The organism is Brevibacterium sanguinis (assembly GCF_003315415.1).
In the GTDB taxonomy this organism is placed as follows: domain Bacteria; phylum Actinomycetota; class Actinomycetes; order Actinomycetales; family Brevibacteriaceae; genus Brevibacterium; species Brevibacterium celere_A.
In genome coordinates, this window is the sequence record NZ_QNSB01000001.1 from 56147 (window position 1) to 286832 (window position 230686).

The following is a 230686-nucleotide window of genomic DNA, read 5'->3' on the forward strand; positions in this document are numbered from 1 at the left end:
GCGAGGCCGCCGAACTCGCCGCGGACGAAGTGCTCGGCGTCGGCGCGGCTCCATCCCTGGGCCTCGAGCCAGTCCGCGATCCCCGTGAGGAACGCGAAGTGGGCCGACATCGTCGCGGTCGCCGCGGACAGGGTGCTGAACTGCGCTTCGTCGGCGGCGACGACGGTTCCGCCGAGCGAGTCGAAGATCTCCTCGGTGGCGGGGTGGGCCGGGAAGACCGCGGTGACGCCTCGGCGCTCCCGGACCGCCGGCAGCGGGATGACCCGCACGAGCGTGGGATCGTGGGGCAGGAGCGGGGTCAGCGCCTCGGTCGAGACACCCGCCACGGCGCTGACGACCGTGCGGTCGCCGGGGATGTCGAGGTCGGCCAGGACGGATCCGACCTGCCCGGGGAGCACGGAGAGGACGATCATCTCACTGCTCTCGACGACCTCCTGATTGCTCGCGCACACCTCGACGCGATCATGCGCCTCGGCGAGGCGGGCCGCTCGTTCGGCAGTGCGCGGGGAGAGGAAGAACCTGGGATGGTCGGGCCGGGCGCAGAGCCCGTCGACGCATGCCGAGGCGATCTCGCCGACTCCGATGATTCCGATGCTGCTCGTCATGGAACGCATTCTGCCAGACGGGACGAGCGGACGGTCCGAGCCGAACCCACGATGGGATCCGGTTCGAGCCGTCCGCTCGGGCTGATCGACGCCGAGGCCGGAGAACTTCCTCCCCTCTGCCTCGGTGTCCGCTCAGGACGTGGGAGGGATCAGAACGAGGGGAGGACCGATCCGTCGGACCACTTCTCCTCGATGAACTGCTTCACCTCGGGGGTGTGGAGGAGTTCGTCGAGCTTCTTGATGTTCTCGTCGTCCTTGTTCTCCGTGCGGGAGGCGAGGAAGTTGCCGTACGGGTTGTCCTCCGCCGACTCGATGAGGATGCCGTCCTTGGCCGGGCTGAGTCCGGCCTCGAGGGCGTTGTTGCCGTTGATGACCGAGGCGTCGACGTCCTCGAGGGTCCGGGCCAGCTGAGCGGCGTCGGCTTCGATGAACTCGAGCTTCTTCGGGTTGTCCTTGACGTCGGAGAGCTTCGCGCTGACGGCGTCGACACCTTCGGCCAGGGTGATGAGCTCGGCCTCTTCGAGCATCTTCAGCGCCCGGCCCTGGTTGGCGGGGTCGTTGTTGATGCCGATCTTCGCGCCCTCGGGCAGTTCGCCCACGTCCTTGACGGTGTTCGAGAACAGCGCGAAGGGCTCGAGGTTGATCGGGGCGAACGCGGTGATCTCGTACCCCTGGCCCTCGACCTCGGAGTCGAGGTAGGGCTTGTGCTGGAAGTAGTTGGCGTCGATGTCGCCGTCGACGAGGGCCTTGTTGGGCAGGGTGTAGTCCGTGTACTCGACGACCTCGATGTCGAGGCCCGCCTCGGCGGCGAGGTTCTCGTCGACGAAGCGGAGGATGTCGCCCTGGGGGACGGGAGTGGCGCCGACCTTGAGCGTGACGACGTCGCCGTCCTTCTGGCCGACTTCGCCGCTGCCGCCGCCCATGAGGCCGCAGCCCGAAAGCAGCAGCGCCGTGGCGGCGGTCAATGCGATGAGCTTGGTTTTCATGTTTCTCCTTGAGCTGTGTCTCTTGGGTCAGTGGAAGCTGATGGTCGAATCGCCGGAGCCGGGCTCAGCGATGGTCGACGAGGCGGGCGAGCCGGTCGCCGAGGAACTGGATGAGGGCGACGATGACGACGAGGACGATGATGCACGCGATCATCGTGTCCGACTGGTAGCGCTGATAGCCGTAGGAGATCGCCAGCGCGCCCAGACCGCCTCCGCCGACGGCACCGGCCATGGCCGTGTAGGACACCAGGGTCACCGAGGTGACGGTCGCGGCACCGATGAGACCGGGCAGCGCCTCGGGGACGTAGACCTGGCGGATGACCTGGCCGTTCGAGGCCCCCATCATCAGGGCGGCCTCGACCTTGCCCTCCGAGACCTCGCGCAGGGAGTTCTCGACGAGACGCGCATAGAAGGGAATCGCCCCGACCGTCAGAGACACGACGGTCGCCTGCCAGCCCAGCGCGGTGCCGACCATGAACCGGGCGAACGGGATGAGGGCGATGATGAGGATGATGAACGGGATCGAGCGCGTGATGTCGACGATGAGCGAGAGCACGCGGTAGACGACCGGGTTGGACTTGAGCCCGCCCTTCGAACTCGTGAACAGCCAGATCCCCAGCGGCAGGCCGAGCAGGATGGCGAGTCCCGTCGACCACGCGGTCATCAGCAGCGTGTCGATGGTGGCGGGCAGCATCTCCTGCGTGATCGCCGGGTTGTCGAACCACATCGGATCATTCACTTGAGAGCCACCTCCGCATAGATGCCGTCTGCTTCCAGGGCAGTGATGAGTTCCTCCGACTTCTCGGCGCTGGGCACGGTGAAGCGGATCCGCCCGATCTGGCGGCCTTCGATGGTCTCCACGGCACCGGCGAGGATCGAATCGGCGCTCACGCCCACGGACGCGGCGCTGTCGAGCACCCGCGGCAAGTCGGACCCGGCCAGCGAGACCTCGACGATGACGGTGTCGCCCTCGTCGAGACCGACCGGGGGAAGGGGAACGAGGTCCTTGGCCAGGGAGGATCCCGGCTCGGAGATCACCTCGGCGAGCTTCCCGGTCTTCGCGACCCGCCCGCCGGCGAGCAGGGTGACCGAGTCGCAGATCTCCCGGACCACGGCCATCTCGTGGGTGATGATGAGGACGGTGATGCCGAGGCGATCGCGCAGCGAGCGGATGAGACCGAGGATCTGATCCGTGGTCACCGCGTCGAGCGCCGAGGTGGGCTCGTCGCAGAGCAGCACCTTGGGTTCGGCGGCGAGTGCGCGGGCGATGCCGACGCGCTGCCGCTGTCCGCCCGAGAGCTGGGAGGGGTAGTTGTCGACACGGTCGCCGAGGCCGACGAACTCGAGGAGCTCACGGGCCTTGGTCCGGCGCTCGGCCTTGGAGACCCCGGCGATCTGCAGGGGGTGGGCGACATTGTCGAGCGCCGTGCGCGAATCGAGCAGATTCACGTGCTGGAAGACCATGCCGATGCTGCGCCGGGCCTGCCGCATCTGAGCGCCGGCGCGGTCGGAGAGGTCGACGCCGTCGATGGCGACCGTTCCGGAGGTCGGCTGGTCGAGGCCGGTGAGACAGCGGATGAGGGTGGACTTGCCCGCGCCGGAGCGGCCGACGATGCCGTGGATCTCTCCGGAGGGCACCGACAGGTCGATCTCCTCCAGGGCAACGGTGTCTCCGAACACCTTTCTCAAGCCGCGCAGTTCGATCACAGGCGTCTCCTCGGTGGTTTCTGGGGGTTCATGCGCGGGCCGCTTCGATTCGCATCCGGGCCGGCGGGCGCACGAGTCAACGGTTCAGCATGACAAAGCCACCGGGATCCGCCGGTCGCCGATGACACACAATGACACAAAACCCGTGAAAAGTGACCAAGCCCTCACGCCGGATCCGGCGGGTCATCTCCCGTTGCCCACCGGTTCAGTTTCCCGACACGACGGGCCCCTAGGTTCCCCACGTGGGGCAACCGCACGTGACCAGCGCGGATGCCGAACCAACAGCAGAGAACCGAGAGGACGACGGTGACGAACGACAGCAGCCACAACGACGGCGACCGGACGACGGGACCGGCGCCATGGAACCGGCGCGGAGTGCTCCAGGCGGCGGGTGCCTCGGCGCTCGGAGCAGGACTGGCGACGCTCGGCGGTGGATCCGCCTTCGCCGCGGGCGGGAACCGAGGCAGGGGCAAAGGCAGCGGCGAAGACGGAGTGATCCGGCGCGCGCTGAAGTTCCCCGCGGACGGGCGCCTGCGCATCGTCCAGTTCAACGACACCCAGGACTCCCACCGCACCGACACCCGCACGACCGAACTGCAGAACGCCGTCCTCGACGAGGTCGAGCCGCACTTCGTCGTCATCAACGGCGACGTCATCGACGGAGGGCCCACGACTGTCGAGCAGATGAAGCAGGCGATCAACAATGTCGTCCTGCCCATGGAGGAGCGGACGATCCCCTGGGCCCTGACCTTCGGCAACCACGACGAGGACAGCACCGGGAAGACCGGCTTCGACGAGGCCGACATGATCGCCTTCATCTCCCAGTACAAGCACAACCTCAACACCCTTGGCGCCAAGGTGACCGGCTCCTCCAATCAGGTGCTGACCGTGAGCGCCTCGAGCGGGAAGTCCGACGCCTTCGCGATCTGGCTGCTCGACTCCGGGCGCTACGCTCCCGAGCAGATCGCCGGTCAGGAAATCAAGGGCTACCCGCACTGGGACTGGCTGCGCTTCGATCAGGTCGAGTGGTACGCCCGGACCTCCCGCGAGCTCGAGAAGCGGCGCGGCTCCCTCGTTCCGGGCCTCGTCTTCCAGCACATCGCCCTGCACGAGCACCGAGCGATGTGGTTCGACAGCATCGACTCCCGCACCGACGCCGACCACCGGCGCGGCACGGACAAGCACTCGATCGTCGGCGAACGCAACGAGGACGAGTGCCCGGGACCCTTCAACTCCGGCATGTTCACCGCGATGCTCCACCGCGGTGACATCCGGGGCCTCTTCGTCGGCCATGACCACATCAACAGCTACACCGGCAACTACTTCGGCATCGAGCTCGGGTACTCACCGGGCACGGGCTTCGCCCCGTACGGGCTGCCGGGAGCCGACAAGCACCGGCTGCGCGGAGCACGGGTGTTCACCGTCGACGAAGGCGCGGGCACGTTCACCTCGGAGCTGAGGCTCGCCCGCGACTACGGCATCGACATGGATCCCGCCGCGAAGCCCGGTGAGCCCGCGCAGTTCCCCGACTACGTCAAGTAGGGCAGCGCCTGAACTGTTCACCCCCTCGCCGAGGTGGCGGCCGGTTCGCGGCCGCCACCTCGGAGGGATGCCTGGCTCGGGCGAGTGCGCCGGCTCACCTCGGAGAGGCGATGGCCGGGCGGCTCGGCCGGCCCACCTCGGCGGGCACGGGTGAAGGAATCGTGAACTCTGAACGAAGGACAGCGGGCGCGCGGACGCCGTTCGCGCGGACGTAACCCTGTCGTCACTTCCCGCCCGTAAGCCTGGTGAGTGCACAGTTTCCGGATGCGCGGATGCGCCGCCCCGATCGATGACAGAGGTAGACGTGATGCTTGAGACCGCGGCCAGGATCGCTGCTATTGTTCCCTGCCACAATGAGGAGATCACTGTGGGCAAGGTGGTGGCTGATCTCAAGGCGGCGGTGCCGGGGATGACGGTGTATGTGTATGACAACTGCTCGAGCGACCGGACCGCCGAGCGGGCTGCCCAGGCGGGGGCGGTCGTGCGTCGGGAGGACACCCCGGGCAAGGGCAATGTCGTGCGGCGGGCGTTCGCGGACATCGATGCTGATGTCTATGTGATGGTCGATGGGGATGACACGTATGAGGCGGCACACCTGCCCCAGATGATCGCGACGTTGGTGGCGGGTCCGTATGACCATGTTCTGGGGGTGCGGCAGGATACTGCGGAGACGTCGTCGTATCGGCCTGGTCATGAGTTGGGGAATCGGATGTTCAACCGGTTGACGGGGTGGTTGTTCGGGTCTGAGGTTTCGGACATGTTGTCGGGGTTTCGGGTGTTCTCGCGGCGGTTCGTGAAGTCGTTTCCGGCGATCAGTCGGAGGTTCGAGATCGAGACCGAGTTGACGGTGCATATGATGGCGTTGCGTCTGCCGACGGCTGAGGTGCCGGTGGGGTTTCGGGATCGTCCTGTGGGGAGTGAGTCGAAGTTGTCGACGTTTCGGGATGGGTTTCGGATTCTTGGTCTGATCACGGCGTTGGTGCGGCATGAGCGTCCGCGGTTGTTCTATGGGGTGTGGACGGCGGTTCTTGCCGTGTTGTCGTTGGTGTTGGGGTTGCCGGTGGTGTGGGAGTTTTGGCAGACGGGGTTGGTGCCGCGGTTCCCGACGGCGATTCTTGCTGCGGCTCTGATGGGGTTGGCGTTTGTGTTGGGGAGTGTGGGGTTGACGTTGGATGGTTTGCGTCGGGCGAGGCGGGAGACGTCGCGGTTGTGCTACCTGGGACTGCCGGCCGTCAACGCCGACACCGAGGTCGAGCTCCGCGCGGCAGAGTCCCGCATCGACGCTGGCTCCGAGCTGCAGGCGGCAGAGCCCCGCATCGCCTCGTGAGGGAACCGTCCTCCGGAATCCCTGACGAGGCCACTCCCTCGGTCGGAGATCCCGGCGAGACAGGACGTCCGCGCAGTCGACAGGTTGCCGCACTGCGCTCGTTCCTCGCCTCGTCCCTGCTCTGGGATGGGACGCTAGGCGTCCTCTGCCTGCTCTGGGCCCTCGCCGTCGTCCGGCTCTTCGCTCCCGGACGCGCCAACGTCGACATCGCCAACCAGTACCAGCAGGCCACCGGGCAGATCCCCTTCTCCGACTGGCACCCGCCGATCATGGCCGTGGTGTGGCGATCGCTCATGGACCTCACCGGCGCCCAGGCCAGCCTGCTCGTCCTGCAGGTGGCCCTCCTGGCGGCAGCGTGCTGGATCCTCTGCATCCTCGTCCACCGCCGGAGCGGATCGCGACCCCTGTCCCTCCTCGGTCCCGCGGTGCTGCTCACCCCGTGGGTCGTCTCGCAGACGACGACGCTGTGGAAGGACACCCAGATGGCCGCGGCCCTCGCCCTCGGGGTGCTGCTGTTCATCGTCGTGAGGTTCGTCCCGAAGACCTGGGCGCTCGTCCTTCCCGCGTTCCTTCTGCTCGTCTACGCCCTCGGCCTGCGGAAGAACGCCCTCTTCGCGCTCGTCCCCATCGCCGTCTACATCGCCTGGGTGGTGGTGCGGCAATGGAGTCAGCGGCGCCGCCGTCGTCAGGGTGCCGAGAGTCCGGGCGGACCGACCCGTCCCCGAGGCGAATCCCCGCTCGAGCCGGCTGCGTCCGCACCGCGACGCTCGTCCGTCTCCCTCCTCACTCGCCGAGGTTGGGCGACGGCGGGCGTGTCCATGCTGGTCCTCGTCCTCCTCGGCGGGGGCCTCAAAGCGACCGACGCACTCATCTCCGCCCGCACGGACGTGGCGCAGACGGGCCAGATCTCCCAGATCTTCCTCGACGACGTCATGTTCTCCGTGCCCGAGGACGAGCTCATGGCCACGGACGCGCCGGCCGCACTCAAGGCCCACATCAACTCCGCTCGCGATGAGTGCCTGGCGATGGGCGAGATCTGGGACGCCTACTGGAACTGCTACGGCAGGGGAGAGACCGGTGAGCCCTTCACCCCGATCGCCCACCAGGACGCGCTCAAGGACCTGTGGCTGAGCGAGGTCATCACCCACCCCGTGCGCTACATCGGCTACCGGGCTGCCGTGTTCTCCCACTACTTCTTCACCACCGACCTCGTGTACTGGCCGGCCGACTGGCATGGGGAGGCCGGGAAGGCCGGGATCGCGCAGGGGAGCCAGAAGGCCGACCACATCGTCCGGCCCTACGTCGAGGACTTCGCGCTCGGCACCTTCCCCATGCTCTTCACCCCCTGGTTCTGGGCGCTGCTCGCCGGCGGCCTCCTCGTCGCCGTCTGCCGCGCCCACCGGCGCGACGTGCGCGCCTGGCGGGTGCGCGGCGGGACCACGGACGGCCGCGCGGGGAGGTTCCGGCCCGAGATCTCGATGCTGGCCGCCTCGGCGCTGGTCTACATCCTCGGGTACTTCCCGATCGCACCGGCCAACCACTTCCGATACACGTTCTGGCCGGCGCTGGCCGTGACGATCGCCCTCGTCCTCTGGTCTGCCGCCCGGTCGCGAGCCGCCGGCGCGACGAGGGTCGGCGGCTCACCGGGCGGACTGTCGGGCGGCGCGCGCCCCGGCATTCAGGGTCCGCGGAACCACGCGGACTAGACTCGGTGATCGTCATGAATGAATCTCTTGCGGAGCGGGTCCGGCGCATCGCGGTGGAGGCTGTCAAGTTCCTCACTGTCGGTGGTTTCGGGTATGTCGTCGATGTCGGTCTGTCGAATGTCCTCGCCTATGGTCTGGGTCCGGTGCCGGCTCTGCTCGAGGGGTCTCCGATCAAGGCGAAGATCGTCTCGACGATCGTGGCGATGGTCGTGGTGTGGCTGGGCAACAGGCTGTGGACGTATGGGGATCGGACCACGCAGTCGAATCTGCGGGGGATCGTGCTGTTCGTGGTGGTGAATCTGGCCGGGATGGTGATCTCGGTGCTGCCGTTGGGTGTGACGTGGTATCTGCTGGGGTGGCAGGATCAGCTCAGTTACAACATCTCGACGAATGTGGTGGGTATCGGGTTGGCGATGCTGTTCCGGTTCTATGCGTATCGGACGTGGGTGTTCAGGGAGGCGGTGCCTGCTGCCGAGGTGGTGGTGGCGATGGATGAGCCGGTGGTGGGGTCGGAGTCCCAGCCACGCGACTGACCGGACTCAGCCGACGGGGCGGCGGCAAATCGCGTGACGATCGTTCGGTTTCAGACGGGGAAAACCGCACGAAGTCGACACAAAGTTGGTGCAGGACTGACCGGACTCAGCCGACGGGGCGGCGGCCGTAGCGGATCGTGCGGTAGGACCTGACGACGACGTCGGGGGCCAGCGTGCGGAGCTCGGCCCGTGCGAGCATCCTCTTCTGCTGCCACAGTGCACGGCGCATGTCCGGAAGCTGCCGCTCACGCGCCCGCAGCGCCAGCAGGCCGAGGCGTCGCCGCAGCCCCGTGTTCTCCGGATGGAAGTAGTTGGCCGCCAGCCAGTCCTCGGCGGGGAACGGGATGCGCCCGGCCGCCACATCGGCCAGCGTCGCCGTGGCCCCGGAGTCGGCGAACACCTCGTTGAGCAGGTCCTCGGTGAAGCCGAAGTCGGAGAGGAACGCCGTCGGCAGTCCGCGGTCGATCGCCTCGAGCGCCGCCGTCGAGGAGACCGTGACGAGTGCCGCATCCTCGGTGAGGAAATCGCTCATCGGCCCGTATCCGAGCTCCAGCCGATCCGCCCCGGGCACCCGTTCCCGCCTGAGCCGATCGAGGATCTCGTGATAGGGATGCTGCTCGTGGTGGGTCTCCTGCTCCCCGGGACGTGAGCGGACCTTGACGATCGCCCGTGACTGGGGATGCGCCTCGGCGAAACGCGCCAGCGCGCGGACGATCGCGATGCGATCGGAGAGCTCGACGGGGACCTTCGCCTGAGTGGCGAAGACGAGCCGACCGGGGACTGCCGACGAGGAGTCAGCCGGCGCGAAGTCTACCGTCGCGGAGCCGATGGGCCGGGGGATGCCCTCCGAGCGGAGCATCGGCAGGCGACCGAGGAGCACCTCGGTGGGGACTCGGACCTTGGCGCTGATCCGCTCGTACTCGCTGACCTCGAAGTGCGAATGGGCGATGAAGGCGTCGCCGAGGCGGCGGTAGCGCATCCCCTTCGACCTGGCCGGCAGTCCGACTCCGGGCAGTCCCGAGACCAGGGCCGGGCGGGGCGAGATCCCGTGGGCGCTCGCGAAGATCTGGGCGACGACGGGGCCGGTGGCGGCGGCGAGCACGACGTCGGCGCGGTGGGCGGCGATGGTGGCGGCCACCTCGGCGCGGGAGATCACCGGGATGCGCCGACCCTGCCACGCGGTGCCGGCCACGGCATGGGCGATCTGCTCGGGCGTCGGCAGGATCGGGTTGTCGACGAGGCAGACCTGGGCGTCGACGCCGGGCAGTCCGTCGAGCAGCGCGCACGCCCACTTGAGGTACGACTCGCTGTCGGAGATCGAGACGATCCGGATCGTCGTCTGGTGCTCAGCTTCTGACATGGGCCTTCAGGGTCTGGGAATTGAGAGACGTACGCAGACTATCCGGTGCCGAACCGGTCCACCATTCGGCGGGGATCTCGGTGACGTCGATCGTCACGTCGGGGTTGAGCACGGTGAGCGAGACGACCGCGGTGCTCGGAAGGCTGCGGATCGTCGAATTCGCGGGGAGGTTGACCAGGCGCAGCTCGATGGGCAGGCCGACGTGCTTGATCCTCACCCGCGGGTCGCGGCCGAGGTCGGCGAGGAACTCCTCCGATTCCCGCCGATGCGGGTAGTAGGTGATCGGGCCGTCGGCGATGATCCCGTCGAGCCAGGACCGGTAGGCGGCGGTCGAGATGAGGCCGTCGGCGGCCAGCGCCGAGCCGATGACCGGGTTGTCGCGCGGGTGGCTGCCCCCGGTGGGCAGGGTCTGGAGGAATTCGAACCGGTGCCGGGTGATGCGGCCGCCGGCCGCCGTGAACTGCTCGTCGAGACTCTCGGGCACCGGAAGAGCCGTGTGCCAGCGCAGCCGTCCCGCAGCGGCGAGGCCGCGCAGCCGGTCGGCGACATAGGCCGCCATCACGGTGCGCGAGGGCTTGAGGGTCTGGCGCGGGCGGATGAGCGGGCGCCGGCCGGAGGAGAGGATCTCGATCGTCGAGTACGTGGCGAGGCCGTCGTCGAGGATGACGACCTCGGGCAGCCGCCGTTCGAGGTACGCCAGGGACAGCGCCTTGTGCACCTGCCCCGAACAGGCGTCGCCGAGGCAGATGCGGTCGGGGGTGCGCGTGCGCAGCACTCCCGGCTTCGCTCCCTCGCGTTCGAGGCGCACGGACCCCGGCAGCCAGGACTCGTCGAACGCGTCGAGGAACGAGGTCATCCCCTTGGCGTTCCCGCGGGCCCGGATGAGGAGTTCGCCGGAGGCTTCCGGGTCCCCGGACGTCGTATGGGCCTCGAGGGCGGAGAGGAACTGGAGCGGGGATTCGACGAAGGCGATGGTGAGCGGCGGGTTCGCCGGCATCGGGTGTGCGGAGATCATGTCATCCTCGCAGTCGTTGGAACAGGCGCCGCTGCTGGCGGGTCGCCGCGTTGAAGGCCAGCGCGCCCGTGCGCCGGACCAGGCGCTTGGGCGCGATCCGGTTCGTCTGACCGCCCGGCAGGGCCAGGGCGGTGAGCCGGCGTCGCTTGAAGTACCGGCGGAAGCGGTGCGCGTCTGCGGGTGCGGACGGCCCGAAGACGTGGGCGAGGAACGCCTCGGCGCGAGCGCGCAGGTCGCGGGAGAACTCGGGGGCCATGCAGTAGCTGACGGCGTTGACGAGGTCCTGCAGGCGGTCCCGGTCGACAGCGACGGCGCCGGTCCGGCCGGGCGCGGCACCGGGGGCACCGGCGCTGCCCTGGCCGGGAGCAGTGCCGGGGCCGCTGTCGCCACCGTCGCCGGGCGCGGTGCCGTCGCACACCTCGGCGATGATCGTCAGGGGGACGCGGTTGCTGTTCTGATAAGGGGCGATCCGCTCGAGGAGCAGATCGCTGCCCACTGCCAGGGCCGGGGTCCCGAAGACCGCGCGCGCCGTCGCCAGCGCCGTGGAGAACCCGCCGAGGACGAGGCTCGGGTCCAGTCGCTCGACGACCACTTCGGCGAGGACCGGGAGATCGAGGACCCGCAGGTCGATGCCGCGGGACCGCGCCTCGGCGACCAGGGGCGCCAGCCGGGCCGGGGGAGCGGCGGGATGCGGTTTGAACACGACCGTCCGCAGTCCGCGCCGGTCGGCCTCGCGGATCATCGAGACGTGGAGGTCGGTCTCCTCGTCCTCGGTGAGCAGTCCCAGGGCCGCGAGGTACTGACCGACCGCGAAGGCCCAGGGCTCGTCGCCCAGGGCGGCGCCGAGGGCGGCGTCGAGCTCGCCTGCCGTGGTCTCGGCGAGTTCGCCGACGACGGTCCTGAACGCCTCGAGGCTCATGGGCCGGCCGACGATGCCGAACTCCGCGAGCAGCCGCGGTTCGAGCCCGGCGATGAGAGGCAGGTAGTGCAGGGTCGACATCCGCTGCCCGTTGGTCAGAGGAATCCGGTTCCGGGTCGGCCCATAGGTCATCAGCCCGTCCGAGTGGACACGGATGGCGGCGCGGGAGAACACCCGGCCGAGGGCAATGGCCGGGTTGACCTGCGGGGATTCGAGGACGAGCTCGATGTCCTCGGCACCGAGGTCCCAGACCCGGCGCAGGTGCGCCTCGACCATCGGCAGGTCACCGGGTGAGGGCTTCCACGAGCTGGGATGGGCCGGAGCCAGCGTCTCGTTGAGGTCGATGACGCGGTCGAAGCGGGTGATCAGCGATGCGGCGCCCGGGGATGCGAGGAGGCCCGGGGCGAGTTCGAGGACCGAGGCGTTGTTGCTCACGAGGAGGATGCGTTCGCGGGAGCCGTGCTCCTCGGCGGCATCCGACCTTGAGCCGCCCGGCGTCTCGGGACGCACCCCGCCGGTGCCCAGGAGCGCGGGCGCCGCGGTGTCGTCGAACTCCCCGGAGTCGAGGCCCGCGACGAGGCAGACGAGTTCGAAGAACGTCGAGACCAGGAAGATCTGCTTCACTTCACCATCTCCAGAATGAAGGCGCGGGAATCGCCGAGGTAGCTGCTGACATTGAGCTGTCTGCTCGGCTTCTGATGGGCGAACTCCTCCCGGAGCAGGTCCCGCGGGATTTGCGCCGAGACCGCCGCGGCCCCGCGGCGCAGCTGCATGCGCAGGGAGACCGGCGATGCGGAGAAGCGGGTGATCTGGTGGTCGAGGATCGCCAGCCAGTTGCGGATCGCCTTCGGCCAGTACTCCTCGGCGTGCGCGTCGCGGCCGATGAGGTCGAAGATCTGCCCGAACGCGCGGATGAAGTCGAGCTGGCGCTCGTCGAGAATCTGCGTGAGCGAGTTCGCCAGCCCCCGCCGGTAGAGGATGCCGGGGGCGTCGACGACGGCGAACGACTCGGCCCGCAGGTGCAGCCGCCAGATCCACGACCGGTCCTCGGCGGTCATGAAGTTCTCGGGGAAGGTGAGGATCCCGCGCTCGAGCAGCCGCCGATGGAAGATCCCCGCCCATGCGTACGGGTAGTCGACCATCGTCGAATCGTGGACCGGGGTGATGCCCACTCGCGGGTCGAGGGCGACGCCGCGCACCGACATCGGCGCGAGCTTCCGCACCCGCTTCGTGCCCTGCACCGTCGTGTGGTCGCAGCGGATGAAGTCGACGCCGAGGCGGTGCATCTCCTCGAGCATCACCGGCAGGTGGCCCGGGGCCAGCCAGTCGTCACCGTCGAGGAAGACGATGTGCTCGCCCTCGGCGGCGCCGAGGCCCTGGTTGCGGGCGTTGGCAAGGCCCGAGGCCTCGGGATTGGTGAGCACGTCGAACCGGGGGAACTCGGAGGCGAAGGTCTCGAGCACCGCGGGGGTGTCGTCGCTCGAGCCGTCGTCGATGAAGATGAGCTGGGTGTGGTCCCAGATCGGCCCCTGGGCGAGCAGCGAACGGAACATCGTGCTCAGATAGGGGGCGCCGTCCTTGGCGGGGATGATGATGCTCAGGTCGGTTGTCGTCACGGGTTCCTTCGGCGCCGGGGGTCACGGATGCCGACCCGCAGGTCACGGCCCGGCACTCGCTCGATGCTAGAAGGCACGGACGAACTCTCGGTGGCGCCGAGGTGGACGGCAGGATAACCGTGGGTGTGGAAGGATGACGGCGGGGCGCAGAGGGGTGGACGCGGCTCGGATCGAGAGCCGACGGAAGAACTCGGCGGAGCGCAGTCGGAAGCGGAGATGAATGACCACTGCCCTGCCACCTCGGCGAGGTGACAGGGCCGTGGACGATCTCAGTTTGGGGACCGGGTGCGGGGGAGAGCCGTGGACGCGTTCAGGCCGGCGCTGGGCTCAGGCTTGAGCGGGCCTCAGACGGTGACCTTGCGCAGCGAGTCGATCTTCGACTCCTCGCCGGGCATGATGCGCTTGGTGCCGTCGCCGCGGGCGACCTCGAGCACGCGCACGCCCTTGACGAGCGAGGTGAACTCGCGCGGCTCCATCGACGCCGACTGGTCCGAGCCCCACATCGAGGAGTCGAGGGTGATGTGGCGTTCGATCGTCGCCGCCCCCAGGGCGGCCGCGGCGAAGGAGATCTCGAGGCCGAGCTCGTGGCCCGAGTAGCCGACGGGGACCCCGTAGCGCTCACGCATGGCGGGGATGGCGGCGAGGTTGACCTCCTCCGGCGGCAGCGGGTAGGTCGAGGTGGCGTGCATGAGGACGAGCTTGTCGCGGTCGAAGACCTCGACCGCGGCGTCCAGGGTCGCCCAGTCGGCCATGCCCGAGGAGCACAGGACCGGCTTGCCGGTGGCGGCGATGGCCCGCAGCAGCTCGAAGTCGGTCAGCGAGGCCGAGGCGACCTTGTAGGTCAGCGCGTCGAACTCCGTCTCGAGGAACTCGACGGAGTCGACGTCCCACGGGGAGGCGAACCACTGGAGGCCGAGCTCGTTCGCGTAGCGGTCGATCTCCGCGTACTCCTCGCGGCCGAACTCGACGCGGTGCTTGTAGTCGAGGTAGGTCATCTCGCCCCACGGGGTGGAGCGCATCTTCGACTTCTGGTGCTCGGGGACGGCGACGTCGGGGTTGCGCTTCTGGAACTTCACGGCCTGGGCTCCGGCCGCGGCTGCGACGTCCATGAGCTGCTTGGCGATCTCCACGTCACCGTTGTGATTGATGCCGATCTCGCCGATCATGTACACGGGCCGGCCGTCGCCGATGAGGTGATCTCCGATGGCCACGGGAGCGAGCTGATCAGTCATGGAACCTGCTTTCGATTGATGGTGCGTTCGGTGGTGCTGGGGCGGATGGCGCTGGGACGGTGGGCGGGTGCCGCAGACGGTCAGGACCGTGCGTGCAGCAGGGCCGGTTGGCGGTGGATCGTGGACGGGTCGGCTCCCTGCGATTCGGCCGGCGCCTCTCGACCGCCGACCGGCTGTGCAGCGGGCACGGGGACCGGGGAATCGGCGGCCGCCTCCTGACTGACGGGCTCGTGGACCTCCGCGCGGAGCGGGATGAGGTCGCAGACCTCCCGGACCGCGCCGCGCCCGCCTGATCGGTCGAGGACCACTCGGGCCGCGGCCCGCACCTTGGGGTGGGCGTCCGCGACGGCGATCGGCCAACCGACGACGTCGAAGGCCTCGAGGTCGTTGATGTCGTTGCCGACGTAGGCGACGCGTGCAGGGTCGAGGCCGTTGCCCTCGATCCAGGCGCGCAGCACCCGAGCCTTATCGTCCACGCCCTGGGTGACGTCGACGTGAAGTTTCTCCGCCCTGCGGGTGACGACTGGATTGCGTTCCTTCGACAGGATCATCACGGGCACCCCGGCGCGGACGAGACGGGAGACTCCCATGCCGTCGCCGCGGTGGACGCGGACCTGCTCGTTGCCGTCCTCGTCGACATACGCGCCGTCGTCGGTGTGGACGCCGTCGAAGTCGGTGACGAGGGCGTCGACGTCGATGATCTCCGCCGTCTCCTGCGTCGAGGCGAGCGCCCGGACCAGGGTGAGGTCCGACATGTCGTCGATCTCGCGGGCGTGCTCGGCCGGGACCTCCTCGATGGCGATGCGCCCGAAGAACCGGTGCCCGTGCTCGAGGAGGCCGTCGGTGCGCATGACGTAGAAGGCGCCGGTCTCGTTGAAGTGCTTCGCCCGGTCCTGCCGCCGCGGCCGGAAGCTCGCCTCGTGGCCGACGGCGACGGCGTGACCGTCATCGTCGAGGCGCCACAGGAAGGAGTGGTCCTCGACCGCCGAGAACACGACATCGGCCCCGCCCGAGGCGACCCTGCGCACGGCGCTGTCGATCGAGGCGGAGTCGATGAAGGGGGAAGTGCACTGGAGGAACACGGTCGTGTCGAACCATTCGTCGAGCCCGCCCAGGGTGTGGATGAGCGCGGACTCGCTCGTCGCCGAGTCCCCGGCGAGGTCGGCGGGACGGTGGGACACCTCGGCGCCGGCACGCACCGCCTCGGCGGCGATGTCCGGGTGGTCGGTGGACACGATCACCCGGTCGATGCTCGGGGTCGCCCGGGCGGCGTGGACGGCACGGGCGAGGAGGGAGACCCCGGCGACCTTCTGCAGGTTCTTCAGCGGGATCCCCTTGGATCCGCCGCGGGCGGGGATGATCGCGACGGTGCGGTGGACGGGAGTCGTTGTCGAGTCATGTTTCACAGTGATTCGACGCTAACGACGCTCGGTGGCCGGACGGTGAACTCCCGTCGACGCCGAGGCGAGGGCTTGGTGGCCGGACGGTGCCGGCGGCGGCGCTCGCCCGGTGGTGCCGCGACAGCGCTCGCCCCGCGGTGCCGGTGCTCAGCTCATCTCAGCGCCAGGTGACGTTCCACATGCGCATGTTCCAGGCCTCGAAGGGGATGACCTCGCCGGTGTAGACGGGCCAGAAGAACGCGAACGCCATGATCGCGGCGGCGAGGACGGCGCCGACGCCGAGGCGGCGCAGGAGCAGCGGGCTCGGCACCCGACGACCCCGCGGGAGTCCGGCAGGGGCACGACCCCACAGCAGCGCCAGGCAGTAGGTGAGCGCGAGGACGACGAAGGGCACCATGACGATCGTGTAGAAGGTGAAGATCGTGCGGTCCTGGTAGGCGAACCACGGCAGCCAGGTCGCGGCGAGCCCGGCGAGGATGACCCCGCCGCGGACATCGCGGCGCAGGATCCAGGCCGCGAGCACGACGAGGATCGCGACCGGGGCCAGACCCCAGATGACCGGGTTGCCCACCGAGGTGATCGCCGAGGAGCACTTGAGCGCCTCACAGCCGAGGTCGCCCTGACTCAGCGACTCGTAGTAGAAGGAGGTCGGCCGCCATTGGACGATCCAGCCCCAGGGGTTCGACATGTAGGGGTGCTCGGAATCGAGGTCGACGTGGAAGGAGTAGGCGGTGTAGTGGTAGTGGGCCAGGCCCGGCAGCCAGTCGAGCCAGGACGGCAGGGCCTGCCACCAGCCGGGGTTCTCGGCCGCCCACTGCCGGTCCCATGCGCCCTCGGAGCGGATCCACCCCGTCCATGTGGCGATGTAGGTGAGAACCGCGACGGGCACGAGCCTGAGGAACGACGGCACGCTGTCCCTGATGAGCGCGCCCAGCCAGGGATGGGCGACGCCGGCGCGGTGACGCGAGTGCACGTCCCAGGTGACGACGAGGATCCCGAACGCGGCGAGCGCGTAGAGGCCCGACCACTTGACGCCCATGGCCAGGCCCAGGCTGATGCCGGCGGCGATGAGCCACCAGCGCACGCCGAGGCGGGGACCGAAGTCGAGCGCGTCCCGGCTTCGTCTGCGGTCTACGGCGGTCGCCTCGGGGGTGGCGTTCGCCTCGGCGGTGGCGGGGTGTCGGTCGGGATCGTCGACCGGGTCCTGCAGGGACGACGTCCAGGCGCCCAACCGCTTCGTCACCTGCTCGCGGTCGAGGACGATGAAGGCGAACGCGAGGAGGACGAAGGCCATGAGGACGATGTCGAGCAGGCTCGTGCGGGAGTGGACGAAGTGCTCCCCGTCGATCGCGAGGAGACCGGCGGCGACGGTGGCGAAGAACGCGGAACGGAAGAGCTTCCAGGCGATGAGCCCGATGAGGAAGATCGTGGCCGTTCCGAGAATGGCCACGGAGAAGCGCCAGCCGAACGAATCGTCGGCGCCGAAGAGGTGGATGCCCGCGCCGATGACCCATTTGCCCAGCGGCGGATGGACGACGTACTCGGGGGTGGACTCGATGACGCCGGGGTCCCCGGCGTTGAAGGAGTCGTCGGCGTCCTCCGGCCAGGACCGCTCGTAGCCGTAGGCGAAGACGGAGTAGCCGTCCTTGACGTAATAGGTCTCGTCGAAGATGAGACGGTGCGGGAAGTCGAGACGGAACAGCCGCAGAGCGCCCCCGAGCACGGTGATGAGGATCAGGGCCGGCCACATCCAGACCGGAGCCCGAGTCGCCCACATGCCGACGGTGAAGAGCTCGCGGCGAACGGCGGCGGCATCCGAGCGGATCGCCTCGCGCCGCCGCGCCCGCTGCTCCTTGGCGATGCGTCCGCTCGCCGAGGTGGGGGAGTGTGCGGGAGCGGTCGCCGTCGGGGCCTCGCGGGCGGTCGACGACGGCGCGGAGGAGGAGACGGTGGCCGCGGGGACGGTCGCCGGGGGCGTCCTGCCGTCCGGTGCGCCGGGCGGCGCCGAGTCCGCGCCGCCGTCGGGGCCGGGGGACCGCCTCGGCGGGTGGGGATCCTGGAGCTCACTCATCACGGACAAGTGTAGGGCGCGGGGCGGGCATCGCCCTTGATACAGGATTGCAACACGTTCGCCTTGGGGTGAGCCCGCCGAATCTGTACCGTGGTACCTGAACCCGAGGAGAGCGGCAATGAGCAGTCAGAACAACTGGAACAACCCCGACATGTACTACCAGCAGCAGCGCCCGCAGTCCGGACCCGCCTACGGCTCCGGGTACGGATCGAACGGCAGCGCCGCGCCCGTGAGCTACAACTCGGGCGGCAGCGCCGCATACGGGTACGGGCCGGGCTACGGGGGTTCGGCCGCGGGCTACCCGGTGCTTCCGCCGAACAACACCTTGGCGATCATCGGCATGGTGGCGTCGATCTTCGGAGTCGTGTCGTCCTTCTTCATCGCGGGCGTTGCCGGCATCGTCATGGGCCACATCGCCCTCAAGCAGATCCGGGAGCGCGGCGAACGCGGCGAGGGGATGGCGAAGGCCGCCCTCTGGGTCGGCTACATCGGCACCGCGCTGTGGGTCCTGTTCTGGGTCGTCTACGTGCTCTTCTTCGTCATCATCCTCGGCGGTGCGTTCTTCGCCGCCGGCGTCTCCTGAGGATGGCCCCGGCACTCAGCCCCTGCGATCGTCTGCCGCGCCGATGACCGACCACGAACCGGAAGCCGCCACGGACACGTTCGCCGAGGCGGGGGACCCGAGCGTCGGCCGCCTCATCCTCGTCGGCACCCCGATCGGCAACCTCGGCGATGCCTCGCTGCGGATGCAGCAGGCGATCGCCAGCGCCGACGTCATCGCCGCCGAGGACACCCGCCGGTTCCTCTCGCTCGCGCAGCGCCTCGAGCTCGAGCACACGAACCGGGTGATCAGCGTCTTCGACCACAACGAGCAGAGCCGGGCGCCCGAGCTCGTCGAGCACGTCCGTGCGGGCAGGACCGTCGTCCTGCTCAGCGACGCCGGGATGCCCGCGGTCTCCGACCCGGGCTACCGGGTGGTCCGGGCCTGCGCCGAGGCGGACCTGCCGATCACTGCCACACCCGGCCCCTCGGCGGTGCTCATGGCACTGGCGGTCTCGGGCCTGCCGAGCGATCGGTTCAGCTTCGAAGGGTTCCTGCCTCGGAAGTCCGGGGCGCGCCGCAGCCTCCTTGACGAGCTGCGGACCGAGAAGAGGACCATGGTGTTCTTCGAGAGTCCCCATCGGATCGCCGACACGATGGCCGACCTCCTCTCCGTCATCGGGCCCGAGCGTCCGATGAGCATCAGCCGCGAGCTGACCAAGACCTACGAGGAGACCCTGCGGGGAACCGTCGGATCCCTGCAGGAGCGGGCCGCGGAAGGGCTGCGCGGGGAGCTCACCCTCGTGCTCGCCGGAGCGAGCGCCGTCGAGACGAGCCCGGAGGACCACCTCGCCGAGATGGCGGCCCTCGTCGATGCCGGAATGCGGGCGAAGGAGGCCGCCGGCCAGGTGGCGAAGAGCCACGGGCTGTCCAAGCGCGACGTCTACGAGGCCTGGCTGCACCAGGAGTGAGGCCCGGGTTGTGCATGACTCGGGCGCATTCTCGACTCCGAGCATGTGACCGACTCGGGTTCGCCCGGCTGTGGACGTCCAAGCACGGTTCACTCCGAGCAGCACGGTTGAGAACGCGAGCCGTCCAGAGCGAACCGTGCCGCAACCGTACCGACTGGGGCCAGGAGCGTGCCGCTGTACTCCGACTTGTGCTCGGGACGCCGTGATCGGCTCTCGTCACTCGGGCTCGAACCGCTTGTGGAGGCGATCGGCCCATCCACACCTCGTCGGAACGGACTGTGATCGCGAGGGTTCGATCGGGAACAGTGATCGCATGAGCGAAGAGATTCTGCGCAGGTACAACGTGGTCTCGTACGGCGACCTGAGGTCCGAGGGACTCTCGACGGCCGAGATATCGAGAGCGAAGCGCTGCTGTCTGATGAACGTTTGTCGAGGGATCTACTCCATCGTCGCCGAGTGTCCTCTGCCCCGGCACTCGCGGATCCGCAGGCTCGTCGACGATCACGAGTGGGTGGAGTACGTCGGCAGCACCTCGGCAGAAGAGCGACTGCGCGACCCCAGATTCCAGCAGCACCTGGCCCGGTTGGCTGTCATCCACTATCCGCGTTACCGGAGCGGAGATGTCGCCTTCGGGGTCTCGGCGGCGCTGCTCAGCGAACTTCCGCTGTTCGACGCAGAGCTCAGGCGGATCACCGTCGCGCATCCGCGTGCCAGTACGATGACGAGCGAAGTGCGACGGCTGCGGCGGGTGACACCGGACGAGGATCAGACCGTGATCCACGGCGTGAGGACTGCGGGACCGGTCCGCGCCGGTCTCGAGCTCATCTCCTGGCAGGGTCCTCCCGCTGGGCTTGCCGCGTTGGATCTCGCGCTGAGGATGGCCGTCATCGCCACAACGGGCGACACGCGCCTCGGTTCCTCGAACCCGCGCCGGATGCTCACGATCGGGCGTGAGATCGTCGGCAGCGAATTCGTGCCGGCGGCACTGCGGTTGAAGCGCGGCAGGCAGATGGCGCTGCGGATCCTCGACATGGTGTCTCCGCTCTCGGAGAGCTATGCCGAAAGCCGCTGCTCCTTCAATCTCCACCAGTCGGGGCTCCATGACTTCGTCCAGCAGTGGAACGTCGTCCACGACGGTGCCCTGCTCACGCGGCTCGACTTCCTGCACCGGGAGACCATGACCGCCTTGGCAGTCGACGGGGTGGGGAAGTATGCCGACGCCGGCCCGAATCGGATGAAGAGGGAGAGCTATCAGCACAACACCCTGCTGAGCATGGGGTTCAGAGTCGTTCACTTTACCTTCCCCGAGGTGATGAACCGCAAGGCATTCGAACTGAAGCTCTTCGAGCAGGTGCCGGAGCTCCTGGCCTTCAGGCGGGCCCCGTTGCTGAAGTGATCGAGTGAATGGCACTGTCTGCTCTGGAAAGCACTGGTTGCGCCCAGTGCTTTCCAGAGCAGACAGTGCCAATGGTGAAAGCAACCCGTGGTGCTGAGCGTAGACGGTGCCCTTCAGAGCAAGCAGTACCGACACCGCGACCCGCGACCCGCGGCCCGCAACCGCGACCCGCTCCCACCTCGCGGCGCAACTCCCGGCCCGCTCTCCAACCCGTGGCCCGCTCCCCATTCCCGCCCCAGGACGCCCCCACGGAGTCCGACCCGCTGCCCGGGGCTGGGAGTGTGACATCCGCCCGCACCACCGTGGACCGGGCGGATCGCCGCGGGCGGCGTCCCTTAGACTGTGTGGCCTATGGGTTACTACTTGACGACAGCCATCGCCTACCCCAATGGGGCCATCCACATCGGGCACGCCTACGAGTACATCGCGGCCGACACGCTCGCCCGCTTCAAGCGGCTCGACAACCACGATGTGTTCTTCTGCACCGGCACCGACGAGCACGGGCTGAAGATGCTCCAGGCGGCGAACAAGCTGGGCATCAGCGCCAAGCAGCTGGCCGACGACAACTCGGAGAACTTCCGGCAGACCCAGCTGGCCCTCGGTTCGACGTTCGACCGGTTCATCCGCACGACCGATCCCGACCACTACGCGGCCTGTCAGGCCGTGTGGCGGCGGCTCGTCGACGCCGGCGACATCTACCTCGACTCCTACTCCGGCTGGTACTCGGTCCGTGACGAGGCCTTCTACACCGAGGACGAGACCGAGGTCGTCGACGGCGTCCGCCTGTCGAAAGAGACCCGCACTGAGGTCACCTGGACCGAGGAGGAGTCCTACTTCTTCCGCCTCTCGAAGTACCAGGACCGGCTGCTCGAGCTGTACGAGACCCACCCCGAGTTCCTCGGCCCGGACTCCCGGCGCAACGAGATCGCCTCCTTCGTCGCCTCCGGGCTCAAGGACCTCTCGGTCTCCCGCACCACCTTCGACTGGGGTGTGCCCGTGCCCGGCGACGAGAAGCACGTCATGTACGTGTGGATCGACGCCCTGACCAACTACATCACCGCCGTCGGCTACCCCGACGACGAGGAGCGCTTCAACAAGTGGTGGCCCGCCGACGTCCACATCATCGGCAAGGACATCACCCGCTTCCACGCCGTCTACTGGCCTGCCTTCCTCATGAGCGCCGGGATCGAGCTGCCGAAGCGCGTCCACGCCCACGGGTTCCTCTTCAACGCCGGCGAGAAGATGTCGAAATCGGTGGGCAACGTCGTCGATCCCATCGACCTCGTCGAGGCGTTCGGCCTCGACACCCTGCGGTTCTTCCTCTTCCGCGAGTTCTCCTACGGCCAGGACGGGTCGTACACGAAGGACTCGATCATCACCCGCAAGAACGCGGACCTCGCCAACGAGTACGGCAACCTCGCGCAGCGCTCGCTGTCGATGATCGCGAAGAACTGCGACGCCCAGGTGCCGCAGCCCGGGGAGCTCACCGACGCCGACGAAACGCTGCTGGGCCAGGCCCGCGCGGCCCTGGATGCCGCCCGCCGCCACATCGACACCCAGAGCCTCCACCTCTACGTCGAGGCCTGCTGGAAGGTGCTGTCCGAGGCCAACCGCTACTTCTCCGCGCAGGAGCCGTGGCAGCTGAAGAAGACCGATCCCGAGCGCATGGCCACCGTGCTGTGGGTGACGATCGAGGTCGTGCGCATCATCTCCATCCTCATCCAGCCCGTCATGCCCGGATCCGCCGGGAAGATCCTCGACCTCCTCGGCGTCGACGCCGGCGCTGCCGAGGCCGGCGCGAAGGTGCTCGCCACCGCGATCGACAACGGCTCCGGCGCCGAGGCGATGGCCTCGGTGGGTGCCGGGGCGGCCGTCGGCGTGGCCGCCGGTGCCGGGGTCGCGGCAGCGGGGATCGCCGCAGCGGCCGCCCGGACCGCGGAGGCCGGCGTCACCGCCGCCGAGGTGGACCCGCGGTCCTTCGCCGCCATCGACTATCCGCTGGTGCCGGGCACGCCCCTGCCCAAGCCCGAACCCGTGTTCCCCAAATTCGTGGAGGAATGATGGCCTCTCGCGCCGCCGGGACCTACCCTCCGGTGCCGGTCCCGCTTGCCCACCCGGGAGTCGACACCCACACCCACCTCGACATCTGCACCGGTGCCCGCCTGCCCCTGGGGCAGGGCGAACCGGAACCGCAGCTGGCTCCGGACGAGGACGAGGAGTTCCCCGAACTCGACTTCTTCTTCGACACCGCCGAGGCGGCCGGGGTGCGCCGGATCGTCCAGATCGGTTGCGATCTCGCCGCCGCACGCTGGACGGCGCAGCTCGTCGCCGACGAGTACGCCGGCACCGGCGGTTCGGCCCCGCGCTCGTGGATGCTCGGCGGCGCCGCCCTCCACCCGAACGAAGCCCCCCGGTTGGCCGAGCGCGGCCGACTCGACGACGCGCTCACCGAGATCGAGTCGCTCGTGACCTCACACAAGAGGATGCGCGTCGTCGGCGAGACCGGGCTCGACTACTTCCGGACGGGCGAGGAGGGAATCGCCGAGCAGCAGCGCTCCTTCCGCGCCCACGTCGAGATCGCCAAGCGGACCGGCCGGGCCCTGCAGATCCACGATCGCGAGGCCCACGCCGACGTCCTGCGGATCCTCCGCGAGGAGGGCGCGCCCGAGGTGACGATCTTCCACTGCTTCTCCGGCGACGAGGCGATGGCCCGCGAATGCGCCGAGCACGGGTACTACATGTCGTTCGCCGGCAACATCACGTTCAAGAACGCCGACGAGCTGCGCCGGGCCGCCGCGAGCGTGCCCCTGGAGCTGCTGCTCACCGAGACCGACGCGCCCTTCCTCACCCCGCACCCGCACCGCGGCAAGCCCGGCGGACCGTACCTCGCCGCGGTCACCGCGCGGAAGCTCGCCGAGGTGCGCGGACTCCACGAGGAGGAGCTCTGTGCCGCCGTGTGGGAGAACGCGACGAGAGCCCTGGGCTCCTGGGACTGAACGCCTCCGGACGCACGGGAGCTCCGGGCCGACACGTCCGCGCCAGTCGCACTCGCCGTGATCTCCGTCCCATCGTCGTCCCATCCGCAACCGAAACGTGACGATGAACCATGACCGGAACGCCGGTGACCTGGAGGGACCCGCCGTCGTGCAGGGAACGTTCAGGGTTACCGGAAGCCGCCTCGGCGTTACGTTTCTGTGATGTTTTGCAGTGCTTGTAACGAATCGGTTACAGTGGATGAGTCGATGAACTCTGCCCCAGGGATACTTCTGTGATTGATCTGCTCAAGAACCGCAAAGCCCAGATCGTTGCCCAGGCGATCGTGATCACCGGACTCGTCGGTGGCACTGGTGCTGTCGTCTCGATGAACAAGCCCGTGACCCTCGAGGTCAACGGCCAGGCCGAGGAGGTCCGAACCTTCGGCGGCACCGTCGGCGACATCCTCGACAGCCGCGACATCAAGGTCGATGAGAAGGACGAGGTCAAGCCCGGACTCGGTGAGAAGATCGACCGGGACATGACGATCACCGTCAACACCGCCAAGCAGGTCGCGCTCGAGGTCGATGGCAAGAAGTCCGAGGAGTGGACGACCGCGAACACCGTCGGCCAGGCGCTGGCCGACCTCGGCGTCGACGCCAAGGACGCTCAGCTCAACGCCGAGGCGGACACGAAGCTCAAGGAGACCGGCAACGACATCGATGTCACGACCGCCAAGGATCTCACCGTCCTCGCCGACGGCAAGGACCACTCGGTGACCGCTCCCGTCGACACCGCCGAAGAGGCCCTCAACGAGGCCGGCGTCAAGCTCGACAAGGACGATTTCCTCTCCGTGCCGCTCACCGCAGCTCCTGCCGACGGCCAGGTTCTCACCGTCAACCGGGTGGAGAACGAGGTCGTCAAGGAGAAGGAGACGATCAAGGCCAAGGTCGAGAAGAAGAAGTCCGACTCCCTGCCCAAGGGCGAGACCAAGGTCGAGAAGAAGGGCAAGGACGGTCAGAAGGAGATCGAGTACTCGGTCAAGACCGTCAACGGGGAAGAGGTCAAGAAGGAGAAGAAGAGCGAGAAGGTCCTCGCCGAGGCGGAGACCAAGGTCATCGTCGAAGGCACCAAGGAAGAGGCCCCCTCGACCGGTGGTTCCGGCGGCGACTCCGGTGACTCCGGCTCCGGTGGAGACTCCGGCTCGAGCGGTGGCGGCGGTGACATGAGCACCTCCGAGATCAAGGCGATGCTCGGCGGACCCGGCTCCAAGTGGTACTCGATCGCCAAGTGCGAATCGAACTTCAACCCCAAGGCCGTCAACCCGAACGGCCACTACGGACTGTTCCAGTTCAAGATGGCCACCTGGCAGTCGATGGGCGGATCGGGCAACCCGGCCGACGCCAGCCCGCAGGAGCAGTTCGACCGCGCCAAGAAGCTGCAGCGCGAGGCCGGCTGGAGCCAGTGGGCCTGCGCCTGAGCGATCGCCCGAGCGCGCTGCGGCACGCCTGAGCCGAATTCGAAGGGCCCCGGAGAGATCCGGGGCCCTTCGTCGTGCCCGCCTCTTGGCACTCAAGTTGACCGAGTGCTAATTGCGTCCTAAAGTCGAGTTAGCACTGGCGCTCCCAGAGTGCCAGTTTCACTGGACGGTCGATCCGCTCGGCACCCGCGACGACGAGAGGGTCATGGCAGCCGCCGCCGTCTGATCTGTGTCAAGAAGAACCCAGCGAAGGGAGAGGGCCCGATATGTCGGTCTCCATCAAGCCACTCGAAGATCGGATCGTTATCCGTCAGGTCGAAGCAGAACAGACCACTGCCAGCGGTCTGGTCATCCCCGACACCGCCAAGGAGAAGCCTCAGGAAGGCGAAGTCGTCGCAGTCGGCCCCGGCCGCGTGTCCGACAGCGGCAACCGCGTTCCGGTCGACGTCAACGTCGGCGACCGGGTCATCTACTCGAAGTACGGTGGCACCGAGGTCAAGCACGGCGGCGAGGAGTACCTCGTGCTCTCGGCTCGTGACGTGCTCGCCGTCATCGGCTGAATCCTTCCGAATCACTTCACTACTACGGAGGACGAATGCCTAAGACTCTGGAATTCAACGACGAGGCCCGCCGTTCACTCGAACGCGGAGTCAACGTGCTCGCCGACACCGTCAAGGTGACGCTGGGACCTCGCGGACGCAATGTCGTGCTCGACAAGAAGTGGGGAGCCCCCACGATCACCAACGATGGCGTGACCATCGCTCGTGAGATCGAGATCGACGACCCCTACGAGAACCTCGGCGCACAGCTCGCCAAGGAAGTTGCCACTAAGACCAACGACATCGCCGGTGACGGAACCACCACCGCGACCGTCCTGGCCCAGGCCTTCGTCCACGAAGGAATGCGCAACGTCGCGGCCGGCGCCGCTCCCGGTGCCCTCAAGCGCGGCATCGAGACCGCCGTCGAGGCCGTCTCCGACCAGCTCGGCACCATCGCCCGCGATGTCGCCGACTCCTCGGAGATCGCCCACGTCGCGGGCCTGTCCGCCCAGTCAGAAGAGATCGGCGCCCTCATCGCCGATGCCTTCGACAAGGTGGGCAAGGATGGTGTCATCACCATCGACGAATCCCAGGCTGCCAATGTCGAACTCGAGATCACCGAGGGCATGCAGTTCGACAAGGGATACCTCTCCCCGCACTTCGTCACCGATGCGGAACGCCAGGAGGCAGTGCTCTCCGACGCGCTCATCCTCATCAACCAGGGCAAGATCTCCAACATCCAGGAGCTCCTGCCCGTGCTGGAGAAGGTGCAGCAGGCCGGCAAGCCGCTGTTCATCGTCGCCGAGGACATCGAGGGTGAAGCCCTGTCGACCCTCGTCGTCAACAAGCTGCGCGGCATCCTCAACGTCGCCGCCGTCAAGGCCCCCGGCTTCGGTGACCGCCGCAAGGCGATCCTCGAGGACCTCGCGGTCCTCACCGGCGGTCAGGTCGTCACGGCCGACATGGGCATGAAGCTCGACCAGGTCACCCTGGAGGAGCTCGGCAACGCCCGGACCATCACCGTCACCAAGGACAACACGACCATCGTCGACGGTGCCGGATCCGATGACGCCGTCGCCGGTCGCGTCGCCCAGATCCGCTCGGAGATCGAGAACACCGACTCCGACTGGGACCGTGAGAAGCTGCAGGAGCGCCTGGCCAAGCTGGCCGGCGGTGTCGCAGTCATCAAGGTCGGCGCCGCCACCGAGGTGGAGCTCAAGGAGCGCAAGCACCGCGTCGAAGACGCCGTGTCGGCGACCCGCGCGGCCATCGAGGAGGGCATCGTCGCCGGTGGCGGATCTGCTCTGATCCACGCCGCCAAGGTGCTCGAGGGCAATGACCTCGGGCTGACCGGCGATGCGGCCACCGGTGCCGACATCGTCCGCCGCGGCGTCGTCCAGCCGTTGCGCTGGATCGCCGAGAACGCGGGCCAGGACGGCTACGTCGTCGTCTCGAAGGTCGAGGAGCTCGAATCGGGGCAGGGCTACAATGCCGCGACCGACTCCTACGGCGACCTCATCGGGGCGGGCATCATCGACCCCGTCAAGGTCACCCGCTCGGCACTGCGCAACGCCGCTTCGATCGCCGCCCTGGTTCTCACCACCGAGACCCTGGTCGTCGAGAAGAAGGAAGAGGAAGAGGACTGATCCCGGTCTGACTCCTCGTCAGCTGACACCGTGTGGCCCGGAACATCACGTTCCGGGCCACACGTGCGTTCGGGGGGCGGTGCTCGGGTTTTCCCGAGTGCCGTTTCAGGGTTACCGCACAGTCGACGAGTCGAGTGCTCACTAACGTGGACACCGTTGACAATCCCTCGAGACCAAGGTGATCCAGCAGTGACCCAGCCCCACCCCGCATCCCCGACGACCTGTACCGCTCCTCCCATCGCACGCATCCGCGATGTGACGAAGACCTATGCGACCGCGCACATGTCGGTGACGGCCCTGCAGGGGGTGAACCTCGACATCGCTCCTGCCCGGATGACCGCGATCATGGGACCCTCCGGCTCGGGCAAGTCGACGCTCATGCACATCATGGCCGGTCTCGACACCCCCACCTCGGGCCGAGTGCACATCGGCGACCGGGAGATCTCGGCGCTGGACGACGACGAGCTGACGAAGCTGCGCAGGCGGACGATCGGATTCGTGTTCCAGGCCTTCAACCTCATCCCCACCCTCACCGTCATCGACAACATCCTGCTGCCCTTCGAGCTCGACGACCGGAAGCCGACGGCCGAGGAACGCGAATGGGTCGACCACCTCATCGATCGGCTCGGAATCGGGCACCGGCGCGACCACCGGCCGAACGAGATCTCCGGCGGCCAGCAGCAGCGTGTGGCCATCGCCCGTGCTCTGGCGACCCGGCCCGACATCCTCTTCGCCGATGAGCCGACGGGCAACCTCGACTCCCGCTCCGGGCGGGAGGTCATGCGCGTCATGTCCGAGGCCGTGCGGGACCTGGGGCAGAGCATCGTGCTGGTCACCCATGACCCGCTCGTCGCCTCCCACGCCCAGCGCGTCGTGTTCCTCGCCGACGGCCGGCCCGTCACGGAGCTGACCGGCACCATCCGCGCCGAGGCGATCGCCCGGACGATGCTCGACCTCGAGTCCGGTGCGGCCCTCGACTCCGACGCCTCCGCCTCGGCGGCGCAGGGGGAGGCGCGATGAATCCGCTCCGCGAGATCCGGGCGAACCCCCGGCAGTTCGCCCCCAGCGTCCTCGTCGTCTTCATCGCCGCGCTGTTCGGGACCGCGATCATGCAGGGCATCGGGATCCTCGGCGCCCTGATGCGCTCCGCCGAGGTGGTGTCCGCCTCCGACACCGCGACCGTGATGATCACGATCGTCGGCATGACGTTCTTCCTCATCGCCCTGTTCGTCTCCGGCATCGTCATCGCCAACACCTTCAGCATCATCATCGCCGGTCGCAGTCGGCAGCTGGCCCTGCTGCGGCTCATCGGCGCCTCGACGAGGAGGCTGCGTCGCGCCGCCGGTCTGGAGGGGCTCATCGTCTCCGTCCCCGCCACCGCGGCCGCGGTGGCCGTGTCGACGGGCCTGGCCCTGGTCACGCTCGCCCTCCTCGGCGACGCGGTGACCGTCGACCCGGGGCTCGGCGGCATCGAGATGTTCGTGCCCGCCGTCACCACCATCGCCGTGACCTGGTACGCGGCCTTCCTCGGCGCCAAGCGGATCTCCGGGATCTCCCCGATCGAGGCGACCTCGCAGTCCGTCGAGCAGCGCACCGACGACGTGCGGTCCTCGAAACGCTCGCTCGGCATCGCCCTGGTGCTGCTCGCCCTCGGCCTCATCATGCTCGCCGGCGGCGCGTACCTCGGCTTCGCGCTGTCGAACCCGGCCGGGCTCCTCATCGCCACCCCGGGAGGCGCCTGTTCATTCCTCGGGCTCATCGTCGGCAGCGCCTGGTTCCTCCCGCCGCTGCAGAGCCGTGCGGGCAGGCTGATGGGTCGCAGCGCCTCGGCGCGGCTGGCGGCGAAGAACATCGACCGGCACCCGATCCGCAGCTCCCGCACGGTCATCGGCCTCATCATCGGCATCACCCTTGTGACGATGTTCGCCACCGCGATGACGACCTTCCGGGACCAGATGGTGATCTACGCACAGAGCCTGGGCGAGGAGGGGATGGAGATCGTCGAGGACGCGCTGCTGCAGGTCATCGACCGCACGATGCTCTTCTTCCTCGGCATGGTGGCCTTCTCCGTGGTCATCGCCGTCATCGGCGTGGTCAACGCCCTGGCCCTGTCCGTCCGGCAGCGGACCAGGGAGATCGGCCTCCTCATGGCGCTTGGGCAGAGCCCGGCCAGGGTGCGGACGATGGTACTCGGCGAAGGCCTCCAGCTGACCGTCGTCGCGTGCCTGGTCGCGGTTCCGCTCGGTGTCCTCTACGGCTGGATCGGGGCGCTCGCCGTGATCTCCCCGCTGACGGGATTCTTCGCCCCGTCCCTGCCGTGGTGGGTGCTGGTCGTCGTGGTCCCCGGCTCGCTGCTCGCGGTGGCTCTGGCCGGCCGGGTCCCGGCGAGGGCCGCGACCTCGATCAATCCGGTCGAGGCGCTCGAAGCGGTATGAGTGGGCCCGGGGAGACCCGCCACCTGCTCTCCGTCCTGCTCGTGTGACACACGAGCAGTGGAGCATCCGTCGCGGCGATCCGGCATCGAGGGCAGGGATATCATGGGGCAATGCCGCGCAGCCCGCTTCCGCCCCGTGAGGGGATTTCCGCGACTGCGCTCCGGGCCCCGGGCGGGAAGGCGACGAGCGCGAAGGCGCACCTGCCGGTGCCCGAGACGATCGGGCAGTGGCTGCACGACGAGTTCCCCACCGCCACCGAGGCGCAGCGCCGCGGACTGCTCAGCACAGGGCAGATGTGCGATGAGTTGGGGGAGCCGGTCGCCTGGGACGATCCCGTCAGCCCGGGAGGCTTCTACTTCTTCCACCGACCGGTGCCCGCCGAGGAGCGCATCCCCTTCGACCCGGTCATCGTGTTCGAGGATGAGGACCTGCTCGTCGTCGACAAACCGCATTTCCTCGCGAGCACCCCGAATGGCCGGTTCGTCCGCGAATGCGTCGTCACCCGGCTGCGCGTCGACCTCGGCCTGCCCGACCTCGTCGCCATCCACCGCCTCGACCGGATCACGGCGGGACTGCTCATCCTGTCCAAGAGGGTGGAGACCCGCGGCACCTACCAGAGGCTGTTCCAGGACCGGCTCGTCACGAAGACCTACCGGGCGCTCGCGCCGCTGCCGCCGGCCGGCCTCGAGTTCCCTCGCGAGGTACGGTCCAGGCTGGTCAAACCACGCGGCGGCAGGCAGGTCCTCGAGGTCGAGGGCGAACCGAACGCGGTCAGTCGCATCCGGTTCCTCGGACCCGTCGACCCGCCCTCGCCGAGGCGCGCGGTGGGGGAGTACGAGCTCGAGCCCGTGACGGGACGAACGCATCAGCTGCGCGTGCACATGGCGTCCCTGGGCCTGCCCATCCTCGGCGACCCTGTCTATCCCGTCGATCTGTGCCCGGACCCCTACGACTTCAGCTCCCCGCTGCAGCTGCTCGCCTCGACGATCGACTTCACCGATCCAGTGACCGGAGAGCCGCGCCGGTTCGAGACCACGCTGCGCCTGGGGTGATTCACTCCCCGGAGTCGTCGCGTCTCTGTCGGCGGAGGCGGTCCCATTCGGCCACGTGCTCGCCGATGATCCGCTCGTAGCCGGTGCCCGTGGGCCGGTAGAGCTTCTCGCGCTCGATGCCCTCGGGGAAGTAGTCCGCACCGGAGAATCCGCCCGGGGAGTCCGGATCGTATTCGTAGTCCCTGCCGTAGCCGAGATCCTTCATCAGCTTCGTCGGGGCGTTGAGGATGTGCTCCGGGGGCATGAGCGAACCCGTGCGCTTCGCCAGCTTCCGCGCGGCGCCGAATCCGCGGTAGACGGCGATCGACTTCGGCGCCGTCGCCAGGTACACGACCGCTTGGGCGATCGCGAGCTCGCCCTCCGGGGAGCCGAGGCGCTCATAGACGTCCCAGGCCGCGATCGCCTGGTGCACGGCCTGGGGGTCGGCGATCGCGATGTCCTCGTTCGCGAACCTCACCAGACGGCGTGCGATATAGAGCGGGTCCTCGCCGCCGTCGAGCATCCGGGCCAGCCAGTAGAGCGCGGCATCGGGGTCAGAGCCGCGCATCGACTTGTGGAGCGCGGAGATGAGGTTGTAGTGGCCCTCCTGCGACTTGTCGTAGACCGGGGCCCGCTGCTGGACCAGCCGCACCAGCCCGGTGACATCGAGCGTCGTGTCGACGGTCTGAAGCTGTTCGACGAGGTTGAGCAGGTAGCGTCCGTCCCCGTCGGCCATCGCGATGAGCGCCTGCCGGGCGTCGTCGGTCAGCGGCAGCGCAGTGCCCGTGACCTCCTCGGCGCGGTCGATGAGGACGAGAAGCTCGGAGTCGTCGAGGCGTCTGAGGACGAAGACCTGACAGCGCGACAGCAGCGCCGCATTGAGTTCGAAGCTGGGATTCTCCGTGGTCGCGCCGACGAGCACGATCGTGCCGTCCTCGACATAGGGGAGGAACGAATCCTGCTGGGCACGGTTGAACCGGTGGATCTCGTCGACGAACAGCAGTGTTCCCTGTCCGATCTCACGGCGCCTGCCGGCGGCCTGGAAGACCTTGCGCAGCTCGGCGACGCCCGAGAACGTCGCCGAGAGCGGCTCGAACACCAGGCCCGTGGCCTCGGCGAGCAGGCGCGCGATCGTCGTCTTCCCGCAGCCGGGAGGACCCCACAGGACCATCGAGACCAGCCGGTGCTCGGCGACCATCCTCCCGATCGGGGCCTCCGCGCCGAGGAGGTGGTCCTGGCCGACCACCTCGGCGAGGTTCTGCGGGCGCAGCCGGTCGGCCAGCGGGCGTCCCGTCCCGTCGGGTTCGAACAGGGACGGTGCATCCTCACTCATCGCCTCGACTCCCTCCGTCTCGCGTCCCGGAGCTCCAGTCTTCAAGGGTCGGAACGCAGGCGCAAGGGGGCGGTTCTCGGGCGAGCCAGGGTGGTGCCGTGGTCCGTGGCTGCGCATGGACCACGGAACTCCCACCCGAAGGCGGTAGCCTAGGGACATGCCAGATTCTGTCCACGGATGCACCTCGGAGGCGATCGTCAGCCGTGTGCGGACCCGGATCACGACCGGCGAGTACCCGGCCGGCAGTCCGATCCGCGACGGCGCGCTGGCCAAGGAGTTCAACGTCTCCCGCAACACCGCCCGCGAATCACTGAGCCTGCTGCGCCACGCCGGTCTGCTCGTCCAGGAGCCCAACCGCGGGTTCTTCGTGCGCACCTTCGGGATCGAGGAGCTCAAGGACCTCTACCGCGCCCGCCGCGTGTTCGAGATCCGCGCGGTGCAGGAGTCCCAGGACGCCACCGCCGAGGCGCTCGCCCGGGTCGAGGCCTCCGTCGTCCGCGCCGAGACCGCTCCCGCCGACGAGGGCTGGGCCGATGCGGTCGAGCATTCGATGTCCTTCCACCGGGCAATCGTCGGACTGCTCGGCAGCCCCCTGCTCGACGAGTTCTACCTCAACCTCCTCGCCCGGCTGTCGACGACGTTCTCCCGATCGGCCGAGCCGGGCAAGTACCACTCGCACTGGGCGAACCCGCACCGGGACATCCTCGACAGGATCACGTCGGGGGACCGGCACGGCGCCGAGGGACTGCTGCGCATCCACCTCGACGACTCCGAGGCCTCGACCCTCGACCTCGCCCGCTCGGTGGGCGAGGGATACTGAGCCGCACCACCACCTCGGCGAGGCCTGGCGGTGACTACGTCTGCCTGTCGGCAGACTCACAATGCGCGGTGCTTGAATCTGTGGCTCGGGCATGTATGCGTTCGATAGCATTGACCCACCGAACTCACCGCGTCGAAAGGCACCACTCATGGGGATCCCGGAGCAGGAAAATCAGGCCGCACACGATCCGTTCTCCCTCACGGGACTCACCTACGACGATGTCCTCCTCCTGCCCGGTGACACCGACGTCATCCCCTCGGAAGCCTCGACGACCACCCGACTGACCAAGGAGATCGAGCTCAACATCCCGCTCGTCTCCGCAGCGATGGACACCGTGACCGAATCGCGGATGGCGATCGCGATCGCCCGCATCGGCGGGCTCGGGATCATCCACCGCAACCTGTCGAAGGAAGACCAGGCCGATCAGGTCGACTACGTCAAGCGCTCCGAATCGGGGATGATCAACGACCCGCTGACGATCACGCCGGACAAGACGCTCGAAGAGCTCGACGAGATCTGCGGCCGCTACCGGATCTCCGGTCTGCCCGTCGTCGACGAGAACAACGTCCTCGTCGGCATCGTGACCAACCGCGATCTGCGCTTCGTCACCCTCGGCGACTACCCGCACCGCACCGTGGGCGAGACGATGACCCCGATGCCGCTGGTCACCGCACCGGTCGGCGTCTCTCCCGACCGGGCGTTCGAGCTGCTGGCCAGGCACAAGGTCGAGAAGCTGCCGCTCGTCGACGAGAACAACGTCATCAAGGGCCTCATCACCGTCAAGGACTTCGTCAAGACCGAGGAGTACCCGCTGGCGACGAAGGACGACGAAGGCCGCCTGCGCGTGGGCGCGGCCGTCGGCTTCTACGGCGACGCCTATGAGCGGGCGGGGCTGCTGGCCGAGGCGGGTGTCGACGTCCTCGTCGTCGACACCGCCAATGGGCACGCGCGCGGCGTCACCGACACCATCCGCAGGCTCAAGTCCGATCCCGCCTTCGACGCCGTCCAGATCATCGGCGGCAACGTCGCGACCCGTGAGGGCGCCCAGGCGCTCATCGACGCCGGCGTCGACGCGGTCAAGGTGGGCGTGGGCCCGGGCTCGATCTGCACCACTCGCGTCGTCGCCGGAGTCGGGGTGCCCCAGGTGACCGCCATCCACCTCGCCGCGCAGGCCGCCCGACCGGCCGGTGTGCCGGTCATCGGCGACGGCGGGCTCCAGTACTCGGGAGACATCGCCAAGGCGATGGTCGCCGGCGCCGACACCGTCATGCTCGGATCCCTGCTCGCCGGCTGCAGCGAGTCGCCCGGCGATCTCATCTTCGTCAACGGCAAGCAGTACAAGGCCTACCGCGGCATGGGATCGCTGGGCGCCATGGCTCCCCGCAAGGGCATCTCGTACTCGAAGGACCGCTACTTCCAGGCCGACATCGCCACCGACACCGATCTCATCCCGGAGGGCATCGAGGGCCGCGTCGCCTACCGGGGCCACCTCAAGCACGTCGCCCATCAGCTCACGGGCGGACTGCGTCAGTCGATGTTCTACGTCGGAGCGCGGACGATCGACGAACTCAAGGCCAAGGGAAGGTTCGTCCGTCTGACGACCGCGGGACTCAAGGAGAGCCATCCGCACGACATCCAGATGACCGTCGAGGCACCGAACTACACGAGCCGGTAGGGGACGCGGACGGGTGCGTCTATCCGTCGGAATCGCCGCATGAGCAGGGGCCCGGTGCACGGTGTGCACCGGGCCCCGAACTGTCCGGGCTCCGTCCGATGTGAGCCAGAACACACTTTCGGAGGTATTTTCTTAGGGTAGGTTGTCCTAATGCAGGCTTACCTAAGTTCGAGGTCGCTGCTCTCAGCGCAGAGTGGCGGCCGGGAACGAAACCCCTGGGAGGACGACCGCATGACAGCCACCCCTCGACCATCCGCAGCCGACGACAGCGGCACCGCCGACCCGACCGGCGGATCCGTGCGCATCCGCGACGCCCGCACCGAGGACGGCATCCGCATCCGCGACCTCGGTGACAGGACCGACCACATCCACGACCTCGTCGGAATCGGCATCGGCCCGTTCGGCCTGGGCCTGGCCGCTCTCGCCGACCCCCTGCCCGACGTCGACGCCGTGTTCCTCGACCGCCGGCCGGAGTTCCGCTGGCACCCGGGGATGATGATCGAGGGATCGACGGTGCAGGTTCCCTTCCTCGCCGACCTCGTGACCATGGCCGATCCCACCTCGAAGCTGTCCTTCCTCCAGTTCCTCAAGGAGAAGGGCCGACTCTACCCGTTCTACATCAGGGAGTCGTTCTACCCGCTCCGGGCCGAGTACGACGAGTACTGCCGCTGGGTCGCGTCCCAGCTGTCGACGCTGCGGTGGAACCGTGAGGTCACCTCGGTGACCCGGCGCGGCTCGGTCTTCACGGTCGTCGCCGAGGTGCGCGATGATTCCGGGCGCCGCCTCGGCGAGGAGGTCCACCACGCCCGCCACGTCGTCCTCGGTGTCGGCACCGCCCCCGTCGTCCCGGAGGCGCTCCAGGGACTGGAGACGGCGGACGCGGGACCGGTCATCCACACCGCCGACTACCTCGCCCATCGGAGCGAGCTGCTCGACAGCGGGTCGGTGACGATCGTCGGCAGCGGCCAGTCGGCGGCCGAGATCTACCTCGACCTCATCGAGGAGGCCGTCGATCGCGGCGTGACGGTCGACTGGGTGACGCGCTCTCCCCGGTTCTTCCCGATGGAGTACACGAAGCTCACCCTCGAGATGACCTCTCCGGAGTACACCGACCATTTCCGCGCGCTGCCCGATGAACTCCGCGATGCCGTCGGCCGTGAGCAGCGGAACCTCTACAAGGGCATCAGCGCCGAACTCATCGACGACATCCACGACACGCTGTACCGGCTCAGCCGCGGCGGGCGGGAGCTGCCGACGAGCCTTCTCACCGACGCGGAGCTCCGCACCGCAGCCCACGACAGCGGGGAGTACGTCCTCCGGTTCCGCAACCAGCTCCTCGGGCGCACCTTCGACCTGCGGACCCGCTCGGTGGTCGCCGCCACCGGGTACCGGTCCCAGGTCCCGGAGTTCCTCGGTCCCCTCGGCGCCGAGGTGCGCACGGACAGGCACGGACGACTCGACGTCAGCCGTGAGTACACCATCAACGACGCCGGAGACCTCCACGTCCTCAACGGCGAAGAGCACACGCACGGGGTCACCGCGCCCGACCTGGGGTTCGGCCCATGGCGGGCCTCCGTCGTACTGGCCGCGGTGACCGGCCGCGAACCCTACCCGATCGAGCGCCGGATCGCCTTCCAGACCTTCGGCGTACCGCCGGCCGGGGGCTCGGAGGACGCGACAATCGCCGACGAACTGACGACCAGGGAAAGGACCCCCGCATGAGCCAGACCATCGACACCGACGCACCGCGGCCCGGCACACTGAGCGGCATCGACGCACTGTCGGCCGAGGTCCGCATCGCACCGCTCGATCCCGCCCGGGACGCCGAGCTGATCCACTCGTGGCTCAAGGACGAACGCTCCCGCTACTGGCAGATGATGGAGCTCAGCGGCGCCGAGGTGCGCGACTACCTCGACGGCATCCGCCGCTCGCCCGACGACAACGGATGGGTCGGCACGGTGAACGGCGAGAGGTGCTTCTACGTCGAGACCTACGCGCCGTCGACGCTCATCCCCGCCGGAATCATCGACGATCGGCCCGGAGACATCGGGATGCACCTCCTCGTCGCCCCGCCTCGGGGAGAGCGGCTGCGCGGACTCACGGACAGGATCATGGCCGAGGTCATCGACTTCTGCCTCCGCCCGCACCGGCGAGGCGGTCGCGGGGCCACCCGGGTGATCGTCGAACCCGACGTCCGGAACACGGCGATCCTCGCGAAGAACGCGGCCGCCGGGTTCCGCACCGTGCGGGAGGCCGGCATCCTCCAGGACGGAGTGCCCAAGCAGGCGCTGGTGAGCGTGTGCACGCGGGAGGACTTCGACTCCAGCGCCCTGGCCCCGCTGGTGGCCGGCCGCGGGGAAGGAGCCGAATCCGTGCACTCCCACCTCAGCGCCGACACCTTCGCCGTCGTCCAGCGCCATCTGGTGACCAAGGCACTCTCCGAGTTCAGCCATGAGAGGCTCATCCGTCCGCGCAGGCTCGAGGCGCAGCACCCGGGCGAGGCCGATGATCCGGAGGCCGGGACGCCTGAGGCCGGGATGCCGGAGGAGCACGTTCCGGCCGGGACCTACGTGCTCCGGATCCCCGACTCCGGCGTCCGCTACGTCTTCCGCGCGACAGTGCTGCCGCTCGAGCACTGGGTCATCGACGAGTCGAGCGTCCGCCGCTTCCGTGACGGAAGCGCACGTTCCGGCGCAGGCGACGACACCGACCACGAGCTGCCCCTCGACGCTCAGGAACTCATCCTCGAACTCCGGGCCGACCTCGGTCTGCCCGACGAACTGCTCTCCACCTACCTGGAGGAGCTCGCCTCGACGATGGCCGGCGCCGCCTTCAAGCTCCATGAAGCGGGGACCGGGCGGCGACCGACGTCGACCGAGCTCCTCGCCGCGGACTTCCAGAGAACCGAGGCGACGATGACCGAGGGACACCCCGGATTCGTGGCCAACAACGGCCGGATCGGATTCGGCCTCTCCGACTACCGGACCTGGGCCCCGGAGGCCGGCCGGCGCAACCGTCTCGAATGGATCGCCGCTGGCCGGGAGCACACGCACCTCTCCCTGGGCGCGGGCCTCGACGAGACGGAACACCTCGAGCGCGCACTGAGCGCGGCGGAGCGCGAGCTGTTCGAGTCGCGGATCCGGGCCGCCGGGCGCAACCCCGACGACTTCCATCTCCTGCCGATCCACCCCTGGCAGGCCGACCACCGCCTGGCGATCACCTTCGTCGCCGACATCGCCCGCGGAGACCTGCTCCCGCTGGGCCCCGGGCTCGACGACCACCAGGCCCAGCAGTCCCTGCGAACCTTCTTCAACCACTCGCGCACCGGAGCCCCGTACGTCAAGGTGGCGCTCGCCGTGCAGAACATGGGCTTCCTCCGCGGCCTCTCCCCGGAGTACATGCGCGCGACCCCGGCGATCAACGACTGGGTGGCGGGACTCGTGGGATCGGATCCGGCATTCGCCGCCGCCGGCTTCCGGCTCCTGCGCGAGCACTCCGCGATCGGCTACACCGGCGACGTCTACCATCGCACGCCGACCTCGAACCCGCACCGGAAGATGATCGCGGCCCTGTGGCGGGAGAACCCGCTGCCGATGATCGGGAGGAACCAGCGGCTCATCACCATGGCGGCGCTGCTCCACCGCGACCACCGCGGAGTGTCGTACACGAGCGAGCTCATCCGCGCCTCCGCGCGGGCACCGCACGACTGGGTGCGCGACTACCTGCGGGCCTACCTCCACCCCCTCGTCCACGGGCTGCTCGCCCACGACCTCGTCTTCATGCCGCACGGGGAGAATCTCATCCTCGTGCTCGAGGAGCACTCCGTGACCGGAGCCTTCATGAAGGACATCGGCGAGGAGGTGGCGGTGCTCGGGCCCCGCAAACTGCCCGCCGAGGTCGAGCGGATCCGCTCCCTCGTCTCGGGAGAGGAGAAGGCCCTGTCCGTCTTCACCGACATGTTCGACGGAGTGCTCCGGCACCTGGCTGGAATCCTCGACGGCGACGGGGTGATGGCGGCGCGGACATTCTGGCGACTGGTGGCCGAGATCCTCGACGAGTACGAGTCCGCGCACCCGGAGTCCGCCCGCGGCCTGGCCGGGGACGTCGACCTGCGCGCCGAGACGTTCGCCCACTCCTGCCTCAACCGGCTGCAGCTGCGCAACACCCTCGAGATGGTCGACATCTCCAACCAGGCCGAGTCGCTGCTCTACGCCGGGCAGATGGCCAATCCGGTGGCCCGCTGACCCGAGCCGGGGCCGCGGCCGCGACTCGCCGCGGCCGCGGCGATCCTGATACAGTCGTGACCTATGACATGGGGTGCCATGAACACACGTGCAGGCTGAGAAGACACCCATCGAACCTGATCTGGGCAACACTAGCGAAGGGATCGTCATGGTCGACATCGACCTGAACTCTGCGCACCGACAGCTGGGTGCGACCAATCCGCTCATCCAATGCATCACGAACACCGTGGTGCAGCAGTTCAGCGCCAACGTGCTCCTCGCCGTCGGCGCCTCCCCGGCGATGCTCGACCACGAGGCCGACGCCGCGCAGTTCACGCAGATCGCGTCCGGGCTGCTCGTCAACTTCGGCACCGCCACGAGCCATCAGTTCCTCGCCGCGGACTCCGCCATCGACGCCGCGACGACGCACGAGAAGCCGTGGGTCCTCGACCCCGTGAGCATCGGCGCCGCCGACTACCGGACGACGAGGATCCGGCGCGCCGCGGCCGCCGGCCCGACCGCGATCCGCGGCAACGCCTCGGAGATCGCAGCGCTCGCCGGATTCGGGCTCGGCGGTCGCGGAGTCGACTCGACCGACGACGTCGACGCGGTCCTCCCCGCCGCCGCTGAGCTGGCGCGGGAGACCGGAGCCGTCGTCGCGGTCTCGGGACCGGTCGATGCGATCGTCGCCCACATCGACGGCGTCGACCACGTCGCGCATGTCCACGGCGGCCATGCCCTCATGCCACTCGTCATCGGCACCGGCTGCTCCCTCGGCGCGGTGACGGCCGCGTACCTCGCCGCCGCGACCGACACGACCGTGGCCGAGGCCGCGACCTCCTCCGACGCCCGCGCGGCCGAGGGGACGAGCACCTCGGCGACACTGACCGCGGTCATCGCCGCCCACGCCCACTTCGCCGCCGCCGGAGCCTCGGCCGGCGAGCACGCCACGGGACCGGGCAGCTACGCGGTCGCGTTCCTCGACGCCCTGCACGCGCTGAGCGCCGAGGAGCTCGCCCGGGTCCGCGTCGAGGTCGACGCGCTCGAGAGCGTCGCGTCATGACGGTGGCCGACGAGAGACCGGCGAACCGGATCCCGGCTCCCGGTGCGCGCTTCGCGGGGATCGACACCCGCCTCTACCTCGTCACCGACTCCGGCCAGTGCCGCGACGCCGGCCGCACCGTCGCCGCCACGGTCGAGGCCGCGGTGGCCGGGGGAGTCGGCATCGTCCAGGTGCGCGACAAGGACATCGACGACTCGGACTTCCTCGCCCTGACCCGGGAGGTCGTCACCGCGGTCGATCGTGCGGTGGCCGGCACCGGCCGACAGGTCCCCGTCGTCCTCAACGATCGCGTGGCCGTCGCCCGGACGCTGCTCGGCGAGGGCATCCCCGTCCACATCCACGTCGGCCAGTCCGACACCCCCGTCGAGGAGGTCCGGTCCCTCGTCGGTCCGGAACCGCTCCTCGGCCTCTCGGCCGCGACCGCCGCGGAGTTCGCCGCCGCCCGGACCGCGGGCGTCGTCGACCTCGTCGGCATCGGTCCCGTCTACGACACGACGACGAAGGCCGACGCCCCCGGCGGGATCGGGCCCGAGCGCCTCGGCGAACTCACCGCGGAGGCGGGTCTGCCCGCCGTCGCGATCGGCGGGATCACCGCCGCCAACGCCGCCTCGCTGCGGGATCGGGGGCTGATCGGGATCTGCGTCGTCTCCGCGATCTGCCGCGCCGCGGATCCCGCGGCGGCCGCGGCCGCCCTGCTCGACGCCTTCGACGGTCCGGTCGCACCCGACGGCAGGGTCGCACCCGACGGCAGGGTCGCACCCGGCGGTCCGGTCGCCCCGGCGGGTGAGCAGTGAGCACCCGGCCGCCGATCGCGCTGTCCATCGCCGGCACCGACCCCAGTGGGGGAGCCGGGATCCATGCGGACCTCAAGACCTTCACCGCCCGCGGAGTGCTCGGGACGACCGCCATCACCGCGCTCGTCGCCCAGAACACCCACGGGGTCTCCCGCGTCCACCCGATCGACGTCGACTTCGTGTCCGACCAGCTCGACAGCGTGCTCGGTGACATGCCCGTCGACGCGACGAAGTCGGGGATGCTCGGCACGCGCGCGCTCGTCGACCTCGTCGTCGCCCGGGCCGCCGAGTCCGACCTCGGCTTCTACACCGTCGACCCGGTGATGGTCGCGACCTCGGGGCACCGTCTGCTCGAGGTCGATGCCGTCGACGCCGTGCGGACCCGGCTGCTGCCGGTCGCCGACCTCATCACCCCCAACCTCCCCGAGGCCGCGCTTCTCCTCGGCGACGACATGCCCGAGGCCCGGACCCGGGACGAGATGCTCGACCAGGCGCGGCGGCTGCTCGACCGTGGGACGGGAGCCGTTCTGCTCAAGGGCGGCCACGGCTCCGACGACGAGGTGACCGACATCCTCGTCACCGCGGACGCCGTCACCGAGTTCGTCCACCCGCGGATCGCGACCCCCAACACCCACGGGACCGGGTGCACCCTGTCCGCCGCGATCACCGCCGAGGTGGCTCACCGGAAGCACATGGGCGGACTCGCCGAGGTGGACGGGGAGGTCCTCGCCGCCGCCGTGGACGCCGCCCTCGGCTACCTCGGCAGGGCGCTGCGGTCCGCGGCCGAGTGGCAGGTCAGCCTCGACCCCGCCGGCGCCCACGGCCCGGTCGACCATCAGGTCGACATCGTCCGTCACTGACCGCTCCAGTTCCTCACCGTTTCGCCCTGCGCGTCGATGCGTCTCCCGGCGCATCGGCCGACAACCCCCAAGGAGGGAATCCCCATGACCACGAATTTCGCCGCAGGACCTGCCACCGCCGATCTGTGGGACGAGGTCCGTCCGATCATCGACCGCATCGAGGCCCTGCCGTTCCTCGGCCAGCTGGCCGACGGCAGCCTCGACCCCGTCGCCTTCACGAACTACATCACCCAGGACAGCATCTACCTCACCGGATACGCCAAGGCGATGTCGTTCCTCGCCGCCCGCGCCGACGATCGCAGCCAGTCCCGGTTCTGGGCGAGCTCGGCGGCGGAGGCGATCACCGTCGAAGAGGTCATGCATGAGGAGCTGCTCGCCGACTCCCGACTGGCCACGGCGCGTCAGACCCTCCTCGGCGACGCGGTCGAGGCCGTGCCCTCACCGACGACCCTGGGCTACGTCTCGTTCCTCGTCGCCACCGCCGCCGCCCGGTCGTACGGGGAAGGGGTGGCCGGAGTGCTGCCCTGCTTCTGGGTGTACGCCCACATGGGCAAGGTGCTCATCGAGCGGGCCGGACACATGAGTGAGGACCATCCCTACCGGGCATGGGTGCAGACCTACGATTCCCCGGAGTTCGACGAATCGACCCGGCAGGCCGTGCGGGTCCTCGAACAGGAGCTCCAGAGCGCGCCCGCCGAACAGGCGGCGGCGATGCGCGCGGCCTTCGAACAGGCGTGCGTCTACGAGCTGCACTTCTGGGCCTCGGCCCATGCCCTGCAGGACTGGGACCACGCGGTCTTCGCCCCCGCGGTCACGGCCTGACGGACGGCCCGGTCACGGCCCGACGGACGGCCCGGTCACGGCCTGACGGACGGCCCGGGTCGGGGTGGGGCTGCGGCGCCTCATGTCCGGCGGCGCGGATCGAGACTGCGGAAGAGCACCCAGATCGCCGCGACGGTGATGGCGAGGAACCCGAGGGTCGGCAGCAGCACCAGGGCGTCGGAACCCGTTCGGGCGACATCCAGCGAGATGAGGAGGATCGTCGTGAAGAGCAGGGCCATGGCCCCGCCCGTGGTCCGGAGGAAGACCATGACTCGATCGATGAGGTAGTCACGCTCGCCGTGCTCGACCCAGTACTCCTTGTTCGGGACGTTGAGCAGGGTGAGAGGGATCCGGGCCCAGATCGCGCGGATCGACAGCACGATCGGAAGACCGACGCCGAGGGGGACGAGCCAGGCGAGAGTCTCCGCCTTCGATGACCACTCGTCTGCCCGGCCCGCTCCGTCGAAGTGGCTGGGCACCTCGTCGGGGGCGACGGCGGCGAACCAGAGCGCGGTGCCGATGAAGACGACGGTGGCCACGCCGACGAAGAGCCGGGCGAGGAGGTCGCCTCGAGAGAAGGGTCCGGTGGGCCGGCTGCGGCGGGGAGACACGCCCACACCCTAGCGACGACACCGGTTCACGGCAACTGTCGTCGTCCTCGGGCCGGCTCGGGCCGGTCCTGGACCTCCGCGGGCGCAGGGCACGACCGGGTCGGGAGCACAGGAGGCACGGGATCGGGCTGGGAGCACAGGGGCGCGCTCCCACGCTCCTCAGGCGGGGTTCCGGTCCGGGGGCTCATCGATGACGTTCGTCAGTGGGCCGATCGCTCCCAGCGCGTGCCAGCCTCGGCGCAGCGTCGTCCACGCGATGACGTGGTCGACCTCCATGAGCGGGACGCGGTCGTAGCGGGGACAGGCGAAGCGGCCGATGACGAACACGATCGACGTGAAGAACCCGCAGATGATGAGAAGTACGAGCAGATCCATGACATCCCCCTCACACCCGACCGAATGTGTGCATCCATCATCTCTCCGAAACGCGGAGAAAGATAGACACCTCCGTCCTGAGGATCACCTGAGAGGACGCCCGTCCCACCCGGCCCCGGGTCACACCGCGGAGGGCTGATCCTCCAGCCGTTCGTCGGCGAGCGGCGGCACCACCATCACCGGGCCCTCGGCATGGTGGAGCAGGTCTCTCGACGTCGACCCGAGCAGGACGCTCTTGATCGCACCACGGCCCCGCGACCCGACCACCGTGAGCTGAGCGGTGCGCGTGGCCTCCCGCAGGATCGCCACCGGATCGCCGACCTTGACCGAGCCGTCCACGTTCAGCGTGCGGAAGTGCCCCTCGATCCACGCGATCTCAGCGCCCAGGGATCTCTCGAGCTCGCCTCGGCGCCGGTCGGTGAGGTCCTTGTAGTCGACGACGAGCTCGGGGTACCACACGAGCGGATCGTCGAGCGGCGGCAGCGCCATGAGGAGGTGGAGCGAGGTCTCGGCCTCGACCGCGGCGAGCGCCGCCTGGAGGACCGCGGTCCGCGCCTGCGGCGATCCGTCGATGCCGGCGACGACGGGAGCCTGCGAGTGCGGCAGGGCGAAGGACTTCCCCGCGACGCCCGCGGAGCCGGCCTGCGCGTCCGCGGATTCCGCCTGGGCGTCGCTGCGATTCGCCGCCTGCTCGTCGGTGCCGTCGGGTGAGGCGTCGAGGACGATCGTCGGGCACTTGGCATGCGCCGGCAACGCCGAGGCGACGGATCCGAGGACGCGACCGAGGAACCCGCCACGACCGCGTGCGCCGACCACGGCCAGCTGCGCGTGCTCGCTGAGGCCGACGAGGGCACCGACCGAATCGCCTTCGGCGAGGCGGTAGTCGACCTCGCCGGGATAGCCCTCGAGGAGCCGGCGCGCATGGTCGAGGACGATCACGGCCTCCTTCCGGCGCGCCTCGTCCTCGGGTTCGTGGGGCAGGGCGGCCAGGGTCGTGTAGATCATCACCGGCACCTTGTAGGCGGTGGCGACGGTCAGCCGGATGCCGCGGCGCAGCGCGAGGCCCGCCGCGTACTCGAGCGCGCGTCCGGCGTTGTCCGAGCCGTCGTAGCCGACGAGCACTCCGGCCTCGCGGCGATTGGCGTGGAAGGGAACGGTCTCGATCGTGGACGGGGATTCGTGGCTCATGACTGCCCTCTTCCAGGGGGCTGAGATGACATCCGACGAGGGTGGAGCCCCCTGCGGAGAATGCCATCCTCGTCACTGTCGATTCTAGGCGACACAGCGGCATCCGCGGCAGGGGCGAGTGTGAGCATTCCCTGGCCGGCCGGGTTCACGCGTAGGCGAGGGCGAGGCGCTTCGCGGCCTCGCTGACGGCGGCCGCGGCCGCGCGTCCCATCTCGGTCGTCATGGTCGCGGGAAAGGTGAAGCGCACACTCGTCCTCGCCGTCTCGGCGTCGATCCCGAGGGCGGTGAGCACATGCGAGGGCTCGTCGGCACCCGCCGCGCAGGCCGATCCGCTCGAGGCGGTGACGCCCAGCCGTTCGAGCTCGAGGAGCATCGCCTCCCCGCTGGTGCGGCGGAAGCAGAACGAGGCATGGTTCGGTGTGCGCGAGACCGCGCTGCCGGTGAGGACGGCGCCGTCGACCTCGGCGAGGACCTCGGCGATGAAGCGATCCCGAATGAGCGCTACCCGGGCGGCGGCCTCCTCCCGCTGCGCCTCGGCGAGGTCGAGCGCGGTCGCGAACGCCACGGCCAGAGCCACGTTCTCCGTGCCCGAGCGGCGTCCTCCTTCCTGACCGCCGCCGTGGATGAGGGGTTCGAGCGGGATCCGGGCGCGGATCGCCGCCACCCCGATTCCCTTCGGCGCGCCCACCTTGTGCCCGGCGAGGCTGAGCGCATCGGCTCCGAGGCCCGACAGCGGCAGCCAGCCGGCGGCCTGCACGGCATCGGTGTGGAACAGGGCGCCGGCCCCGTGCGCGACCTCGGCGAGGGCGGCGACGTCGGTGACCGTCCCGATCTCGTTGTTCGCATACCCCAGGCTGACGACGGCGGTGTCGTCGCGCAGGGCCCGGTCCAGGGCCGCCGGCGTCACGGTGCCATCGGCTCCGACGGCGACCTCGGTGACGTCGAAACCGTGCCGGCGCCGCAGGAAGTCCGCCGAGGCGAGCACCGCCTCATGGTCGAGGGGCGAGGTGACGAGGTGCCGCCGTGCCCGGCCCCTGCCGGCTCTCGGGTCCTCATCCCCGGCACCTAGTGCCATGCCGATGAGTCCGAGGTTGTTCGCCTCGGTGCCGCCGCTGGTGAAGACGATGTCGGTGCTGCGCATGCCGAGCACCCGGGCGACTCGCCGCCGCGCCTCGAGCAGCGCCTCCGCCGACGCCCTGCCCATCTCGTGATGGCTCGAAGGGTTGCCGAAGCTGCCGGTGAGGTACGGCCAGGCGGCTTCGAGGGCTTCGCGCCTGACGGGCGCTGCCGCGGCGGTGTCGAGGTAGAGAGGGGTGAGCGATGGGGTGACGCCGCTGTGGGCGGGGGAGTCGGGCGCCACGTCAGTTCGCCTCCAGGTCGAGGTCGAGCCCGAGGTCGATGGCCCGGACGCTGTGGGTCAGCGCGCCCGAGGAGATGACGTCGACTCCGGTGGCGGCGATCTCGCCCACCGTCTCGAGGGTGACGTTGCCGCTGGCCTCGACGACGGCGCGGCCGGCGATGAGCTCGACCCCGGCACGGAGGTCGTCGAGGCTGAAGTTGTCGAGCATGATGATGTCGGGCCCGCCGTCGAGCACCGCCGCGATCTGCGCGAGGCGGTCGACCTCGACCTCGATCATCGTCGTGTGGCCGACGACCGCCCTGGCCTCGCGGAGGGCGGCGGAGACGTCGGCGCGGCTTCCGGCCAGGACGGCGAGGTGATTGTCCTTGACCATGATCGCGTCGGAGAGGCCGAACCGGTGGTTGTGCCCGCCGCCGCAGCGCACGGCGTGCTTCTCGAAGGCGCGCAGGCCGGGGGTGGTCTTGCGGGTGTCGGCGATGCGGACCGGATCCTCTGCCGGGCGGGAGGCGTTGGCCGCGGAGACGAAGGCGCGGGTGAGCGTGGCGATCCCGCTCATCCGCTGGCAGAAGTTGAGGGCGATCCGCTCGGCCCGGAGCACCGCCCGCGCCGGGCCCGTCACGACGGCGAGCCGGTCGCCGGAGGCGAAGGAGTCGGCGTCGGCGGCGAGGACCTCGACGTCGATGGCGGGGTCGGTGAGGGTGAAGGCGCGCGCGAAGACCTCGATCCCGGCGAGCACTCCCTCCTCGCGGGCGCCGAGCACCGCCCGAGCGCTCGCCTCGGCGGGGATGACGGTTTCGCCCGTGAGGTCGCCCCATGGTGCGTCCTCGTCGAGGGCGAGGCGCAGGGTCCTCTCGATCACAGCGGGCGTCAGCATGGGAGGACCTCCGGAAGAGCGGGAGCGGGCAGGGGACGGTCGACGCGGACATGCGCTCCGCGGCTCTCCTCCCGGGCCAGGGCATGGGCGGCGACCGTGCGGGCGAGGAGCGCGAGATTCGCCGTCTCGATCGCCGAGGCGAGGTCGGTGGGGTCCTCGGGAGCCGGAACCGCGGCCGCCGCGGAGGCGGCAGGGTTCGCGGCGGGGCTCGTCGGAACCGCGCCCGCGCCGAGGCGGTCGAGCACCGTGCGCAGCCCGTGCTCATCGCGTTCGACACCGAGGTGGGCCCACGCGAGGGCTTGGATCTGCTCGCGGGACCAGGTGCCGGGCCGCCCGGTGGAAGGGACCGGCAGCACCGAGGTGGGCGCCGGGCCGCCGGAGGGACCGACAGCACAAGGTCCGTCCGTCGAGACCGCGGTCGCGTCGGGACCGGGCCATGCGTGGTCTCCGGCGAGGTCGGCGCGGATCGCGGCGGCCGTCCGGACACCGAACACGGCGCCCTCGACCAGCGAGTTCGACGCGAGCCGGTTCGCGCCGTGCACCCTCGTGCACGCGACCTCACCGACGGCATAGAGGCTCTCGATGCTGGTCCGTCCCTCGAGATCGGTCGCGACCCCGCCCATGAGGTAGTGCGCGGCCGGAGTGACCGGGACGAGGTCCCGGGCGGGATCGAGGCCGTGCTCGGCGAGACCGGCGGCGATGGTCGGGAAGCGCGCGGTCACCTCGGGCACCGCGCGGGCGTCGAGGAAGCAGGGGGCACCTCCCTGTCGGGCCATGGCGCGGTGGATCGCGAGCGCCACGACGTCCCGGGGAGCGAGCTCTCCGCGGGGGTCGAGGCGCGGCATGAACCGGGTGCCCCGGGCATCGCGGAGGACGGCCCCGGCCCCGCGCACCGCCTCCGAGACGAGGAATCCGGTGCCCGCGAGCGCGGTGGGATGGAACTGGCAGAACTCGAGGTCGCGCACCGCGGCACCGGCGCGGATCGCCGCGGCGAGGCCGTCGCCCGTGGCCCCGGGCGGATTCGTCGTGTGGGCATAGAGGCGCCCCGCCCCGCCGGTGGCGAGGACGACGGCGTCGGCGCTCAGGGTCTCGACCGCCCCGGCGCCGAGCAGGGTGACCCCGCGTCCGGGGAGCACGTCGACGAGCATCGAGTGCTCGCGCAGGACCACGGTGCCCGCGACCGCCTCGGCGCGCAGGGCCAGGGTCAGTGCGTCGATGATCGCCCGCCCCGTCGCATCGCCCCCGGAGTGGTAGATGCGCGGCACCGAGTGCGCGCCCTCGAGGCCGCGCGCCCAGTCGCGCCAGACCTCGCCGGGGCGGACGCCTCCCGCACCCGGTCGCGCGGGTGCCCGGTCGAAGCGGACGCCGGCGGCGGCGAGGTCGAGGATCCGCGGGGGACCCTCGGAGCACAGGGCGCGCACCGCGGCCTCGTCGCAGAGCCCGGAACCGGCGGCCAGCGTGTCGGCGACGTGCGAGTCGACGCTGTCGTCGGGGAAGAGGGCTCCGGCGATCCCGCCCTGGGCCAGGGCAGTGGTCGATGCGCCGAGGCGGCCCTTCGTCACCAGCGTGACGTCGTGGTGGCCGACGAGGCGCAGGGCGGTCGTGAGTCCGGCGATCCCGGAGCCGAGGATGACGACGTGTGCCATGCCGGCTCAGACCCGCGGCTTCGCGGCGAGCATCCGCTCGAGGGAGAGACGGGCCGGCTCGGCCACCTCGGCGTCGACCGCGATCCGGTTGACCACGGTGCCCTCGAGCAGGGATTCGAGGACCCAGGCGAGGTAGCCGGGATGGATCAGGTACATCGTCGAGCACGGGCACACGACGGGGTCGAGGCAGAAGACCGTGTGCCGCGGGTGCTCGGCGGCGAGTCGCTGGACGAGGTTGATCTCGGTGCCGATCGCGAAGACGGTCGGCTCGGCCGCCTCGGCGATGGCCTTCGTGATGTACGCCGTCGATCCGGACTCGTCGGCGGCGGCCACGGTCTCCTGCGGGCATTCGGGGTGGACGATGACGCGCACACCCGGGTGTGCGCTGCGGGCCTTCTCGATCTGGGCGGGGGTGAAGCGCTTGTGGACCGAGCAGAAGCCCTGCCACAGGATGACCTTGGAGTCGCGCAGCGTCTGCTCGTCGTTGTTGCCCAGGGGCCTGGCGGGATTCCACAGCGGCATCGCGTCGAGCCCGATGCCCATGCGCAGGGCGGTGTTGCGTCCGAGGTGCTGGTCGGGGAAGAACAGCACCCGCTGACCCCGTTCGAACGCCCATTCGAGGACCACCTCGGCGTTCGAGGAGGTGCACACGATGCCCCCGTTGCGCCCGCAGAAGCCCTTGATCGCCGCCGAGGAGTTCATGTAGGTGACCGGGACGACGGGCACCCTGCCCGCGGCGTCGGGCTCGGTGCCGAGGATCTCGGTCAGCTGCTCCCAGCAGTCCTCGACCTGGTCGATGTCGGCCATGTCGGCCATCGAGCAGCCGGCGGCGAGGTTGGGCAGGATGACGGCCTGGTCGGGTGACGAGAGGAGGTCGGCGGTCTCGGCCATGAAGTGGACGCCGCAGAAGACGATCGCCTCGGCCTCCGGATGGTTCTGCGCGGCCCGGGCGAGCATGAACGAGTCGCCGATGTAGTCGGCGTGCTCGACGACCTCGACGCGCTGGTAGTGGTGGCCGAGGACGACGACCCGCTCGCCGAGCTCGGCCTTGGCGCGGACGATCCGCTCGCGCAGCTCCGCCGCCGAGGCGTCCCGGTACTCACGGGGGATCTCGCCCTGGCGCGGGGCCGACAGCGGGATCGGATCGGCGGTCGAGGCTCCGGGGCCGTACCCTGGAGTCGTGTCGATGACCCACGGTTCCTCGGTGAGGTCGGCGGAGCACATCGACCCCGACGCCCGACCGGTGGAGATGTCCTTGAGGGTGAGCTCGAGCGAAGCGGCGGGGGTCATCATCGTCCTCGGGGTCGGGGGTGGGAGTCTCGGCGACTATTAACGCAGATCTGAGCTTAATCGGGTGATGGCGAGGAGCGCAAACGCGGTCTCGCGAGATCGAGGTCATTCCGGTCGGCGGAATCGCCGTCACGACGGACCGGAATAACCTCGATCGGCGGGGGTGAGGGGCTTGTGGGGTCATGTCTTAGGGTGGTGTCGGCGGGGCGAGAGACGCCGACGCCGGAGACGAGGACACCCCCATGACTGCAGTTGATTCCCACGGAGCCGAGGAGCCGGCACCCTACGGCCGGCCGACCGAGACGGCGCCCCCGCCTCGGCGCCGGATCCGCACCCGCGACCTCATCCGGGCCAAGGCCGAGGGCAGGCGGTGGGCGATGCTCACGAGCTACGACCAGTGCACCGCCGCGATCTTCGAGGACTCCGGGGTCGAGGCGCTGCTCGTCGGGGACTCGGCGGCGAACAACGTCTACGGCCATGAGACGACGCTGCCGGTCACGGTCGACGAGCTCATCCCGCTCGCCCGGGCCGTCTCCCGCGCGACGCAGCGGGCGCTCGTCGTCGCCGACCTGCCCTTCGGCAGCTATGAGATCTCCGATGAGCAGGCGGTCGCGACCGCGGTGCGGTTCATGAAGGAGGCGGAGGTCCACGCGATCAAGCTCGAGGGCGGGCAGCGGGCCGCCTCCCGGATCGCCGCGATCACCGCCGCCGGGATCCCGGTCATGGCGCACATCGGCTTCACCCCGCAGGCCGAGCACAGCCTCGGCGGCTACCGCGTGCAGGGGCGCGGGGACGCGGCCGAGGCGCTGCTCGCCGACGCCCGGGCCGTCGCCGAGGCGGGGGCGTTCTCCGTGGTCATGGAGATGGTGCCCGCCGACCTCGCGGCGCAGGTGACCGCCGAGCTCGCGATCCCGACGGTCGGCATCGGCGCGGGCGTCGGATGCGATGCCCAGGTGCTCGTGTGGCAGGACATGGCGGGGCTGCGCCCGGGGACGGCGCCGCGCTTCGTCAAGCGCTACGCCGATCTCCACTCGGTGCTCACCGCAGCCGTGAGCGAATACGTCGCCGAGGTGCGGAGCGGAGCCTTCCCCGAGCCCGAGCGGAGCTTCTGATGGAGGTCGGAGGCATCGAGGCGCTGCGGGCGTGGCGGGCGGCGCAGACGGGAACGGTCGCCCTCGTGCCGACGATGGGCGCTCTCCACTCCGGACACCAGGCGCTCATGGCCCGGGCCCGCGAGTCCGCGGACGCGGTCGTGACGAGCATCTTCGTCAACCCCCTGCAGTTCGGCGCGGACGAGGACTTCGTCCGCTACCCCCGCCCCTTCGACGCCGACCTCGCCACGTGCGATCAGGCCGGCGTCGATTTCGTCTTCGCCCCGGCGCTGGGCGAGATGTACCCCTCGGCCCCGGAGGTGCGGGTCTCGGCCGGGCGGATGGGCGAGGTCTTCGAAGGAGCCTCGCGGCCCGGCCACTTCGACGGAGTGCTCACGGTCGTCGCCAAGCTGTTCGCCCTCACCGCACCGCACCGCGCCGTCTTCGGGCTCAAGGACATCCAGCAGTTCTTCCTCGTCAAGAGGATGATCGCCGACCTCAACCTCGCCGTCGAGCTCATCGGCCTGCCCGTCGTCCGGGATGCCGACGGCCTGGCGATGTCGAGCCGCAACGAGTACCTCGACGCCGCGGACCGGCGGGTGGCCCTCGCGATTCCCCGGGCCCTGCGGGCCGCGGCCGACGCCGCTGGGGAGGGCCGTCGGCCCGAGGCGATCGAGGCCGGGACCGCTGCTCCCCGGGCCGTCGAGGCGGCCGCCCGCGCGGTGCTCGAGGAGGCGGAGTCGGCCGGCGGCCTCGAGCTCGACTACCTCGCCCTCGTCGTCGCCGAGACCTTCCGCCCCTGCCCGCCGGACTTCAGTGGTTCGGCGCTGCTGCTCGTCTCCGCGACCGTCTCAGGGACACGGCTCATCGACAACTGCGCCCTCGAGCTGGGCCTCAGGGGGTGAGCCGTCAGGAGCCGAGCAGTCAGAGGGGCAGCGCGGCGACGGCGATGCCCATGCCGATGAGGACCACCGCGGAGACGGCCTCGATGACGAAGTCCGTGCTGCGCCGCTGCAGGGCCGCCGCCGCGTAACCGGCGACCAGGGCGAGGACCAGCTGATAGGCGAGCAGCAGGCCGACGACGACGGCGATGAGCACGGCGTAGTCGGGGCCGGTCGGGGAGGCGGGGACGAGGGTCGGCATGACGGCGAGGAAGAACAGGCCCGCCTTGGGGTTGCTCAGGGAGGAAATGAGGCCGCGCCGATACGAGATGAGCGACCGCAGGTGACCCCACGACGATCCCGACTGTCCCGTGTCCGGGCCAGACGCGCCGCCTGCGCCCGCGGCGGATTCCGCGGCGGTCGCGATGAGGTCGTCGCTCGCCTCGGCGATCGCGCTCACGGGTCCCAGCGGCGGGCGCGACCGCAGCTCGGCGCGGATGCGCAGGGCCTGCCGGGCGGCGAGGAACCCGAGGAGGCACAGATAGAGTCCGCCGACGAGCTTGAGGACGAGCAGGGCGGAGGGGTAGGCCCTGAGCAGGGCGGAGACGCCGGTGAGGGCGGCGATCATCCAGACGGTCATCCCCGTGGCCGAACCGAGCGAGTAGATGAGGCCGGCCTTGCGGCGCAGGGCGGAGAGCCGGACCGTGAGGATCGTCTCGGGGCCGGGGGTCACGGCCAGGACGGTCGCGGCACCGGCGATCGCGGCGAGTTCGGGTCCGGTCATGCTGCTCCTTCGGGTGGTCTGCGCGGGCGAGTGCTTCGATTCTCCGCCATCGCGGGCGCGGACGATGCATCGGGAATATCAATCATTTCCCAACGATCATCAGGCCACGCCTGATGATCGGCTAGGCTGGCCGCATGTGGGACCTCAATCGACTGCGCATCTGGCGGGCCGTCGTCGCCACCGGCTCGGTCGCGGCCGCGGCGAGGAGCCTCAACTACACCTCCGCGACCGTCAGTCAGCACATCACCACGCTGCAGCGGTCCGTCGGCGCCCCGCTCTACCGCAGGTCGGGACGCGGGATCGAGATCACCGACCTCGGCAGGCGCCTCGCCGAGGAGTCCGCCGACGTCTTCACCGGGCTCGCCCGCCTCGACTCCCTCGTCGAGAGCCACCGCTGGGTGAATCGGCCGCGCATGCGAATCGCCGCCTTCACCTCATTCAACGCCCGACTGCTGCCCGACATCATCGAACCCGTGGTCGGGGCCCATCCCGATCTGCGCTTCGACATCCAGCTCAACGAGCCCGCGAAGGTCCGCCGCAGCCACTGCACGATCGAGATCCGCAACGAGGTCCCGCAGCAGGGGGAGACCCGACTGCCGGGAATGACGCGCACCGTGCTCTTCGATGACGACTACCGGGTCGTCGTCGCCGACACCCATGAGTTCGCCGGCCTCGGCTCGGTCCCGTTCAAGGACCTCGCCGACGAGCGCTGGGTCGACTACGACCTGTGGGCGGGGCCGACGAGCACGGTCGTCGACCTCGCCTGCGCCGCCGCCGGATTCCAGCCCCGGACCTTCGCCGCCTCGGAGGACGAGTTCGCGGCCCTCGCGCTCGTCGCCTCGGACCTCGCGATCACCGTGCTGCCCCGCCTGTCCACGGTCCGGCTGCCGCACGGCCTCGTCGCCGTCGACCTCGTCGACCCGGTGCCCCTGCGTCGGGTCGTCATGCACGTGCGCGACCGGGAGGCCCACCTGCCGCACGTGCGTGCCTTCGTCACCGCCGCCGAGGCGGTCGTCGCCGAGTACCTCGCCCGCTGACCGCCGCGGGCGCGGGGGAGACGGGATGTTCCTCATAGTGGGCTGGGATTCCTGTGTCGGCGCCGTGGGATAGCCTGTACGGGTGAGTTCTGAAATCGAAATCGGCAAAGGCAAGCGCGGGCGCCGGGGGTACTCCCTCGACGACATCGCCATCATCCCCGCCCGGCGCACGAGGGACCCCGAGGACGTGTCCCTGAGCTGGCAGATCGACGCCTATCACTTCGACCTTCCGTTCATCGGCGCCCCCATGGACTCGGCGATGTCGCCTGAGACCGTCATCGCCCTCGGTCGCCACGGCGGGCTCGGGGTGCTCGACCTCGAAGGACTCTGGACCCGCTACGAGGACCCCACCCCGCTGCTCGCCGAGATCGCCCAGCTCCCCGCCGAGATGACGACGGCCAGGATGCAGGAGCTCTACTCCGCCCCGATCCGCGCCGAGCTCATCACCGCCCGACTCGCCCAGATCCGTGAGGCCGGAGTCACCGTCGCCGGTGCCCTGACCCCGCAGCGGACCCAGCAGTTCTCCAAGACGGTGATCGACGCGGGAGTCGACATCTTCGTCATCCGCGGCACCACCGTCTCGGCCGAGCACGTGTCCTCCCAGGCCGAGCCGCTCAACCTCAAGCAGTTCATCTACGAGCTCGACGTCCCCGTCATCGTCGGCGGCGCCGCGACGTACACCGCCGCCCTGCACCTCATGCGCACCGGCGCCGCGGGCGTCCTCGTCGGCTTCGGCGGGGGAGCGGCCGCGACCACGCGCCGGACCCTGGGCATCCACGCGCCGATGGCCACCGCCATCGCCGACGTCCACGCCGCCCGCCGCGACTACATGGACGAATCCGGCGGCCGCTACGTCCACGTCATCGCCGACGGCGGTCTCGGCAAGAGCGGCGACATCGTCAAGGCCTTCGGCGTCGGCGCCGACGCCGTCATGCTGGGCACCGCGCTCGCCCGGGCGACCGAGGCCCCGGGCCGGGGGATGCACTGGGGCGCCGAGGCGCACCACCCGGAGCTGCCGCGCGGGCACCGCGTGGAGCTCGGGACCGTCGGCAGCCTCGAGCAGGTCCTGTTCGGGCCCGGCCGCACCGCGATCGGCGAGCTCAACCTCGCCGGAGCCCTGCGCCGGGCGCTGGCGACCACCGGCTACCTCGACCTCAAGGAGTTCCAGCGCGTCGACATCACGGTCTCGCCCTACCAGCCGGGGTCGGGGGTCTAGTCTGTTCCGCTTGGCGCTGACCCCCAGATGGCTGGGGTCCCTGCTGCTCGTGCTCGTGCTCGTCACGTGCTTCGTCGGGCTGTCGGCCTGGCAGGTCGACCGAGCCCAGCACAAGAACGACGTCACCGACGCCCAGAACGTCGAGGAGCTCAAGCCCTTCAACGACGTCATGGCCGCCCAGGTGCCGATGCCCGGCATCCTCGCCGACCAGCGGGTGTCCCTGACCGGGCACTGGCTGCCCGACGCCCAGGTCGTCGTCCCGGGCCGGGTCCTCGACGGGGCGGACGGATACTGGGTCGTGACGATGTTCGCCCCCGACGGCGCCCGCCTCGGCGAGGAGGCGACCCTCGATCCCGAGGGGAAGACGATCGCGATCCCGGTGCTGCGCGGCTTCACCACCGACGAGGCCACGGCCAGTCGGTCCCGGGCCGAGTCCGGACCGGTGGAGATGATCGCCCGCATCGGACCGGTCGAGGGCCCGATGCCCACGGCCGACCTGCCCGACGGTCAGGTCCACACCGTGTCGACCTCGCAGCTGATCAACCTGTTCCCGGACGTGCTCACCTACTCCGGCTTCCTCATCCCCGAATCGGCGACCGGGCCGGCGGCGTCCGTGGGCACCGGCGGACTCACCGCCGTGCCTCCGACGACCACCCGTGACGAGGGCGGATTCGACCTGCAGTCGGCCGTCTACGCGGCCGAGTGGCTGATCTTCGCCGGGATGGCCCTGTACATGTGGTGGCAGCTGCTGCGCGACGACTTCCTGCGCCGCCGCCTCGAGGGCACGGACGGTGGTTCCCAGCATTCTGGGAACCAGGCCGAGTACGTTGTCGTCAAGGCCGCAGGCGAGTCCGCGATCGACCCCGAGGTGATGGCTGGACTGACCGGACTGCCCGCCCACCGGCACGGCGCCAAGCGCCGACGCGCAGCCGGACCCACCGACGACAGACCGACCGAAGGAAACTGAGCGTGAGCCACGAACCCGAGTCCTTGGATTCCCGCCCCGAGTTCGACGAGGACGCCGTGTGGAGCGTCAAGCGCTTCACCTCGGCGCGCAATGCCGAGAAGTTCTACCGGGTGATGGCCATCATCACCGGTGTGATGCTTCTCATCCTCACCGTCGAGATGATCTACAAGTACCTCATCGCCGCCGACCCTTCCACCGCTCTCATGTTCGGGGAGTTCAACCTGGCCGCCGCGATCGCGATCTGCCACGGCTGGTGCTACGTCGTCTACCTCATCGGCTGCTTCTGGCTCAATCAGCAGATGCGCTGGTCACTGGGCCGCTACATCGTGCTGGCGCTGGCCGGCGTGGTCCCGGTGATGTCCTTCATCCTCGAACGGCGGATCACCCGGCAGGTCGAGGCCGAGCTCGAAGCCGCCGTCGTCGTCGCCCCGAAGACGAACTGAGGGCCCCGGCGGGCGTCGTGCCCGGTGACGGGAGCGCGCCGCGACGGTGATTAGAATTGGGGCATGACGCAAACCCAGAGCACACAGGTCCCTCCTGTCCTCGTGGTCGATTTCGGTGCGCAGTACGCACAGCTCATCGCCAGGCGGATCCGCGAGGCCGGACTGTATTCCGAGATCATCGCCCATGACGCCCCGGCGTCCGAGTTCGCCGCCAGGAAGCCGGTCGCGATCGTGCTCTCCGGCGGGCCCTCGAGCGTCAACGACGAAGGCGCCCCGAGCTTCGACGAGAAGGTCTTCGACCTCGGCGTCCCGACGATGGGCATCTGCTACGGGTTCCAGCTCATGGCGACCAGCCTCGGCGGCCGCGTCGCCCGCACCGACAAGCGCGAGTACGGATCGACCCAGGTCGCGGTGAGCAGCGCCGGCTCCCTGCTCGACGGCACCCCCGACGGCTACAAGGTGTGGATGTCCCATGGGGACTCCGTCACCGAGGCGCCGGCCGACTTCGAGGTCCTCGCCTCGACCCCTGACACCCCGGTCGCCGCCTTCGAGTGCCCCGCCCGCGGACTCGCCGGCGTCCAGTGGCACCCCGAGGTCCTCCACTCGGAGAACGGGCAGAGGATCCTCGAGAACTTCCTCTACAAGGTCGCCGGCCTCGAGGCCGACTGGACCAACGAATCCGTCATCGACGAGCAGGTCGAGCTCATCCGCTCGCGCGTCGGCGACAAGAAGGTCATCTGCGCCCTGTCGGGCGGAGTCGACTCCTCGGTCGCCGCAGCCCTCGTCCACAAGGCGATCGGCGACCAGCTCACCTGCGTGTTCGTCGACCACGGTCTCCTGCGTCAGGGAGAGCGCGAACAGGTCGAGAACGACTACGTCGACTCCATCGGCGTGCGTCTGGTGACGATCGACGCCCGCGAGCGCTTCCTGTCCGAGCTCGCCGGGGTCACCGACCCCGAGACCAAGCGCAAGATCATCGGCCGCGAGTTCATCCGCACCTTCGAGACCGCTGCGGCCGATCTCGTGCTCGAGGCCAAGGACGAGGGCGAGGAGATCGGCTTCCTCGTCCAGGGCACCCTCTACCCCGACGTCGTCGAATCCGGCGGGGGCTCGGGGACCGCGAACATCAAGAGCCACCACAACGTCGGCGGACTGCCCGACGATCTCACGTTCGAGCTCATCGAACCGCTGCGCGCCCTGTTCAAGGACGAGGTCCGGGCCATCGGCCGGGAGCTCGGAGTCCCCGAGGCCATCGTCTCCCGGCAGCCGTTCCCCGGGCCGGGACTGGGCATCCGCATCATCGGCGAGGTCACCGAGGAGCGACTCGACGTCCTCCGCCGTGCCGACGCCATCGCCCGCGAGGAGCTGACGAGGGCGGGCCTCGACGGAGAGATCTGGCAGTGCCCGGTCGTCCTCCTGGCCGACGTCCGCTCCGTGGGCGTCCAGGGAGACGGCCGCACCTACGGTCACCCCGTCGTGCTCCGTCCCGTCTCCAGCGAGGACGCGATGACGGCCGACTGGACCCGGGTCCCGTACGACACGCTCGCCGTGATCTCCAATCGGATCACGAACGAGGTCGACGAGATCAACCGCGTGGTCCTCGACGTCACCTCGAAGCCGCCGGGCACCATCGAATGGGAGTGAGCCGAACCGGGTTCCCGGGACCCGGTTCACGCTCCTGAACACTGTTCAGTTATGGTGGGTGGTGCCCGTCAAGGGCACCGCCGACCATTGGAGAACCCATGACCCCCTTGCAACCTGACACCGCCGCCCCGGTTCCCCCTGCCGCGCCCGGGGGACGCCTCCGCACCGGCAGGACGAGCCGGGCCGGGGACATCTCGCTCATCGCCGTCTTCGCCGCCCTGCTCGCGGCCCTGGCGATCATGCCGCCGATCCCGATCGGGCCCGCAGGTGTGCCGATCACCCTGCAGACCTTCGCGGTCGCTCTCTGCGGCCTCGTCCTCGGACCCTGGCGCGGAGCCGCGGCCGTGCTGCTCTACGTCGTGCTCGGCCTCCTCGGCCTGCCGATCCTCACCGGTCTCACCGGCGGGATCGGGGTGCTCGCCGGGCCGAGCGCCGGCTACCTCCTCTCGTTCACCCTCTACGCGCTGGCGGCAGGGTTCGTCGCCCGCTGGGCCCTGCGCCGACTGCGCGGCGCCCGCCTGGCCGTCGCGCTGTTCGTCGGAGCGCTCGGCTCGAGCCTCCTCATCAACCACCCCCTGGGGATCCTCGGCATGTCGATCAACGCCGACCTGCCCCTGGGCGTCGCCGCCCTCGCCGACCTCGCTTACTGGCCCGGGGACATCATCAAGACCGTCCTCGCCGTGTCCGTCGCCCTGATCATCCACCGCGCCTTCCCCGAGATCCTCCGCCGCCGCGGAGCCCAGGCGCCGGGAGCCTCCGCGCCGGGTGCCCCCACGTCCGGCGCGGCGACCGCCTCCGGGACCGGCGGCACCCGCCGGTGAGACGGTTCGGCCGCCGGCGCGCACGGGCCCGGACGACGGCGTCGCCCGCCTCCGACGCTGTCATGCCGTCAGCCTCGGCGGGGCCCTCCTCGCAGACCGCCTCGGCGGGAACGGACACCTCCGGTGCGCGTGAGATCCGGTTCTCGGGCGTTGGGGTCGGCGTGCTCGACGACACCCCCGCAGGCGACGTGTGGAGGGACATCCTCAGTGACGTCGATGTCACGCTGCGGGAGGAGAGGGTCGCGTTCATCGGCGCCAACGGCTCGGGGAAGTCGACGCTCCTCCAGCTCCTCAACGGGCTCGTCACCGCGACCACGGGGCGTGTCCTCGTCGACGGCATCGACCCGGTGACCTCGCCCGCCGCGGTGCGCTCCCGAGTGGGATTCGTGTTCACCGACCCCGCCGCCCAGCTCGTCATGCCGACGCCGCTCGAGGACATCGAACTGTCCCTGCGCAAGCGCGTGCCCAAGCCCGAGCGGCGGGAGGCGGCGCTGGCGGTGCTCGACGAGTTCGGGATCGCCGACCTCGCCGAGCGCAGCGTCTACGAGCTCTCGGGCGGGCAGCGGCAGCTCGTGGCCCTGGCCGCGGTGCTCGCGGTCGATCCGCAGATCCTCGTGCTCGATGAGCCGACGACCCTCCTCGACCTGCGCAACCGCGAGAGGCTGCGCACCCTCCTCGGTGAGATCGTCGCCCGTCGCGGCGTGCGCGTGATCCTCTCCACCCACGACCTCGAGTTCGCCGAACTGGCCGAGCGGGTCCTCGTCGTCGACGACGGACGGATCGTCCACGACTCGGCACCGGCAGAGGCCGTCGCGGCCTACCGGGCGCTCATCATGAGCGGGTCCCCGTGAGCGCAGGCATCCGGCCCAGGCTCCAGCTGTTCGGGAGGGTCGCCCGGGAATCCGGGTGGCTGCACCGCGTCCCGGCGGGGTGGAAGCTCGCGGTCATCGCGCTCATCGGGATCGTCGCCCTCGTCCTCCGCGACGCCGCGATCAACTGGACGCTGGCCGGAGTGCTCGTGGCCATCGGGCTGACCGCCCGACTGCGCCTGCGTCACTTCGTCCTCACCTGGGCCTATGCGGGTGTCCTCGTCGCCGTCCTCATGGTCGTGCAGCTGCTCATCGGCACCCCGGCGGCCGGGATGAGGATCGCCGGCACGGTCTTCGCGTGCGTCCAGGCCGCCCTGCTGCTCACCCTGACGACGACGGTCGCCCAGCTGCTCGACGCCTTCAGAGTGATCGTCTCGCCGCTGCGCTTCCTCGGGGCGAACCCGGAGACGATCGCCCTGACGGCAAGCCTCATGGTCCGCGCGATCTCCCACCTGTCCGGCCTGCTGGGCGAGGGTGATCGCGCCGCCCGGGCCCGGGGACTGGAGACGAGCATCAGGGCCCGGGTCGTCCCGGCGATCCTCCGCTCGGTCAAGTACGCGCAGGACACGGGGCGGGCGCTCGACGCCCGAGGCATCGTCGACTGACATCGCGTCGACTCATGGGAGCGTCGACTGACATCGCGTGGACACATGGGAGCATCGACGACCTGCGGTCCCACCCCACGTCGAGGGCCCCTCGTCATGCGGCCCTGTTGCATCTCGCACGCCCCGATTCGTCGCGCGGCTACATTGCGGTGAGCCCGTCATTGCCCCCCCACTTCGTCACGATTGACCCTCTGCGGTGAACCCCGCCGTTGCCCCACTTCGCGGGTGGAGGGCCCGCCGTTGCCCCACTTCGTCCCGCCAGCCCCACTTCGTCGCGAACGCCCCACTGCGGTGTGCCCGCCGCTGCCCCACTTCGCCACGCAAGCCCCCACTTCACGGGTGGAGGATCCGCCGTTGCCCCACTTCGTCGCGTTTGCCCCACTCCTGACCGGCGCATCCGTGACGAACTGGGGCAGTGGCGGGCCGGCCCCCGGCGGGGGAGTGGCGGGCCGGCACGCTGCCGGCTCCCGGCCGGCACGTTGCACGGCCTCCGGCACCCGGCCGGCACGTTGCACGGCCTCCGGCGTCCGCGTCGCCTCAGTGCGGGGCGAGACGGCGGGCGATGCCGCGGCCGAGGACCTGCGGCGCGGGATTCTCGATCGCCCGCGCGTAGTGTCCGACGAGCTGGGAGCACACGCTCTTCCAGCTCCGGCCCAGCACCTGCTCCCGCCCCGCCCGACCGAACGCGCGCCGCTTCGCCTCGTCGCCGAGGAGGTCGACGACGTGCCGGCGCATCGCCGGCAGGTCCTTCGGGGCGTAGAGCCACCCGGTGCGGGAGGAGTCGACGAGGTCGAGGGGGCCGCCCCGGGCCGGAGCGATGACCGGGACCTCGGAGGCCATCGCCTCCTGGATGGTCTGGCAGAAGGTCTCGAGCTCGCCGGGGGCGACCATGACGTCGAAGCTCGCCACCGCCTGGGCCAGCGCGTCACCGCCGAGGAACCCGGTGAACCGCGCTGTCGGCAGAGCCCGTTCGAGCCGCGAGCGCCACGGCCCGTCCCCGACGATGACGAGGCGGGCATCGGGGATGTCGGCGAGGACGGCGAGGTCCTCGACCTGCTTCTCCGCTGCCAGGCGTCCGACGAAGCCGATGATCCTCTCGGCACCCTGGACCGCGGACGCCCGCCAGGTCTCCGAGCGGTGCTCGGGGCCGAAGCGGGTGGAGTCGACTCCGCGCGCCCACAGGTCCACCTCGGCGATGCCGAGATCCCGCAGCTGACGCACGGTGTACGTCGACGGCGCCAGTGTCAGGGACGCGTGCTGGTGGATGTTGCGCACATGCGTCCACAGCATCGCCTCGATCCCGTGCATCCCGTAGCGGGAGGCGTAGGCGGGGACCTCGGTCTGGTAGATCGCGACACTGGGCAGTCCGAGGCTCTGCGCCGCGAGGACCCCTCGCCAGCCGAGCACGAACGGACTCGCCAGGTGGACGACGTCGGGGGAGAAGGCCTCGAGGAGCCGCCGCACCCGGCTGACTCCGCCCGGAGCGACGCGGATGCGCCGGTATTTCGGCAGCGCGATCGACGGGACCCGGACGATGCGGGCGCCGGCGACCTCCTTCGGACCGTCACGGCGGGTGCCGGGAGCGATGACGAGGACCTCGTCGCCCCGATCGCGCAGGTGGTCGAGGACTCGCAGCAGTGAGTGGGTGACCCCGTTCATGTTGGGGAGGAATGACTCGGCAATGATCGCGACTCTCACCCTCCCAGTGGACGATGACCGGGTGAAGAGCGGGCAACGCCGAGGCGACGCCTCCTCGACGGTCGGCCGAAATCCGCGGTCGGACCGTCCGGAGGGTGACCGAGGCATGACGCTCCGGTAACCTTTTCCCGGGCCGGATGAACTCTGAGTAGACTTGAGGGTCGGGACCGGCCCGAGTCGGACGGTGGGGATCGACCCGACCACGGCGGCCCGGAGAGGATGAGAGCGGATGATCTGGATCATCACTGCCTGCGCGCTGGGCCTCCTCATCGTCGTCGCCCTCGTGATGACGATCGTGCGATTCAACCAGCTGTCGATGGCCCGGTCACTGTGCGACGAGGCCAAGCGCCAGCTCGTCGTCGAGCTGCGGGCCCGCCACGCGCTCGTGCCGGCGTTCATCGGCACCCTCCAGCAGATCACCGCTGCCGACCTCAGCCAGGTCGAACTCGCGCTCGCCTCGGCCGAACGCGCTCCGTTCGGAACCCGGGGTGCCGCGGCCGAGGCCGCCCTGACCAGGGCGATCGACGAGGCGGCCCTGGCTCCCGGAGCGCACGGGTCCCGCGACTCCTCGTCCGGATCCACCGCGAGGGCCGCGGAGGAGTCGGTGACCGTGCGCGACGGCATGCGCGAGGAGCTCGAGGTCACCGTGCAGCTGCTCCACGGCCAGCTCGAGGTCCTCGCCGAGCGCATCGCCGCCGGCGCCCGGTTCTACACCACGAACGTCGACCGCTACCACCGGCAGCGCTCGCGGTTCCTCTCGCGGATCTTCCACTCGACGTTCCGGCCGCGCGAGACCTTCGTCGTCAACGGGAGGGGCTGAGAGTGCCGCGCTTCCGCATCGACCTCGGCTACCAGGGCACGCATTTCCACGGCTGGGCGAAGCAGCCGGGGCTGCGCACCGTCCAGGGGACCCTCGAGGACGGCCTGGCCCGGATCACCGGCGAGGAGGTGCGCACCGTCGTCGCCGGTCGCACGGACGCCGGCGTCCATGCCCGCCGCCAGGTCGTCCACATCGACCTCTCCGAGTCGGCGATCGAGAAGCTCGTCGCCCGGTCGCGTCGCTCGAGCGAGACCGCGCTGCTCAGCCGCCTCCGCGGAGTGCTGACGATCGGTGACAACCACGATCTCGTCATCCACTCCGTCGCCGAGGCGCCCGACGACTTCGACGCCCGGTTCTCCGCCCTCTGGCGCTCCTACCGGTACCGGCTGGCCGACCACCGTTCGTTCATCGACCCGCTGCTCACCGCGGTGACGCCGCGGCACAAGGGGGAGCTCGACGCCGAGGCGATGGCCGAGGCCGCGAGCGAGGCGCAGGGCCTCCACGACTTCCTTCCCTTCTGCAAACCGCGGGAGGGCGCGACGACGATCCGGACGCTGCACGAGTTCACCGTCGCGCGCGACCGGGACGCGGTGATCACGCTCGATCTGCGCGCCGACGCGTTCTGCCATCACATGGTCCGCGCCCTCGTCGGCGGGCTCATCAGGGTGGGCTCGGGGGCATGGCCGGTGACCCGGCCCGCGGAGCTCCTCGCCGAGGCGGAGGCCGGGGCAGGTGCACAGGTGCCGATGGCCGTCTCGCCCCCGCAGGGGCTCGTGCTCCTCGAGATCGGGTATCCCGCGCCCGAGTTCTACGCCGCGCGGGCCGTGCAGACGATGGCCCGGCGCGACCAGGAGTGAGACCGAGCGTCGCATTCGGTCATCTTGAGAGAATCCCCCTTTCCAGTTGTGTGGATCCTGTGTACATTCACGGGGAGGCCACTTGACGTTCGCCTCGGCAGGGGACCCTGGTCAGGGCCGACCGATCCCGGGCCGCGGCACAGCGCGCTCCACGACCGAGCGGCCTCGGCCGAGCTCGTTCGCCCGGCTCGGTGCGAAGGGCCTGTCAACGACGCGCCCTGCCATCGACGAACCGCTGAAGGACGTGACTGCATGTCGAGACTTGCGACCAGAGCGCTGGCCACCGGCGCCGTGGTGACGATGCTGACGCTGCCGGGACTCGCTCCCGCCCAGGCCGCGCCGCTCGGCGCGGCACCGGGCGAGTCCGCGACGACCGAGGCGCCCGCCGACCGGCAGGCGCCCGCCGACACCCCTGCTCTCGCCGAGCCGGGCACCCGCGTGCAGCTGCTGGGCCTCACCGATTTCCACGGACGGATCGTCGAGGCCGGGACCCAGGTCGCCTCGGTGGTCGAGGAGCAGCGGGCCGACTTCCTCGCCGAGGAGGGGGCAGCGGGCACCGCCCTGCTCTCGACCGGCGACAACATCGGGGCCTCGACCTACGTCTCCTCCTCACAGCAGGACACCCCGACACTCGACGTGCTCAACGCGCTGGGTCTGCAGGCCTCCGCGGTGGGCAACCACGAGTTCGACCGGGGCCTCGACGACCTCACCGGCCGGGTCCAGGCGCACGCGGACTTCGACCACCTCGGCGCGAACGTCTACGAGAAGGGCACCGAGGACGTCGTCGACGGGCTCGACGACTACACCGTCGTCGACGTCGGCGGGGTCGACGTCGCCGTCATCGGCGTCGTCACCAAGGACACGTCATCGCTGGTCTCACCGGCGGGCATCGCCGACATCGAGTTCGGCGACCCCACGGACGCCGTCAACCGGGTGGCCGCGGAGATCGAATCCCTGCCCGCCGACGAGCGGCCGGACATGACGGTCGTCGAGGCCCACCTCGGCGCCTCCTCGACGGACAGCCTCGAGGCCGCCCTGGCCTCGAACCGCGAGTTCAATCGGCTGGTCACCGAGGCCGACCCCTCGATCGACGTCCTCTTCACGGGACACACCCACCTGCCGTACGCGTTCGAGGCACCGGTGCCGGGAGACCCGAGCCGCACCCGCCCGGTGCTCGAGGCCGGCAGCTACGGATCCGTCGTCGGCCGGGTCGAGCTCGTCGCCGAGGCGGACGGGACGTGGACGGCCGAGAGCAGCGAGCTCCTGAGCACGAAGGACAAGTCGTACGAGTCGCCCGTCGTCGCGGAGGTCGCGCGGATCGTCGCCGCCGCCGATGAGCTGGCCAAGGTGCCGGGCTCCGTGGTCGCCGGCACGATCACCGAGGACATCACGCGGGCCTGGGTCCGCGACGAGAACGGCGACCCCGTGCTCGAGGACGGCCGGCCCCTCGACGACCGCGGGGCCGAGAGCACCCTGGGCAACCTCGTCGCCGATGCGCTCAGAGCCGGTGTCGAGGACTCCCAGCTCGAACCCGCGGACTTCGGCATCACGAACCCCGGCGGGCTGCGCACCGACCTGCTGTGCGAGGACATCTACAACGATGAGAGGGAATGCGAGGTCACGGCCGCCGAGCTCAGCGAAGTCCTCCCCTTCGCCAACGACCACGGTGTCGTGACGATGAAGGGCGCCGATGTCATCGGGCTGTTCGAGGAGCAGTGGCAGCCGGCCGGCGCCTCCCGGCCGTTCCTCCACCTCGGCGTGTCGAAGGAACTCGACGTCGTCGTCGATTCCACCGCGCCGGCCGGCCGGCGGGTGAGGTCCGTGCAGGTCAACGGTGAGGAGATCGACCCCGAGCAGGACTACCGGGTCGCGACGCTGAGCTTCCTCGCCGGCGGCGGTGACAACTTCTCCTCCTTCGCCGAGGGCGAGTTCGAGCTCTCGGGGCTCACCGACTTCGAGACCTGGGTCGACCACTTCAACGACTCGAGCCCGGTCGCGCCCGACACCAGTGAACGCCAGGCCGACCTCGCCCACGACGTCATCGCCACCGGCGCCCTGACGGCCGAGCTCGAAGCTCCCTCGGGCGGGATCGCGCCCGGTTCCAGCGCGGACTTCCTGCTGCGCACCGACGCCGAGGCGGAGGTCCCCGGACCCGTGGACGTGACGGTCGACCTGCCCGCCGGCTACTCCGGCCCGCAGACTCTCACCCTCGACTCGATCCCCGCCGGCGGCAGCACGCACGCGGTGCGGGTGACCGCGCCCGCGGGGGCCTCCGGCGAGGCGACGGTGTCGGTGAGCCTGCGGGCCGGGGACGGTCGGTGGTGGGACGACAACCCGCTGCCGATCGCCCATGAGTTCACCGCGACCGCCTCGGTCGTCGGCGCCGGGTCGGACGATGCCGGCGGCGGTTCCGATGGCGGAGACGCGGGTGCCGACGGCGGTGGTGTCGACGAGGGCGGTGCCGATGGCGGGACGGACAACGACGACAGCGCGGCGGGCGGATCGGCGGACGCCGTGGCGGTCGCGGATGGCGCGGATTCCCGGGCAGCGGACGACGGTGTCCGGGGCGACGACCTGCCCCGGACTGGCGTCGAGATGATGAGCACGGTGGCCGCGGCCCTGGCGCTCATCGTCGCCGGCAGTGCGGCGATCGGCATGGCCCGGCGCCGGAGAAGCGCCTACGTCTGAGTCGGCTCGTCCGTCCCGGTGAGGGGTGTGGTCCCACCGTCGGATGCGCCTTCCCGGGCGGGGGCCGGCCCCTCGGGCCGGACGGAAGCGCCCCCACCGCCGGATGCGCCCTCCCCGCGGGCGAGGGCACTGGTGCCGAACGCCTCGAGGTGGACGATGACCGGAACGAGGAACAGGATCCCGACGGCGGGGACGACGATTCCCGAGTCGTTGATGATCGTGCCCACGGCCAGGAGGATCGCCAGGCTGATCATCGCCGCACGCAGCAGCGGGATCCTGTCGTAGGTGTCGCGCAGCCCGGTGAGCGAGAACCTCTGCGGCATCAGGGCCAGCCAGAACACGCCGATGATGATGAGCGGCAGGATCACGGTCATCCACGACTGGGTGAGGATGTCGATGTTCATCCCGATCTTGCGGGCGAGCACCGCGAGCGCCTCGCCCCCGAGCACGGAGTCGAAGAACCGGCCGAAGTGGGTGCGCTGGTTCGCGGGCCGCAGCCAGTCGAGGACGAGCACGATGAGCATGGCGATCCCGGCGATGCCGACGGTGAGCACGAGGCGCTTGAGCGAGAACCGGATGCCCGCGGCGGCGAGGACCAGGTAGGCGACGCCGACGATGAGCGTGGGCACGGAGCCGAACTTCGTGCCCAGGCCGGGGGCGGCGAGCAGCGCGCACGACGCGAGGACGGGGAGGGCGACGATGAGGACCCGCCACAGCGGGCGCGTCGTCAGCGAGGCGAACCCGGCGACGCTGAGCAGCAGCGCGCAGCAGTAGAGCGCGAGCGCCGAGTTCCCGATCCCGTAGAACCGTGAGGCGATGAGCAGCGGCTCGCCGAGCAGCGTCGACATCTGCAGCTGGGAACCGGTGACGACGTCGTAGGCGAGGACCGCCACCGTGGCCACGGACACGAACAGCACGGGACCCAGGCGCAGTCGTCGCCACGGTCCCACGAGGGCGAGCACGCCGAGGATCAGCGACCAGCCGCACAGGGCGCCGAGCATCGCGATGTCCGGATTCGTCGCCCTCTCCCACGGCACCGTGTTGACGAGGTACGTCGAGACGGGCAGCGCCGCGAAGACGATCCCCAGCCGCAGCGCCCACGAGGTGACGAGGTCGGGGTTTCTCCTGCGCAGCAGCCAGCCCAGACCGAGCAGCCCGACCATGAGGGAGGCGACGACGGGGAAGAACCACGTCGAGATCTCCTGCTGCGTCTTCACCGCCACCTGACGGTCGAGGACCGCCTGATAGCGCGACTCCCACGAGCCCGGGGACGAACCCACGGTCATCGGCGCCCCGGCGACGTTGCCCATCGCCTCCCCGCCGCTGTGCGCGACGAGGGTGGGGGCCAGGTCGGGGACCTGCACGAGTCCGGGCTGCCGGGTCGAGCTCGAGGTGAGCAGGCCGGGGGACTGCCCGGGCGCGGCCATCATCGTCGCCTGCATCGATGAGCCGTCGGTGGTCGCGCCATCGGCGATCGACGCGAAGACGATCCGCGTCGACCCTCCCTCGGCGCTGGGGTCGCCGGGGCGCTCGAGCCACCCGGTGCTCGTGAGGATGTCGCCCACGCGCTCATCGAGGTTCCGCAGCGAGTAGCCGTCGGCCGCGGTGTTGCCGAGGTCGACGAGGGTCAGCGCCCCCGATGCGGAGGACTCGGCGACCCGCTGTCCGAGGTCGTCGCCGATCGGCGCCCAGGCCCCGGTCAGCCTGCCCTCCGGGTCGGCGGCCCCGATCGCGGCGCCGGGCCCGAAGGCGCGAACGGTCGGAACCGCCTCGGCGAGGGCGCCGAGGGTGGCGTCGTAGTTGTCACCGCTGGCCACCTGCCGGTAGACGTCCCAGTCGGCGACCCAGCCGTCGAGCGGGGGCAGCGGCTCCCGGCACTGCGGCCGCTGCTCGTCGGCGGCCCGGCGGCCGGAGCCGAGCGCGAGCCACCCGTCGACCGGACAGCTCGTCGCGCGCACGCTGCGCGGGGTCATGGTGCCGATCGAGGAGATCTGCATGAGCGACCACAGGTTCGGCGTCGTCCGCGGGTCGAGGTCCTCGAACGTGAACCCGGAGACCCCGATGACGATCGGCGCTCCTGTCTCCGCGGCGCTCCCGGAGGACTCCTCCGCCGAGGTGGGGGCCGGGGAGCCATCCGCCGAGGAAGGGGACTGGGCGAAGGCGGCGGGGGGCAGTCCGAGGACGATGAGGGCGGCGACGACGAGCCCGATGAGGCCGCGGACGGTCGCGGGTCCCCTCCGTCCGGTGCTCCGGTTCTTGGCCGGCCGGATCATGGACTGACCGCCGTGGCCCCCGGACCGGCATGGTCGGCACCTCGCCCGGTCGTCGCATCGTCCGGGGCGCGCCGCCCCGCGCCCAGGCCCTCGGCGCTCAGCGCCAGCAGGAAGGGCAGGAGGACCATCGCACCCGTCGACGGGACGGCGATGCCGGAGTCGGTGAGGACGAGGCCGACGGCCAGCCCGGTGACGGCGGCGAGGAAGCCGAAGTGCACGTCCTCGTCCTCGAACACCTCCGGCAGCCGTCCGCGCCACGTCCCGGTGAACCGGACGAGGGAAGGGAAGCGCTGGACGCGCGGGAAGTGGAGCAGGTACCTGAGGAAGAAGAGGATCGCGACGACGGCCAGGGGAGTGACGATCGCCAGGGCCGGATTGATCTGGATGATGTGGAGATTGGCGGCGAGCTTCCTCCCGATCACCCGCAGCGCCTCACCGCTGACGAGCTGGTCGAAGAACGCCCCGAAGTGGGAGCGGGAGCCCGGCGGGCGCAGCCAGTCGAGGAACGCGATCCCGAGCAGCACCGCGAGTGAGGCGAGCCCGATGAGTGCGAGGCGCAGCAGGGAGAGCCGGATGCGGGCGACGAGGGCGAGGAGGACGAGGAGTCCGGCCAGGGTCGCGATCGTCCCCCCGAACTTCGCGCCCCAGGAGGGATTGCCCGAGACGAACACGGCGGCGGCGCCGGCGACGACGGGCACGGTGATGGCCAGTCGGGCATGGCCGCCCGCGCGCAGTCGTGAGATCGCCAGTCCGAGGAACACGAACAGGCTGACGATGAGCACCGCGGCGCCCTGATTGCCGAGACCGTAGAACCGGCCGCCGACGATCGGGTTGTAGCCCAGCAGCGAGTTCCCCTGCAGTCGTGAACCCGTGACGAGGTCGACGGCGATGACGAGCACGCTGGTCAGCGCGAGCGCGGCCACCCGCCCGCGCCACGTCCGTCCCCACGGCGGCAGGAGGCTGGCGCCGAGCATGAGCGCGCTGCCGACGGCCACGGAGATGCCCAGTCCCAGCTGGGGCAGGTCGAACCGGGCCCACGGGAACAGTCCGGCGAGGAATGCCCCCATCGGCACGCTCGCGGCGACCAGCGACATCCAGGCGAGGAGCACGTGGACCCGGGCCCCGCCTCGGCGGGTGACGACCGCCGCGGTGAGCAGCACCCCGCAGAGGACGAACAGGCAGTAGAACATGACGTCGAGGAGGAGGGAGAAGGTCGACAGGCTCTGGTGGATGGTCGCGGCCTTGCGCGCGTCGGTGACGAGGTCGGCGAGGCGGTCGGCGGGGTCCGCGTCCGAGGCCGTGACGTCGAAGCTGATCCCGCTGGGGGAGGGGACGTCCATGAGGTTGAGGATCCCCGGCGCCAGGTCGGTCAGCTGCAGGAGCGCGGGGGTGCGGGTCGTCGTCGAGGTCACGGTGCCCGGTTCGATCCCGGGCCCGGACATGACGAACCCGCGCAGCCGGGGCACCGCCGAGCTGTCGCCGAGCCCGGCGACGACGATCGTCGGCTCGGCGCCTCCGCCGGACTGCGCCGAGGCGCTGCGGAGGTCGTCGAGGTGCTCCCCGAGCAGTCGGTCCGCGGCGGCGACCCTCACGCTGCGGTCGAAGTCGACGGGCACCGTGTAGGAGGTGTCGGGCAGCGGATCGGTCAGCCAGGTGTGGGAGCCGACCGAGCCGAGGTCGACGATGCCGAGCCGGCAGTCGCTGCCGGCGGCGTCGGTCGTCAGGTCGCGCACGACGCCCTCGGCGTCGGCGACCGCGTAGGCGGCGCCGGGGCCCTCGGCGGCGACGCACGCCTCGAGGCCCGGCGGCGGCGGCGCCTCCCCGACCGCGCGGGCGAGCATCCCGTAGTCGACGGCATAGCCGGAGCCGGCATTCGGAGCGGTGACGGACCCGAAGTCCTCCAGGGTCGCCTCGGCGCCGGTGAGAGCTTCGTCACCCGGGTCGATGAACGGCGGGCAGCTGGCCGGGGTCTCGGCGTCGCTCGGGCCTCCCGCGGTCGCCCGCGCGCCCGACCCCAGGGACAGCCACGCCGAGGCGGGGCAGGTGTTGGGTCCGATGGTGCGGACGTTGAGGTTGGCCGCGGCTCCGTCGGCGACGAGCGAGTAGAGGTGCGGAGTCAGCTCCGGGTCGATGTCCTCCATGGTCAGGCCGGGTATCCCGAAGACGACGACCTTGCCGGGGGCGGCGGCGGGTTCGGGTTCGGCGTCCGCGGCGGCCGGGGCCGACCACGGGGCCGGGGCGCCGAGCGTCATCGCGACCAGTCCGAGAAGCAGTCCCAGCACCAGGATTCTGCGTGCGGGAAGGCGGGGGTCTCGGCTGGATGTCTGCGGCACACGTCCATAGTATCGGGAGTGGAATCCGCCCGTTCTGGCACCGCGCTGGGCGTTTGCTCCGGGGCTCGGGCAGCGTGTATATTTGATTGTCGTTGTGTGTGTTCGTCATGCTCCCTTGCATAGCCTCATGCGTTGCAGGCCCGTAGGTGAGGGGATCACGTGGACGAACGTACTCGATTCAAGACAATCAGTGTCTCGGCTCATCAGACTCACGACCGGATGAGCCCGGCGGCGCTGCACCATGAGATACGAAAAGAAGGCTACTTTTGCGTACGTACACACCCAAGCCCGGCGATGTCCAGCGCCAGTGGCACGTCATCGACGCCACTGATGTCGTGCTCGGTCGCCTCGCCGCCCAGGTCGCACGCCTGCTGCGCGGCAAGCACAAGGTGACTTTTGCACCCCACGTCGATTCCGGCGATTTCGTCATCATCATCAACGCCGACAAGGTCGCGTTGACCGGAGCGAAGCTCGAACAGAAGCGCGCCTACCACCACTCGGGCTACCCGGGTGGTCTGAAGAGCGTCAACTACGCCGAGCTGCTCGCCACGAACCCCGAGCGCGCAGTCGAGAAGGCTGTCGCCGGTATGGTCCCGAAGACTCGTCTCGGACGTGCCCAGATGCGGAAGCTCAAGGTGTACACGGGTGCCGAGCACCCGCACTCCGCCCAGAATCCGCAGCCGTACGAACTCAGCCAGGTAGCGCAGTAAGCGCGCTCAGGCTCTAGACCTACCGAGGAGAACCGTGGCTGAAACCGCCAACGCGCCAGAAGTCGAAGAACTGACCGAATACACCTCCGAGACCCCCGCATCCGCAGGACTGGGCGACCAGACCGCCGGCGGACGCGGACAGTCCCTGACCGCCCCCGGCAACGGAGTCGGCCGTCGCAAGCAGGCCATCGCTCGCGTGCGCCTCATCCCGGGCTCGGGTGAGTGGACCATCAACGGACGCACTCTCGAGGAGTACTTCCCGAACAAGCTCCACCAGCAGCTCGTCAACGAGCCGTTCCGCCTGCTCGACCTCGAAGGACGTTTCGACGTCGTCGTGCGCATCTCGGGTGGCGGGCCGTCCGGACAGGCCGGTGCCGTGCGTCTGGGCATCGCCCGTTCGCTCAACCAGATCGACGCCGAGTCGAACCGTCCCGAGCTGAAGAAGGCCGGATTCCTGCGTCGCGACGCCCGCGTCAAGGAACGCAAGAAGGCCGGTCTCAAGAAGGCCCGCAAGGCGCCTCAGTTCTCGAAGCGCTGATTCACGCTGCTTCGGCTGCGCATGGTCTGCAACGAGAAGCGCAGTCGGGCGGCAGTTCCGGCATGACGAACACGACAATGCGGCCCCGAACCGGATTCGGGGCCGCATTCGTGCATTCACGCTCCGCACCGCCTCGGCGAGGGAATGCACTAGGATCAACGCATTGATTGCGGAAAGGACTCATCCATGACACGGCTCTTCGGCACCGATGGGGTGCGAGGTCTCGCCAACCGCGACATCACCGCGAAACTGGCGCTCCAGCTCTCGGTCGCCGCCACCAGAATCCTGTCCCGGCAGTGGACCGGGGACAAGCGACCGTTCGCCGTCGTCGGCCGCGACACCCGCGTGTCGGGCGAGTTCCTGTCCGCCGCGATCAGTGCGGGAATCGCCTCGGCGGGAGTCGACGTCCTCGACGCGGGCATGCTGCCCACGCCCGGCGTCGCCCGCGTCGTCAAGGACACGGGGGCGGCCTTCGGCGTCGTCATCTCCGCCTCGCACAACCCGATGCCCGACAACGGCATCAAGTTCTTCGCCGCCGGCGGCACGAAGCTCGACGACGCGGTCGAGGACGAGATCCTCGAGATCCTCGACGCGGACTGGGACCGGCCCACCGGTGCGGACGTCGGCAGCATCTCCCGCTATCCGGCCGCCGCCGACGAGTACACCGAGCATCTGGTCCGGTCGATCGCCGGGGAGCCGCGCCGGCCCCTGTCCGGGCTCAAGGTCGTCGTCGACTGCGCCCACGGCGCGGCCTCCGTCGTCGGTCCCGCCGCCCTCCGGCAGGCCGGTGCCGAGGTCATCGTCACCGCCGCCGAGCCCAACGGCCTCAACATCAACGACGGCGTGGGCTCGACCCACCTCGAACCGCTCCAGCGTCTCGTCGTCGAGACCCAGTCGGACCTCGGCGTGGCCTTCGACGGCGATGCCGACCGCTGCCTGGCCGTCGACGCGCTCGGACGCGTGGTCAACGGCGACCAGCTCATGGGGATCCTCGCGATCGGGCTCAAGGAGCTCGGCGAGCTGAAGAACGACACCCTGGTCACGACGGTGATGTCGAACCTCGGTCTCAAGCTCGCGATGGACAAGTACTCGATCCGCACCGTGCAGACCGCCGTCGGCGACCGGTACGTGCTCGAGGGGATGCTCGCCGGCGGCTTCGTCCTCGGCGGAGAGCAGTCCGGGCACGTGCTCATGCTCGATCACGGAACCACCGGCGACGGCGTCCAGACCGCCCTGCACCTGATGAAGCGGATGGCGGACTCGAAGCGGACGCTCGCCGACCTCGCCGCGGAGATCCCGCAGCTGCCGCAGGCGCTCGTCAACGTCTCCGGCGTCGACAAGCACCGGGTCGACCATCCCACCGTCGCCGCCGAGGTCGACGCGGTCGAGACCGAGCTCGCCGGCACCGGGCGCGTCCTCCTGCGCGCCTCGGGCACCGAACCGCTCATCCGCGTCATGGTCGAGGCGGAGACGGAGGACGCCGCCCAGGCGCAGGCGGCTCGCCTGGCCCGGACGGTCAAGACCCACCTCGCCCTGTAGAGAGCCTCCCTCAGAGGGCGAGCTTCTTGCGCACCCCGGCCGAGAACAGGTCGACGGCGATGATGAGCACGAGCACGATGAGGATGTGCGTGAGCATCGCGTCGAACTGGAACGACTTGATCGACTGGTTGATGAGCAGGCCGATCCCGCCGGCGCCGACGAGGCCGAGGACCAGGGACGAGCGCACGTTGACGTCGAAGCGGTAGAGGAGCAGACCGAAGAGCTGGGGGATGACCTGCGGGAAGGTCGCGTTCGCGACGATCTGCGTGCGGTTCGCCCCGGCGGTCCGCAGCGCCTCCGAGGGGCCCGGGTCGATCTCCTCGATCGCCTCGGACCACAGCTTGGCCATGACGCCGGTGTTGTGGACGATGAGCGCGAGGACGCCCGGGAAGGGGCCGAGGCCCACCGCGGTGACGAAGATCAGCGCGAACACGATGTCCGGGACCGCGCGGAGGAACGACAGGATCGCCCGCGAGACCTGGTAGACGACCGGGTGCGGCGTCGTCGTCCGGGAGGCGAGGACCGCGAGGATCGCCGAGGTGGGGATCGACAGGGTGGTCCCGAGCAGTCCGATCCACAGGGTGATCCCGGTCGCCTGGAGGCCGGGCAGCAGCGTCTCGGACCAGCTGAGGTCCGGCGGGAAGGCCTCGGACAGGAAGTTCATCATCCCCTCGCGGCCCTCGGCGAGGGTGACGAGGGAGAACTCCGTCTCCCGGATCGCCACGACGTGGAGGAGGACGATGACGACGACGGCCGTGCCCAGCTGCCAGCCGCCGAAGCGGCGGGTCGGGGGATCGAGGCGGGGGCGGCCGCTGTCGCTGGTGCGCATGCCGGACGTCGAGGGCTCTGCTGTCGTGCTCATCGGGCGTCCTCCGCATACAGTCGGCTGATCTGGTCCATCGAGATGTCGACGGTCGGGGAGTCGAGGACGATGCGTCCCGACTGGAGACCGATGACGTGGTCGGAGAACTCGCGTGCGAGGTCGGGCTGGTGGAGCACGGCGGCCACAGCCAGTCCCTCGTCGTGGGCGAGGCTGCGCAGCAGCTCCATCACCGAGCGCGCCGCCTGTGGGTCGAGCGCGGCGACGGGTTCGTCGGCGAGCAGCACCTTGGCGCCCTGGCACAGCGCCCTGGCCACGGCGACCCGCTGCTGCTGTCCGCCCGACAGTGTTCCGGCCCTCTGCGCGGCCCGGTCGGCCAGCCCGACGCGGTCGAGTGCCTCCATCGCCTGCCGGCGGATCGCCGCGGGGTAGAACCAGGGGTGGATCGAGCTCGCCAGGCTCATCCTCGCCAGAGCCCCGGTGCAGACGTTGTCGAGCACCGTGCGCCGGCCGACGAGGTGGATCTTCTGGAACACCATCGCCGGACCAGCGGCACCCTCGGCGAACTCGATCGTTCCCCGCTGGTGCCCGGCGAGGTTCGCCACGGCCCGCAGGGTCGTCGACTTGCCGGAGCCGTTGGCGCCGAGGAAGGCGAGCAGCTGACCGGACCGGGCGGTGAAGCTCACGTCCTCGAGCACGGTGCGCTCACCGTAGGCCACGGCCAGCCCGCTGACCGTGAGCAGGGCCGGGCCCGCCTCGGCGGGAGCGGAGGAACCGGGAGCGGAGGGTCGGGGACCGGAGGATCCGAGGGAGGTGGTGGAGCGGGACGCCGCATGGGCGGCGATGGTCGCGGTCGTCGACATCAGACGTCCTCCTCGGTGAGATTCATGGTCGTGGCCAGGTCGAACATCGGCTGGTAGTCGTCCTTGGTGACCTCGACCAGGGGTCCGGGAGGAGTGACGTCGAGGAACGCCGCGACCTTCTCGATGTCCTGCGTCGGCAGGTTGAGCAGGGCCTCCTTGACGGCCTTCTTGAACTCGGGATCGGCGTCCTCGGCGACGGTGATGGGGTCGTTGGGGATCGGCTCGGAGGTCCAGATCTGGCGGAACTGCTCGGGATCGAACGTGCCCTCGGCCTCGGCGGTGCCCTGGGTCTGCGAGTTGATCTGGGCGGCGTCGACGCTGCCGTTGGTCAGCGCGAGCAGGGCCTCGGGGTGCCCGCCGGCGTAGTTGAGGTTGAGGTCGTCCTCGGCGATGCCCGCCTCGGCGAGCGCCGATCTCGGCAGAACATCGCCCGAGGTGGAGCCGACGCTGCCGAGCGCGAGGTCCTTGCCGCGCAGATCCTCGAGCGTTTGGATGGGCGAGTCCTTGGCGACCCAGATGCCGCCGGTGTAGGAGCTCAGCGCACCATCGGCGGTGCCGAAGGACACGAGGGGCTCGGCTCCCGCGCGCTCGGAGGCGAAGACGTAGCCCAGCGGCCCGAACTGCCCGAGGTCGAGCTTGCCGTTCTGCATCGCGAGCACCTCGGCCGAGTAGTCCTCGAGGACCTGGACCTTGACGGGGCAGTCGAGGGACTTCGACAGGGACTCGGCGACGACCTGGTAGGCCGGCTCGAGCTTCTTCGGGTCCTCGAAGGGTTCGATGCCGAAGTTGATCTCCCCGTCGGGGCAGGTCGGCGAGGCGTTGGCGGCCTCGGTCGAGCAGCCGCTGAGGACGAGGGGGGCGGCAACGGCGGCCGCGGCGAGAGCGGAGAGGGTCAGACGTGAGCGTTTCATGGTGATCCTTTGCGGAGGCGTTCGGTGGGGCGGATGCGGGACGGCTGTGGTGCGGGAGGGCGGCTGCCGGCCGCGGGTGCGCGATGGCGAATCCGCGGCTCGTGCGGCGCCGGGTTCTCATGCGGCGGCGTGGGTCTTCGGGCGGAGGGCGGTCAGGGTGCGTTCGGCGAGGCCGAACGCCACGGTCATCCCGATGCCCGTGGCGACGGTGGCGACGGTGGTGCGCTCGTCGATCGTCTCGACGATGAGCGGACGCGCCGAGGAGGAGGCGTAGACTCCCTGCCACCTCTGCCGGATCTCGAAGTCCCCAGGCCCCGAGAGGCCCAGCACGCTCGCCGCCTCGGTGAGCAGGGACCGGCTCGTCTCCTCGGAGAGGAAGGGGCCGACCGTTGCCGCGTAGTCGTGGGAGTCGCCGAGGATGATCGAACCGTCGGGACGGGGGCCGAACATGACGTTGGCCCCGATCTCGAGCAGCTCGGGGCTCTCCGCGGCGATCGACTCGCGCAGGGCGCGGGCGGCGGGCATCGTGGAGAACGCGTCGTAGCGCAGCAGCGAGGTGCGCGAGAGCATCGCGGCCGGGGTCCGGATGTGCTCCGGGGTCGTGGCCAGCGCCATCGACAGGGCGCACTCGGTCATCTCCGCCTCCGCCGCGAGGTCGGGGAAGAGCCCGGGCAGCCCGTGCCCGGTGCAGATGACGACGTGGTCGGCGGTGAAGGTCCCCGCCGTTGACTCGACGCGGCCCTCGGCGACGGAGAGGACCCTGACGCCCGTGCGCAGCTCGGCCTGCGGATCGGCGGCCACGTGCTCGGCGAGCAGGGGAGCGGCGGTACGGGGATCGACGCGGAGGTCGCGGGTGAGGAAGGCGCCCCCGATCGCGTCGCCGAGGCGGGTGCGGCTGCCGGCGGTGATCCGCTCGGCCAGCGCGGTGGAGTCGAGGAGGACGATGTCGCCCGGCTCCTTGGTCTCCCGCGCCTGCTCGAGGACGGCCATCTGCTCGTGAGAGGAGGCGATGACGTAGGCGCCGGAGCCGGCGGCCCAGAAGCCGGCCTCGGAGGAGGCCGCGAGCCAGTGCTCCCGGCCGGCGTCGGCGAGTTCGGCGAACTCACCGATCTGCCCGGTGATGCAGCAGTGGCCGAAGTTGCGGATCGAGGCACCCGAAGGGGTGGCGTCGGCGTCGAGGATGCGCACGCTCAGTCCCCGGCGCAGCGCCGCCCGGGCATGGGCGAGGCCGATGATGCCGGAGCCGACGACGAGGATGTCTGTGTGGTTCATGGTTCGACCATGCAGTGCCGGGAGCCGGTGGAACAAGCCGAGAGGGCACATGTATATATATGTTGTCCGTTCGTTCATCTTCGTGGCTCGGACGCTGGATTCTGTTCATTCTCTGTTCAGTTCCTCGTCCCTGACCGGGCACTTCCGGTGGTCTACGATCGAACATGTGATGACAAGTTCCCCCCATCCGGCAGACAGGCCGCGCGCCCTCCACGAGAAGATCGGGGAGGCGCTGCGGGCGCGGATCGCCGACGGCAGCCTGGCGATCGGTGCGCCCGTGCCGAGCGAATCCGAGCTGTGCCGCGAGTTCTCCGTCTCCCGCGGTCCTGTGCGCCAGGCGCTCTCGGCTCTGCGCGCCGAGGGCATCATCGCCGGAGGGCGGGGCGCCGTCGCCCGGGTGGTCGGCTCCGTGCCGACGCAGTCGCTGACGAGCTTCCTCTCGTTCACCGAGTGGGCCAACTCGACGGGACGCCGCCCGGGCCAGCGGACCGTCGAGGTGGCGAAGCGGGTCGCCGGGGATGAGGCGGCGGCCCTGCTCCACCTCGAACCGGGAGAGCCGGTCGTCGATCTGCTGCGGCTGCGGCTGCTCGACGAGGAGCCGGCGATGATCGAGCGGACGAGCTTCGCCTACGACATTGGCCGGCACCTGTTCGACTTCGACACCGACGCGGGATCGATCTTCGCCCACCTCAGCGCGTGCGGGATCGACCTCGTCGCCGCTCGGCACACGTTCGACGCGGTTCCCGCCGACGACGTCGACGCCGAGCTCCTCGGAGTCGGAGTCGGCACGCCGCTGCTGCGCGAGCGGAGGCTGACCTCGACCTCGGCGGGACGTCCCGTCGAGTACTCCGACGACCGCTACCTGCCGGGGAAGGTGACGTTCACGGTCAACAACACTGTCGCGGCACCGAACTCCGTCATCCGACTCATCCCCGAGACCTGAATCCAGCGGTCCCGGCCCCACCCCGGACCTGACCTGACACCGGACCTCAACCGGCGCTTCCGCGCGCCCACCGACCCCAAGGAGAGACATGACCAGCATCGCACTCGCCGCCTTCGACATGGCGGGCACCACCCTCGACGAGCACGGCGACGTCTACCGCGCGCTGCAGCGCAGCGTCGAATCGACCGGCACCGCGGTGTCGGCCGAGGACCTGCAAACCTGGATGGGCGCGGACAAGGTCGAGGCCATCCGCAACCTGCTGCGCCTCGGCGGCCATGCCGGCGACGAGGCGACGGTCTCCGAATGCTTCGACCTGTTCCGCCGGCTCCTGCGCGACTTCTACGCCGCCAACCCGCCGACCCCTCTGCCCGGGGTCGAGGAGGCGCTGCGCGCGCTCCGTGCCTCCGGCGTCAGGGTGGCGCTGACGACCGGCTTCTCCACCGATGTCGCAGGTCTCCTGCTCGACGGCCTCGGCTGGTCGACCGGTGAGGGCGGGAACCTCGACGCCGTCGTGTGCTCGGACGAGGTCGCGGCGGGCCGGCCCTACCCCTACATGATCCACCGGGCGATGGAGCGGACGGGAGTCCAGGACGTTCGGTCGGTGCTCGTGGCCGGTGACACGATAGTCGACGTCGAGGCCGGCGTGGCCTCCGGCGCGGGCATCGTCCTCGGGGTCCACACCGGCAAGCTCGGTCCCGAGGACTTCGCGCGGACCGCAGCGACGGCCTCCCTGCCGTCCGTTGCCGAGGTGCCCGCCCACCTCGGTCTCGATGCGGAGGTCGCCGTCGCCCGCTGAACCGGGGGGCCGACGAAGATCATCCTTCCGGGGGATGACGCGGCCCGGACCCGCTCCCTAGAGTTTCAGGGGTGTCAGTCCGTCGAGCCGAAAGTGAGATGCATGGAGAAACTCAGCTGATCGCAGTGCTACCCTCAATCACCACTGATCCCCACAGAGGCCGGTCCCCATCCGGCCACCAGCGGGCAATCCCAGCTCCCGACGTCCCCATGGGAGGGCCCGCCGCCGCGCACCCGACCGAGCGGGATCCCCACCCAGGGCCGCGCCCGAGGCCTCCCCGGCCTCGCGCCCATCGCCGTCAGTCGGCGGCGAACTGGGTGGCGTAGAGCTCGGCATACCGGCCTCCCAGGGCCAGCAGCTGCGCATGTGTGCCGGACTCCACGATCCGACCGGCCTCGACCACGAGAATCGTGTCGGCCTGCCGGATGGTGGAGAGCCGGTGCGCGATGACCAGAGCCGTGCGCCCCGTCATCGCCTGCGTGAGAGCCCGCTGCACTGCCGCCTCGTTCGTCGAGTCCAACGCCGAGGTCGCCTCGTCGAGGACGACGATCTCCGGGGCGGCGAGCAGCATCCGCGCGATCGTCAGCCGCTGCCGCTCCCCGCCCGAGAGCCGGTAGCCGCGCTCGCCGATGACCGTGTCGAGGCCGTCGGGCAGCGCCGCGATGACATCGTGGAGCTGAGCGCGGTCGATGGCCTGCCACAGCTCCTCATCCGAGGCGCCGGGCTTCGCGAGCGCGAGATTCGACCGGATCGACTCGTGGAACACATGCCCGTCCTGGGTGACGACGCCGACGGCCCGACGCAGATCCGAGAAGGACAGGTCCCGGACGTCAACGCCCCCGATCGTCACCGACCCCTCGGTGACGTCGTAGAGCCGGGGCAGCAGGGAGGCGATCGTCGACTTGCCCGCGCCGGAGGACCCGACCATGGCCACCGTGTGACCGGCCGGGATCGTGAAGTCGAGCGAGTGGAGGACCTCCTCGCCGCCACGGGCGTCGAGGACCGCGACGTCCTCGAGGCTGGCGAGGCTGACCTTGTCCGCACTGGGGTAGGCGAAGCTGACACCCGTGAACCTCACGTCCAGCCCTCCTCGGGGCAGGGGCTTGGGCGCGGCCGGCTCGGTGATGAGCGGTTCGACGTCGAGGACCTCGAAGACCCTCTGGAAGCTGACGACAGCGCTCATGATGTCGAGGCGGGCGTTGGCGAGCATCGTCAGCGGGGTGTAGAGGCGGGTGAGCAGCAGGGCCAGGGTCACGACCTGACCGGCGTTGAGGTGGCCGAGCACCGCCTGCGCTCCGCCGATCCCGTAGACCAGGGCCAGCGCCAGCGCCGAGACCAGGGTGAGCGAGGAGACGAACGTCGACTGGAGCATCGCGACCTTGACGCCGACGTCGCGGACCTGACCGGCGCGCCTGCCGAACTCCTCGGTCTCCGCCCGCGGGTCGCCGAAGAGCTTGATGAGGGTCGCCCCGCCGGAGGAGAAGCGCTCCGTCATCTGCGTCGACATGTCGGCATTGTGCTCGGCGGCCTGGAACTGCAGGGACGCGAGCTTGCCGCTGAGCAGCCGGGTGGGGATGATGAACAGCGGCAGGAGCAGGATCGACAACGCCGTGACCTGCCAGGAGATCGACACCATGACGCCGACGGTGAGCGCCAGGGAGACGACGTTCGACACGATGCCCGAGAGGGTGTTCGAGAACGCCCGCTGCGCGCCGATGACATCGGAGTTGAGGCGGGAGACCAGGGCACCCGTGCGGGTGCGGTTGAAGAACGCGATGGGCATCGTCTGCACGTGCTCGTAGACGGCGGTGCGCAGATCGAAGATGAGGCCCTCGCCGATCCGCGACGACATGTACCTGTTGGCGATGGTGATCGCCGCGTCCGCGATCGCGAGCAGGCCGATCGCCACCGCGAGGGTGACGACGGTGCCGAGCGGCCCGCCGCCGGTGATCGCATTGACGACGTCACCGGCGAGAACGGGGTTGAGGACCCCGGTGATCGCCGAGGCGACCGACAGGGTGAGGAAGACCGCGATCCGCTTCTTGTGGCGCTTCGCGTACTGGAGGATGCGCCGGTAGGTGCCCGGCTGGATCTCCGTCTGCGGGGTCTTGCGGTTCGACACGGCGGTGCGCATCATCGAATGCGCGGACTGCATGGTCACATCGGCCTCTTTTCCTCAGGTCATCACCACCAACCCGCGCATGAGGCGATCTATTTCCGAATCAGCTCTCGGCGTACCCGGCCTGCGCTCCCGCCCGCTGGAGGAGGGCCTCAGAGCTTGCGCAGCTGGACCTTGCGGATCGTGTGGTCGGCCGACTTGTGGAGGACGAGATCGGCGCGTCCGCGACTGGGCAGCACGTTCTCCCGGAGGTTGGGGAAGTTGATCGAGTCCCAGATCTCCGAGGACAGGGTCACCGCCTCCTCGTCGCTGAGCTTCGAGTACCGGTGGAAGTAGGAGTCGGGGTCCTGGAACGCGCCGTGCTTGAGGGCGAGGAAGCGGGTGATGTACCACTGCCGGATGTCCCGGGACCGGGCGTCGACGTAGACGGAGAAGTCGAAGTAGTCGCTGATCGCCAGGCCCACCGTCCCGTCGCTGCGGGGTCTGGCGGGCTGGAGGACGTTGAGGCCCTCGACGATGAGCACATCGGGGGAGCGCACGACCACCTCGGCGCCGGGGACGATGTCATACGTGTGATGCGAGTACACCGGGGCGCGGACCTCCTCCGACCCCGACTTCACGGCCGAGATGAACTGGAGCAGGCGCCGCCGGTCGTACGATTCGGGGAATCCCTTGCGGCCGGTCAGTCCGCGGCGCTCGAGCTCGGCGTTGGGGTAGAGGAAGCCGTCGGTGGTGATGAGCTCGACGCGGGGAGTGTCGGGCCAGCGGGCCATGAGCTCGCGGAGCACACGCGCCGTCGTCGACTTGCCCACCGCGACGGAGCCGGCGACGCCGATGACGAAGGGCGTGCGGGTGGCGTTCTGCGGTTCGAGTCCGGCCTCGTGGAGTGGGGAGAAGAACTCGCGGGCCAGCTCATGCTTGCTCTGCCGGGCCGAGACGTAGAGGTTGAGCAGGCGGGAGAGCGGGAGGTAGACCTGTGCCACCTCGTCGAGGTCGATCCGGTCGCCGAGGCCCCGGAGGCGTTCGATGTCGCGCTGCTTCAGCGGCAGGGGAGTGGACTGGGCCAGGGTGCCCCAGACCTCGCGGTCGAACTCCCAGAACGGGGAGGTCGGCTGGTCGTCGGTGCGGCGTCGGGGGCTGAGTCCGGCGAGGCGACGGGCACGGTCGAGGTGCGGATCGACTGATGGCATGGGCCAATTGTGTCATGCGTCATGCGCGGGCCGACCGCGACCTGTCGCGCCGCCTGGTGCCCTGCGTCACGTCCGGTGTCACCTGGGATGGCGCTGAGCGCGGCGCTTGACTTGATTGCATAGAATTCCAGGCATGTGTGGAATCGTAGGTTATGTATCCAGGACCGCCGTCGACGGCGCAGACCATACGGCGCTCGATGTCGTGCTCGGCGGCCTCAAGAGGCTCGAATACCGCGGATACGATTCCGCCGGCGTCGCCCTCGTCTCACCCGAGGGTGAGCTCCTGTCGGCGAAGAAGGCGGGCAAGCTCTCCGCCCTGCTCGATGAACTCGACGCCGCGCCCCTGCCGGCCGCGCAGGTCGGCATCGGCCACACCCGCTGGGCGACCCACGGCGGACCGACCGACGTCAACGCCCACCCGCACCTGGCCGACGGCGGGAAGCTCGCCCTCATCCACAACGGGATCATCGAGAACTTCGCCCAGCTCAAGGCCGATCTCGTCGCCGAGGGCGTCGAGTTCGCCTCCCAGACCGACACCGAGGTCGCCGCCGCCCAGCTCGGCAAGAACTACCGGGCCACGGGCGACCTCAGCGAGGCGATGCGGATCACCGCGACCGAACTCGAAGGCGCCTTCACCCTGCTCGCCGTCCACGCCGACGTCCCCGACACCGTCGTCGCCGCCCGCCGCAACTCGCCGCTGGTCATCGGCCTCGGCGAGGGGGAGAACTTCCTCGGCTCCGACGTCGCCGCCTTCATCGACTACACGCGCAGCGCGGTCGAGATCGGCCAGGACGAGGTCGTCACCATCACCCCCGAGACCGTCGCCATCACCGACACCGAGGGCAACCCTGTCGAGGGCGTCCGCTTCGACGTCGACTGGGACACCGCCGCCGCCGAGAAGGGCGGGTTCTCCTCGTTCATGGACAAGGAGATCCACGACCAGCCGCAGGCCGTCGCCGACACCCTGCTCGGACGCCTCGACACCGAGGGCCGGCTGACGCTCGACGAGATGCACATCGACGAGACGGTGCTCAAGACCGTCGACAAGATCGTCGTCATCGCCTGCGGCACCGCCGCCTACGCCGGGCAGGTCGCGAAGTACGCGATCGAGCACTGGTGCCGCATCCCCGTCGAGGTCGAGCTCGCGCACGAGTTCCGCTACCGCGATCCGGTCGTCAACGAGAAGACCCTCGTCGTGGCCGTCTCCCAGTCCGGAGAGACGATGGACACGATCATGGCCGTGCGCCACGCCCGCCAGCAGGGCGCGAAGGTCATCGCCATCTGCAACACCTTCGGCTCGACCATCCCGCGCGAATCCGACGCCGCGCTCTACACCCACGCGGGACCCGAGATCGCGGTCGCCTCGACGAAGGCGTTCCTGTCCCAGGTCGTCGCCTGCTACCTGCTCGGCCTCTACCTCGCCCAGCTGCGGGGCAACAAGTTCCGCGACGAGATCGGCGTCATCCTCTCCGAGCTGCAGGCGATCCCGGAGAAGATCCAGGCCGTCCTCGACGTCGGCAAGGAGCAGGTCCTCGAGCTGGCCCGTCGCAACCAGGACGTCGAGTCGGTCCTGTTCCTCGGCCGCCACGTCGGCTATCCCGTGGCGATGGAGGGCGCGCTCAAGCTCAAGGAGCTCGCCTACATCCACGCCGAGGGCTTCGCCGCCGGTGAGCTCAAGCACGGTCCCATCGCGCTCATCGACGACGGTCAACTCGTCATCATCGTCGTCCCCAGCCGCCGCGGCCGCGACTCGCTCCACGCCAAGGTGATCTCCAACATCCAGGAGGTCCGGGCCCGCGGAGCCAACACCGTCGTCATCGCCGAGGAGGGCGACGAGGCCGTGCGCGACTTCGCCTCCGAGGTCATCTACGTCCCCGAGACGACGACCCTGCTCGCGCCCCTGCTCACCACGGTCCCGCTCCAGATCTTCGCGATGGAGCTGGCGACGGCGAAGGGACTCGACGTCGATCAGCCCCGCAACCTCGCCAAGTCCGTGACGGTCGAGTAGGACGGTCGAGCAGGACGATCGGACACGGGGACTCAGGGCCGGGTGCACTCGCACCCGGCCGGGCAGCGACGGGAGTGAGGGAAGAGCCATGGCGATCCTGGGAATCGGCACGGACATCGCCGACGTGCCGCGCTTCGCCGAGCACATCGAGCGCGTGCCCGAGCTCCTCGACCGCCTGCTCACCCCGGCCGAGCAGCTCAAGCGCAACGGCAAGCGCCGGACGGACGCCTCCCTGGCGGCGCGGTTCTCCGCCAAGGAGGCCCTGAAGAAGGCGATCGGCTTCCCCGGGTGGCTGCCCTGGCAGTCCGCCGAGGTGGTGCCCGCGAGGTCCGGGGCGCCGAGCTTCCGCCTGTCCGGGCTCGTGCTCGAGCACTTCCGGGCCATCGGCGGGGAGCGCCTCCACCTCTCGATCACCCACGACGCGCATCTCACGATGACATTCGTCATCGCCGAGGGCAGCGGAGAATCGCTGAGCCCCGGCGTCGAGTGGGACTGACGCCGGTCACCGCGACACGCACCCCCACCTCGGCGGGGGACGGGGAATAGACTCGCGGTATGAGTCTGTCGTCCGATCCCTCCGCCCCGCAGCCCACCGCCGCCGATCCCGGCGCTCCCGGTCCCTCCGGCTCCCGGCCCATGACGGCCCGGCTGCCGACGGTCGAGGACGCCGCGGAGATCGCTCCCGGCATCATCGACCTCCGCCGGTCCCTCCACGCCGCCGCCGAGGTCGGCCTCCACCTGCCGCGCACCCAGGAGCTCGTGTGCGAGGCGCTCGCCGGGCTCGACCTCGAGATCATCCGCGGCCGCGACCTGTCCTCGGTCGTCGCGGTCCTGCGCGGGGGCCGCCGGCGCCCCGACGCCACCGGTGAGGTGCCGGCCGTGCTGCTGCGCGGCGACATGGACGCCCTGCCCGTCAACGAGGCGACCGGCTTCGAGTTCGCCTCCACCTCGGGGCGGATGCACGCCTGCGGGCACGATCTCCACACCGCCGGCCTCGTCGGCGCCGTCGAGCTGCTCCACCGCGTCCGCGACAGCCTGCCCGGTGACGTCGTGTTCATGTTCCAGCCCGGCGAGGAGGGCTTCAACGGCGCCGGAGTGATGATCGACGAAGGGGTCCTCGACGCCTCTGGCTCCCGGGTGCGCGCGGCCTACGGCATCCACGTCTCCGCCGACCAGGACCTCGGCGTGGCGTACTGCCGCCCCGGCCCCTACATGGCGGCGTTCTCGAGGATGCGGATCATGGTCCGCGGCAAGGGCGGGCACGCCTCCCGGCCGCACACGGGTCTCGACCCGATCCAGGTCGGCGCGATGCTCGTCGGACAGCTCCAGGAGTTCGTCACCCGCCGCTTCGACATCTTCGACCCGCTCGTCATCACCGTCGGTCAGTTCAACGGCGGCACCGCCGCCAACGTCATCCCCGACCACGCCGAGCTCGTCGTGAGCATCCGCACCTTCTCCGACGAGGTGACCGACCGCGCCGAGGCGGAGCTGCCGAAGCTCGTCTCGGACCTCGTCTCCGCCCACGGACTCGAGGCAGGCATCGAGTACGAACGGGTGCTGCCGCCGACGATCAACGACGACGACCATGCCGAGTTCTTCCTCTCGACCTTCGCCGACCTCTTCGGTCCCGACCGAGCGGTCGTCAGGGACAACCCGATCCCGGGTTCGGAGGACTTCTCCCGAGTGCTCGCGGCCGTGCCGGGTGCCTACGGGCACATCGGTGCGGCGATGCCCGACCTGCCGGTCGCGGACCGTGAGTCCAACCACTCGCCCCGGGCCCGGCACAGCGATGCCGCGCTCGCGGACCAGGCACTGTTCCTCGCGCACCTGGCCGGACGCCGCCTCGCCCGGCTCGCCGAGGAGGGCTGCGGGGACGCGAGGCCCGTCGACCCGCTGCTGCGCCGGGAGCGCTGACCGACACGACCGACGACGGAAGGAGCAGTCGATGAGCGAACGGGCCTATCCCGGTGAGGTGATCCGCGCGGCCGAGGTCCCCCTCCTCGGCGCGGGCGCACCGCTGATGGAGCGCGCGGCCACCGCACTCGCCCTGTACTCCGCCGCCGCCCTCCGCGCGCGCGGCCGGGCGGCGCGGGACCGGCGGGTGGCGGGGTCGCGGGTCTGCGTGCTCGCAGGACCGGGCAACAACGCCGGGGACGCCCTCTTCGCCGCCGCGTCGCTGGCCCGGGGCGGGGCGCAGGTGAGCATCGTCCTCCTCTTCGACCGCACCCACGACGAGGGGCTGCGGGCCGCCCGCCGGGCCGGCGCCCGCGCCATCGACCTCGCCGCAGTCCCCGCCGCGGATGCCCTCGAGACGCTTCGCCGCGCCGATCTCGTCCTCGACGGGATCCTCGGCACCGGCGGCAGGCGCGGGCTGCCCGCCCACATCACCGGCCTCATCCGCGACTGGCGCCGAGGCGGGCCGACGCCGGGCACCGTCATCGCCGTCGACGTTCCCTCCGACCTCGACCCCGCGGATCCGGAGACCGCCGGCGAGCGGATCCACGCCGACCACACCGTCACCTTCGGCGGGCTCAAGGCCGAGCTCATCGACCCGCGCGTGCGCCGGTTCACCGGCCGTGTCCACGTCGTCGACATCGGCCTCGACCTCGACGCCGCCCGGGCCGCCGCCGAGGTGATGGTCGGGCCCGATCTCGCCGCCGACTTTCCGCGTCCTCGCGCGGACGATCACAAGTACTCGCGCGGGGTGCTCGGCGTCGTCGCCGGATCGGCGACCTATCCGGGTGCCGGGGTGCTCACGACCACCTCGGCGGTGGGATCCGGCATCGGGATGGTCCGGTACCTCGGAGCCGCGAGCGTCGCCGACCGGGTCCTCACCCACCACCCCGAGGTGGTCACCGCCGAGGGTGCGGTCGACGCCCTCGTCATGGGATCGGGGGACCCCGAGGACGAGTTCGTCGCCCCCGCGCTCGAGGCGATCGCCGACACGGACGTCCCCCTCGTCCTCGACGCCGGCTCGCTGGCCCTGGTCGGCGACGACGCCGCGGCGCTGACCGGACGGCCCGTCGTCCTCACCCCGCACGCCGGCGAGCTGGCGCGGCTGCTCAGCCGCCTCCTCGGCGAGGACGTCTCCGCCTCCCGGATCACCGCGGATCCGCTGGGCTGGGCCCGGCGGGCGGCGAGCAGGACGGGTCACATCGTGCTGCTCAAGGGCGGGAGCACCGTCATCGCCTGTCCCGACGGGTACGCCGTGCTGCCGGAGTCCGGCCCTCCCAGCCTGGCGACGGCCGGGTCGGGGGACGTCCTCTCCGGGATCATCGGGTCACTCCTCGCCGGGGCCCATGCGCGGGCGACGCGACGCGGCGCGGAGCCGGGGGAGTCCCTCGACGACCGCACGATCGCACGCACTCTCGGCCTCGCCGTCCTCGTCCACAACGCCGCCGGTTCGCGCTGCGTCAACGCCGGGCAGCTGGCGACGGCGGTCGGCGACGTCGTCGAGGGGCTGCTCCACCCGGACCCGAGCGCCTCGGACTCGCCGAGGTGACCTCCGAGCTCGGAACCGACGACTCCCGGCGCCGGGCGTCGAGGCCCGGACGGTACTCTTGTCCAGTGACCAGAATCGAGAGCTCCGGGTCCCTGGTGCGGGCCGAGATCGACGAGGCGGCCCTGCGCGCCAACGCCGAGACCCTCGCTGGTCGGCTCTCCCCGGCCCGGCTCAAGTGCATCGTCAAGGCCAACGCCTACGGACACGGGATCGACATCGTCGCCGGCAGCCTCTTCGCCGCAGGCTGGCGGGAGTTCGGGGTCGCCACGATCCCCGAGGCACTCGCCCTGCGGGAGATCCTCGGCGAGTCCGCCGTCATCTCCGCCTGGCTCCACGGCCCCGAGACCGACTTCGCCCCCGCCGTCGGCGCCGGCATCGAGATCGGCGTCTCGACGCTGGCGTGCCTCGACTCCGTCCGGGACGCGGCCCGCCGGGCAGGGCGCGGCGCCCGCGTCCACCTCAAGGTCGACAGCGGCCTGGGCCGCAACGGCTTCAGCCCCGCGGACTTCGACGACGCCCTGCACCGGCTCGAGGAGATCGCCGCAGGACCGGTGCCCGGCGCTTCCGGCGCGCCCGGGGCCTCCTCGCCCACCGGCATCGAGATCGTCGGGATCATGAGCCACTTCGCCGTCGCCGACGAACCCGAGCGCGCGGAGACCGCCGAGCAGGTCGCGGTCTTCGACTCCGCCCGCCGCCGGCTGCGCGCCGTCCTCACCGCGGCCTCCGGACGCCTCGGCGACCCCGACCGGCTCGACATCCACATCGCCAACTCCCCGGCCGCGCTCACCCTCGACCCCCTGCCCGGAACATCGGCACGCGTGGGCCTCGCCCTCTACGGGCTCTCACCGCTGGAGGGCCGGACCCCGGCCGACCTGGGACTGCGCCCGGTCATGCGGCTCGTCTCCGAGGTCGTCAACCTCAAGCACGTGCCCGCCGGCCACGGGGCCTCCTACGGGCTGACCTATACGACCGAGCATGACACCCGGTTCGCGCTCGTGCCCGGCGGCTACGGGGACGGGATCCCGCGCGCGGCGTCGAACCGCGCCGAGGTGGCCATCCGCGGCCGCCGCTACCCCGTCGTCGGACGGATCGCGATGGACCAGATGGTCATCGACGTCGGCGAGGGAGCCGTCGACCTCGGCGACGAGGTCGTCATCCTCGGTCCCGGCGGACCCAGCGCCGATGAGTGGGCAACCTGGTCGGATACCATCAACTACGAGATCGTCACGCGGATCAGCGCCCGCGTCGACCGGACGCCGCTGCCACCAGGGACACGATGAAAGCACTGTTGAGATCATTGGCCCAGATGAGGGCCTTCGCCGAGGCGCTCGCCGGGCATCTGGCCCCGGGTGACCTCCTCATCCTCTCGGGGAACCTCGGGGCGGGGAAGACGACGTTCACCCAGGCCCTGGGCTCCCACCTCGGCGTGCAGGGCCGCATCACCTCGCCGACCTTCATCATCGCCCGTGAGCACCCCTCGGCCGGTGCCGGACCGACGCTCGTCCACGTCGACGCCTATCGCCTGTCCGACGCCGCCGAGCTCGAGGACCTCGACCTCGACTCCGAGCTCGCCGAGTCGATCACCGTCGTCGAATGGGGCGCGGGCCTCGCCGAGACCCTGAGCACCGACTACCTGAGCATCGCGATCTCCCGCACCGGGGAACCGACTGCCGAGTCCGACGCGGACGAACCGGGCACGGGCGAACCAGGCGCGGGCGAACCCGCCGACTGGGACGAATCCGACGACGACGCGGACGAACCCGCCGACGAGGCGCGCCTCGTCGAGCTCACCGCGCACGGTGAGACATGGACCGACCGGCTGCCCCGTGTCATCGGCTCGATCCGGGCCGCGGGGCTCGACTGCGAAGAGGACAGCGCATGATCATTCTCGGCATCGACACCTCCCAGTCCGCCTCGGTCGCCCTCGTCGACACCTCCACGGCCACCGTCCTCGCCGCCGAGCAGGCCGACGACCCGCGTCGTCACGTCGAGTTCATCGGCCCGGCGCTCGCGCGGGTCCTGGCGCACCCGGCCTCCCCGGACCGCGTCGTCGTCGGCATCGGACCCGGCCCGTTCACGGGACTGCGCGTCGGGATCGCCGCGGGGATCGCGGTCGGTGCGGCACGCGGGATCCCCGTGCACGGGATGCTCTCCCATGCGGCGCTGGCCGAGGAGCTCAACGCTCTCGGCCCGGTGACCGGCCCGGTGCTCGTCGCCGGAGACGCCCGCCGCCGGGAGGTCTACCTCAGCGTCTACGGTCCACCGCCCGAGCCGGTGGCGAACGGCGGTGCCGGCCTTCTCGCCGGGCCCTTCGTCGCCGCGCCCGTCGACGTCGCCGAGGTGCTCGCGGCGGCGGGGTTCCCCGGCGACTCCGCCGCCGCGCGGATCGGACGGGGGTTCGCGCTCTACGCCGACGTCCTCGGCGCACCTCAACCGCACGATCTCCTCGATCCGAAGGCCGAGCACCTCGTCATGGCCGCCGCCCGTGAGCTCGCCGCCGGTCGCGAGCTGCCCGAGCCCGTGCCCGAGTATCTGCGCGAGCCCGACGCGAAGGCCGCACCGGTCCGCGAGAGCACGCTGAGATGACTCCGCTCCTCCGGCCGCTGCGGTGGTGGGAGCTCGACGTCGTCGCGGCCGCCGACGCCCGGATCTTCGGCGCGACGGCGTGGACACTCGGCTACTACTGGGCGGTCATGGCGCAGCCGGGTACCGAGATGATCGTCGCCGAGCTCGACGCCGCGGCGGGGGAGCTGAGCGCGGAGTCCCTGGCGGGCTGGATCGTCATGTCGAGCGCCGGCCAGGAGGCCGACGTGATGACGATCGCGACAACCGAGCGCGCCCGCGGGCAGGGAGTGGGGCGGGCCGTCCTCACCGCGGGACTCGACTGGGCGCGGTCCCGCGGCGCGCGGACCGTCCACCTCGAGGTCGACAGCTCCAACCCCGCGGCCATCGGCCTCTACGAATCCTTCGGGTTCACCGAATGGGGACGGCGCCCCGACTACTATCCCGGCAGCGATGCGCTCCTCATGCGGCTGACGACGACGGAGTGAGGTCGGCGATCTCGCTGAGCACCTCACCGTTGAGCTCGAACGCCACGAGCGCCTCGGCGATGACGGCCTCCTCGTCGCCGCCGGTCCCGGCCAGGGCGTCGAGTCTCCTCCGGTAGGCGTCCTTGAAGGGCTTCGTCTTCCCGATCTCCGCGAAGTCCCACATCGTCAGCGCCTCGGCCTCGATCCCGTAGTGCCTGGCCATGAGCGCGCCGATGGCCAGGCCGCCCGACAGGTCACCGAGGTACCGCGTGTAGTGATGGGCGAGGAGCGCCTCGGGGGAGCGCAGCCCGCGCAGCCGCTCCGCATACCGGCCGGTCGCCTCGACGACGGGTGGGTCGGGGTCGTCGAGGCCCGCCCGGAGACGGTCGAGGTCGTGGACGATCCGGGCGTGACGGTCGAGCCGATCGTCGGCGAAGGGGGCGAAGACTGGATGCGCGCCGAACTCCGCGGCCCTCCGCTCGAGCTCGGCGTAGATGACCTCGTACTGGGTGAGCAGGAGGGCGTAGGCGCGGGCATCGAGCCGGCCGTCCATGAGATCGACGACGAAGCCGCGGTTCTCCACATCGGAGTGGATCGTGGCCGTCGCCTCGCGCAGACGCGCGGAGAAGTCGCTCGGCATGCTGCCTCCTTGCTCGCGGGCCTCCAGCTTAGAGTCCCGGCCGAGGCGGGGCAACGCGCGGGCCCATGACCCGCCGGGGTCGGGGGCGCTAGGCTTGGGGGCATGACACGAGTGCAATTGGCTGACACGAGACTCATGGTCCATCCCCTCCAGCTGGGAGGCAATCCCTTCGGCTGGGGTGCGGACAAGGAGCAGAGTTTCGCCGTCCTCGATGCCTACGCCGAGGCCGGGGGAAACTTCATCGATACCGCTGACGTCTACTCGGTCTGGGTTCCCGGCAACTCCGGCGGGGAGTCCGAAACGATCATCGGCGAGTGGATGAAAGCGCGCGGCAACCGCGACGACATGGTCATCGCCACGAAGGTCGGAATGCACCCGAAGCACGCGGGACTCGACCCCGCCAACATCCGCGAGTGCATCGACGCCTCCCTGCGTCGCCTCGGCACCGATCACATCGACCTCTACTACGCCCACATCGACGACGAGGAGGTCGACCAGCTCGCCGTGGCCGAGACCTTCGACGCGCTCGTGCGCTCCGGCAAGGTCCGCTACCTCGGGGCCTCGAACTTCGGCCTCGAGCGGCTGCGCTCGGCCCTGAAGATCTGCGAGAAGTACTCCTTGGCCTGCTACCGCGTGGTCCAGGACGAGTACAATCTCGTCTCCCGCAGCGCCGTCGACAGGCAGAAGCAGACGTTCCTGCGTGCCGAGGGCATCGCCGAACTCCCGTTCCACTCCCTGGCCTCGGGGTTCCTCACCGGCAAGCACACCGGCGGAGACGCCGCCGACAGCGTGCGCGGGGACCGGGTGGCCGACCTGCTGGAGAACCAGGACGCACTCGGCGCCCTCGAGGTCCTCCACGACGTCGCCTCCGCCCACGGCGCCTCGATGACCGCCACGGCCATCGCCTGGCAGCTCAGCCACGACTTCATCCCCGCGACGATCGCCTCGGCGCGGGTGCCCGAGCAGCTCACCGAACTGCTCGCGGGAACGGAGCTCGTCCTCACCGAGGCGGAGATCAGCGCGCTCGAGGACTGCTGGGCCGAGGCATGATCCACCCGCGACTGGTCAGCTGGGAGAACGGCACCGATCTCGTCATCGAGTTGCGCCTGCCCGCGACTCCCGCGACGGCCTGGGCCGCGCTCGTCGACGGATCGGCCGCGGGAGCGTGGTTCGCCCCGTTCCGCGTCGAGGACGACGGCGCCGTGTCCCCGGACCCGATCGCCGCCGCGGAGGCCCCGGAGGACGGCGCCGCCGAGGAGGCGCCGATCGCCACGGTCGTCTTCGACCTCGGCGAGACCGAACTCGAGGGCGAGATCCTCAGCTGCGAGCCCGAGGAGCACGTGCTCGTCGAACTCGACGACTTCGGGGTGCTCGGTCTGCGGCTCATCGGCCTCGAGACCGCCGAGGAGGCGGGAGCCGCCCCGGGCACGGGGGCCGAACCCGCGGGCACCGTGCTCGTGTTCACGCAGACGGCCGCCGACGTGGAGTCCGCCCGCCGGTTCGCCGCCGACCACGGGCCGATGTGGGACACGCACCTGCGCCTGTTCGCCCACACCCTGGGCGCCGAGTTCGCCGCGACGGACGAGGCGACCCTGACCGCGCGGTACTCCGCGCTCGAGGTCGACGAGGAGGCGCGATGAGCGAACCGCTGGTCCTCGGCATCGAATCCTCGTGCGACGAGACCGGGGTCGGCATCGTCCGCGGCCGCACCCTGCTGACGAACACCGTCTCCTCGTCGATGGACGACCACGTCCGCTTCGGCGGGGTCGTCCCCGAGGTCGCCTCCCGCGCCCACGTGCAGGCGATCGGCCCCGCGATCGACTCCGCCTGCCGCGAGGCCGGCATCCGCCTGTCCGAGCTCGATGCCGTCGCCGTCACCGCCGGGCCCGGGCTCAGCGGTGCCCTCATGGTCGGGGTCGGGGCGGCGAAGGGCCTGGCCGCGGCCCTCGACCTCCCCCTCTACGGGGTCAACCACCTCGCCGCCCATGTCGCCGTCGACCTCGTCGCCGAGGACGTCGACGGTCTGCGCACGCCGACCATCGCCCTGCTCGTCTCGGGCGGGCACACGGAGATCCTGCGCATCGGCGACATCGTCGACGACATCGAACTCCTCGGGGCGACGATCGACGACGCGGCGGGGGAGGCGTTCGACAAGACCGCCCGGCTGCTCGGACTCGACTACCCGGGCGGGCCCAACATCTCGAAGGCCGCCCTCGGGCTCCTCGACGGCTCCGGCGTTCCCGGCGATCGCACCGCGGTGCGGTTCCCGCGCGGGCTCGCCCGCAAGTCCGACCTCAGGGACCCCGAGCGCCGCTACAGCTTCTCCTTCTCCGGCCTCAAGACCGCCGCCCTGCGCGAGGTGACGAGGGCCGAGGTCACCGGGGCGGACCTGCGGGTGGCCGACATCGCCGCCGGATTCGAGGACGCCGTGGTCGATGTGCTCGTGACGAAGACGCTGCTCGCCGCCGCGGACACGGGAATCGACCACGTCGTCCTCGGCGGTGGGGTCGCCGCGAACTCCCACCTGCGCCAGGTCCTCGGTGAGCGCTGCGCCGAGGCAGGGATGACCCTGCGCGTGCCTCCGCTGCGGCTGTGCACCGACAACGGGGCGATGGTCGCGGCTCTCGGCGCCGAGCTCGTGGGCCGGGGGGTCGGTCCGAGTGACCTCGGGTTCGCCGCCGTCTCGTCCCTCGATGTCGATCATGTCCTCGTCTGAAGGAAGCCATGTCCACTCCTGAGAGCGAACGACCCCCGGAGCGGGAACTACGCTCCGGCGACGGCTGGGTGACCACCGGCGACGGTCGCAGGTTCTGGGGCCTCGAGGGAGCGGCGGGCCTCATGCTCCTCGACCCGCGGCGCGGAGTGCTCCTCCAGCACCGCGCCCTGTGGTCGGCCCAGGGCGGGACCTGGGGCTTTCCGGGCGGGGCCCGCGACATCGGCGAGGACGCGATCTCCGCGGCCCTGCGCGAATCCCACGAGGAGGCCGGGGTGCCCGAGGCCGCCTCGGACATCGAGATCCTCGCCACCCACGTCCTCGACCTCGAGGTCTGGAGCTACACGACGGTCATCGCGAGGACCCGGCGCCCCGTCGAGGCGAAGGTCAACGACCCCGAGAGCCTCGAGGTGAGGTGGGTGCCGATCGACGAACTCGACGACTACCCGCTGCACCCCGGGGTCGCCTCGGCGCTTCCCGAGCTCCTGGCGCTCCTCAACGACCACTCGTAGCCGGGCTCACGCCGGGTCGGGGCATGACCGGAGGACCCGCGGGCGGAATCAGGCCGTGTCGGGTGCGGGCGGAATCAGGCCCGATCCGCGGGGACCGCGCAGGGCTTCGACGACCTCAGGTCTCCGATGAGGGAGCGGGTCACCTCGGTGAGCGAGCCCGTGGTCCTGAACACCTCGCGCTGTCGCTGGTAGGACACGCCGCGCTCGATGAGGGCGGTGATCGACCGCAGCTCCGGCAGGCAGCCGAGACGCTCGGCGGTGGGGCCGAGGCGCTCGATCTCGTCGGCGAGGCATTCGGTGACGAGGCGCTCATCGGCCGCGGCGTTCTCGATGATGATCGCCTCCATCCCGTACCGGGCGGCGCGCCACTTGTTCTCGGCGTGGAACCAGTCGGGCATCGTCGGCAGGGTCTCTCCCGCGTCGAGGCGGGCGGAGAAGTCGTCGACGAGGCACTGGATGAGCGCGGTGAGCGCGGAGATCTCCTCGAGGGTGGGCACCCCGTCGCAGACCCGGACCTCGACCGTGCCCCAGTGCGGGGAGGGGCGGATGTCCCAGCGGATCTCGTTGATGTGGTCGATGATCCCGGTCTTGAGCATGTCCTCGACGTAGCTCTCGTAGTCGGCCCACGTCTCGAACTGGAACGGCAGCCCGGCGGTGGGCAGCTGCTGGAACATCATCGCGCGGTTCGAGGCATAGCCGGTGTCCGTGCCGCCCCAGAACGGCGACGAGGCGCTCAGCGCCTGGAGGTGGGGGACATAGGCGAGGAGCGCGTTGAGGATCGGCAGCACCTTGTCGCGGGAGTCGATGCCGACATGGACGTGCACGCCGTAGATGAGCATGTTCCGCCCCCACCACTGGGTGCGGTCGACGAGCTCGAGATAGCGGTCCTTCGGCCGGATCTCCTGCGTCTGCCACTGGGCGAACGGGTGCGTGCCCGCGCACATGAGCTCGATCCCGCGCGGATCGGTGAGGGTGCGCAGGGTGGCCATCGCCTCGCTGAGGTCCGCGGCGATGCCGGGGACATCGGTGTGCACGCCGGTGACGAGTTCGATCGTGTTCGTGAGCATCTCGCCGACGATCCGGTTCTCGAAGTCCGGGGTGTGCTCCGCGACGGCCGCGAGCAGATCCTCGGCAGCGGGAGCCAGATCCAGGCTGTGACCATCGATGAGAGCCAGTTCCCATTCGACACCGATGGTGGAACGGGGTGAGCGTGCGAAATCGACCATGGACCGATCATAGTAGGGGACGGCGGCATTCCCGGTGCGCGAACAGTCGTGTGCGACGCCTCATGACATGAGCCGGTTTCCCGCCTCCGAGCGACCCGAGGATGCGGTCCGGGCGGCCGGCTGTCCGTGACCAGTAGCATGGGGTCATGCGTTTCGGTCTCACCTGCACGGCACTGACCATGGCTCTCGCGCTCGCCGGCTGCTCGTCGAGCGCTCCCGAGGAGGCGCCCACCGGTGATCCCTCGGCTCCGACACCCTCACCCGAGGACCTGCCGGCGCCCGCCGACATCTCCCCGGCCGACTTCGCCGACGAGGCCGAGGACATCGTCGGCGGTCTCTCCGACGAGGAGCTCGCCGGCTCCGTCATCATCGGCACCTGGGCCGGCACCGACACGCAGGCCGGGGTTCGCCTCATCACCGAGCACCACCTCGGCGGGGTCATCGTCATGAAGGACAACCTTCCCGAGACCCCCGAACCCGCGCAGGTCGCCGGGGTCACCGAGGCGCTCGCCGGTGCCCGCACCGAGGGTCGGCCCGTGTCGATCGGCGTCGACCAGGAGGGCGGGCCCGTGTCCCGGCTGAGCACGGGAGCCCTGCCGTTCCCTCCGCTCATGGCCCTCGCGGCCACCGGTGACCTCGGGCTCACCGCCGAGGCGACGGCCGTGCAGGCCAGGGACCTCACCGACCTCGGCTTCACGATCGACTTCGCCCCGACCGCGGACGTGACGACCGGGCCCGACGATGTGACGATCAACGTCCGCTCCGCCGGGGACGATCACGAGGACGTCGCCGAGGTGGTCGCCTCCGTCGTCGAGGGTTACTGGGCGGGCGGGATGGCCGGGGCGGCCAAGCACTTCCCGGGGCACGGTCGGCTGGGCGTCGACTCCCACGAGTCCCTGCCGGTGTCGACGAAGAGCATCGACGAGCTCGAGGACACCGACCTGCTGCCGTTCCGGTCCGCCGTCGAGGCGGGGGTGCCGATGGTGATGATGGGGCACATCGCGCTGCCGGACGCGACGACGACTCCGGCCACCCTCAACGAGGAGGCCTACTCGGCGCTGCGGGACACGCTCGACCACGACGGAGTCATCGTCACCGATGCGCTCAACATGAAGGCCGTCCCGCAGGACCTCGGCGGCGGCGAGACCGTCCGGGCGCTCAAGGCCGGTGCCGACCTCGCGCTCATGCCGCCGGATTCGGCCGCCGCACAGCAGGCGGTGCTGGCCGCCCTCGGCTCCGGGGACCTGAAGAGGGACGACCTCGTCGAGAAGGCCGAGCGGGTGGTGGCGATGCAGCTCGCGACCGAGGAGGCACAGAGGAGCGTCGAGGCCGCAGGCGGGTCGGGAAGCGGCGGCAGCGAGGCCGTCCTCACCGAGGTCGCCGAGAAGTCGCTGACGGTGCTCAAGGGCGAGTGCGAGTTCCCCGGAACCGACTCGATCGACATCGTCGGCGGCAGCGAGGCGGAGACGGCCGCCCTCACGGCGGCGGCCGAGGACGAGGGCCTGCGGGTGGGATCAGGGGGAACGACCGTCTCCCTGAGCCCGCAGACCTCTGCCGACGTCGCGGTCGGGACCGCCGCCCCGTGGACGATGCGCAGCACCTCGGCGCCGTCGGCGGTGACGGCGTATGACGACAACCCGTTCGCTCTGCGGGCGGTGGCGAAGTGGCTCAAGGGCGAACTGAGCGCCGCGGGACGGCTGCCCGTGGAATATCCGGGCAGCGACGAGGCTCCCGACTGCGCCTGATCCTGTGCCGGTCGCTGGCTCGCCCACTCGGCAGCCGCTGCCACCAGGGTATGGTGCCGCTTTTCAACGCCCGCGCCGTCACCGCGACCTGAAAGTGGAATCGCGCGGCTCAAGTGCAGCGCGATTCCACTTCTTGGCAGCGGTCGTCAACCCCTCCGCCGGTCAGGCCACGGTCACTCGGTCTCGACCGGACGGGCGGGATCGGAGGACCAGCCGGACCAGCTCGCCGGGTAGAGGACGGAGTCGACGCCGAGCGTCGCGAGCGCCAGCGCATTGTGGCAGGCCGTGACCCCGGAACCGCAGTAGACGCCGACGGGCTGCTCGAGTGCGCCGAGCTCGGCGAACCGGGCGCGCAGCGCCGCGTCGTCGAGGAACCGTCCTCCGCTCGTGTTGTCCGTCGCCGGGGCGCTCTTCGCCCCCGGGATGTGCCCGGCCCGCGGATCGAGCGGTTCGACCTCGCCGCGGAAGCGCTCCTTCGCGCGGGCATCGAGCAGCACGCCGTCGAACGCGGCCGCCGCGTCCGCGTCGATGACCGGCAGCGACCCGGCGGAGATGGTCACCGTGCTCGGGTCCACCGTCGCACCCGGACCGGTCTCGAGCTCGCCTCCGGCCTCGAGCCAGGCGCGCAGGCCCCCGTCGAGGACCCGCGCGTTGAGCCCGGCCCACCGCAGCAGCCACCAGGCACGGGCGGCGCCGAGGGCGGAGTTGTCGTCGTAGACGACGACATCGGTGAGGGCGTCGATGCCCCACCGGCGCACCTGCTGCTCGAACCGCTCCGGTGAGGGGAGGGGATGGCGGCCGGCCGTCGGATCGGTCGCGGAATGGTCGGCGAGTTCGGTGTCGAGGTCGACGTAGACGGCGCCGGGAATGTGCCCGGCCGCGAAGTCGTCGCGACCGTCGGGCTTCGTCAGCGTCCACCGGACGTCGAGCAGCCTCGGCGCGGAGCCGGTGGTCAGCTTCTCGAGCAGCTCCTCGGCGGTGATGAGCACGTCCGCTCGGGTCATGATGCGGTCTCCTTGGTCGTTGGTGTCACCGGGTGGGTGAGAAGGACGACATGGCGCTCGCCGACCCGCGTGAACACGAGAGTCGCGCGCTCGCCCTTCGGAAGCTTGAGCTGACGCCTGACCTGGTCGGGGACGATGTCGGCGCCGCGTTTCTTGATGACCACGGACCCGATCCCGCGGGCGATGAGCTCACGGCGCAGGGTCGGGATCTTCGCCGGCAGCACCTCGGCGATCCGGTACGCCGTGACCCCGGCCGCGGCGGGGCCCGCGGGCTCGTCGTCGGTCGTGAGGTAGGCGATGCGCGGGTGCACGCGGCGCGCCCGCAGCCCGGGGCACAGCGCGGTGACCAGACCGGCGCGCACGATCGCCCCATCGGGTTCGAGCAGGTACTCGCCGAGCTCGCCGATGCCGGACTCGTCCTCGGCCGGGACGTCGTTCTCGTGGACGAGCAGGGTGCGCTCGCCCATGACCAGGGCGCTGCGGCCGGGCCGCTGCCGGGCGGCCCCGAAGTACAGGCACACCTCGACGACCTCGCCGCCGTGGGAGACCCATTGGGCCTCGGCCTCGTCGGGGATGAGCGCGTGGTCGAGCGCGGGACCGAGCTTGACCCCGGCCGAGCGTGCCGCCAGCGCCTGGGCGACGACCCAGGACAGGGAGGGGGAGAACTCGTCGGGGTCGGTGATGCGCGAGGTCGAGCCCTGCCTGGTGCCCCGGCCGATCCGCCGGCGCGCCGGATCGAACCACAGGGCGTCGAATCCGGAGGTGTCGATGTCCTCGGCGCGGGCGTGCTCGACGCGGACGCTGGAGAGGTGGCGGAGGTTGTAGCTGGCGATGGCGGCGGTGACCTCGTCGGAGTCGACGGCCGTGACCTCGGCGCCGAGCCCGGCGAAGGCGAACGCGTCCGCCCCGATCCCGCAGCCGAGATCGGCGATCGTCACCGCCTCCCCGCCCTCGCCGAGGAAGCGGCGGGCATGGTGGGCCGCGACCGGCAGCCGGGTGGCCTGGGCCAGACCGTCGCGGGTGAAGAGCATCTCGGCGGCGAACGGGCCGAGCTTCGCCTCGGCGTCCTTGCGCAGCCGCGCCTGCGTGAGCAGAGCGGCGGTCACCTCGGCGGAGTACCCCTCCTTCCGCAGGGCCGCGGACCGGGCGAGCTCATCGGCGGGCAGGTCCTCGATGCGGTCGAGCCGGTCGAGGACGGAGACGTCGAGGAGTTCGGTGAGAGTCTGCGGATCCATGGGTTCACCCTATCGCCACGGCCGCGGCACGTGCACCGCGTCCTGTGTCCGCGGAGAAGCGGTGATGTAAGTTGTTGGCTGTGACGCTACTGACCGCCCGCGACATCCGCGAGATCGCCGCTGACCTAGGACTGCGCCCCACGAAGCAGCGGGGCCAGAACTTCGTCATCGACCCCAACACCGTGCGCTCGATCGTCGCCGCGGCGGACCTCGACGGGCCGCAGAACGTCGTCGAGATCGGCCCCGGACTGGGCTCGCTGACCCTCGGCCTCCTCGAAGCCGGTCATCACGTCACCGCCGTCGAGATCGACGACGTCCTCGCCGCGCGGCTGCCGGTGACGATCGCCGAGTATGCGGTCCCGGAGACGGACACCCTCGCCGAGGCGGGCGACGCCTCCGGTGACGCCGCGGAGCCCTCGGCCGCCGCTCGGTTCGACCTCGTCAACGCCGACGCCCTGCGCGTCACCGCGCTGCCCGTCGAGCCGCAGGCCCTCGTCGCCAACCTGCCCTACAACGTGGCCGTGCCGGTGCTCCTGCACTTCCTCGAGATCTTCCCCAGCCTGAGATCCGTCCTCGTCATGGTCCAGCTCGAGGTCGCCGAGCGCCTGTCGGCCGGCCCCGGCTCGCGGACCTACGGGGTGCCGAGCGTCAAGGCGCAGTGGTACGGGGACGTCACCCTGGCCGGGCGCATCGGCAAGAACGTCTTCTGGCCGGCCCCGAACATCGACTCCGGCCTCGTCCGCATCGACGTCACCCGCACCGAGCGGGACCCGCAGGAGCGTCGTCGCCTGTTCGGCCTCGTCGACGCCGCCTTCGCGCAGCGCCGCAAGACCCTGCGCGCGGCCCTGGCGACCTGGGCCGGCAGCCCGCAGAGGGCCGAGGAGATCCTCCACGCGGCGGGGATCGACCCACGCACCCGGGGGGAGGCGCTCGGCGTCGCCGACTTCGAACGCCTCGCCGCCGCCGGCCACGCGCTGAGCGAGGACGGACGGGCATGAACGCCCCGAGCCCGGCCCGCGCCCTGGCCCCGATCACGGTGCGCGCTCCCGGGAAGATCAACGTCCACCTCGGCGTCGGCGGCCTCGACGAACACGGCTATCACGAGCTCGCGACCGTCTTCCAGGCGCTCAACCTCACCGAGACCCTCACGCTCATCCCCGGCGGCAGCGGCCGCATCGAGGTGCGGGGGAGGTACGCCGAGGCGGGAGTGCCCCAGGACGAGACGAACATCGCCCGCCGGGCCGTGAGGTCCCTCATCGAGGCCCTCGAGGGCTGGAAGGACCTCGACGTCCTCCACGACCTCGACATCGTCATCGACAAGCAGGTGCCCGTGGCCGGGGGGATGGGCGGGGGCTCGGCCGATGCCGCGGCCGCCCTGGTCGGCGCGGCCCACCTCGTCGGAGGCGTCCGCGACGAGGTCCTCCACGAGTGCGCGGTCGCCGTCGGCGCCGATGTCGCCTTCCTCCTGCGCGGAGGGACGGCGATCGGGCGCGGCCGCGGTGAGAAGCTCACCCCGGTCCTCACCCGCGGGTCCTTCCACTGGGTGCTCGCCACCTCGGCGGGGCAGCTGTCGACCCCGCGCATCTACGCCCGCTTCGACGAGCTCAACCCCGCCCCGGAGCCCGCGGTCGTCCCCGACCAGGTCCTCACGGCGCTCGCCGCGGGGGATCCCGACGCGCTGGCCGCCGCGGCCGCGAACGACCTCACCGAGGCGGCGGTCTCCGCGATGCCCGAACTCGCCGAGGTGATGGAGGCCGGGCGCGCCGCCGGTGCGCTCCTGCCCCTGCTCAGCGGCTCGGGACCGACGATCGGGTTCCTCGCCCGCGACGCCCACCACGCCCTCGACCTCGCCGTGCTGCTGCAGGCCACACGCGGGGTGAAGGAGGCGATCAGGACGACGGGACCGGCACCGGGCGCGCACGTGGTGCACGACTCCCGATGACCGCCGGCGGGAACCTCCACGAGAGCGTGCTCAACGCCGTCGGCACCGACATCGTCTCCGGCGCACTCGCCCCCGGCACGGTGATCCGCACCGAGGAGCTGCGCTCACGCTACGAGGTCTCCGTGTCCGTCGTCAGGGAGGTCGTGCGCGTCCTCGAGTCGCTCGGCATGGTCAAGCCGGTCCGCCGCCTCGGACTGGTCATCCTCGCGATGCGAGAGTGGACGATCCTCGACCCGCTCGTCGTGCGCTGGCGGATGGCCGCACACCCGGGCATCCAGCTGCGGTCGCTGACGGAGCTGCGCGTCGCCATCGAACCGCAGGCCGCGCACTTGGCGGCACTCCACGCGGACGCGGCCGCCGCCGAGGAGATCATGCACCTGGCGGCGCGGATGCGCTCGGCCGGCCGCAGCGGCGATGTCGAGGCCGTCCTCGACGCCGACATCGCCTACCACCGGGCGGTGCTGCGAGCCGGCGGCAACGAGCTCTTCGCCTCCTTCGACTCGGTCGTCGCCGAGATCCTCACGGGACGGACGAACGCCGGACTGATGCCGCGCTTCCCCCACCCCGAGGCGCTGCAGTGGCATTTCGACGTCGCCGATGCGATCGGCGCCCAGGATCCGCAGCGGGCCCATGAGGCGATGACGAAGATCATGGTCAGGGCGTTCGACGAGATGGAGGACGCTTGGGCCGGCGAAACCCGGCTGCGCACGGACTGACGCCGTCGGGCCTCAGGCGAGGCCGGCGATGCCGTAGAGGGCGAGGCTGAAGGCGAACCCGACGACGCCGAGGAGCGCCTGGGCCACGGTCCAGGTCTTCAGGGTCGTCTTCGTGTCCATGCCGAAGAACCGGGAGACGAGCCAGAATCCGGAGTCGTTGACATGGCTGGCGAACACGGAGCCGGCGGCCAGGGCGAGGACGATCGCGACGACCTGCAGGCTCGAGAAGTCCGGATTGCCGACGACGACCGGCTGCATGAGGGCGGCCGCCGTCGTCAGCGCCACCGTGGCCGAGCCCTGGGCGACGCGCACGATCGCGGCGATGATGAACCCGGCGACGATGACCGGCAGTCCGAGGGCGGCCAGGGAGTCGGCGATCGAGTCGCCGATCCCGCTCGCCCGCAGGACGCCGCCGAACATCCCGCCGGCGCCGGTGATGAGGATGATCGAGCAGACGGGGCCGAGCGCGGAATCGACGATGGTCTCGACCAGCGTGGCGTCCTTGCGCTTGCGCCATCCCAGCAGCCACATGGCCGCGAAGACCGTGATGAGGAGGGCGATCGGCGTCTCGCCGAGCATCCGCAGGATCGTCACCGCGGTCGTCTCGGCATCGATCCAGCCGGCCTGACCGGCGAAGTTGAGGCCGGTGTTGAGGAAGATGAGCACCAGCGGCAGGGCCAGGAGGAAGACGACGGTCGAGAGCCTCGGCGAGGATTCGAAGTCGTGGAACTCCTCATTGCCGTTGCCGGCGAGGATCGTCGGCACGGGCACGTCGAAGCGCCGACCGACGGCGAGGCCGAACAGGTAGCCGACGAGGTACCACGTGGGGATGGCGATGATGAGGCCGCAGATGAGGACGAGGCCGACATTGGCCTCGAGCAGTCCGGACGCCGCGACCGGACCCGGGTGCGGCGGGACGAAGATGTGCATCGCCGAGAACGCCAGCGCGGCGGGGAAGGCGTAGAGGAGCAGGGAGCCGCCGAGGCGCCGGGCGACGGTGAAGATGATCGGCAGCATGACGACGAGCCCGGCGTCGAAGAAGATCGGGAATCCGAACAGCAGTGACGTGACGCCGAGCGCCAATGGTGCGCGCTTCTCCCCGAACACGCGGATGAGGGCATCCGTGAGGACCTGAGCGCCCCCGGAGAGCTCGAGCATCCGCCCGAGCATCGCCCCGAGGCCGACGAGGAGGGCGACGCTGGCCAGGGTCGACCCGAAGCCGTCGTAGAGGACGGTGACGAGGTCGGCGGGGGCGATCCCGGCGGCGAGGGCGGTGATGACGCTGACGACCACGAGGGCGATGAACGCATGGAGCCGGAAGCGGATGATGAGGAGGAGCAGGAGGGCGATGGCGACCGCCGCGATGCCCAGCAGGGCGGAAGCGGGCAGGGTCCAGTTGAGTGAGATGTCGGTCATTCCTCTTCCTCGAGGTCTCTAGTGGTCGGCGTGGGGACGGTGGGTGGGGGAGCGGTCGGAGTCGGTGGCGTCGGTCGTCGCGGCCGCCTCGGGGTCGGCATCGGTCGTCGCGGTCGCCTCGGGGAGGGACTCGGCGAGCTTGGCGAGGATGGTCCTGCAGACCTCGTCGGGCGGGACGTCGATCGGGGCGATGAGGTGGGCCTCGTCGGGGTCGAGCGGCTCGAGGGTGCTCAGCTGCGAGTCGACGAGGGTGGGGGACATGAATTCGTGGGAGCGGAAGGCCAGGTGCTCGACGATCTTCTCCTTGGCCCCGGTGAGGTGGATGAAGAAGGCCTGGGGCACCCGCGCCCGCAGGTAGTCGCGGTAGGCGCGCTTGAGGGCCGAGCACGCGATGACGGGTGGGGAGTCCGACCCCAGATGGAGCGCGACCGCCCGCAGCCACGGCCACCGGTCATCGTCGTCGAGCGGGGTCCCCGAGGCCATCTTCGCCTTGTTCGCCGCACTGTGGAGGTCGTCTCCATCGAGGAACTCGATGCCGAGCTCAGCGGCGAGCAGCTGTCCGACCGTCGTCTTCCCGGTCCCGGAGACGCCCATGACGATGAAGGGAGGGAGGGATGCGAACCTCTGGCGAGCGCCGTGTTCCATCTCCGTCAACCTCTCGAAAACATATGATGATATTGCTAGACTTCTGTCAATAAATCAGATTTATAGAACCGTAGGCGAGGCGGGCCAGGACTGTCAAGAGTGCCTGGCCCCTGCGGCGGCGGCACCGCTGAGGCGGTCGGGGCGAGTGCTGTGCACACTCCCCAGAGTACTGTCGGTCGCAGGGACTGGCGAGGGTGCGAGGACGTCGCACACCTCGGACACGAGGAAGAGGAGTGGCAATGACCGCTGATGTGGGCGTGATCGGGACCGGAGTCATGGGATCCAACCTCGCGAGGAACCTGGCCTCCCAGCCGGGGACGCGGGTGGCGATCTACGACCGGGACGTCGAGCGCGCCCGCGCCGTCGCGGCCGCCCACCCCGAGGCCGAGTTCCTCGTCGCCGACTCCCCGGCCCAGCTCGCCTCGATGCTCCACGGGCCGCGGGTCGCGATCCTCATGGTCAACGCCGGACGGGCGACCGACTCGGCAATCAGTGACCTCGTCGCGGTGTTCGAATCCGGCGACATCATCGTCGACGGCGGCAACTCCCTCTTCACCGACACGATCGCCCGCGGCCGGGCGGTGGAGAGGTCCGGGATCGAATTCGCCGGGGTCGGCATCTCCGGAGGGGAGGTCGGTGCCCTGACGGGACCGTCGATGATGGTCGGCGGCAGCGAGGCCGCATGGAGGCGGCTGCGCCCCATCCTCGAGCCGATCGCCGCGAAGGCCGAGATGAAGTCCGAGGGCGGGTCGGAGACCGGCACGGCGCGCGGGTCCGGGGACGCGAGGTCCGAGGACGTTCCGAAGCCCTCGCCGGAGGAGGCGCTGCAGTCGAGCTCCGCGCGGGAGCCCGAGACGGCCGGCGAGCCGTGCATCGCCCATGTCGGGACCGACGGCGCCGGCCACTTCGTCAAGATGATCCACAACGGCATCGAGTACGCCGACATGCAGCTCATCGCCGAGGCCTACGCCCTCCTCCGGGAGGGCGCGGGTCTCGCGCCCGGTGAGATCGCCGAGGTGTTCGCGCAGTGGAACGAGGGAGAGCTCGAGTCCTATCTCGTCGAGGTCACCGCCGAGGTGCTCGCCCACACCGATCCGCTCACCGGTCGGCCCTTCGTCGACGTCGTCGCCGATTCGGCCGGGGCCAAGGGGACCGGAGCCTGGACGGTGAAGACCGGGCTCGACCTCGGGGCGCCGATCGCCACCATCGCCGAGGCGGTCTTCGCCCGGTCCCTGTCCGCGGCCACCCTGCTGCGCAGCGCCGGCGACACACTCGACGGACCCCGGCCCGCCGCCTCGGCGGAGGAGTCCGAGGCGTGGGTCGAGACCGTGAGGAAGGCGCTCTTCGCGGGCAAGATCCTCGCCTATGTCCAGGGCCTCCACGAGATCGCCGTCGGCGCGCGCGAGCACGGATGGGACACCGACCTCGGTGAGGTCGCGAGGATCTGGCGTGCCGGCTGCATCATCCGCGCCCGCTTCCTCGACCGGATCGCCGACGCCTATGCCGCGGATCCGCAGCTGAGCTCCCTGCTCACGGCCCCGTACTTCCGCGATTCGCTCAACGGCACCCAGTCGTCCCTGCGCGAGGTCGTCGTCGCGGCGGCCGGGGCCGGGGTCCCGGTGCCGGCGCTGTCCTCGGCGCTCGCCTACTACGACGGCATCCGCGCCCCGCGGTCCTCGGCCGCGCTCGTCCAGGGGCAGCGGGACTTCTTCGGGTCCCACACGTACGGACGCGTCGACCGTCCGGGGACCTTCCACACGCTGTGGTCGGGGGACCGCAGCGAAGTCGAGGTCTGAGTCGGCCGGCGTGGGACGCGGTGGCCCGATTCCGCACTTCATGGCAATGTTGTGCCCATGACACTGCCACATGACGACGTCGATCCCGACGGCCTCCTCGAGTACTCCGTGGTCTTCACAGACCGGTCCCTCAACCACATGTCCTCCCGGTTCACCACCGTCATGCAGGACATCAACCGCATCCTCCGCCAGGCCTACGACGCGCACGCCGCGGCGATCGTCCCCGGCGGCGGCAGCTATGCGATGGAATCCGTCGCCCGGCAGATCGCGACCGGGAAGAAGTGCCTCATCGTCCGCAACGGCCTGTTCTCCTTCCGCTGGTCGCAGATCCTCGATGCCGGCAGCATCGCGGCCGAGACGACCGTGCTCAAGGCCTCCCCGGTCAGCGACGAGCAGCAGTCGGCCTGGGCGCCCGCGCCCATCGCCGAGGTGGTCGCCGCGATCGAGCGCGAACGCCCGGCCGTCGTCTTCGCCCCGCACGTGGAGACCGCCTCGGGAATGCTGCTGCCCGACGACTATGTCCGTGCCATCGGCGAGGCCGTGCACGCGGTCGGCGGACTGTTCGTCCTCGACTGCATCGCCTCCGGTGCGGTGTGGGCCTCGATGACCGACCTCGGCGTCGACGTGCTCATCTCCGCCCCGCAGAAGGGATGGAGCGGATCGCCCTGCGCCGGCTACGTCATGCTCTCCGAGGCAGGGCGCGAGGCCGTCGAATCGACGCAGTCGACGAGCTTCGCGATGGACCTGAGGAAGTGGCTGTTCATCGCCGACGAGTACGAGGCCGGGCGCACGCCGTACCATGCGACGATGCCCACCGATGCGCTCACGCACAACGCCGCGCTCATGCGCGAGACCGAGGAGCGGGGATTCGACAAGCTCGCCGCTGCCCAGTTCGAGCTCGGCACCCGGGTGCGCACCCTCCTCGCCGACCGCGGTCTGCCCTCGGTCGCGGCCGCCGAGTTCGCCGCGCCGAGCGTCGTGGTCGTCCACACCGACGATCCGACGCTGAAGTCGGGTGCGGCGTTCAAGGAGGTCGGCGTCCAGGTGGCCGCCGGCGTGCCCCTCCACTGCGACGAGGGCGAGGACTTCTCGTCGTTCCGCCTCGGCCTGTTCGGCCTCGACAAGCTCGGCGACATCGACGGCACCATCGCCCGCCTCGAGGCAGCCCTTGACGAGCTGGGCGTGAAGTAGGCCCATTTCGCTCCGGTAGGCGTCACGCCTACCGGCAGGCGCAATTCGCACCGTTGGCGCCAACTCCTCGCGGCAGCTTTGCACCGACACGCCGGAGCGCCAATTCCCACCGCTGCAACGGTGGGAATTGGCGCTCCCGGTGTGTCGACGTCAGCGCGACCCGTGCGACCTCCGGACGAACCGCACCGGTGGGCCGACGCCGATGCGTCAGTGCTCAGGCGCGGTCGCCGAGGGCGACGACGTTCTCGGCGAGGCGCTCGTTGTCGCCGTACATGAAGTGGTTCCTCATGTTCTCCGAGAAGCGGCTGGCCTCGGTGGTCAGACCGACCGCCTCGGCGACCTCGCGGATGTGCATCGGCGTCGCGCCGCAGCACACGCCGATGTAGTTGACGCCCAGGTCATGGGCCTCCTTGGCGAAGGCGCCGATCTCGTAGCGGTTGGTCTGCAGCGGATCCAGGGCGGTGGGGAACGTCCGGCCGTGCGGCGACGGCACTGCCGCGTTCGGGTCGGAGAGGTTGAAGAAGGTCGGCTCCTCCTCGGTGGTCCGGTAGGGGATCGGCAGGGCGCCGACGTGACAGGACACGGCTTCGCGGATCTTCTTCAGCCACGGCAGCATCGTCGCCGGCCCGCGGAAGCAGTTGAGGCCGACGACATCGACGCCGAGCTGCTCGAGACGCTGCGCGGTCTCGACGATGCCGGCTCCGTCGGCCATCTCCTGGAAGGCCATCGGGGCCAGGGTGAGGACGACGGGCAGGCCGCTGGCCTTGGCGATCTCGGCCGCGGCGATCGCCTCCTCGGCGAAGTAGAAGGTCTCGCCGATGATGAGGTCGGCACCCTCCTCGACGGCCCATCCGACCATCTCCTCGAACATCGCACGGACCTCGGCCTGCTTCTGCTCATCGGCGGGATCCCAGATGTTCGAGTTGGAGATGTTGCCGGCCATGAAGTTGCCGGGCTTCGCGTCGGCGACGCTGCGGGCGATCTGCAGGGCGGAGCGGTTGAGCGGCTCGAGCAGGTCCTCCTTGCCGATGACGCGCATCTTCTCGCGGTGGCCGTTGTAGGTGAAGGCCTCGACGATGTCGGAACCGGCGCGCTGGAAGTCCACGTGCAGGGACCGCAGCGCGTCCGGGAATTCGAGCGCGACCTCGGGGACGAACTCGCCGGCGGTGAGGTAGCCGCGTTTCTCGAGCTCGAACAGGAATCCTTCGGCGCAGATGACGGGCCCGGCGTCGAGGCGTTCCTTGAGCGGATTGGTCTGGGTCATGAGTTCTCCTCGGTGGATTGGCTGGGCGGGCGGGGGAATTGCCCTGGCCCGAGAATGTAAGCACGTCCGCGACGGGGAATGTGCCGAGAATGACATAAACGCCCGGCCGAGGTGGTTCGATGACGATCTCGACGCACACCTCGGTGCCGGCCGGTCCGAGGAGTCCGCTCGCACGCGCCGATGGTCAGCTCTCGGCCGTGCTCGCCTCCGCACCTCGACTGAAGCGGTTGCGCAGACCGGCGGTCACCTCCTCGGGTGCCCTTCGGACGGCTGTTCCTCGGGCAGGCGCACCTCGGACGATTGTTCCTCGGGCGGGCGCCCCTCGGAAACGGCGCGGCCCCGACTCGTCTCCGCCGCTGCCGGCCCGGTCGGCGGCGTGCTGCGAGCCGAATGGCGTCCGGGTTCGCTGCGGAGGACAGGGAACGGCCGGAGCAGGACCTGCGTCACCGCCCCCGCGTATCTCCGGATGACGCGGTCGATCGGTTCCCACGAGAGCAGGAGAGTGGTGACGACGGACAGTGCGAGGCAGACGACGACGATCATGACGGCGCCGAGGTGGTCGCGGCTGTCATCGAGGATCGGCTGCAGCGCCCGCACGACGAACCCATGCCCGATGTAGACCGCGAGGCTGCGGGCTCCGATGGTGGCCATGATCCCGCTGCGATTCGTCATCCAGGACAGCAGCGCAAGGGTCATGAGCATCGCCGCGGCCGACAGGATGAGCCGCGTCCCGATGCCCTCGGCGATGCCGACGTCGAGCGACTCGAAGCGGGCTCCGCCGTAGAACCAGGACGCGGAGACGTCACGGAGGTAGAGCATCGTGACGACTGCCAGGGCGGTCGCGCTGAGACCGAGCTTCTGCCACAGCCGCAAGTTGCCGACCCAATCGACGATCGCGTGCCCGTAGAGTCTGCCGATGACGAAGAACGGCCAGAAGACCAGCGTGCGCACGGCCGAGAGCTCATAGTCGATGAGGGGCAGGACCCCGCCGCACAGACCGGCGATGAGCGAGGCGGTGAGGGTGGCCCGGGGGAACCGCTCGATGAACGGCACACTGAGCATCCACCACGCCATCGACAGCAGGAACCAGGTGAACCAGTAGGGAGTGAGGAGGTCGTAGTCGGGGTCGAGCCCGAAGACCCACAGCCACCCCCACATGAGCGGAAGCGCGGTGAGGAGGAGGACGAGGAAGGTGAGGACGCGCTCGGCCAGCCGGTTCGACTTCGCCGTGATCCCCGCGAGGAACACGAAGGCCGGCATGTGGAATGCGTAGATGAGAGTCATCGGCGCGCGAAGAGCATCCGATTCCCAGGGGGAAGTGCGCGCCAGCAGGTGACCGAGCACGACTGTGAAGATGAGGATGCCTTTCGCGCGATCGATGCGGTGATCACGAGTCGGCATCCGACAAGGCTAGCAACGTGTCGACCGCGTTTCTGTGCCTTCACTGAGTCCCCCGGCGGCCCGAGCGGCGCTCCTTCGCGGCAATGCACCTGGTGAGAATTCCACCGCTGACTCGCGCCGAGGTGAGTGCCGCCGGCCCCTGATTGTCAAGATTTCATAACGTTCTCAGGTTCTGTCCAGATCATGCTCAGAGTCACGCACCCGTGTGACTGCCTCATTGATCGCATCGCGACGGCGGCCTAGACTGGAGTATCGAACGTGCATTCGAATGTGGGCTGGGGGTCGATCATGGCGGAGTGGCAGCAGCCGCTCATTCCCGGCCTGGGCCTCAGCGAGGATTCCAACGAGAGCGGCAACGACAGCAGCCGCGGCGACCTCGGCGGCGAAGGCATCGACGGCAGCGGCGAGGACGACGGCAGCGGGACGTGCGCGGAGCGGGCACTGTCCTTCATCGTCGCCGAGATCGCCCGCGTCAACGGTCGGGCGGCATGCCGCGAGGGCGGTCTGCCGCCCGGTTCGGTCTGTGTGTCGGAGGCCGGCCTCATCGACCTCGACGCCCTTCCCGCCGATGACGAGGTCACTGGGGAGCTCATCGGATCCGGGCGCACCGTCGGCTGCTTCGACTCCCCGCCCAGGGGATCCGTGGCCCGTGTCCGGCCGGCCGCTGAACACCCGGTGCCGGACCTCCCGGTCGGCGAGCTCCCGGTCCTCGACCATCCGACTCCCTGCTATCCGAGCGCGTGGCTCAAGGCTCACTTCCCGGTCGAGTTCCTCGCCGGGGTCCTCGAGCACAATCCAGGGTCATGGTCGCGAAACGCCCTGCTGGTCGAGGCCCATCGCATCGGCGTCCCGCTGCTGCCGGTCGACATCAACGCCTCCGGACGCGAGCACCGCGTCGAGAGGATCGGCCGGGAGGTCAAGGGCATCCGCCCGCCGCTGTGGACCGTCCCGAGGCTCAGCGGCGCCGAGGTCTCCGGCATCGTCGAGGGCCGACCCTTCGCCTCGATCACCGAGGTCGCCGAGCGCTCGCCGGTGTCTCGCGCCTCGATGACGGCCCTGGCCGTCGCCGGTGCGTTCGACGGTCTCGTCGCCGACGACGGATGCCGGGCCGACATCATCGCCTTCGTCCGCCAGCTCACCGCGCGCGCTCGCCGGAGCGCCGCCCAGGATAGTCTCCTCGACGAGGCGCTCCTCACCGAGGCGGTGCTGCCCGATCCGAGCCGGCCGACGATTCCCCACCCGGGCCGTGCGTCGATTCCCGAGGCGGATTCGGGCTCACCGGCACCCTCATCCGGTGCGAAGGCGACAGAGCGGCCGTCCCCTCCGGCGTCCCACCACGAGACTGCAGACGACCCCGATGAGCACGTCATCGACGCCTACCGGCCGATGCTCGATCGGCTCGGCGTCACCTCGGCGGAGGCGGCACGAGCTCTGCGCCCGGGCGCCCAGGTGCTCGTCGCCGGCTCCCGGGAGGCGCCGGACCTCGTCCCGGCCGACCTCGACGAGGGCGCCGAGGCGGTCGGCCTCGACGACGGCACCGCCATCATCGACATCGTCATCGACGTCGGTCGGGGCGACGAGACGGCTCTCGATGGAGGCGCGCGGTTGGTGGTGCGCGGGCGAACGCGGCGCACGGACGAGGAGATGCCGTTCATCGTCGCCGAGGAGATCCTCGACCTCGACGAACTGTGGACGGCCTGGCTCGAGGCGCAGGTGTCGCTCGAGAGCCAGTGATCATCGAACCGGGTGCCCGACCCTCGCGGCCGAGATCACCGCTCTCGTCGGGGAGCTGTCGACGCTGAGCCCCGATTTCCGCTCGCCCTGGGCCGCCGGCTGACCCTCAGCTCGCGCAGGGCACGCACCTGGCCGCGTAGGGGCGGGCCTCGAGGCGGACCTCGGGGATGGGAGAGCCGCACTCGGTGCAGATGCCGAAGGTGCCTGCCTCGATCCGGGACTGCGCCTCGGCGATGGCACTCAGGCGCTCGCGGGACTCCCGCAGCACCGAGTCCGCCTGGGAGCGCTCGAAGGCGAGCGTGGCGCCCTCGGGATCGTGCTCATCGTCGCTGTTGTCGCCTTGCCGGGCGGCGGTGAGATTGCTGATGTCGGCGCCGAGGGCGGCGATGAGCGCGCGGGTCTCTGCCTCCGCCTCGGCGAGGAGCTGACGGTACCGCTGCGGTTCGGCCATCAGGATCCTGGTCCGTCGCTCATCAGGACTCCAGGGCCTCGGTGAGCTCGAGCCACCGCTCCTCGAGTTCGGCGACTTCGTCCTCGAGCGCCCGCACCGAGGCGGTCAGCTGCGCGAGACCCGCGAAGTCGGACTGATCGTGCTCAGCCATCTGCCCGTGGAGCGCCTCGATCTGGGCGCTCAGCTTCTCCATCCGACGCTCGGCCGCGGAGACCTCCTTCTTCGCCGCCCGCAGCTCCGCGCCCGACAGTGCGCTCTCCGGCGCGCCGCCTGAGCCCGAGTCCGCACCGGAGCCCGACCCCGCACCGGCACCGGAGCCCGCACCGGAGGCCGCCGCATTGCCCGCCCCCGCCTCGCGCAGCCGCAGGTACTCGTCGACTCCTCCGGGCACGTGCCGCAACCGGCCGTCGAGGATCGCATACTGCTGGTCGGTGACCCTCTCGAGCAGGTACCGGTCGTGGGAGACGACGAGCAGGGTGCCCGGCCACGAGTCGAGAAGGTCCTCCATCGCGGCGAGCATGTCGGAGTCGACGTCGTTCGTCGGCTCGTCGAGGATGATGACATTCGGCTCGGACATGAGCAGGAGGAGCAGCTGCAGGCGGCGCTTCTGGCCACCGGAGAGGTCGTCGACGCGGGCGGACAGGTGCTCACGAGCGAATCCCAGGCGCTCGAGCAGCTGGGCCGGGGTGAGATCCCTGCCCTCGATCGTGAACGACGTCTTCGCCTCGGCGAGCACTTCGCGCACCCGCCGTCCGCCGATCTCGGCGAGTTCCCGGAACTGCTGGTCGAGGACCCCGATCTGCACTGTCTTGCCGCGCTTGACCCGCCCCGCGGTCGGCTCCAGCTCACCGGCGACCAGGTTGAGCAGGGTCGACTTCCCCGCTCCGTTGGGACCGAGGATCCCAGTGCGCTCGCCCGGCCCGATCCGCCACGTGACGTCCTCGAGGATCCGCCGACCGCCGAGGCTGACGGACACGTCGAGGAGGTCGACGACGTCCTTGCCCAGCCGCGCCGTGGCCATCTTCTTCAGCTCGATCGGATTGCGCACCTCGGGGACGTCGGCGATGAGCTGATTCGCCGCCTCGATGCGGAACTTCGGCTTGCTCGTCCGGGCCGGTGCGCCGCGGCGCAGCCACGCGAGCTCCTTGCGCATGAGGTTCTGCCGCTTCGACTCCGTCGCCGCCGCGATCCGGTCGCGTTCGACGCGCTGGAGGACATAGGCGGCGTACCCGCCCTCGAAGGGCTCGACGATCCGGTCGTGGACCTCCCACGTCTTCGTGCACACCTCGTCGAGGAACCACCGGTCATGGGTGACCAGCAGGAGGGCGCCGGAGTTCCGCGGCCACCGGTTCTTCATGTGGCGGGCCAGCCAGGCGATGCCGTCGACGTCGAGGTGGTTCGTCGGCTCGTCGAGGACGATGAGGTCCCAGTCGCCGACGAGGAGGGCCGCGAGCGCCACCCGGCGGCGCTGACCGCCCGAGAGGCTGCCGATCGTCGCCTGCCAGTCGAGGTCGGAGATGAGGCCCGAGATGATGTCACGGGTCTTCGCGTCCGAGGCCCATTCGTGCTCGGCCATGTCCCCGACGACGGCGGCGCCGACCGTCGACTCGGGGTCGAGGTCGTCGCTCTGGGTGAGCATGCCCAGGCGCATCCCGCCGCGATAGGTCACCCGCCCCGAATCCGGTTCGATGACCCCGGCCAGCATGCCGAGCAGGCTCGACTTCCCGTCGCCGTTGCGGCCGACGATGCCGATCATGTCCCCGGTGTCGACGCCGAGGGTGACGGAGTCGAAGACGACGCGGGTGGGATACTCGAGGTGCAGGGCTTCGGCCCCCAGAAGATGTGCCATAACCTCATCAAGGATAGAGCACGCCACATCCGCGATCTCCGCCTCGGACCTGGCCGGCCGCCGCCCGCCCGGGCCGTCGGCTCCGGCCCCTTGCGCCGAGCCCGAGGGGTTTTGTTGCGGTTTCATATCGGTGTCCCGAGAGCGGCTGCCGGTACCCCCGCCCGTCGCTCGACCGTGCACTACACTGACCGGTAACTCACCGAAGAATGAGCGTTCATTCAGCGGTTTCGGATTTTTGAGTGGGGGAGTCCGAGGGGCTCGTCCGACATCATGACGTAGTGAGAGAAGAGTCAACGTGAAAAAGCTCGCATCCGCGGTCTCCATCATGGCCGCATCCGCCCTCGTCCTCTCCGCCTGCGGATCGGGTGAAGGCGACAGCTCCGCCGGCGGCGAGGACTTCCTCGCCTGCATGGTCTCCGACCAGGGCGGTTGGGACGACCAGTCATTCAACCAGTCCGGACGCGCGGGTCTGCAGGCGGCGGTGGAGAACTTCGGCATCCAGGAGAAGCTCGCCGAATCCCAGGGAGACGCCGACTACACGCCCAACGTCGACAACATGGTCCAGCAGGGCTGCAACCTCACCTTCGGCGTCGGCTTCCTCCTCGAGGACGCGATCCAGGAGGCCGCCGAGGCGAACCCCGACCTCAGCTTCGCCCTCATCGACTCGACGTTCTCCGACGCCGACGGCAAGCCCGTCACCCTCGAGAACGCCAAGCCCCTCGTCTTCAACACCGCCGAGGCCGCCTACCTCGCCGGGTACGTCGCCGCGGCGATGTCGGAGTCCGGGAAGGTCGGCACCTTCGGCGGCATCCAGATCCCGTCGGTGACCGTGTTCATGGACGGATTCGCCGACGGCGTGAAGAAGTTCAACGAGGACAACGGCAAGAACGTCGAACTCCTCGGGTGGGACAAGGAGAAGCAGGACGGGTCGTTCTCCGGCGATTTCGAGAACCAGGGGCAGGGGCAGGAGCTGACCAAGCAGCTCATCTCGCAGGGTGCGGACGTCGTCATGCCCGTCGCCGGTCCCGTGGGACTGGGTGCGGCGGCCGCCGCGAAGGAATCGGGCAAGACGAAGATCGTCTGGGTCGACACCGACGGCTACGAGTCGACCGAGTACGGTGACATCATCCTCACCTCGGTGGTCAAGCAGATCGCCAACGCCGTCGAGGACACAGTGGGCGAAGCGGTCGAGGACAAGTTCTCCGCCGAGCCCTACGTCGGAACCCTCGAGAACGAGGGCGTCGGCCTGGCCCCGTTCCACGACTTCGAGGACGACGTCCCCGAGGACGTGAAGAAGAAGGTCGACGAGCTCAAGCAGCAGATCATCGACGGGACTCTGACCGTGGAGTCCGAGAACTCGCCGAAGTAGGCGAGGAGATCCGAGCTGCAGGGTCGAAGCCCCTTCGACCCTGCAGCTCTCAATTGTGTGAGGAGCACGTCGAGCTGTGAAACTCGAGCTTCGGTCAATGACCAAGGTGTTCGGATCGTTCGTGGCCAACGACCACATCGACCTCGTCATCGAACCCGGCGAGATCCACGCCCTGCTGGGTGAGAACGGCGCCGGCAAGTCCACCATGATGAACGTCCTCTACGGACTCTACGAGCCCGACGGGGGAGAGATCCTCATCGACGGCAAGCCCGTGGCGTTCGCGGGTCCCGGTGACGCGGTGGCCGCGGGCATCGGAATGGTCCACCAGCACTTCATGCTCGTGCCGGTGTTCACCGTCGCCGAGTCCGTGGCCCTGGGCTATGAGCCGACGAGGAGTCTGGGCCTGCTCGACCTCGCCGAGGCGCGAGCCAAGGTCAAGGAGATCTCCGCCCGGTTCGGCTTCGACATCGACCCCGACGCGCTCATCGAGGACCTGCCGGTCGGCGCCCAGCAGCGCGTGGAGATCATCAAGGCGCTCTCCCGCGACGCCGAGATCCTCATCCTCGACGAGCCCACCGCCGTGCTCACCCCGCAGGAGACCGACGAGCTCATCGCGATCATGCGCCAGCTCAAGGAGCAGGGCACCTCGATCGTCTTCATCACCCATAAGCTGCGCGAGGTCCGGGCGATCGCCGATTCGATCACGGTCATCCGGCGCGGGAAGATCGTCGGCGAGGCGACCCCCGACTCCACCGAGGCCGAGCTCGCCAGCCAGATGGTCGGCCGGGCCGTGTCACTGACGACGCAGAAGGACCCCGCCGATCCGGGGGAGGCGACGTTCCGGGTGGAGAACCTCACCGTCGTCGACAGGGCCGACAACGTCGTCGTCGACGACGTCAGCTTCGACGTCCGCCGAGGCGAGATCCTTGCGATCGCCGGCGTCCAGGGCAACGGCCAGACCGAGCTCGCCGAGACGATCATCGGACTGACCGAACCGCGGCTGGGCACGATCAGCCTCAACGGCACCGACCTCGTCGGGCGGTCGGTGAAGTCGCGCCTCGGCGCGGGCGTGGGGTTCGTCCCCGAGGACCGGTCGACCGACGGCATCATCGCCGAGTTCACGATCCGCGAGAACATGATCCTCGACGTCTACGACCGGACCCCCTACGCGAAGGGCCTCAACCTCAGGTCGGCGGTCATCACCGAGGCGGCGAGGAGCAAGGTCGAGGAGTTCGACATCCGCCTCGGCAGCGTCTTCGACCCGATCTCGACGCTCTCGGGCGGCAACCAGCAGAAGGTCGTCCTCTCCCGCGAGCTCGGACGCGAGCTGCAGCTGTTCATCGCCAGCCAGCCGACCCGCGGCCTCGACGTCGGCTCGATCGAGTTCGTCCACAAGCGCATCATCGCCGAACGCGACGCCGGCACCCCATGCATCATCGTCTCGACCGAGCTCGACGAGGTGTACGGTCTCGCCGATCGGATCGCGGTGATGTACTCGGGTCGGATCGTCGGCATCGTCCCGGCCGACACCTCGAGGGAGGCGCTGGGCCTGATGATGGCCGGCGTGCCCACCGAGGAGGCGCTCGCCGCCACCGGCGCCGACCCGGCACGCACGGACGAGAACTCAGCACCCACCTCGGCGGAGGAGAACGAATGACGACCGACATCTCCCCGGCCGCACCATCGCCGGCACCCCCACCGACCGCCGAGGCGCAGCCCGGCCGCGAGCAGAGCCTGCTCCAGCAGATCCTGTCCGGCTCGTGGCTCGTCTCCGTCCTCGCGATCGTGCTCGCGCTCCTCCTCGGCGGGATCCTCATCGCCGTCTCCGACGCCGAGGTCATCGCCGCGGCACAGACGATCGGCAGCGCTCCCGGCGCCTTCCTCTCCACCCTCTTCTCGACGATCGGGGACGCCTACTCGGCGCTGTTCCGCGGCGCCGTCTTCGACTGGAACGCCCGGACCACCGAACGCGCAATCCGGCCCCTGACGGAATCCCTGGTCAGCGGCACCCCGCTCATCCTCACCGGGCTCGGCATCGCGCTGGCCTTCCGCTCGGGCCTGTTCAACATCGGCGGTCAGGGCCAGGTCATCATCGGCGCGACGATCGCCGGCTTCCTCGGCTACGCTCTGCACCTGCCCGCCGGCGTCCACATGCTCGTGGCCGCCCTCGGGGGGCTCATCGGCGGGGCGATCTGGGCGGGGATCGCCGGACTGCTCAAGGCACGCACCGGCGCCAACGAGGTGATCGTGACGATCATGCTCAATTCGATCGCCGGCTACCTGCTCGGCTACCTGCTCAAGCAGAGCTGGTTCACCCACACGAGCTCGGCGAACCCGCAGTCGCGGACGATCGACGCCTCGGCGGAGATGTTCCTCCTCCTGCCCCCGCCGTTCCGCCTCCACATCGGCTTCCTCATCGCCATCCTCGCGACGGTCTTCGTGTGGTGGCTGCTCGAGCGGTCGACCATCGGCTTTGAGTTCAAGGCCGTGGGTGCGAACCCGCATGCGGCGAGGACCGCCGGCATCTCCGTGTCGAAGGTGACGATCCTCGTCATGGTCATCGCGGGAGCGCTGGCCGGACTCGGGGGCGCGGCCCAGGTGCTCGGCACGGAGGGCAAGCTCACGGGCGGCATCAGCGGCTCGATCGGCTTCGACGCGATCACCGTGGCCCTGCTCGGCCGGTCGAAGCCGCTGGGCACCTTCCTCGCCGGAGTGCTCTTCGGGGCCTTCAAGGCCGGCGGCTACCTCATGCAGTCGCAGACGGGCACGCCCATCGACATCGTCCTCGTCGTCCAGTCCGTCATCGTCCTGCTCATCGCGGCACCGCCGCTGGTGAGGTCGATCTTCCGGCTGCCCACGCCGGTGCTCAAGCGGAAGGAGGCCTAGGATGAGCGCGCACGCCCTCGCCGAGCCGGCCGGCCAGGCCACGGCTCTTCGCCCGATCTCCTGGAAGTTCCCGATCGTCTACTCGCTCCTCGCGGTCGTCTCCCTCGTGTTCTTCGGCCTCATCGGCCGGGATGGCCAGACGACGTTCCGGATCGCCACCGAGGGCGACTTCTTCGCGATCCCCGACGTCGTCGTGTCCTCGACGGCGGCGGGACTCGTCCTCTCGATCATCCTCGTCGCCATGGCCGCGGTCTCCATCTGGTTCGCGCTGCGGCGGGTCAGGCTCGACTCGTGGTTCCCGATGCTCTTCGGCGTCGTCTTCGTCCTCTCGTTCCTCGCCTGGGCCGGCGGCGGCAGCGGCGGCGTCATCCCGATGACGACTCTGCTCGCCGGCGCCCTGGCCCTGTCCGTGCCGCTGATCTTCGGCGCGATGTGCGGTCTCGTCGGGGAGCGCTCGGGCATCATCAACATCGCGATCGAGGGGCAGCTGCTCGCCGGGGCGTTCCTCGCCGCCGTCGTCGCCTCGGTGGTGAGGAACCCCTATGCGGGACTGCTCGCGGCTCCCATCGCCGGGGCGCTCGTCGCGGTGGTGCTCACCTTCTTCGCCGTCAAGTACTGGGTCAACCAGATCATCATCGGCGTCGTGCTCAACGTTCTCGTCGTCGGGCTGACGAACTTCCTCTACTCGACGGTGCTCACCGAGAACGCGGAGCTGTGGAACGCCCGGCAGCGGCTGCCGAACCTGCCCATCCCGCTGCTGTCGGACATCCCGATCCTCGGCCGGGTGCTCTTCGACCAGAACATCCTCGTCTACATCATGTACGTCGTGGTCATCGCCCTCCAGATCTTCGTGTTCCGCTCGAAGTGGGGGCTGCGGATGCGCGCGGTGGGGGAGCACCCGAAGGCCGCCGACACCGTCGGCATCAAGGTCAACCTCACCCGCGTGCGCAACACGATCATGGCCGGAGCCATCGCCGGCCTCGGCGGGGCGTTCTTCACGGTCGGCTCCGGGCTGGCGTTCGGCAAGGAGATGTCGGCCGGGCAGGGATACATCGCCCTGGCGGCGATGATCCTCGGCAAATGGAACCCCAAGGGCGCTCTGCTCGCCGCGCTGCTCTTCGGCTTCTCGAAGAGCCTCGGCAACACCCTGCAGTCGATCGGCACCCCGGTCGCCAACGAGCTGCTGCTCATGCTGCCCTACATCGTCACGGTCCTCGCGGTCGCCGGTTTCGTCGGGCGAGTTCGCCCACCGGCCGCGGAAGGCGTACCGTACGTGAAATAGTCGAACGTCGATGAAGAGGATTGACCATGAGTTCTGCACGTGATGAGCCCGATCCCGGCTGGTGCGACGAACCGGCGCGAGTGAGTCCCGAGGACCTGTGCGAGGATGTCTGGGCGCTGCTGCGGGAACAGGCCGTCGCGGCCCTCGACCACGCTTACGTCCCGTACTCCTCGTACCCCGTGGGGGCGGCCGCTCTCGTCGACGACGGACGGATCGTGCGCGGCTGCAACATCGAGAACGCCTCCTACGGGGTGACCCTGTGCGCGGAATGCACTCTCGTCTCCGAGCTGATGATGACCGGGGGCGGTCGCCTCGTCGCCTTCGACTGCATCGACGGCAACGGCCGCACGCTCTCACCGTGCGGGCGCTGCCGGCAGCTGCTCGTCGAGCATGCCGCACCCGACCTGGTCCTCAACATGCCGTCGGGACGGGTGCCCATGACCGACGTCCTGCCCGAAGCCTTCGGACCCGAGCAGCTGCGCGACCACGCGGAGTCCCGGGCCACCGCTCGGACGGCCACTGACAACCCCGCCGCCGAGGCGGCTGACAACCCCGCCGCCGACGCGACCGCGACCACCGCCGCCGAGGCGACCCCCGGGAGGGACTGAGAAGTGAGCGTGGAGGCCTTCGACGCCGTCGACGTCATCGCGGCCAAACGCGACGGGCAGCGCCTGAGCGCCGCGCAGATCGCGTGGGTCATCGACGCCTACACCCGCGGCGTCGTCGCCGACGAGCAGATGGCGGCGCTGGCGATGGCGATCTTCCTCAACGACATGGAACCGGCGGAGATCGCGGACTGGACGCAGGCGATGATCGCCTCGGGGGAGCGGATGGACTTCTCCTCGCTCTCGCGCCCCACCTCCGACAAGCACTCGACCGGAGGAGTCGGCGACAAGATCACCCTGCCGCTGGCCCCCGTGGTCGCGGTCTTCGACGTCGCCGTCCCCCAGCTGTCGGGTCGAGGGCTCGGCCATACGGGCGGGACCCTGGACAAGCTCGAATCGATCCCGGGCTGGCGCGCGGACCTGGACAATGCCGGGATCCTCGCCCAGCTCGAGGACGTGGGCGCCGTCGTCTGCGCCGCCGGGTCCGGACTGGCCCCGGCGGACAGGAAGCTCTACGCCCTGCGGGACACGACCGCGACGGTCGACTGCATCCCGCTCATCGCCTCGTCGATCATGTCGAAGAAGATCGCCGAGGGCACGGGCGGCCTCGTCCTCGACGTCAAGGTCGGGTCCGGGGCGTTCATGAAGGACATCGAGGCGGCCAGGAGACTGGCCCGGACCATGGTCGATCTGGGGGCCCGAGCGGGAGTGCGGACATCGGCGCTGCTCACGGACATGTCGACCCCCTTGGGCCTGACCGTGGGCAACGCCCTCGAAGTCCGCGAATCCCTCGAGGTCCTCGCCGGCGGCGGACCCGCCGACGTCGTCGAGCTCACGGTGGCTCTCGCCGAGGAGATGCTGCGGCTGGCCGGCCGCGGCGGCGTCGACGTCCGCGCGGCCCTGGCCGACGGGCGGGCGATGGACGTGTGGCGGAGGATGATCCGCGCCCAGGGAGGCGACCCCGATGCGCCCCTGCCGCGGGCCGAGCACACCGAGGTCGTCCCCGCGCCCGAGACCGGCGTCCTCTCCCGGCTCGACGCCCGGGCGATCGGTGTCGCCTCCTGGCGGCTGGGCGCCGGGCGGGCGCGGAAGGAGGACCCCGTGCAGGCCGTCGCCGGCATCGAGCTCCACGCCAAACCGGGAGACGCCGTCACCGCCGGTCAGCCCCTGCTCACCCTGCACACCGGAACCCCCGAACGGTTCGCCAGGGCCCTCGAGGCCCTCGACGGCGCCGTCACCGTCGAGCCGGCGGACTCGACCGCCGCCGCAGCGGCCCGCTCGGTCGTGCTCGAGACGATCGCCTGAGGCAGGCACAGCCCCGCACTTCGTTCACCACACCCAAGGAGAAACCCGATGACCAGCCGTTCCGACGTCGCCGCGATGATCGACCACACCCTGCTCAAGCCCGAAGCCACCCGTGCGGACGTCGATGCCCTCGTCGTCGAGGCGAAGGAGCTCGGGGTGCTCGCCGTCTGCGTGTCCCCGTCGATGCTGCCGATCACCGATCCGGGCGAGCTCGTCGTCGCCACCGTCGTCGGCTTTCCCAGCGGTCAGGTCAAGCCGGAGATCAAGGCCGCCGAGGCGAAGCGCGCCGTCGCCGACGGCGCCGCCGAGGTGGACATGGTCATCAACATCGGCCAGGCGCTCTCCGGTGACTACGAGGCGGTCGAAGCCGACATCCGGGGAGTCGTCGAGGCCAGCGGGGACGCACTCGTCAAGGTCATCATCGAATCCGCGGCCCTGACCGACGAGAGGATCGTCGAGGTGTGCCGTCGCGCCGAGGCGGCCGGGGCCGGCTTCGTCAAGACCTCGACCGGCTTCCACCCCTCCGGCGGGGCCAGTGCCCACGCGGTCTCGCTCATGCGTGAGACGGTGGGCGACCGCCTCGGAGTCAAGGCCTCCGGGGGCATCCGCACCGCAGCGGCCGCCGAGGAGATGATCACCGCCGGCGCCTCGCGGCTGGGACTGTCCGGGTCGGCCGCGATCCTCGCGGAACTCACCGTCTGAACTCCGCGGCGTCCCCACCGGCTCAGAGCCCGAAGAGGGCCCTGAGCTCGTCGCTGATCGCTGACAGGCGCTCCCGCGCGGTGTTCGCCTCGTCCGCGCCGACGACGACCTCGAGATAGCACTTGAGCTTCGGCTCCGTGCCCGAGGGGCGGACGATGACCCGCGAATCCTCGGCGGTGAGCAGGACCATGCCGTCGGTCGGGGGCAGGTGCTCGTGTCCGAGCGACAGATCGCGGACCTCGACGACCGGCGACCCGGCCAGGGAGGTGGGCGGATCGTCCCGCAGGCGCGTCATCGCCGCCGCGATGAGAGAGACGTCATCGAGGCGGAAGCTCAGCGGTGCCGTCGCGAACCAGCCGTCGCGGCTGCGGATCCGCGTGAGCTCCGCGTCGATCGTCGTGCCCTCGGACTTCAGCCGCGAGGCGAGGGCGGCGAACATGATCGCCGCCGAGATCCCGTCCTTGTCGCGCACGGCGCCGGGGTCCACGCAGTACCCGAGCGCCTCCTCGTAGCCGAAGACCAGCCCGGGCACGCGGGAGATCCACTTGAAGCCGGTCAGCGTCGTGGTCGCGGCGAACCCGTGGCTGCGGGCGACGGCGGCGAGTCCCCGCGAGGACACGATGGAGTTCGCGAAGACCAGGGAGCCGTCGGGCCCGCGGGAGGCGGAGAGCCGGTTCGCGATGTCCTCGCCGAGGAGGAGCCCCACCTCGTCGCCGGCCAGCTGGCGGTAGCCGGCCGGAGCCGAGGCGTCGGGGATCGCGGCGGAGAACCGGTCCGCGTCGGGGTCGTTGGCGATGATGAGCTCTGCTCCGACCTCCCGGGCCAGCTCGCAGGCCTCGTCGAGCGCTCCCGCCTCCTCCGGGTTGGGGAACGCCACGGTCGGGAAGTCGGGGTCGGGCCGCCTCTGGGAGGCCACCGGGTGCACGGAGGCGAAGCCGGCTCGCTGCAGGGCCGCCTCGGTGACGTCGGCTCCGACGCCGTGCAGGGACGTGACCACGATGCTCAGCTCGGCGGTCGCGCGCACGCCGAGGTCGTCGAGCCGACGCAGATAGGTCTCGACTATCGAGTCGTCGAGGAGCTCCCACCCGGACTCGGCGCGCGGCACCGAGGCGACGGATTCGACGGCGGCGATCTCCTCGGCGATGAGGGCATCGGCGGGGCTGACGATCTGCGCCCCGGCCCCGCACGCGGCCGCGGCGGGATCGGGCTCGATGGCGAGCAGCGGACGTTCGCCGAGGTAGACCTTGTAGCCGTTGTCCTGGGGAGGATTGTGGCTGGCGGTGACCATGACGCCGGCGTCGGCGTAGAGGTGGGTGAGGGCGAAGGCGAGCAGCGGGGTGGGCAGCCGCTCCGGCAGCTGGATGGCCGTGCCCCCGGCGGCGGTGACGACCGCGGCCGTGTCGCGGGCGAACTCGGCGGACTTGTGGCGGGCGTCGCAGCCGATGACGACGCGGAAGCCGGGGTCCGCGGTGCGGAGCAGGAACCGGGAGAGCCCGGCGGCGGCGCGGATGACGACCGCGCGGTTCATCCGGTTGGGGCCTGCCCCGATCCGCCCGCGCAGTCCCGCGGTGCCGAAGACGAGGGGGCCGGCGAACCGGTCCTCGAGGTCGGCGATCGCCGCCCCATGTCCGGCCTCCGCCGCGGCCAGCGCCCCCTCGAGCTCCTCGACCGTGTCCGGGTCGGGATCGTCGGCGATCCAGTCGCGCACGCTGCCGGCGTCGAAGCCGCCGCTGAAGCGATCTGCTGCTCGGGTCATGTCCGTCCTTGTCGGTCGTGGTGGTCGCTGCTGCGGGAGGGAGCCTGTGCTCTCAGAGCCTCGCGACGATGTCGGCCAGCAGCTGCGAGATGCGCGGTCCGGCCGCGACTCCGGCCTCGATCACCTCGGCGTGGGAGAGCGGGGTCTCCTGGATGCCCGCGGCGAGGTTCGTCACGAGCGAGATCCCCATGAGCTCCATGCCCGCCTGCCGCGCGGCGATCGCCTCCAGGGTCGTCGACATGCCGACGAGGTCGGCGCCGAGGATCCCGGCCATGCGCACCTCGGCGGGCGTCTCGTAGTGCGGGCCGGTGAACTGGGCGTAGACGCCCTCGTCGAGGGTGGGGTCGATCTCCTTGGCGATCGCCCTCATCCGGGGGGAGTAGAGATCGGTGAGGTCGACGAAGTTCGCGCCCTCGATGGGGGAGGTGCCGGTGAGGTTGATGTGGTCGGAGATGAGCACCGGGGTTCCGGGCGCCCAGTTGCGGTTGAGTCCGCCGCAGCCGTTGGTGAGCACGAGGCTCGAGCAGCCGGCTGCGGCGGCGGTGCGGACCCCGTGGGCGACCGCTCGCACGCCCCTGCCCTCGTAGTAGTGGGTGCGCGAGCCGAGGACGAGAGCATGCCTGCCGGTCGCCGTGATGCGGACGGTGCGCAGGGTCCCGCCGTGCCCGGCGACGGCGGGGGCGTGGAAGCCGGGGACCTCGGCCGCGGGGATCTCGCTGATCGTCTCGCCGAGGAGGTCGGCGGCCCCGCCCCACCCCGAGCCGAGGACGAGCGCGATGTCGTGGTGCGCGATTCCTGCGGCCGCGTTGATGGTCGTCGCGGCGGCTTCGGCGGCGGCGGTAGGATCGTTCAAGTCAGTCATCTGCACAGATTATCAATGTCCCCGTCCCTCAAGGAGCGCACTCGATGCCGATCAGACCTCTGACCGATGGCGACGATCTGCGGTTGGGCGAGGTGTTCCCCGATGCGGACACCCCGGCCGCCCACATGGCACGGTCCCTGTTCCGTCCGTCCTCGGATTCCCCGCTGCTGCGCTCCGTCATCGCCGAGGTGGTTCCGGGGGTTCCCGTCGGCGCCGCGGCGATCGCCGAATCGCCGATCCACCCCTGCCGCGCGTGGGTCCACGTCGAGGTCGCGGCCGAGGAGCGGGGCCATGGTCTGGGGCGGGAGCTCTTCGAGGCCGTGTGCGCCGAGACGGTGGGCTCCGCCCTGGAGGGTCTCGACCTGCGGGCCCGGGTGCAGGCCGGCAGCCCCGGCGAGGACTTCGCCCAGGCCCTGGGCTTCACCCCGCTGTCGACGACGCGGGTGATCCGGGTCCCCGCCGGTGCGCTGCCGCCGACCGGCGGGGGACGGGCCGAGGACCTCGAGATCGTCTCGACCGGGTCGGTCAGGCTGACGAAGGCGTTCCTCGCCTGGTACACGGCGGTCAGCAGGGACGACGCCGTCGCACCACTGACCGTGGGCCAGGTCAATACCGCCTTCCTCTCCGAGGCCGCCGGCGCCCATGGGGCGGCGCTGCTCGGCGGGGACGACGGTCTGCGGGCCTTCGCCGTCTCCTACGCCCGTGAAGCCGGAGCCCAGGCTCCGACGGATGTCGTCGCGCCCGTCGACGAGAAGCATGGTCCGGGGACGGAGGAGGAGGCGCCGACCGAGCTCATCCTCGCCTCGATGCACGAGACCGGCGAGGATGCGACCGATGAGGCGAGCGAGGCGTTCACGGCGGCGCTGTCCGATGCCGAGCTCCTGCTCGCCCGGCTCTCCGTCGACGCCGACGTCGTCATCGAGGTGACCAGCGGGATGCCCGTGATCTCGGCACTTGCCGATCGACTGCTCGAGGCCGGGACGGCGCGCGAGCTCTACCGCTACGAGACGCTCTCCGGACCGCCGGCCGACATCGACTGAGCGGGACTCCGGGCGGCCCCGGGTCCGGGTGCGAACGTGCGCACCGCGGTCGCGCCGCCGGCGGTGACGAACCACCCCACTCCGGGCCGACCGTCAAGGGGTGGGAGTCGGGTCAGGCCGAGGCTGCTCAGATCCTGCCTGCCTGCCGCCCCGAGGATGAGCATCGGACCCAGCTCGGCGGCCTTCGCCACTGGTGATCCATAGCCGAGCGGGAAGCGCAGCGGCAGGGTGAGGACATGGCTGGCGCCGTCGAGCAGATCGATGCCCTCTGCGGACGTGGCGCGGTGGACGTCATCGTGGCATCTCAGTGTCGAACCCGCCGGCGGCGAGGCGCTCGAGGCGGGTGCGCGATCGCCGCACATCCCGGTCAGCAGGCCCACGACCGCCGACTTCCCGCTGCCGGGCGATCCGCGGACCGTGAGCACGGGACCGTCGCGCACCGGGTCCCAGGTGACGAGCCCGCCGAAGGGGTCGCGACCCAGCGGAAAGCAGACGGGAGCCGACTGCTCCGACGTCGCCTGCTCCGACGTCGACACCCTGCCGTGGGCGGTCGAGTCGAGGCGGGGTATGGCCTCGAATCCCACCCAGCGGGGGTGCAGAGGCTTCCGTCCAGCCGGCGGACCGGAGTAGGGGAGCACCTGCACGTCGGCGCCGTCCGGGCCTGTCACCTCGGCGCCGGGACCGACGAGCACCGCACGGTGCCGCGGCCACTCTCCGAGGAATCGCTGGCGGGAGAGTCCGACGCTCATTCCGTCCGAGCCCGCCGGAGGAGGGAAGATCAGCTGGGTGGCGAACCCTCCGGTCGAGGCGAGCGACTGCCGGCACCCGCCGAGGAGGAACGACAGCCCGAGCCCGGAGGCATGTCTGAGCAGCTGCTCGGCTTCTGCAGCTGTCCGGTGATCGAGCGAGTCGACGAGTTCTCTCCACGTGCCGCAGACGACGAGCGTGGGAGTCGGGCAGGGCTGCCTGAGATGGTCGAGGATCGCCCGCAGTCGCCATCCGCCGTCGATGCCGCACCGGATCTCCGCCCAGTCGAGGACGTCCGCGCTGCGACCGAGGGCGACGATCCGGTGCGTCGCCGAGGCGCTCGCCGCCGCTCGGGCCAGAGCCTCGGCGACGACGTGCGCGTCGGCTCCGAGGGCGAGGAGGGAACCGTCCACGGCAGGGTCGTACGACCACGGGAACTGGCGTTGGCGGCTGGGCACGTCGACGATGCCGGTGACCATCGGCGCTCCGCGATGCTCCTGCTGCTCCCAGCCGTCGACTCGGGGAAGCGGGGGAAGCACGATCCGCCTCCGCGGTGCCGCCGTGCCCGGATCGGCCTCGAGCAGTCGGGCAGCACGGACGATGTTCTCGATCCGGACACCTCTCGTCGGGCCGGGGCCGTCCACGGCCACCAGCGGACTCCACGGCCGCAGCCGGGGGCGAAGAACCTCCTCGGCGATGCCGGGTGCGGCTGTCGGCGTCGCCACTCGGAACCGAGTGATCGAGGCACCCGAATCGAGGCAGGCCGCCCCCGGGACGGCAGGGGGAAGACGTGCCGCGTCGGTGACCCCGAGCACGTCGAAGGAATCCGCGTCGTCACGCACGCGCAGGCACAGCCGGATGTTGATGTTGGCCTTCATGTGCCCGGTGACGACTCCGAGTGGCCGCTGCGTGGCGAGGATGAGATGCACTCCCAACGACCGGCCGAGGGCCGTGAGATGCTCGAGCAGGTCCGCGGCCTGCGGATGAGCGGCCATGAGGGCGTGGAACTCGTCGATGACCACGACCAGCCGCGGGGGCGGCTCGTCGAGATCGCGGACATCGGCGCGTCCGTGGACGGCGAGCAGCCGCTCGCGGCGGGTGATCTCGGCCCGCACGGAGACGAGGGCGCGGAACGCCGCCGCCGAGTCGAAGTCGTCGAGGACGCAGTCGGTGTGCGGAAGGGGTGCGAGCGGGGCGAACGTCGCCCCTCCCTTGAAGTCGATGAGCACGAAGGCCAGACGCTGAGGCGGATGGTCGAGCGCCAACGCCAGCAGCCAGGTCTGGAGGAGGATCGACTTGCCGCTTCCCGTGGTGCCGGCGACGAGCGCGTGCGGACCGTCGGCGAACAGATCGACGCCGACAGCGCCCGAGGCACCGCGGCCGATCAGCGCCGGTGCCGGATCTTCGCGCGTCCATCGCGCTCCGATCGCCTCGGCTCGATCGTCGTAGACATCTCCGAGTCCGTGGCGGGGAAACGGGTCCGCGTCGTCGACAGACCGGTCCTGGCGTTCGAGAGTGAGGAACCGTCCCGGAGGCATGAGAGTCCCGATGAGCGCACTCCCCGGCACCGGGCCCACGGCCAGTGTCGAGGAGCGGACGCGGACATGGGCGAGACCTCCGAGGACGAGCGAGACGGAAGCTCCCGCAGTCGGGGGTGTCAGCCGCAGTGTCGACTCACCGCCGGCCCCTGCGGTGTCGAGGCTGATCGTCGCCGCGGTCGGCTGCCGTGCGTCCGGCGGAGAGTGGGAAGCTGGAGCGGGCGAGGAGAACCCCGGGCAGAACCGGGTGCCCTGGAGCTCCGGCAGGGACGCGAGTTCGGGGGAGAGGATCCATGACCGGTTCCGGTCCGACATCCAGGCCAGCGCCATGCGTCGCAGCTGCTCGTGGTCGCCGGTGACCGTGACGGCCGTGGTCAGCGGATCGATCCGGACGGGAACGTCGTCGATGACGAACCGTCCGCCGACATGGGTGACGTCCTCGCACAGTTCGGCGGCGACCGAGACGGCACTGATCACGGAGCCGAACCCGAGGCACAGGCCCGTTCCCGTCCACAGTTCGTCCAGGTGAACGGCGATGACCGCGTCGAGCCGGTCCAGTGCGTCGGCCCTCGCTGAGCGGGTGTCGGCCTCGAACCGCTCCATGTCCCGGTTGAAGAGGCGCTTCTCCATCGCATGGGCGACGTACCCCGACAGCGGTGCCGATGCGCTGAAGAGCAGGAACCACCACATCCCCGTCGCCAGGGCGAGGACGATCCCGATGGCGATCGGGATGAGGAACGCCCACCACTGCGGCGGCCGCACCGGGCGCGGTTCCTCGACGGCCGCGGGCGCGACCTCCTGTGCCGCGGCTCCGGAGGAGCCGCGCGCGGCGGAGGGATCGGGGAGCAGGATCGTCGAGCCCGCCGAGGCGAACGGCCGCCGACCGGCAGGGTCCAGCACCCACCGGGTGGCCCGGCGGGACAGGCACGGATCGAGGATGCACACGCTCCCGGGGACGGGTGCCCGGCTGAGCAGCGGGAGGTCCGGGTCGATGTCGATCGAGAAGCCCGAGTCGGGACCGGCCACGACGGCGACCGTCGTCGTCCCGGTGGTTCGTCCGAGTGCGCGGGCCCCGAGCACGGTCACCGGATTGAGGGAGCGCCATTGCTCCCAGGTGGTCTCGGCGAGACCGTCGCCGGTGACGGTCGCGGAAGGGGGAAGGCGGTTGCCGCACACGAGGTCGGCGGCGGTGATCATGGGACCGAAGACGGCTCGGAGGACATCGAGGACCGGTTGGGAGCCGGCGGCATCGAGCAGCCGGGTGCGGACAGTGGCGTTCGCGTCGATGACGTGGACGATGCCGACAGTTCCCATGAGATCGAGAATGAGGTGGCCGCCGCGGTGCGGCAACTCCGGTCGCGGCCCCTGTGGACGGCAGCCGGGCGTCCACAGGCCGATCACTCCGCGGTGCGGCGCTCCTCCACAGGGAACCGAGCGGCAGTGCGGTTCAGGAGATCCGCAGCGAGCCGCGAGCGAACGCGGTGGCTCGGAGTTCGATGAGCCGCGGGACGAAGGGCGACAGCAGCGGAGGGGAGTAGTCGGCGCGCAGGTGGATCGCCACGGAGTGATCGCCGTCGGCATCGGCGCTGAGCCGGACGTCTCGGAGGTCGGTGGGGGTCGGCACCTGGGCGAGGTACACGCCTGCGGCACGTTCGGCCGCTTCAGGGGTGAAGAGGAGTCCCGGATCGCTGCCGGGCGCGGGTTCGAAGGAATCCGAGGCCGCCAGCGCTGCCGAGTCGGCGAGGCTCTGGAGCTGCCTCCTCGCCATGTGCAGATCGGTCAGGGCCGCGATGAGGAAGGTGAGCAGGAGGGCGATGACGACGAAGCCGATCGCCAATGGGGTGATCGAGCCGTCGTCGGATCGCGGGTCCGTCGAACGTCGAGGCATGTCGGCCGCCGCAGGCGTCGGAGGGCTCATCTCAGCGGTCCCCGGTCGTGGCGACGACGTCGCTGTGAGCGGCACGCACGGTGATGTGCGGGGAGTTCTCCGATCCGAAGAGGAGCGGGAACCCGGGCAGGGCGACCTTCGTCTCCACGCGAGCGGTGACGAGTGAGCCGGCTTGTCCACAGGGACCCGAGCACGAGTAACTGATGTCGATCGAGGCATCCGAGAGGCCGAAGTCCTCGAAGTGCATCGTGGCCATATCGTGCGCGCGCGCCGGGGAGGGTTCGGCATCGCGGGCTGCGATGCGTGCCGCGGAGATCGCCGCCGAGGTGGTCGCATAGCTCGCGGCCTGGAGTGCGGACAGCGCGAGCATGAGGTAGATGACGGGAACGAGCAGGACGACCGAGGCGAAGATGAACTCGATGACGGCCGTCCCGGAGTCCGTGGGCAGCGACTGTTCGTCTGGCAGCTGGTCCGGCCGATCGTCGTCAGTCACGGTCGACATCCTCGGCGATCGCGCGGCCGCGAAGGTCCCACACCTCGGCGGGCCCCCAGAGGCCGATGACGGGAAGCGGAGTCCGCACCCGGACCTCGACGATCTCGACGGGCCCCGACTCATCCGTGGTGACGGTGACCGACCGGGCGTAGCGTTCTCCCAGGGACACGGTGATGAGTTCTGCCGTCAGGCGGTGCCCGTCGTCCTCCGTCTGGTCGGCAAGGCTCGCCTGGCGGGCTCCGGCGATGGCGGAGTCGATGACGGTGTTGCGGACGTGGATGACGAGGCCGATCTGCAGCGCACCGGCGAGGATGAGGGTGAGAAGCGCGGCCACGAGAGCGAACTCGGCGACCGCCGAGCCCGAATCGGAGCGCTGGAGAGCCGGAGCGGTCTCACTCACCCGGCGCCTCGCACCTTATCCATCGCGTCCTGGAACATCGTGGAGAACGCCTCGCCCGCCAGCGCCCACAGGGCGACGACGAGGCCAGCGGTCATGAGCGTGATGAGGACCCACCCCGGCACATCTCCACGGTCCGGTCGGTCGACAGATCCGCGGGTCCGGTCGCGGTCGGGTCCGCCACCGCGATCGGATCGGACGCTGCGACCGGATCGGTCGGCGCAGCCGGATCGGGCCCGGCCGACCGAACCGCCCGCACTGCTGCGCGATCCGGTCACCGCGCCGCCTGCGGCCAGGCCGATGAGGACGGCGGTCAGTCTGATCATGAGGTGGTGGAACATGGGTTCTCCTATCGGTGGGACGGTTCGCGCGAGGGCTCGGGAGCCGGGGTCGCTCAGGGACTGAGGTCGAGGACGGTGAGGGAGGGGAAGACGGCGAAGATGACGGTGACCGGCAGCACGAAGAGGACGACCGGGACGAGCATCCCGATCTCCTTCTTCCCGGACAGCTCGAGGAGGCGACGGCGCGACTGCTCCCTGACATCGGCGGCCTGGGCGCGCAGGACCTCCGCGAGCGGGGTGCCCCTCGTCATCGACACGGCGAGGCCATCGACGAACTGGACGATCTCGGGAATGGCGATGCGGGTGGCCATGGCGTCGAGGGCTTCGACCAGCGGCGTGCCCGTGCGGGTGGCCGTCAGCGCCGATCTCAGCTCGTCGACGAGGTCGCCCGAACAGGTGCGGCAGACGCGTTCGAGCGCCTCGACGATGCCCTCGCCCGCGGTGATGGACAGTGCCAGGAGCTCGGCGACCGTGGGGAACTCGGCGAGGATCCGCGACTCGTGGCGGGCGATGGCGGCACTGAGCCGCCAGTCGTTGACGACGTGACCGGCGACTCCGCCGCTGACGACGAGGACGATCGTGACCAGGGGCGAGAAGCCGCGGGAGGCGGACACCGCTGCGGCCAGACACCCTGCCCCGATCATGCCGGCGAGGATGCTCAGGGTCTGATTCACCCGGAACCGTTCGAGGGAGGCTCGGCCGCCGAGGCGGCAGATCCGCGCATTCAGAGTCGCGTCGGTCGTGATCCGGGAGGTCACCCACAGGGCCGTTCCGAGCGCGGCCGACCTGAGGAGACCCTTGAGCCCCTCCTTCCGTGGGGTGGGCGGGGCGTAGATGTCGATGAGCGACTCCTGGTCACGCAGGTAGGGGGCGATCCGCGCCGACAGCGGCGGGCGGCGCAGCGGCGGCAGTGCGAACACGAACACGCAGACCGCCAGGGCGTTGAAGCCGCCGAGCAGGAGGACGACGAGCGGGTCGGTGAGCGCGGTCATGGCATGCCGCCGTCGATCGAGAACCGCCTCGACGAGGGCGCGCTCAGTGACGACCCCTCGATGACCCGTGGTTCCTGGGGCAGCCGGCCGATCCTCTTCATCGCCTGGTAGGCGAGCAGGGAGACGACGAATCCGGCACCCAGCAGGATCAGCCCCGTCTGCGAGTTGTAGGCCGCGGCAGTCTCCGGTCGTGTCGACAGGAACGCCAGCACCACCCAGGGTGCCGCGACGGCGAGGCGTGCGCCGTTGACCGTCCACTGCTGCCGGGCGGAGAGCTCATTGCGGGTCCGGGCGTCGTCGCGGACGAACTGGGCGAGGGCGCGCAGCATCGTGCCGAGATCGCTGCCGCCGACCTGGCGCGTCACACTCAGGGCGACGACGATCCGGTCGGCCACCGGATCGGCGCTGACCTGCCGGAACCTCTCCAGAGCGATGGCGAAGGACCCGCTCGCCCGGTACTCCTCGGCGAACACCTCGAAGAGCGGACGCAGCGGCTCCGGACCGCGATGCGCAAGCGAACCGAGGGCTTCGGGCAGGGACAGTCCGGCTCTGATGCCGGAGTGGAGATGGTCCAGGGTCTCGGGCCACAGTTCCCGACGCATCACCTGACGGCTGCGGGCACGGTGCTGGAGCAGGCGGTAGGGCAACCACGAGGCGAAGAGACCGAAGCACAGCGCGATCGACCACGAGCCGGTGAGCACCGAGGAGACCACGCCGACCACGACGAGGACCCCGACCGACAGCAGCAGAAGGTGCAACGGGCGCAGGCGGGGGAAGCCGGCGCCGGTGAGCATGTCGTCGAGTTCGCGCAGCCACCTGGCGCGAGTCCGTGCGACGGGTCTCCGCTTCCAGCACGACATCCAGATGAGGAACAGTCCCGCCCCGAGGCACGCTCCGATGACCACGCTGTGCTGCGAGTAGCTCATGCGCTCTCCAGGATGGAGAAGAGGTCCCGGCCGATGGCGGAGAACCGCTCGCCGAGGTGGCCGAAGCCCTGCCCGCGGACGAGTGCTCCCTGCGGGGAGTGGAAGATCGTGTCGAGCTCGACGACGTCGCCCTCGACTCCGCCGGGAACCGCGCAGATCTCACTGACCCGGCGGACGCCGTGCGCATCGCGTCTCAGGTGGACGACGAGGTCGATGCTCACCGCCACGGTGGGCACGACGAATGCGGAGGAGATGTTCGCCCCGGCGAGCAGAGGCAGGGTGCAGATCTTCGTGATCGCCGCCCGAGCCGAATTGGCATGGATCGTTCCCATCCCGGGCAACCCGCTGTTGAGCGCGATGAGGAGATCGAGGCTCTCGGACTCGCGGACCTCCCCGACGATGATGCGGGTCGGGCGCATGCGCAGCGCCTCTTTGACGAGCGCTCGCAGGGTCACCTCGCCGGTGCCCTCGAGTGAGGGCTGGCGGCACTGCATCGGCACCCAGTCCCTGCTGGGCAGGTTGAGCTCGAAGACCTCTTCGCAGCTGATGATGCGCTCGCGGGCGGGAATCGACCCGGCCAGGGCGTTGAGCATCGTCGTCTTTCCCGCCTGGGTCGCTCCCGAGACGAGGATGTTCGCGCCGGCGGCGACAGCCGCGTCGAGGAACTCGGCGGCGCCGGCGGTCAGCGAACCCTGGGCGACGAGTCCGGCGAGGTTCCGCGGACGGGCGATGAACTTCCGGATATTCACGGCCGGAGAGCTGCGGGTGATGTCGGGCAGCACCACGTGCAGCCGCGAGCCGTCGGGCAGCATGGCGTCGACGAACGGCTGAGAGAGATCGACGCGGCGACCCGACGTGCGCAGCATCCTCTCGATGAGGTCGTCGAGCTCGCCGTGAGTGAGCTTCGTCGTCGTCAGCTGGTGGACGCCGTCGACGGCGATGAAGACCTCGTTCGGCGAGTTCACCCAGATCTCCTCGATCCGCGGATCGTCGAAGTAGTCCTGGAGTGCGCCGAAGCCGGAGAGCTGGTTGTCGATCGTGCGGAACGTCGCCTCTCTGTCCTCGAGAGGCGGGAGGCTCGTCACGAGGCTGCGCTCGTCGTATTCGGAGATGACGGTCCGGATGACCTCGCGCGAGCGCTCGATGTCGACGCGCGGGTCGACATCGAGGTCTCTGATCCTCTTGTGGACCTCGCTCTTGATGACCTCGGTGGCTTCCACTCTGAACCCCTGGGTGCGCTGCGGCGAGTCTGAGAATTCCTGACAATCTATCTGTAGTGGGAATGAGAATCCAGAGAGTTTGCAAATCTGTGGATAACTCGACGGACCGGTATCTGCGCTCCCGATCCCAGGCGTCGTTCGGCCCGTCATTCCGACGCTCCCGCGCGACAGCAGGGTTGCTGGCAAGAATCCTGTCCGAATGATCAGGCGTTGCCGACCCCGGGGAAAGAGACGGGGAATTCGCCGGTTTGCAGTGACGGCGAAATCGGTATACCTTTTCCTCACCGCCTCGACGGAATGGGAATCGAGGCCCTTCCGACCGCGCCACCGGCGAGATGAAATCAGAGTCTCTTGCCGGTGGCGCCATCACGTCAGGGTCGACACCGCCGACCCGCCGGTGATCCGGGATCCGGCCTCGGCGGGCTTCCCGCAGGGCAGGGGGCGCGGTACTGTGACTGAGTTCGCCCGTCCGACCTGTCCCGAGGAGCCCAGCGATGACCACGCCCGCATTCTCCGACCGCGTGCATACGACGTGGCTGGATCCCTTCTCCCATCTCCGCCCAGTGGTCAGCGGCGAATCGCTCGTCGTCGCCGTCGATCCGCAGCACGGCGAGGGCAGGCGCTGCCGTCTGCTCCAGCTGGTCTCGGGAGATCTCTTCGTCACGCTCAGCGAGGAGCTCGCCGAGGAGCTCGCGCCGACGCTCGGTGAGCAGATGAGCGCGACCGAGTTCCTCGATGCCCTCGGCGCGGTGGGCGTCGATGCCGACGACGCCGACGTGGAGGAGGTCTTCTACCTCAGCGCCGACGAGGAGGACCGGATCCTCACCGAGGCGGGTGCCGCGTCCGACGCCCGCGAATCCGACGAGTCCGACGCCGAGGCGGGTGCCGCGTCCGACGCCCGCGAATCCGACGAGTCCGACGCCGAGGCGGATGCCGCGACCGACCCACGCGAATCCGACGAGTCCGACGCCGGTGCCGACGGGTCCGACCCTGGTGCCGCCGTGACGATCCGTCCGCTGACCGCGGAGGACGCCGAGGCGTTCGCGGCGTTCCAGTCGGCCAACAGCGCCGACGACCTCGACGAGGCCTTCGTCGAGCTCGACCATTGGGAGGTCGTGGGGGCCTTCGCGGACGACGGCGAACTCGTCGCCGTTGCCACCGCCTATCCTTGGCGAGCCCATCCCGTCGCCGACATCGGCGTCCTCACCTCCCCGGATCACCGCGGGCGCAAACTCGGCTCCGCCGTCGTCAGCGACCTCTCCAGGCGCGTCCTCGAGCGCGGATTCTCCCCCCAGTACCGATGCGAACGCGGCAATGACGCCTCCCGGGCGACGGCCGCCTCGGCGGGATTCGTCCATTTCGCCACCCTGAGCGTCGTGCGGTAGGGGACCGGGCAGGAGAGCCTGACGATGCGGTCCGCCCTCGGGAATGCACTAGGATTGCACCATTATGGCCATTGATTACTCCGCTGAAATCGCCAACCTCCGTGCCACCTACAAATCGATCCTCGACGTGTCCGACCTGGACAATCTGCGCTCCGAGGTCGCCGAGCTCACGGAGGAAGCATCCGCACCGTCGTTCTGGGACGACCCGGATTCGGCGCAGAAGGTCTCGGCCAAGCTCTCGCACAAGCAGGGCACCCTGGAGAAGCTCGAGAAGTTCGGCGAACGCATCGACGACGCCGAACTCCTCATCGAGATGTCCGAGGACGAAGCCGACGCCGACTCCCTGGCCGAGGCCGAGCGCGACATCGCCAAGCTCAAGGCGCAGCTCGCCGAGCTCGAGATCTCGACCCTTCTCTCGGGCGAGTACGACGAACGTGCCGCGGTCGTCACCGTGCGCTCCGGTGCCGGCGGCGACGACGCCACCGACTGGGCGCAGATGCTCACCCGCATGTACATCCGCTGGGCCGAGCGCCGCGGCTACAACGTGCAGGAGCTCGACACCTCCTACGCCGAGGGCGCCGGCGTGAAGTCGGCGACGATCCAGATCAACGCCCCCTACGCCTACGGCACCCTGTCGGTGGAAGCCGGCACCCACCGCCTCGTGCGCATCAGCCCCTTCGACAACCAGGGCCGGCGCCAAACCTCGTTCGCCGCCGTCGAGGTCGTCCCGCTCATCGAGAAGACCGACCACATCGAGATCGACGAGAACGACCTGCGCATCGACGTCTACCGCTCTTCGGGGCCGGGCGGCCAGTCGGTGAACACGACGGACTCGGCCGTGCGCATCACCCACGTGCCCACCGGGGTCGTCGTGAGCATGCAGAACGAGAAGTCGCAGATCCAGAACCGCGAGGCCGCGATGCGCGTGCTCCAGTCGCGACTGCTCGAACTCAAGCGGCGGGAGGAGGCCGCGCAGAAGAAGGAGCTCGCCGGCGACATCAAGGCGAGCTGGGGCGACCAGATGCGCTCCTACGTCACCCACCCGTACCAGATGGTCAAGGACCTGCGCACCGGCTACGAGGTCAACAACCCCCAGGCCGTCTTCGACGGCGACCTCGACGGACTCATCGAGGCGGGCATCCGCTGGCGCAAGCAGCAGGAGAACGCCGAGGACTGACCTCGGCCGCGTTCACCTCGTCGTGGACAGGGCATCTGTGAACTTCCTCAGTTGCCCGATACACGCCCAGCCGCCTCCCGGACCATCACGGAACTGTTACGTACAGTGGAAGCGGCCGGCAATCCACGACATGATTGAAGACACTCTTGATCAAATTCGACTCAGTTTCGAAGTCCTACGACGCACGCACCCGCAAGGCCCTCGACGACATCTCGTTCGAGGCGCAGCGAGGGGAGTTCGTGTTCCTGGTGGGAGCCTCGGGCTCGGGTAAGTCCACGGTCATCCGGCTCATCCTCCGTGAAGAGGTGCCGACCTCCGGGCGCATCCACATCGCGGGGAAGTCGGTCGTGAGGATGCCCAGCTGGAAGGTGCCCTACCTCCGGCGGGGGATCGGCACGGTGTTCCAGGACTTCCGCCTGCTGCCGAACAAGACCGTGTTCGCCAACGTCGCCTTCGCCCTCCAGGTCATCGGCAAGTCACGGGCCGCGATGTCGACCCTCGTGCCCGACGTGCTCGAGACGGTGGGACTGGCCGGCAAGGAGAAGCGCTTCCCGCACGAGCTCTCCGGGGGTGAGCAGCAGCGGGTCGCGATCGCCCGGGCCGTGGTCAACAAGCCCGGCATCCTGCTCGCCGACGAACCCACCGGCAACCTCGACCCGACCACGAGTGCCGACATCATGGCGGTGCTCGAGAAGATCAACCGCAACGGCACGACGGTGCTCATGGCCACTCACGATGGGGACATCGTCAACCGTATGCGCAAGCGCGTCATCGAACTCTCGGACGGGCACATCGTCCGCGACGTCGAGCAGGGCACCTACGGAGTCGCGTCATGAGGGCCGGGTTCATCCTCTCCGAGGTGTGGTCGGGACTGCGGAAGAACTTCTCCATGGTCCTCTCGGTCATCCTCGTCACCTTCGTCTCCCTCCTCTTCGTCGGCGCCGCGATCCTCCTGCAGATGCAGGTCGGGCAGATGAAGGACTACTGGTACGACCGCGTCCAGGTCTCGATCTTCCTCTGCCCGCCCGACTCCGAGGCCCCGACCTGCGTCGACGGTGAGGTCACGGCCGACCAGAAGGCCGAGATCGAGTCCTCTCTCGAGGGCTCGGACCTCGCGCCCTACGTCGAGAAGATCTACTTCGAGGACAAGGCCGAGGCCCATCAGCACTTCCAGGAGCAGTTCGCGGGCACGAGTCTCGAGGGCACGGTGCCCGAGGAGGACATGAATGAGTCCTTCCGGGTCAAGCTCAAGGATGCGGAGAAGTACGAGATCATCAAGGAGTACTTCTCCTCGACCCCTGGCGTGGAGGAGGTCGTCGACCAGAACCAGCTCCTCGACCGCCTCTTCGGGGTGCTCAACGCGGCGACCGTCGTCGCCGTCGCGATCGCCGGCATCATGCTGCTCTCGGCGATGCTGCTCATCGCCACGACGATCCGGCTCTCGGCGTTCTCCAGGCGGCGGGAGACCGGCATCATGCGCCTCGTCGGCGCCTCGAACACTTTCATCCAGCTTCCGTTCCTCCTCGAGGGAGTCATCGCCGCGGCCATCGGAGCGACCCTGTCCGCGGGCGCCCTGGGCCTGCTCGTCCACTTCGGCGTCTCCGGCTGGCTGCAGAATCAGGCCACCGGCTTCAACCTCGTGTCCGGGGTCGACGTCCTCCTCGTGGCGCCGATCCTCATCGCCATCGGCGTGATCATGGCGGGCGCGTCCTCCCTCATCACCCTGAACAAGTACACGAAGGTCTGACATGAAACGGCGACTTCCCTTGGCCATCACGGCAGCCCTCCTCGCACTCGTCCTGCCGGTCGCCTCGGCGACGGCGGATCCGCGAGACGACAAGAGCCGCGTCGACGAACGCGTCAAGGAGCTCCAACAGGAGTTCGAGGGACTCGACGAGGAGCTCGCGCGGGTCATCGCCGAGCGCGACGAGGCGCAGGAGGCGCTGCCCGACGCCGAGGCGGCGGCGCAGGAGGCCGAGGACGCCCTGGCCGAGGCCATCCAGAAGGATGAGGAGATGGCGGCACGCCTCTCCTCGGCCGAGGGCGCGCAGAAGGATCTCCAGACCTCCATCAAGGAGGGCACGGAGGAGATCGAGGAGCACAAGACGTCCGCGGCGCGGATCGGGCGGCAGGCGTACCAGAACTCCGGGATCACCTCGGACATGGCGATGCTGCTCCAGATGGCCGAGGGGACGAGTGCCGACGGCGGGATCGGCCGCGTCGACTCCGCGGTGCGCTCCCAGCAGCGCACGATCGAGAACCTGTCCGAGCAGCGGGCCCTCAATGAGAACAACGAGGAGCGGCTCTCCGCGGTGACCGAGGAGATCTCCGACCTCAAGGACGAAGCCGCCGAGGCGGTCCTGGCCAAGGAGGCCGCGCAGAAGGACGCCCAGAAGAAGGCCGATGACCTCAACGACCTGATCTCCGCGAAGGACAAGGCCGAGCAGACGATCGAGGACAACAAGGCCGCGACCGAGGAGCAGCTGCGCAAGGAGCAGGAGGAGCAGGACCGGTTGGCGGAGAAGGTCCGGGAGTGGGAGAAGGAGCAGGAGAAGAAGGGCAACTTCGTCTTCGGCGACGGGGTGCTCGCCAACCCCGCGAGCGGCTACCCGACGACCTCGCCATTCGGCTACCGCATCCACCCGATCACCAAGCGGAAGAAGCTGCACACCGGTGCGGACTTCGGGGTCCCCTGCGGCACTCCCATCCACGCCGCCGGTGACGGCATCGTCGTGTCCTCGGGGTGGAACGGGGGCTACGGCAATCGTGTCGTCATCTCGCACGGGAAGATCAAGGGCAAGTCGATCGCCTCGACGTACAACCACAACACGAAGGTCAAGGTCCGGGACGGGCAGAAGGTGAAGAAGGGGCAGACGATCGCGATCTCCGGCACGACCGGTGCCTCGACCGGCTGCCACCTGCACTTCGAGATCATGAAGAGCGGCACCTACGTCAACCCGATGCCCTACATCTCGTGAGGCTGACTCGGGCGTCCGAATCCCGGGCGGCCACCACGGACCCAACGCTTCCCTCCCGGGAGAATCTGGGCTAAGCTGTTGGGTCTGCTTGCTCTCACCTGCGAGTGAGCGCTCAGGGGCTGCTCTGCGGCAGTCCCGGCAGATACCATCCGGATCGGAACCGAAGAGGAGAGGAGGTCGGAATGCCGAAGGAGACCGGTAAGAAGGTCATCGCCAGGAATCGGAAGGCGCGCCACGACTATCACATCGAAGACACGTGGGAGGCCGGCCTCGTCCTCACGGGCACCGAGGTCAAGTCGCTGCGCGAGGGCCGGGCGTCGCTGACGGACGGGTTCGCGCTCATCTTCCAGAACGAGGCATGGCTCGAGGGTGTCTACATCCCCGAGTACCTGCAGGGGACCTGGACGAACCATGCGGCACGGCGGCGGCGCAAGCTGCTCCTGCACCGAGACGAGATCCTCAGGATCTCGCAGAAGGTCAAGGAGTCGGGCCGCACCCTCATTCCGCTCGAGCTCTACTTCGACGGTTCGCGTGTCAAGGTGGAGATCGCCCTGGCCCGCGGCAAGCGCGAATGGGACAAGCGGCAGTCGCTGCGCGAGGCACAGGACAAGCGCGAGGCTGAGCGGGCGATGAAGTCGAAGCAGTACCGCTGAGCGCAAGGTGACTTGTGTTTCGCCGGGAATAGACTCGGCGTGTGCACGGTTGTACCCGGTGTCGCCCCTCTCGGACGAGCGGGTGGGCAGGTCGTCGACACGACGATGAGCTCGTCGGTTCCCGGGAATGCGGTTGGCTTCATCGGTGTTGTATGAGTATGCTGGTGAACCTGTCCGGCACGATCGCCGCTTCGCGGAGGTCGCGACGGACGGGATTGGCAAATGAATATGGGGATGATCGGTTTCGACGTTGGACAATGCGTCGGGGGAAGCGGGTCGAGCATGTAGAGTCATCTCGTAAACGTCCTCTGCAAAACAATAGGTGCTAAATCTAACAACCGCACCGATTTCGCCCTCGCTGCCTGATAGAGCGCGAGCTGCGAATCCGTCAGCCTAGAGTTGCCTCTGCTCTAGATCCTGGCGTCGCTTAAGGGGCCACTGCTTCAGATGTTCGTTGAGGGCATCTGAGGGACTTTAACTCAACTCCGTTCGTTGGTCTACGTGTTCGTGCGATGGCCAGAACCTAAGAAACTGCTTCACGAACTGCACCCGGAGAAGACCTGATAATTTGCCGACGGACGCGGGTTCGATTCCCGCCATCTCCACAGAAGACAAGGCCCGGCAGCTCACCCAGTTGAGCTGCCGGGCCTTGTCGTGTCCGCAGAATGAGGCCAGGGCTGTGCGGCCCTACCCATTCACGCGGATGATCTCCTCCTGATAGGGCGCGACGACCGAACCCGAGATCCTCAGATCGAGGAGCAGGAACCTCCGGTCGTCGAGTGGCGTGGCCTTCCATTCCTCGAGGATGTCGAGGTCGGCCAGCGAGCGGACAGCGACACCGTGCCCGCCGGCCGCGGTGGCCAGGGCGGCGAAGTCGATCTCATCGATGAGCATCGGTGACTTCTCGAGGCCCTTGAGCCCGTAGAGATTGACCTCCGCGCCGTACGCCGCATCGTTGAACACGACCGCGATTCCGCGTCCCTTCGCCGACCTGATCGCCGTATCGAGGTCCGACAGGGCCATGACGCCACCACCGTCCCCGGTGGTGAGGACGATCGTCGAGTCGGGGTTCGCTCGTGCGGCCCCTGCAACGCTGGGCCAACCCAGCCCGATCGACTGGAAGGCCGTGCCGACCATCGCGATGCGATCGGGCGCGCTCGGCTCCCAGAACATGTTCGCCCAGGCGATGAAATGACCGCCGTCGGAGACGACGACCCGATCATCGGGCAGCAGATCACCCAGCCGTGCCGCCGCCGCGCGTGGATCGAGACGCCCATCGGAGGCGTATTCCGTGCCGACGTCGTACTTGCGGTCCTGAGTGGTGTCGACGGACTCCCGCCAGGTGCTCGGTTCGGCGCCGGCCGCTTGCACCCGGGCCGCGAGCTCGGCGGCCGCGAGCTTGGCATCGGCTCGGATGAATCCGCTGACGCGGGCGTTGGTGGCGCGGTCGTCGGTGTCGATCTGCCAGACTGAGGTCGCGGGGTTGAAGAGCTCGCCGAATCGCATCGTGAACTGGTTGAGCGAGGCCCCGACGACGACGGCGACATCCGCCTGTCGGACGCGGTCCATGGCGGCGGGAGCTCCGAACCCTCCGGCGACGCCGAGGTCGTAGCGGGAATCGGGGAAGATGTTGCGCCCCAGCGCGGTCGTCACGGTCAGTGCGCCGGTCGCGGCGGCCAGCGCGCCGAGCTCCTCACTCGCGTCGGCCAGCCATGCTCCCCGTCCGGCGAGCAGAAGGGGGCGCTGCGCCTCGGCAAGCCGTGCCGCGAGACGGTCGAGGGACGCCCGCGCGTATTCGCCGCTCAGGGCCAGGGGAGTGGGTCGGCCCGGTCCGGGAACCTCGGGGATCGCTCCGATGTCGAGCGTCGCGACATCGTAGGGGATCGCAAGGACGACGGGGACCCGATAGGTCAGGGCATGTTCGATCGCGGTCACAGTGGCCGCAGCCGCGTCGACCCGGCCGACCGTGTAGGTGCGCACACCGACGGCGGCTGCCATCGCGATCTGATCGACGTCCCACGGTCGGGGCCCCGAGGTCGGCTCGTCACCGACGACGAGGACCAGCGGGACCTTCGCCTGGGCCGACTCGGCGAGCGCAGTGAGGGTGTTCGTGAACCCGGCGCCGTAGGTCGTGGTCGCTGCGGCGATCCGTCCCGAGGTGCGGAAGTGGGCGTCCGCCGCGACGACCGCGCCGGCCTCGTGCCTGACGGCGGTGAAGGTCGCCGAGGTGCGCGTGAGCAGGGCGTCGAGGAAGTAGGCGTTCCCGTTGCCCATGAGTCCGAAGACTTCGTCGATGTGGCGGGCGAGCGTCTGTGCGACGTGAGCAGAGGTGTGCGGCATGGTGGGACCTTTCGGGGTGCGAGTGAGACATGGAGAGTCAGTCATCCATATATGTCTCGCACGCGAGATCCGCGGCTTCGTGCTCCTTTTTCGAGCACCGGCTGATGGGCCCCAACCGGTTCGAACCGCACCGGCCTGACGGCAACACGATACAGGGTCGAGCCCAGTTGGGCGAGACGACACATCTGTCCAGGTGAGCGCAGTATTGGCCTCAAAGGTCACCAATTGGTCATCAAAACCGTAACGAAAACGTAATGCCGGATTGGTCAAACCGGCGTCCGGAGGGCCTTAACCTGAATATGTACTAAACATATAGTGGCGTCTCAATCGAGCAAGTGTCCCTGCCGGCTGCCGGCATGTGTCCCGGTTGATGTCGCATGAGGGCCTGCACCCTGCTGTCGGATGGACCGACAGCGGCCGGGCTTGTTCAACGCCTGTCTAGGAGACAACCATGGTGAAATCCGCCCGTTCCCGCAAATTCAAGGCCGTCCTCGCGGGCGGTATCGTGCTCGGCATCGGCGCCGCAGTCACTCTCGCCGCGTGGACCGACAACGAATGGGCTGAAGGAACCTTCGGTGCGGGAACATTCAACGTCCAGGGCAGCACCGATGGGACGACCTTCGCCGACCACGAGAGCTCCGATGGAGCAGCTCAGCTGACCTTCGACCTCGATGGCGGCGACCAGCTGTCTCCCGGTGACAGCGTGGCCGCGCCCTTCGTCCTCCGGCTGGATGAGACGACGACCTACGACGCGTCCGTGGCCCTGACCAGTGCCGCTGGCGGCGGTGACAATCCTGGTGCGCTGACGTACGGGATCGTGCAGGTCGCCAACGCCGCTGCCTGCACCGACACCGCAACCGGAACGCAGATCGTCCCGGCCGGCACCGCATTGAACTCGACGGCGGGCGCCGCGGACTTCGCTCTCGCGGCAGGCGCCACCGGTCAGCCCGGCGCCCCCGTGACCCTGTGCTTCACAGTCACTGCCGGTGACACGCTGACCGAGGGGCAGAACACGACAGCTCAGTGGCAATTCACCGCGACGTCCGCACAATAGCCGCCAGGAGCTGCATGCATTCGCGTGAAACCTCGTTCCGTCGTCTGAGGCTGCGTCGGATCAAAGCCGTCCTCGCCGGCGGTCTGGTCTTCGGCATCGGATCGGCCGCGACGATGGCAGCCTGGACCGACACCGAGTCGGCCACAGGGTCTTTCACTGCCGGTCGATTCGCGATCGAGCTCTCCGTCGACAAGAGCTGGAGCAACTCGCGGGAGATGACCTTCAACGCCGGAGGAATGTTCCCCGGGAAGGTCGTCCATGCTCCCGTCTTCGTTCGCACCAGCGCCGACACCACGATGAAGGGACGGATCTCGGTCGCCGGAGGGGGCGTGTCGGGGACTCCGAACGCGCTCGCCCAGTCACTGTCATACAAAGCTGTGACGAAGTCCTTCGCCACGGCGGCGGAAGCCATGGCCGCCGCCTGCGATGACTCGGCGTTCACCTCCGGCGCGGATTATGTGTTCGGCTCCGCATCGAGCAGCCGACCCCTGCAGACAGGGGCCACCGGCTCGACGCAGCAGTCACTCCAGGCAGCGGCCGGTTCCGTCCAGCTCTACTGCTTCAGGGTGGAGCTCGCCTCGAGCGCGCCGAACTCCGCACAAGGCCAGTCCGCGACGCATACGTGGACCTTCACCGCCGAATCCACAGCGTCCTGACCATGTCGTCCAGACCCACGTCCGGTGGACGCAGCAAGGGCCCGATCGACTGGCTCGGCGGCGTGCTGCTCAACCTCCTCGCTGTCCTCGGGGTCGTGTGCATCGTCCTCGTCATCCTCGGAATCGTGTCCAACGTGTCGATCATGATGTTCCGGACGGGTTCGATGAGCCCGACGATCACCGCCGGTTCCATCGCTTTCGTCAGAGAGATTCCCGCGGAGGAGATGGCGGTCGGTGACGTCGTCACCGTCGATCGCGGGCCGGATGTGCTCCCGGTGACCCATCGGGTGATCTCTATTCTCGACACCGACGAGCAGACCGGAGCAGTCACCTTCGAGATGCGCGGCGACGCCAATGAGGCGAAGGACCCGGAACCCTATGTCGCGGAGTCGGTGCGCAGGGTCATGTTCTCCGTTCCAGGGCTGGCTCCCATCATCCAGGAGTTCCGCAATCCTTATGTGCTTGGTGGTATCACGGTCGGAGCGTCGCTGCTGGTCGTGTGGGCGTTCTGGCCGCGCCGCGACGATGAGGACGATGAAGTTTCCGACGGCGAGGAACCCGTGGAGGGCGGGCACACCGAACGAGTTGACGACTTCGCAACGAACACGGACCGCTCGCCTTCGCGGTCGCCGGGGTCTCGATCACCCAGGCATGCACTGGTCCTTCCGGTCGTGGCGGTCTTCCTCGCCGCAGGCGGTGGACCAACAGGCGCAACCCTGGACCGTGCCCCTGACCTCGTGGCTTCGGAACAAACCTCTCCGGCGCGTCCCGGGCAAACAGAGGCCCATGGTCAGTTCCTCCATCTTCGAGCTGTCGGCGACGAGACCGAGATGCTCTCTCTTTCGCCGGGATCCTCAGCGAACTGGAACGTCGATGTCTGGGCCGATGCTCCGGAACCCGGGCAGGTGTCTGTTGAGATCGGTTCGGGAGACACGGCGACGCCGCTGTCCGAAGAACTGATCGTCGACGTCCGAGTGTGTGCTCATCTGGCTGCCTTGGACGACTGCCCTGGTGGCGCGGACAGGATCGTCAATGGGGTACCGCTGGACGAATTGGGCGCCGCGCCGGACCACGACCGATTCCTCCTGACCATGTCCGGCGACGAGCAGCGGCGCATCCAGGTCACCGTCTCACTTCGCCCGAATGCCGATGCTCGCGCGGTCGCAGGACAGACCAGCGACGTGCGTGTGACTGCGCACGGTCAGGGAGAAGAGGTCTCCCTCGGTCCCGGCGACCCGGGACCAAGCGAACCAGGCCCTTCGGGCGAGCTTCCATGGACAGGCATTGAGGGATGGCAATGGCTGCTGCTCGCGGGAATCGTGCTCCTCGGTGCCGGTTTGACCGCCGTGATTCGAACGCGCAGGAGTTCACGATGATCTCAGCGGCGCTGTCGCTGAGCTGTATCAGGTGAGGTTGCGGCAGTTTCCGCCGATTCCGGCCAGCAATCCAGCATTGGTCGCGACGGAGGCATGGTCCGATCGCCAACCACTGTCATGGTCGACGGAGAACGCGATCTCGAGTTCGCTGCCGAGTCCGAGCAGTCCACCGAGCAGGTTGGTGGGCACGTCCGTACTGTAGGTGTTGTTGCCGGTGGAGGTGGTGTTGGCACTCAGACTGAATCCGGTCAACGGGGCCAGAACCGAGCCAAGGCCACTGGTCGATGCCTCGACGGTGACGTCGTCGAGTTGATAGCCGGCGGGCAATTGCCAATAGATCCTGACCCGAGCACCGAGGCCGAGCACACCCGGGAGGAATTCGCAGCTGCGAGTCAGGGCCGGTGCCGGGACCGTCGCGCCCGAGAATGAGCCCGAGGCTGCTTCTTTGCCGGTCCACGAAGCCGCGGTTCCGTGAACATGGGTCGGAAGTGCAATCCCGGCGAGGAGAACGCCGGTGGCACACGCCGTCGAGAGAAGCACGCGCGCTGTCCGTCGTGTGGTTCGGGTCGTCATGGCATGTGAGCCGTTCTCTGCGAGTCGTCGAGGGTTCATGTCCCATCCTACTGTGACGGTGCGAGAACAGAGCCGGTCTCACCGGTTCAGGCGCTCCCTCCACGCCGCCATCACCTCGGCGTCGGTCGGTTTCGAGGCGAACGACCCGATGAGGTAGCCGATGAGCGAGGCGATGAGGCCGAGGTAGATCGCCTCGTTGGCGTAGATCCCGGCCACGATCATCACGACCACGGTCGTCACCGCCCCCATGATCATCCCGGCCATGACTCCGACGATCGTGCCGCGCCGGAAGATCAGGCCGCCGAGGATCGGGATGAACAGTCCGGCCACCAACAGGTTGTAGGCCACTGTCAGGGCCTCGACCACGCTCGGCATGATGAGAGCGAGCACGAGGGTGACGACACCCAGGCCGATGAGGTAGATGCGGGAGTCGCGGATCTCGTCGCCGGTCTCACGGACCAGGGACTGTGCGAGCGCCGACTTCGCCCCCGAGACCTCGACGCGCTGCGTCGCTCCGCCTGCCGGCACCGCCGCACCGTCGGCTCCGCCGGTCGGCGCCTCGGACCCCTCGGCCTCCTTCTTCACGAGCAGCGGTTCGACGATGTCCTGCCGACACACGGTCGACGCCGCCATGAGCGAGCCCGATGCCGTCGACATCATCGCCGCGAGTGCGGCGGCGAGGACGAAGCCGGCGAACACCGGTGACATCGAGGCATCGACGACGGCGACGAACACATCGTCGGCGACCTCGATCCCGGGAACGATCTTGGCCGCAGCCATGCCGACGAGCGCTCCCGCCACGGCATAGAACAGGCAGTACACTCCGGCGGAGAACCCGCCCCACCGGGCGACTCCGGGACTGCGTGCGGTGAAGACGCGCTGCCAGATGTCCTGGCCGATGAGCAGGCCGAGGGTGTAGATGAGGATGTAGCCGAGGATCGCCTGCCAGCCGATTCCCGTCACGCTCGCCTGCTCCGGGGTGATGGAGGAGAAGAGCTCACCGATGCCGCCGGCCTTGCTGAGGACGATGGGAAGCATGATGAGGAAGATGCCGATGGTCTGGATGAAGAACTGGACGAAGTCGGTCAGGGTGATCGACCACATGCCGCCGAGCATCGAGTAGAGGATGACGACTCCGCCACCGATGATCACCGACCAGAACTTGTTGAGATCGAACAGCGCGTGGAACACCGTCGCGTAGGCCACCGTCGACGTCGTCGAGATCATCAGCCCGTACGCGGTCATGATCGCTCCCGAGACCAATCGGGACCCGTGCCCGTAGCGCAGTTCGAGCATCTGCGAGACCGTGTAGATCTCCAGCCGCTGGATGCGCGGCGCGAACAGCAGGGACAGGGCGATGATGCCCAGCCCGATGCTGAACACGAGCCACATCCCCGACAGCCCCGAGGTGTACCCGAGACCGACGCCGCCGATCGTCGACGCCCCGCCGAGGACGACCGCCGACATCGTGCCGGTGTAGAGGAGAGGTCCCAGGCGGCGGCCGGCGACGAGGAAGTCGTCCTGGTCCTTCGCCTTGAACCGTCCCCAGATTCCGAATCCCACCATCGCGGCGAGATAGATGATGACTACCAATGAGTCCACAATGACCCTTTCCGATTGGGCATCCTCGACGGTCTCTGCACGCCGTCCGAGGTCTGCCTCGTGCTCAGTTCAGTGCTTCAGGCCCCGACCATGACGTGGATGACGGTGGGAACGGAGCGTCCCAGCGCCTCGGCGACCGCACCGGGCAGACGCTGCGCCAGCTCCGCCTCTCCGATCCGCACGCCGACCCCGCCCATCGACTCCCCGAGAGCTGCGAAATCCGGCCGGTCGAGCCTGACCGCGAACGGTTCGATGTCCCGGTCGACCATCTGCGCCTCGATCTCGGCGTACCCGCCGTTGTCGACGATGACGAAGGGGATCCCCAGTCCGAGTTCCGTGGCGGTCATGATCTCCTGGATGGAGAACATCGCCGCCCCGTCGCCGAGGACGCACACGACGGGCCGGGAGGCCGCGGCGACCTTCGCCCCGATGGCCGCGGGGATCCCGTAGCCCAAGGTGGCGAAGCCCGGCATGTAGAGCAGCTGATCGGGTGTCCGTGCGTCGAGCGCGTGGACGGTTCCGTCGTAGGTGACCTGGGACGAGTCGCCGGCGATGACGACGTCGTCGCCGGCCCCCTGCGTGACGAGGCGGGTGACCCGCGAGCCGATCGACTCGAAGTCGAAGTCTTGCCTCCAGGCGTCGCGGATGGCGGAGGTCCGCGCGGCCCCGTCCTCCCGCACCGAGGCGGATTCGGGTTCGTCCGCCGAGGCGGGGGCGGAGTCAGATTCTCCCGCCGAGGCGGCCGGCCCGCCGGTCGTCCGCAGCGCCGCCATCAGCGCGGCGAGGAACTCGGAGACATCGGCGCATGCGAGGATGTCACCGCCGAGGTTCTTGCCCAGCTGGTCGGGGTCGATGTCGCAGCGGATCACCGTCTGGGCCGAGCCCGCGGTGCGCACGCCGACGGCACTCTGGTCGCCGATGAGCCCGCCCCACAGGTCGGAGTCGGCGAGTTCGGACCCGAGCACGATGAGCACGTCGGCGGCCGCCGACTCGGCCTGGACGCTGGGGAAGCGGACATTCGCGCCCAGCGACAGGGGATGGTCCTCCGGCAGGATCCCCTTCCCGTTCGCGGTGGTCGCGACGGGAGAGTCGAGGAGCTCCGCGAAATCCCGGACCTCGGCGCCTGCCGCCCGCGCTCCGCCGCCGGCCACGATGAGCGGACGTCTCGCCTCGCGCACCGCGGCCGCCGCCTGCGCGATGACCCGGTCATCGAGGCCCGGCCGCCTGCGCGGAAGCGGAATGGGAACGCTGCCGTTCCACGCGCCCTCGAGGACGTTGAGGGGGACCTCGATGTGGACGGGACCCGGGCGTGACGACGCGAAGAGGGCGAACGCCTCGGCGACGGCCTGCGCGGCTCCCTCCGCGGTCCGCGTGCGCTGGGAGGACACGAGCAGATGCGTCAGTGCCCCCGAGGAGTCCTTCGTCTCGTGGAGCATGCCGATGTCCGCCCGTTCGAGCCCGGTGGGCACTCCGGGGGAGAGGATGAGCATCGGCCGCGACTCCGCGTACGCCGTCGCGGCGGCCGTGATCACGTTGGTCAGCCCCGGCCCCGAGGTCGTGATGACGACCCCGGGCCGGCCCGAGAGCAGGTGGTAGCCGTCGGCGCCGTACCCGGCCCCCTGCTCGTGGCGAGGGGTGATCGCGCGGATGCCGAACTCCGGCAGATGCCGGTAGAACTCGAGGTTGTGGGTGCCGGGGATCCCGAAGATCGTGTCGACCCCATGAGCGGCGAGCGTGGCGACGACGGCTCGGCCTCCGTTGCGGAACGGCTCGGTCATCCTCAGACTCCCAGCGCTTCGCCGCTGGGCCCCGAGGGACCGGTGGCACCGTTGGCCGCGGCGGCCCACAGGGACAGGATCTCGTAGCCGCAGTGGGCGGCGGCGATCCCGGTGATCTCGGCATGGTCGTAGGCGGGAGCGACCTCGACGATCTCCGCGCCGACGACGTTGAGCCCCTGCAGCCCGCGGATCGAGTTGAGCAGCTCGCGGCTCGTCATGCCTCCGGCCTCCGGGGTCCCGGTGCCGGGTGCGGCCGCCGGATCGAGGACGTCGATGTCGATCGACAGGTAGACCGGAGCATCGCCGAGGCGCTTGCGGATCCGCCCGACGACCTCCTGGATGCCGGAGAACTGATACTCGTCGCTGCGGATGATCTGGAAGCCGAGCACCGCGTCGTCCTCGAGGTCCTTCTTCCCGTAGAGAGGTCCGCGGATGCCGACGTGCATGCACGACGAGAGGTCGAGCAGGCCCTCCTCGCTCGCCCGGCGGAAGGGGGTGCCGTGGGTGTACGGGGCGCCGAAGTAGGTGTCCCACGTGTCGAGGTGAGCGTCGAAGTGGAGGACCGCGATCTTGCCGTGGGTCTTGTGCAGCGACCGCAGGTTCGGCAGGGCCAGGGTGTGGTCGCCGCCGAGGGTGAGCAGCTTCGCTCCGTCGGCGCGCAGCTCGTCGGCCGTCGCCTCGACCGTGGTCACGGCCTCGGTGATGTCGAAGGGATTGACGCCGAGGTCGCCGCAGTCGGCGACCTGCTGCCAGGAGAACGGGTGGACGTTCGTCGCCTGGTTGTAGGGGCGCAGCAGCTTCGAGGACTGGCGGATGTGCGCCGGGCCGAAACGGGCGCCGGGCCGGTAGCTGACCCCGGCGTCGAAGGGGACGCCGATGATCTTGACGTCGATCTTCTCGCCCGGGCGAGCGGCCTCGACCTCGTCGAGGCGGGGCAGCAGACCGAAGGTCGGCGGGCCCGCGAAGCGAGGAGTCTGACTGTAATCGGCAGGGCCGAGAGGCTGAGACGACATTGACTCTCCTTGGATCGGTGTGCACCCGCCGAGCGGTTCGGCGGGCGGTGCGTCGAGTGGTCGGCATCAGCCTAGGACGTGTAGGCCCGGTCACAGATAGCCGAAGCGGACAGTTCGTCGCATCAACTGTCCAGAATGGATAGACTGATGGCCATGGTGACCCTGGGACAGCTGTGGGGGCGGCGGGAGCTGGCCCTCGACATCGTCGTCGACCCACCCGGGGCCCGCAGCCTCGAGATCACGATCGTCCATTCCTCGGAGCTGCCCCGCGTCGACGAATGGCTGGCAGGCGGTGAGGTCCTGTTGACGATCGGGGTCAGCCAGGACCTCTCCGCCGCGACGGTCGCCGACTACGTCGCACGGCTGGCGGGAATCGGAGTGCGGGCGCTGGGCATCGGTCTCGGTTCGGAGCTGCCCCTGCAGACGATCCCCGCCGCCCTCCGGGACGCCGCTCGGGCGTCGGGTCTCGCTCTGTTCGGGGTGCCCGAGCCGGTGCCGTTCGTCGCCGTCGTCGACGCCTTCACCCGTCTGCGGGAGGAGGAGTCCAATCGCGAGCTCACTGCGGCGAGCAACGCCGGTCGACGGTTCGCCACCGCGCTCGCCTCCCGCGGTCCGGCGGCGCTGATCGCCGAACTCGGCGAGGTCCTGCACGCCGCCGTCAGCTTCGTCTCGCCGACGGGACGAGGACTGAGCGGGCCCGATGCCGAGCTGCCCGTCCGGCGACAGCTCATCGGCGAATCACTGCGCGGATCCCTCGCGCCCCGTCTGCTGCCCACCGTGGACGGCTTCGTCGAGGCCGTGCCCGTCGGCGACGACGCGGTGCGGGGATGGATCCTCAGCCCCGCCGAGGCGAGCGGCAGTCCCCGGATCCGCTCCCTGCTCCTGTCGACCGCCGCGGCGCTGCTCGGGCTCGAGAGCTGGGCGGACCCGCCTCGGCGCGAGGCGATGCGGCTCTTCTCCGAGCCGCTGGGCGCCGAGGAGGCTCGCCGGGAGTGGGTCGGGCTCACGGGCCTCGCCCCGGTCTCCCGCGTCGGCTTCGCCGTCTACGGCGACGTCCGCGGTGAGTCGACCGGGCAGCTCATGGCCGATCTCTCACCCGGAGTCGTTCTCACCCGCGCCGGCTCGACGCTCGCGGTCGTCCATGCCGGCGCCGACCTCGGCGAGGACGACGCCCCCGACCTCCTCGACCGTGTCGCCGAGATCACCGGCGTGCCGACGCTCTATCGGAGGACGATCCCGCTCAGTCGCGTCCACCACACCTGGACGGTGTGGCGCGGCCGCACGGACGCGGGGGGCTCCGACCTGCGCCGTCTGCTGTCGGCGATCGATGAGGCGGCGGCGAACGAGTTCGTCGACCGGGTGCTCGGCCCGATGCTCGCATCGACCGAGGGCCGCGGTCTCCTCGAGACCCTGCGCGCCGTCGTCGCCGCAGGCGGCGCCCGTGACGCGGTCGCCGCCGCGCTCGGGGTCCACCGGCACACGGTCCGGGCGCGCATCGGGCGGATCGAGAGGCTGCTCGGCCGGGACCTGTCCCGCGCCGAGACGATGCAGGAGGTGGGCATCGCCCTGGAACTCGCGGGGCTGTGACCCGGTTCTAGCCGAAGTGCTCGGCGCGGAACGCCGCGGCGATGTCGAGGACCCGGTCGAGTCCCGGCTGCTCGCCGATGCTGATCCGCACCCCGTGCTCGAGGTTGCGCACCGCCACGGACTGCTCGACGCAGGCGTCCTCGAAGGCCGCCGACAGCTCACCGAGGGGCAGCCACACGAAGTTCCCCTGCGCCTGGGGCACCTCCCAACCCTGGGCGCGCAGGGCCTGGGCGAAGTCGTCGCGGGTGGCGGCGATGAGCGCCGCCCTCTCGAGCACCTCGTCCCAGTGCTCGAGCGAGGTCAGTGCCGCCGCCTGGCTCAGCGCGGTGACGCCGAAGGGGATGACGGCCTTGAGCAGACCGGAGATGATCGGTTCCCGGGCGACGGCGTAGCCCACTCGCAGTCCCGCCAGCCCGTGGGCCTTGGAGAAGGTCCGGAGCAGGACGACATTGGGGTGGTCGGCCCAGATGTCGAGGCCGCGGGCGGCACCCTCGGCGGTGACGAACTCCCAGTACGCCTCATCGAGGGCGACGAGCACGTCGTCGGGCACCTCGGCGAGGAAGTCCCTGAGCTCGCGGTCGTCGAGCGCGGGTCCGGTCGGATTGTTGGGGGAGCAGAGGAAGATCAGCCTCGTCCTGTCCGTGATCGCCGCGGCCATCGCGTCGAGGTCGTGGCTGCCGTCGGGCCGGTTGGGCACCTCGATCCTTCCCGCACCGGCGAGCCCGGTGGTCTGCGGATACATCTCGAACGAGGGCCACGGGTAGATCGCCTCGGTGGACGCATCGGAGGTGATCTGGGTGAGTGCGACGAGCAGTTCGCTGGCACCTGCGGTGACGATGAGCTCGTCGATGCCGACGCCGAGGCGGGCGGCCAGTCCGCGGCGCAGCGCGAGTGCCGAATCGTCCGGGTACTGGGCGGGATTCACGGCATGGGCGGCCATCGTCTCGAGCACGGCGGGCAGAGGCGCGAGGTGGTTCTCGTTCGACGACAGCTTGTACGGCCGCAGCCCCTCGACCGTCTTCGGCGGATTGCCGGGGATGTAGGGCGGAAAGGTCTCCAGCGCCGCTCGTAGCCGCGGGTGAGTCGCCCGCGGAGTCTCGGTGCGGTCGGCAGAGGGCTCGGCGCGGTCGGCAGATTTTCGGGAGGTTGTCCGATCGGAGGAGGATGAGGAGGGAGAGATCATCCATTCATGATGGCACAGGGCTCACCACGGCTTGTCGGGGGTCGACCTTCCTCCCTGACCGCCGTCACCCTGCTGCTGCTGTTCGCGCTCGGACTGCTCCGAGCGGCGTTCGAGCTCCTCGCGCTTCTTCTCCTCCTCCGACTTCTCCCCTCCGCCGCCGGAGTCGGGCTTCTGCTCGCCGTCGTCGGATCCGCCCTGGTCGTCGTTCTCGTCGCCGTCGCTTCCGGACTGATCCCCGCTCGAGGAGCCGTCGGACTGTTCGGCGTTCTTCTTCTCCTCGACGCGTTCCTTGGCCTCCGAGCTCTTCTGCTGCTCCTCGCTCTTGTCGGGGCGACACTCCTGCGGGGCGTCATCGAGGGTGCGCAGAGCCTGCTCGTAGAGCTCGTCGGCCTTCGTCCTGTCCTCGGCGGCGATGTCGTCGGCGAGCTTCTCGTAGACATAGGAGAGGTTGACGCGCACCGCGCACTCGTCCCTCGTCGGCGCGATCTCGAGAGCCGCCTCCAGGTCGGTCCGGGCCGGGTCGAAGTCGCCGACGGCCGCGCGGGCGGTGCCGCGGTTGAAGTAGCCGATGTGGCGTTCGAACGGACTCAGGGCGAGGAACACGGTCGAGGCCTTCTGCGCCCCGGGGAAGTCGTTGGACTCGTACCGCACCTGAGAGGCCGCGCCGTAGTACACGGTGACCGCGAGGTAGGTGAAGACGAGGAGCAGGAAGCTGCCGACGATGAGGTTGACCCGGGTGAGGGTGCGCAGCCCCGTCCACGACCCGAGGAGTCTGGACGCGCGCAGTCTCATGATCGACCTCCCCGTGCACCGGGCCACGATCCTCCGCCGGACCCCGCAGGACTGCCGGGCCCCGGACCGCCGCGACGCCCCGCAGGACCGACTCGCCCCGCAGGACCGCCGCGTCTCTGAGGGCCGACCCTCCCCGGCTGCAGGCTGCGCAGTCGGTTGAGCTCCCTGACCCCGATGACCATCTCGACGACGAGCCAGCCGAAGACGAGGATGAGCGGGACCCAGAAGTACTCGTCGACCGTGACCCTGTCGTCCTTCTTCACCAGCGTCTGCTCGTACTTCGGGGCGGTGTAGGCGGCCGCCATGTCGGTGCCGCCGTCACGGTGGTGGTAGTCGACGCCGAGGTCCTCGGCGATCGTCCTGAGATTGGACTCATCGATGGTCGAGATGCCCGGATTGCCCTGGCTGTCGCGGATGTACTCATCGGGGGGCCCGGCCTCCTGGTCGGGATTCGGGACGGACCCGAACGCGCGCGGCTCCTTCATCTTCCCGCCCTGCGCGGTGCCGTAGCCGAACACGGCCCCGTCGTCGATGCGGGAGGAGAAGGACGCCCAGGAGTCGGGTTCGGCCGCGACGGTCTGCTCGCCGTCGCCGAAGTAGAACACGACGGTCTTGTTGTCGGGACGGTCCTCCCGGTTCGATTTCATCCGCTTGTCGAGCTCGGCTCCGGCCTCCGTGATCGACGAACCGTTGGAGTTGAGTGAGAGCTCGGGGCTGAGCACGTCGACGGCGGAGGCGAACGCCGCGTGGTCGGTCGTCAGCGGCATCGCCGTCGACGCGGTCGAGGCGAAGGTGATGATCGACAGGCGGGTGCCGGGGAACTGCTCGGCAAGGGCGAGCATGTCCTTCTTCACCCCTTCCAGACGCGTCCTGTCCCCGTCGTAGTCCTCGGCGGCCATCGATGTCGTCGTGTCGACGAGGAAGTAGACGTCGGCGGCGGTCTCGTACTCCTCGGTCGTCGACTGCACGGGAATGCCGGGCCGGGCCAGCGCCACGCCGAGGACGAGGACGACGCCCATCCGGGCGAACCAGCGCCAGCGAGGCCCATCACCGCGGACGCAGGGGATGATGCACAGGGTGAGCAGGGCGACGACGAGGAACCCGAGCCCGAACCAGGTGAAGAGGGGATCGACGATCATGATCTCACCCTCCAGGCAAGGACGAAGACGGCCGCCAGGGCGAAGACCGCGATGGTCAGGGGAGCGGCGGGCATGTCATGGACGATGGTGTACGAGCGTCCGGGAGTGCGCTGGGCCTCCTGGCTCTGGATCTCGGAGACGATGGAGTCGATCGTCGACGCCGACCCCATGTCGAACTGCTTGCCGCCGGTGCGATCGGAGACGGACCTGAGCTCCTTGGTCTGGGTCGTCGTGAGGATGCTCGGCGGGGAGAGGCTGTAGACGCGGATGTCCGCGTCCACCGCGATGTCCGTCGCCTCGTCGAGGTCGAACAGCGGCTGGCCGGCGAGCATGTTGTCGGTCGCGAACACGATCGACCGGGAGCGCTTCTCGTCCTGCCGGTCGAAGTTGTCGATGCAGGAGACGAGGCCGTCGCCGATGAGGGAGGAGCCGTCGATGTTCGGCGGCGCCGTCGACCACGAGTAGTCGGTGCCCTCGGTGCCCCAGGAGCGGAAGCCCTCCTCGGCGTCCTTGAGGTAGTTCTTCACCATGTCGTAGTCGTCGGTGAGCGGGAACGCGGAGACCGCGGTGGAGTTGAACACGGTCATCCCGATGCGCTCGCCGTCGAAGCGCTCGACGAGCTCCTGATAGGCCAGGAGGAGGTCGGCATCGTAGCCGAGCATCGAACCGGAGACGTCGAGGCAGAGCATGACGTCGCGCAGCTTCCTCTCCGGGTTGACGGTCTCGATCCAGGCCGGCCGGGCGATCCCGGCCAGGGCCGAGATCCCGGTGACGGCGATGACCGCGATGAACGCCGAGGTGGTGAGCAGTCGGGTGCGCATCGCCCGCCGGAAGCTCGGCAGCGTGGTCATCCGGGAACTGTGGGCCACCGGCAGGGAGGACTCCCGGGGGCCGGGGCGGCGGAGGACGAAAACCGTGACGGCGGCGAGGACGAGGAGGATGGCGGCCAGCCACCAGAACATCAGGACCATCGGCTCACCAGCTTCCTCGCCTCGGCGATCTGCGGCCGCAGATCCTCGGCCTCGTCCTCGGCGAACTCCGCCCGGTAGAGGCTCGAGAGGGAGGCGGCGAGGTCGTCGAGGCCGGCCACGGCGGCGTCGCGGTACGTCAGGTGCTCGGCCTTGACGCCCCAGGCGTCGCCGGCGAACTCGCGGACGATCTTCGCCAGCTCCCGGGCCGAGGTGCGGACGTCGGCGTCGCCGCGCTCGAGCGTGGCCTCCACCTCGGCGATGCGACTCATGTAGGTGCTGCGCACGGGGATGGGGATCCGCGGGCGCGCCTTCGTCCGGGAACCCGCGGCGGCGCGCAGGAGCGGGGCGAAGAGGTTGACGAATGCCGCGAGCAGGACCGCGGCGGCGGCGACGTACCACCAGACCGAGATCTGCAGGGGCCCGATGAGCTCAGCGGGGCCCACGACGATGCCTCAGCAGAAGTGTGTGGAGGCTGCCCAGGGCCTGATCGGGGTGGGCGACCTCGGTGTGGGCGATGCCGAGCTTGGCGAGCAGGTCGATGCGGGCCTGCCTTCGCTCGGCCTCGGCGGCGAGGTACTCCGCGCGCACCCTCGGGTTCGCCATCACCGAGGTGGGCAGGCCGACCCCGGGACGGGAGACGTCGAAGGGCGCCGAGGCGGGTGCGAGACCGGCGAGGTCCGCGTCGGTGACCGTGATCCACAGGACCTCGTGCTGGGCGCGCAGACGGCGGATCGTCGCCTCCTCGTCGGGACCGAGCGGAGCCTGATCGGAGATGACGACGATGAGCATCCGGTGGTTGATGTGGGCGGTGATCCACTGCAGCTGCTCGTTGATCGCGCCGTCGGCCCCACTGCCCTGCTCGGCGAGGATCTGCTGGAGGAGGTTCTCCAGGTGGGTCTCGCTGCCCTTGCGCGGTGACGCGGTCGTGCCCTCGGCGCTGCCGTGGATGAGCATGACGTCGTCGCCGTGGCGCACGGCGAGGTACCCGGTCATCCCGGCGAGGAGGATCGCCAGCTGTCGCTTGTCCGCCCCGGCAGCGGTCACCGCGTCGAAGTTCCGGGACGTGTCGACGACGAGAGCGAGGATGTGGCGTCGGTGGGCGACGTAGCGCTTGACGAGCGGTTCGGAGTGCCGGGCGGTGGCCTTCCAGTCGATGTCGCGGATCTCGTCGCCGGGGATGTAGTCGCGCAGGTCGTCGAAGTCGAGGCTGTGCCCGTGGAACACCGAGGAGTAGTCGCCGTCGAGGAGGCGACGCGTGCGCCGGTGGGCGTGGATGGTCATCCGCGCCTTGATCCGATTGAGCAGAGCAGTCATGACGAGGTCCCGATCACGGCGTGGGCACGGCCATGAGCAGGGCGTCGACGACCTGGGCGCTCGAGATGTTTTCCGCGGCGGCCTCGAAGTTGAGCTGGATGCGGTGGGCGAGCACCCGGTGGGCGAGGTCCTTGATGTCCTCGGGGATGACGTAGTTGCGTCCGCGGATCATCGCCAGGGCGCGTCCGGCGTTCGTGAAGGCGATCGAGGCGCGCGGGCTCGCTCCGTACTCGATGTAGGGGGCGAGGCGGCCGAGGTACTTGCCGGTGTTGCGGGTGCCGTGGACGAGCTCGACGAGGTAGCGGCTGATCGCGGGATCGATGTAGATGGTCTGGGCGTAGCGCTGCATCGTCACGACGTCCTCGAGGTCGCACGCGGGCGCGGGCACGGCGTCGCGGTCGAAGACGCCGTTGTCGAGCCGGTTGAGGATCTCGAGCTCCTCGTGCGGGCTGGGGTGGGTGAGGAGGTCCTTGATCATGAACCGGTCGAGCTGGGCCTCGGGCAGCTGGTAGGTGCCCTCCTGCTCGATCGGGTTCTGGGTCGCCATGACGAGGAAGGGCCGGGGCAGGTCGAAGCGGCGCCCGCCGATCGTCGTCTGCCTCTCCTGCATCGCCTCGAGCATCGCGCTCTGCGTCTTCGCCGAGGACCGGTTGATCTCGTCGAGGAGGACGATGTTGGCGTGGACGGGGCCCAGCACCGTGTTGAACGACCCCTCGCGGGCATTGTAGATCTGCGAGCCGATGATGTCGGCGGGCAGGAGGTCGGGGGTGCACTGGATCCGGGAGAACTTCCCGTCGACGGCATTGGCCAGGGCGGCCGCGGCGGTCGTCTTCGCCAGACCGGGCACGCTCTCGAGGAGCAGGTGGCCATTGGAGAGGAGGCCGATGAGCAGGCTCTCGCGCAGGCGCTGCTGGCCGACGACGAAGCGATCGAGATAGGACTCCAGTCCGGACAGGATCGACTGCGCGTGGGCAATCTCTTGAGTGTTGGCAGGCGCCGATGCCGTCATGGTGCGGACCTCTCGAATCGCGGGTCTGACTGTCCTCCCCAGCATATTGGCCGACCCTGACACAACACTGGACGATCTCGTGTCAGTACCGACACATAGGGTGGTCGCAGACCACCCGCCGCAGCCGGCCCAGCGGCCGACCCCAGCGTCCGCGACACGCCGAGGCGGGTGATCACAGCGGTGCGCACAGGAAGGAATTTTCGGCTGTGGACAGCGGTGGACAACGGAGGTGGGAAACAGGGCCGGACGGGAGTCGGAGCGGCGACTTCCCAGTGTCCTCGCAGGTGAAGTAATCACATCGATGTTGTTCACAGCCTGTGGACGATTGTGGACGCTCGGGACACAGGCTGTGGACGAGTCAAATGACACTGGTGTAACACTGGATATAGGGGTAGAGTCGTACCCGAACACAACATCTAGTGGTCACGGCCGGTCGGGATCCGCGTGATTCCGGTCATCGGCGGCATCGGCCGGCGTGGCAGCACCACGGACAGCAGAACAGAAACGAGGAGTCGTCATGATCACCGTGTACACCAAGCCAGCTTGCGTCCAGTGCAACGCCACCTATCGCGCGCTCGATGCCAAGGGCCTGAAGTACAAATCGGTCGATCTCAGCGTCGACGAGAACGCTCTCGACGTCGTCAAGGCGATGGGCTACATGCAGGCGCCCGTCGTCGTCACCGACAACGACCACTGGTCGGGATTCCGCCCGGACAAGATCGCGGCCCTGGCCGGGGAACAGGCGACGGTCTCCGTCGTGGCCTGAGATGCTCCTTGTCTACTATTCCAGTAGCTCTGAGTACACCCACCGCTTCGTCGGCAAGCTCAGGCATCCCTCCCTGCGGCTGCCGCTGCTGACGAGGCACGAGATGCCGAGGATCGATGAGCCGTTCGTCCTCGTCACTCCCACCTACGGGGCCGGCCCCAATCGCGGGGCCGTCCCCAAGCAGGTGGTCAAATTCCTCAACATCGAAGCCAATCGCCGGCACCTCGTCGGTGTCATCGGCGCCGGAAACACCAACTTCGGCGAAGAATACTGCCGCGCGGCCCGCAAGGTCGCCGCGAAATGCCAAGTACCCGTGCTTTATCGTGTGGAACTCCTCGGGACTCCCGACGACGTTGAAGCAGTCAACCAAGGATTGGACAAACTGTGCGCGAGCTCGCTGAAGACCGCAATGTAGAAGACATCATCCGCGAGGAGACGGACCTCGACTACCATGCGCTCAACGCCATGCTGAATCTCTATGATTCCCATGGGCGGATCCAGTTCGAGCGCGATCGGCAGGCGGCCCGGCAGTACTTCCTCCAGCACGTCAACACCAACACCGTCTTCTTCCACGACCTCAAGGAGAAGCTCGACTACCTCGTCGAGAAGGACTACTACGAGCCCGAGGTCCTCGACCAGTACTCGTTCGACTTCATCGAGAGCCTGTCCAAGCGCGCCTACGCGCACAAGTTCCGGTTCCAGACCTTCCTCGGCGCCTTCAAGTTCTACACCTCCTACACGCTGAAGACCTTCGACGGCAAGCGCTACCTCGAGCGCTTCGAGGACCGAGTGGTCATGGTCGCGCTGTTCCTCGCCCGCGGTGATGAGGCCCTGGCGACGCAGCTCGTCGACGAGATCATCTCCGGGCGGTTCCAGCCCGCGACCCCGACCTTCCTCAATGCCGGGAAGAAGCAGCGCGGAGAGCTCGTCTCCTGCTTCCTGCTGCGCATCGAGGACAACATGGAGTCGATCGGCCGCTCGATCAACTCCGCCCTGCAGCTGTCCAAGCGCGGAGGCGGTGTCGCCTTCTGCCTGACGAACATCCGCGAGGCCGGGGCCCCGATCAAGAAGATCGAGAACCAGTCCTCCGGAGTCATCCCGGTGATGAAGCTGCTCGAGGACTCCTTCTCCTACGCCAATCAGCTCGGCGCGCGACAGGGCGCCGGCGCCGTCTACATCCACGCCCACCACCCCGACATCTACCGCTTCCTCGACACGAAGCGGGAGAACGCGGATGAGAAGATCCGGATCAAGACCCTGTCCCTGGGCGTCGTCATCCCGGACATCACGTTCGAGCTCGCCAAGCGCAACGAGGACATGTACCTCTTCAGCCCCTACGACGTCGAACGCGTCTACGGGGTGCCGTTCTCCGACATCAACGTCACGGAGAAGTACGAGGAGATGGTCGACAATGCCTCCATCCGGAAGCAGAAGATCAACGCCCGCGAGTTTTTCCAGACCCTGGCCGAGATCCAGTTCGAGTCCGGCTACCCCTACATCATGTTCGAGGACACGGTGAACCGGGCGAACCCGATCGACGGCAAGATCATCATGTCCAACCTGTGCTCGGAGATCCTCCAGGTCTCCGAGCCGAGCGAGTACGACGCCGACCTCGGCTACGAGGTCGTCGGCAAGGACATCTCCTGCAACCTCGGTTCACTCAACATCGCGCTGACGATGGACTCCGAGGACTTCGGGAGGACCGTCGAGACCGCGATCCGCGGTCTGACCGCCGTCGCGGAGACCTCGGACATCCAGTCCGTGCCGTCGATCGCCCGCGGCAACGACATGTCCCACGCGATCGGCCTCGGGCAGATGAACCTTCACGGCTACCTCGCCCGGGAGCGCATCCACTACGGCTCCGAGGAGGGCCTCGACTTCACGAACATGTACTTCTACACCATCGCCTACCACTGCGTGCGGGCGTCGATGGAGATCGCGAAGGAGCGCGGCACGACCTTCGCCGGCTTCGAGAAGTCGAAGTACGCGACGGGGGAGTACTTCGACAAGTACACCGACGAGGCGTGGGTGCCGCGCACGGAGCGGGTGGCGCAGCTGTTCGCCGAGGCGGGAGTGCACATCCCCACCCAGGAGGACTGGCGCGAGCTCAAGTCCGCCGTGGCCGTGCACGGGATCTACAACCAGAACCTGCAGGCGGTGCCGCCGACCGGGTCGATCTCCTACATCAACAACTCGACCTCCTCGATCCACCCGGTGGCCTCGAAGATCGAGATCCGCAAGGAGGGCAAGATCGGGCGCGTGTACTACCCGGCTCCCTTCATGGACAACGACAACCTCGAGTACTACCAGGACGCCTACGAGATCGGCTACGAGAAGATCATCGACACGTACGCCGAGGCGACGAAGCACGTCGACCAGGGCTTGTCCCTGACCCTGTTCTTCATGGACACGGCGACGACGCGCGACATCAACAAGGCGCAGATCTACGCCTGGCGCAAGGGCATCAAGACCATCTACTACATTCGGCTGCGGCAGCTGGCGCTGCAGGGCACCGAGGTGGACGGCTGCGTGTCCTGCATGCTGTGAGGCAGGTCGCGGGCCGGTTCCCACCGGCCCGCGAGTAGCGTCCGGGGTGACCACGGGCGAAATGAGAGTGTCGAAGAGGACGGCCGGTGCGGCCGCCGACAGCAAGCGGGGAAGAGGAATCAAGCGTGGAGAACCTGACTTTGGCATCGCATGTCGATGCCATCAACTGGAATCGGGTCATCGATCCCGTCGACGACGATGTCTGGGATCGGCTGACGGGCAACTTCTGGCTGCCGGAGAAGGTGCCGCTGAGCAACGACGTGCCGTCGTGGGCAACGCTGACGGAGGAGGAGAAGACGCTGACGATGCGCGTCTTCACGGGACTGACGCTGCTCGACACCATCCAGGGCACCGTCGGGGCGATCTCGCTCATCCCCGATGCGGTGACACCGCACGAGGAGGCCGTGCTCACGAACATCGCGTTCATGGAGAGCGTGCACGCGAAGTCCTACTCCTCGATCTTCTCGACCCTGTGCTCGACGAAGGAGATCGACGAGGCGTTCCGATGGTCGCGGGAGAACCGGTTCCTCCAGTCGAAGGCCGACATCATCCTCAACTACTACCGGGGCGATGATCCGCTCAAGCGCAAGGTGGCCTCGACCCTGCTCGAGTCGTTCCTCTTCTACTCCGGCTTCTACCTGCCGATGTACTGGTCGTCGCATGCGAAGCTGACGAACACCGCCGACCTCATCCGCCTGATCATCCGTGATGAGGCCGTCCACGGCTACTACATCGGCTACAAGTACCAGAAGGGTCTGGAGTCGCAGTCCGAGGAGCGCCGCGCCGAGCTCAAGGACTACACGATGAACCTCACCTTCGAGCTCTACGAGAACGAGGTCGCCTACACCCACGACCTCTACGACTCCGTGGGGCTGGCCGAGGACTGCAAGAAGTTCCTCCACTACAACGCCAACAAGGCGCTGATGAATCTCGGCTACGAGGCGCTGTTCCCCAAGGAGATGACCGACGTCAATCCGGCGATCCTCGCGGCCCTGTCGCCGAACAGCGATGAGAACCATGACTTCTTCTCGGGTTCGGGTTCGTCCTACGTCATCGGCAAGGCCGAGAACACCCAGGACGAGGACTGGGACTTCTGAGACCCCAGGTGAGCGGCCTGCCTGAGCCATCTGACTCGGGTGGGCCGCTCTTCTGCACTCAGCCCTCCGGCACCCCGGTTCCTCCTTCGAGCGTGTTCGGTGCCCGCTGCGATTCCACACCTCCGTGATTTCTCAACGCCAACCATACGCGCTACTGCGGATCACACTTTCGTAAAGTTCTCGGAACCCCTGGTTCGTGGGGTCGAACGTGCAGTCACGATGCTGACACGTAAGCTCTGTGGTCGCTCTCCGCAGCATTACCAGTATTGAGGTAGTAGTCGCCGGGCTTGGCGACTATCACCCAGCCTATTATTGGCTCGAAGTGGATCTCCACAGTAGGTCGAAATCCAACAGTGCTTCCGGTTGGACTAGGGTTGATATATGCAGAAGTGGATATGGATTGGAGCAGCGGCTGCAATCGTTGCTTTCATAGGGATAGTGTACCTTGCGAACGATAGCTTGAGCGTTCGAATCGGAGCTTGGGCGCAGTTTATAGCTACGCTGGGCAGTGTATTCGCCGCCTTTCTGGCGTTTCGCACGGCGGATGCGAATCGCAAGCAGGCGAACGAGGCCAATCAAGCGATGGCTGAAGCGACGCGACCCCAGCTATCCTTGACCGTCACCCCGAACACATATGGACCACCCCAGGACAATTCTGTGACCGGCTTGCATTTGACCATAGCAAATCAGTCAAAGTTCAACGTGGATGACTGCCGTGTCTATTGGGAAATGGCAGGCGGCTCGATTAGCAGGAAAGAGATCGGCCCGATAATTGCAGACGGGGACCCCTCCAGCCGAGGGTTTGGTGATTCCGTTGCCTACGCAAGTGGCCTCATGTCATACGCAACGGTCACTCTGGGGCTGCACGAGATGTTCAAGCCGAGCACGATTCGGGTCATCTTCTACTACTCAAGTACGTTCAGTAACGGTGAGTGGATGGAAACTCACTACTGGACGACCCGAGATGCAATCGAAGATCCCCGTTCCTCGAATTGGAAATTGGTCCATACATACGACCCGCCGAAGTGGATACCGAGATCTCTGATGAGCAAGCAGTGGAATTAGGGCACCCGTCCGGCGCATGTTCGCTGCCCTCGCTGCGCGCCGGAAAGGGAGTGAGTGAGCACAATGACCGGCGCACGTGAGATGTTCGAGGGCCACTCGACCTTTAGGGCCACATGCATGTCCTGGAAGTTCGAGGCCCTGTCGAAGAGGTAGGGTGAACCGGAATCCGAGAAGGTGACTAGGCGCATGTTGCGGTGAAGGTGACATGCACGAACGTTGATTTCTCGAGCCTGCCATGCCCGTTGACAACTCTCTTCTCGCTTCGGGCACGAGAGAAACTCGGGCAAGTTTGGGCATTATCGCCAGCGAGTCCGAAGAGGAGGCTGACAATCTGGGCGTAGTAGTCGTCCAAGAGCAGTGGGAAATGAGCCATGCTTTCAAATACCAATGACACCAATGGGGCGGCCCAGCAGGTCGACAACGGCGGGGTATGTCCAACAGGCAATCGGTCGCCTCGGACACACCCCGCTGAGGTGCTGATCAGACCAGGGTCGTCACCACATCGACCGGACGAACCAGGGTGTCGCGAATCGGTGACCGCTGGGTGACGACCTCGACGAGCTCCTCGAGTTCGGCCCGGGTGGAACCGGGGGCATCGAGGGTGACATCGACGCGAATCTGGCTGGCTCCGGGTGCCTCCTCTGGGGCGACACCGAGGAAGGATGCCAGATCGAAGTCGGCTTCGAGATGCAGTTCGTAGGACTTCAGCTCGATGCCTTTGGAGGCGGCGTTTGCCGCAAGGGTAACCGTATAGCAGCCGGCCAGCGCCTGGAGGATGTATTCGGCCGGTGATGCGGCCGTGTCCGTACCCAGCAGCGCCGTCGGTTCGTCGCTTGACATCGTGAACTTGCCGTCGCGTTCCGCATCGGACTGCCCGGCCTGGGTCAGTGCGCCGGTGCGCGCGTCGACGCGGAACCCGCCCTTCCACGTGCCGTTCACGGCGAAGGTCACTTCGCCGAGGGTGCGGTTCTCCCGTACTGCGTTGATAGTGCCGTGCAGGTCGTCGAGGTTGACACCGTTCTGGATGGTGGTTGTCTCGGTCATCTGTTTCTCCTTATCTGATTGTCTCCGTGCTTGGTGGGAGACATGGTTGCTGGGTATGTGAAGTGGTGGCGCTTCTCGGGGGTGCCGGTTCAGAATCCGTCTTTGACCTTGACGACTGCGCGGCCAATGTGGGTTCCCGCTGAAATCGCCTCGAGGACGGTGGCGATGTCCTTGATCTCGATGGTGTGCGTGGCTTGGTCGAGTCTGCTGGGCATGAGGTCCGTCTCGATCCGCTTCCACACCTCGCGCCGGCGTTCGATGGGCATCATCACCGAATCGATCCCCTGGAGTCGAACGCCGCGCAGAATGAAGGGCAAGACTGTCGTCGACAGGTCAACGCCGCCGGCGTTCCCACTGGCGGCGACGACGCCGCCATAGGCCATGGTGGGCAGCACCGTCGCCAGAGTCCTGCCCCCTACGGTGTCGACTGCCGCGCTCCAGGTCGACTTCCCCAGTGGCCGGATCCGCTCATCCGGATCGCCTGTCACCCTGCCGACCACCTCGGTCGCTCCCATGCTCCGCAGCAGATCCGCGGTGGAGTCCTTGCCCGTCGATGCCACGACTTCGAAGCCTAGCCGCGAGAGCATGTCCACGGCGCAGATGCCCACTCCGCCGCTGGCCCCGGTGACGAGGACGGGACCGTCCTGCGGGCGGATTCCGGCCTCCTCGATGGTCATGACACTCATTGCCGCTGTGAACCCGGCGGTGCCGATGGCCATCGCCTGCTGCGGAGAAAGGCTGTTCAGGGGGATGACCCATTCGGCCGGCACCCTGGCCAGCTCGGCGAATCCGCCGTCCTGTCCGGTCCCGATCCGGTAGCCGTGTGCCAGCACCGGCGTCCCGACGGGGACCTCAGCTGCAGACGATTCTCTTACGGTTCCCGCCAGATCGATGCCGGGAACCAGCGGATACTGCCGGACGACCTTGCTGCCGGGGTCAAAGGCCAGCATGTCCTTGTAGTTCGCGGAGGAGCAGTCGACCTCGATCGTCACATCACCGTCGGGCAGCCCTGCGATCGGCAGATCGGTGAAAGTATAGATCCCAGCTCCTGCTTTCGAATCGGCGACGAGTGCTCGATAGGTGCCGGAGTGTTCCGTCGCGTGCGGAGCAGAGTCAGCGGTTGACAAAGCTGGCCTCCCTTTTCTCAATGAATGCGGCCATTCCCTCTTTTTGATCCTCGGTTGCGAAGGTCGACTGGACCAATCGGCGCTCGAGGCGCAGACCCTCAGACAACGTGGATTCGTAGGCGAAGTTGACGGCCTCTTTGGCCATTCGGCTGGCGATGAGTGAACGTGCGGCAATGTCCTCGACGAACGAGTCGATCTCCGCGTCGAAATCGTCCTCCGGAACGACACGGGCGACGAGACCGCAGTCCTTCGCCTCGGCCGCTGACATCATCCGTCCGGTGAGGATCATGTCCATGGCCTGCGCCTTCCCGATGGCTCGGGTCAGACGCTGAGTTCCACCCATGCCCGGAATGATGCCGAGTCTGATCTCCGGTTGACCGAACTTGGCGGTGTCTGTGGCAATGATGAGGTCGCACATCATCGCCAGTTCACAGCCTCCGCCGAGGGCATAGCCGGAGACGGCGGCGACGATCGGGGTGCGCACTCGCGTCAATGAGTCCCACCCAGCGAAGAGATCCATCCGATGGGCATCGGCGAACGACAGATCCGCCATCTCCTTGATGTCCGCGCCGGCTGCGAAGGCCTTGGCCGATCCGCGGATGATGATCACGGAGACAGCGTCATCGGTATCCATCTCGTGGGCGGCATGGCAGACTTCGGCCATCATCTCCCGGTTGAGCGCATTGAGAGCTTCGGGACGATTCAGGGTGATGTGTCCGGCTGCGCCGCGTATCTCTGTGGCGATCGTGGTGAATTCCATGGTGTCCTTTCGGCGGTACGGGAGCTCGTCTCAGTCCTCGACAGTGCTGAATCTCTTGTCGCGCCACGCCAACGCCGACCCCAGGCCCTCGGTAGCGACGAGGCGGGTGAACTCCTCGCGCTCCTCCGTGTGGGCCGAATTGAGGACGGCGGCGATGTCGAGATTCGATTCGACTGCCTCGCGCAGCCCCATCGCCTCGGAGGCGCGTTTGAGCGAACGCTTCGTGTATTGGAGGATCTTCAGCGGGGTGAGGGCGATCTTGTGGGCCATCGCATCCACGGTGTCCATCAGCTCGTCGCCGGCGACGACGCGGTTGATGATTCCGATTTCGAGTGCGGTCTGCGCATCGATCGTGTCACCGGTGTAGAGCAGCTCGTTCGTCTTCTTCTGCCCGATGAGGAAGGGCATGAGCAGAGTGACCGGCCCGGATCCGAATCTGATCTCCGGTTCGCCGAACTTCGCATCCTCGGCAGCGATGAGAATGTCACACGCCATGGCCAGTTCACAGCCGCCGGCGAGGCAGAATCCGGTGACCGCGCCGATGACCGGCTTCGACAGTCCCCAGACCTGCATGGTCAGCCCGACGTTGTTCGACAGTCCGGCATGCCACTGCTCTGCCGTCGAAACACCGAGTTCGACCTCTTCGGAGATGTCGTATCCGACGCTGAAGGCCTTGTCGATGCCGCGCAGCACGACGACACTGACGGAGTCATCCTTGTCGACCCGGGTGAGCTCGGCGGAGAGCTGGCCCATCACGGTGGTCGACAGGGCGTTGAGCTTATCGGGCCTGTGGATCGTCAGCCACGCGATTCTGTCGGAATCCTCGCGGACGATGTAGTTCTCAGACAAGGGTCACACCTTTCTTTGTGGTCGTCTCTGCCATTTGGCGCAGAGCACGCTTGTTGATCTTTCCGACGGTGGTCGTCGGCAGGGCGTCGACCACCTCGATCTGGTCCGGCAGCCACCATCGGGGGAACTTCTCTGCCAGGTGAGTGGATAGCATGCGGTAAAGCCCATCGGTGGAGGACGCGGGGTCGGCCAGCACGACATAGGCCCGTGGTCGTTGGATCCAACGCGGGTCGCTGACGGGCACGACTGCCGCCGCTGCGACTGCTGGGTGAGCGCAGAGGCGTTGTTCGATCTCGGCCGAGGCGATCCATTCGCCACCGGACTTGATGAGGTCCTTTTCCCGATCGCGCAGAGTGAGAGTGCCCTCCTCGCTGATCGTGGCGATGTCTCCGGTGGTGAACCAGCCCTCGGGGTCGGCATCCCCGATGACGAACGGTCCGCGGATCTGCAGCCGCCCCGGTACCGTCGAATCCTCGTCCTGACCGGAGGCGTCTTCGAGCCTGAGTTCGACCAGAGGGATGGGCTTGCCGGCATGTTCAGCAGGTTGATCGCGTTCATAGGTGCTGCACGACATCGTCTCGGTCATGCCCCACGCCGTTGCCACACTGACGCCGAGGTGGGTCTTGAGACTGTTCCAGACCGATTCCGGCAGGGCATCCCCACCGGTGAGGACTTCGCGTAGCCGCGAAGGACGGGGTGCGTCGCCATTGGCGATCGCTGCACAGACACCGAACCAGACGGATGGCACGGCCGCAGCCACCGTGACGCTCTCGGCATCCATCAGCCGCGCCATTCGTGCCGGTTTGACGTCGGATCCAGCCAACACGAGTGAGGCACCGGTGAGTGCGCAGGTCAGCGGCAGACCCCAGCCATTGACATGGAAGAAAGGGGCCAGGGGGAGCATTCGGTCGGTGCTCGAGAGTCCGGTGGCGTCCACACTGGCCTCGCTCAGACAGTGGAGGAGTGCCGCGCGGTGAGAGACGGGATACGACTTCGGTGCACCGGTCGTTCCACTGGTGTGGAACAAGAAGGCGGTCTGGTCTTCGCTGCTCACCCATGACGGTCGGGGCACAGGCGGTTCGTCGACGAGCAGATCGTCATAGAGGATCGAATCGCTGACGAATGAGGCCGAGGATGGGCCGATATGCACGACGGTGGCGCCTGCATCGTGAGCGGCGGTGACCGCGGCGCGCACGTCCTCTCCGACAGAGGCGTGGTCGAGGATTCCATCGCTGAACACCACTGCCTTGGGCCGCGGGTCTGTCGCCATTTGAGGCATGGTTGTCGAGCCGAGGCGGAGATTGACGCTGTTGAGCACTCCTCCTGCGAGGGGGACGGCCAGGAGCAGTTCGAAGTGCTCCCGATCGTTCCATCCGAACACGGTGACGACATCCCCGGTGCTCAGGCCGATCTTCTCACGAAGAGCGTGGGCGATAGCCTCGATTCTGTACGCACTCTCGGCGAATGTGCGCCGTTCGATGGTTTCGTCTGCGTTGACGGTCACCACCTGTGACTCGGGATGGACGTTGTGCATCCTCCACAGAAGGTGATCGATTGTCAGCTGGATGGTCATCGTTCCTCGTTCTCGGTGATAGCGGTGGTGCGGCGGACTCTGCGGTAAGCCGGCGAGGGCATGGCGGCGGTAGGGCCTCGGGTCTCAGGTCGGAGTCTCGGTTCGGAGGCGGGCCGGTTTCCGGGCGATGGTGGTGTCATCGTCGATGTCGCGCCGACTGGTCTCTTTGGTGAGATAGGCACAGGACGCAGTGATGGCGCTGAGGATAAGGAAGTAGACGATGATCAGCCAGGGCGAACCTCCGCCCGCTGCCAGCAATGCCGTCGCGATGAGGGGCGAGAACCCGCCACCGAAGACGGATCCGATCGAGTAGCTGATCGACGCGCCGCTGTAGCGCACGCCGGTGCTGAACAACTCCGAGAAGTAGGCGGCCTGAGGACCGTACATCGCATCGTGGAAGAAGTTGACGCCGATGAGCATCGCGATGACGATGAGGGCCGGATTCCCGGTGTCGGCGAGCAAGAAGAACGGGGCCATGAACAGTCCGCCACCGATTGCACCGAACATGTAGATCCTGCGGCGCCCGATCCTGTCGGAGAGGATCGCCCACAGCGGTGTCGAGACGATGCCGACCGCTGAGGAGATCATCACCGCCACCAGGGTGACATTGCTGTCGGAGCCGAGGGACCGGGCAACGTAGGAGATGGCGAACACTGTGTAGAGATAGTAGACGGCGTTCTGCGACACTCGCATTCCGGTGGCCAGCCAGACATTGCGCTGCTCGTGGCGATAGACATCGGCGATGGGATTCTTCGAGACTTCGTTCTGTTCCTTCATCTCCTGGAATTTGGGAGGATCCTGCAGTGCCATACGGATGACGAAGCCCACCACTATGAGGATTGCACTGGACAGAAAGGGAAGGCGCCATCCCCAGTCCAGGAACCCGCTGGTACCGATGAGTGCGCGGGTGAGGGCGAAGGCACCGGTGGCCATCAACATTCCCACGGGCACGCCGATCTGCGTAAAGCTGCCATAGAAGCCGCGCTTGTTGCTCGGCGCGTGTTCGACCGACATCAGGGCCGCGCCTCCCCATTCGGCGCCAGCGCCGAATCCCTGGAGGATTCGTAGGAGCAGAAGGAGCGCCGGTGCCCAGTATCCGATTTGTGCGAATGTCGGCAGTGCACCGATCAGCGTGGTCCCGATCCCCATGATGAGCAGCGATGCGACAAGCATGGCCTTGCGTCCGACGCGGTCACCCACGTGTCCGGCGACGAAGCCGCCCAGCGGTCGGGCCAGAAAGCCGACGGCGAAGGTGCCGAAAGAGGCCATCAGCCCGATCAGGGGATCGACATCGGGAAAGAAGAGCGGACCGAAGACCACGGCCGCGGCCGTGCCGTAGAGAAAGTAGTCGTACCACTCGATCGATGTGCCGACGAGGCTCCCAATGGCGGAGCGAGTGGCCATGGGGCGCGTTTTCGACGCTGCTGTGTTCTGGGCGATCATGGTAATGGCAAACTCCTGTGGCTAATCATCGTCATCGATTTTGGCCGAACCCCGGCAGTAGTGGGGCGTCTATTTGGTAATTCATGGCCTTCTGGGGGATCTGCTTATCTCGCGCTAAGTCAGATCGCGGCAACGAACGAATTATGTGATGTCAGTATTGGTCTGAAACGTTGACCGGGGCAATAACCAATAGAACACAGAGCTGTGCAGAACTGCACACGAGTTTGCGTGGGAACAGTTGCCGGGACAAGTCCTAGCCGCTTCGGCAGTACACGAAACAGTGAGTGGCGTGGACCCAACGGAGGCGGGCCACAGGCAGAGCGCCTGCGGAGGAGGGAAGTGATGGGGGATTCAGTTGGTGCCGGCGATGGCGGGAGAGCTCAGTGGAATCGATCGGACCAGAGCGACGACCTCTCGTACCCTGCGCAGTCGCTGGAGCCCACGGGGTACGACGATCCAATACCGACGCTTCACCGACACCTGATCTGGCAGCACCGGAATCAGGCTGTCATCGTTGTCGCCGATATAGCTGGGAAGCGGCGAGATCCCGAGACCTGCGGCTGTCGCCTTCCAATGTCCCGTGATGTTGTTGATCTGTATCCGTGCAGTGTGATCGGGAAGGATCTCGCTCATGATTCGCAGCGGATTGATATCGAGAGCTTCGTCGACGTAGAAGATCAAGGTGTGTTTGCGAAGGTCATCAACCGTCTGCACGGATGGATGCGAATCGAAGTAGTCTCGCGAGGCATAGAGCCTGAGAGTGTAGTCGAGCAGCGGTTGGGACCACACCGCGTGCTGCGAAGGCTCGACCAGCACGACAGCGACATCGAACTCCCGCTCGGTGAACGAACCTCGCTGGCTGACCGTCATGATCTCGATCGTGAGTTCGGGGAACTTCCTGCGCAGCGGCCCGAGGGCCGGAGCGAGAAGGAACGCGCCGAAGCCATCCGGAGCGACGATCCGCACCGACCCCGACAATGCGGCACCGGAATCAGTGGCCACAGTGGTTGCCGCGGACAGGGCATCTTCGACTGTTTCGGCGTGAACCATTAGACGTTCGCCGACCTCGGTCAGCGCCCAGCCCTGGCTGCGTCGATCGAACAGGCGCTGCCCCAACTGTTCTTCGAGCCGAGTGATCCGCCGACCGACGGTTGTGTGGTTCACACCCAAGGCATGCGCGGCGAGGGTGAGGCGGCGTTGTCGTGCGACCTGCAGGAAGTAGCTGAGATCATCGGCGGAGATCATGGGAGCATCACCGGGTAATGGAGGCATGACGTCGTTGACATGCTGACAGTGTGCACAGATGCACCTAAATGTGGCAAATTGTCGATTGCGAACGGCCGGACGTCGGATGAGAATCGACCCATGAAAACATCGTTGTCACGCATGTGCTTTCCGGAAGAGGATTCGAGTGTGTCCTTTATCGAATCCGGAGTGGGGAGAATATTCCTCAATCGGCCGACAGCGTTGAATTCCCTGAACGAGGAAATGGTCCGAGAGATTCATGACGATCTCGAGCGATGGCGTACCGCCGACCTCAGGGCGATCATCATCGCATCGTCCCGACCGAAGACCTTCTGCGCGGGTGGAGATGTGAAGGAGATCCGCCGGCTCTCGCTCAGCGGTGAGGCTGAGGCGATCGACGCGTTCTTTCGACAGGAATACCGTTTGAATGCCGCCATCGCGAATCATCCGACACCGATCATCTCGCTCATCGATGGAGTGTGCATGGGCGGGGGCATGGGAATATCGATGCATGGCCGTTTCCGGGTCGTCACCGACGCGGTGAAGCTGGCGATGCCGGAGACCGCCATCGGATTCTTCCCGGACGTAGGTGCGAGCTTCTTCCTCCCTCGGCTTCCGGGTGCCATCGGCCGGTATCTGGGGCTGACGGGAGTCACGATCGACCATCGGGACGCCCTGTACAGCGGACTTGCCACCCATCGCCTGTCCGCGGGGCAGTTCGCCGAACTGCCTGCACTCATCGCACAGAACCCCGACACGCCGCTGACGTCGGTCCTGGGTCGACTCGGCAGCGCCGACTCCGACGACAACGGCGGCACCGTCGACATCGGGGAATTGGAAACCCACCGCCACGAGATCGACCGCTGCTTCGGTGCTCCGAGCTTGGACGAGATCATTTCTCGCCTGCACGCGGAAGGCAGCGCCTGGGCCCAGCGGGTGCTCTCGGTCCTCGCCGGTCGCTCGCCGCAGAGCCTGCGCGTGACCGATGCTCTTCTGCGCTGGGGAGCCGAGCACACGCTCGAAGACTGCTTGGCTGTCGAGCTCCGACTGGCCCGAGAGATGGCGGCGACGAGCGACTTCATCGAAGGAGTCCGGTCCGTGCTCGTCGACAAGGACGGAATCGCCGCCTGGCAGGAGCCGGCCGAGGAAGCCGACCGTCTTGTCGGATTGATCGCTGACGGCGCACATGCACACTGGTCCGCAGCCCATGAGACGGTCGTGGCACCCTGACCGCAGCAGAGTCGAGACGGGGTCACTGTCACGCGCTCCCGAACGAGGCTCCATCCGACACCACCCCACCGAACAATTGCGCATACAACCCGGCACCATCGACCGCGACGGTGCAGCCGACCATCCAGGAGACATGATGAAGACACAGGATCAGGCCGCTGCCAACGACGACGGGCTCACGCGCGCATTCGTCCTCGAAGGGCCCAATGAACCGCTCCGGGAGGAGTTTCTCGTCCTCAGCGAACCCCGCGAGGAGGAAGTGCTCATAGAGGTGGCGGCATGCGGTGTCTGCCACACCGACCTGCACGTGATGAAGGATGAGGTTCGGTTCCCGACGCCGGCGGTGCTGGGACACGAGGTCTCCGGGATCGTCCGCTCGATCGGTCCGAATGTCGTGGATGTCCAACCGGGCGATCGAGTCGTGTGCAGCTTCATCATGCCCTGCGGCGCGTGTCGCCACTGTGCCGACGGATTGGAGGACATCTGCGTGAACTTCTTCGAGTTCAATCGGCTCAATGGGAAGCTCTATGACGGCACAACTCGGATCCACCGCCAGAACGGGGACCCGGTGTCGATGTACTCCATGGGCGGGCACGCCACTCACTGTGTGGTCCCCTCACGTGCGGTGTTTCCGCTCCCCGACGAGGTGCCCCTGGGTGAGGCGGCGCTGCTCGGCTGCAGCTTGTTCACGGCCTACGGCGCCGTCAGATCGATCGCCGAGGTGACCGAGGGGGAGACAGTCGCCGTCGTCGCGGCGGGCGGGATTGGTTTGAGCATCATCCACCTGGCGCGCGCGTTCGGGGCGGAGCGAGTGATCGCCATCGACATCGATGACGAGAAGCTGGCATTGGCCGCCGAGTTCGGGGCGACGGATGTCGTCAACTCGGCCGACAGGGATCCGGTTGACGCGGTGAAATCCCTGTGCGGGCGGGGAGTCGACGTGGCGTTCGAGGCACTGGGATCGCAGCCGACCGTCAAGCTCGCCGTCAGCCTTCTCGACGATGGTGGACGAGCCGTATTGGCAGGAATCGCTCCCGTCGGCCACACGATGGATATCGACATCACCCAGGTAGTCAGACGAAAGCTGCGCATCCTCGGTTCATTCGGCGCCTCGGCGTCCGGGGCGATGCCCGCTGTCATCGAACTCGCCGCTCGCGGTCACATCGACTTGCAGAAGCTCATCACCCAGCGTTTCGGCTTCGATGAGATCCCACTCGCCTACGAACTGCTCGATAGACGTCAGATCCGCGGTCGCGGTCTGGTGGAGATCAACCCGACCATGTCGTGAAGCCAACTCCTGGCATGAGGCGTGTCGGCGCCGTCAGGTGAATCAGCGATCCGAATCGTGGTTTGTGCCGGTGTGGAGCGGATGGACGAACATGGCGATATAGGCCACGCAGGTCGTGGCGCCCGGATTCCTATAGGCGTGATCACAGTCGGCGGCGAAATGGATCGCATCTCCGGCCTCAAGCCGATACGGCTCGCCATCGACGTCGATTTCCAGGCTGCCCTCTTCGACGGCTACGTACTCGGCCCATCCGGGCTGGTGGGGTGAGAACACGCCGGCATCGACGAAGGCATTCATCTCGAGTCGCCCCATCTCGAATTCGACGCCCTCGATGACCGGCGAGGTGATCCGACGATGATAGCCGGGCTCGGACAAGAGATCCATCCGGTCAGCGATGATCTTCTGCTCGTTCCTACGGAGGATGGAGACCCTGCTGTGCGTCTCCCTGGTCATCAGCCGGGAGACGCTGACCCCCAGGGCATTGGCTATCCGATCGAGCACAAGAACCGTCGGTGCCCTGTCTCCGCGCTCGATCGCCGAGAGCATGCTGCGACTTGTATCACTGGCCTCGGAGAGCTCGACAAGGGTGAGCTGCTGCCGGTTGCGTTCGTTGCGGACTCGACGCCCGATCTCTTTGAGCGAAACCCGAGTCGGCGAGATCCCGGACTGTTCCCTGGTCATGGCACCACAGTACTCGGGGCAACGCCTCTGCCCCGAGTACGTGCGGTGTCGTGTTCGACGGCACGATAGGATGACCCGACGGATGTCTGTTCGTCAGCGGATCATGATCGTCTTCTTGTTCATGAATTCCTCGATGCCCAGAGGTCCGAGCTCACGGCCGATTCCGGAGCGTTTCACTCCTCCGAAGGGGAGCTCGGCACGTGATCCTCCTGGGGCATTGATGTAGACCATCCCCGCCTCGAGCTGTTCAGCCACCCGCTCCGCACGCTTCCGGTCGACACTGTAGACGCTGGCACCGAGGCCGAACTTCGTATCGTTGGCCAATGAGATGGCCTCGTCCTCGTCTCGGACTCGGAAAACGACGGCAGCGGGTCCGAAGATCTCGTCATCGTAGGCATGCATTCCTGGCTTCACTCCTGTCAGCAGGGCCGGGCTGACATAGGCGCCGGGTCCGTCGAGCTGAGTGCCTCCACAGTGGAGGGTGGCGCCCTTCTCGACGGCGTCGTTCACCTGCGCGACGAATTCCTCTGCCGCGGCCCGTGAGGACAGGGGCGGCAGGAGCGTCTTCGGATCGCTGGGGTCTCCCGGGCCGTAGCGTTCCAGTCGTGCTGCGAACTCCGCGACGAACTCATCGTAGATCTCATCCATGACGATCATCCGCTTCGGCGCGTTGCAGGCTTGCCCGTTGTTGCCCATGCGGGAGGCGACGGCGATCTCGGCCGTCTCAGCAATGTCCTCGGTGTCGAGAACGATGAACGGATCAGACCCGCCCAATTCGAGGACGGCCTTCTTCAGGTTGCGCCCGGCGAGCTCGGCGACAGCCAGGCCGGCCTTCTCGCTGCCGGTCAGGGATACCCCGCACACCCGGTCGTCGGCGAGGATGTCGGGGATCTGGCTGGACGAGGCGTAGACATTGATGAAGGCATCCGAGGGCACTCCCGAGCTGACGATGATCTCCTCGATGGCCGCCGCCGCCCGCGGGCAGTTGCTGGCATGTTTGAGGAGGATCGTGTTGCCCAGCACGAGGTTCGGCGCGGCCAGACGGGCGACCTGGTAATAGGGGAAGTTCCACGGCATGATTCCCAGAATCACACCGATGGGTTCCTTTCGGACGTAGGCGGTGGCACCGTCGATCGCGATCGTGTCATCGGCGAGGAGCTCCGGTGCTGCAGAAGCGTAGTAGTCGAATATCTCTGCGACGAGCTGGAGCTCCCCGCGGCTCTCGTCGATGCGCTTGCCCATCTCTTGCGTGATGATCAGGGCGAGTTCATCAGTGCGTTCGCGGATCGCCGTCGCAACGGCTCGGATCGCACTGATCCGCCGATCGAGCGGTACCCGACGCCAGTGCGTGTATGCCCGATGAGAACGCTCGATCGCGGCACTGACCTCGGCGTCGGTCGCGGTCGGGTACTCATCGAGCAATTCATCAGTGGCGGGATTGATCGTCTGATACATGGGACCTCATTCGCAATGTGCAGACTCGTGGTGTCCGAGTCGGGGTGGGATGTTCAGCATTCTTCTTCACGCCCCGCTCCCGTGACAATGCCGATTCCTGCGCATTTCCGCGCACGATTGCACACCTGCAGGCGGGAGGGCGAATTGCGGCGCAGCTTGACGGTGGACCATTGACATTGCCTCTGAGAGCGTTCAAGATGAGTGGAATTCGACCACTATAGTGGAAGACCCTCTTCAGATCTGAGCACTTTCGCACAATCGCACGGCGACCCAATGAAGGGAAAGACGCCTCATGAAGAAACCCCCGCTCTCACATGACGCCACATACACCTCGAAGCGCTCGGGAAGCTACAAGCGCATTCTCACAACCCCGGCACTCATCCTGTTCGGTCTGGCCTATATGGTTCCCCTGACGGTCTTCACCACCATCGGCTATGTCAGCGAGCTGAGCCACGGGCATGTTGCGACCGCCTATGTGGTCACTCTCTCGGCGATGCTCTTCACCGCGCTCAGCTATGCGGCGATGGTGAGGACACAGCCGAGCTCCGGTTCCGCATACGCCTACGTTCGATCGAGCTTCGGAGCGAGAACCGGTTTCGTCGTCGGATGGACCCTGATGCTCGACTACATCCTGCTGCCGATGATCTGCTACCTGTTCTTCGGCATCTACATGCATGAGTACCTTCCGACCGTTCCGACTGCCGTCTGGATCATCGGTTCTGTGGTCGTCGTGACCGGACTCAACATCCTCGGAATCAGACTGGTCTCACGAATGAACCTGATCCTCGTGGGCGTGCAGATCATCTTCATCATCGTCTTCGCCAGTGCCTCGATTCGCACCATGAATGGTCAAGAGATCCCATCTCCGATCAGCCCGTTCCTCAACGGTGACATGCCCTTTGCCGGCATCATGGCAGGGGCGGCCATGCTGTGCCTGTCCTTCCTCGGCTTCGATGCGGTCTCGACACTGTCCGAGGAGGCCAAGAACCCGCGCCGCAGCATTCCGAAGGCGATCGTCCTGTGCACTCTCATCGGCGGTGGAATGTTCATCGTCATCGCCTACATCGCACAGATGGTCTTCCCCAGCTTTCGCTTCGCCAATGTGGATGCTGCCTCGCTCGAGATCATGCAACATGCCGGCGGCCAGTGGCTGTCCGCGCTCTTCACCGCCTGCTACTGTGCCGGACTTTTCGCCTGCGCCATGGCCTCCCAGGCCAGCGTGTCCCGCATCATCTACGCGATGGGGCGCGACGGGGCGCTGCCACGGAACTTCTTCGGAACTCTGGGCGCCCGCTTCGGCACACCGGTCAACGCGACGCTGGTCTCCGGTCTGTTCGGACTCACCGCACTCTTCATCGATGGCGACCTGGCGACCTCCGTCATCAGCTTCGGTGCTCTGACCGCGTTCAGCTTCGTCAATCTCTCTGTCATCAAACACCACATCGTCGACCGCCGGATGCACTCATTCGCGGACTGGCTGCGCTTCGGGCTTCTGCCCGCAATCGGCGTGGTCCTCACCCTCTGGCTGTGGACACAGCTGTCAGCTCATACCTTCGCCATCGGATTCTGCTGGGTTGTCGTCGGAGTCATCTGGCTGGCCGTGCTCACCCGGATGTTCCGCAAGCCGATGCCGGAGATCCGGCTCACCGACGCTGAGGAATCAGAAGTCGACACCGAGGACGCCGAATCCGTCTCCGCGCCAACCACCCAACACCAGTCCTGATCGCACCATCGTCACACAAGGAGATGAATCACGATGACGACAACACTGCCCGGCACCACTGCACCTACGGCCGACGATCAGTCGAACAGCGTCGCCGCACGCCAGCCTTCGGCATTGCAGGAACAGGCGCAGAAGCACCTGATCATGCACTTCACAGGGGCCGAGGCCTACGACTCCAAACCGCCGGCCATCATGTCTCGCGGCGAGGGCTGCTGGATCGAAGACGAGACTGGTCGACGCTACTTTGACGCTTTGGCGGGACTGTTCTGCGTCCAGGTCGGCTACAGCCACGGCGGAGAGATCGGCGAGGCGGTGAAGTCCCAGATGTCGGCTCTGCCCTACTACACGAACTGGGGTGCCGCACATCCGCCAGCCGTGCAGCTGGCGACGAAGCTCGCCGAACTGGCACCGGAGGGGCTCGAGAGAGTCTTCTTCACCTCGGGCGGAGGTGAGAGCAACGAATCCGCAGTCAAGTTGATTCGCCAATACCACCAAGCACGAGGCGAGAGCAGCCGCACCAAGTTCATCGCCCGTCGCGTGGCCTATCACGGGACCTCGTATGCGGCGCTGTCGATCAATGGCATGACGGCCTTCCGGAAGCCCTTCGAACCGCTCATGCACGGTGTGCGCCACGTGTCGAACACCAAGCGGTATATGCGACCGGTCGGTGAGACCGACGAACAGATGACCAAGCAGCTGATCGACGAGATCGAGTCGCTCATTCTCCAGGAGGGCGCCGACACCGTTGCCGGCATCTTCGTCGAACCCCTGCAGAACGCCGGCGGATCACTCGTACCGCCGCAGGGCTATTGCGAGGAACTGCGCCGAATCAGCGACAAGTACGGGGTGCTTCTCGTCGCCGACGAGGTGATCAGCGGATTCGGCCGCCTCGGCGAATGGTTCGCCTCGACCCGTTTCGGTCTGCGCCCGGACATCATCACCTTCGCCAAGGGCATCGCCTCCGGGCATGTGCCTCTGGGCGGAATGATCGCCACCAACGACGTCGTTGACACCGTGCTCAACGGCCCGGCGAAGATGTACATGCACGGTCTCACCTACGGCGGCAGCCCGAGCGCCTGTGCAGCGGCGCTGGCGAACATCTCGATCATGGAGCGTGAGGGCGTGCTTGCGAACGTCCGAGCGAATGAGAGCCACTTCCGGGAAAGGCTGCAGACATTGTCTGACGTCGAGTTCGTTGGAGACGTGCGCGGCGCTGGGTTCCACTACTCGATCGAACTGGTGACGGATAAGGCAGACGGTACCTGGTCGGGCACGATCAGTGCAGATGATTTCGTGAACGGTCATCTCAGCCCTGCGCTGAACGCCGCCGGAATCCTCTGCCGAGTGGCAGTTGACCATGGTGGAACCCCATTGGTCCAGTTCTCTCCACCGCTGATCATGACTCGGGAGGAGGTCGATTGGCTGGTCGAACGAGTGCGAGAAGTGTTCACTGATCTGGTTCCCCTTCTTCACTCCTGACACCGCTGAACGTCACCGGCGCTTGCGGACGCTTCGTTCAGAGGGGAAGCGTCCGCAAGTGCTATTCTGACGAATGCATCTCGACAGAACTCTTCGCTATTCATTCAACCTGCATGGAGTCCTTCTGACTGATTGGATGAGGGACGTCGGACGAAGCAGCAGCTTCGCGGGCGAATAGTCTCGGATGCCTCCACGCCAATTCACTGATTCGGGAGCTGGAACGTCCAACCGCTATCGAACTGGCGCAGGAATTTCGAGCGACCATGCCCCGCCTCGTTGCCATCGTCAAGGGAACCGCTACGTCTTCGGAGTGTTACCTCGCAGCCGGGAACGTTCCATTTCAGGAGTATTCAGCTTCCAGCGCACCCGTCGGGAACCGCACCATCACATCAATTTATCCACTCGCATCATCACATCGACAATCAGGAGAGAACATGTCCACACCGCGACGCGCGCTCGTCGTCATCGACGCTCAGCAGGAGTACTTCGAGGGTCTGCTGCAGGTCCAGTATCCCGATCGTGAGGACTCCAGCGCCCGGATCGTCCAGGCGATGGATGAGGCCGACCAAGCGGATGTCCCTGTGGTCCTGGTCCAGCATCAGGCGCCCGCCGGGTCCCCTGTCTTCGCGCCTGAGTCGGCGACCTATCCACTCCGTCCCGAGATCGAGGAGCGCGCGGCGGGTGCTTCCTTGCACGTCTCGAAAACCTTCGGGTCCGTCTTCGTGGGCACTGGCCTCGAGGAGTGGCTGCGAGAGCGTGAGATCGACACGGTCACTCTCGTCGGCTATATGACGAACAATTGCGTGCTCGCCTCCGCGGCCGGGGCCGAACCCCTCGGCATCAGCGTCGAGGTGCTTTCGGATGCGACCGGTGCGATCGACCTCGTCAATGAGGCGGGCTCGGCTTCTGCGCGGCAGGTGCATGAGACAATCATGGCGCTGCTCAATTCCAACTGGGCCTCGGTGGCCACCACGCAGACGTGGACCGAAGCGGTGCGCGCCCAGGCAGCGTTGCCTGGCGACAACCTCATCGAATCGGCGGCGCGGGGGCGTGCTCAGGCCTGAGCGCACTCGGACACGAGCATCGGAGGGAACGCTCCCGCCGATGCTCGTGCCCGGCCAGTGCGTCCGGTGATGCGCCTCAACCGTTCCAGCCGATGAACTCGGTGCGCTTCTCGTTCTCGTCGAACATCCACCCTGCCCTCTTGTAGTGCTTGAGCACGATACTCCGATTGCTCACTTCCAGTCGCCCTGCGGCCGCGATCCGATGTTCGACTGCGGACGCATCTTCAAGCCTGCGCAGCCAGATGCCGACACGCAGATTGCTCGGTCCTCCCGTGCTGGCCGAGCACAGCCGGGTTCCAGGCATATCGGAGATCTTCCGGACGGCGCTGTCAAGGTCGTGCGGGTCGGCGGCGATCTGGAGCATCAGGGTGTGTGACCATCCGCTTGAGGCAGGAGCCATCTCCACTCGCTGGGTGATGATCGAGTTCCGCGTCAGTCCGAGGATGAATCGTCGAGCGTGGGCTGTGGAGCATCCCAGGACCTGTGAGACCTGTGCGGCCGGTACTCGCGGGTCCTTCTCCAATTCCCCGAGTACCGCGAGGAATCGGGGATCGTCCAGGGAGACTCGAAGCGGACGAGGCGACTTGGTGCTGGGAATCCGCTCCCCAGCCAATGCCCCGATCGTCCACGCATCTCCTTCGCGGAACGTCTGAGTGAGGATGTTCGCTCGGATCTGCTGCACTCCCTCGGCTCCGCCGATGACATCGTTGATGATGCCGCGAAGTTCGTCGAGGGAGGCCGCATTTGCAGTGAGGTTGACGTTGAAGTGTCCGGTGACTTGCGTGAGAGTCATGATCCTCGGTTGTCTGGAGAGCTTTCGGCACAGCTGTTCGATACGGCGATTGACGCACGCCACTTCTATTTCGGCGAGAATCCGATCCGAGCCGGGCCCAGGATAGGTGGACGTCCAAATCGCACCAGTGTCCACGAGCCTGTGCCAGCGGCGCTTGGCCGCAGTGGGGGAGAGGCCGACACGGGAGCCGATCTGTGACCAGGGTGCGCGGAGATCGTGCTGCAAGGCGTCGAAGAGAGCGAAGTCCGTTTCGGACAGCAGGGCCGATCCCGGCATGGCCGGAATGTCCGTATTGATCATTTTTCGCCAATCAGAGTTGAAATCTGTGAGTTCTGGGTGATCGTATGTATCGATTTTTATGATTGTCAAGGAATGACCATCCGAGCGCAGTGCCCGTCCATGAGCCGCGCCGACACCAGGAGCAGAGAATGACAGTGACCAGCATCGTGTCCGAACTGAAAGAGGGCTTTCTCGCCGACCGCATCGGGCAACTGAGTGATGTCGCAGCAGACCTCCACGCGAATCCGGAGCTGCGCATGATGGAGCACCGAGCGTCGGCGCGTTTGGCCGACGAGCTCGAAGAGGCCGGTTTCGCTGTGGAGCGCGGATATGCTGGTCTTGACACGGCCTTCGTCGGCCGGTGGAGCACTCCGGATGCGGATGAGACGGCACCGAACATCGCGATCTACTGCGAATACGATGCTCTCCCGGGAATCGGACACGGGTGCGGCCACAACATCATTGCGGCTTGTGGTCTGGGCGCGGCGCTGCTGGTCAAAGATCTCCTCAGTGACAGGCCGGGGACCCCGGCGCGGCTCACGGTGGTCGGCAGCCCGGGAGAGGAGGGATCGGCAGGTAAGGTGCCGATGATCGAAGCGGGAGTGCTTGACGAAGTCGATCTGGCAATGATGATCCATCCGGGTATCACCAACAACAGCGATATCGTCACCCTGGCATGCGCGGAATTCGAGATCACCTTCACCGGGAGGGCCAGTCATGCCGCTTCTGAGCCGGAGGAGGGAGTGAACGCCCTGGATGCGAGCACGCTCTCACTCAACGCCATTGGATTGCTGCGCCAGCAGCTGCCCGACGACATCCGGATCCACAGCATCATCACCGACGGCGGCCAGGCACCCAATGTCATCCCTGAATCGTCGTCGATCCTGTGCTTGGTGCGGGGCAAGGACAATGAGCAGCTGCTGGACAACGTCATTCCGCGAGTGAAGCGATGCTTCGAAGGTGCGGCGCTCGCCACCGGAACGACAGTGGAGATCACTCAGGACATTCCGGCCTATCTGGCCATGGAACCGAGCCCTGGTCTGGCGGAGCTTGCCACCGAAGCCTTCATCGCCTGTGGCCGGGAGATGAACCTCACTCCCATCGGTGCGGGATCAACCGATATGGGCAATGTCTCCCAGGTTGTTCCCTCAATCCATCCGATCATCGCACTGGATGAGGGGCTCGTCCCGCATACACGTGAGTTCGCCGCAGCCTCGGGCAGCGCCGAGGCAGTCCCGGTCATCGCCGACGGTGCCGTGATCATGGCTGCCACCACCCTGCACGTCCTGCAAAACCCGAGCCTGGTCGCCGACTTCGCCGCGGAGTTCGAGTGCCGCTGAGGACTCAGGCTGATAGATGTCCTTCCACGGAGTCGGTGGTGCAGTCCTGGAGTCGCACCGCCGGTGCTCTTTGTGGCAACACCGCCCGTCACCCGTCCTCCGACGGCTCGATCAACGAGTCAGTCGGCCCGGGGCGGTCAGCCGCCTGCCGTCGGCCACGTGTCTGAACCATCGATAGTGCACCTCAGGAGTCGCGGTGTCGAGGTCCGGTGCTCCACGTCCCTGCCGCAGGTCGGCACCGGTGACGGTGCGGACCTCGACGGAGAACCGGGCCAGGCCGGTGCGATTGGGGACGCTGCGGTGCATCTGTGAGGCGGAGAAGCACAGCAGGTCGCCGGGTTCGATGACGATCGGCAGCTCTGCTGAGTCGCTGATCGCCTCCGCGGGTTCGGGGATGAGCGGGACCAGCTGCTGTCTGGCGGCGACGGGTCTCCAGTCGGCACTGGTGTTGGCCACCGGCCGCTGCCACAGAGCGGGAGCGAAGCTGATCGTCCGCTCGTGCGTGATGGGGAAGATCGGGGTCCACCAGTTGGTCTGGGCCGCGATGTTCGATCCCCAGGTGTCGCGATGCCATCCCGTGCCTCGCTGGTCGTGCGCCGCACCGGGCGGGAGCATCCGCAGACTGACCCTGTCCCACCAGGTGTCGGCAAGGTTGACCCCGGCGCCCTCGAGGGCAGCCAGAGCGGCTTCGCGGACTCCCGCATCGGTGCGCACCGCCTCGCGGAGTCCCGTGATGATCGCGTCGAGCGCCTCCTGCTCGAGCGCAGCATGGGCGGTTTCGGGATCGATCCCGTCGAACCGCTCAAGGATGAGGTCGGCGATCCGGTCTCGGAACGTCTCGAGACCGGGAGGACGGGAGAAGATCAGCAGGGCGCCGCCGAAGATCAGCTCGCCTCGGCGCCGGTCATCGATCGGGTCGTGGACGATGTGGACGGTCGACATGGTCTGTTCCTCTCCTCCCGCCCATTGTGCCTCCCCGTCCCACGCGAGTGCCAGAGGACCGCGGATGCCGGCGGACCACCCGAGTGCCAGAGGACCGCGGATGCCGGCGGACCGCGCGAGTGCCGGCGGACCGGGCCAGGACGCGCCGAATTCCGCGCCGGTGCCCGGTTCGTCGACCTCGCGGCGCGAAGACGCTGGAGCTCCTCGGTCCCGCGGCCTACGCTGGTGGTGAGAGAGGGGAGACCATGGAGGACTCACATGCCCCCGAGACGGAGGGCCTGCGATTCCGGCCCGCCACCCGGGACGTCTTCGACGACGTGGTCGAGATGCTCGGACCCAAGCGCCGCCCCGACGCGCAGGCCTGCTGGTGCCTGACGTATCGCCTCGGCACGCGGGAGGCGGCGACGCTCGACGCGCACGACCGACGGGAGCGGGTCTTCGACCTGTGCGGACGCACTCCCGCCCCCGGCGTCCTCGCCTATGCCGGCGCCGAGGTGGTCGGCTGGGCCGGCGTCGCCCCGCGGTCGGAGGTCGCCGACCTCCGCGACGAGACCGTCTTCCCGCGGATCGACGACATCGAGCCATGGTCGATCTTCTGCCTGCGCACCAGGGCCGGACACCGGCGCCAGGGTATCGGCCGGCAGCTCATCGATGGGGCCGTCGAATTCGCCCGAGCTCATGGCGGCGAGGTCATCGAGGCCTACCCGCTCGACACTGCCGAGAAGGTAGACGCCATCCACACCTATCCCGGACTGCGGTCGATGTTCGAGGAGGCCGGGTTCGACAAGGTCGCGGACACCCGTTCACGAGTGGGAGGGGTGCCGCGGATCGTCATGCGACGGTGGCCGGGGTGAGTCTCGCCGCCGCCTTGACATGCGTCGCGGTCCGGCTACGATCGCACATACCCTGAGTCGTCGCTCCGGTGCCCGGAACGACGGACGGCTCTCAGGCGTGTTCGACCCCGAATGAGGAGGAGATCATGGACCCACGTCATGTCCCAGTGGACGTTCCCGACGGCGACAGGATCGAGCAGTCTCTGGAGGTCGATCCGGAGGACGATTCGCTCTACCCCGATGATGTCGCCGCGGGACGGGGCGCGGGGACGCTCGAAGCCGATCCCGGTGACGTCCTCGAGCAGTCATTGGAAGTCGATCTCGACGACGAAGACGACCAGGTCGTCTGAACGGCACGCGCAGACGACGACGCCCGGCATTCCTCAGGTGGTGACCTGGAGGAATGCCGGGCGTCTGTCAGTCGATGGTCATGGTCCAGCGCTGCATGAGACCCAGCGGCGCGGAACCGACCGATTGCCCGATGCGCATCAGGCGGGTGGCATCAAGCGGCCAGGGGAGTCGTCTCCCGCAGCGACGAGCCCGTGAACAGCACAGTGCGGCCGGTCGCGTCACAGATCGTGACCTGTCCGGAGTCCTCGCGGCTGATCCTGGGATCGATGAGGCCGGCATGCTCGACGGCACGCTGCACCCATTGTGGGAACTGAGTCATCGGTTCCCTCCTTTCCTTCATTCTTCGGTGAATGGCGTGCATCGACGCACGCGATTCCTGTCGTGATTGAGTCGGTGGCCATCCGACGGAGTCGGCGGCTGACCGACTGGTTCGCCGTGGGGTGGGTCGTCCGACACGGCGGGGGATATGCCTTGACGAAGAGACACGAGTCCGTGGCCGATCATGTGCAAAGACGAACATCCGCTGAAGATCTCAACCGAGAGACGAATCGTCTGTCGGGACGATCTGCGTGTTCCATGGGGCCGGACGCCTTCGAAGGCAAGACATCAGCTTAGCGGACGCCGGAAGATCACGTCAAATCGGGACCACTGACGCGCCTTCCGGTGCTCGAGACCCCGACCGACTGCGGTCAGGGCGCCGTGGTCGTCCTGCGCACCCGATGCCAGATCAGTGCCGTGGCGGCCAGCAGCACCAGCCCGAGCACGAGGAGGCCCAGCGGCAGGTACTGCTGCGGCGTGATCACCGTCGTCAGCGCCGAGTTCTCGCCGACGTCGGCGGTGCCCTCGTCACCCGCCGAGGCGGCGTCGGCGGCGGCCCCGGCACCGCTGTGCTCGCCCTGGGCCTGACCGGTCGTGGTCTCGGTCGGTGACGGACTCGCGAGAGGACCGAGCGCCACGGTGTCGACGACCTCCGGGTCCGTCTGCGCGAAGTCCCATTCGAGCAGGTCGACGGCGGCCTGGCGCGAGCTGTTCTCGGCGCCGAGGAGTGCCGAGACCACGCGCTTCCCGTCGCGTTCGGCCACGGCGACGTAGGCTCCCTTGGCCGTCGTCGTGTAGCCGTTCTTCAGCCCGAGCCCACCGTCGACCTGACCGACGATCTTCGTGTGGTTCTGGATCTCGTAGCCCTTGAACGTCTCCTTCGTGTCCGGGTTCCGGCCGCCGGGGAAGGCGTAGGTCTCGGTGCCGATGACGTCCATGAGGTAGTCGTTCTCGCACACCGCCCAGGCGAGCTTCATCATGTCGGCGACCGTCGTGTACTGCTCCTCGTCGTCGAGGCCCGAGGTGTTGGTCGCCTGGGTGTCGTCCATGCCCAGTTCGGCGGCCTTCGCGTTCATCAGCGCGACGGCCTTCTCCTGGCCGCCGGCCGCCCGCCCGAGGGCGTTCGCGGCATCATTGGCGCTCGACATGAGCATCGCGTGGAAGAGGTCGTCGACGGTGTAGTCGTTCGTCTGCATGATCCCGACCTTGGTGCCGTCGATCGCCATGTCCTCGAATTCGGCGCGCACCTTCTGCTCGGGATCGTCGAGGACGTCGACGAGGGCGAGTGCGGTGAGCAGCTTGATCGTCGAAGCGGGTGCATGCCTCCGCTCGAGCTCCCGGCCGGCATGGACCTCGCCCGTGTCGAGGTCACCGACGGCCCACGACACCGCGACGGGCTCGGGCGCCTTCGCTCCGTCGCCGAGGTCGGCAGGAGACTGGTAGATCGTCTCCGGCTTCGGTGTCGCCGCGTCCGCCGGGGCGCCGGTGGGGGAGAGGAGCGCCTGGGCGAGGACGAGCAGCACGACGAGGGCGCAGCCGAGGGCCCACTGGGCGATTGGGAGGGTACGACGCATGCGGGCCAGTTTACGGTGCGCGCGGGCAGGGGATTTCCAGGTTCCGATCACCTTTCCCCGCACGAATCGGGTCCATCAGTGACGAGCGCGGCGCAGAGTGACCAGTTCCACGCGCGGGGACCGGGAACACGGAAGCGGCCGCGCACCTGTCGGTGCACGGCCGCTTCCGCGGTTGTCGGTCAGGATCCGCGTCAGAACCCCGGTCTCGCGCCAGAACTCCTGCTCAGGTCAGAACGCGCGCTGGAGGACCGCCTGCTTCACCTCGGCGATGGCCTTGGTGACCTCGATGCCGCGCGGGCACGCCTCGGTGCAGTTGAAGGTGGTGCGGCAGCGCCACACGCCCTCCTTGTCGTTGAGGATCTCCAGGCGCATGTCCCCGCCGTCGTCGCGCGAATCGAAGATGAAGCGGTGCGCGTTGACGATCGCGGCGGGACCGAAGTACTGCCCGTCGGTCCAGAACACGGGGCACGACGAGGTGCACGAGGCGCAGAGGATGCACTTGGTCGTGTCGTCGAAGACCTCGCGCTGCTCCGGCGACTGCAGGCGCTCCCGCGTGGGCTCGTGGCCGGAGGTGATGAGGAACGGCATGATCTCGCGGTACGACTGGAAGAAGGGCTCCATGTCGACGATGAGGTCCTTCTCCAGCGGCAGGCCCTTGATCGCCTCGACCGTGATCGGCTTGCTCGTGTCGAGGTCCTTGAGCAGGGTCTTGCACGCCAGCCGGTTGCGACCGTTGATCCGCATCGCGTCCGAGCCGCACACGCCGTGGGCGCAGGAGCGGCGGAACGACAGGGAGCCGTCGATGTCCCACTTGATCTTGTGCAGGGCGTCGAGCACACGGTCCGTACCGTACATGGTGACCTGGTAGTCCTCCCAGTGCGGCTCCTCGTCGGCCTCGGGGTTGAACCGAGCGATCCGGATCGTGCAGTCGAAGGACGGGATCTCGCCCTCGCCCCCGGCGAGGTGGTCGGGCAGATCGACCTTCGACGCCGGTTCCGGTGTGTTCGTGTCGGTGCTCATCAGTACTTACGCTCCATCGGCTGGTAACGGGTGACGACCACGGGCTTCGTCTCCAGACGCATGCCGCGGATTCCGTCGGTCTCGGCGTTCGGATCGAGGTAGGTCATCGTGTGGTGCATGAAGTTCTCGTCGTCACGGTCCGGGAAGTCCTCCCGGAAGTGCCCGCCGCGCGATTCCTTGCGGTGGATGGCGGCGACGGCGATGACTTCGGCGAGCTCGAGGAGGAAGCCCAGCTCCACGGCTTCGAGCAGATCGAGGTTGTAGCGCCTGCCCCGGTCCTGGATGCCGATGTTGGCGTAGCGCTCGCGCAGCTTCGCGATCTCGTCGAGGGCCTCGCGCAGGGTCTCGTCGGTGCGGAACACCTGGACGTTGGCGTCCATGATCTCCTGCAGGTCCCGGCGGATTGCGCCGATGCGCTCGGTGCCGTCCGAGGCCCGCATCTTCTCGATCATCGCGACGGTCTCGGCCTCCGGGTTCTCCGGCAGGTCGACCATCTCGGCGCCGAGCGCGTACTCGGCGGCGGCGATGCCCGCCCGCTTGCCGAAGACGTTGATGTCGAGCAGCGAGTTGGTGCCCAGACGGTTCGAACCGTGGACGGACACGCAGGCGCACTCGCCGGCGGCGTAGAGACCCGGGATGACCGTGTCGTTGTCGGCGAGCACCTCGGAGGCGACGTTCGTCGGGATTCCGCCCATCACGTAGTGCGCGGTCGGGAACACCGGCACCGGCTCCGTGTAGGGCTCGACGCCGAGGTAGGTGCGGGCGAACTCGGTGATGTCGGGCAGCTTCGCATCGATGTGCGCCGGCTCGAGGTGGGTGAGGTCGAGGAGGACGTAGTCCTTGTTGGGACCGCAGCCGCGGCCCTCGCGGACCTCGTTGGCCATCGACCGGGCGACGATGTCACGCGGGGCGAGGTCCTTGATCGTCGGGGCGTAGCGCTCCATGAAGCGCTCACCCTCGGAGTTGCGCAGGATCGCGCCCTCGCCGCGGGCCGCCTCGGACAGGAGGATGCCGAGACCGGCCAGGCCGGTGGGATGGAACTGGAAGAACTCCATGTCCTCGAGCGGGATGCCCCGGTTGTAGGTCACGGCCATCCCGTCGCCGGTCAGCGTGTGGGCGTTCGAGGTCGTCTTGAAGACCTTGCCCACGCCGCCGGTCGCGAAGACGACCGACTTCGCCTGGAAGACGTGGATCTCGCCGGTGGCGAGCTCGTAGGCGACGACGCCGGCGGGCCGGCGGACTCCGTCGACCTCGGTCATCACGAGGTCGAGGACGTAGAACTCGTTGTAGAACTCCACCCCGTGCTTGACGCAGTTCTGGTAGAGGGTCTGGAGGATCATGTGACCGGTACGGTCGGCGGCGTAGCAGGAGCGGCGCACGGGCGCCTTGCCGTGGTCGCGGGTGTGACCGCCGAAGCGGCGCTGGTCGATGCGGCCCTCGGGGGTGCGGTTGAACGGCAGCCCCATCTTCTCCAGATCGAGGACGGCGTCGATGGCCTCCTTCGCCATCACCTCGGCGGCATCCTGGTCGACGAGGTAGTCACCGCCCTTGACGGTGTCGAAGGTGTGCCACTCCCAGTTGTCCTCCTCCACGTTCGCCAGGGCGGCGCACATGCCGCCCTGGGCGGCACCGGTGTGGGACCGGGTGGGGTAGAGCTTCGTGAGGACGGCGGTCCTGGCGCGCTGCCCGGATTCGATCGCCGCGCGCATGCCTGCGCCGCCGGCACCGACGATGACGACGTCGTACTGATGTACCTGCATGTTTCTCCTTTTAGCCGGCCTGGCAGAACGACGCCAAGAGCTTGGGATCAGCGTTGGCCGGGCAGGGATCGAAAGTGAATATGACGAGCGTGCCGAGCACGATGATGACGGTCGCGGCGATGTAGAGGATCACCTGCAGGCTCATCCTGGTCGCCGGCTTCTCGGCATAGTCGATGATGACGGTGCGCAGTCCGTTGGTGCCGTGCAGCATGGCCAGCCACAGCATGAGCAGGTCCCAGATCTGCCAGAACGGGCTGGCCCACTTGCCGGCGACGAATCCGAAGTCGATCTGCTTGACGCCCTCACCCGACCACAGGTTGACGAAGAGGTGGCCGAAGATGAGGACGACGAGGATGATGCCGGAGACGCGCATGAACAGCCATGCGAACATCTCGAACTTCGACCGCGTGGACTTGTGCCGCGAGTAGCCGGTGCGCGGGGCCGGGATGGATGTCGTGCTCATGTCAGCCTCCGAAGGTGTGCATCAGCTGGCGGGGAACGAACGCGGCCATGACGATGAGCCACAGCACCATGACTCCCCAGAACAGCTTCTTCTGGTTTCTCGTGCCGCCCTTGGAGAAGTCGACGAGAATGACGCGCAGGCCGTTGAACGCATGGAAGGCGATCGCGGCGACGAGCGCGATCTCACCGATGGCCATGAAGGGGGTCTTGTAGGTTCCGATCACGGCGTTGTAGGCCTCGGGCGAGACGCGGACGAGGGCAGTATCGAGCACGTGGACCAACAGGAAGAAGAAGATGCCGACGCCGGTGACGCGATGCGCGACCCAGGACCACATTCCTTCGTTTCCTCGGTACAGAGTGCCCGTAGACGCTTTGGCCACGGAGCATCCTCCATCTTGGATTAATCGACTGTGTACATCCAAAAACTACGCTCAACGCCGCCTGCTTGCCAGTCGGAGCCCCGCCCGGCGTGGAGGATCACACTCTACTTCCTGGAAGTTCCCTCAAAACCGGTGACCGGCGTCGTGTCCGTTTTCAATTACCGCATGGTGATGTTCTCTAAATGAGGGTGGGGTTCTCCCCACCCCGACACGGCGGAGGGCATCGGAGGGACAGTGCCCGACCTTTGAGACACTGAGGGGGTGAACAGTCACTTCCACGCAATCATCCCCGCCGGCGGTTCCGGAACCCGGCTCTGGCCGCTCTCGCGCAAAGCGACCCCGAAGTTCCTCCACGACGTGCTCGGCACCGGCAGGAGCCTGCTCCAGTCGACGTGGGACCGCGTCGCTCCCATCGTCGGCGACGACAGGGTGTGGGTGGTGACGGGGGAGAGCCACCGCGACCAGGTCGCCGAGCAGCTGCCGGGTCTGTCCGCGGAGAAGATCCTCGCCGAGCCCTCGCCCAAGGATTCGGCCGCGGCCATCGGACTGGCGACGATGCTCATCGCCCGTGAGGACCCCGAGGCGATCGTCGGGTCGTTCTCCGCCGACCACTCGATCACCAACGTCGACGAGTTCCGAGCCGTCATCGACCAGGCGTGCGCGGCCGCCGCCACCGGCGACATCGTCACGGTCGGGATCATGCCCAGCCATCCCGCCACCGCCTACGGCTACATCGAGACCGGTGCCCTGCTCGGACTCCCCGGGGCGCCGAGCGCCCGCCGCGCGAGGGCATTCGCCGAGAAGCCGGAGGCGAGCACCGCCCGCCGCTACGTCGACTCCGGGCGCTACCGGTGGAATGCGGGCATGTTCATCGCGCAGGCCACGGCGCTGCTCGAGATCCTCGAGCACGAGGACCCGACCCTGCACTCCGGGCTGAGCGCGATCGCCGAGGCGTGGGGGACGGCCCGGCAGCAGACCGTGCTCGCCGAGGTGTGGCCGGGCCTGGAGAAGCGGGCCATCGACTACGTCGTCGCCGAACCCGCCGCTGCCGCCGGCCGGGTGATCGTCATCCCCGGAGACTTCGGCTGGGACGACGTCGGCGACTTCGACTCCGTGGCCCGGCTGCGCCAGCCGGTGCCCGGCGAGCCGCGCGGAGTGATCTCGATCGGCGGGTCCTGCGACATCGTCGAGGTCGACGCGTCGGGGGTCGTGTTCTCCGAGCAGCCCCGCACCGTCGCGATCGTCGGCCTCGAGGACCTCGTCGTCGTCGACACCGAGGACGTCCTCCTCATCACCTCCCGCTCGCACGCCCAGGACGTGAAGAAGGCGGTGTCCGCCGCCGGGGAGCGGGGGCTCGAGGACCTGCTCTGAACAGGCCCGGGGCGGCCCGGGACTGCGCCTGTATGTCGAAATTGGTCGCGGAATGCACTCCGATGACGTTGAATGTCTAGCATGGCAGTCAATGTTCCTCGACCCCGCAGCGCTCCCGCAGGGAGATGCACTCCCTGAAGGACCCGACGTGATCAGCTCCCGCATCGCTGACATCGAGGCGGAACTCATCGAGTTCCGCCGCGATATCCATGCCCACCCCGAGCTGTCGTTCCAGGAGTTCGCGACCACCGACAAGATCGTCGCCCGGCTCGAGGCGGCCGGTCTGACCCCGCAGCGGCTCGAGGGCACGGGCCTCGTCTGCGAGGTCGGGTCCGGGCCGTTGGCCCTTGCGCTGCGCGCGGACATCGACGCCCTCCCCGTCGACGACCTCATCGACGAGGAGTTCAGGTCGACGGTGCCCGGGGTCGCCCACGCCTGCGGCCACGACGTCCACCTGACGGCGCTGATGGGCGCCGGCATCGCCCTGCAGCGCATCCACACCTCCACCCCCGGCGGCCTCGGCGCCAGGGTGCGCCTGATCTTCCAGCCGGCGGAGGAGGTCACCCCCGGCGGAGCCCTGCGCGTCATCGCCCAGGGCGTCCTCGACGATGTCCCCGAGGTCTACGCCCTCCACTGCGACCCCAACGTCGACGTCGGGAAGGTGGGGTCGCGCATCGGCGCGATCACCGCCGCCGGCGACACCCTCATCATCCGGCTCAGCGGCCATGGCGGGCACACCTCCCGCCCGCACCTCACCGAGGATCTCGTCTACGCCCTGGCCAAGCTCGCCACCGACCTGCCGTCGACGCTCGGCCGCCTCATCGACCCGCGGCACGCGATCTCCCTCGTGTGGGGAGAGATCGGCTCCGGCCATGCCGCCAACGTCGTCCCCAGTGAGGGGATCCTCCGGGGCACCCTGCGCTGCCTCGACGTGGCCGGCTGGAATCAGGTCGCCGAGGTGCTGCCCGGGCTCGTCGAGAGGATCGCCGGTCCTTACGGGGTCGAGGTCGACCTCGAGCATCGGCGCGGAGTGCCCCCGGTCGTCAACACGGAGGAGCAGGTCACCCTCATCGAATCTGCCGTGCGCGGCGAGCTCGGGGAGAACGCGGTGCAGCTGACCCCGCAGTCCATGGGCGGGGAGGACTTCGCGTGGTACCTCACCCACTGCCCGGGTGCTCTCGTGCGGGTCGGCACCCGGACCCCCGGCGGAACGACCTACGACATCCACCAGGGCGACCTCCTCGTCGACGAGTCGAGCGTGGGGGTGGCGGCGCGGATCTACGCCGCGACGGCGCTCAAGGCGATCGACGCCAGGCGCTGATCGCCGCTCGACGCCGAGGTGGGCGTGTGCTCGGTCTGGTCGTGGGTGTGCTCGGCGTCGCGGCGGGCGTGTGCTCGGGCCGGGTCCGGCGTGGACCCCGGACTCAGGCTGAGCCGATACCCTTGAGACCATGAGAGCGAAGGGCCTGAACGCGACACTGATCGCCGCACTCGCAGCCTTCGGCCTCCTCGCCTCGACCGGCTGTTCCGTGACGACACCGGAACCCGTCGAGGAGCCCACGCCCGGATGCCTGATCTCGGCCCCGGCCGGATTCGACGACCACTCGGCCGGCGCCCTGACCCTGGCCGAGACCCAACGGGCGCGCGCGGCAGGCATCTTCTCGTCCACCTCGAGCCAGCGGGTCAGCGATGGATCGACCACCTCGGCGGCACTGGAGCGGATGAGCGATCAGGGCTGCGCGCTGACGATGGTCATCGGCCCGGGGGGATCCGACGAACTGCGCCACCATGCCGAGGACCAGCCCGAGGATCTCTTCCTCGGGATCGCCAGCGGGCGCGACGACTATCCCGACAACGTGCTGAGCATGGACTTCGACCTCATACCGGCGGCCTTCATCGCCGGGTACACGGCGGCCACGGCCAGCGAGACCGGCGAGGTCGCCGCCCTCGTCTCCCAGGGGTTCCCGCAGGCGGAGGACCTCCTTGACGCCTTCGACGCGGGAGTCGAGCTGCACAACAGGGAACAGGAGGACGAGGACGCCGAGGACGTCGCCTCCTACCGGGAGTCGCGGATCGCCGGTCGGACCGTGCCCGACACCGAGCGCGGCGGCCGTGAGTTCTTCGACACGGCCGTCGACACAGATGTCGACGTCGTCGTCCCCTTCGGTTCCGCGGCATCGGTGGGCGTGGTCACCTCTGCCACCGAGGCGCACACCGAGGCGAGCACCGCCGGACTCGACTCCGAGGAGGAGCCCATCCTGCCGAAGGTCATCTGGTACGGCACCTCCGGGGAGTTCAGCGATGCGGTCATCGCGACGATCACTCCCAACGTCCGCCGGGGTCTGCGCGCGATGTTCCCGCAATGGCCGCAGAGCCGCAATCCCGACGAGGTGGCCGAACCCGTCGACACGCAGCCGGTGGACATCGGCGGTTTCCTCGTCGCCGAACGCCACTACGAGGGCACGATCTCGAACGGAGGGGTGGGGATCACGGCCGAGGACGGCTTCCTCTCCCGGGTCTCCGACGCCGGTCGCAACATCGCCGATCTGCGCGAGCGGATCAAGAGCGGCGCCATCGACCCGCAGGAGTCCTAGGAGTCGCGGCCTCGCGGAGGCGGGGGCGCTGATCCGATAGGCTGGCGGGGTGTTGAATAATCCCGCCGGAGTCGCAGCAGACGACCCCATCCTGCAGTTGCCCAAGGTCTCCCTCCACGATCACCTCGACGGCGGTCTGCGACCTGCCACGATGATCGAACTCGCCGATGCGATCGGCCACGAGCTTCCCGCCACCGAGCCCGAGGCGCTCGGGAAGTGGTTCAGCGATTCGGCGAACTCCGGTGACCTCGTCCGCTACCTCGAGACGTTCTCCCACACGGTGGCCCTCATGCAGAACCGCGAGGGACTCGTGCGCGTGGCGAGGGAATGGGTGCTCGACCAGGTCGCCGACGGCGTCTTCTACGCCGAGGCGCGGTGGGCGCCCGAGCAGCACCTCGAGGGCGGACTCGAACTCGACGAGGTCGTCGACGCGGTCCAGGAAGGACTCGAGGCCGGGGTCGCCGAGGCCTCGGCGGCGGGGAAGTACATCCGGGTCGGCCAGCTCATCACGGCGATGCGGCAGGCGGACAATTCGCTCGCGATCGCCGAGCTCGCGATCCGGCACCGGGAGAAGGGCGCGGACTCCGGGGTCGTCGGCTTCGACATCGCCGGACCCGAGAACGGCTTCCCGCCCTCGGCGCACCTCTCGGCCTTCAACGCCCTCCACCAGGCCTTCGTCCCCGTGACCATCCACGCCGGCGAGGCCGCCGGCCGGGACTCCATCCACGAGGCCGTGACCATCTGCCATGCCCAGCGCATCGGCCACGGCGCACGGATCGTCGAGGACATGGACATCGTCGACGGCCAGGGACAGCTGGGCCGGCTCGCCGCCTGGGTCCTCGACCAGCAGATCCCGCTCGAGCTGTGCCCGAGCTCCAACCTCCAGACCGACATCGGCGGCACGATCGCCGACCATCCGATCACGGGTCTCAAGGACCTCGGCTTCGCGGTCACCATCAATCCCGACAACCGGCTGATGTCGGGGACCTCGGTCAGCCGCGAGATGCGTCTGCTCGTCGACGAGGCGGGCTGGACCCAGACCGACCTCGAATGGGCGACCGTCAACGCCGTCACCGCCGCCTTCCTGCCACTGGACGTGCGCGAACGGATGCTCGACGAGATCCTCATCCCCGGTTTCGCCCGGGTCACCGTGTGATCCAGGTGCATGAGATGAGTGCGAGAAGTGCGAACGGGGAGCCGAGTCGGGGCGGGGGCGCGGGCGGCGCAGACGTGCGCGCACCCCGGGCGATGCTCCTCGTCGTCGTCGTCCTCGGCCTCCAGGCGGCCGGATTGGTGGCGGCCGCGGCGACCTTCGTCGTCACCGCCTTCACTGCCGGAGGCCTCGCCGGTTCGCTGCTCGGTCTGGCGGTGATGTTCCTCATCTTCGCCGCGGGCATCGCCGCAGCCGCCCGGGGCTCCTGGCGGCTGCACCGGTGGGCCCGCCCGGCGGCGATCGCATTCGAGCTCCTCGTCATCCTCTTCGGGATCAACGTCCTCGGCGGAGCCCCCTGGTTGGGGATCGCCGCGATCGCCTCGGCCGTGGCTGTGATCATCGGCTACTTCCTGCCGCCCGTCGTCGCCGCCTACAACCGGGCGCTCGCGGACTAGACCGGCCGAGGCCCCTGCTCAGCCGAGGTGCTCGGCGCAGGCCTCGGTGAGGAAGTCCCCCGCGACACCGCCGTCCTGATTGAGGCTGATGGCCGTCATCTGAATGCCCCACCAGACCTTCGGTGAACCGCCCCAGGCCTGCCGGAACTCCTCCCGCTTGCTCGGGTCGGCGGCGAGGTCGTCGGCGGCCAGCGAGATCCTCTCCTGGGCGTCCTCGGCGGTGCAGCGGGTCTCGTCATCGGGGCTCTGCGGTTCGAGCTCCGGGATGTCCTCGGAGTCGACTGTCGTCAGCCGGTAGGCCGAACCGCCGACCTCCTCGACCTCGAACGTGCCGTGGACGAGCAGGAACGGCGCCTGCTCGCGATCGACGTTCTGCGCATCGACGGTCACGCTCACGCTGTCCGGGGTGTCGGCGGTGACGGTGACCTCGCCCGATTCGGGCAGATCGGGGTTGCCGGCATGGATCCACACCTTGAGGTACGCCTCCGACTTCCCGGCCGCCTCGGCGAGGCCCTTCCACAGGGGATCGACGTCCTTCCCGCCTCCCGGGGAGGAGTCGACGATCGACACCTTTGGGGCGCTGGCCGGGGTCTCGATCGGCGTGATCTCCTCGGGGCTCAGCGATGGCCGGGGTGCGGGTCGGGTGTCTCCCGAGGTGGGGACGCAGGCGGTGGTCGTGGCCAGCACTGCGGCAGCGGACAGGAGGGCAAGTGAGCGAATGCGCATGGTTCCTCGAAGAAGTGGTCGTGGCGGTGCTTGTCCACCAGCCTAGGGTGCGGCGAGGCCAGAGCCCGTGCGGACGCGCTGGGCAGGCTGTGATTGGTCGGCTGCCGCGCTGGATCGACGGCCCGCTGGGTGCGGCGAGGCACGAAAGGGAGGCTCTGGAACGGACCGCCCCGTGCGGCGAGGCATCCACGAGTCCGGAGACGACGGCCACAACGCTGCGAGGCGCCGGGGGAGCGGGCTCAGTCGGCGTCGGCGTCGAATCCTGTCGAGAGCACTCGCAGGAGGGAGGCGAGTTTGCGCTGCTGGGCGGGAGTGAGATCGCCGAGGATCTCCTGCTCGCGTTCGAGCAGCTCGGCGAGCGCATTGTCGACCGTGACGCGCCCGGACTCCGTCAGGCGCACGAGCACGCCTCGGCGGTCGTCCGGGTCGGGCAGACGTTCGACCCAGCCGGCGGCGACGAGCCGGTCGATGCGGTTCGTCATCGTCCCGCTCGTCACCAGCGTCTCCTGGAGCAGACTGGAGGGGGAGAGCTGGTAGGGCTCACCCGAGCGACGCAGGGCCGAGAGCACGTCGAAGGCCCAGACCTCGATGCCGTAGTCGGTGAAGCTCGCCCTCCGGGCCAGATCCAGCTGCCGGGAGAGCCTGGTCACCCGGGACAGGATCTCCATCGGCGAGACATCGAGATCCGGGCGCTCGTGGCGCCACGCCGCAACGATCCGATCGACCTCATCCATGATCCGATTTTACGTCCACATCAAGAATCTTGACCACAAAGATACTTCTTCACGAGAGATTGGCAACTCTCATGGCCTGCAGGTTTGGAGACACGGGTGCGGATGGGAATAAAGTGGGGACTGGTTGTTGCATCCGTCAACGCAGCTGCGGGGCCAGAAGGGTCCGCAGAAGAAACGAAGGAAGACACGTGGATCTTTTCGAGTATCAAGCACGTGACCTGTTCGAGAAGCACGGAGTGCCCGTGCTCAAGGCCAAGGTCGCCACGACACCAGAAGAAGCGAAGAAGGCAGCCGAAGAGCTCGGCGGCGGCACCGTCGTCGTCAAGTCCCAGGTGAAGATCGGCGGCCGTGGCAAGGCCGGCGGTGTCAAGGTCGCGAAGAACCCCGACGAGGCCCAGGCCCGTGCGGAAGAGATCCTCGGCCTCGACATCAAGGGCCACATCACGGAGAAGGTGATGATCGCCGAAGGTGCGGACATCGCCGAAGAGTACTACTTCTCGGTCCTCCTCGACCGCTCCAACCGCACCTACCTCGCCATGTGCTCGAAGGAAGGCGGAATGGACATCGAGCAGCTGGCCGAAGAGCGCCCCGAGGCGCTCGGCAAGGTCCCGGTCAGCGCGATCGACGGCATCGATGCCGCCAAGGCCGAGGAGATCGCCGCCGCCGCCGGCTTCGATGCCGAGACCGCCGCCAAGATCGCCCCCGTGCTGACCACGCTGTGGACCGTCTTCGAGAAGGAAGACGCCACCCTTGTCGAGGTCAACCCGCTCGTCAAGACCGGTGCCGGTGAGATCATCGCCCTCGACGGCAAGGTCTCCCTCGACGACAACGCCGACTTCCGTCAGCCCGAGCACGCCGACCTCGTCGACATCAGTGCCGAGGATCCGCTCGAGCTCAAGGCCAAGAAGCTCGACCTCAACTACGTCAAGCTCGACGGCCAGGTCGGGATCATCGGCAACGGCGCGGGTCTCGTCATGTCGACCCTCGACGTCGTCGCCTATGCCGGGGAGAACCACGGCGGAGTCAAGCCCGCCAACTTCCTCGACATCGGAGGCGGCGCGTCCGCCGAGGTGATGGCCAACGGCCTCGATGTCATCCTCGGCGACGAACAGGTCGAAAGCGTCTTCGTCAACGTCTTCGGCGGCATCACCGCGTGCGACGCGGTCGCCAACGGCATCGTCAAGGCGCTCGAGATCCTCGGTGACTCGGCCACGAAGCCCCTCGTCGTCCGCCTCGACGGCAACAACGTCGACGAAGGCCGCAAGATCCTGGCAGATGCCAACCACCCCCTCGTCACCCTGACCGACACCATGGACGGTGGAGCCGACAAGGCCGCCGAACTGGCTGCTGCCAAGTAAGGAAAGGTCTTTACACCCATGTCTATCTTCCTGAATTCCGATTCGAAGATCATCGTCCAGGGCATCACCGGTGGCGAGGGCACCAAGCACACCGCGCGGATGCTCGCGGCGGGATCGAACGTCGTCGGCGGCGTCAACGCTCGCAAGGCGGGCACCACCGTGAAGCACGCTGACAAGGACGGCAACGAGCTCGAACTCCCCGTGTTCGCCTCCGTCTCCGAGGCGATGGAGGCCACCGGGGCCGACGTCTCGGTGGCATTCGTGCCCCCGGCCTTCTCCAAGGACGCCGCGATCGAGGCCATCGATGCGAAGATCGGTCTCCTCGTCATCATCACCGAGGGCATTCCCGTTCAGGACTCGGCCGAGGTCTGGGCCCGTGCTCAGGCGGCCGGCAATGCGACCCGCATCATCGGCCCGAACTGCCCCGGCATCATCTCCCCGGAGCAGTCCCTGGCCGGCATCATCCCGGCGAACATCACGAAGAAGGGCAAGCTCGGCCTCGTCTCGAAGTCGGGCACCCTGACCTACCAGATGATGTACGAGCTGCGTGACCTCGGCTTCTCCACCGCGATCGGCATCGGCGGTGACCCGGTCATCGGCACCACCCACATCGACGCCCTCGAGGCCTTCGAGAAGGACCCCGAGACGGAGGCGATCGTCATGATCGGCGAGATCGGCGGCGACGCCGAGGAGCGGGCCGCGGCCTACATCAAGGAGAACGTGACGAAGCCTGTCGTCGGCTACGTCGCCGGCTTCACCGCTCCCGAGGGCAAGACCATGGGCCATGCCGGCGCCATCGTCTCCGGCTCCTCGGGCACCGCGCAGGCGAAGAAGGAGGCCCTCGAAGCCGCCGGCGTCAAGGTCGGCAAGACCCCGACCGAGACCGCCCAGCTCATGCGCGAGCTCCTCGCCTGAGATCTGCAGCCGTGCCGGCATGCGCCGGCGCCAGGACTGCCGCCGGATCCCGTGGGACCTGCGCCTGATCGAATCGCTTCGACGGCCCCGAGCACTTCCGCTCGGGGCCGTCGTCGTACCGCAACGGCGGCACTGCTCAACCGGCCCGGATCGCCAACTGGATCTCGGTGAGCAGGCGATCGCGCGGATCGCTGAGGTCGAGGCCCGTGAGTTTCTGTGCTCGCCCGAGTCGATACCTCAACGAGTTCGGGTGCACGGACAGCGAACGTGCCGCCTCCCGCAGTCCGCCGCCCGCGACGAGGAACGCGCGCAGGCTGTCGACGAACGCGGAACCATGGTCCCTGTCGTGGGCGGCGAGGAGGTCGAGGCGGGGATCCCGCAGCTGGGCGTGCGCGGCAATCAGATCGAGAGTCTCCCTCAACAGCACGGATGTGCGAGATTCCGACAGGGTCGAGACCCGCCGGGAGGTGTCGTCGACGGCATCGAGGACCCGGTCGACCTCGTGCCGTGCCGCGCGAACCCTGCTGATCCCGGGTACGGGGGCGGCCAGGGCGGCGTGCAGGCGACCGCCGTCGAGAGCAGGGCGGGATTCGAGTCGGACGAGCATCTGCTCGAGCCAATCGGTGATGACACCGGAGGGCCCCGGTGCTGGGAGCAGGACGTACGCGCGGGAGTCGAGCAGAGCAGTGACCGCGCCGGCGGCGTAGGCTCTGACATGGAGTTCGAGAAGCGAGAACACCGCGCCCAGGGCATCGTCGTCGGCGGATGCGATTCCGATGAGAGCCAGATCGGACTCGACGGGAATCGCGAAGTAGCCAGCGGCGATCTCACTGCCGACCTCACTGTGGGCGGAAAAGAGCCCGCGGATCATCCTGCCCTCGGTCGTGTGCACGACGGTGCTGCGCTGGAGCATCCCCGCGGCGCTCGCCGCTGCGCCGAGGACGACCTCCTCGGCTCCGGACGGGAACTCCTCGGCGCCCTCCTGCACCCAGATCGACCCCAGCAGCATGCCGGTGGGGCTGTGGATTCCGGCGACGAGGCGCCGCTTCATCCCCAGGGGATCGGCAGCCGGTACGTCGATCACCTGATCGGGGACGCGCAGGGAGGACATCACCCCCGTCTCCCTGAGCCAGGCCATCGAGTCCGGAGGAGCCTCCCGGCCGAGGATCGCGCGGGTGCGCAGTTCGTCGGCGCCCTTGCCCGACGACGAGTACGCGAGCACCCTCTGGTGCTCGGCATCCTCGATCGTGACCAGCCCACCCGTTCCCTCGGCGATCACCTCGGCCAGGTCGAAGAGGTCGGTCGCCGAGGCGGAGCTCGCCTCCGCGCGCCCGCTCTCGCGTTCGAGCCGGTTCTGCAGCTGGGAGAACACGATCTCCCAGCGGGCGCGCGCATCGATGACGATGAGGAGGACTCGCCGGGCCTCGCACTGGTCCCGCAGGGCAGCGGTGACGGAGGCCGGCTTGATCACGAGTCCGGCTGGTGCTCGGGACCGCAGTGACAGAGCCGTGAGCCAGCAGCCGATGGATTCGGGAGAGGCTCCCGCGACGAGGACGAGGTCGGTGGCCCCGACCGGAGATCGCTCCGTGAGCTCGTCGGCACCGAGGATGGTCACGGAATCGATGAGAACGTCGTCGGCCCATTCGGGCGGCGGCAGGTGCTCCGGCACCCGCGTCGATTCCAGACATGTCAGCACCTCGGTGAGTCCCAACGACATGCGACACCCCCATCCCTTCATTCGATCGTACCAATATTCGCGCTGAGTTTTGGATTGATGTGCGAAGTGTCCGGGGGTGGGGAGTGATCGAATAAGGGGAGTCCACCCATTTCAACGAGGAGATGACATGAACGAGAAGTCCGCACGCAGTGGTCAGCCGACGACGTCGGGATGCCGGCGATGAGCGGGGGCGAACGGCTGTCGAAGGGCAAGGTCTTCGCGCTCGGGCTCCTGCTCTTCGCGATGTTCCTCGGCGCGGGGAACACGATCTTCGCGCCGATGGTCGGCCAGGGGGCGGGCGAGGACATGTGGCTGCCCATGTCGGGCTTCCTCATCACCGGTGTCGGGCTCGTGCTCCTGGCGATCATCGCGCTGTCGATGTGCGGCGGGGACGTCGAGGTCCTCGCCTCCCGGGTCTCGTCGAAGTTCTCCGCGGTCTTCTGCCTCCTGCTCTTCCTCGCACTCGGCCCGCTCTACGTCATCCCGCGGACCACCTCGGTGGTCTACGAGATCACGGTCAAGCCGAGCCTGAGCGCGGACCTGGCCGCCGGGCCCTGGGCCCTGCTCGTCTTCTCGCTCGTCTTCACCGTCCTCAGCGTGTGGCTGTCGCTGAATCCGAGCAAACTCGTCGACCGGATCGGCAAGGCGATCACCCCGGTGTTCACCATCCTGCTCGCCATCATCGTCATCCGGTCCCTGATCGCACCGATGGGTGACCCGCAGCCGGCGGTCGCCCCCTACACGGAGCATCCGTTCTTCCTCGGCTTCACCGACGGCTACGGGACCATGGACGCCCTGGCCGCCCTCGTCTTCGCGGCGGTCTTCATCCAGTCGATCCGAGGCCTCGGAGTGACGTCGAAGCGGGGCATCGCCATGACCTTCCTCAAGGCCGGCCTCATCACCGTGGTCGGACTCGCCCTGCTGCACATCAGCCTGGCGTGGATCGGTGCCTCGAGCGTCGAGGCGATCGGGCGTCCCGACAACGGCGGAGAGCTCCTGGCCGAGGCCTCGCGGCAGCTCCTCGGCTATCCGGGAGTGCTGATGATCGGCGGCGTCATCCTGCTCACGGGGCTGACGACGAACGTCGCCTGCATCACCTGCGTGGCCGACTACTTGGCCAAGAAGTTCCCGAAGCTCGGCTACCGCGGGTGGATGCTCCTCGTCGCAGGGGTGGGCTTCGTCTTCGCGAACTTCGGTCTGACTCTGGTGCTCTCCACGGCCCTGCCCGTCCTCTACCTCCTCTACCCGGTGGGAATGACGCTCATCGTGCTCGCGCTGTGCGACAGGCTCTTCGGCGGATACCGCGCGGTCTACGTCGGAGCGATCGTCGGCGCCACCGCGATCGCGATCATCGACGCGCTCAAGGCGGCGGGCGTCGCCGTCGACCAGCTGGACTCCTGGTTCTCCTTCATTCCCTTCTTCTCAGCAGGCGCGGGGTGGGTCGTGCCCGCCGTCCTCGGCGGCCTCATCGGCTTCATCGTCGCCACCACGGGCAGGCACCCCCACCCGGACCGCGCATCGGAACTCACGGAAGCGAGATCATGACACGAACCTCAGCAATCGTCCTCGGAGGCGGCGCCATCGGCCTGGCCAGCGCCTACCATCTGCGCAGGGACGGGTGGGACGTCACCCTCGTCGACGCCCACGCCCCCGGTGACAAGGCCTCGGGCCACAACGCGGGCTGGGTCATCCCAAGCATGTCGGTGCCGGTGACCGCGCCCGGAGTCATCCCCCAGGCGCTGAAGTGGATGAGCCGTCGGGACGGTCCCGTCTACGTCTCGCCGAGCTGGCGACCCGAGTTCCTCGGGTTCATGGCGAGGATGGCGGCGTCGTGCACCGAGCGGCGCTATGTCGAGGGATCGAAGACGCTGGCCGCGATGAGCGCGACCGCACTGTCGAGCATCGACGACCTGCGCGCCGAGGGCGTCGAGTTCGAGATGCACGACGATCCGCTGACCATGCTCTTCACGGACCAGGAGAAGCTGCACCATCGCATCGAGGAACTTCGCCTCATCGAGTCCGAACTGACCGGGTTCTCCTGGCGGGAGATGGATCCGGGGGAGCTGGGCGCACTTGCACCCGCCGTCACCTCCGATGTCGTCGCCGCCATCGAGTCGAAGGGCGATCGGTCTCTGGACCCCCGGTCGTTCGTGCTCGGCCTCGCCGAGGCGTGCGCCCGGGAGGGCGTCGACCTCAGGTACGGGAACACGGCCGCCCTGGTCCCCGCCGATGCCGGTCGGGCGCGCGTCGTCGTGGGCCGCGAGGTGCTCGAGGCCGACAAGGTCGTCGTCGCCGCCGGCGCCTGGACGAACGAGGTCCTCAGGCCGCTGGGCGAGAAGGTCGCCGTGCAGGCCGGGAAGGGCTACGGCTACGATCTGCCGCGCACCGCGGACGCGCCGACGGGTCCGATCTACCTCGCCGAGGGGAAGGTGGCCATCACCCCTCTCGAGAGCATGGTCAGGGTGTCGGGGACGATGGGATTCGGCGGACTCGACGAATCCATCGACACCGTCCGTGCCGGAGGGATGATCAGTTCACTGCACAGGTACTTCGCGAACTGGCCTGCCGAGCAGTCGGTGCCGAGCCCCTGGACGGGACTGCGTCCCATGACACCCGACGGCGTGCCCGTCATCGGCGCACTGCCCGCCCACCCTCACGTCATCGTCGCCTCCGGCCATGTCATGCTCGGCATCAGCCTCGCCTCGGTGACGGGACGGCTCGTCACCGACCTGGCGGGCGGACGCGCCGCCGGCGACCTCTTCGACCGGCTCTCCCCGCAGCGTTTCTGACCACCCACCTCCGAGACAAGGACTCGCCACATGACCGTTCCCGTCCACTCCGCTCCTCTGCCGTTCGTCACCGCCGACGAGGTCCGGCGGCGGATCTCCGTCGACACCGCGCGTGAGCTCATCGCCGCCCAGCTGAGGGCGGGATTCGACCCCGCCGATGACCCGCACCGCATCCCGATCGATGCCGGAAGCGGCCACCTGCTCCTCATGCCCTCGGTGCTCGGTCAGTGGGTGGGCGTGAAGATCGCCTCCGTCGCCCCGGGCAATCCCGACCGGGGACTGCCGAGGATCCAGGCCACCTACATGCTCATGGACGCCGACACGCTGACGCCGCGGCTGCTCGTCGACGGCTCCGCGCTCACCGAGCTGCGCACGCCGGCCACCTCCGCCGTCGCCTGCGACCGGCTGGCCGCCGAGGACGCGAGGACGCTCGTCGTCTTCGGCACCGGCCCGCAGGCGATCGAGCATGTCGTCGCACTCGACGCGATCCGCGACCTCGCTGAGATCCGGATCATCGGCCGCAGTCGCGGGCGGCTCACCTCGGCGCTCGAGATACTCTCGGCTCGCGGGATCACCGCGGAAGAAGGGCGCGTCGAGGACGTTCCCGACGCGGACATCGTCGTGTGCGCCACCTCGGCGAGCCGGCCCCTCTTCGACGCCTCGCTCGTCAGCGTCGGCACCTGCGTCATCGCGATGGGCTCCCATGAGCCCGACCTCCGAGAGCTGCCGGGCGCACTGCTGTCCGGTGCTCAGGTCGTCGTCGAAGACCGGGCGGCGGCGATGCGCGAAGCCGGAGACATCGTGCTCGCCGTCGACGAGGGCCACCTGAGCGTCGAGGACCTCGTCCCGCTCGCCGACCTCGTCCGGGGGCGGGCCGCCCGGGACCCGCAGCGCGTGAATGTCTTCAAGGGCACCGGGATGTCGTGGCAGGACCTCGCGGTCGCCTCGGGGCTGATGACGCACTCCTGAGCGTCCTCCCACCGCGGGCGGTGAGGCGACCGCCCCGGGTGGCAGAGACTCCGCACCGTGGGCCGACTACCCTGGGAGGCAGAGACCAGCACAGCCCGAGGAGGAGCCCATCCCGTGACCCCGATCAGCACCGACCCCCAGGACCACCCCCGCAACTTCGGCTCCGACAACTGGGCCGGCGCCCACCGGCAGGTCATCGACGCGATCGTCGCCGCCAACGTCGGGCACACGCCCGGCTACGGCGGCGATCCCTGGACGGCGCGCTTCGAGGAGGTCGTGCGGGAGCACTTCGGGCCCGACGCCCGGGCGTTCCCGGTGTTCAACGGCACCGGCGCCAATGTGCTCGGACTCCAGGCGGCGCTTCCGCGGTGGGCCGCCGTGATCACCGCGGCCAGCGCCCACATCAACTACGACGAGACCGGTGCCCCGGAGAAGGTCGGCGGGCTGAAGATCATCGGCGCACCGACCGCGGACGGGAAGCTCGATCGGGAGTCGATCGAGGCCGCGATCCTCGGCCGCGGCAGCGAGCACAACGCCCAGCCCCTGGCCGTGTCGCTGTCCCAGTCGACGGAATGGGGCACGACCTACCGCCCAGAGGAGATCAGGGAGATCGCCGAGACCGCGCACCGGCTCGGGATGATCCTCCACGTCGACGGCTCCCGGTTGGGCAATGCCGCGGCGTTCCTCGGCACCGATCTCGCCGCGCTGACGACCGAGGCAGGCGTCGACATCCTCAGCCTCGGCGGGACGAAGAACGGACTGCTGGGCGCCGAGGCGGTCGTCGTCCTCGACCCGGACATCGGGGAGGGGATGAGGTTCCTGCGGAAGATGAACCTGCAGCTGTCGTCGAAGATGCGCTTCCTCTCCGCGCAGCTCAACGCCCTGTACGAGGGGGACCTGTGGCGGACCTCGGCGGAGCACGCGAATGCGATGGCGCGACGACTCGGAGACGGTCTCGCCGAGGCGATCGCCGCGGGCCGTGCCCCCGGGGTCGCGCTCGTCCAGGAGATCGAGTCGAACGTCGTCTTCGCCCACCTGCCGCCCGAGGTGGCGGCGCGGGCGCGGGAGAGCTTCGCCTTCGCGCCATGGCCCCTGGGTGAGAACATCGCGCGCTTCATGTGCGCCTTCGACACCACCGAGGAGGATGTCGACGCGCTCGTCGCCGTGATCGCGGGGGAGTGAGGCGGCGATGACCGTCGTCGCCGCCGGAGCCGCATTGCCGACCATTGTGCGCAGCAGCCGTCCCGCCCAGTGTCGGCACTACAGGCGAATCCGGCGTCTTGGTATGGTGAAGCAGCCCACAATCCGTTCGGGCACTTTCCGACGCCACCGAGGCGTCCATCGGATTCAAGGATGAATACATGCAGAAAGCCTTCACGCCCGCGCTCCTCGTTCTCCTGGTGGTGATCACAGGATTCGCCGCCTGGGCTCTCAACTCCGGTCCCACCTCGGCGGCCGCCGAAGAGGAATCATCCGACTGCGATGTCGAGAAGTACGAGATGGGCCTCAAATGGCAGCAGCAGAGCGCCGAGGCGCGCGCCCTGCAGGCACAGACCTACGATGTCGCCACGGAGCAGCTCGACGAAGCCGTCGCCGATGTCGGCGAGGGTGAGAACCCGGCCATCATCACCGACCTCGATGAGACGGTGATCGACAATTCGGAGCTCCTGGCTCGGGACCTCGCCGAATGCCACGATTACAGCACGTGGGACACCTGGGGAGACTGGGAGCGCCATGGTGAGCCGACGCTGATTCCCGGGGCACTGGAGTTCTTCGAGCACGCCGACGAGCTCGGAGTCGACATCTTCTACATCTCCGACCGCACCGACGAGAACAAGGCCGCGACCCTGGAGACTCTCAAGGCGCTCAGACTGCCGCAGGTCACCGAGGAGAGCGTAAAGCTTCTCGGCCCTCCGAAGGAGGAGCGTCGGGCGGCCGTTGAAGCCGATCACACCGTGCTCATGCAGCTCGGCGACACTCTCCACGATTTCGACAGCGCCTTCGCCGACGCGCCGCTGAAGAAGCAGAGGCAGCTGGTCGAGAAGAACCGGGAAAAGTTCGGCAGCGAGTGGATCATCCTGCCCAATCCGACCTACGGCGACTGGAGCGAAGCCGACCTCAAGGAGTGGGACGAGCCGCTCGTCACCGACTGACGTGCGGGCGCGCTGTCCTACTGCTTCGTCGCCTTGACGGAGACGACGGGCACCTCGGCCTCGAGGATGATCCGCTGGGCCGTCGACCCCATGATGAGCTTGCCGACAGGGGAGCGGCGGCGGGAGCCGATGACGATCATGCGGGTGTCCGCGGTCGCCTCGGCGAGGGCGAGCAGCTCTTCGACCGGGTCGTTGCCACGCAGGAACTGGAGGATCTCGTGGGAGATCCCGGAGGACTTGAGCGTCTGCGTGAGCTCCTCCATGTCCGAGTTCGTCGCCACTCCCCTCTCGTCAGGAGTCTCCCCGATGCCGGCGTTGAGGACGATGAGGGTGTCATCGAACGCCCTGGCCTGCTCGATGCCGAAATCGACTGCCGCTCTGCCTTCGGGGGACGGGGAATAGCCGACGAGAATTGTCATGATCTCTCCTGTGCGTCAGTGGGCGAACTCCACTCAATTAGTAGCACACCTGCGCCCCGCGCACGGGCGAGCCCGTCGCACTAGACTGTGCGGATGCCCGCCACTCTGCTCGCCCCCGATTCCGCCGCCGCCGACCACGTCCGAGACCTGCTCGCAGCGCGTCTCGGCTCCACCGCGATCCCGGGCATCGCACCGGCACGGTTCCTTGCCGAGTACGTGCTCGGTCGCCGAGACGGCGAGCTCGACATCTCCGGTCGCCCGGCCGACGGGCAGTTCATCCCCGAGGCGCTCGCCGCCCTCCCGCGGGACATCGTCCTCGTCGACGACCCGCAGGGCGTGCAGGCCCGAGTCCTCGCCGGACTCGCGACCCTGCACACGTACAACGACAGGATCGACGAGGCCCGGACCGTGGCCCAGGCGGCGCCCGAGGCCGAGGTCATCGACGACCTGGCCGGCCTGAAGGCTCCGCGGTCGAGCGGGGAGACGTGGGCCGTCGTCAATGCGCCGAAGGCGGTGAGCGCTCTCGCCGAGGTGCTCGCCCGTCTCCAGCCCCATGTGTCGGTCCTCGTCGTCATCGGCCGCAGCGACGCGATGAGCCGCGCCGTCAACAAGGAGCTGGCCCGCGGGTTCGCCCGGGTCGACGTCTCACCCGGAGCCGGCAAGCACCGCCTGATCATCGGCAGCAGACCGCTGTCCTCACCGAGCCTGGCCGAGTTACCCGCCCACGGCGTCATCGACCATCCGTCGGTCGGACCGCTGCAGGTGCGGGCGCACGGCGCCTGCTTCTCGGGAGTGAAGAACGACGAAGGGTCGGCGCTCCTCCTCGACGTCCTGGCCGCGGAGGCGAACGCAGTGGCCGTGGGCGGCGCGGATCCTCACCCGACCGCTGGTTTGCGGAGGCGCTCGGTTCTCGACCTCGGCTGCGGCAACGGGTGGCTGCTCACCGCGGCGATGCGCGTGACACAGGCGGCGTCCGGGCTCGGAGTCGACGTCTCCAGGGCGGCGGTCGCCTCGGCGAGGGCAACCGCCGAGGCGAATGGGACCGACGTCGACTTCCGCCTCATCGATGCGGCCGCCGACCCCGCGGAGGCCGACGCGGTGATCGACGGCGTGTTCGATCTCATCCTGCTCAACCCGCCCTTCCACCACGGCACGGCGATCGAATCCGACACCGCGGCGGCGATGATGCGCGCGGCCGCCCGGTATCTGGCTCCCGGCGGGGAGGTGCTCACGGTGTTCAATTCGCATCTGCGCTACCGCGAGCGCCTCGAGAGGCTCATCGGACCCAGCAGGCAGGCGGAACGGAACGCGAAGTTCACCGTCATCGCGAGCCGGACGGCCGATTGAGGCCAGCCCGACGCGGTCGGCCCGACCGCCCGGGAGAGGGCGGTCGGGCCGACGGTCGAGGAGGGCCGATCGAGCTCAGCCGGCGGACTGACGGAGTTCGACGGTCCGGGCAGCGGGCCGCTGACCCCGCCACGTGTCGATCTGGTCCCAGATGACGACGATCCACACGGCGACGACCGCGACGATCTGCGTGACGTCGACGCCTGAGGGCGACATGAGCTCGGGATGGAACACGGTCTGGGTGAGGAGGGCGATGGTGAGGAAGACACCCATGACCACGTCGATGACGCTGCCGGCGATCATGAGCGCTCGCGGTGTCGACCCGCGGAGGGCCCTGATCGCCTCGACGGCGGCCATGAGCCCGAGCAGGGTCCAGTAGCTGACGATCCACCCGGATCCGAGGCCGGGGTTGACGAACGATCCCCCATCGTTGAGATGGCCCGCGTAGAACAGGGTCGTGGGGAGGAACGGCACGATGGCGAGCAGGACGATCATGACGAGGCCCAGGAGGGCCTCGGCGCGGGTCCGGGCGATGTCCGGATCGGTCGCGCGCAGATCGTCGACGCTCCAGCTCTCGCCTGGCGCGCGGGGAGACCTCGTCTCGGGTCCGGGTCCGCGCTCGCCCAGGGCGAGGAGGATCGTGACGGCCGCGAAGCACAGGAGCAGGGCGAGGACGGTCTTGCCGATGACCGCACCGATGAGCGATCCGATCTGGACCTCCGGCGTGGTCAGCGAGTGGGCGACGACGTTGATGAGGAGGGCGGCGACGCCGGTGATCGGCAGGATCGTGCGCATGCACCAGAGGAAGACGGGATAGGACGCGGGTCCGATGAGGAACTGCGGGGAGTTCGAGTACCGCCCGGCGAGCACGGCGGGATCGCCGAGTTCCTCGAGGACCTCGCGTTCGACCCTCTCGAGCCGTTCCTTCGGGGGATCCTCCTCGCCGAGGCGAGCGTCGATCATGTCATCGATCGTCGCCCTGATCTCCTCGGCGATGTCGTCGCGGCTGCCCTCGGGGAGTCTGCGGACGACGGTGGCGATGTAGAGGTCGGTTCGCGCGGTCATCGTGTGCCTTCTTTCCACAGTGTCGTGATGCTGGAGTTGAGCGCCAGCCAATGTGAGTGCAGACGGTCCGCGACTTCGGCGCCCTTGTCGGTCACGGTGTAGTACTTGCGCGGTCTGGTCTGCTCCGTGTTCCACTCGGCGGTGAGCAGCCCCTGCTTCTCGAGGCGGCGCAGGAGCGGGTAGAGCGTGTTCGCCTCGGTCGGGATGCCGGCCTCGGTGAGGGTGCTCAGCAGCGAGTACCCGTACTGCGGGCTCCGGCAGGCGACGAGGCTGGCGAAGACGACGGTGCCGCGCCGTAGCTCCTGTTCGTGCGTCGCGAGTGTCGGATCCTCATCCGCCGGCGGGGCGACGGTCGATGGGAAGTGGGCCGGGTTCCCGGCTGGGTCGCAGCTGTGGGCGTCGCCGCTCTCCGTCGTGTCATCCTTCATGTCGGACACTATAGTGTGTGATACACACTATGGCAAGAGACGGTATATCGTGAGTGGACGCCGAACGCCATCGGGCGCCCGGAGCGCTCAGGCTCTCCGGGCGCCCGATCGATTCGCGGATCGCCGTCGTGCCGGGCTATTCCTTGAGGTCGAGGGTCGGCGTGGGCCGGCGGAATCCCCGCGTGACGACGGCGAGGTAGGCGATGCCGACGGCCAGCCAGACGAGGCCGATGACCAGTGTGCGCGCCGACAGACTCGTCCACAGCCAGACAGTGAGTCCGAATCCGATCCCCGGGAGCACGACGTAGCTGAGGATCGCCGCTGTTCCCCGCCGGCCGCCGTCGATGACGAAGTGCTTGATCACCGAGAGGTTGACCGCCGAGAACGCGACGAGCGCCCCGAAGCTGATCATCTCGGAGAGGAAAGTGAGGTCGACGACGACGGCGAGCAGGGAGACGACCCCGACCGCGAGGGTGGCGTTGACCGGGGTGTCGAACCGCTGCGAGAGCCGGCCGAAGAACCCGCGGGGCAGGACGCCGTCGCGTCCCATCGCGTAGAGGATGCGCGCGACCGATGCCTGGGAAGTCAGCGCCGACCCGCAGGCGCCCGCGACATAGGCGGCGGTGAAGAAGACCGTGAGGAACTGCCCGCCCGCCGCCGCCATGACGTCGAGGGCGGCGGAGTCCACCTCGGCGAAGTCGTTCGAGGGGAACACGATCTGCGAGAGGTAGGACAGGGCGATGTAGATGAGTCCGCCGGTGATCGTGGCGATGACGATCGCGCGGGGCACCGACTTCTCGGAGTCCTTGGCCTCCTCCGACAGTGTCGAGATCGCGTCGAATCCCAGGAACGACAGGCAGAGCACCGCGGCGCCGGCCATCACCGGGGCGAAGCCGTCCGCGGTCCCGTCTCCCGTGAAGGGGGCGGCGAGGTCGACGTCGCCCATCCCGGTCAGCGTCGCGATGCTCAGGGCGGCGAAAGTGACGATGAAGATCGCCTGGGCCGCGATGATGACGAAGTTCGCGCGGGCCACCGAGACGATTCCGATGATGTTGAGGACCGTGACGAGGACGATGGCCGTGACGATGAAGACCCAAGCGGGGATCATCGGGAAGGCTGCTTCGAGGTAGATGCCGAGGACCAGGTAGTTGATCATCGGCAGGAACAGGTAGTCGAGGAGCAGCGCCCAACCGGCGACGAAGCCGATGGAGGCGCCGAACGTCTTCTGCGTGTAGGTGTAGGCCGAGCCGGCGAAGGGAAGCTCGTGCGCCATCCGAGCATAGGAGCGGGCCGTGAAGACCATGGCGACGAGGGTCACGACGTAGGCGAGGGGGACTCGGCCCCCGGAGATCTGCGTGACGATCCCGTAGGTCGTGAACACCGTCAGCGGCACCATGTAGACGAGGCCGAAGAGCACGAGTGAGGGTACGCCGAGGGCGCGGCGGAGGCTGCCCTCGGAGGCGGTGGGGGTCGGGGCTGCGGACATCATCGTCCTTTCCTTGTGTGTGGACGGTCCCTATGAGTGGACGGCGACGCCGCCCAAGTAGGTGGTGCGGATTCTCAGGTCTGCCAGCGCCCAGCCGTGGGACTTCGACGGGTCGGCGTCGAGGTGGACGAGGTCGGCTCTCGCGCCGGGTCGGATGCGGCCCCAGGGGGCGGGCGTGAGATCGGCGAACGCCTGGTGGGCCACGGTCGCCGTGTAGGCGTCGAGGGCCCGGGCGGTGTCGACGATCTCCTCCGGAGTCCATCCGCCGTCGGGATCGCCGTCCTCGGTCTGCCGGCTCGTCGCAACGGCGAGCCCTTCGAGCGGGGTGCCCGAGGAGCACGGCCAGTCGGAGCCGAAGGCGAGCAGTCCGCCGTCGTCGAGGATGGTCCGCATCCGGTACTGCTGCCGTGCGCGTTCCTCGCCGAGGCGCGGCACCGTGAGCACGGTCATGAGGCCGTCGAGCTGTGCCCACAGCGGCTGCATGTTCGCGATGACCCCGAGGCGTGTGAAGCGTTCAAGGTCGGTCGCCTCGACGAGTTGAGCATGGGCGATGACCGGCCTGCGATCGCGGGGGCCGTTGGCCTCGATGGCCTGCTCGATCGCGTCGAGAGCCTGCCGCACCGCGGCGTCGCCGATCGCGTGGATGTGGATCTGGAAGCCCGCCGCGTCGACGGCGCGCACCGCCTCGGCGATGATCTCCTCGACGCTCTCGCACCCGCGGACCTCAGGGCCCTCCGCTTCGAGACCCCCGAAGATCGGGTGCGCATGGCCGTCGCCGAACGACGGCATGAGGAAGCCGCCCTCGAGATCGACATGATCGACATCGGTCTCTGCCGGCAGGCGTTTCGCCACGTCATCGGCGCCCACCGCCGCGATGACCCCGTCGACGACGAGCAAAGCGTCGGACGGCCGTCGATCCGCGCCCAGCCAGATCGTGCCGTTGTCGAAGAGCGTTGCCACGTATTCCCTCCCGCATCATTGCGTACGAACACTGTTCGTTTCAAAGCCTGAGAGTACGATACTCTCTTGATTCACCCAAGGGAAGAGAAGGACGGCGGCTCATGCGGCTCAATCGTCAGCGCCTGGTCCAGGCGGCCCTCGACCTCGTCGACGAGGAGGGGGCCGAGGCCCTGTCCATGCGCACTCTCGCCGCCCGCGTCGATCGTCAGGTGTCCTCGCTGTACAACCATGTCTCCGGACGCGGTGAGCTCATCGAGCTCTTGCGCGCCCGGATCGTCGAGGACATCGACGTCTCGCCGTTCCTGCCGGGCAGCGATCAGCCCTGGGACGAGGCCCTGCAGGCCTGGGCGCGGTCCTACCTGCGGTCGTTCGCAGCCCATCCCAACCTCATCCGGCTGCTCGCGACGACGTCGATCCGGGACCTGTCGACGTATCGGATGTACGACGTCGTCGTCGCCGGACTCGTCAGGGGAGGCTGGGCGGAGGACGAGGTCGTCGCCCTCATGCGGATGGTCGAGGCGTTCGTCCTCGGTGCCGCTCTCGACATCGTCGCCCCCGCCGATCTGCTCGACCAGGAGTCGGTCGATCCGACCTTCGGCTCGATCCGTGCGGCACTCGATCCGCGCCACTCAGATCGTTTCGGGGCGGAGGCGGCGTTCGACCTCGGACTCTCGTCCCTCATCGACGGGCTCAGGCTCCGATTGGACTCCGCCTCCGGTTGAGGCGCGGATTCGCACTCAGACCTGCATTTCCGAGCCGACGACGATCGTGCGATCCGCTGGAAGATGGAAGGCTTCGATGCGATCGGTCTGGTTTCGTTCGAGGGAGAGGAAGAGAGCCTGTCGCCAATTGCGCAGACGTGGCGCATGCGCGGGAACGAGGGCGAGCACCGAGAGGAGATAGATCGCCGCGTCCAAGTCGAACTCGAGCTCTGGAAGTCTGCCGAGCGCCAAGGCGAGGTTGCCGGGAAGGTCGGGGCGATCGGCGTATCCGACGGTGATCGTCACTCGTGCGATGCCGGCCAGCTTCGCGCTCAGGCCCTCGACGTCAATGCGGTCCTCGGCCCGCACGTGAGGCACGTTCGCGTGATGGAGCCGAACGATGACGACATGCTCATGGAGGACGTGGAAGCTCCGCACGCATTGCACCATGGCCAACGGGGTGGTGTCGGGGCTGTGGTGGGGGAAGATCGCGACTCCGGGCCTGCGTCTGGGCGGCGCGCTCCGGATCGAGTCGAGGAACTCATCGAGCGCCCCTTCCGCCGCGCGCCGTTGCGCCCTCACTCGCTGATCACCGGCGCGCCACGTCGTCATCACGACGAAGACGCCGGCCGCAACGAGCAGCGGAAGCCAGCCGCCGACGACGAGCTTGGTGAGATTGGCGGCGAAGAGCAGAAGTTCGGCCGCCCCGATGATCGCCGCGTAGGCGACCACCGCCCAGGGGCGCCACCGCCACACAGTGGCCGCGAAGATGAGGAAGACGGCGGACTCGAGGGCGAGTGTGCCGGTGACGGCGAGCCCATAGGCAGAGGCCAGCCGGGCCGACGAGGAGAAGACGACCACCAGTGCCATCACGCCCGCACACAGGATCCAGTTGATGGCAGGGAGGTAGATCTGTCCCTCTTCCGATTGCGATGTGTGACTGACGCGCAGACGCGGGAGTAGGCCGAGGCGCATTGCCTGACGGGTGACGGCGAAGGCCCCGGAGATCACCGCCTGCGAGGCGATGATGGTGGCCACGGTGGCGAAGATGATGAGCGGGACGTGGAATGCGGGCGGAGCGAGGTGGAAGAACGGATCGCCTGCCGTGCCCGGTGCCGTGATGACACCGGCGCCCTGCCCGAGGTACACGATCACCAGGGCAGGCATCGCGATGAAGAGCCACGCGCGGCGAACGGCGGAAGCGCCGAAGTGACCCATGTCGGCGTAGAGCGCCTCCGCGCCGGTGACCGTCAGCACCACGGCGCCGAGCAGGACGAACGAGGCGAACGGCAGTCGGATCATGAGCTCGAGTGCCCAGTGCGGTGACAGGCTGAGGAGGACCTGAGGGTGCTCGATGATCGCCGGGATGCCGAGCAGGGCCAACGTGAGGAACCAGGCCAGCATGATCGGGCCGAACGCGCGACTGACCCGGCCGGTGCCGAAGGGCTGGATGAGGAAGAGGGCTGCGAGCACGGCAGCGGAGACAGGCACCACGAGATGGCCGAGGGCGGGAGAGACCACGGACATCCCCTCGATCGCGCTCATCACGGAGATCGCAGGTGTGATGATGGAGTCGCCGTAGAAGAGTGCGGCGCCGAGCATGCCGAGGATCGTGATGAAGGCGAGCAGCCGACGGTCGGAGATCCGGCGGCGGAGCAGGGCGACCAGGGCGAGGATGCCGCCCTGCCCTCCGTTGTCGGCGCGTGTGACCACGACGACGTACTTGATCGTCACGATCAGCGTGAGAGTCCAGACCACCAAGGAGATCACGCCGTACACGTTCTCGAGCGACACGGTGACCGCGTTGTGCTCCATGCTCAACGCCGTTCGCATCGCGTAGAGGGGACTGGTACCGATGTCGCCGAAGACGACGCCGAGACTGCCGACGGTCGACATCCACGCCCCTGACCGGTGGCGAGGGTGAGTCGAAGAATCACGGACCACTCGGGTTCCGGACGATCTGGGTGACCTTGAGTCCATGGGACCAGTGTGCGCGCTGCGGGCCGAATTGAGTGGAGAAGTTATCCGGAGGTGCACAAGGGTTCCGGGCGAACCGCGGAGGCCGGTGAGGCAGCGAACCGCGGCGTCTGATCCGGAAGCAACCTTGGTTGACACCGGGCCGTAAGCAATATAAGTTGACACCATGAATGCGACCCAGATCACCGACATCGCCGCGGACACGAGCGACCCGCGAGCGGGCCTGCGCGCCATCGCCTCGCTGCGCGCCCTCATCGAACGCCTCGAGCTCGCCCAGGTGGAGGCGGGGCTGCGGGCGGGGATGAGCTGGCAGAACATCGCCGAGGTGCTCGGCGTCTCGCGCCAGGCCGTGCACAAGAAGTACGCGAAGAGGATCGATCCGACCATTCCCGTTCCGAGGAGACAGCGATGAGCAGATTCACGGATGCGGCGGCCACGTCGCACACACTGTCGGTCACGGCGATGGAGGAGGCCTCCCGGCTCGGGCAGCGCACCGCTGACATCGACCACCTGTTCCTCGCGCTCGTCGTCAGCGAACAGATCGCCGGGCAGGTGCTGCGCAGCTTCGGGATCACGCTCGATGCGGCAAGGCGGGCGGTGGCAGCTCAGCATTCCGAGCAGCTGGCGTCATTGGGGATCAGCGCCGAGGTGCGCGAGGAGGGGCGGATCGTCTTCCATGAGACGGACGGCTACGAATGGGGCCCGCGTCCCCTGGAGATCATCAGACGGGCGGGTCAGGGTGGCAGGCGCGGCGATGCCGCCGCCGTCCTGCGGGATCTCGTGGTCGAGCCGAGCGGCATGATCGAAGCCGTGCTCGACCGCCTCGGCGTCGCACCGGCAGCCGTGATCCGGCGCCTCGACGAGGCTGAACGCTCGTCCTCGGCCTCGACGCGGTACGCATTCGAGCCGGGCACCCTGTCCGCTGTCTCCGAGAGCTTCGCTCCGGCGGATGTCGACCAGGTGTGGAGCCTGCTCAGCGACGTCTCGCGGCTGCCGGAGTGGGAGCCGAACATCGGACGTGTCGAGGGCGGCGGCTCGCAGTTGCGCGTAGGCCAGACCCGGGAGGGGCGATCGCGCACGGAGCGTCCGGACGGCAAGGAGTCGAGAGTCGCCTCGAAGTACCGGGCCCAGCGGATCGAGCTCGTGGCCAGGGAGGATCGGCACCTCGTCGAGTGGAGATTCACCTACCCCGAGGCACCGAAGTCGAATGCGCGACGCATCAGGATCGAGCTCGAGCCTGCGGCAGGTGGGACGACTCTGCGCATTCTGCTGGCCTGGGAGCGCACATCCGGCTCGAGCCGGCCGGTGCGCCGGTGGATTCTGCGACCATTCCACCGCTTCGTGCTCTGGCTGCAGCTCTCCCAGATCTCCGGGGGAATCAGCCGAGCGTTCCGCTGATGCCTCGCACTAGTGCGACATCGTAGAGGACAATATGTCCGGGCCGGTACTTCCGTGCTGACCCGGACATCGATCTCGTCGAGCTGCCGGGGAACCGGTTGTACGACGACACCCCGGCATTTGGGCCACAGTGCCGTTCCGGTGGCCGCAGCAGTGCCTGTCGACAGACGCGGTTCGAGGTGCGCTGCTCGAGCGCACGTACTCAGCTGTTCGGCGTCGGCGCCTCGTGCAGATCGGCGCGACGCACGACTCGCAGCTCCTCGAAGTCGTGGTCTTCGCGCAGGGTCTTCACGATGCTGACACCGAGGAGTGCCACGATGATGGCGAAGGGCAGGGCCGAGAGCATTGCCGCTTGCTGCAGGGCGGCGAGCCCACCGGCGAAGAACAGCACGATCGCGGTCGTCCCGGTCAGTCCGCCCCAGACGGTGAGCACCCAGCGGCTCGGCTCGAGTGTGCCACGAGAGGTGAGCATGCTGAGCACGAAGGTGTTCGCGTCGGCACCCGAGACGAAGTAGAGCACCACGAGAACGATCGCGATGACCGACGTGAGGCTGACCAGGGGCAGATGATCCAGGGTTTCGAAGAATGCCGAGTTGATGTTCTCCGCTGTGGCCTGTCCGATCTCTCCACCGGTGTTCATGTCGATGTTGATCGCGGTTCCGCCCATGACGGTGAACCAGGCGAAGAAGACGAGGCTCGGCACGCCCATGACACCGAGGACGAACTGGCGAACAGTGCGGCCACGGGAGATTTTGGCCAGGAACACTCCGACGAAGGCACCCCAGCTCAGCCACCAGGCCATCATGAAGTAGGTCCAGTACTGGTACCACTCGACGTCTCCGGAGAGCAGCGGAGTGAGGAGGCTCGTCGTGAAGAAATCGTTGATGTAGAGGCCGGTCGACCGGAAGAAGAGGTTTCCGATGAAGGCCGTCGGACCCATCACCAGGACGAACAGTCCGAGGAATATCGACAGGACGGCAGTCGTCTGGCTGAGGATCTTGATCCCGCGGTTCACCCCGGTGAGTGCCGAGAGGGTGAACACCACGGTGATGCCGAGGATGATGATGATCTGCACGAAGAGCTCGTTCGGAATGCCGAAGACGCGGTTGAGTCCCTCGGAGATCTGAGACGCGCCCAGGCCCAGGGAGGTCGTGGTGCCGAACAAGGTCGCGACAACTGCCATGATGTCGACGACCTGACCGACCCAGCCGTCCATCACCTTCCCGAAGAGCGGCCGCAGCATCGGCGAGATCAGACCGGTGTTTCCGCGCTTGTGGGTCGAATAGGCGATCGCGAGTCCGAACACGCCGAAGACCGCCCACGCGTGCGGTCCCCAGTCGAAGTAGGAGAACTGGAGTGCCCGCACCGCCGCCTGGGTGGTGCCGGGCTCAGCCAGCCCATGGGGCGGGGCCGCGAAATGGGAGATCGGCTCGGCCACGCCGTAGCTGATGAGCCCGATCCCCATGACAGCGGAGAGGATCATGGCCAGCCACGCCCAGGTGCTGTACTCCGGCCGATCGTCCTCGGCGCCCAGGCGGATCCTGCCGAACCGGCTGAAGCCGAGATACACGAGGAGGCCGATGCACCCGAGGGTGACGACGAGGTACGACCAGCCCAGGCTTCCGGAGACCCAGTTCATGGCGGAGGTCATCGTGGCGGCCATCGACTCCGGAGCGATCGCACCCCAAGCGGTGAAGGCGATGACGCCGAGGACCGAGATCCAGAAGACCCTGCCGGGTCGATGCCGCAGGGCGTAGGCGCGCGCCATCGCCGGTGATGGACCGGAGTCAGGAACCAATCCCGTTCCGGGCAGGTCCGGGCGGCTGTGTGCACTGGCATCCTCGAGCGAGGCATTGCCCTCGGACGTCCGTCTGGGTTGATCGTTCACGGCGATCTCCACTTCATTGTGAATCGGGTTGGGGTTCGTGATGTCGGGGTTCGCGGTTTCAGTCGAGAGGCCGAAGGTCTTCGCTGTCGAAGAACTTTCCGGCCTTGTAGATCATCGGCTCGTCCTCGGACGCTTCCGCGCTGCAGACCCGACCGATGAACACCGTGTGCGTGAGCGCCTGGAAGCGTTCCTTGATCTCGACTTCGATCGAGGCGGCAGAGCCGTCGATGAGGGGCGAACCGTGCTGTCCCGAGTGCCAGTCGAGATCCGCGAACTTGTCGGCAGCCTTCGACGCGAACGTGCCGATGGTTCCCCGCTGGTTCCTGCTCATGATGTTGATCCCCATGTGCGTCGAACGGAACAGTGCGGGGTAGGTCGACGAGGTCTTCTGCACGCAGACGAGGACCAGGGGAGGATCGAGCGAGACAGAGTTGTACGAGTTGACCGCGAGACCGCGGGGCCGCCCGTCCTCATCGAGGGTGGTCACCACTGTGACGCCGGTGATGAACTGACGATTGAAGGCCTTGAGTGCCTCGGTGGACGGGGTGCCGGAGAGGTCGTCGGTGAGCACCTCGCCCTCGTACGTTTCGAAGGCCGACGACAGGGACTTGAGGCCGAGGTCGGCGAGGAGCGCGGACGCATCCCACGTGACCTCTTCCCGGCAGATGAGGGGTCCATCGAATGTGATCAGGTTGGAACCGTGGGTCGTCACCGACTGACCGGTCGGCGGCACGTCGTTGAGCGGCTGGGTGAACGTGCCGGTCGAATGCCAGTAGATCGACCCCTGATCGCCCTCGATGAGGATGCGGTCGATCGTCGTGGTCAGGTCCGGGAAGGCTGCCCGGATCTCGCTGATCTCGTTCTTCGCCGCCGAGATGTCCATCTGTCGACCCGAGTTGGAGGAGACGCGGGCGTAGTCGTCGGTGACCAGAGCGTCGAGGGCGTCGGTCTCGCCGAGGTCCCACGCCTGCTGCCAAGCGTCGACGATGGTCTTCTTGATGTGGTCCTGTGGGCTGATTCGCGATTTCTGTTGCATACCAGAGAGCATAGAAGCGTGTTCTGGGATACGTCAAGAGGTGCAGATGATCCCGGAAAATCAAGCGTTGAGAGAATCTGTTGACAGATCTTGATGCATGCAAGTAATCTTCTTGTATGCAAGAAAACTCTCGAATCGCGGGGAAAACCGGCGAGTCGTTCCTTGACCAGGTCCGGGCCCGCATCCTCAGCGACGGCTATGCGCCAGGGGACATGATCCCCGAAACCGCGCTCGCCGAATCCTTCGGCGTCAGCCGAACTCCGATCCGCGAGGTGTTCAAGCAGCTGCAGCTGGAGGGGTTGGTCGAGATCCGGCCCCGAGTCGGCACCTTCGTCCGTCAGCCCACCCGCCGTGAGATCATCGAGCTCTTCCAGCTCAAGGAGTCCCTCGAAGGCCTCGCCGCAGGACTCATGGCCAGACGGGGGGACATCCCCGAACTCGGCGACCTCGCGACGAATGTCGAAGACTCGATCTCCGCGGCGAAACTGGGCGACACCGAAGGCTATGCCGTGCTGGTCCACGAGTTCCATTGGACGCTCATGCGGGGCGCGGACAACGACAAGCTCTCCGAAGCCTACGAACGGCTCATGCATCAGCTGGCCTACCACCGCATCGTCGTCCAGGCGGTCAGTCGGCCGGGACGCCTCGTCCGCTCGGCTCAGGAGCACGAGGCGGTGTTCACTGCGATCCGGGAGAAGGACTGGTTCGGGGCAGAGGCAGCCATGCGTGAGCACGTCAACGCCTCGAGCAGGGCCGCACTGTCCACCCGACCCGCCACCGAGTCCTCGGAGAAGTGATCAGATGACCACAGCAGCAGGAACACAGTCCACCGACCACGAGCTGAATCAGCGGCCGAGCAGCTTCGAAGAGCTTGCCCGTCGCCTCGGCGTTCGCACCGTCACGGTGCATGTCGACGAGATCCTCAGCGAGTCCGGCGAATCGCTGGACCGTCCGCTGAGACAGGCAGCCGCAGTGGCGGTCCTCGCCAATCCCTGGCAGGGCACCGGCCCCGACCACGACCTGAGCCCCGCGGCCGTCGAGATCGCCCCGGTTCTCGCCAAGGTGCTCACCGATCGACTGCTCGCCGCATTGGGCCCCGCCGGCGAGATCGAGGCATTCGGGAAGGCCGCCCTGGTCGGCACGAACGGGGAGCTCGAGCACGCGGGAGCGCTCATCCACACGCCGTACTTCGGCAACATCATGAGGGAGATGCTCGAAGGGTCGTCCGTTCTCTGCTTCGCAGACGGCCGGACCGGCCCCTCTGCAACCGTCCGGGTGCCCATGTGGCACAAGACCCACGCGACCTCCCGAGATCACTATCAGAGCCTCGAAGTCCACACCCCCGACGCTCCGCGCGCCGATGAGATCTGCGTGATCGCAGCGGCATCGACCGGACCGCGGCCGTTCCCCCGAATCGGAGACCGGTCGACGGACGGGACAGTCACCACGGAAATCCTGAAAGGACTCATCAAATGAACGTTCGCAAGATCACGACAGTCGTCGAAGAAGTGCTCCGCGAAGGCGGCAGGGACACGGATCCCGTCATCACCGTGGCCGCAGTGGCCGCCGTGATCGAGAATCCCTGGCACGGACAGGACTTCGTCGAGGACCTCGGGCCCGGCATCGACGCGACAGCGAGCGACGTCGGAGCACTCCTGGCCCCGCGCGTGATGGAAGCGCTCGGCGGAAGCCTGGAGGCCTATGGCAAGGCGGCCATCGTCGGCGTCGACGGCGAGATCGAACACGGGTCGGCACTCATCCACACACTGAAATTCGGCAATCATTTCCGCGATGCCGCCTCGGCGAGCACCCTGCTCCCGGCGGTGGAGAAGCGCGGGCCGGCAGGAGTGGTCTTCGACATCCCGCTCAAGCACTACACCGATGCCACCATTCGCTCGCATCACCAGACCTTCGAATGGCGCATCTCCGATGCGCCGCACGCCGACGAGATCGTCATCGCCCTGGCCGGAGCCACGGGAGGCCGGCCACAGCAGCGCCTGGCGCCGCTGTCAGCCGACCAGTAAGGCAGCGGCCGACGATGACTGCACAGGAGCAACTGTCGCCGGCGGTCGTGCTGCTGCACGGGGTGGGTCTGGACCGCACGGTGTGGGCACGGGTGGAGGCGCTGCTCGACAGGGAGGTCGTCGCGCTCGATCTGCCGGGGCACGGCCGGCAGCCCCGGCTGACACGGACGACCTCATTGACTGAGATGGCCGAGGATGTGATCGCGCGCCTTCCGGCCGGACCCGTGCACCTCGTGGGCTTCTCGCTCGGGTCGTTGATCGCTCAGCAAATCGCCGCCGACCTGCCCGGCCGAGTGCGCAGCCTCGGTTGCGTGAGTTCGGTGTGCGCTCGCACCGAGGCGGAGACCGCAGCGGTGCGCTCCCGTCTCGAGAAGGCCCGGGCGAACTTCGGCGAGAGCATGGAAATCGCACTCGACCGCTGGTTTCCCGACGACGACGAGGGCAGGACGCAGGGCAGGCGTGCAGCCGAATCCGCGGCGGCTCTCCGGGACGAGACGCGTCCGGTCCTCCTCGCCAACGACATCGACTCCTATCTCTTCGCCTATGCCGTCTTCGCCCAGGGCGACCGGGAGATCGAACCACGGTTGAGGGAGATAGCGGTGCCGACTCTGGCGATCACGGGAGAGCTCGACCCGGGGTCGACTCCGGAGATGAGCCGACGCCTCGGCGAGCGGATCCCTCAGTCACGAGTCGTGATCGTCGATGGAGCGAGGCACATGCTCCCCGTGACCCACCCCGAAACTCTGACCCACCACCTCGACAACCTCTTCGACGAGGCAGAAAGGCGTCAATCATGACCGATCGGCTCGATCACTTCATCGCCGGGGACCACTCCCCGCCCGCGAACGGCGAATACCTGACCAGCACCAACCCGGCCACACTCGAAACCCTCTACGAGTTCGCGCGGGGCAGCGCGGACGACGTCGCCAAAGCCGTCGACTCCGCACGCCGGACATTCGAGACTCGGGAATGGCGGCGCACCACACCCACCCAGCGCGGGCACCTGCTGCGCCGACTCGGTGATCTCATCGGAGAGAACGCCGATGAACTCGCCACCCTCGAGAGCCAGGACAACGGCAAACTGCTGCGGGAGATGAAGGGCCAGCTGCAGGGACTGCCCGAGTACCTCTACTATTACGGCGGTCTGGCCGACAAGGTGCAGGGATCCCAGATCCCGACCAATTCCCCCGAGGTCATCAACTTCACGCAGCGCGAACCGCTCGGCGTCGTCGGGGCGATCACCCCGTGGAACTCCCCGCTGACTCTGACGATGTCGAAGCTGGCCCCTGCTCTGGCCGCAGGGAACACCCTGGTCATCAAGCCCAGCGAGTACACATCGCGAACAGTGCTGCGGGTCGCCGAACTCGCCTACGAAGCCGGCTTCCCCGCCGGTGCTGTCAACGTGGTGACAGGGCTCGGCGCCGAGGCGGGTCAGTCTCTGGTCGATTCGCCTCAGATCGCGAAGATCTCCTTCACCGGCTCCACTCGCACAGGGGCGGCCATCGCTCGCGCGGTCGCCCCGAGGTTCATCGGATGCACCCTCGAACTTGGAGGGAAGAGCCCGAACATCGTGTTCGAGGATGCCGACGTGTCGAATGCCGCGATGGGCGTGATCGCCGGGATCTTCGCGGCAGCAGGACAGACTTGCATCGCGGGAAGCCGTGTGTTCGCGCACCGGCGCATCTATGACGAGCTGCTCGAGAAGGTCACCGAACGAGCGTCGACGATCGTCATCGGCGACCCCATGGCCCCGGAGACCGAACTCGGGCCACTGGCCTTCGCCAATCAGCTCGACAAAGTGGAGTCCTACGTCCACCTCGGCGTGGACGAGGGCGGGCGGCTCGCCTACGGAGGACGCCGCCCCGATGTGGGCCTGCCGGGGTACTTCTTCGAGCCCACGGTCCTCACCGACACCCACAACGAGATGCGGATCTGTCAGGAGGAAATCTTCGGGCCCGTCGCGGCGATCATGCCCTTCGACACCGAGGACGAGGTGCTGCGCTTGGCCAATGACACGGAGTACGGTCTGGCCGCAGGAGTCTGGACGTCGAACCTGCAGCGTGCGATGCGGATGTCGCAGCGCTTGGAGGCCGGAACGATCTGGACCAACATGTACCGGGCGATGTCCCCGATGTCGCCGCGCCAGGGGTTCAAGAACTCCGGAGTCGGCATCGAGCACGGCTTCGAGTCAATGCACGAGTACACGAGGCTGAAGAGCCTGTGGATCAACACGGACGAAGGGCCGCTCGCCGATCCCTTCGTGCTGGGGAGGTGAGGGCGCGATGCCGCTGATCGACATCTCCATCGCCCAGGGGCGAAGCCCCGTACAGCTGCGGGCACTCATGGCAGGAGTGCATCGAGTGGCCGAGGAAACGACCGGAGCCGCTGCGGAGAACATCACGGTGATCGTCCGCGAAGTGGAGAAGGAACTCTGGGCGAGAACCGACACGACCATCGCCGAACGCGAAAGCACCAACTGAGGAAACTCACGACGGAGGGAGCACTATGCGCTTTTCACTTTTCATCCATATGGAACGCTGGGACGACTCGATCAGCCACGAGCAGCATTGGCAGAACCTGGTCGAGCTGGTTCAGCTCGCCGAAGCCGGAGGGTTCTCAACGGTGTGGATCGGTGAGCATCATTCCATGGAGTACACCGTTTCGCCCAGCCCGATGCCGCAGCTGGCGTACCTTGCGGCGAAGACCTCGACGATCCGACTCGGGTCCGGGACGATCATCGCTCCGTTCTGGCACCCCGTGCGCGCGGCAGGAGAGATCGCACTCCTCGACGTCCTCAGCGGCGGTCGCGCCGAGGTGGGCATCGCCCGCGGGGCATACCAGTTCGAATTCGATCGGCTGATGGGCGGAATGCCTGCCGCGGACGGCGGCGAGTATCTTCGTGAGCTGGTTCCCGCGGTGCAGAAGCTGCTGCAGGGCGACTACGAGCATGAGGGCAAGCACTGGCAGTTCCCCGTCTCGACCGCAGTGCCGAAGCCGATTCAGGCTCCGACTCCACCGATCTGGCTGGCCGCGCGGAGCCCGGAGACGCACGATTTCGCTGTCGCCAACGGCTGCAACGTCCAGGTGACTCCGCTGATGAAGGACGACCGCGAGGTCGAGGACCTGATGAACAAGTTCACGACTGCGGTCGACGCGCATCCGGAAGTGGAGAAGCGTCCGGAGATCATGGTGCTGCGTCACACCTATCTCCATTCCCCGGACGACCCCGAGGGGTGGAAGGTCGGAGCCGCTGGGATCAACAGGTTCTACCGCACCTTCTCATCCTGGGCGTTCGGGAAGAAGGCTCCGGTCAACGGCTTCCTCGACCCGACTCCGGAGGAGAAGTTCGCCGACCGCCCCGAGTTCGAGCTCGAATCGCTGCACAGGAACGCCATGATCGGCACCCCTGCCGAGGTCACCGCACGGATCAGAAGCTACGAGCAGATGGGCTACGACGAATACAGCTTCTGGTCGGACAACTCGCTGAGCTTCGAGGAGAAGAAGGCGTCCCTGCAGCTGTTCATCGACGAAGTGGTGCCGAACTTCCGCTGAGGCGAGATGCTGACCGGGCATGCTCGTCTCAGCGCCGCACCGGGACGAGAGTGACGTCGCTGAGGACGCCGGAATCCGCGGTCGCAGTCATGAACGTGCAGACCGGTTGGCGACGCCGGTCGGTGGGAGAGCCGGGATTGAGCAACCGCATGCCGTTCGGAGTCGTCGTGTCCCAGGGGATGTGGCTGTGACCGAACACGAGCACGTCGACGTCGTCGAACCGGGCGTCCATGCGCTTCTCACGTCCCTGAGCAGCACCGGTCTCATGGATGACGGCGAACCGGATCCCCTCGATCTCCACCTGGGCGACCTCGGGCAGCCGGGCTCGCAGTTCGGGCCCGTCGTTGTTGCCGTGGACGCCGATCAGGCGGTGGGAGCGGGTCTCGAGCGCATCGAGAGTCGCCTCGTCGACCCAGTCGCCGGCGTGGATGACGACGTCCGCCGCCGCGATCGCTGAACAGACGGGGTCGGGCAATGCCTTCGCCCGCTTCGGCAGGTGAGTGTCGGCGAGGATCACGAGAGAGGTCGGCATGTGGCCATTCAACCCGATCGGGACGGCTCGGCGGGCATCCGACCGGGCGGTCGGCTTCGGCAGGCAGGACCCAGGGGAGGGGAGTCACGGTCCGACCCCAACAGTCACGCCGACACAGTGATCGCGGCCGAAGAATGCACAGGAGCTGCAGAAGTGGCGGACATCTGCACTTCTCAGCAGCGCCAGCCGCACCGGCTGTGAGGTGCCGCGACATCGTAGGAACGATGTCGCGGCACATCACATTCGTACGCGAGGGGGGACTTGAACCCCCACGTCCGCAGACACTGGAACCTAAATCCAGCGCGTCTACCAATTCCGCCACTCGCGCGTGTGCCCCTCACCGCCTGCCGCCCTCGAAGTGAGATCGGGCAGTCGCGGTGAGCGCCGCACTCCAGGGTAGCAGGATGCGCGAGCGACGCGGAATGCTCGAGCCGAGCGCTCAGGCGGCGTCGATGCCGAGCGCCTTGCGCAGACGTCCGACATGGCCGGTGGCCTTGACGTTGTACTGCGCGAGTTCGACCGTGCCCTCGGCATCGACGACGACAGTCGAGCGGATGACGCCCTGGACGACCTTGCCGTAGTTCTTCTTCTCCCCGAAGGCACCCCACTCGTCCATCATGGCCTTGTCCGGATCCGAGAGCAGGTCGAAGGTCAGCCCCTCCTTCTCGGCGAACGTCTTCAGCTTCTCCGGCTGATCGGGGGAGACGCCGAGGACGACGAGTCCGGCCGCACTCAGCGCCGACAGGGAGTCCCGGAAGTCGCAGGCCTCTGTCGTGCAGCCGGGAGTCATCGCCGCCGGGTAGAAGTAGACGACGACCCGCTGCCCGCGGTAGTCGCTGAGGCTCACGGACTTCCCGTCCTGGTTGACCAGCGTGAAATCGGGTGCGGTGTCGCCGACGGCAAGTCGTGGCATTGCTTCTCCTTCGTCAGGGTCGAGTCTCGATCGTGAACGGAGACCCATGAGCGGTCGCCGCGTCACCCCACCACTCTAATCGTCGGCGCGGACCCGAGCCTGCAGAATCAGTCGATCCGCGCGATCGTCTCACCCACGGATACCATGTCGCCGATCGACGCGACCTGGTGGAGGATCCCGGACCTGTGGGCCGGGATCCTCGTCTCCATCTTCATCGCCGACAGCACCGCGATGTCGTCGCCCTCGCTCACCTCGGCACCATCGGAGACGAGGTAGTCGACGAGGTTGCCGGGCACCGGCGCTGCCACCGCGGTGGGATCGGATCCCGTGCCATCTCCGGCGTCACCGGTGTCCGCGTTCTCCGTTCCGGCGTCGCGGCTCCCGACTCCGGCGCCGAGGTGGGCGATGAGGTCCGCAGGCAGCCCGAGAGTCGCCCGCCTGCCGTCGAGGTCGACCGTGAAGCGCCGCAGGCTCGCCTCGGCGACCGGCGCAGGTCTGGACTGGGCGGTGAATCGCGGCATCAGCTCCGACTCGATCCACTGGGTGTGGATGCCGAGGTCCGCCGAGGCGAACGCCGGGTCGGTGAGGATCTCGAGTGTGCACGGCAGCACCGTCGCCGGCCCGCTGACCTGGAGCTCCCTCGCCGCGGTCAGGGTGCGGGCGATGGCCGTCGCCCGATCGGGACCGTGGACGATGAGCTTGGCGAACAGCGAGTCGAAGGCCGCCTGCACGGTGTCTCCGGAGCGGACTCCCGCGTCCCAGCGCACCCCGGGACCGCCCGGCACGGTCAGCGCCTCGATCCGGCCCGGTGTGGGGAGGAAACCGCGGCCGGGGTCCTCGGCGTTGATGCGCAGCTCGATCGCGTGTCCCCGGGGCTCGGGGGTCGCTGCCAACCCCAGTTCCCCGTCGAAGGCGATGCGGAACTGCTCCGCGACGAGGTCGACGCCGGACACCGCCTCGGTGACAGGATGCTCGACCTGCAGGCGGGTGTTGACCTCGAGGAACGTCATCGTCCCATCGGCGGCGAGAAGGAACTCGACGGTCCCCGCGCCCCGGTAGTCGACCGCGGCGCAGATGTCCTCGGCCGCCCGGTGGAGGCGCTCGCGCTGGTCGTGACCGAGGTTCGGGGCGGGAGCCTCCTCGATGAGCTTCTGGTTGCGCCGCTGCGCGGAGCAGTCGCGATCGCCGACGGCCACGGTCCGCCCGTGACCGTCGCCGAGGATCTGCACCTCGACATGGCGGGGCCGCTCGAGGTACTTCTCGACGAAGCACTCGGGGCGGCCGAACGCCTCGAGGGCCTCCCTGGTCGCGGAGTCGAAGGCCTCGGCCGCCTCGGCGAGATCGCGCACGATCTTCATCCCGCGCCCGCCGCCGCCATGGGCGGCCTTGATGATGATCGGCAGTCCGTGTGCCGCGGCGAACTCCTCGACCTCGGCGGCGCCGGCCAGTGGCCGGTCGATCCCCGGCGCCAGGGGAGCGCCGACCTTCTCGGCGATCCGGCGGGCGGTGACCTTGTCGCCGAGGGCCCGGATCGTCGTCGCGGTGGGCCCGATCCAGATGAGACCGGCGTCCTTGACGGCGGCGGCGAACTCGGCGTTCTCCGACAGGAACCCGTAGCCGGGGTGCACGGCATCGGCGTCGGAGGCCCGGGCCGCGGCGAGCAGGGCGTCGATGCTCAGGTAGGTGTCGGCGGCGCTCGTGCCCGGAAGCGCGTGGGCCTCGTCGGCGAGCTGGGTGTGCATCGCCTCGATGTCCTGATCGGCGTAGACGGCGATCGATGTGTGGCCGGTCTGGGCGCAGGCTCGGATGATGCGAACGGCGATCTCGCCGCGATTGGCGATGAGGATTCTCGGCATGGTTCAGCTTTCGTCGGACATGTCGGCGGAGTCGGGCTCAGG

The 230686-nt window shown here is 68.5% G+C and carries 208 protein-coding genes, 1 tRNA gene, 1 other RNA gene and 1 riboswitch (2 of these 211 cut by a window edge); of the genes, 115 read left to right on the forward strand and 95 right to left on the reverse strand.

What is annotated here, in order from left to right; translation table 11 throughout:
• The 4 genes from DFO65_RS00260 to DFO65_RS00275 all read right to left on the reverse strand — a co-directional run.
• A protein-coding gene (locus tag DFO65_RS00260; RefSeq protein ID WP_113902421.1) for an NAD(P)-binding domain-containing protein crosses the window boundary here: on the reverse strand, positions 1-605 show its 5' portion. The gene continues 178 nt to the left of window position 1, outside the view; the window shows 605 of its 783 coding nt (coding positions 1-605); its start codon is at positions 603-605; its stop codon lies off the left edge, out of view.
• A gap of 149 nt (positions 606-754) precedes the next feature.
• Positions 755-1591 carry a MetQ/NlpA family ABC transporter substrate-binding protein gene (locus DFO65_RS00265; protein ID WP_113902422.1) on the reverse strand — a complete coding sequence of 279 codons (837 nt, stop codon included), beginning with the start codon at positions 1589-1591 and terminating at the stop codon, positions 755-757.
• Between the two features lie 64 nt (positions 1592-1655).
• Positions 1656-2330, reverse strand: coding sequence for a methionine ABC transporter permease (locus DFO65_RS00270; protein ID WP_113902423.1), 675 nt, complete (start codon positions 2328-2330; stop codon positions 1656-1658).
• The gene (locus DFO65_RS00275; protein ID WP_113902424.1) at positions 2327-3298 is read right to left on the reverse strand and encodes a methionine ABC transporter ATP-binding protein; all 972 of its coding nucleotides are present in this window, start codon (positions 3296-3298) and stop codon (positions 2327-2329) included. The genes DFO65_RS00270 and DFO65_RS00275 overlap by 4 nt, the downstream gene beginning before the upstream one ends.
• Before the next feature lie 306 nt (positions 3299-3604).
• Between DFO65_RS00275 and DFO65_RS00280 the strand changes: the two genes are divergently transcribed.
• The 4 genes from DFO65_RS00280 (at position 3605) to DFO65_RS00295 (ending at position 8406) form a co-directional block, all read left to right on the forward strand.
• Positions 3605-4840 (forward strand): metallophosphoesterase family protein, encoded by a 1236-nt coding sequence (locus DFO65_RS00280; RefSeq protein WP_245940395.1) that lies wholly within the window; start codon positions 3605-3607, stop codon positions 4838-4840.
• Between the two features lie 307 nt (positions 4841-5147).
• Positions 5148-6167, forward strand: coding sequence for a glycosyltransferase (locus DFO65_RS00285; RefSeq protein WP_113902426.1), 1020 nt, complete (start codon positions 5148-5150; stop codon positions 6165-6167).
• Positions 6164-7873: a hypothetical protein gene (locus DFO65_RS00290; RefSeq protein WP_113902427.1), complete on the forward strand. Its 1710-nt coding sequence runs from the start codon at positions 6164-6166 to the stop codon at positions 7871-7873. Before DFO65_RS00285 ends, DFO65_RS00290 begins: the two co-directional genes overlap by 4 nt.
• Positions 7874-7887: 14 nt before the next feature.
• Positions 7888-8406 carry a GtrA family protein gene (locus DFO65_RS00295; protein WP_113902839.1) on the forward strand — a complete coding sequence of 173 codons (519 nt, stop codon included), beginning with the start codon at positions 7888-7890 and terminating at the stop codon, positions 8404-8406.
• Positions 8407-8512: 106 nt separating this feature from the next.
• Here DFO65_RS00295 and DFO65_RS00300 read toward each other — a convergent pair whose 3' ends face one another.
• The 7 genes from DFO65_RS00300 to DFO65_RS00330 form a co-directional block, all read right to left on the reverse strand.
• Positions 8513-9766, reverse strand: coding sequence for a DUF6716 putative glycosyltransferase (locus DFO65_RS00300; RefSeq protein WP_245940396.1), 1254 nt, complete (start codon positions 9764-9766; stop codon positions 8513-8515).
• Positions 9753-10781 (reverse strand): polysialyltransferase family glycosyltransferase, encoded by a 1029-nt coding sequence (locus tag DFO65_RS00305; protein WP_245940397.1) that lies wholly within the window; start codon positions 10779-10781, stop codon positions 9753-9755. Before DFO65_RS00305 ends, DFO65_RS00300 begins: the two co-directional genes overlap by 14 nt.
• Before the next feature lies 1 nt (position 10782).
• Positions 10783-12324, reverse strand: coding sequence for a polysialyltransferase family glycosyltransferase (locus tag DFO65_RS00310; protein WP_113902428.1), 1542 nt, complete (start codon positions 12322-12324; stop codon positions 10783-10785).
• Positions 12321-13316, reverse strand: coding sequence for a glycosyltransferase family 2 protein (locus DFO65_RS00315; RefSeq protein ID WP_113902429.1), 996 nt, complete (start codon positions 13314-13316; stop codon positions 12321-12323). The genes DFO65_RS00310 and DFO65_RS00315 overlap by 4 nt, the downstream gene beginning before the upstream one ends.
• A gap of 344 nt (positions 13317-13660) precedes the next feature.
• Positions 13661-14548: an N-acetylneuraminate synthase family protein gene (locus DFO65_RS00320; protein WP_113902430.1), complete on the reverse strand. Its 888-nt coding sequence runs from the start codon at positions 14546-14548 to the stop codon at positions 13661-13663.
• A gap of 80 nt (positions 14549-14628) precedes the next feature.
• The gene (locus DFO65_RS00325) at positions 14629-15954 is read right to left on the reverse strand and encodes an acylneuraminate cytidylyltransferase (protein WP_245940398.1); all 1326 of its coding nucleotides are present in this window, start codon (positions 15952-15954) and stop codon (positions 14629-14631) included.
• A 151-nt stretch (positions 15955-16105) separates the two neighbouring features.
• Positions 16106-18019, reverse strand: coding sequence for a dolichyl-phosphate-mannose--protein mannosyltransferase (locus DFO65_RS00330; RefSeq protein WP_245940399.1), 1914 nt, complete (start codon positions 18017-18019; stop codon positions 16106-16108).
• A 118-nt stretch (positions 18020-18137) separates the two neighbouring features.
• Here DFO65_RS00330 and DFO65_RS00335 point away from each other — a divergent pair, with 118 nt between their 5' ends.
• The 11 genes from DFO65_RS00335 to DFO65_RS00385 all read left to right on the forward strand — a co-directional run bounded on the left by DFO65_RS00335 (position 18138) and on the right by DFO65_RS00385 (position 31051).
• A complete protein-coding gene (locus DFO65_RS00335; protein ID WP_113902432.1) occupies positions 18138-18602 on the forward strand; it encodes a DUF4190 domain-containing protein in 465 nt (154 codons plus the stop codon).
• Positions 18603-18645: 43 nt separating this feature from the next.
• Positions 18646-19530 (forward strand): 16S rRNA (cytidine(1402)-2'-O)-methyltransferase, encoded by an 885-nt coding sequence (gene rsmI / locus DFO65_RS00340; RefSeq protein WP_113902433.1) that lies wholly within the window; start codon positions 18646-18648, stop codon positions 19528-19530.
• Positions 19531-19843: 313 nt separating this feature from the next.
• The gene (locus tag DFO65_RS00345; protein ID WP_113902434.1) at positions 19844-20926 is read left to right on the forward strand and encodes a hypothetical protein; all 1083 of its coding nucleotides are present in this window, start codon (positions 19844-19846) and stop codon (positions 20924-20926) included.
• A 351-nt stretch (positions 20927-21277) separates the two neighbouring features.
• Positions 21278-22987, forward strand: a complete 1710-nt coding sequence (gene metG, locus DFO65_RS00350; RefSeq protein ID WP_113902435.1) for a methionine--tRNA ligase — start codon at positions 21278-21280, stop codon at positions 22985-22987.
• Positions 22987-23922 carry a TatD family hydrolase gene (locus DFO65_RS00355; RefSeq protein WP_113902436.1) on the forward strand — a complete coding sequence of 312 codons (936 nt, stop codon included), beginning with the start codon at positions 22987-22989 and terminating at the stop codon, positions 23920-23922. The genes metG and DFO65_RS00355 overlap by 1 nt, the downstream gene beginning before the upstream one ends.
• 272 nt (positions 23923-24194) lie before the next feature.
• A complete protein-coding gene (locus tag DFO65_RS00360; protein ID WP_113902437.1) occupies positions 24195-25379 on the forward strand; it encodes a resuscitation-promoting factor in 1185 nt (394 codons plus the stop codon).
• A 266-nt stretch (positions 25380-25645) separates the two neighbouring features.
• Positions 25646-25939: a co-chaperone GroES gene (gene groES / locus DFO65_RS00365; protein WP_113902438.1), complete on the forward strand. Its 294-nt coding sequence runs from the start codon at positions 25646-25648 to the stop codon at positions 25937-25939.
• 35 nt (positions 25940-25974) lie between these two features.
• Positions 25975-27564, forward strand: a complete 1590-nt coding sequence (gene groL / locus DFO65_RS00370; RefSeq protein ID WP_113902439.1) for a chaperonin GroEL — start codon at positions 25975-25977, stop codon at positions 27562-27564.
• Positions 27565-27846: 282 nt separating this feature from the next.
• Complete coding sequence (locus tag DFO65_RS00375) at positions 27847-28584, forward strand: ABC transporter ATP-binding protein (protein ID WP_113902843.1); 738 nt, start codon at positions 27847-27849, stop codon at positions 28582-28584.
• Complete coding sequence (locus tag DFO65_RS00380) at positions 28581-29999, forward strand: ABC transporter permease (RefSeq protein WP_113902440.1); 1419 nt, start codon at positions 28581-28583, stop codon at positions 29997-29999. The genes DFO65_RS00375 and DFO65_RS00380 overlap by 4 nt, the downstream gene beginning before the upstream one ends.
• Positions 30000-30109: 110 nt before the next feature.
• On the forward strand, positions 30110-31051 hold the full coding sequence (locus tag DFO65_RS00385; protein ID WP_113902441.1) for a pseudouridine synthase: 942 nt from the start codon (positions 30110-30112) through the stop codon (positions 31049-31051).
• 1 nt (position 31052) lies between these two features.
• On the opposite strand, the gene DFO65_RS00390 is transcribed toward DFO65_RS00385, so the two are convergent.
• Positions 31053-32363, reverse strand: a complete 1311-nt coding sequence (locus DFO65_RS00390; protein ID WP_113902442.1) for a replication-associated recombination protein A — start codon at positions 32361-32363, stop codon at positions 31053-31055.
• Positions 32364-32520: 157 nt separating this feature from the next.
• On the opposite strand from DFO65_RS00390, the gene DFO65_RS00395 reads away from it, so the two are divergent.
• The 8 genes from DFO65_RS00395 to DFO65_RS00430 all read left to right on the forward strand — a co-directional run bounded on the left by DFO65_RS00395 (position 32521) and on the right by DFO65_RS00430 (position 42620).
• Positions 32521-33183 carry a GntR family transcriptional regulator gene (locus DFO65_RS00395; RefSeq protein ID WP_113902443.1) on the forward strand — a complete coding sequence of 221 codons (663 nt, stop codon included), beginning with the start codon at positions 32521-32523 and terminating at the stop codon, positions 33181-33183.
• Between the two features lie 148 nt (positions 33184-33331).
• Complete coding sequence (gene guaB / locus DFO65_RS00400) at positions 33332-34858, forward strand: IMP dehydrogenase (protein WP_113902444.1); 1527 nt, start codon at positions 33332-33334, stop codon at positions 34856-34858.
• Between the two features lie 231 nt (positions 34859-35089).
• Entirely contained in the window at positions 35090-36580 is a 1491-nt protein-coding gene (locus DFO65_RS00405; protein WP_113902445.1) for a lysine N(6)-hydroxylase/L-ornithine N(5)-oxygenase family protein, read from the forward strand.
• Positions 36577-39102, forward strand: a complete 2526-nt coding sequence (locus DFO65_RS00410; RefSeq protein WP_113902446.1) for a GNAT family N-acetyltransferase — start codon at positions 36577-36579, stop codon at positions 39100-39102. The genes DFO65_RS00405 and DFO65_RS00410 overlap by 4 nt, the downstream gene beginning before the upstream one ends.
• A gap of 59 nt (positions 39103-39161) precedes the next feature.
• Positions 39162-39263: riboswitch (TPP riboswitch) on the forward strand.
• The gene (gene thiM / locus DFO65_RS00415) at positions 39251-40144 is read left to right on the forward strand and encodes a hydroxyethylthiazole kinase (protein ID WP_113902447.1); all 894 of its coding nucleotides are present in this window, start codon (positions 39251-39253) and stop codon (positions 40142-40144) included. (Overlaps the previous riboswitch by 13 nt.)
• Positions 40141-40938, forward strand: coding sequence for a thiamine phosphate synthase (gene thiE, locus DFO65_RS00420; RefSeq protein ID WP_113902448.1), 798 nt, complete (start codon positions 40141-40143; stop codon positions 40936-40938). The genes thiM and thiE overlap by 4 nt, the downstream gene beginning before the upstream one ends.
• Entirely contained in the window at positions 40935-41798 is an 864-nt protein-coding gene (gene thiD, locus DFO65_RS00425) for a bifunctional hydroxymethylpyrimidine kinase/phosphomethylpyrimidine kinase (protein WP_113902449.1), read from the forward strand. The genes thiE and thiD overlap by 4 nt, the downstream gene beginning before the upstream one ends.
• Positions 41799-41882: 84 nt before the next feature.
• A complete protein-coding gene (locus DFO65_RS00430) occupies positions 41883-42620 on the forward strand; it encodes a TenA family protein (RefSeq protein WP_113902450.1) in 738 nt (245 codons plus the stop codon).
• Positions 42621-42700: 80 nt separating this feature from the next.
• On the opposite strand, the gene DFO65_RS00435 is transcribed toward DFO65_RS00430, so the two are convergent.
• The 7 genes from DFO65_RS00435 to nadA all read right to left on the reverse strand — a co-directional run bounded on the left by DFO65_RS00435 (position 42701) and on the right by nadA (position 49964).
• Positions 42701-43231: a DUF1648 domain-containing protein gene (locus tag DFO65_RS00435; protein ID WP_181778558.1), complete on the reverse strand. Its 531-nt coding sequence runs from the start codon at positions 43229-43231 to the stop codon at positions 42701-42703.
• Between the two features lie 159 nt (positions 43232-43390).
• Positions 43391-43606, reverse strand: a complete 216-nt coding sequence (locus DFO65_RS00440; protein ID WP_113902452.1) for a hypothetical protein — start codon at positions 43604-43606, stop codon at positions 43391-43393.
• A gap of 120 nt (positions 43607-43726) precedes the next feature.
• Positions 43727-44794 (reverse strand): universal stress protein, encoded by a 1068-nt coding sequence (locus DFO65_RS00445; RefSeq protein ID WP_113902453.1) that lies wholly within the window; start codon positions 44792-44794, stop codon positions 43727-43729.
• A gap of 145 nt (positions 44795-44939) precedes the next feature.
• On the reverse strand, positions 44940-46154 hold the full coding sequence (locus DFO65_RS00450; RefSeq protein WP_113902454.1) for a cysteine desulfurase family protein: 1215 nt from the start codon (positions 46152-46154) through the stop codon (positions 44940-44942).
• Between the two features lies 1 nt (position 46155).
• On the reverse strand, positions 46156-47028 hold the full coding sequence (nadC, locus tag DFO65_RS00455) for a carboxylating nicotinate-nucleotide diphosphorylase (RefSeq protein WP_113902455.1): 873 nt from the start codon (positions 47026-47028) through the stop codon (positions 46156-46158).
• Positions 47022-48674, reverse strand: a complete 1653-nt coding sequence (locus tag DFO65_RS00460; protein WP_113902456.1) for an L-aspartate oxidase — start codon at positions 48672-48674, stop codon at positions 47022-47024. Before DFO65_RS00460 ends, nadC begins: the two co-directional genes overlap by 7 nt.
• A 6-nt stretch (positions 48675-48680) precedes the next feature.
• Entirely contained in the window at positions 48681-49964 is a 1284-nt protein-coding gene (gene nadA / locus DFO65_RS00465) for a quinolinate synthase NadA (RefSeq protein WP_113902457.1), read from the reverse strand.
• A 242-nt stretch (positions 49965-50206) separates the two neighbouring features.
• Between nadA and panB the strand changes: the two genes are divergently transcribed.
• Positions 50207-51076: a 3-methyl-2-oxobutanoate hydroxymethyltransferase gene (panB, locus tag DFO65_RS00470; protein WP_113902458.1), complete on the forward strand. Its 870-nt coding sequence runs from the start codon at positions 50207-50209 to the stop codon at positions 51074-51076.
• Positions 51076-51960, forward strand: coding sequence for a pantoate--beta-alanine ligase (gene panC / locus DFO65_RS00475; RefSeq protein ID WP_113902459.1), 885 nt, complete (start codon positions 51076-51078; stop codon positions 51958-51960). Before panB ends, panC begins: the two co-directional genes overlap by 1 nt.
• 19 nt (positions 51961-51979) lie before the next feature.
• On the opposite strand, the gene DFO65_RS00480 is transcribed toward panC, so the two are convergent.
• A complete protein-coding gene (locus tag DFO65_RS00480; protein WP_113902460.1) occupies positions 51980-52720 on the reverse strand; it encodes a LysE family translocator in 741 nt (246 codons plus the stop codon).
• Positions 52721-52854: 134 nt separating this feature from the next.
• On the opposite strand from DFO65_RS00480, the gene DFO65_RS00485 reads away from it, so the two are divergent.
• The 8 genes from DFO65_RS00485 to DFO65_RS00520 all read left to right on the forward strand — a co-directional run bounded on the left by DFO65_RS00485 (position 52855) and on the right by DFO65_RS00520 (position 60322).
• A complete protein-coding gene (locus DFO65_RS00485; RefSeq protein WP_113902461.1) occupies positions 52855-53757 on the forward strand; it encodes a LysR family transcriptional regulator in 903 nt (300 codons plus the stop codon).
• 82 nt (positions 53758-53839) lie between these two features.
• Positions 53840-54973, forward strand: coding sequence for a GuaB3 family IMP dehydrogenase-related protein (locus DFO65_RS00490; RefSeq protein WP_113902462.1), 1134 nt, complete (start codon positions 53840-53842; stop codon positions 54971-54973).
• A 10-nt stretch (positions 54974-54983) separates the two neighbouring features.
• Positions 54984-55940, forward strand: coding sequence for an SURF1 family protein (locus DFO65_RS00495; protein WP_245940400.1), 957 nt, complete (start codon positions 54984-54986; stop codon positions 55938-55940).
• 2 nt (positions 55941-55942) lie between these two features.
• Positions 55943-56383, forward strand: a complete 441-nt coding sequence (locus tag DFO65_RS00500; protein WP_113902464.1) for a DUF3817 domain-containing protein — start codon at positions 55943-55945, stop codon at positions 56381-56383.
• Between the two features lie 63 nt (positions 56384-56446).
• Positions 56447-58027: a glutamine-hydrolyzing GMP synthase gene (gene guaA / locus DFO65_RS00505; protein ID WP_113902465.1), complete on the forward strand. Its 1581-nt coding sequence runs from the start codon at positions 56447-56449 to the stop codon at positions 58025-58027.
• A 98-nt stretch (positions 58028-58125) separates the two neighbouring features.
• Positions 58126-58848, forward strand: a complete 723-nt coding sequence (locus DFO65_RS00510) for a biotin transporter BioY (RefSeq protein WP_113902466.1) — start codon at positions 58126-58128, stop codon at positions 58846-58848.
• 62 nt (positions 58849-58910) lie between these two features.
• Positions 58911-59699: an energy-coupling factor ABC transporter ATP-binding protein gene (locus DFO65_RS00515; protein WP_113902467.1), complete on the forward strand. Its 789-nt coding sequence runs from the start codon at positions 58911-58913 to the stop codon at positions 59697-59699.
• Positions 59696-60322, forward strand: a complete 627-nt coding sequence (locus DFO65_RS00520; protein WP_245940401.1) for a CbiQ family ECF transporter T component — start codon at positions 59696-59698, stop codon at positions 60320-60322. The genes DFO65_RS00515 and DFO65_RS00520 overlap by 4 nt, the downstream gene beginning before the upstream one ends.
• 537 nt (positions 60323-60859) lie before the next feature.
• On the opposite strand, the gene DFO65_RS00525 is transcribed toward DFO65_RS00520, so the two are convergent.
• Positions 60860-62020, reverse strand: coding sequence for a glycosyltransferase family 4 protein (locus tag DFO65_RS00525; protein ID WP_220151219.1), 1161 nt, complete (start codon positions 62018-62020; stop codon positions 60860-60862).
• Between the two features lie 229 nt (positions 62021-62249).
• On the opposite strand from DFO65_RS00525, the gene DFO65_RS00530 reads away from it, so the two are divergent.
• The 3 genes from DFO65_RS00530 (at position 62250) to DFO65_RS00540 (ending at position 66385) form a co-directional block, all read left to right on the forward strand.
• Positions 62250-62840 carry a LemA family protein gene (locus DFO65_RS00530; RefSeq protein ID WP_113902469.1) on the forward strand — a complete coding sequence of 197 codons (591 nt, stop codon included), beginning with the start codon at positions 62250-62252 and terminating at the stop codon, positions 62838-62840.
• A gap of 2 nt (positions 62841-62842) precedes the next feature.
• On the forward strand, positions 62843-63697 hold the full coding sequence (gene truA, locus DFO65_RS00535; protein ID WP_113902470.1) for a tRNA pseudouridine(38-40) synthase TruA: 855 nt from the start codon (positions 62843-62845) through the stop codon (positions 63695-63697).
• A 252-nt stretch (positions 63698-63949) separates the two neighbouring features.
• Positions 63950-66385: a bifunctional metallophosphatase/5'-nucleotidase gene (locus DFO65_RS00540; protein WP_113902471.1), complete on the forward strand. Its 2436-nt coding sequence runs from the start codon at positions 63950-63952 to the stop codon at positions 66383-66385.
• Here DFO65_RS00540 and DFO65_RS00545 read toward each other — a convergent pair.
• Positions 66376-68658: a hypothetical protein gene (locus DFO65_RS00545; RefSeq protein ID WP_245940402.1), complete on the reverse strand. Its 2283-nt coding sequence runs from the start codon at positions 68656-68658 to the stop codon at positions 66376-66378. The genes DFO65_RS00540 and DFO65_RS00545 overlap by 10 nt on opposite strands.
• Positions 68655-70991, reverse strand: coding sequence for an alkaline phosphatase family protein (locus DFO65_RS00550; protein WP_113902472.1), 2337 nt, complete (start codon positions 70989-70991; stop codon positions 68655-68657). Before DFO65_RS00550 ends, DFO65_RS00545 begins: the two co-directional genes overlap by 4 nt.
• A gap of 266 nt (positions 70992-71257) precedes the next feature.
• Here DFO65_RS00550 and rplM point away from each other — a divergent pair, with 266 nt between their 5' ends.
• The 3 genes from rplM (at position 71258) to glmM (ending at position 73778) form a co-directional block, all read left to right on the forward strand.
• Positions 71258-71701, forward strand: coding sequence for a 50S ribosomal protein L13 (rplM, locus tag DFO65_RS00555; RefSeq protein WP_113902473.1), 444 nt, complete (start codon positions 71258-71260; stop codon positions 71699-71701).
• A 34-nt stretch (positions 71702-71735) separates the two neighbouring features.
• Positions 71736-72239: a 30S ribosomal protein S9 gene (gene rpsI / locus DFO65_RS00560; protein WP_113902474.1), complete on the forward strand. Its 504-nt coding sequence runs from the start codon at positions 71736-71738 to the stop codon at positions 72237-72239.
• 186 nt (positions 72240-72425) lie between these two features.
• Positions 72426-73778, forward strand: a complete 1353-nt coding sequence (gene glmM, locus DFO65_RS00565; protein ID WP_113902475.1) for a phosphoglucosamine mutase — start codon at positions 72426-72428, stop codon at positions 73776-73778.
• A 10-nt stretch (positions 73779-73788) separates the two neighbouring features.
• Here the strand turns inward: glmM and phnE are convergent, their stop codons facing one another.
• The 4 genes from phnE to DFO65_RS00585 form a co-directional block, all read right to left on the reverse strand.
• Positions 73789-74640 carry a phosphonate ABC transporter, permease protein PhnE gene (gene phnE / locus DFO65_RS00570; protein ID WP_220151218.1) on the reverse strand — a complete coding sequence of 284 codons (852 nt, stop codon included), beginning with the start codon at positions 74638-74640 and terminating at the stop codon, positions 73789-73791.
• Positions 74637-75461 carry a phosphonate ABC transporter ATP-binding protein gene (locus tag DFO65_RS00575; protein ID WP_113902476.1) on the reverse strand — a complete coding sequence of 275 codons (825 nt, stop codon included), beginning with the start codon at positions 75459-75461 and terminating at the stop codon, positions 74637-74639. Before DFO65_RS00575 ends, phnE begins: the two co-directional genes overlap by 4 nt.
• A complete protein-coding gene (locus DFO65_RS00580; RefSeq protein WP_113902477.1) occupies positions 75461-76372 on the reverse strand; it encodes a phosphate/phosphite/phosphonate ABC transporter substrate-binding protein in 912 nt (303 codons plus the stop codon). The genes DFO65_RS00575 and DFO65_RS00580 overlap by 1 nt, the downstream gene beginning before the upstream one ends.
• Positions 76373-76489: 117 nt before the next feature.
• Positions 76490-77644, reverse strand: a complete 1155-nt coding sequence (locus DFO65_RS00585) for a TIGR03364 family FAD-dependent oxidoreductase (protein ID WP_181778559.1) — start codon at positions 77642-77644, stop codon at positions 76490-76492.
• Between the two features lie 169 nt (positions 77645-77813).
• Here DFO65_RS00585 and DFO65_RS00590 point away from each other — a divergent pair, with 169 nt between their 5' ends.
• Both DFO65_RS00590 and DFO65_RS00595 read left to right on the forward strand, forming a co-directional pair.
• Entirely contained in the window at positions 77814-78587 is a 774-nt protein-coding gene (locus DFO65_RS00590) for a GntR family transcriptional regulator (protein ID WP_181778560.1), read from the forward strand.
• 88 nt (positions 78588-78675) lie between these two features.
• Complete coding sequence (locus DFO65_RS00595; RefSeq protein WP_113902480.1) at positions 78676-79383, forward strand: phosphonatase-like hydrolase; 708 nt, start codon at positions 78676-78678, stop codon at positions 79381-79383.
• Positions 79384-79681: 298 nt separating this feature from the next.
• On the opposite strand, the gene DFO65_RS00600 is transcribed toward DFO65_RS00595, so the two are convergent.
• Both DFO65_RS00600 and coaA read right to left on the reverse strand, forming a co-directional pair.
• Positions 79682-81538, reverse strand: coding sequence for an ABC transporter ATP-binding protein (locus DFO65_RS00600; RefSeq protein WP_428844211.1), 1857 nt, complete (start codon positions 81536-81538; stop codon positions 79682-79684).
• Positions 81539-81654: 116 nt separating this feature from the next.
• Positions 81655-82692 (reverse strand): type I pantothenate kinase, encoded by a 1038-nt coding sequence (gene coaA / locus DFO65_RS00605; protein WP_113902481.1) that lies wholly within the window; start codon positions 82690-82692, stop codon positions 81655-81657.
• A gap of 133 nt (positions 82693-82825) precedes the next feature.
• Here coaA and glmS point away from each other — a divergent pair, with 133 nt between their 5' ends.
• The 8 genes from glmS to DFO65_RS00645 all read left to right on the forward strand — a co-directional run bounded on the left by glmS (position 82826) and on the right by DFO65_RS00645 (position 91252).
• Positions 82826-84700 (forward strand): glutamine--fructose-6-phosphate transaminase (isomerizing), encoded by a 1875-nt coding sequence (gene glmS / locus DFO65_RS00610; protein WP_113902482.1) that lies wholly within the window; start codon positions 82826-82828, stop codon positions 84698-84700.
• 88 nt (positions 84701-84788) lie between these two features.
• A complete protein-coding gene (locus DFO65_RS00615) occupies positions 84789-85196 on the forward strand; it encodes a holo-ACP synthase (RefSeq protein ID WP_113902483.1) in 408 nt (135 codons plus the stop codon).
• A gap of 140 nt (positions 85197-85336) precedes the next feature.
• Positions 85337-86614, forward strand: a complete 1278-nt coding sequence (locus DFO65_RS00620; protein ID WP_113902847.1) for a M20 metallopeptidase family protein — start codon at positions 85337-85339, stop codon at positions 86612-86614.
• 31 nt (positions 86615-86645) lie between these two features.
• Positions 86646-88202, forward strand: coding sequence for an NAD(P)H-hydrate dehydratase (locus DFO65_RS00625; protein WP_113902484.1), 1557 nt, complete (start codon positions 86646-86648; stop codon positions 88200-88202).
• A 65-nt stretch (positions 88203-88267) separates the two neighbouring features.
• Positions 88268-89482, forward strand: coding sequence for an alanine racemase (gene alr, locus DFO65_RS00630; protein WP_113902485.1), 1215 nt, complete (start codon positions 88268-88270; stop codon positions 89480-89482).
• On the forward strand, positions 89479-90084 hold the full coding sequence (gene tsaE / locus DFO65_RS00635) for a tRNA (adenosine(37)-N6)-threonylcarbamoyltransferase complex ATPase subunit type 1 TsaE (protein WP_113902486.1): 606 nt from the start codon (positions 89479-89481) through the stop codon (positions 90082-90084). The genes alr and tsaE overlap by 4 nt, the downstream gene beginning before the upstream one ends.
• The gene (gene tsaB, locus DFO65_RS00640; RefSeq protein WP_113902487.1) at positions 90081-90788 is read left to right on the forward strand and encodes a tRNA (adenosine(37)-N6)-threonylcarbamoyltransferase complex dimerization subunit type 1 TsaB; all 708 of its coding nucleotides are present in this window, start codon (positions 90081-90083) and stop codon (positions 90786-90788) included. The genes tsaE and tsaB overlap by 4 nt, the downstream gene beginning before the upstream one ends.
• Entirely contained in the window at positions 90785-91252 is a 468-nt protein-coding gene (locus DFO65_RS00645) for a GNAT family N-acetyltransferase (protein ID WP_113902488.1), read from the forward strand. Before tsaB ends, DFO65_RS00645 begins: the two co-directional genes overlap by 4 nt.
• Here DFO65_RS00645 and DFO65_RS00650 read toward each other — a convergent pair.
• Complete coding sequence (locus DFO65_RS00650) at positions 91227-91871, reverse strand: biliverdin-producing heme oxygenase (protein WP_113902489.1); 645 nt, start codon at positions 91869-91871, stop codon at positions 91227-91229. The genes DFO65_RS00645 and DFO65_RS00650 overlap by 26 nt on opposite strands.
• Before the next feature lie 102 nt (positions 91872-91973).
• Between DFO65_RS00650 and DFO65_RS00655 the strand changes: the two genes are divergently transcribed.
• From DFO65_RS00655 to DFO65_RS00670, 4 genes are read left to right on the forward strand one after another with little or no spacing between them, the layout of a single operon-like run.
• Positions 91974-92921 (forward strand): aldo/keto reductase, encoded by a 948-nt coding sequence (locus tag DFO65_RS00655; protein ID WP_113902490.1) that lies wholly within the window; start codon positions 91974-91976, stop codon positions 92919-92921.
• Positions 92918-93511, forward strand: a complete 594-nt coding sequence (locus tag DFO65_RS00660) for a hypothetical protein (protein ID WP_113902491.1) — start codon at positions 92918-92920, stop codon at positions 93509-93511. The genes DFO65_RS00655 and DFO65_RS00660 overlap by 4 nt, the downstream gene beginning before the upstream one ends.
• Entirely contained in the window at positions 93508-94587 is a 1080-nt protein-coding gene (gene tsaD, locus DFO65_RS00665) for a tRNA (adenosine(37)-N6)-threonylcarbamoyltransferase complex transferase subunit TsaD (RefSeq protein ID WP_113902492.1), read from the forward strand. The genes DFO65_RS00660 and tsaD overlap by 4 nt, the downstream gene beginning before the upstream one ends.
• Before the next feature lie 8 nt (positions 94588-94595).
• Positions 94596-95096 (forward strand): NUDIX domain-containing protein, encoded by a 501-nt coding sequence (locus DFO65_RS00670; RefSeq protein WP_113902493.1) that lies wholly within the window; start codon positions 94596-94598, stop codon positions 95094-95096.
• Between the two features lie 74 nt (positions 95097-95170).
• Here the strand turns inward: DFO65_RS00670 and DFO65_RS00675 are convergent, their stop codons facing one another.
• Positions 95171-96322 (reverse strand): glutamate--cysteine ligase, encoded by a 1152-nt coding sequence (locus DFO65_RS00675; RefSeq protein ID WP_113902494.1) that lies wholly within the window; start codon positions 96320-96322, stop codon positions 95171-95173.
• A gap of 146 nt (positions 96323-96468) precedes the next feature.
• On the opposite strand from DFO65_RS00675, the gene DFO65_RS00680 reads away from it, so the two are divergent.
• Positions 96469-98067 (forward strand): glycoside hydrolase family 3 N-terminal domain-containing protein, encoded by a 1599-nt coding sequence (locus DFO65_RS00680; protein WP_113902495.1) that lies wholly within the window; start codon positions 96469-96471, stop codon positions 98065-98067.
• 173 nt (positions 98068-98240) lie between these two features.
• Here the strand turns inward: DFO65_RS00680 and DFO65_RS00685 are convergent, their stop codons facing one another.
• Both DFO65_RS00685 and DFO65_RS00690 read right to left on the reverse strand, forming a co-directional pair.
• Complete coding sequence (locus DFO65_RS00685; protein WP_113902496.1) at positions 98241-99071, reverse strand: sulfurtransferase; 831 nt, start codon at positions 99069-99071, stop codon at positions 98241-98243.
• Complete coding sequence (locus DFO65_RS00690; protein WP_113902497.1) at positions 99068-100306, reverse strand: class I SAM-dependent methyltransferase; 1239 nt, start codon at positions 100304-100306, stop codon at positions 99068-99070. The genes DFO65_RS00685 and DFO65_RS00690 overlap by 4 nt, the downstream gene beginning before the upstream one ends.
• Positions 100307-100386: 80 nt before the next feature.
• On the opposite strand from DFO65_RS00690, the gene rsmA reads away from it, so the two are divergent.
• Genes rsmA through DFO65_RS00705 form a run of 3 tightly spaced genes read left to right on the forward strand, consistent with a single transcriptional unit; the run spans position 100387 to position 102964 of the window.
• Complete coding sequence (gene rsmA / locus DFO65_RS00695; protein ID WP_113902498.1) at positions 100387-101304, forward strand: 16S rRNA (adenine(1518)-N(6)/adenine(1519)-N(6))-dimethyltransferase RsmA; 918 nt, start codon at positions 100387-100389, stop codon at positions 101302-101304.
• Complete coding sequence (locus tag DFO65_RS00700) at positions 101301-102248, forward strand: 4-(cytidine 5'-diphospho)-2-C-methyl-D-erythritol kinase (protein WP_113902499.1); 948 nt, start codon at positions 101301-101303, stop codon at positions 102246-102248. The genes rsmA and DFO65_RS00700 overlap by 4 nt, the downstream gene beginning before the upstream one ends.
• Positions 102245-102964, forward strand: coding sequence for a FadR/GntR family transcriptional regulator (locus DFO65_RS00705; protein ID WP_113902500.1), 720 nt, complete (start codon positions 102245-102247; stop codon positions 102962-102964). Before DFO65_RS00700 ends, DFO65_RS00705 begins: the two co-directional genes overlap by 4 nt.
• A gap of 12 nt (positions 102965-102976) precedes the next feature.
• Here the strand turns inward: DFO65_RS00705 and DFO65_RS00710 are convergent, their stop codons facing one another.
• On the reverse strand, positions 102977-104380 hold the full coding sequence (locus tag DFO65_RS00710) for a GntP family permease (protein WP_113902501.1): 1404 nt from the start codon (positions 104378-104380) through the stop codon (positions 102977-102979).
• An 18-nt stretch (positions 104381-104398) separates the two neighbouring features.
• Complete coding sequence (locus DFO65_RS00715) at positions 104399-105025, reverse strand: gluconokinase (protein WP_113902502.1); 627 nt, start codon at positions 105023-105025, stop codon at positions 104399-104401.
• Positions 105026-105264: 239 nt separating this feature from the next.
• Between DFO65_RS00715 and gndA the strand changes: the two genes are divergently transcribed.
• Both gndA and DFO65_RS00725 read left to right on the forward strand, forming a co-directional pair.
• The gene (gene gndA, locus DFO65_RS00720; protein WP_113902503.1) at positions 105265-106821 is read left to right on the forward strand and encodes an NADP-dependent phosphogluconate dehydrogenase; all 1557 of its coding nucleotides are present in this window, start codon (positions 105265-105267) and stop codon (positions 106819-106821) included.
• Positions 106822-106878: 57 nt separating this feature from the next.
• The gene (locus tag DFO65_RS00725) at positions 106879-108012 is read left to right on the forward strand and encodes a pyridoxal-phosphate-dependent aminotransferase family protein (RefSeq protein WP_113902504.1); all 1134 of its coding nucleotides are present in this window, start codon (positions 106879-106881) and stop codon (positions 108010-108012) included.
• 214 nt (positions 108013-108226) lie between these two features.
• On the opposite strand, the gene DFO65_RS00730 is transcribed toward DFO65_RS00725, so the two are convergent.
• Together DFO65_RS00730 and DFO65_RS00735 are read right to left on the reverse strand one after the other, a co-directional pair.
• The gene (locus DFO65_RS00730) at positions 108227-109276 is read right to left on the reverse strand and encodes a homocysteine S-methyltransferase family protein (RefSeq protein ID WP_113902505.1); all 1050 of its coding nucleotides are present in this window, start codon (positions 109274-109276) and stop codon (positions 108227-108229) included.
• A 243-nt stretch (positions 109277-109519) separates the two neighbouring features.
• Entirely contained in the window at positions 109520-110677 is a 1158-nt protein-coding gene (locus tag DFO65_RS00735; protein WP_113902506.1) for an acyltransferase family protein, read from the reverse strand.
• 258 nt (positions 110678-110935) lie between these two features.
• Between DFO65_RS00735 and DFO65_RS00740 the strand changes: the two genes are divergently transcribed.
• The gene (locus DFO65_RS00740) at positions 110936-112411 is read left to right on the forward strand and encodes a helix-hairpin-helix domain-containing protein (RefSeq protein WP_147233189.1); all 1476 of its coding nucleotides are present in this window, start codon (positions 110936-110938) and stop codon (positions 112409-112411) included.
• A 106-nt stretch (positions 112412-112517) separates the two neighbouring features.
• Here the strand turns inward: DFO65_RS00740 and DFO65_RS00745 are convergent, their stop codons facing one another.
• Both DFO65_RS00745 and DFO65_RS00750 read right to left on the reverse strand, forming a co-directional pair.
• On the reverse strand, positions 112518-112862 hold the full coding sequence (locus DFO65_RS00745) for a TraR/DksA family transcriptional regulator (protein WP_113902508.1): 345 nt from the start codon (positions 112860-112862) through the stop codon (positions 112518-112520).
• Between the two features lie 22 nt (positions 112863-112884).
• Entirely contained in the window at positions 112885-114711 is a 1827-nt protein-coding gene (locus tag DFO65_RS00750) for an ABC-F family ATP-binding cassette domain-containing protein (RefSeq protein ID WP_113902509.1), read from the reverse strand.
• 295 nt (positions 114712-115006) lie between these two features.
• On the opposite strand from DFO65_RS00750, the gene DFO65_RS00755 reads away from it, so the two are divergent.
• The 7 genes from DFO65_RS00755 (at position 115007) to deoC (ending at position 122860) form a co-directional block, all read left to right on the forward strand.
• Complete coding sequence (locus DFO65_RS00755) at positions 115007-116080, forward strand: BMP family lipoprotein (RefSeq protein WP_245940403.1); 1074 nt, start codon at positions 115007-115009, stop codon at positions 116078-116080.
• 76 nt (positions 116081-116156) lie between these two features.
• Positions 116157-117737: an ABC transporter ATP-binding protein gene (locus tag DFO65_RS00760; RefSeq protein ID WP_113902511.1), complete on the forward strand. Its 1581-nt coding sequence runs from the start codon at positions 116157-116159 to the stop codon at positions 117735-117737.
• Complete coding sequence (locus tag DFO65_RS00765) at positions 117734-118966, forward strand: ABC transporter permease (protein ID WP_113902512.1); 1233 nt, start codon at positions 117734-117736, stop codon at positions 118964-118966. The genes DFO65_RS00760 and DFO65_RS00765 overlap by 4 nt, the downstream gene beginning before the upstream one ends.
• Before the next feature lies 1 nt (position 118967).
• Positions 118968-120248, forward strand: coding sequence for an ABC transporter permease (locus tag DFO65_RS00770; protein WP_113902513.1), 1281 nt, complete (start codon positions 118968-118970; stop codon positions 120246-120248).
• Between the two features lie 26 nt (positions 120249-120274).
• A complete protein-coding gene (locus DFO65_RS00775; RefSeq protein WP_147233192.1) occupies positions 120275-120856 on the forward strand; it encodes a cytidine deaminase in 582 nt (193 codons plus the stop codon).
• Positions 120857-120859: 3 nt separating this feature from the next.
• Complete coding sequence (locus DFO65_RS00785; protein ID WP_113902514.1) at positions 120860-122158, forward strand: thymidine phosphorylase; 1299 nt, start codon at positions 120860-120862, stop codon at positions 122156-122158.
• Positions 122159-122206: 48 nt separating this feature from the next.
• Positions 122207-122860 (forward strand): deoxyribose-phosphate aldolase, encoded by a 654-nt coding sequence (deoC, locus tag DFO65_RS00790; RefSeq protein ID WP_113902515.1) that lies wholly within the window; start codon positions 122207-122209, stop codon positions 122858-122860.
• Between the two features lie 22 nt (positions 122861-122882).
• Here the strand turns inward: deoC and DFO65_RS00795 are convergent, their stop codons facing one another.
• On the reverse strand, positions 122883-124616 hold the full coding sequence (locus DFO65_RS00795; RefSeq protein ID WP_113902516.1) for a phospho-sugar mutase: 1734 nt from the start codon (positions 124614-124616) through the stop codon (positions 122883-122885).
• Between the two features lie 52 nt (positions 124617-124668).
• Positions 124669-125478, reverse strand: a complete 810-nt coding sequence (locus DFO65_RS00800) for a purine-nucleoside phosphorylase (RefSeq protein ID WP_113902848.1) — start codon at positions 125476-125478, stop codon at positions 124669-124671.
• A 44-nt stretch (positions 125479-125522) separates the two neighbouring features.
• Between DFO65_RS00800 and DFO65_RS00805 the strand changes: the two genes are divergently transcribed.
• Positions 125523-126518, forward strand: coding sequence for a GNAT family N-acetyltransferase (locus tag DFO65_RS00805; RefSeq protein ID WP_113902517.1), 996 nt, complete (start codon positions 125523-125525; stop codon positions 126516-126518).
• On the opposite strand, the gene DFO65_RS00810 is transcribed toward DFO65_RS00805, so the two are convergent.
• The 8 genes from DFO65_RS00810 to DFO65_RS00845 all read right to left on the reverse strand — a co-directional run bounded on the left by DFO65_RS00810 (position 126479) and on the right by DFO65_RS00845 (position 135060).
• Entirely contained in the window at positions 126479-130117 is a 3639-nt protein-coding gene (locus tag DFO65_RS00810) for an FtsK/SpoIIIE domain-containing protein (RefSeq protein WP_220151217.1), read from the reverse strand. The genes DFO65_RS00805 and DFO65_RS00810 overlap by 40 nt on opposite strands.
• Before the next feature lie 133 nt (positions 130118-130250).
• Entirely contained in the window at positions 130251-130721 is a 471-nt protein-coding gene (locus DFO65_RS00815) for a pilus assembly protein TadG-related protein (protein ID WP_113902518.1), read from the reverse strand.
• Position 130722: 1 nt separating this feature from the next.
• Complete coding sequence (locus DFO65_RS00820) at positions 130723-131184, reverse strand: hypothetical protein (RefSeq protein ID WP_245940404.1); 462 nt, start codon at positions 131182-131184, stop codon at positions 130723-130725.
• The gene (locus DFO65_RS00825; protein WP_113902519.1) at positions 131177-131584 is read right to left on the reverse strand and encodes a TadE family protein; all 408 of its coding nucleotides are present in this window, start codon (positions 131582-131584) and stop codon (positions 131177-131179) included. The genes DFO65_RS00820 and DFO65_RS00825 overlap by 8 nt, the downstream gene beginning before the upstream one ends.
• Positions 131581-131922, reverse strand: a complete 342-nt coding sequence (locus DFO65_RS00830; RefSeq protein WP_113902520.1) for a hypothetical protein — start codon at positions 131920-131922, stop codon at positions 131581-131583. Before DFO65_RS00830 ends, DFO65_RS00825 begins: the two co-directional genes overlap by 4 nt.
• A gap of 53 nt (positions 131923-131975) precedes the next feature.
• Positions 131976-132914 carry a type II secretion system F family protein gene (locus tag DFO65_RS00835; RefSeq protein ID WP_113902521.1) on the reverse strand — a complete coding sequence of 313 codons (939 nt, stop codon included), beginning with the start codon at positions 132912-132914 and terminating at the stop codon, positions 131976-131978.
• A complete protein-coding gene (locus DFO65_RS00840) occupies positions 132911-133840 on the reverse strand; it encodes a type II secretion system F family protein (protein ID WP_113902522.1) in 930 nt (309 codons plus the stop codon). The genes DFO65_RS00835 and DFO65_RS00840 overlap by 4 nt, the downstream gene beginning before the upstream one ends.
• Positions 133837-135060 carry a TadA family conjugal transfer-associated ATPase gene (locus tag DFO65_RS00845; protein ID WP_113902523.1) on the reverse strand — a complete coding sequence of 408 codons (1224 nt, stop codon included), beginning with the start codon at positions 135058-135060 and terminating at the stop codon, positions 133837-133839. Before DFO65_RS00845 ends, DFO65_RS00840 begins: the two co-directional genes overlap by 4 nt.
• Positions 135061-135554: 494 nt before the next feature.
• Here DFO65_RS00845 and DFO65_RS00850 point away from each other — a divergent pair, with 494 nt between their 5' ends.
• From DFO65_RS00850 to ssrA, 7 genes are all read left to right on the forward strand, one after another.
• Positions 135555-136445, forward strand: a complete 891-nt coding sequence (locus DFO65_RS00850; RefSeq protein WP_245940405.1) for a GNAT family N-acetyltransferase — start codon at positions 135555-135557, stop codon at positions 136443-136445.
• Positions 136446-136509: 64 nt separating this feature from the next.
• Positions 136510-137622, forward strand: a complete 1113-nt coding sequence (gene prfB, locus DFO65_RS00855) for a peptide chain release factor 2 (protein ID WP_113902524.1) — start codon at positions 136510-136512, stop codon at positions 137620-137622.
• Between the two features lie 146 nt (positions 137623-137768).
• Complete coding sequence (ftsE, locus tag DFO65_RS00860) at positions 137769-138458, forward strand: cell division ATP-binding protein FtsE (protein ID WP_113902525.1); 690 nt, start codon at positions 137769-137771, stop codon at positions 138456-138458.
• Positions 138455-139369, forward strand: coding sequence for a permease-like cell division protein FtsX (gene ftsX, locus DFO65_RS00865; RefSeq protein ID WP_113902526.1), 915 nt, complete (start codon positions 138455-138457; stop codon positions 139367-139369). The genes ftsE and ftsX overlap by 4 nt, the downstream gene beginning before the upstream one ends.
• Before the next feature lies 1 nt (position 139370).
• Positions 139371-140600: a peptidoglycan DD-metalloendopeptidase family protein gene (locus tag DFO65_RS00870; RefSeq protein WP_113902527.1), complete on the forward strand. Its 1230-nt coding sequence runs from the start codon at positions 139371-139373 to the stop codon at positions 140598-140600.
• A 182-nt stretch (positions 140601-140782) separates the two neighbouring features.
• Positions 140783-141253 carry an SsrA-binding protein SmpB gene (smpB, locus tag DFO65_RS00875; protein WP_113902528.1) on the forward strand — a complete coding sequence of 157 codons (471 nt, stop codon included), beginning with the start codon at positions 140783-140785 and terminating at the stop codon, positions 141251-141253.
• A gap of 230 nt (positions 141254-141483) precedes the next feature.
• Positions 141484-141861, forward strand: a transfer-messenger RNA (tmRNA) gene (gene ssrA / locus DFO65_RS00880).
• Between the two features lie 79 nt (positions 141862-141940).
• On the opposite strand, the gene DFO65_RS00885 is transcribed toward ssrA, so the two are convergent.
• A complete protein-coding gene (locus DFO65_RS00885) occupies positions 141941-143593 on the reverse strand; it encodes a thiamine pyrophosphate-binding protein (protein ID WP_113902529.1) in 1653 nt (550 codons plus the stop codon).
• Positions 143594-144044: 451 nt separating this feature from the next.
• Here DFO65_RS00885 and DFO65_RS00890 point away from each other — a divergent pair, with 451 nt between their 5' ends.
• From DFO65_RS00890 to DFO65_RS00900, 3 genes are all read left to right on the forward strand, one after another.
• The gene (locus tag DFO65_RS00890) at positions 144045-144647 is read left to right on the forward strand and encodes a SipW-dependent-type signal peptide-containing protein (RefSeq protein ID WP_113902530.1); all 603 of its coding nucleotides are present in this window, start codon (positions 144045-144047) and stop codon (positions 144645-144647) included.
• 14 nt (positions 144648-144661) lie between these two features.
• Positions 144662-145303 (forward strand): SipW-dependent-type signal peptide-containing protein, encoded by a 642-nt coding sequence (locus DFO65_RS00895; protein ID WP_113902531.1) that lies wholly within the window; start codon positions 144662-144664, stop codon positions 145301-145303.
• Positions 145304-145365: 62 nt separating this feature from the next.
• On the forward strand, positions 145366-146679 hold the full coding sequence (locus tag DFO65_RS00900; RefSeq protein WP_245940406.1) for a signal peptidase I: 1314 nt from the start codon (positions 145366-145368) through the stop codon (positions 146677-146679).
• A gap of 27 nt (positions 146680-146706) precedes the next feature.
• Here DFO65_RS00900 and DFO65_RS16870 read toward each other — a convergent pair whose 3' ends face one another.
• From DFO65_RS16870 to speB, 4 genes are all read right to left on the reverse strand, one after another.
• The gene (locus tag DFO65_RS16870) at positions 146707-147219 is read right to left on the reverse strand and encodes a hypothetical protein (protein WP_147233194.1); all 513 of its coding nucleotides are present in this window, start codon (positions 147217-147219) and stop codon (positions 146707-146709) included.
• Between the two features lie 111 nt (positions 147220-147330).
• Positions 147331-148854, reverse strand: a complete 1524-nt coding sequence (locus DFO65_RS00910; protein WP_181778561.1) for a sodium:solute symporter family transporter — start codon at positions 148852-148854, stop codon at positions 147331-147333.
• A gap of 77 nt (positions 148855-148931) precedes the next feature.
• Positions 148932-150632, reverse strand: coding sequence for a thiamine pyrophosphate-binding protein (locus tag DFO65_RS00915; RefSeq protein ID WP_113902534.1), 1701 nt, complete (start codon positions 150630-150632; stop codon positions 148932-148934).
• 2 nt (positions 150633-150634) lie between these two features.
• Positions 150635-151645 carry an agmatinase gene (gene speB / locus DFO65_RS00920; protein WP_113902535.1) on the reverse strand — a complete coding sequence of 337 codons (1011 nt, stop codon included), beginning with the start codon at positions 151643-151645 and terminating at the stop codon, positions 150635-150637.
• A 135-nt stretch (positions 151646-151780) separates the two neighbouring features.
• On the opposite strand from speB, the gene DFO65_RS00925 reads away from it, so the two are divergent.
• Positions 151781-153232: a PucR family transcriptional regulator gene (locus DFO65_RS00925; RefSeq protein WP_245940407.1), complete on the forward strand. Its 1452-nt coding sequence runs from the start codon at positions 151781-151783 to the stop codon at positions 153230-153232.
• A gap of 7 nt (positions 153233-153239) precedes the next feature.
• Here the strand turns inward: DFO65_RS00925 and DFO65_RS00930 are convergent, their stop codons facing one another.
• From DFO65_RS00930 to DFO65_RS00960, 7 genes are read right to left on the reverse strand one after another with little or no spacing between them, the layout of a single operon-like run.
• The gene (locus DFO65_RS00930; protein WP_113902536.1) at positions 153240-154415 is read right to left on the reverse strand and encodes a histidinol-phosphate transaminase; all 1176 of its coding nucleotides are present in this window, start codon (positions 154413-154415) and stop codon (positions 153240-153242) included.
• A 21-nt stretch (positions 154416-154436) separates the two neighbouring features.
• Positions 154437-155207 (reverse strand): hypothetical protein, encoded by a 771-nt coding sequence (locus DFO65_RS00935; RefSeq protein WP_113902537.1) that lies wholly within the window; start codon positions 155205-155207, stop codon positions 154437-154439.
• On the reverse strand, positions 155204-156346 hold the full coding sequence (locus tag DFO65_RS00940) for a vWA domain-containing protein (protein ID WP_113902538.1): 1143 nt from the start codon (positions 156344-156346) through the stop codon (positions 155204-155206). Before DFO65_RS00940 ends, DFO65_RS00935 begins: the two co-directional genes overlap by 4 nt.
• Positions 156343-157317: a vWA domain-containing protein gene (locus tag DFO65_RS00945; RefSeq protein WP_113902539.1), complete on the reverse strand. Its 975-nt coding sequence runs from the start codon at positions 157315-157317 to the stop codon at positions 156343-156345. Before DFO65_RS00945 ends, DFO65_RS00940 begins: the two co-directional genes overlap by 4 nt.
• A complete protein-coding gene (locus DFO65_RS00950; protein ID WP_113902540.1) occupies positions 157308-157760 on the reverse strand; it encodes a hypothetical protein in 453 nt (150 codons plus the stop codon). The genes DFO65_RS00945 and DFO65_RS00950 overlap by 10 nt, the downstream gene beginning before the upstream one ends.
• Complete coding sequence (locus DFO65_RS00955; RefSeq protein WP_113902541.1) at positions 157747-158631, reverse strand: DUF58 domain-containing protein; 885 nt, start codon at positions 158629-158631, stop codon at positions 157747-157749. The genes DFO65_RS00950 and DFO65_RS00955 overlap by 14 nt, the downstream gene beginning before the upstream one ends.
• 13 nt (positions 158632-158644) lie before the next feature.
• Positions 158645-159640: an AAA family ATPase gene (locus tag DFO65_RS00960; RefSeq protein ID WP_113902542.1), complete on the reverse strand. Its 996-nt coding sequence runs from the start codon at positions 159638-159640 to the stop codon at positions 158645-158647.
• 517 nt (positions 159641-160157) lie between these two features.
• On the opposite strand from DFO65_RS00960, the gene nrdH reads away from it, so the two are divergent.
• The 5 genes from nrdH to DFO65_RS16875 all read left to right on the forward strand — a co-directional run bounded on the left by nrdH (position 160158) and on the right by DFO65_RS16875 (position 165115).
• Positions 160158-160406 carry a glutaredoxin-like protein NrdH gene (gene nrdH, locus DFO65_RS00965; protein WP_113902543.1) on the forward strand — a complete coding sequence of 83 codons (249 nt, stop codon included), beginning with the start codon at positions 160158-160160 and terminating at the stop codon, positions 160404-160406.
• A 1-nt stretch (position 160407) separates the two neighbouring features.
• The gene (nrdI, locus tag DFO65_RS00970) at positions 160408-160821 is read left to right on the forward strand and encodes a class Ib ribonucleoside-diphosphate reductase assembly flavoprotein NrdI (protein WP_113902854.1); all 414 of its coding nucleotides are present in this window, start codon (positions 160408-160410) and stop codon (positions 160819-160821) included.
• A 5-nt stretch (positions 160822-160826) separates the two neighbouring features.
• A complete protein-coding gene (nrdE, locus tag DFO65_RS00975) occupies positions 160827-162953 on the forward strand; it encodes a class 1b ribonucleoside-diphosphate reductase subunit alpha (protein WP_245940429.1) in 2127 nt (708 codons plus the stop codon).
• A 125-nt stretch (positions 162954-163078) separates the two neighbouring features.
• Positions 163079-164050 carry a class 1b ribonucleoside-diphosphate reductase subunit beta gene (gene nrdF / locus DFO65_RS00980; RefSeq protein WP_113902545.1) on the forward strand — a complete coding sequence of 324 codons (972 nt, stop codon included), beginning with the start codon at positions 163079-163081 and terminating at the stop codon, positions 164048-164050.
• A gap of 381 nt (positions 164051-164431) precedes the next feature.
• Positions 164432-165115 carry a hypothetical protein gene (locus DFO65_RS16875; RefSeq protein ID WP_147233196.1) on the forward strand — a complete coding sequence of 228 codons (684 nt, stop codon included), beginning with the start codon at positions 164432-164434 and terminating at the stop codon, positions 165113-165115.
• Positions 165116-165595: 480 nt separating this feature from the next.
• On the opposite strand, the gene DFO65_RS00985 is transcribed toward DFO65_RS16875, so the two are convergent.
• From DFO65_RS00985 to DFO65_RS01015, 7 genes are all read right to left on the reverse strand, one after another.
• Positions 165596-166159 (reverse strand): OsmC family protein, encoded by a 564-nt coding sequence (locus DFO65_RS00985; RefSeq protein ID WP_113902546.1) that lies wholly within the window; start codon positions 166157-166159, stop codon positions 165596-165598.
• 89 nt (positions 166160-166248) lie between these two features.
• A complete protein-coding gene (locus DFO65_RS00990) occupies positions 166249-167286 on the reverse strand; it encodes an acrylyl-CoA reductase family protein (RefSeq protein ID WP_113902547.1) in 1038 nt (345 codons plus the stop codon).
• On the reverse strand, positions 167273-168046 hold the full coding sequence (locus DFO65_RS00995; RefSeq protein WP_113902548.1) for an enoyl-CoA hydratase-related protein: 774 nt from the start codon (positions 168044-168046) through the stop codon (positions 167273-167275). The genes DFO65_RS00990 and DFO65_RS00995 overlap by 14 nt, the downstream gene beginning before the upstream one ends.
• A 30-nt stretch (positions 168047-168076) precedes the next feature.
• The gene (locus tag DFO65_RS01000; protein ID WP_113902549.1) at positions 168077-168895 is read right to left on the reverse strand and encodes an enoyl-CoA hydratase/isomerase family protein; all 819 of its coding nucleotides are present in this window, start codon (positions 168893-168895) and stop codon (positions 168077-168079) included.
• Positions 168888-170468: an AMP-binding protein gene (locus DFO65_RS01005; protein ID WP_113902550.1), complete on the reverse strand. Its 1581-nt coding sequence runs from the start codon at positions 170466-170468 to the stop codon at positions 168888-168890. The genes DFO65_RS01000 and DFO65_RS01005 overlap by 8 nt, the downstream gene beginning before the upstream one ends.
• Positions 170469-170552: 84 nt before the next feature.
• Entirely contained in the window at positions 170553-171911 is a 1359-nt protein-coding gene (locus DFO65_RS01010) for an MFS transporter (RefSeq protein ID WP_113902551.1), read from the reverse strand.
• A 351-nt stretch (positions 171912-172262) separates the two neighbouring features.
• A complete protein-coding gene (locus DFO65_RS01015; RefSeq protein WP_113902552.1) occupies positions 172263-173156 on the reverse strand; it encodes a LysR family transcriptional regulator in 894 nt (297 codons plus the stop codon).
• Positions 173157-173276: 120 nt separating this feature from the next.
• On the opposite strand from DFO65_RS01015, the gene DFO65_RS01020 reads away from it, so the two are divergent.
• Positions 173277-174386: an enoyl-CoA hydratase/isomerase family protein gene (locus tag DFO65_RS01020; RefSeq protein ID WP_181778562.1), complete on the forward strand. Its 1110-nt coding sequence runs from the start codon at positions 173277-173279 to the stop codon at positions 174384-174386.
• 28 nt (positions 174387-174414) lie between these two features.
• Here the strand turns inward: DFO65_RS01020 and DFO65_RS17215 are convergent, their stop codons facing one another.
• Positions 174415-174792, reverse strand: a complete 378-nt coding sequence (locus tag DFO65_RS17215) for a hypothetical protein (protein ID WP_245940435.1) — start codon at positions 174790-174792, stop codon at positions 174415-174417.
• On the opposite strand from DFO65_RS17215, the gene DFO65_RS01025 reads away from it, so the two are divergent.
• Positions 174697-175674 carry a zinc-binding dehydrogenase gene (locus DFO65_RS01025; protein WP_245940430.1) on the forward strand — a complete coding sequence of 326 codons (978 nt, stop codon included), beginning with the start codon at positions 174697-174699 and terminating at the stop codon, positions 175672-175674. The two genes, DFO65_RS17215 and DFO65_RS01025, sit on opposite strands and share 96 nt — an antisense overlap.
• A 42-nt stretch (positions 175675-175716) precedes the next feature.
• Here the strand turns inward: DFO65_RS01025 and DFO65_RS01030 are convergent, their stop codons facing one another.
• Positions 175717-176355 (reverse strand): helix-turn-helix domain-containing protein, encoded by a 639-nt coding sequence (locus tag DFO65_RS01030; protein WP_113902554.1) that lies wholly within the window; start codon positions 176353-176355, stop codon positions 175717-175719.
• Positions 176356-176448: 93 nt separating this feature from the next.
• The gene (locus DFO65_RS01035; protein ID WP_113902555.1) at positions 176449-177810 is read right to left on the reverse strand and encodes an NAD-dependent succinate-semialdehyde dehydrogenase; all 1362 of its coding nucleotides are present in this window, start codon (positions 177808-177810) and stop codon (positions 176449-176451) included.
• 292 nt (positions 177811-178102) lie between these two features.
• Here DFO65_RS01035 and DFO65_RS01040 point away from each other — a divergent pair, with 292 nt between their 5' ends.
• The 3 genes from DFO65_RS01040 to DFO65_RS01050 all read left to right on the forward strand — a co-directional run bounded on the left by DFO65_RS01040 (position 178103) and on the right by DFO65_RS01050 (position 182076).
• On the forward strand, positions 178103-179533 hold the full coding sequence (locus DFO65_RS01040; protein ID WP_113902556.1) for an APC family permease: 1431 nt from the start codon (positions 178103-178105) through the stop codon (positions 179531-179533).
• 33 nt (positions 179534-179566) lie between these two features.
• Positions 179567-181012, forward strand: a complete 1446-nt coding sequence (locus DFO65_RS01045; RefSeq protein WP_113902557.1) for an aspartate aminotransferase family protein — start codon at positions 179567-179569, stop codon at positions 181010-181012.
• A 434-nt stretch (positions 181013-181446) separates the two neighbouring features.
• Positions 181447-182076 carry an isochorismatase family protein gene (locus DFO65_RS01050; RefSeq protein WP_113902558.1) on the forward strand — a complete coding sequence of 210 codons (630 nt, stop codon included), beginning with the start codon at positions 181447-181449 and terminating at the stop codon, positions 182074-182076.
• Positions 182077-182152: 76 nt separating this feature from the next.
• Here DFO65_RS01050 and DFO65_RS01055 read toward each other — a convergent pair whose 3' ends face one another.
• Positions 182153-183238: an AsnC family transcriptional regulator gene (locus tag DFO65_RS01055; protein ID WP_147233198.1), complete on the reverse strand. Its 1086-nt coding sequence runs from the start codon at positions 183236-183238 to the stop codon at positions 182153-182155.
• Positions 183239-183297: 59 nt separating this feature from the next.
• On the opposite strand from DFO65_RS01055, the gene DFO65_RS01060 reads away from it, so the two are divergent.
• The gene (locus DFO65_RS01060; RefSeq protein ID WP_113902560.1) at positions 183298-184488 is read left to right on the forward strand and encodes a M20 family metallopeptidase; all 1191 of its coding nucleotides are present in this window, start codon (positions 183298-183300) and stop codon (positions 184486-184488) included.
• A 111-nt stretch (positions 184489-184599) separates the two neighbouring features.
• On the opposite strand, the gene DFO65_RS01065 is transcribed toward DFO65_RS01060, so the two are convergent.
• The gene (locus tag DFO65_RS01065; protein ID WP_113902561.1) at positions 184600-185430 is read right to left on the reverse strand and encodes a phytanoyl-CoA dioxygenase family protein; all 831 of its coding nucleotides are present in this window, start codon (positions 185428-185430) and stop codon (positions 184600-184602) included.
• Between the two features lie 245 nt (positions 185431-185675).
• Between DFO65_RS01065 and DFO65_RS01070 the strand changes: the two genes are divergently transcribed.
• Positions 185676-186284, forward strand: coding sequence for a GNAT family N-acetyltransferase (locus DFO65_RS01070; protein ID WP_113902562.1), 609 nt, complete (start codon positions 185676-185678; stop codon positions 186282-186284).
• Between the two features lie 125 nt (positions 186285-186409).
• Positions 186410-186613, forward strand: a complete 204-nt coding sequence (locus tag DFO65_RS01075) for a hypothetical protein (RefSeq protein WP_147233200.1) — start codon at positions 186410-186412, stop codon at positions 186611-186613.
• A gap of 152 nt (positions 186614-186765) precedes the next feature.
• On the opposite strand, the gene DFO65_RS17000 is transcribed toward DFO65_RS01075, so the two are convergent.
• The 6 genes from DFO65_RS17000 to sdhC form a co-directional block, all read right to left on the reverse strand.
• A complete protein-coding gene (locus DFO65_RS17000; protein WP_181778563.1) occupies positions 186766-186933 on the reverse strand; it encodes a hypothetical protein in 168 nt (55 codons plus the stop codon).
• A 370-nt stretch (positions 186934-187303) separates the two neighbouring features.
• Positions 187304-188506 carry a D-alanyl-D-alanine carboxypeptidase family protein gene (locus DFO65_RS01080; RefSeq protein ID WP_113902564.1) on the reverse strand — a complete coding sequence of 401 codons (1203 nt, stop codon included), beginning with the start codon at positions 188504-188506 and terminating at the stop codon, positions 187304-187306.
• 228 nt (positions 188507-188734) lie between these two features.
• Entirely contained in the window at positions 188735-189526 is a 792-nt protein-coding gene (locus DFO65_RS01085; protein WP_113902565.1) for a succinate dehydrogenase iron-sulfur subunit, read from the reverse strand.
• On the reverse strand, positions 189526-191286 hold the full coding sequence (gene sdhA, locus DFO65_RS01090) for a succinate dehydrogenase flavoprotein subunit (protein WP_113902566.1): 1761 nt from the start codon (positions 191284-191286) through the stop codon (positions 189526-189528). Before sdhA ends, DFO65_RS01085 begins: the two co-directional genes overlap by 1 nt.
• Positions 191287-191296: 10 nt before the next feature.
• Positions 191297-191749, reverse strand: coding sequence for a succinate dehydrogenase hydrophobic membrane anchor subunit (locus DFO65_RS01095; protein ID WP_113902567.1), 453 nt, complete (start codon positions 191747-191749; stop codon positions 191297-191299).
• A gap of 1 nt (position 191750) precedes the next feature.
• The gene (gene sdhC, locus DFO65_RS01100; protein WP_113902568.1) at positions 191751-192128 is read right to left on the reverse strand and encodes a succinate dehydrogenase, cytochrome b556 subunit; all 378 of its coding nucleotides are present in this window, start codon (positions 192126-192128) and stop codon (positions 191751-191753) included.
• Between the two features lie 261 nt (positions 192129-192389).
• Between sdhC and DFO65_RS01105 the strand changes: the two genes are divergently transcribed.
• From DFO65_RS01105 to DFO65_RS01125, 5 genes are all read left to right on the forward strand, one after another.
• Positions 192390-193499, forward strand: coding sequence for a mannose-1-phosphate guanylyltransferase (locus tag DFO65_RS01105; protein WP_113902569.1), 1110 nt, complete (start codon positions 192390-192392; stop codon positions 193497-193499).
• A 148-nt stretch (positions 193500-193647) separates the two neighbouring features.
• On the forward strand, positions 193648-194820 hold the full coding sequence (locus DFO65_RS01110) for an amidohydrolase (protein ID WP_245940408.1): 1173 nt from the start codon (positions 193648-193650) through the stop codon (positions 194818-194820).
• Between the two features lie 130 nt (positions 194821-194950).
• Positions 194951-196093: a BMP family ABC transporter substrate-binding protein gene (locus DFO65_RS01115; RefSeq protein ID WP_113902571.1), complete on the forward strand. Its 1143-nt coding sequence runs from the start codon at positions 194951-194953 to the stop codon at positions 196091-196093.
• A gap of 49 nt (positions 196094-196142) precedes the next feature.
• Positions 196143-197249 (forward strand): adenosine deaminase, encoded by a 1107-nt coding sequence (locus DFO65_RS01120; protein ID WP_113902572.1) that lies wholly within the window; start codon positions 196143-196145, stop codon positions 197247-197249.
• Positions 197250-197263: 14 nt separating this feature from the next.
• Positions 197264-197701 (forward strand): hypothetical protein, encoded by a 438-nt coding sequence (locus DFO65_RS01125; RefSeq protein WP_245940409.1) that lies wholly within the window; start codon positions 197264-197266, stop codon positions 197699-197701.
• 18 nt (positions 197702-197719) lie between these two features.
• Here the strand turns inward: DFO65_RS01125 and DFO65_RS01130 are convergent, their stop codons facing one another.
• Positions 197720-198427, reverse strand: coding sequence for a hypothetical protein (locus tag DFO65_RS01130; RefSeq protein WP_113902574.1), 708 nt, complete (start codon positions 198425-198427; stop codon positions 197720-197722).
• A gap of 239 nt (positions 198428-198666) precedes the next feature.
• Positions 198667-199161: a MarR family winged helix-turn-helix transcriptional regulator gene (locus DFO65_RS01135; RefSeq protein WP_113902575.1), complete on the reverse strand. Its 495-nt coding sequence runs from the start codon at positions 199159-199161 to the stop codon at positions 198667-198669.
• Positions 199162-199349: 188 nt separating this feature from the next.
• Here DFO65_RS01135 and sucC point away from each other — a divergent pair, with 188 nt between their 5' ends.
• Both sucC and sucD read left to right on the forward strand, forming a co-directional pair.
• Positions 199350-200519, forward strand: a complete 1170-nt coding sequence (sucC, locus tag DFO65_RS01140) for an ADP-forming succinate--CoA ligase subunit beta (protein WP_113902576.1) — start codon at positions 199350-199352, stop codon at positions 200517-200519.
• An 18-nt stretch (positions 200520-200537) separates the two neighbouring features.
• Complete coding sequence (gene sucD / locus DFO65_RS01145) at positions 200538-201434, forward strand: succinate--CoA ligase subunit alpha (RefSeq protein WP_113902577.1); 897 nt, start codon at positions 200538-200540, stop codon at positions 201432-201434.
• 136 nt (positions 201435-201570) lie between these two features.
• Here the strand turns inward: sucD and DFO65_RS01150 are convergent, their stop codons facing one another.
• A complete protein-coding gene (locus tag DFO65_RS01150; RefSeq protein WP_113902578.1) occupies positions 201571-203151 on the reverse strand; it encodes a PucR family transcriptional regulator in 1581 nt (526 codons plus the stop codon).
• Positions 203152-203331: 180 nt separating this feature from the next.
• Here DFO65_RS01150 and brnQ point away from each other — a divergent pair, with 180 nt between their 5' ends.
• The 5 genes from brnQ (at position 203332) to DFO65_RS01175 (ending at position 209062) form a co-directional block, all read left to right on the forward strand.
• Complete coding sequence (gene brnQ, locus DFO65_RS01155) at positions 203332-204696, forward strand: branched-chain amino acid transport system II carrier protein (RefSeq protein ID WP_113902856.1); 1365 nt, start codon at positions 203332-203334, stop codon at positions 204694-204696.
• Positions 204693-205940, forward strand: a complete 1248-nt coding sequence (locus tag DFO65_RS01160; protein WP_113902579.1) for an NAD(P)/FAD-dependent oxidoreductase — start codon at positions 204693-204695, stop codon at positions 205938-205940. The genes brnQ and DFO65_RS01160 overlap by 4 nt, the downstream gene beginning before the upstream one ends.
• Before the next feature lie 30 nt (positions 205941-205970).
• Positions 205971-206909, forward strand: coding sequence for an ornithine cyclodeaminase family protein (locus DFO65_RS01165; RefSeq protein ID WP_113902580.1), 939 nt, complete (start codon positions 205971-205973; stop codon positions 206907-206909).
• Between the two features lie 123 nt (positions 206910-207032).
• Complete coding sequence (locus DFO65_RS01170) at positions 207033-208091, forward strand: threonine aldolase family protein (RefSeq protein ID WP_113902857.1); 1059 nt, start codon at positions 207033-207035, stop codon at positions 208089-208091.
• Between the two features lie 179 nt (positions 208092-208270).
• The gene (locus DFO65_RS01175) at positions 208271-209062 is read left to right on the forward strand and encodes a 5'-nucleotidase, lipoprotein e(P4) family (protein WP_113902581.1); all 792 of its coding nucleotides are present in this window, start codon (positions 208271-208273) and stop codon (positions 209060-209062) included.
• Positions 209063-209079: 17 nt separating this feature from the next.
• On the opposite strand, the gene DFO65_RS01180 is transcribed toward DFO65_RS01175, so the two are convergent.
• Positions 209080-209481 (reverse strand): universal stress protein, encoded by a 402-nt coding sequence (locus DFO65_RS01180; protein WP_113902582.1) that lies wholly within the window; start codon positions 209479-209481, stop codon positions 209080-209082.
• Positions 209482-209574: 93 nt separating this feature from the next.
• Between DFO65_RS01180 and DFO65_RS01185 the strand changes: the two genes are divergently transcribed.
• Positions 209575-210828, forward strand: coding sequence for a methyltransferase (locus tag DFO65_RS01185; RefSeq protein WP_113902583.1), 1254 nt, complete (start codon positions 209575-209577; stop codon positions 210826-210828).
• A gap of 75 nt (positions 210829-210903) precedes the next feature.
• On the opposite strand, the gene DFO65_RS01190 is transcribed toward DFO65_RS01185, so the two are convergent.
• The 4 genes from DFO65_RS01190 to DFO65_RS01205 all read right to left on the reverse strand — a co-directional run bounded on the left by DFO65_RS01190 (position 210904) and on the right by DFO65_RS01205 (position 214767).
• Positions 210904-211893: an HAAS signaling domain-containing protein gene (locus DFO65_RS01190; RefSeq protein WP_113902584.1), complete on the reverse strand. Its 990-nt coding sequence runs from the start codon at positions 211891-211893 to the stop codon at positions 210904-210906.
• Positions 211890-212321: a PadR family transcriptional regulator gene (locus tag DFO65_RS01195; protein ID WP_113902585.1), complete on the reverse strand. Its 432-nt coding sequence runs from the start codon at positions 212319-212321 to the stop codon at positions 211890-211892. Before DFO65_RS01195 ends, DFO65_RS01190 begins: the two co-directional genes overlap by 4 nt.
• A gap of 136 nt (positions 212322-212457) precedes the next feature.
• Positions 212458-213807 (reverse strand): APC family permease, encoded by a 1350-nt coding sequence (locus DFO65_RS01200; RefSeq protein ID WP_220151216.1) that lies wholly within the window; start codon positions 213805-213807, stop codon positions 212458-212460.
• A 30-nt stretch (positions 213808-213837) separates the two neighbouring features.
• A complete protein-coding gene (locus DFO65_RS01205) occupies positions 213838-214767 on the reverse strand; it encodes an amidohydrolase family protein (RefSeq protein ID WP_113902587.1) in 930 nt (309 codons plus the stop codon).
• A gap of 101 nt (positions 214768-214868) precedes the next feature.
• Here DFO65_RS01205 and DFO65_RS01210 point away from each other — a divergent pair, with 101 nt between their 5' ends.
• Positions 214869-215489 carry a TetR/AcrR family transcriptional regulator C-terminal domain-containing protein gene (locus tag DFO65_RS01210; RefSeq protein ID WP_113902588.1) on the forward strand — a complete coding sequence of 207 codons (621 nt, stop codon included), beginning with the start codon at positions 214869-214871 and terminating at the stop codon, positions 215487-215489.
• 15 nt (positions 215490-215504) lie between these two features.
• Here the strand turns inward: DFO65_RS01210 and DFO65_RS01215 are convergent, their stop codons facing one another.
• The gene (locus DFO65_RS01215; protein WP_113902589.1) at positions 215505-217364 is read right to left on the reverse strand and encodes a potassium transporter Kup; all 1860 of its coding nucleotides are present in this window, start codon (positions 217362-217364) and stop codon (positions 215505-215507) included.
• Between the two features lie 247 nt (positions 217365-217611).
• Between DFO65_RS01215 and DFO65_RS01220 the strand changes: the two genes are divergently transcribed.
• Both DFO65_RS01220 and DFO65_RS01225 read left to right on the forward strand, forming a co-directional pair.
• Positions 217612-217857: a hypothetical protein gene (locus tag DFO65_RS01220; protein WP_113902590.1), complete on the forward strand. Its 246-nt coding sequence runs from the start codon at positions 217612-217614 to the stop codon at positions 217855-217857.
• Positions 217854-218843 (forward strand): SRPBCC family protein, encoded by a 990-nt coding sequence (locus tag DFO65_RS01225; protein ID WP_113902591.1) that lies wholly within the window; start codon positions 217854-217856, stop codon positions 218841-218843. The genes DFO65_RS01220 and DFO65_RS01225 overlap by 4 nt, the downstream gene beginning before the upstream one ends.
• A 202-nt stretch (positions 218844-219045) precedes the next feature.
• On the opposite strand, the gene DFO65_RS01230 is transcribed toward DFO65_RS01225, so the two are convergent.
• Together DFO65_RS01230 and DFO65_RS01235 are read right to left on the reverse strand one after the other, a co-directional pair.
• A complete protein-coding gene (locus DFO65_RS01230; protein ID WP_113902592.1) occupies positions 219046-220611 on the reverse strand; it encodes a BCCT family transporter in 1566 nt (521 codons plus the stop codon).
• 178 nt (positions 220612-220789) lie between these two features.
• Positions 220790-221767 (reverse strand): flavin reductase, encoded by a 978-nt coding sequence (locus tag DFO65_RS01235; RefSeq protein WP_181778564.1) that lies wholly within the window; start codon positions 221765-221767, stop codon positions 220790-220792.
• 116 nt (positions 221768-221883) lie between these two features.
• Between DFO65_RS01235 and DFO65_RS01240 the strand changes: the two genes are divergently transcribed.
• The 7 genes from DFO65_RS01240 to DFO65_RS01270 are packed head-to-tail and all read left to right on the forward strand — an operon-like array spanning position 221884 to position 227343.
• Positions 221884-222564 carry a GntR family transcriptional regulator gene (locus DFO65_RS01240; protein WP_113902593.1) on the forward strand — a complete coding sequence of 227 codons (681 nt, stop codon included), beginning with the start codon at positions 221884-221886 and terminating at the stop codon, positions 222562-222564.
• A gap of 4 nt (positions 222565-222568) precedes the next feature.
• On the forward strand, positions 222569-223243 hold the full coding sequence (locus DFO65_RS01245) for an amino acid synthesis family protein (protein WP_113902594.1): 675 nt from the start codon (positions 222569-222571) through the stop codon (positions 223241-223243).
• Positions 223240-223791, forward strand: coding sequence for an amino acid synthesis family protein (locus DFO65_RS01250; RefSeq protein WP_113902595.1), 552 nt, complete (start codon positions 223240-223242; stop codon positions 223789-223791). The genes DFO65_RS01245 and DFO65_RS01250 overlap by 4 nt, the downstream gene beginning before the upstream one ends.
• Positions 223792-223805: 14 nt before the next feature.
• Positions 223806-224588, forward strand: a complete 783-nt coding sequence (locus tag DFO65_RS01255) for an alpha/beta fold hydrolase (protein ID WP_181778565.1) — start codon at positions 223806-223808, stop codon at positions 224586-224588.
• A complete protein-coding gene (locus tag DFO65_RS01260) occupies positions 224585-226066 on the forward strand; it encodes an aldehyde dehydrogenase (protein ID WP_113902597.1) in 1482 nt (493 codons plus the stop codon). The genes DFO65_RS01255 and DFO65_RS01260 overlap by 4 nt, the downstream gene beginning before the upstream one ends.
• Positions 226067-226073: 7 nt before the next feature.
• Complete coding sequence (locus DFO65_RS01265) at positions 226074-226271, forward strand: tautomerase family protein (protein ID WP_113902598.1); 198 nt, start codon at positions 226074-226076, stop codon at positions 226269-226271.
• 25 nt (positions 226272-226296) lie between these two features.
• Positions 226297-227343, forward strand: coding sequence for an LLM class flavin-dependent oxidoreductase (locus DFO65_RS01270; RefSeq protein WP_113902599.1), 1047 nt, complete (start codon positions 226297-226299; stop codon positions 227341-227343).
• A gap of 28 nt (positions 227344-227371) precedes the next feature.
• Here the strand turns inward: DFO65_RS01270 and DFO65_RS01275 are convergent, their stop codons facing one another.
• From DFO65_RS01275 to DFO65_RS01295, 5 genes are all read right to left on the reverse strand, one after another.
• Positions 227372-227875, reverse strand: a complete 504-nt coding sequence (locus DFO65_RS01275; protein WP_113902600.1) for a metallophosphoesterase family protein — start codon at positions 227873-227875, stop codon at positions 227372-227374.
• Positions 227876-228121: 246 nt separating this feature from the next.
• A tRNA-Leu gene (locus DFO65_RS01280) sits at positions 228122-228203 on the reverse strand.
• Positions 228204-228314: 111 nt separating this feature from the next.
• On the reverse strand, positions 228315-228788 hold the full coding sequence (bcp, locus tag DFO65_RS01285) for a thioredoxin-dependent thiol peroxidase (RefSeq protein WP_113902601.1): 474 nt from the start codon (positions 228786-228788) through the stop codon (positions 228315-228317).
• Positions 228789-228895: 107 nt separating this feature from the next.
• A complete protein-coding gene (locus tag DFO65_RS01290) occupies positions 228896-230644 on the reverse strand; it encodes an acetyl/propionyl/methylcrotonyl-CoA carboxylase subunit alpha (protein WP_113902602.1) in 1749 nt (582 codons plus the stop codon).
• A gap of 3 nt (positions 230645-230647) precedes the next feature.
• Positions 230648-230686 carry the final stretch of a 5-oxoprolinase subunit B/C family protein gene (locus tag DFO65_RS01295; protein ID WP_113902603.1) on the reverse strand. Its footprint extends 1665 nt past the window's final position, so 39 of the gene's 1704 nt are visible here — the last part of the coding sequence; its start codon lies off the right edge, out of view; it ends in the stop codon at positions 230648-230650.

Bases quoted from the DNA above. Each gene is read 5' to 3' on its own strand.
- DFO65_RS00945 (WP_113902539.1), bottom strand. From the start codon at position 157,317: ATGGTCCTGATGTTCTGGTGGCTGGCCGCCATCCTCCTCGTCCTCGCC.
- DFO65_RS00835 (WP_113902521.1), bottom strand. From the start codon at position 132,914: ATGACCGCGCTCACCGACCCGCTCGTCGTCCTCCTGCTCGGCGGCTTC.
- DFO65_RS00410 (WP_113902446.1), top strand. From the start codon at position 36,577: ATGAGCCAGACCATCGACACCGACGCACCGCGGCCCGGCACACTGAGC.
- DFO65_RS01050 (WP_113902558.1), top strand. From the start codon at position 181,447: ATGTCCACACCGCGACGCGCGCTCGTCGTCATCGACGCTCAGCAGGAG.
- DFO65_RS00805 (WP_113902517.1), top strand. From the start codon at position 125,523: ATGCCGATCAGACCTCTGACCGATGGCGACGATCTGCGGTTGGGCGAG.
- DFO65_RS00870 (WP_113902527.1), top strand. From the start codon at position 139,371: ATGAAACGGCGACTTCCCTTGGCCATCACGGCAGCCCTCCTCGCACTC.
- metG (WP_113902435.1), top strand. From the start codon at position 21,278: ATGGGTTACTACTTGACGACAGCCATCGCCTACCCCAATGGGGCCATC.
- DFO65_RS00675 (WP_113902494.1), bottom strand. From the start codon at position 96,322: ATGGTCGATTTCGCACGCTCACCCCGTTCCACCATCGGTGTCGAATGG.
- DFO65_RS00710 (WP_113902501.1), bottom strand. From the start codon at position 104,380: ATGACCGACATCTCACTCAACTGGACCCTGCCCGCTTCCGCCCTGCTG.
- DFO65_RS01020 (WP_181778562.1), top strand. From the start codon at position 173,277: ATGAAAACATCGTTGTCACGCATGTGCTTTCCGGAAGAGGATTCGAGT.
- DFO65_RS00995 (WP_113902548.1), bottom strand. From the start codon at position 168,046: ATGGAATTCACCACGATCGCCACAGAGATACGCGGCGCAGCCGGACAC.
- DFO65_RS01115 (WP_113902571.1), top strand. From the start codon at position 194,951: ATGAGAGCGAAGGGCCTGAACGCGACACTGATCGCCGCACTCGCAGCC.
- DFO65_RS00885 (WP_113902529.1), bottom strand. From the start codon at position 143,593: ATGCCGCACACCTCTGCTCACGTCGCACAGACGCTCGCCCGCCACATC.
- DFO65_RS01045 (WP_113902557.1), top strand. From the start codon at position 179,567: ATGACGACAACACTGCCCGGCACCACTGCACCTACGGCCGACGATCAG.
- DFO65_RS01160 (WP_113902579.1), top strand. From the start codon at position 204,693: ATGACACGAACCTCAGCAATCGTCCTCGGAGGCGGCGCCATCGGCCTG.
- DFO65_RS01200 (WP_220151216.1), bottom strand. From the start codon at position 213,807: ATGTCCGCAGCCCCGACCCCCACCGCCTCCGAGGGCAGCCTCCGCCGC.
- DFO65_RS00660 (WP_113902491.1), top strand. From the start codon at position 92,918: ATGATCCACCCGCGACTGGTCAGCTGGGAGAACGGCACCGATCTCGTC.
- DFO65_RS00430 (WP_113902450.1), top strand. From the start codon at position 41,883: ATGACCACGAATTTCGCCGCAGGACCTGCCACCGCCGATCTGTGGGAC.
- nadA (WP_113902457.1), bottom strand. From the start codon at position 49,964: ATGACCCCCGCCGCTTCGCTCGAGCTCACCCTCAAGGACATCTCCACC.
- DFO65_RS00645 (WP_113902488.1), top strand. From the start codon at position 90,785: ATGACTCCGCTCCTCCGGCCGCTGCGGTGGTGGGAGCTCGACGTCGTC.
- sucD (WP_113902577.1), top strand. From the start codon at position 200,538: ATGTCTATCTTCCTGAATTCCGATTCGAAGATCATCGTCCAGGGCATC.
- DFO65_RS00585 (WP_181778559.1), bottom strand. From the start codon at position 77,644: ATGAACCACACAGACATCCTCGTCGTCGGCTCCGGCATCATCGGCCTC.
- DFO65_RS00615 (WP_113902483.1), top strand. From the start codon at position 84,789: ATGGCGATCCTGGGAATCGGCACGGACATCGCCGACGTGCCGCGCTTC.
- DFO65_RS01095 (WP_113902567.1), bottom strand. From the start codon at position 191,749: ATGAGCACGACATCCATCCCGGCCCCGCGCACCGGCTACTCGCGGCAC.
- DFO65_RS00285 (WP_113902426.1), top strand. From the start codon at position 5,148: ATGCTTGAGACCGCGGCCAGGATCGCTGCTATTGTTCCCTGCCACAAT.
- DFO65_RS00850 (WP_245940405.1), top strand. From the start codon at position 135,555: ATGACCACGCCCGCATTCTCCGACCGCGTGCATACGACGTGGCTGGAT.
- DFO65_RS01255 (WP_181778565.1), top strand. From the start codon at position 223,806: ATGACTGCACAGGAGCAACTGTCGCCGGCGGTCGTGCTGCTGCACGGG.
- DFO65_RS00715 (WP_113902502.1), bottom strand. From the start codon at position 105,025: ATGGAACACGGCGCTCGCCAGAGGTTCGCATCCCTCCCTCCCTTCATC.
- DFO65_RS01220 (WP_113902590.1), top strand. From the start codon at position 217,612: ATGAATGCGACCCAGATCACCGACATCGCCGCGGACACGAGCGACCCG.
- DFO65_RS00590 (WP_181778560.1), top strand. From the start codon at position 77,814: ATGACAAGTTCCCCCCATCCGGCAGACAGGCCGCGCGCCCTCCACGAG.
- DFO65_RS01080 (WP_113902564.1), bottom strand. From the start codon at position 188,506: ATGCGTCGTACCCTCCCAATCGCCCAGTGGGCCCTCGGCTGCGCCCTC.
- DFO65_RS00540 (WP_113902471.1), top strand. From the start codon at position 63,950: ATGTCGAGACTTGCGACCAGAGCGCTGGCCACCGGCGCCGTGGTGACG.
- DFO65_RS01040 (WP_113902556.1), top strand. From the start codon at position 178,103: ATGAAGAAACCCCCGCTCTCACATGACGCCACATACACCTCGAAGCGC.
- brnQ (WP_113902856.1), top strand. From the start codon at position 203,332: ATGAGCGGGGGCGAACGGCTGTCGAAGGGCAAGGTCTTCGCGCTCGGG.
- DFO65_RS00345 (WP_113902434.1), top strand. From the start codon at position 19,844: ATGAGCGAAGAGATTCTGCGCAGGTACAACGTGGTCTCGTACGGCGAC.
- DFO65_RS00940 (WP_113902538.1), bottom strand. From the start codon at position 156,346: ATGATCGTCGATCCCCTCTTCACCTGGTTCGGGCTCGGGTTCCTCGTC.
- deoC (WP_113902515.1), top strand. From the start codon at position 122,207: ATGACCAGCCGTTCCGACGTCGCCGCGATGATCGACCACACCCTGCTC.
- DFO65_RS01215 (WP_113902589.1), bottom strand. From the start codon at position 217,364: ATGTCGACCGTCGGCAGTCTCGGCGTCGTCTTCGGCGACATCGGTACC.
- DFO65_RS01005 (WP_113902550.1), bottom strand. From the start codon at position 170,468: ATGACCATCCAGCTGACAATCGATCACCTTCTGTGGAGGATGCACAAC.
- DFO65_RS01185 (WP_113902583.1), top strand. From the start codon at position 209,575: ATGCCCGCCACTCTGCTCGCCCCCGATTCCGCCGCCGCCGACCACGTC.
- DFO65_RS00405 (WP_113902445.1), top strand. From the start codon at position 35,090: ATGACAGCCACCCCTCGACCATCCGCAGCCGACGACAGCGGCACCGCC.
- DFO65_RS01275 (WP_113902600.1), bottom strand. From the start codon at position 227,875: ATGCCGACCTCTCTCGTGATCCTCGCCGACACTCACCTGCCGAAGCGG.
- DFO65_RS01230 (WP_113902592.1), bottom strand. From the start codon at position 220,611: ATGGCGCGCGCCTACGCCCTGCGGCATCGACCCGGCAGGGTCTTCTGG.
- DFO65_RS00595 (WP_113902480.1), top strand. From the start codon at position 78,676: ATGACCAGCATCGCACTCGCCGCCTTCGACATGGCGGGCACCACCCTC.
- DFO65_RS00840 (WP_113902522.1), bottom strand. From the start codon at position 133,840: ATGAGCTACTCGCAGCACAGCGTGGTCATCGGAGCGTGCCTCGGGGCG.
- DFO65_RS00300 (WP_245940396.1), bottom strand. From the start codon at position 9,766: ATGTCAGAAGCTGAGCACCAGACGACGATCCGGATCGTCTCGATCTCC.
- DFO65_RS00530 (WP_113902469.1), top strand. From the start codon at position 62,250: ATGATCTGGATCATCACTGCCTGCGCGCTGGGCCTCCTCATCGTCGTC.
- DFO65_RS00690 (WP_113902497.1), bottom strand. From the start codon at position 100,306: ATGGATCCGCAGACTCTCACCGAACTCCTCGACGTCTCCGTCCTCGAC.
- DFO65_RS01065 (WP_113902561.1), bottom strand. From the start codon at position 185,430: ATGTCGACCGTCCACATCGTCCACGACCCGATCGATGACCGGCGCCGA.
- groL (WP_113902439.1), top strand. From the start codon at position 25,975: ATGCCTAAGACTCTGGAATTCAACGACGAGGCCCGCCGTTCACTCGAA.
- DFO65_RS01060 (WP_113902560.1), top strand. From the start codon at position 183,298: ATGACAGTGACCAGCATCGTGTCCGAACTGAAAGAGGGCTTTCTCGCC.
- DFO65_RS01015 (WP_113902552.1), bottom strand. From the start codon at position 173,156: ATGATCTCCGCCGATGATCTCAGCTACTTCCTGCAGGTCGCACGACAA.
- DFO65_RS00925 (WP_245940407.1), top strand. From the start codon at position 151,781: ATGGATAGACTGATGGCCATGGTGACCCTGGGACAGCTGTGGGGGCGG.
- DFO65_RS01085 (WP_113902565.1), bottom strand. From the start codon at position 189,526: ATGAGCACCGACACGAACACACCGGAACCGGCGTCGAAGGTCGATCTG.
- thiM (WP_113902447.1), top strand. From the start codon at position 39,251: ATGGTCGACATCGACCTGAACTCTGCGCACCGACAGCTGGGTGCGACC.
- DFO65_RS17000 (WP_181778563.1), bottom strand. From the start codon at position 186,933: ATGACTCAGTTCCCACAATGGGTGCAGCGTGCCGTCGAGCATGCCGGC.
- DFO65_RS00295 (WP_113902839.1), top strand. From the start codon at position 7,888: ATGAATGAATCTCTTGCGGAGCGGGTCCGGCGCATCGCGGTGGAGGCT.
- DFO65_RS00395 (WP_113902443.1), top strand. From the start codon at position 32,521: ATGCCAGATTCTGTCCACGGATGCACCTCGGAGGCGATCGTCAGCCGT.
- DFO65_RS00385 (WP_113902441.1), top strand. From the start codon at position 30,110: ATGCCGCGCAGCCCGCTTCCGCCCCGTGAGGGGATTTCCGCGACTGCG.
- DFO65_RS01150 (WP_113902578.1), bottom strand. From the start codon at position 203,151: ATGTCGTTGGGACTCACCGAGGTGCTGACATGTCTGGAATCGACGCGG.
- DFO65_RS00375 (WP_113902843.1), top strand. From the start codon at position 27,847: ATGTCGGTGACGGCCCTGCAGGGGGTGAACCTCGACATCGCTCCTGCC.
- DFO65_RS00440 (WP_113902452.1), bottom strand. From the start codon at position 43,606: ATGGATCTGCTCGTACTTCTCATCATCTGCGGGTTCTTCACGTCGATC.
- nadC (WP_113902455.1), bottom strand. From the start codon at position 47,028: ATGCTGACGCCCGCTGTGATCGAGAGGACCCTGCGCCTCGCCCTCGAC.
- DFO65_RS01245 (WP_113902594.1), top strand. From the start codon at position 222,569: ATGACCACAGCAGCAGGAACACAGTCCACCGACCACGAGCTGAATCAG.
- speB (WP_113902535.1), bottom strand. From the start codon at position 151,645: ATGTCGTCTCAGCCTCTCGGCCCTGCCGATTACAGTCAGACTCCTCGC.
- DFO65_RS00620 (WP_113902847.1), top strand. From the start codon at position 85,337: ATGACGGCCCGGCTGCCGACGGTCGAGGACGCCGCGGAGATCGCTCCC.
- tsaB (WP_113902487.1), top strand. From the start codon at position 90,081: ATGATCATTCTCGGCATCGACACCTCCCAGTCCGCCTCGGTCGCCCTC.
- DFO65_RS01125 (WP_245940409.1), top strand. From the start codon at position 197,264: ATGAGTGCGAGAAGTGCGAACGGGGAGCCGAGTCGGGGCGGGGGCGCG.
- DFO65_RS00895 (WP_113902531.1), top strand. From the start codon at position 144,662: ATGCATTCGCGTGAAACCTCGTTCCGTCGTCTGAGGCTGCGTCGGATC.
- DFO65_RS01240 (WP_113902593.1), top strand. From the start codon at position 221,884: ATGCAAGAAAACTCTCGAATCGCGGGGAAAACCGGCGAGTCGTTCCTT.
- nrdH (WP_113902543.1), top strand. From the start codon at position 160,158: ATGATCACCGTGTACACCAAGCCAGCTTGCGTCCAGTGCAACGCCACC.
- gndA (WP_113902503.1), top strand. From the start codon at position 105,265: ATGACCGCTGATGTGGGCGTGATCGGGACCGGAGTCATGGGATCCAAC.
- DFO65_RS00735 (WP_113902506.1), bottom strand. From the start codon at position 110,677: ATGCCGACTCGTGATCACCGCATCGATCGCGCGAAAGGCATCCTCATC.
- glmM (WP_113902475.1), top strand. From the start codon at position 72,426: ATGACACGGCTCTTCGGCACCGATGGGGTGCGAGGTCTCGCCAACCGC.
- DFO65_RS00745 (WP_113902508.1), bottom strand. From the start codon at position 112,862: ATGGCCGAACCGCAGCGGTACCGTCAGCTCCTCGCCGAGGCGGAGGCA.
- DFO65_RS00445 (WP_113902453.1), bottom strand. From the start codon at position 44,794: ATGAGCCACGAATCCCCGTCCACGATCGAGACCGTTCCCTTCCACGCC.
- DFO65_RS00830 (WP_113902520.1), bottom strand. From the start codon at position 131,922: ATGTTCCACCACCTCATGATCAGACTGACCGCCGTCCTCATCGGCCTG.
- DFO65_RS01130 (WP_113902574.1), bottom strand. From the start codon at position 198,427: ATGCGCATTCGCTCACTTGCCCTCCTGTCCGCTGCCGCAGTGCTGGCC.
- tsaD (WP_113902492.1), top strand. From the start codon at position 93,508: ATGAGCGAACCGCTGGTCCTCGGCATCGAATCCTCGTGCGACGAGACC.
- DFO65_RS01070 (WP_113902562.1), top strand. From the start codon at position 185,676: ATGGAGGACTCACATGCCCCCGAGACGGAGGGCCTGCGATTCCGGCCC.
- DFO65_RS00800 (WP_113902848.1), bottom strand. From the start codon at position 125,478: ATGACTGACTTGAACGATCCTACCGCCGCCGCCGAAGCCGCCGCGACG.
- DFO65_RS00765 (WP_113902512.1), top strand. From the start codon at position 117,734: ATGACGACCGACATCTCCCCGGCCGCACCATCGCCGGCACCCCCACCG.
- DFO65_RS00545 (WP_245940402.1), bottom strand. From the start codon at position 68,658: ATGATCCGGCCGGCCAAGAACCGGAGCACCGGACGGAGGGGACCCGCG.
- DFO65_RS00680 (WP_113902495.1), top strand. From the start codon at position 96,469: ATGCGTTTCGGTCTCACCTGCACGGCACTGACCATGGCTCTCGCGCTC.
- sdhA (WP_113902566.1), bottom strand. From the start codon at position 191,286: ATGCAGGTACATCAGTACGACGTCGTCATCGTCGGTGCCGGCGGCGCA.
- groES (WP_113902438.1), top strand. From the start codon at position 25,646: ATGTCGGTCTCCATCAAGCCACTCGAAGATCGGATCGTTATCCGTCAG.
- DFO65_RS01135 (WP_113902575.1), bottom strand. From the start codon at position 199,161: ATGGATGAGGTCGATCGGATCGTTGCGGCGTGGCGCCACGAGCGCCCG.
- DFO65_RS00380 (WP_113902440.1), top strand. From the start codon at position 28,581: ATGAATCCGCTCCGCGAGATCCGGGCGAACCCCCGGCAGTTCGCCCCC.
- panC (WP_113902459.1), top strand. From the start codon at position 51,076: ATGGAGGTCGGAGGCATCGAGGCGCTGCGGGCGTGGCGGGCGGCGCAG.
- DFO65_RS00815 (WP_113902518.1), bottom strand. From the start codon at position 130,721: ATGAGCCCTCCGACGCCTGCGGCGGCCGACATGCCTCGACGTTCGACG.
- DFO65_RS00335 (WP_113902432.1), top strand. From the start codon at position 18,138: ATGAGCAGTCAGAACAACTGGAACAACCCCGACATGTACTACCAGCAG.
- guaB (WP_113902444.1), top strand. From the start codon at position 33,332: ATGGGGATCCCGGAGCAGGAAAATCAGGCCGCACACGATCCGTTCTCC.
- DFO65_RS01235 (WP_181778564.1), bottom strand. From the start codon at position 221,767: ATGCAACAGAAATCGCGAATCAGCCCACAGGACCACATCAAGAAGACC.
- DFO65_RS01025 (WP_245940430.1), top strand. From the start codon at position 174,697: ATGAAGGATGAGGTTCGGTTCCCGACGCCGGCGGTGCTGGGACACGAG.
- DFO65_RS00390 (WP_113902442.1), bottom strand. From the start codon at position 32,363: ATGAGTGAGGATGCACCGTCCCTGTTCGAACCCGACGGGACGGGACGC.
- DFO65_RS01010 (WP_113902551.1), bottom strand. From the start codon at position 171,911: ATGATCGCCCAGAACACAGCAGCGTCGAAAACGCGCCCCATGGCCACT.
- rsmI (WP_113902433.1), top strand. From the start codon at position 18,646: ATGACCGACCACGAACCGGAAGCCGCCACGGACACGTTCGCCGAGGCG.
- DFO65_RS00330 (WP_245940399.1), bottom strand. From the start codon at position 18,019: ATGAGTGAGCTCCAGGATCCCCACCCGCCGAGGCGGTCCCCCGGCCCC.
- DFO65_RS00810 (WP_220151217.1), bottom strand. From the start codon at position 130,117: ATGGGAACTGTCGGCATCGTCCACGTCATCGACGCGAACGCCACTGTC.
- phnE (WP_220151218.1), bottom strand. From the start codon at position 74,640: ATGAGCACGACAGCAGAGCCCTCGACGTCCGGCATGCGCACCAGCGAC.
- smpB (WP_113902528.1), top strand. From the start codon at position 140,783: ATGCCGAAGGAGACCGGTAAGAAGGTCATCGCCAGGAATCGGAAGGCG.
- DFO65_RS00515 (WP_113902467.1), top strand. From the start codon at position 58,911: ATGCCGTCAGCCTCGGCGGGGCCCTCCTCGCAGACCGCCTCGGCGGGA.
- DFO65_RS00625 (WP_113902484.1), top strand. From the start codon at position 86,646: ATGAGCGAACGGGCCTATCCCGGTGAGGTGATCCGCGCGGCCGAGGTC.
- prfB (WP_113902524.1), top strand. From the start codon at position 136,510: ATGGCCATTGATTACTCCGCTGAAATCGCCAACCTCCGTGCCACCTAC.
- DFO65_RS00725 (WP_113902504.1), top strand. From the start codon at position 106,879: ATGACACTGCCACATGACGACGTCGATCCCGACGGCCTCCTCGAGTAC.
- DFO65_RS00770 (WP_113902513.1), top strand. From the start codon at position 118,968: ATGAGCGCGCACGCCCTCGCCGAGCCGGCCGGCCAGGCCACGGCTCTT.
- DFO65_RS00985 (WP_113902546.1), bottom strand. From the start codon at position 166,159: ATGACCGAGACAACCACCATCCAGAACGGTGTCAACCTCGACGACCTG.
- DFO65_RS00750 (WP_113902509.1), bottom strand. From the start codon at position 114,711: ATGGCACATCTTCTGGGGGCCGAAGCCCTGCACCTCGAGTATCCCACC.
- DFO65_RS01210 (WP_113902588.1), top strand. From the start codon at position 214,869: ATGCGGCTCAATCGTCAGCGCCTGGTCCAGGCGGCCCTCGACCTCGTC.
- coaA (WP_113902481.1), bottom strand. From the start codon at position 82,692: ATGCCATCAGTCGATCCGCACCTCGACCGTGCCCGTCGCCTCGCCGGA.
- DFO65_RS00685 (WP_113902496.1), bottom strand. From the start codon at position 99,071: ATGACCCGAGCGGACGTGCTCATCACCGCCGAGGAGCTGCTCGAGAAG.
- ftsX (WP_113902526.1), top strand. From the start codon at position 138,455: ATGAGGGCCGGGTTCATCCTCTCCGAGGTGTGGTCGGGACTGCGGAAG.
- DFO65_RS00670 (WP_113902493.1), top strand. From the start codon at position 94,596: ATGTCCACTCCTGAGAGCGAACGACCCCCGGAGCGGGAACTACGCTCC.
- DFO65_RS00305 (WP_245940397.1), bottom strand. From the start codon at position 10,781: ATGATCTCCGCACACCCGATGCCGGCGAACCCGCCGCTCACCATCGCC.
- DFO65_RS00960 (WP_113902542.1), bottom strand. From the start codon at position 159,640: ATGACGGCATCGGCGCCTGCCAACACTCAAGAGATTGCCCACGCGCAG.
- DFO65_RS00935 (WP_113902537.1), bottom strand. From the start codon at position 155,207: ATGAGACTGCGCGCGTCCAGACTCCTCGGGTCGTGGACGGGGCTGCGC.
- DFO65_RS00930 (WP_113902536.1), bottom strand. From the start codon at position 154,415: ATGATCTCTCCCTCCTCATCCTCCTCCGATCGGACAACCTCCCGAAAA.
- DFO65_RS00510 (WP_113902466.1), top strand. From the start codon at position 58,126: ATGACCCCCTTGCAACCTGACACCGCCGCCCCGGTTCCCCCTGCCGCG.
- DFO65_RS00485 (WP_113902461.1), top strand. From the start codon at position 52,855: ATGTGGGACCTCAATCGACTGCGCATCTGGCGGGCCGTCGTCGCCACC.
- DFO65_RS00795 (WP_113902516.1), bottom strand. From the start codon at position 124,616: ATGACCCGAGCAGCAGATCGCTTCAGCGGCGGCTTCGACGCCGGCAGC.
- guaA (WP_113902465.1), top strand. From the start codon at position 56,447: ATGACGCAAACCCAGAGCACACAGGTCCCTCCTGTCCTCGTGGTCGAT.
- DFO65_RS00575 (WP_113902476.1), bottom strand. From the start codon at position 75,461: ATGTCGACGACCGCGACCATCGCCGCCCATGCGGCGTCCCGCTCCACC.
- DFO65_RS00650 (WP_113902489.1), bottom strand. From the start codon at position 91,871: ATGCCGAGCGACTTCTCCGCGCGTCTGCGCGAGGCGACGGCCACGATC.
- DFO65_RS01260 (WP_113902597.1), top strand. From the start codon at position 224,585: ATGACCGATCGGCTCGATCACTTCATCGCCGGGGACCACTCCCCGCCC.
- DFO65_RS01225 (WP_113902591.1), top strand. From the start codon at position 217,854: ATGAGCAGATTCACGGATGCGGCGGCCACGTCGCACACACTGTCGGTC.
- panB (WP_113902458.1), top strand. From the start codon at position 50,207: ATGACTGCAGTTGATTCCCACGGAGCCGAGGAGCCGGCACCCTACGGC.
- DFO65_RS00460 (WP_113902456.1), bottom strand. From the start codon at position 48,674: ATGGCACACGTCGTCATCCTCGGCTCCGGGATCGCCGGACTCACGACC.
- DFO65_RS01250 (WP_113902595.1), top strand. From the start codon at position 223,240: ATGAACGTTCGCAAGATCACGACAGTCGTCGAAGAAGTGCTCCGCGAA.
- DFO65_RS00655 (WP_113902490.1), top strand. From the start codon at position 91,974: ATGACACGAGTGCAATTGGCTGACACGAGACTCATGGTCCATCCCCTC.
- DFO65_RS01075 (WP_147233200.1), top strand. From the start codon at position 186,410: ATGGACCCACGTCATGTCCCAGTGGACGTTCCCGACGGCGACAGGATC.
- DFO65_RS16875 (WP_147233196.1), top strand. From the start codon at position 164,432: ATGCAGAAGTGGATATGGATTGGAGCAGCGGCTGCAATCGTTGCTTTC.
- bcp (WP_113902601.1), bottom strand. From the start codon at position 228,788: ATGCCACGACTTGCCGTCGGCGACACCGCACCCGATTTCACGCTGGTC.
- DFO65_RS00265 (WP_113902422.1), bottom strand. From the start codon at position 1,591: ATGAAAACCAAGCTCATCGCATTGACCGCCGCCACGGCGCTGCTGCTT.
- thiE (WP_113902448.1), top strand. From the start codon at position 40,141: ATGACGGTGGCCGACGAGAGACCGGCGAACCGGATCCCGGCTCCCGGT.
- DFO65_RS00705 (WP_113902500.1), top strand. From the start codon at position 102,245: ATGACCGCCGGCGGGAACCTCCACGAGAGCGTGCTCAACGCCGTCGGC.
- DFO65_RS00480 (WP_113902460.1), bottom strand. From the start codon at position 52,720: ATGACCGGACCCGAACTCGCCGCGATCGCCGGTGCCGCGACCGTCCTG.
- DFO65_RS01195 (WP_113902585.1), bottom strand. From the start codon at position 212,321: ATGAAGGATGACACGACGGAGAGCGGCGACGCCCACAGCTGCGACCCA.
- DFO65_RS01165 (WP_113902580.1), top strand. From the start codon at position 205,971: ATGACCGTTCCCGTCCACTCCGCTCCTCTGCCGTTCGTCACCGCCGAC.
- DFO65_RS00955 (WP_113902541.1), bottom strand. From the start codon at position 158,631: ATGACTGCTCTGCTCAATCGGATCAAGGCGCGGATGACCATCCACGCC.
- DFO65_RS00700 (WP_113902499.1), top strand. From the start codon at position 101,301: ATGAACGCCCCGAGCCCGGCCCGCGCCCTGGCCCCGATCACGGTGCGC.
- DFO65_RS00355 (WP_113902436.1), top strand. From the start codon at position 22,987: ATGGCCTCTCGCGCCGCCGGGACCTACCCTCCGGTGCCGGTCCCGCTT.
- DFO65_RS01265 (WP_113902598.1), top strand. From the start codon at position 226,074: ATGCCGCTGATCGACATCTCCATCGCCCAGGGGCGAAGCCCCGTACAG.
- DFO65_RS01030 (WP_113902554.1), bottom strand. From the start codon at position 176,355: ATGACCAGGGAACAGTCCGGGATCTCGCCGACTCGGGTTTCGCTCAAA.
- DFO65_RS01290 (WP_113902602.1), bottom strand. From the start codon at position 230,644: ATGCCGAGAATCCTCATCGCCAATCGCGGCGAGATCGCCGTTCGCATC.
- DFO65_RS01270 (WP_113902599.1), top strand. From the start codon at position 226,297: ATGCGCTTTTCACTTTTCATCCATATGGAACGCTGGGACGACTCGATC.
- DFO65_RS00890 (WP_113902530.1), top strand. From the start codon at position 144,045: ATGGTGAAATCCGCCCGTTCCCGCAAATTCAAGGCCGTCCTCGCGGGC.
- DFO65_RS00730 (WP_113902505.1), bottom strand. From the start codon at position 109,276: ATGACCCAGACCAATCCGCTCAAGGAACGCCTCGACGCCGGGCCCGTC.
- DFO65_RS00580 (WP_113902477.1), bottom strand. From the start codon at position 76,372: ATGAAACGCTCACGTCTGACCCTCTCCGCTCTCGCCGCGGCCGCCGTT.
- DFO65_RS00600 (WP_428844211.1), bottom strand. From the start codon at position 81,538: ATGCAGTCCGCGCATTCGATGATGCGCACCGCCGTGTCGAACCGCAAG.
- DFO65_RS00775 (WP_147233192.1), top strand. From the start codon at position 120,275: ATGAGTTCTGCACGTGATGAGCCCGATCCCGGCTGGTGCGACGAACCG.
- glmS (WP_113902482.1), top strand. From the start codon at position 82,826: ATGTGTGGAATCGTAGGTTATGTATCCAGGACCGCCGTCGACGGCGCA.
- DFO65_RS01035 (WP_113902555.1), bottom strand. From the start codon at position 177,810: ATGTATCAGACGATCAATCCCGCCACTGATGAATTGCTCGATGAGTAC.
- DFO65_RS01190 (WP_113902584.1), bottom strand. From the start codon at position 211,893: ATGACCGCGCGAACCGACCTCTACATCGCCACCGTCGTCCGCAGACTC.
- DFO65_RS01180 (WP_113902582.1), bottom strand. From the start codon at position 209,481: ATGACAATTCTCGTCGGCTATTCCCCGTCCCCCGAAGGCAGAGCGGCA.
- nrdI (WP_113902854.1), top strand. From the start codon at position 160,408: ATGCTCCTTGTCTACTATTCCAGTAGCTCTGAGTACACCCACCGCTTC.
- DFO65_RS00320 (WP_113902430.1), bottom strand. From the start codon at position 14,548: ATGACTGATCAGCTCGCTCCCGTGGCCATCGGAGATCACCTCATCGGC.
- tsaE (WP_113902486.1), top strand. From the start codon at position 89,479: ATGAAAGCACTGTTGAGATCATTGGCCCAGATGAGGGCCTTCGCCGAG.
- DFO65_RS01175 (WP_113902581.1), top strand. From the start codon at position 208,271: ATGCAGAAAGCCTTCACGCCCGCGCTCCTCGTTCTCCTGGTGGTGATC.
- DFO65_RS00915 (WP_113902534.1), bottom strand. From the start codon at position 150,632: ATGACCGAGCCGTTCCGCAACGGAGGCCGAGCCGTCGTCGCCACGCTC.